Origin of the sequence: Microbacterium sp. ET2 (assembly GCF_030347395.1) — a bacterium.
Classification (GTDB): domain Bacteria; phylum Actinomycetota; class Actinomycetes; order Actinomycetales; family Microbacteriaceae; genus Microbacterium; species Microbacterium albipurpureum.
Window position 1 is genome coordinate 621,065 of the sequence record NZ_CP128170.1, and the last position, 229,102, is coordinate 850,166.

Sequence of the window (229,102 nt, forward strand, 5' to 3'; positions counted from 1 at the left end):
TCACGCGCCTGTTCAACGAGCTGTCGGGCTACGCGATCGAGAAGAAGTTCAAGCGCCTCCTCGTCGCGCCCCTGCACCTGCGGAAGGGGCTTCTCCGACTGATCGACAGGGAGCGCCGGAACGCCTTGGCGGGCAAGCGCGCCCGCATCCGGATCAAGGTGAACTCCATGGTCGACGAGCAGATCATCGACGCCCTGTACCGGGCGAGCCAGGCGGGGGTGCCCGTGGAGATCTGGGTGCGGGGCATCTGCTCGCTCAAGCCCGGCGTCGCCGGCATGAGCGAGAACATCACCGTCCGCAGCATCCTGGGGCGCTACCTGGAGCACTCGCGGATCTTCGCCTTCGAGCACGACGGCGACCCGCAGGTCTTCATCGGCAGCGCCGACATGATGCACCGCAACCTCGACCGTCGCGTCGAGGCCCTCGTGCGCGTCACCGCCGAGCAGCATCTGAAGGAGCTCTCCGATCTGTTCGACCTCGCGATGAACGACGCGACGAGTTCCTGGTGGCTCGGCCCCGAGGGCGAGTGGACCCGTCACAGCCGAGACGAGGACGGCAAGGCGCTGATCGATCTGCAGGACCGGACGATGACGAACGTGCAGCGCCGCAGGCGCGCACGGGCGGTGCGATGACGGCCGACACGGTCTGGGCCGCGGGCGGCGTCGTCTGGCGCCTGGTGGAGGGGAAGCTCCGGATCCTCCTCATCCATCGCACGAAGTATCGCGACGTCACGCTGCCGAAGGGCAAGGTCGACCCGGGAGAGACCCTCCCCGAAACGGCCGTGCGCGAGATCCACGAGGAGACCGGGATCAAGGTGAGCCTCGGCGCACCCGTCGGGGTGTCCCGCTACCACCTGCCGAGCAAACGCGAGAAGGTCGTGCACTACTGGGCGGCCGAGGCGACCGAGACGGCCATCCGCACCTCCTCGTTCGTGCCCAACCGTGAGATCGCGGCCCTGGAGTGGCGGTCCCCGAAGAAGGCGCTGAAGCTGCTCAGCTACCCGGTCGACGTCGACATCCTCGAGCGGTTCCTGGCCCTCCGCGAAGGCGATCCGCCCCGGACCTTCCCGGTCGTCGTCCTCCGCCACGGAAAAGCCGTCGGGCGCGAGGATTGGGAGGGAAAGGACACCGACCGCCCGCTGGCCGTCCGCGGCAAGCGGCAGGCGTCGGCGCTCGTCGGCCAGCTGCAGGCCTTCGGTGTGCGACAGGTGCTCTCCAGTCCCGCCGTGCGCTGCGTGAAGACGGTCGCCCCCTTCGCCGCCGCTGCCGGTCGAAAGGTGGAGTTCTGTCGCAACATCAGCGAGGACGCCTGGGACGAGGGGTCGGCCGACGTGCGAAGGGTGATCGGGGAGCGGGTGCGCGGCCGGAAGCCCGTCGTGCTCGTCAGCCACCGCCCGGTGCTCCCCACGATCCTCAGTGAGGTCGTGCTGGCGACGGGGACGCTCCCGGGGATGCTGGCCAAGACACCGGCCCTCGAGCCGGCGGGGTACGCCGTGCTCCACGTCTCCGCCGACGCACCGGGCTCCGGTCTTCTCTCGATCGAGACCTTCACGCCCGCGCTGTGAGCGGACGGCCGGCACGGTGAGCGCACAGTCGCGGGCGCCTCATCCGCCTGGGTTCGCCATCGACTGGGCGGAGGTAGGTGAGGGGATGCCACGGCGCGACGTCGCCTGGACCCTCATCGCCGGGCTCGCAGGCAACCCCGCCGACCTTCGCATCCGTAACCCGTGCCCGCGGTGCGGCGGACCGCACGGACCGGTGGTGCTGGAAGGCACACGGCTTCGAGGCTCCGTGGCGTACGCCGGACGGATCGCGGTCGCTGCCGTCGCCTTCCAGGCGGGGGTCATCGGATTCGGAATCGATGCCGAGTCGCGGGTCGATGCCGCGCGCGACAGCGCCGGGTGGGAGGGCGTGCCGCGCCCTGGGCGGCACGGCACCGTGCGCGAGTGGACCCGGATCGAGGCCGCGCTGAAAGCCGACGGTCGAGGCCTGGGGGCCGACCCGGCAGACGTGGTCATCCACGATGTGTCGACCGGCGTCTGGCGGGCCCTGCTCCCCCGCCGCACGAGCGCCGCCGAGGGGTGGGATGTCGACGCATCCCCCGATCTCGTCGTGAGCGCGGCGATCCTCCGTCAACCGAGCGGCGGGAGTTCGGCGCCGTCGATCCAGCGGTGAACAAGCGCCTCCGCCGCGGACCCGAAGGTCTCTGCGACCGCGAGGCGGAAGTCGTCGGTTCCGACGAGCTGGTGGCGGTGCGCCGTGGTCCAGCGCCGCAGGAACCCGAAGAACGCCTCGTCCCCGACAGCCAGACGCAGCGCATGCAGCGTCAGCGCGCCGCGCTTGTAGACGCGGTCATCGAACATCGCCTTCGGACCGGGGTCGGAGAGGATGAGATCGGCCGGCTCTGCCGCCACCCGCTCCCAATGCGCGGCGGCATGGGCGGCGGCGATCGCACCGCCCGAACGCTCCGACCACAGCCACTCGGCGTAGCAGGCGAACCCCTCGTTCAGCCAGATGTCCTGCCAGTCACGGATGCCTACGCTGTTTCCCACCCACTGGTGGGCGAGCTCGTGCGCGATGAGCCGCTCGAAGGACGGTGCGAGGTGGTTGACGCCGAAGAGCGCCATCCCCTGCGCTTCGAGCGGGATCTCCAGGACGTCGGGGGTGACGACCATCGTGCAGCGTTCCTGCGGATAGGGGCCGAAGATGTCCTCGAAGACCGCCATCATCCGCGGGAGCGGAGCGAAAGCCTGCGCGGCCGGTCCCGCGAGTTCGGGCGGGTGGACGAGCTCCGCTGCCACCCCCGGAATACTCACCTCAGCGATCGTGAAGCGTCCGACGTGCGCAGCCACGAGGTAGGTCGCCGTCGGCGCGCGCAGCTCGAAGGTGCGTGATTCGAGCCGGCCACGACGGCGGACGTCCACCGGCACCCCCGTCGCGATGGCGCGGTAAGGGGCGTCCGTCGCAAGGGTCACGCGGTAGGTGGCCCGATCGTCGGGGCGGTCGTTGCACGGGAACCAGGTCGGTGCGCCCGTCGGCTGAGCGGCCACGAGGGCGCCGTCGTCGAGCTCCTCCCACCCGAGCGTCCCCCACGGGCTTCGCCGTGGCCGCGGGGTGCCGGAGTAGGTCACGTCGATGGAGAACCGCTCCCCCGGCTGCAGAGGCGTCGGAAGGGTGATGTGGACGCCCCGCGCATCGTGCCGGAAGATGACGGGGTCGCCGTCCACCCGGATCGCGCTGGCGCGCAGGCCGACCAGGTCCAGACGGACGCGTCCGGTGGGGAGGGCCATGACCGCGTGCAGCAGCGCCCGCCCGTCGAGGCGGTTGGTACGCACGCGGTACGTCAGGTCGAGCGTGTACGACTCGACGTCGAAGGTAGGGTCCCCGCTGTCGGGGGTGTAGGCCGAGACCGGGGTCACGAGATCGAGGACGTCACGAGGTCGACTGATAGGCGCGCACCTTCACCGCGCGCCACGGGCCGATCGGGTTGCCGCTCCAGCGTGACCCGACGGGCACCGCCTCGCCGCGCATCACCAGCGACGCCGGGCCCACCGTCGCGTGCGAGCCGATGACCGCGCCGGGAAGGATGACGCTGTGCGGTCCGAGCGTGGCTCCGGGTTCCAGGGTGACGGTGTCCATACTCATGATTCGATCATGGAACAGGTGTGTCTGCACGACGCACCCGCGATTGACCGTGCTGCCGTCGCCGAGGGTGACGAGGTCGGGTTCGGGGAGCCAGTAGCTCTCGCACCACACTCCCCGGCCGATGCGGGCTCCGAGGGTGCGCAGCCACACGGCCAGAGCCGGGGTGCCGGCGGCTGCTCGGGCGAACCAGGGTGCGGCGACCATCTCGGTGAACGTGTCCGACACCTCGGTGCGCCAGACGAAGCTCGACCACAGCGGAAACTCGCCCGCGCGGATGGGCCCCACGATGAGCCACTTCGCCGCGGTGGTCACGATCGCCGCCACTGCTCCGGCGGAGAGGAGCACGACGCCCGAGAGCAGCAGGGCCGCGATCGGGGCCGCCTCCCACAGGGCCGCGAGGACGAACAGGACGCCCAGGCCGATACCGCAGGTGACGACGACGGGCAGGAAGCGGCACAGTTCCCACAGCGTCCGCGCGACGCGGAGCCGGGTCGGCGGGTGGTAGGTGCGCGCGTCGTCTCCGTCGGCGGTGACCCGTCGCAGGCGCACCGCGGGCGAGCCGAGCCACGACGAGCCGGCCTTCGCCTTTCGCGGCGCGGAGGACAGCACCGCGACGAGGCCGTCGCGGGGCACACGGTGTCCGGGCGCGGCCATTCCGGAGTTGCCCAGGAACGCGCGCTTGCCGATGCGCACCGCGCCGATCCGCACCCAGCCGCGCCGAAGCTCGTAGGAGGCCACCATCGTGTCGTCGGCGAGGAAAGCCCCGTCTTCGATGCGGGTCATCGACGGCAGGAGCAGCACGGTCGACGCCTCGACATCCTTTCCGACCTCGGCGCCGAGAAGCCGCAGCCAGACCGGGGTGAACAGGCTCGAGTAGAGCGGGAAGAGGATCGTGCGCGCAGAATCCAGCAGCCGCTCGATGGTCCAGGCGCGCCATCCGTTCGCGCTTCGCACCGGGAAGGTGCCCTCGCGAAGGCCCGAGGACAGCAGGCGCACGGCGACGACCACGGCGGCGGCGAAGACGACACCGGCGACGAGGACTCCCGGAACGAGCAGGGCGAGCGCGCCCAGGAGGGCGGCGCCGAGGTCATCCGCCCCCCGGATCCCTGCGGCCACGACGAGTCCTCCGACGGCGAAGGCGACGACCGGGAGGAGGGCGAGCAGAACGGATGACGCGGCATAGGCCCAGAGCCATCGATGCGGCGCGGGTGCGCGTTCGGCCGGCCACCCCGAGGCGACCTCCCCCACCCGGACGGCGGGAGACCCGGCCCACGATTGGTCGGCCTTGACACGCCCGAACACCGCCGATCCGGGCGCGATCTCCGCGCGCTGACCGATGCGCGTTCCGGGCGCAAGCGTCGATCGCGTGCCCACCGTGGCATCGGCCCCGATGCGCACCCGGCCGATGCGCACGACGTCGCCGTCGATCCATGTGCCGCTGAGGTCCACCTCCGGCTCGATCGCCGCGCCGTCGCCGACCTCGAGCAGGCCGGTGATGGGCGGGAGGGTGTGCAGATCGACGCCTCGGCCCACCTTGGCCCCGAGCGCCCGGGCGTAGTAGACCACCCAGGGCGCACCGGCGAGCCCGACAGCGTCGACCTGGTCGGCGATCTGCTCGGCGAGCCAGAGGCGCAGGTGCACGCCACCCCCGCGGGGATAGTCCCCGGGCTTCACGCCCGAGAGCAGAAGCCGGGCCGCCGTCGCGGCGATCGCCATGCGACCGAACGGTGTGGCGAAGATCACCAGACCCCCGAGGAGCACGGGCCACGGCGCGGTCGGGAGGACCTCGAAGCCCGGCACCTGCTGCAGGAGCGCCGCGGCGGTGAGGAGGTACAGCAGCCATCGGATGCCGCTCAGCACGAACAGCGGCGCCGCCAGGAGCGTCTGGGCCCACTGCGTGCGGCGCGGGGTCGGCAACGGGCGGCGGAAGTCGGTGCGGGCATCCTCGGCGACGGCCCCGACGGCCTTCGCCATCGCGCCGAGCCGCGGCACATCGTAGATGTCGGCGACGGAGAACTCGGGCACCCGGGCTCGCAGCCTCGACACCAGCTGAGCCGCAGCGAGCGACCCGCCGCCCAGGTCGAAGAAGTCCGCCTCCCGGTCGGCCACCGGCATCCCGAGCACCGCCTGCCACTGGGCGGCCAGCCACACCTCATCGGGCGACAGGTCGCTCACATCCAGCTCTACCCCGGGAAGCGGCCAGGGCAGCGCGGCGCGGTCGACCTTGCCCGAGGTGCGCACCGGGAGGTCGTCGACGACGGCGAGGAGCGGCACGAGCGCGGCGGGAAGGCGCTCGGCGAGGAAGGCGCGCGCTGCTCCCCGATCCAGATCCGCGGGGGCGACGAGGTAGCCGACGAGGAGGGGGACGCCGGCGTCGCTGGTGCGCACGGCCGCTGCAGCGGCGGCGACGCCGGGGATGTCCTGCAGCGCCGCCTCCACCTCTCCGAGCTCGATGCGCCTGCCGCCCACCTTCACCTGGTCGTCGGCGCGACCGACGAACACCAGGCCCTCGGGGTCGTATCGCACGAGGTCGCCCGACCGATACGCCCGCTCCCACTCCAACTGCGGAAAGGGAGCGTACTTCTCGGCGTCCTTGGCCGGGTCGAGATAGCGGGCGAGGCCGACACCCCCGATGATGAGCTCGCCGATCTCGCCCGGCGCAACCCGCATGCCATCGGCGTCCACGACCGCGAGCGCCCAGCCGTCCAGGGGCAGACCGATACGCACCGGTCCGGGACCTCCGAGCGGCGCAGCGCACGCGACGACGGTCGCCTCGGTGGGGCCGTAGGTGTTCCACACCTCGCGACCCTCCACCGACAGCCGCGCAGCGAGCTCGGGCGGGCAGGCCTCGCCGCCGAAGATCAGCAGACGCACGCTTTCCAGCGCATCCTGCGGCCACATCGCCGCGAGAGTGGGGACGGTCGAGACCACGGTGATCCCCTGCCGGATGAGCCAGGGCGCGAGATCCTCACCCGACCGCACGAGCGCCCGCGGCGCGGGAACCAGGCACGCACCGTGTCGCCACGCGAGCCACATCTCCTCGCAGGAGGCGTCGAAAGCCACGGACAGTCCTGCCAGCACGCGGTCGGCGGGGCCGAGCGGCGCGTCCTGCAGGAACAGTCGCGCCTCGGCGTCGACGAAGGCGGCAGCCGACCGGTGTGTGACGGCGACGCCCTTCGGCACGCCCGTCGATCCGGAGGTGAAGATGATCCACGCGTCGTCGTCGGGAGTGGGGGGCGTGAGCGCGGCGAGGGTGGCGGTGTCGGTCGGCACGGAGGGGGCGCGCGCCTCGTCGGGAGCGGATGTGGATGCTGCGGCGCCACCCGCGACGAAGACGAGACCATCGGTGAGGATCCCCGCGACCTGCGCCTCGCCGAAGACCAGCCGCGCCCGCTCGTCCGGGTCGTCGGCGTCGACCGGCACGTACGCGGCGCCGGCGGCGAGGATCCCGAGGATCGCCAGATACAGGTCCTGGGAACCCGACGCGATCCGAACCCCGATGCGATCGCCGCGCGTCACCCCTGCCTCCTGCAGACGGAGCGCGAGGCGGCCGGCCGCGCGCACCGTCTCGCGGTAGCTGAGCGCGGTCGAGCCGTCATCCAGCGCCGAGGCCTCGGGGTGCCGTGCGGCGGTCTCGCGGACGATGTCCCAGAGGGTCCGCGGCGGCGCCGCGACGCCGGCACGGTCGAGCTCGGGCTGGTGACCGCCGGCCGCCTGTCGGGGCGGATTCGCATCCGGTTCGGGGTCGGGCATGCCTCGGATCGTAGCGAGAGAAGGTAACGCGACCGGCCGTTTCCGGGTGCGGCCCGTTCACCTGCCGTTCACCGTCCCAGCGCACTCTCTTAAGAGTCGATGCTTAGCGTGCCCTGCGGACCCTGCACCGGGCATCCATCACCCCGAACCCGAAGGATTCACACAGTGAAGATCTCTCGCATTGCCCAGTTGGGCGCCGTCGCGGCTGTCGCGGCGCTCACGCTCACCGCCTGCGCCGCCAACGAGGGCACCACCTCCGGTGGCGACAGCTCCGACGCACCTGCCGAGTCGAGCCTCTCGGGCAACCTCGTCGGCTCCGGCGCCTCGTCGCAGGAGGTCGCTGTTCAGGCGTGGTCGGCCGGCTTCCAGGGCGCGAACCCCGACGTGACGGTCAACTACGACCCCTCGGGCTCCGGCGCCGGGCGCGACTCGTTCCAGGCCGGCGCGGTCGCCTTCGCCGGCTCCGACCGCGCATTCACCGCCGACGAGATCGCCGAGGGCCCCTTCGACGGCTGCGTCGAGGGCACCGGCATCATCGAGCTCCCCTCCTACATCTCGCCGATCGCCGTCATCTTCAACCTCGAGGGCGTCGAGGAGCTGAACATGGATGCCGCGACCATCGCGGGCATCTTCGCGGGCACCATCACCAACTGGAACGACCCGGCCATCGCCGCGCTGAACGAGGGCGTCGAACTCCCCGACCAGGTGATCACTCCCGTCCACCGCGCCGACGACTCGGGTACCACCGAGAACTTCACCGACTACCTCTACCAGGCCGCGCCCGACGTGTGGACCTACGAGCCCGACGGCGTGTGGCCGCTCGAGTCCGGTGAGGGCGCGCAGGGCACCTCGGGTGTCGTCGCCGCCGTCGAGGGTGGCGTGGGAACGATCGGCTACGCTGACGCGTCGCGCGCCGAGGGCTTCGGCCAGGTGGCCGTCCAGGTCGGCGAGGAGTTCGTCGCCTTCTCGCCCGAGGCTGCTGCCGCCATCGTCGACGCCTCGCCCCGCGAGGACGGCCGCACCGACGGCGACCTCGCGATCGCCCTGGACCGCACCCCTGACGAGGCCGCTTACCCGATCGTTCTGGTCAGCTACATGATCGCGTGCGAGGAGTACACCGACGCTGCCCAGGCGCCGCTGGTGAAGGGCTTCCTCGAGTACGTCATCAGCCCCGAGGGCCAGGACGAGGCGGCCGCCGCGGCCGGCTCCGCCCCGATCTCGGACACCCAGCGTGAGAACATGCAGGCCGCGATCGACCTGATCGTCACCGAGTGACACCATGGTGTCCGGCCCGCTTCGGCGGGCCGGACACCGCTTCTCTCCTCGCGAGAGAAAACGACCGCACAACCGAGAACAGGATGAGATGACCACTCTGGCTCCTCCGGCGGCTGACAGCCGCGCGAAGCCGAAGCAGCGGCCCGGCGACCGCTGGTTCTCGGGAACAGCACTCTTCGCCGGCTCGATGATCCTCGTGACCCTCGCCGCGGTCGCGATCTTCCTCATCGTCCAGTCGATCCCGGGCATCACGGCCACGAGCGAGAACGCCTCCGTCCTCACCTCCACCTTCTGGAATTACGTCTGGCCCCTCGCCTTCGGCACGCTCTGGGCCTCTCTCCTGGCCCTCCTGATGGCCGTCCCCCTCTCGGTGTCCGTCGCGTTGTTCATCTCGCACTACGCACCTCGGCGCCTGGCTCAGACGCTCGGCTACATCGTCGACCTGCTCGCCGCGGTTCCCTCGGTCGTCTTCGGTCTCTGGGGCATCCTGGTGCTGGCGCCCGCCGTCCAGCCGGTCTACAGCTGGCTCGTCGACAACGCCGGCTGGTTCCCGCTCTTCGCCGGCCCCGTCTCGGGCACCGGCCGTACGATCTTCACCGCCGCGATGGTGCTGGCGGTCATGGTGACCCCGATCATCACCGCCATCTGCCGCGAGATCTTCTTGCAGACCCCGGTCCTCCACGAGGAGGCCGCGCTCGCCCTGGGCGCGACCCGCTGGGAGATGGTGCGCATGGCCGTCTTCCCGTTCGGTCGCTCCGGCATCGTCTCGGCCTCGATGCTCGGACTCGGGCGCGCGCTCGGTGAGACGATGGCGGTGGCCCTGGTCCTCTCCGCCACCGGTGTGATCACGTTCGAGCTGTTCACCTCGGTGAACCCGAGCACGATCCCCGCGAACATCGCCCTCACCTTCCCCGAGGCCTACGGCGTCAACGTGAACGTCCTCATCGCCACCGGCCTGATCCTCTTCATCGTCACCTTCGCCGTCAACGCACTCGCCCGCTGGATCGTCAGCCGGCGCAAGGAATTCTCGGGAGCGAACTGACATGGCCATCACCTCCGCTCCTCCCACCGAGTCCGAGTCCGAGTCCCCCTCGGCACGGCAGGTTATCCCCGACCAGCGCATCACGACGGGGCGCCTGCCGAAGTGGGCCCCGTGGGGCATCCTCGGCGCCAGCATCCTGCTCAGCCTGATCTTCTTCGGCATCCTCGCCCTCGCACCCGAGGGAAGCTTCAACATCGCGGGATTCGCGGTCGTCGCAGCACTGGCCTACCTTGTCCTCATCACCGTCGTGTCGAGCGTCGTCGAGGGGCGCCGGAAGGCCGTCGACCGCCTCGTCACGGGCGTCGTCACGACCGCGTTCGCGATCGCGATGGTGCCCCTCGTGTCGCTGGCGTTCACCGCGGTGGTCAGCGGTGTCGCCGGGATCTCGGCGGAGTTCTTCAGCTCGTCGATGCGCAACGTCGTCGGTGAGGGAGGCGGTGCGCTCCACGCGATCGTCGGTACGCTTCTGATCACCGGTGCCGCGGCCATCATCTCCATTCCCATCGGGGTCTTCACGGCGATCTACCTCGTCGAATACGGAGAGGGCAAGCGTCTGGCGCGAGGAATCACCTTCCTCGTCGACGTCATGACCGGCATCCCCTCGATCGTGGCGGGACTGTTCGCGTACGCCCTGTTCGCGATCTTCTTCGGACAGGGCATCCGTCTCGGCATCATGGGCGCCATCGCCCTCTCGGTGCTCATGATTCCGGTCGTCGTCCGCTCCTGCGAGGAGATGCTCCGCCTCGTCCCGAACGAGTTGCGCGAGGCCTCCCTCGCCCTCGGCGTGCCGAAATGGCTGACCATCGCCAAGGTCGTCCTCCCCACGGCGATCGGCGGCATCGTCACCGGCATCATGCTCTCCATCGCCCGCGTCATCGGCGAGACGGCCCCGCTGCTCATCACGGCGGGGTTCACTACGAGCATGAACTACAACCTGTTCGAGGGCCGCATGATGACCCTTCCCGTGTTCACGTACACGCAGTACATGAACCAAGGCATCCCTGCCGAGGCGTACATCGACCGCGCGTGGGCCGCCGCTCTCGTCCTCATCCTGATCGTCATGGCCCTCAACATCGTCGCCCGCGTCATCGCGAGCTTCTACGCACCCGCCAAGGGCCGCTGACCCCTTCTCCACCCGAATCAGAGGAATCGTGTCCAAGAGCATCGAAGTCAACGACCTGAACGTCTACTACGGCGACTTCCTCGCCGTCGAGGGCGTCTCCCTCAACATCGAGCCGCGCAGCGTCACTGCGTTCATCGGCCCGTCCGGCTGCGGCAAGTCGACGTTCCTTCGCACCCTGAACCGCATGCACGAGGTCATCCCCGGCGCCCGGGTCGAAGGCGACGTGCTGCTCGACGGCGACAACCTGTACGGCTCGAACGTCGACCCAGTGCTGGTCCGCCGCCAGATCGGCATGGTCTTCCAGCGCCCGAACCCCTTCCCCACGATGTCGATCCGCGACAACGTGCTCGCCGGGGTGAAGCTGAACAACAAGCGGCTGTCGAAGTCCGACGCCGACGGCCTCGTCGAGAAGTCGCTGAAGGGCGCCAACCTCTGGAACGAGGTCAAGGACCGCCTCGATCGCCCCGGTTCCAGCCTCTCGGGCGGTCAGCAGCAGCGTCTGTGCATCGCGCGCGCGATCGCCGTGTCCCCGCAGGTGCTGCTGATGGACGAGCCCTGCTCGGCCCTCGACCCGATCTCCACCTACGCGATTGAGGAGCTCATCGCCGAGCTGAAGAACGAGTACACCGTCGTCATCGTCACGCACAACATGCAGCAGGCATCGCGTGTGTCGGACAAGACGGCGTTCTTCAACATCGCCGGCACCGGCAAGCCCGGCAAGCTCATCGAGTACGACGACACCACCTCCATCTTCACGACGCCCTCGGTGCAGGCCACCGAGGACTACGTCTCGGGTCGCTTCGGGTAAGCCCCTCAGACCTCCGCCGCGCGGCGCGCCCTGCTGGGGGGCTCGGCCCGTCGCGCGGCGAGAGTACCGTCGCGCGGCGAGAATTCGGTCGCGCGGCGAGAGTACTCTCACTCGCGCGGCGAGGGTACTCTCACTCGCGCGGCGAGAGCAGGTATTCGGTGATGGATGCGGTCAGGGCGGCGTCCATGGCGATCTCGCGGTCGTCCACCCCGACGATCGGTGCCGCGAGCCGAATGCTGGAGACCAGCCATCCGCTTTCCGCGCGTCGGAGCTGATCGACCGAGATGGTGTCGTACCCGACGTCGAAGCCTCGTCCGGCGAGGTACCTGAAGAGGCTCAGCTGCGTCGTGCCGTGGAGGATGCCGGCTGCCGGTTCGGGGGTGACGAAGCGGTCGCCGAATCGGAGGATGACCGACGCCGTCGGGGCCTCGAGGACGACGCCGTCGGACGACACGAAGACGGCGTCATCGGCGCCTCGGCGGTTCGCTTCACGTATCGCCGCCATGTTGACTGCGTACGACAGGGTCTTGGCTCCCAGGAGCAGCCAGGGTGCGCGGGCCGAGGCGCCACTGTCGACACCCCGGTCGAGGGTCACCACCCGCACGCCCTCGCGGCGGATCCGCGAGAAGTCCGGCGCGGGTGACGCCGTGACCCAGGCCGTGGGTGCGGGTCCATGATCGACGCCCCGGCTCAGGAGGAGCTTGATGACGTACTCCCCCGCCTCGCATCGCGACGCGATCTCGGCCACCGCCGCGCGCCACTGACCGGGATGCGGAGCCGGCAGATCGCAGAGACGTGCGGAATGCGCGAGGCGCTCCAGGTGCGCGGTGACCTCCTGCGGATGCCCGTCGACGACCCCGATGGATTCGAAGACACCGTCGCCGCGCTGCGCGCTCAGCTCGCCGAGGCTCAGGACCGGTCCTGCCGGATCGACAGCGGAGAGGGTGTCGGCGAAGTCGCTGCGGTCGTCATCTGATGCGACGGGGTCGATCAGCAGGGCGTGGCGCCGGGTCATCACTCGAGCCTAGGTCAGGGAACGGAGGTGGAGGGAATAGCCCGCGCGTGAGGTCGGTTAGACTCTTCTAGCCGGGCCGCAGTAACCCCGGGCTCCATCTTCTGCCGCTTCGAGCGGCCATGCGCCGAGAGGCGTTCTGCGGCCCGGCACTTCTCTGCCACTCAGGTGAGCGCGTCGCGGCGCCACAGGCCCGCGCAGGCGGAGAGATCGGCCGCGTAGTCGGTGAGACGCAGGGCCCGGGTCGTCAGCGCAGCGGCTCGGTCGGGTTCGGTTTTCTCGTAGTCATCCGCGAGATGGCTCGCTCCCGACGCCTGCACACGGCAGAAGGCCGCAGCCCGTTCGAGCGCGACGGCGAAGTCCCCCTGGAAGAGACCGCGCAGAAGCGTGTCCACGAGTTCGACGAGCTCGTCCGGCCCGGCAGGAGTCGGAGCGCCGGCGATGACCTCGTCGGCCGAGGCGAGCTCCACCCGCCCCCGCTCGTACAGCAGAGCGGCGGTGCGCGGGTCGTCATGGATCATGAGCTGCAGGAGGTACAGGCGCCAGAGCGCGCCGGGCAGACTTTTCGCGGGGGCGTGGGACCACAGCTCGGCGATGTCGTCGATCCCGTGGTGATCGGTGAATGCCACGAGGCGATCCACGATCTCAGCCGTGGGTTCCGAACGCACGCGAGTCAGCAGCGCCTGCGCGGTGGAGTGGGCCACCCGGGAGACTTCGGCGGGATCGCGCGACGCGAACACGCGATCGAACAACTCCGCGGGGCGGCGCACCGGCTTGTGGAATTCCCTCGATCCGTCACTCACCCGCACCACGCTACCCCCGTCTCCTGACGGAGGGCCGGTCTCAGGCGTCGGTGGCGATCGCGATCAGGGGGTCGGAGGTGGGCAGGCCCGTCGGCGAACCGCCCTCCGGCTCGATGGACATCGCGATGGTGTCGCCCTGTTCGAAGCTCGCCTCCAGCAGGGCGACGGCCTCGCCTCCGGATGCCGGCTCGAAGGTTCCCGCAGAGGTCACGTCATCGCCCCGGAGGACCCAGAGTTCGAAGACCTGGTCATCGGTGAGCTGCGGCAGGCCGTCGGTGACGACGACCGCCTGCTCGAGCGAGGGCGACCAGCGGGCGGTCACGACACCGCCGTCGGCGGCCTCCGCGGTCACCGACGCCGCGTCGGGTGCGCCCTCGATGGCCGCGAGCGCCACCTGGGCGGGAGTCCTGTTGAGATACTCGTTCACCGACGCGGCGCCGAACCCGAGCGCGACGAGGAGGACGAAGCTGGCCGCCAGGGCGAGCAGACCGCGTGTCCATCGGCGCCGGATGACGGCGACCGCTCCCGTCGTGGCTGGGTGGGCGTCGTCGACGTCCGTGCGCGGGGAGGCGGACTCGGTAGCATCCGAGGTCTCAGGATCGGGGATGTTCTGCACCGCCGCCAGGAGGCCGGTGGCCGAGGAGATCTCGGTCACGCTGTCGGCGCCGCCGGAGATCTGCCTCATGAGCAGGTCGCGCACGGAAGGCGGCGGGGCGACGGCAGGCGCCAGGTCGGCGAGGAGCGCAGCGGACGCGAGAGCGTCGTCGACGTGGTGAGCCCACTCGGGATGTGCGCTCCGCGCCTTCTCGAACGCCCGCGCATCGTCAGGAGCCAGCGCGTCGAGCGCGAAGCCGGCCGCGAGCTCGGCGAATTCCTGTTCGTTCACGTTGTCACCCCCATCTCCACGCGCAGTCGCGAGAGACCGTCCCGCATCCTGGTCTTGATCGTTCCGAGCGGCGCTCCCACGAGTGCCGCGATTTCGCTCTGACTGTAACCACCGAAATACGCGAGGGTCAGTGCCTCCCGCTGCGCATTCGGCAGGGTTTCGAGCGCTCGATTGACTTTCTCTGCTTCCAGGCGCAGCTCCACGTGCTCGGAAACCGTGTCGTGGGCGACCCCGAGGTCGCGATAGCCCACGCGGATGTCGCGATCCGAACTCGACTGCGACGACCGGACCCGATCGACCGCGCGGCGATGTGCAATCGTCAGCACCCACGTTCTGCCCTGACCCTTGTTCGGGACGAAGCGGGAAGCGGATTGCCAGACTTCGAGGAAGACCTCCTGCAGCACCTCTTCGCTCTGAGACCGGTCGACGAGCACGCGCAGGATCAGACCGAACACCCGCGGCGAGAGCATGTCATACAGCTGCGTGAAGGCGTCGGCATCGCCCTGAGCGACCTGCTGGAGGAGATCGCCGACGTGGTCGGCGTGCGGTTCATCCTCGCGCACGTCCGCTCCGTCGATCACCACATCCAACAGCATGCCGTACTCCCCTCGGAATCCCGATTCCGGCGCTCGGTCGACACCTGTTCGTTGCGGAGCATCCAGCGGTTTGCCAGAACACGACGTCGCGTTCATCCCATCCGATCCGGGAGGGGTTCCGAACGACCCGTTGTACCCGCTGAACCCAGTGGGGTCCCTGCACCAGGGATGCGGCCCGTGCCGCTTCGACTATCAGGAGGAACGCAATGTCACGCAAGACTCGTCTCACCGCCGGTCTTTCCCTCGCCTTCGCTGCGACGCTCGCTCTGAGCGCCTGTTCGTCCGGCGCCGGCACCGCGGAAGACACCATGGAGCCCTCGATGGAGCCGTCGACAGAGGCTTCGTCCCCCGCAATGGAAGAGGACATGGCCATGGACCCGGCCGCCAACCTCGTCGGCCCCGGCTGCGAGGCCTACGCCGAGCAGGTGCCCGACGGCGCCGGCTCGATCGAGGGCATGTCGACCGAGCCCGTCGCAGTGGCGGCATCCAACAACCCGCTGCTGAGCACCCTCGTGCAGGCTGTCAGCGGCCAGCTCAACCCCGAGGTCGACCTCGTCGACACGCTGAACGGCGACGAGTTCACGGTGTTCGCACCGGTCAACGACGCGTTCGCTGCGCTCGACCCGGCAACCCTCGAGTCGCTGCAGACCGACACCGCCGGCCTGACCTCGATCCTCACCTACCACGTGGTCCCCGGCCAGCTGTCGCCCGACGAGGTCGTCGGCACCCAGACCACGGTCCAGGGCGCTGATCTCGAGGTGACCGGCTCGGGTGACGAGCTCATGGTCAACCAGGCGAGCGTGATCTGCGGTGGCGTCGTCACCGCCAACGCCACGGTCTACCTGATCGACTCGGTCCTGACGCCGCCGGCTCAGTGATCTGATGCTCCCGGCCGTATCTGGGGTGCGACCGGGTGAATGGGGCGGCGTGACCGCCGGTGCCGAGCGAGGTTGGCACCGGCGGTCGCGTCGTTAAGGGTTGGGTGATCTCTGCGCCACGACACCGTTAGGCTGGAATCGCGGGCCTCTAGCTCAGTCGGTAGAGCATCGGACTTTTAATCCGCGGGTCGTGGGTTCGAGCCCCACGGGGCCCACCGCATCCCCCTGCACGGTCGGCGCGATCCGTCAAGGGCCCTGGGGTGGAACTTCTCCCCGCGTACCGTTTCAGGTATGTCGTCACCGGCCGAACCCCCCTTGCTGTCGGGGCGTTATCGCATCGGTGAGTGCATCGGCGAGGGCGGGATGGCGCGGGTCTACCGTGCCGAGGACGTCGCTCTCGGGCGCACCGTCGCCATCAAGCGGATGCGCGGATCCATCGACGACGATCAGCCGCGCGTCCGCTCCGAGATGCGACTTCTCGCCGGCCTCAGCCACCCCTCGCTCGTCACCCTCCTGGACGCGCATCTCGGCGACGACACTCGTGGGGGCGACGGCGATTTCCTCGTGATGGAATACGTCGAGGGCCCGACCTTGGCCCAGTGTCTGAGCGGCGGCCCGTTGCCTCCGGCGACGGCTGCGGCTCTGACGATGGACCTCGCGGATGCGCTGCACACGGTGCACGACGCAGGAATCGTCCACCGCGACATCAAGCCGTCCAACATCCTCCTGTCCCCCTCGCCGCTGCCGATGCGGCAGTTCCGCGCCAAGCTCGCCGACTTCGGCATCGCGTATCTCCATGACAGCGCGCGGATCACCTCCCCCGGCCTCGTGCTGGGGACTGCCGCCTACCTCGCTCCCGAACAGGTCAGGGGCGACGCACCCACCCCGGCGGTCGACGTGTTCTCGCTGGGCCTCGTGGTGATCGAGGCGCTCACCGGCCTCCGCGCGTATCGACACGGCACGGGCGCCGAAGCCCTCGTGGCGCGGTTGGCGTCTGCGCCCGCCATCCCTCCCGACCTCGACGACGGATGGCGCGAGCTCCTCGTGGCCATGACCTCGCTCGACCCCCGGGACCGCCCGAGCGCCCTGGATGTCGCTGTTGCCGCATCCGCTCTCACCAGTACCGGTGTGATGATCGCCATGCCACCGGCAGCACCTGCTTCCGCGCCCGCGCCGTCGGGCGACCTTGTTCTTCAGCACGACACGTCGGACCGCGATCTCGACACCTCCGAGATTCCGGCCACCATGCCGACCGCGTTCCCCGCCGCTGCGACGGCACATCAGGCGCCGACGCCGGTGAAGAACGCCCCGAGTCGTCGCACGACTCGCACCGAACGCACCCGACGGTCGCGCCGGATGACGGCCCTCTGGGGCGCGGCCGCCGTGGCCACCCTGCTGGTCGTCGGGGTCGTCAGCGCGCTCTCCGGCGCATTCGGGACCGCCGGATCGTTGACCCCCGTGGTTTCCGAACCGACGCCCGCGCGGACCCTGCCCGCTCCGAACCCCACCGAGGAGACGGCGGAGAATGCGGGCACCGCTCCGGCCACGGTGCTGGACTCGGTGCCGGCATCGGACACCGAGCTTCGGACGGATGACGCGCCCGTCGCGGATCCGCAGACACCGCCCGCCCCCGCGGCGACCCCGCGTCCGATCGAATCGGCGGGGACGGCGCACCCGCGGCCCACCCCCACCGCCCCTCGCGACGACGCCGACGACGAGGGCGAGACGGCTCCGTCGCCGACACCCTCGTCACCCGCCCCCGGCCCGACCCAGACGGGGCCGGAGGAGAACGAGGCGCCAGGAGTCGGCGCCGGCAACGGGGCCGGCAATGGCAACGGTCCCGGTGATGCCCCGGGTATCCCGGACTGGCTCCGCCCGCCCCCCTTCGACCGCGAGTCGGGCTCGCGCAGCTGACTCAGCCCTGCGAAGCAACGAGCTCGGCGCCGGCGCGGGAGATCTCGTCGAGCGCTCGCGCGCTGGAGTCCGGGTGGACGCCGGCGATGAGGTCGGTCAGCACCCTCACCCGCCGCCCAGCGGCGAGTGCATCCAGAGCGGAGGCCCGCACGCAGTAGTCCGTCGCGATCCCTGCGACATCGATGTCGACGATGCCGTGCGAATCGAGCAGCTGGGCCGCCGTGGTGCCGTCCTCCGCATGCCCTTCGAACAGCGAATAGGCGGGCCGGCCCTGCCCCTTCTTCAGATGATGGGTGACCTCCGACTCATCGAACAGCTCGTCGTACTCCGCGCCGTACGTGCCGGCGACGCAGTGCGGCGGCCACGTGTCGACGAAATCCGGTGCGTCGGAGAAGTGGCCGCCGTTGTCGTTGTCGGGGTCGTGCCAGTCACGGGACGCCACGATCAGCGCGTAGTCATCCGCGTGCCGGGCGAGGAACGCCGTCACCCGTGCTGCGACCTCGTCTCCCCGGTCACGCCGAGCGCGCCCCGCTCGGTGAAGTCGTTCTGCAGATCGACGATGAAAAGCGCCCGGGTCATGCTTCGAGCCTACGACGGGGGGTGCCCGTTCGGGCGAGGCGCCTCCGCGTCATCCGGCCGTGAACAGCAGGATCCAGGAGATCACGAGGGCGAGGAGGCCGAGCGCGGCGAGACCCACCCCGAACCAGGCGACGAAGCGCACGAGCGGCGATCCCCTGGTCAGCCGCATCCGTCCGGGAGAGTCACGGCGGGCGAACGCCGAAGCGGAGTCCTGACCCTCCAGCGCACGGAGCTGCTCGGGCGTGAGGTGCGCCTCGCCGACCTCGCCGTCCGATCCGAACCACCGGGCGATCCGGCCACCCTCGTCATCGTCGTCGATCATGACGGTGACCGGCTCCCACGTGCCGTCGGCGAGGGCGAGGATTGCCGCGACCAGCAGCACGACACCGCCGAGGCCCAGTCCCACCCAGCTGAAGATCTCCAGCACCGCGTTCACCGCGGTGTCGGCAGAGGTGGTCACTCCGTGAGTTTATTCGGCGCGCTGAGCCGCAAGGACCAGGAGCGGAGCCGATCGGATTGTGGAGCCACCTAAGGGAATCGAACCCTTGACCTATTCATTACGAGTGAATCGCTCTGCCGACTGAGCTAAGGTGGCGCGCGTCGCTCGCGCGATGCACGATCACCGATCTTACAGCCTCGTCGGGCACGGGGCGAACCGTGCCGCGGCTACTCGCAGCGCAGCCCGTCCTCGGGAACCACACCGTCGACGAGGTACGACTCCACAGCGGAGTCGACGCAGGCGTTGCCCTTGTTGTACCCGGTGTGGCCTTCCCCGACGCGCGTCACGAGAACCCCGGAGGCGAGCTGATCGGCGAGCGCCACCGACCACTCGTACGGGGTCGCCGGATCATTGGTCGTGCCGACCACGACGATGGGGGCGGCGCCTTCGGCGGTGATCGCCTCACGCACTCCCGTCGGCGGGTAGGGCCACACGTCGCACGGATCAGGTCCGGCCCAGTAGGGAGCGACGGTCGGGGCCTCGATCTCCAGTCGGGCTTGCGCAGCCTCTTCGTCGGCGTCGAAGGTGGGATCCTCGGGGTAGTCCATGCAGTTGTACGCACGGAAGGCCTCCGTGGAGTTGTCGAGGTACTGGCCCTCCTGACGGCCGTTGTAGAAGTCCGCCAGCACGAAGGCGAACTCCGGATCGCCTTGCAGCACGTCGCTGAGCGCGTTGGTGAGGAACGTCCAGTTGTCGCGGGAGTATAGGGCAGCCACGATGGCCGTGGTCAGCGCATCCGCGTTCAGCTCACGCCCGTCGGAAGCGATGAGCGGCGCAGCGTCGGCGCTGGCCAGCAGCGCACCCAGGTCGGCCATCGCCTCGTCCAGCGACCCCCGGAAGGGGCAGTCGTCGCTCGTCAGGCAGTCGGTCATGTACGCCCGCAATGCCGACTCGAACCCGATCGCCTGCGTCGTGCTGACATCGAAGCCCGACGCCGCGGGGTCGATCGCCCCGTCGAGCACGAGACGGCCCACCCGCTCGGGATAGAGCTTGGCGTAGGTGGCGCCGAGGAACGTGCCGTACGAATAGCCGAGATAGTTCAGCTGCTCGTCGCCGAGGACCGCGCGCAGAAGGTCCATGTCGCGGGCCGCGTTCTCGGTGGTGATGTGCGGAAGGATGCCGCCGCTGTTCGCCTCGCACGCCTCTGCGAACCCCTCGTGAAGGTCGAGCCACTCCTGGGTCCATGCGTCGCTGCCGCGCGGGGCGGAGACGTCGGGGTAGAGGTAGGCGTCCATCTGCGGGGCGTCGTAGCAACGCACGGCGGTGGACTCCCCCACCCCGCGCGGGTCGAATCCGATGACGTCGAAGCGCTGCTGCAGCTGCTGTCCGACGGCGAACCCCAGGGAGTCGCGGATGAGGGAGACGCCACTCGCGCCCGGCCCGCCGGGGTTGGTCAGAAGGGAGCCGATCGCCTCGCCCCCGGTCGCCCGATGGCGGACGACGGAGAGCTGGATGTCGCCGGCCGACGGGTCGCTCCAGTCCAGGGGAGCCCGCACCATGGTGCAGTCGAAGCCGTCGCCGCAGTCGCTCCATGTCAGCGTCTGCTCGTAGAACGGCAGGAGCTCTTGATCGACCCCCTCCGTGTCCGGGGTCGGACTCGCCGTCGACGTCGGCCGGGTCTCGGGGATCAGCGAGTACACACACCCCGACAGCACCAGCGTCATAGCGACGACGGTGGCGAGCGCCGCGGCGACGCGGCGGCGGAGGCGAGAGGGTGCGGGGGTCACGGGGTCCTTCCGGTGGCGACGGTGATCAACATGCTCTCGATGGCCAGGGTCGGAGCGACGTTCTGCTCGAGATTGCGCCGGGTCTCGGAGATCTGGTCCAGCACGACGAGCGTGCGCGAGGGTTGCCACTGATCGGCGAGAGCACGGATGTCATCGGAGAATTCGCGATTGATCATGTCGTCCTCCCGGCCGAACTGCCGCATGAGGACGTCGCGGAATAAGGACTGCAGATCGGTCAGGACGCGATCGATGCCGTCTCGCAGGCTCCTGGTCGCCCGACGCTTCTGGTCGTCCTCCAGCGCAGACAGCTGGCTGCGCACGGCGGGCGGCACAGGAGCTCCCTCGGGGATGCCGAGGGTGCGTCGCAACTGCAGACGCTCGGCCTCGTCGCGCTCGGCGCTGAGCGCCTTGGCGTCATCGGTGGCCGCCGCGACGATGCGCGCGGCCGCATCGACCGCGCCCCCCACGCCGCGGACGGAGAGGACGCCCGCGAGGGTCTCGGCGCGACGCCTGCGCGCCGCGTCGTCGCTCGCCAGGCGCTGGGCCATGCCGATGTGCCTTTGAGCGTGCCGCGCCGACTGTTCGGCGATCTCGGGCGTCGCGCCGGTGCGGGCGGCGATGAGAGCGGCGACGTCGGCGACATCGGGCTCGCGGAGCCGCACGGTGCGGACCCGCGACCGGATCGTGGGAAGCAGGTCGGCGTCGCTCGGCGCGCACAGCACCCACACCGTGCGCTCGGGAGGCTCCTCCAGGGCCTTCAGCAGCACGTTCGAGGTGCGCTCGGCCATCCGATCCGCGTCCTCGACGACGATGACCCGATGCCGCCCGATCGAGGGCGCGAAATAGGCCCGCTCCACCAGCCGACGGGCCTCGTCGATGCGGATGATGACCTGCTCTGTGCGCAGCGCCGTGAGGTCGGGGTGGGTACCGGCGAGGACCTGGCCGATGGCGGCGTCATCGCCGGGTTCTGCGATCAGAGCGGCGGCGAACGCGTACGCGAGGGTCGATCGGCCCGATCCGGGCGGCCCGATGAGCAGCCACGCGTGCGTCATCGACGCGGGGTCGGCGGCCGCGGCCTGGAGGGCAGCCACCGCATCGGGCTGCCCCCACACGCCGCGCCACGGGTCGGTCGCGGTGCCGATCGTGGTCGCGCTGGCCTCCATGGGATTCAGCCTATTCTCCCCGCCCGACACCCCGGCTGGGGGGTTGCTCACGATGTGCGGGCGGCGAGCAGGGCGGCCACGCGCGTCCGCACGGCGGTCGCGATCTCATCCGCCGGCGCGGCGGCGTCGAGCACGAGGAAGCGTCCGGGCTCGGCGGCGGCGAGGGAGAGGAACTCGCTCCGCACCCGTGCGTGGAAGTCATCCTGCTCCGCCTCGAGCCGGTCGAACGGTTTGTCGTCGGCATCGCGTCGAGCGCGCGCCGCCGCGGGGTCGAGGTCGAGCAGCACCGTGAGATCGGGCAGGAGACCCTCGGTGGCCCAGAGCGACAGATCGCGCACTTCGCCGGAGCCGAGCACCCGGCCGGCACCCTGGTAGGCGACCGAGGAGTCGAGGTAGCGGTCTTGGATCACGACATCGCCGCGGGCGATCGCCGGACGCACCACCGTCGCGACATGATGGGCCCGGTCGGCGGCATACAGCAACGCCTCGGCACGCGGCGAGACGTCGCCGCGGTGATGCAGCACGATGTCCCGGATCAGGACCCCCACCTCGGTCCCGCCCGGTTCCCGGGTGCGGACCACCCGCCGACCGCGCTCGGTCAGCCACTCCTCGAGAAGCGCGGCCTGGGTGGTCTTTCCGGCACCGTCGCCGCCCTCGAGGGTGACGAAAAGTCCCGGAACCACGGGGAGCCCCGGGACTGCGGGGAGTCCGGATGACTCGGGCTCGCCCTCCGACGCCAGGGCGGCGCCCGAGCTCACTTCTTCTTCGCCGCGGGCTTGCGGGCGGTGGTGGTGCGGCGCGTCGTGCGTTTGGGCGCCGGGCCCTTCGCCCGCTTGTCGGCGATCAGCTGCACGGCGCGCTCGTAGGTGACATCCATCGCGTTCTCACCCCGGGGGATGGTCGCGTTCGTCTCCCCGTCGGTGACGTACGGTCCGAAGCGGCCGTCGCGCAGCTTGATGGGCTTGCCGCTCACCGGATCGTTGTCGAACTCCTTCAGCGCACTCGATGCCTTCCGTGCACCGTACTTCGGCTGCGCGTAGAGCGCCAGTGCCTGCTCGAGTGTGACGTCGAAGATCTGCTGCTCCGACTCCAGTGACCGTGAGTCGGTGCCCTTCTTCAGGTACGGGCCGAACCGGCCGTTCTGGGCGGTGATCGGCTCGCCCGACTCGGGATCCTCGCCGACCACGCGGGGAAGGTCGAGCAGGCGCAGCGCGGTCTCGAGGTCGATCGTGTCGGGGGACATCGACGCGAAGAGGGACGCGGTGCGGGGCTTGGGCGCCGTCTTGGCGGCATCCTTCCTGCCCTTCTTCGGAGCCTCCTCGATCACTTCTCCGGTGGCCTCGTCGACCTCGCCGGGCTCTTCGGGGTCGGTCTCCTCGATGTAGGGACCGAAGCGACCGTCCTTCACGACGACCAGCTTCCCGTTCGCCGGGTTCGTCCCGAGCACGCGGTTGCCCGCGACGGGGGCGTCGCGAAGCTCCTGCACCTTCTCGGGGGTGAGCTCGTCGGGCGCGAGGTCATCGGGGATGTTCACCCGGCGCGGCTCGGCCTCGGGCTGCTCGGGATCGGTGATCTCGAGATACGGCCCGAACTTGCCGAAACGCAGGGTGGCGGTGTCGGTGATGCGGGTGGAGTTGAGCTCGCGGGCGTCGATCTCGCCGAGGTTCTCGACGATGTTGCGCAGGCCCGGGTGCTCCTCGTTGCCGAAGTAGAAGGCACGGAGCCAATCGGTGCGACGCTGCTCGCCACGTGCGATGCGGTCGAGGTCGTCCTCGAGCGCAGCCGTGAAGTCGTAGTCGACCAGGTCGGCGAAGTGCTGTTCGAGCAGTCGCACGACGCTGAAAGCGAGCCAGCTGGGCACCAGCGCTTGTCCGCGCTTGCGCACGTAGCCGCGGTCGAGGATCACGTCGATGATGCTCGCGAACGTCGAGGGACGGCCGATCCCCTTCTCCTCGAGGGCCTTGACCAGGCTCGCCTCGGTGTAGCGCGGTTTCGGCGACGTCGCATGGCCCTTGGCTTCGATGTCGCGCAGGCGCACCAGGTCGCCGACGCTCAGCACGGGCAGGGACTGGTCGTCGCTGCGGTGGGCATCGCCCCGCTTCTCATCGGTCCCCTCCTCGTACGCCTCGAGGAACCCCTTGAAGGTGTAGACGGTGCCCGACGCGGTGAACTCCGCGCGCTGGACCGCGCCGTCGACCGAGACATCCGCGGTGATGGTCACCGTGGTCGTCTCGTACTTGGCGTCGGACATCTGGCTGGCGATGGTTCGCTTCCAGATGAGGTCGTACATGCGCAGCTCGTCGCGATCGAGCTGATCCTTGACCGACGAGGGCGTGCGGAAGTCCTCGCCCGAGGGACGGATCGCCTCGTGCGCCTCCTGGGCGTTCTTGCTGTTGTTGCGATACGCGCGGGGATTGGCGGGCACCGCCTTGTCGCCGTACAGGCTGACCGCCTGCGCACGAGCCGCCGTGACCGCCTGGGCCGACAGCGCCGTGGAGTCGGTGCGCATATAGGTGATGTAGCCCTTCTCGTAAAGGCGCTGCGCCACGCCCATGGCGTGCTTCGCGCTCATCGAGAGCTTCCGCCCCGCCTCCTGCTGGAGGGTCGAGGTGGTGAAGGGCGGCTTGGGGCTGCGGGTGCCGGGCTTGGATTCGAGATTCGAGACGGATGCTTCACCAGCTGCCTCCAGCGCAGCGGCGAGGGCGCGCGCCCGCACCTCGTCGAGGACGACGACCGCCTTCTTCAACCGACCCGCGTCGTCGAAGTCGGTGCCGCGGGCGAGGGCGGCGCCGTCCAGGCGCGCGAGACGCGCGGTGAAGGGCTGCGCTCCGTCGGCGAGCGATCCCTTGACCGCTCCGGTCTCGACGTCCCAGTAGCTGGCGGTGACGAAGGCCATCCGCTCGCGTTCGCGGTCGACCACCATCCGAGTCGCCGCGGACTGCACACGACCGGCACTGAGCGCTGCGCCTTCCCGACCGCTTCCGACCTTGCGCCAGAGGACGGGCGAGACATCCCACCCGTAGAGCCGGTCGAGGACGCGCCGGGTCTCCTGGGCGTCGACGAGGGCGTGGTCGAGTTCGCGGGTGTTGTCGACGGCAGCGCGGATGGCGTCCTTCGTGATCTCGTGGAAGACCATGCGCTTGACGGGCACCTTGGGCTTGAGCACCTCGAGCAGGTGCCACGCGATCGCCTCGCCCTCGCGGTCCTCATCGGTGGCGAGGAGGACTTCGTCGGCCCCCTTCAACGCACGCTTGAGTTCGGCGACGGTCTTGGTCTTGCGGTCGTTCACGACATAGAGAGGATCGAAGTCGTTGTCGATGTCGATCGAGTACTTGCCGTACGCGGCCTTCTTGTCGGCCGGAATGTCCTTCTTGTTCGCCAGGTCGCGGATGTGCCCGACGGAGCTGAGCACCTCGTATCCGTCGCCGAGGTACCCCTGAATGGAGCGCATCTTCGTCGGGGACTCGACGATGACGAGCTTTTTGCCTGTGGATGCCACGGGGGTCCTTTCTTCGTTGCACACCATACACACCGCACAGGGGGGTGATCGCTGAGAGCGGCCGCGGCATTCCCCGTCGCGTCATGGGAAAACGGGCGGCCCGGCGCGGGCAGACGCCGACACCGGGAGCCCGAGGACGCGACCTTCCACCGAGACGGTCGCGACGAGGTCGTCGAGCTCGCAGCGGGTGAGCTCGCCCCCGATGGTGGCCGCCATCTGCGCGGCGCGCTCGCACGGTGCACCCGCGAGCACACCCGACGCGGCGTCGGCGGCAGCGAGCGCAGCCGCGTCGGCGACGCCGGCGACGCGCTGGGCCTGAACCGCTGCGCCGCCGACGGCGACGAGACCTACCGCGAGAGCTGCCGTCATGCCGACGACGCCGACGGCGAGGGAGGTGCCGGCCACCGGGTCACCACCCCCCGGCGAGACCGCAGCTGCGCGCCGACAGCGTGATCGGCAGAACGGGGTGCGCCGGCGCGGTGGCCGACACGCACACGAGATCCCCCTCGTGCGACACGGTGCTCCGCGCACCCGGCACACCGGCCCCGATCGCACCGTGGATGCGCTCCCCGTCCTCGCCGCGTGCGGCGAGACGTGCCGCATCCGCGGCGGCGTCCTGCAGCCGCACCTGCTGGGCCGAGACCGTCAGCGCGGCCACGGAGAGGAGGACCACGACCACGACGGCGGGAAGCGCCACCGCGAACTCGGCGACGACCGACCCGCGGTCGCCACCGAGCTCACGGCTTCTCATGCCACCGTGAGGGCGCGGCGGACGAGCTCCGTCAGGATGCCCCGCACCTCGTCGCTGCGCATGATCAGGACGAGGAGACCGGCGAAGGCGACGGCGGCCATCGTCGCGATGGCGTACTCGGCGGTGGCCGCGCCGGACTCGTCGGCGAAGAGCCGCGCCGCGCGACTTCGGCTCAGGCGGACCGAGCGCGTGGTGGTGTGGTGTCGGTGGGTCATGGTGGTCACTTCTCTCTGCGATGGGATGGGCGGTGGGCACGTCGAGGCGCTGTCACAGGCTGAGCGCGGACGAGGACAGGACGCTGAGGAACATGGGCCCGACCCCGAGGAGCAGGAATGCCGGGAGCGTGCAGACGCCGAGGGGCAGAAGAAGCGTCGTCGCAAGCTTCGCGGCACGAAGTCTGCCGTCGACACGCGCCTGGTGACGCGCGAGCGCGGCGGCGGCGCGCAGCAACTCGACAGCGGGCACTCCTGCCCGCCGGGACAGCTCCAGCAGACCCACCGTCGCGGGTGCCGGAGGTGTCCCGGTTGCGGTGGTGACGAGGATCATCGCCCGTTCGATCGAGACGCCGCCGCTCAGGGCGATCGCCAGAAGCTCGCCGTCGAGGCCCGCGATCCCCCCGGGCGGCCGGGCTTTGCGGGCCAGGGATGCCGTCCAGCGCCGCGCGATGAGGATGAGGGCGCCGCCGACGACGAGGCAGGCGATACCCAGGGGGTGCGTGGTGAGGATCCCGACCGTATCGAAGCCGAGCAGAAGTCCCAGGGCGACACCCAGAAGCGGTAGCCAGCCGATCAGTCGGGCGGTTCCGGCGGGCTCGGCCAGGGCCACCCGGACTTCATCCGCTCCCTCCTGCGCGTCGCGGAGGGCGACGGCGAGCCCGCGCAGGCTCGGCGCCAGAGGCGCCCCGACGACGGTGGCGACCTCCCATGCGGCCCCGACCTCCCGCCAGGGGCTCGCTTGCGGCCCCGTTCCGCTGATCGCCGACGCGAGGCCGGCGCCACCTCGTCGCCGGTCGCGGATCGTCCGCGCCGTGGCATCCCCCGTCTCGGCAAGGTGCTCCCACGCCCGGTCGGGCGTGACCCCCGCCTGGAGGAGGACCGCCAGCTTCAGGACGGTGTCGGCGGCGGGGGTCGTGGGCGGAGCGGGTGAGGTCCGACCGGGGAGACGGGCGAGCAGCGCACTCATCGGTCGGCCACCTCCTCCAGGTCCACGGGCGCGATCTCCAGCCGACCGACCGACGAGAGCTGCGGACGACCCGCGCCGGCGAGCCGGCGCTCGCTCCCGCTCCGCTCGACATGCAGCACGACATCGATCGCGCTGGTCACCTGGCGGGCGAGCGCGTGGTCTCCGAGTCCTGCCAGCGCGCCGAGCGCCTCGAGCCGGGCGGCGACGTCGCCGAGCCCGTTCGCGTGCACGGTTCCCGCACCTCCGTCGTGACCGGTGTTCAGCGCCGAGAGGAGCTCACGCACCTCGGCCCCGCGGCACTCCCCCACAACCAGCCGGTCGGGACGCATCCGCAGCGCTTCGCGCACGAGCCGAGCCAGGGCGATCTCGCCCGCCCCTTCGAGGTTGGCCTGGCGCGCCTCGAGGCGGGCATGGTGCGGATGCGAGAGGCGCAGCTCCGCGACATCCTCGATCGTGACGATCCTCTCCGCTGCGGGGGCGGCGGACAGCAGGGCGGCCAGCAGCGTGGTCTTCCCGGCCCCGGCGGCGCCGCTGACGAGCAGGTTCGCCCGTCGGGCGACCATTCGCTCGAGAGCACGCTGCGCCGCCCGGTCGAACATGCCCGAGGCGGCGAGGTCGTCCAGCGTGGGGGTGCCCAGTCGCGGGATGCGCAGGGAGATGAGGGTGCCCTCCGGCGAGACCGGCGGGAGTACGGCATGGACGCGGATCCCGCCCTCCAGACGCACGTCGACGCAGGGCGTCGCATCGTCGATGTGCCGGCCGCCCGCCCCGATGAGGTGCACGGCTAGGTCGCGGACCTCCTCCTCGGTGGCACGCCAACCACCCGCGCGCTCGGCTCCGAGACCGCGATCGACGAACAGACCTCGGGCGCCGTTGACGAAGACATCCGACACATCCGGGTCGTCGATGAACGGCGAGAAGGCGTCGAGGACCGCCGGACGCCGGACTCCGGCCGGTGAGGATTCACCCGCCGCGACCTCTCCCGCGGAGCGGGGGCGGACGACGAACGGGATCGACATGACCTCGACCGTAGGGACGGCGCACACTGCGCACGGCGCCGGGGACGGGATCGGTGGACAGTCGAGGAGCCCACGACGATGTGCAGGAGAGGACGGCCGTTGCTCCTCGTGATCCCCCGTCCTCCCGCGACCCGTCGGAAAACGCGGCCCGGACCGAGAGGAGGCCGCGGTATTCGACGGATCACGATGCGCATCCGCGGCTCGTCCGACGTGAGCGGACGATGGACAAGAGGAGGCGGTATCCCATGGGGGGAATGGGATACCGCCTCCCGCGACGCCCCGGCTCGGGGGGATGGGCGGGCGTCGCGGATGCCGGAATCGAAGTTCGGCCGTGAGAATCATACGCAGTCGTCACAGGGCGGCCAAACAGCGGCGGCGATCTCTCATCGGAATATCACGTTCCTCTCATCCACCCACTAACGGAGGTAGTGAGGCGACGCACGCCGTCGGTACTCTCACCAGTGTTGTGGCCGGAACCGGCACCCCGTCCGCCCGCGAAGGAGCGCGCACCGATGAGCATGACCAGCAGCCAGATCGACCACCTGTTGAACGAGAACCGACGGTTCGCACCGTCGCCGGAGTTCGCCGACGACGCCGTCGCGAACGCCGACCTCTATGCCCGCGCGGCAGAGGATCGCGAAGGGTTCTGGGCCGACCAGGCCCGGGAGCTGCTGCACTGGCACACGCCCTTCACGCAGGTGCTGAACTGGTCGAACCCCCCGTTCGCCGAGTGGTTCGCCGACGGCGAGCTCAACGTCGCCTACAACTGCCTCGACCGGCATGTCGAAGCCGGAAACGGCGACCGCGTAGCCCTGCTGTGGGAGGGTGAGCCGGGCGAGGAACGCCGTGTGACGTACGCGGAGCTGACCGACGAGGTCAAGCGGCTCGCCAACGTGCTGGAGGGCCTCGGCGTCGGCGTCAACGACCGTGTGGCCATCTACATGCCGATGATCCCCGAAGCGATCGCCGCGATGCTCGCCGTCGCACGCATCGGCGCGGTGCACTCCGTGGTGTTCGGCGGCTTCTCCGCCGACAGCCTGCGGGCGCGCATCGACGACGCCGGTGCGAAGCTCGTGATCACCGCCGACGGCGGCTACCGCAAGGGGAAGGTGTCACCCCTCAAGCCCGCCGTCGACATGGCGCTCGCCGATCGCAACGGCTCCGGCCCCCAGGAGACGGTCGAGAACGTGCTCGTCGTCCGCCGCGGCGGCAACGACGTCGACTGGGTGGAGGGGCGCGACCTGTGGTGGCACGACGTCGTCCCGGCGGCGGCGGCCGAGCACGAAGCATCCGCTTTCCCGGCTGAGAACCCGCTGTTCATCCTCTACACCTCCGGCACCACGGGTAAGCCGAAGGGGATCCTGCACACCTCCGGCGGGTACCTCACGCAGGCGGCGTTCACCAACCGGGTCGTCCACGACATCCACCCCGAGACCGACGTGTACTGGTGCACCGCCGACATCGGGTGGATCACCGGTCACTCCTACGTCACCTACGGTCCCCTCGCCAACGGCGCCACCCAGGTGCTCTACGAGGGCACGCCCGACACCCCGCACCCCGGGCGCTGGTGGGAGCTCGTGGAGAAGTACGGGGTCACGATCCTGTACACCGCTCCGACCGCCATCCGCTCGTTCATGAAGATCGGACGCGCGGTTCCGCAGAAGTTCGACCTGTCGTCGCTGCGCCTCCTCGGTTCGGTCGGCGAGCCGATCAACCCCGAGGCGTGGGTCTGGTACCGCGAGATCATCGGTCACGGTGAGACGCCGATCGTGGACACGTGGTGGCAGACGGAGACCGGCGCGATGATGATCTCGGCCCTTCCCGGCGTGACGGAGACCAAGCCGGGGTCGGCTCAGGTGCCCCTGCCCGGCATCTCGATCGACGTCGTCGACGACGACGGCACCCACGTCGGCAACGGCAACGGCGGGCTGCTTGTGGTCACCGAGCCCTGGCCGTCGATGCTCCGCGGAATCTGGGGCGATCCCGAGCGGTTCACGGAGACCTACTGGGACAAGTTCCGCGAGAAGGGCTACTACTTCGCCGGCGACGGCGCGCGGCTCGATGACGACGGAGATGTGTGGCTCCTCGGCCGCGTCGACGACGTGATGAACGTCTCGGGCCATCGCCTGTCGACGACCGAGATCGAGTCGGCCCTCGTGGCGCACGAGGCCACCGCCGAGGCGGCGGTCGTCGGTGCCTCCGATGAGACGACGGGTCAGGCCGTGGTCGCGTTCGTCATCATCAAGCAGAGCTACCTCGACAAGCACTCCCCCGAGGGGCTCGCGCAGGCACTGCGCGCGTGGGTGAGCGAGCAGATCGGGCCGATCGCCCGGCCGCGCGACGTCTACATCGTCGGTGAGCTGCCGAAGACGCGGTCGGGCAAGATCATGCGCCGGCTGCTGCGGGATGTCGCGGAGGGCCGTGAGGTCGGCGACACGACGACCCTCGCGGACACGGCCGTAATGAGCGTGATCTCGGCGCAGGTGAGGTAGCCCCGCGCCCGCTCTTCGTCCGAGCCCGTTCGCTTCCCGCTGGTTCGCCGAGGGTGCATCTGCGTGCCGAGGGTGTGGGGTTCACCCGCATTCTCGGCGCGCCGATGCACTCTCGCGGAGGCGCGTGGGGAGGACGGGCGGTGGGGGGATGGATGCCGCGGAGCGGCGTCAGGCGAGGGTGAACACGACCTCGACCTCGACGGGTGCGTCCAGCGGCAGGACCGGCACGCCGACCGCGGAGCGGGCGTGCCGACCGGCGTCGCCGAAGATCTCCCCGAGGACATCGCTCGCACCGTTGATCACGCCCGGCTGACCGGTGAACTCCGGTACCGAAGCGACGAATCCGGTGACCTTCAGCACGCCGGCCAGGCGGTCCACGCCCCCGGCTGCGGCGGCCGCCGCCGCAATCGCGTTCAAGGCGCACTGGCGGGCGTAGCCCGCCGCGGCATCCGGGGCCACAAGGCCCTCGCCCTCGCCGACCTTGCCGGTCTCGGGAAGCGCACCCGAGACCATCGGCAGCTGGCCCGCGGTGTACACGAGGCCGCCGTGCGCCTTGGCGGGGATGTAGGCGGCCACCGGCGGGACGACCGAGGGGAGCTCGATGCCGAGCTCGGCCAGGCGCTCGGAAACACTCACTGCTCTTCTCCGAACTGGCGCGCCGCCTGCTCGGCGGCACCGAGCGCCGCGTTGGGGACTCCGCCGCCGGCGGGACGCTTGAAGTAGGCGACGAGGCCCCCCTCAGGCCCCTGGACGACCTGCACGAGCTCCCAGCCCTGCTTCCCCCAGTTGTTGAGGATGGCGGCGGTGTTGTGGATCAGCAGAGGAGTGGTGAGGTACTCCCACGTCGTCATCGAGGCTCCTGTGGTCGGGGCGGTATCGCGGGCGGATGCTGGGAAACATCTCCGTGGGCGCACGCCGGTCGAGGGATCGCCCAGGAAGCTCCCTTACGATCAACCCTATGCCTGAGACGAAACGGACGGGTAGCGGTGTGCTCGGCGGCCTCCTCGGGGTCGTCGGGCTGAGCGCCGTCGCCGGTGTTCTCGTGACCGCCGCCGTCACCCCCGCGATCGCGGTTTCGGGGGCAGCTGCCTCCAGCGCCATCTCGATGTTCGACAACATGCCGAGCTACCTCGAGATCGACGAGCTGATGCTGCCGACGACGCTGATGTACGTGAACCCCGACAACGGGCAAGAGGTCGAGTGGACGAAGTTCTACGACCAGAACCGGTCGCCGGTGAACTTCGACCAGGTCGCGCCGGTCGTCTACGACGCGGTGCTCTCGTCGGAGGATCCGCGCTACTACCAGCACGGCGGTGTCGACCTCATCGGCACGACCCGCGCACTCCTCAGCAACGCCCAGGGCGGCCAGACCCAGGGTGGGTCCTCGATCAGCCAGCAGTACGTCAAGAACGTGCTCATCCAGCGTTGCGAGCGCGACGCCGAGCCCGAACTCGACGCCGACAACAACGTGGTGAGGACTCGCGACGAAGTCCTCCGCAACTGCTGGGAGGACGCCACCAACGCGACGGGTGCCGAGGGCTACGAGCGCAAGCTCCAGGAGATGCGCTATGCGATCGCCCTCGAGCAGCGCTACTCGAAGAACGACATCCTGCTCGGCTACCTCAACATCGCCAACTTCGGCGGTACGAACTACGGCATAGACGCGTCGTCGAAGTACTACTTCAACGTGCCCGCGTCACAGCTGAGCGTCTCTCAGGCCGCGACGCTCGCCGGGATCGTGCAGAACCCGAACACCTACCGGATCGACAAGCCGGAAGGTTCGATCTTCAACTCCGAGGGCGTCGGCTACAACAAGGCTCCCGACGGGTCCATCGACGACGTCGAGCCCGGCACCATCCAGGCGCTCTACACCCTCCGAGACGAGGGTGTCATCGATGATGAGCAGCTCCTCGCGGCGGCGGACGGTTACAGCGCGACCAAGGGGCGGCAGCTGTATGTGCTCAGCCGCATGCTGGACGACGGCAAGATCAACCGCGACCAGTACATCCAGGCAGCGGTGGAGCCGATCACACCGACCATCACGCAGCCGGTGACGGGCTGCCAGTCGACCGGCGCCGCCGCTTACTACTGCCAGTACGTCGTTGCGACCATCCAGAACGACCCCGCGTTCGGCGAGACACGAGAGGCTCGGGACCGGGCGCTCCGGCAGGACGGCCTGAAGATCTACACTACGATCGACCCCCGCGTGCAGGGCGCCGCGGAGCAGGCCATGGCCGAATACGCCCCGACGTCGATCGAGGGCATGGAGTTCGGGGCGACAGCCACGAGCATCGAGGCCAAGACCGGCCGGGTCCTCGCCATCGCGCAGAACACCCGCTACGTGCCGGGAGCCACCGAGGATCCCAACGAGTCGTCCATCGTGTTCGCCGGCGACTCGACCTACGGCGGCTCCGGCGGCTTCGGCGCCGGATCGACGTTCAAGCTCTTCACGCTCATCGACTGGCTGGAGCAGGGCAAGTCCCTCCGCGAGGTCGTGAACGGCACCGATCGCAACATCCCCCGGATGACCTCCTGCGCCGGAGATTGGGTCAACCCCGGCAGTGACCGGATCCGGAACTTCGGCAACCAGCGCGGTTACAACGGCACTCCTCTGCAGTTCACCGCTCAGTCGCTCAACACCGGCTTCATCGGGATGGCCGCTGAGCTCGATCTCTGCGACATCACCAACGTGGTGGCGAAGATGGGTGTGACCAGCGGAAACGGCAACCCGATCGACGTGACCGTGCCCTCTCAGATCATCGGTGTCGACGACGTCTCGCCGATCGCGATGGCGGGCGCCTACGCCACGGTGGCCAACGGCGGGACGCTGTGCCAGCCGAAGGTCATCGATCGCGTGGTCGACAACAACGGCGTCGACCGCCCGGACCTCGTCCCGGTGCGCAACTGCTCCCCCGTGCTGACCCCCGAGGTCTCCTCCACCGCCGCCTTCGCCCTCCAGGGCGTGATGGCCCGCGGCGGAACCGGCGCCCAGGCGAACCCGTTCGACGGCACGCCGATGCTCGGTAAGACCGGAACCAACGAGCAGCGCCACTCGTGGATGATCGAGTCGTCGACGAACGTCACGACCGCCGTGATGGCCGGCAACGTCCGCGGCGCCGTCGACATCGCTCGCACCTACGCCTACGACCGACGCGTGATGGACATCCGCTACCCGATCGCCCAGCGCATCCAGGCCACCGCCAATGCCGCCTACGGCGGAGACGACTTCCCGCCCCCCGCCGAGAACCTGATCCGTCAGGTGGTCCGCGACGTGCCCAACGTGGTCGGACAGACGATCGACCAGGCCCGGGGTACCCTCGAAGGCGCCGGCTGGCAGGTCGCCGTGGGCGAGGCGGTGAACTCCGACCAGCCGACGAACATCATCGTGCAGCAGAACCCCTCGGGTCAGGCCCCTGCCGGCTCCGTGATCACGATCAACCCCAGCAACGGCCAGGCCGCCACCGTTCCCGACGTCAGCGGGCAGAATCCCGCCGTCGCCGCGGGAGCCCTGAACGCGGCGGGATTCTCGGCGCAGCTCGGGTCGTGCACACCCGATCCCGGATCCGGTGGCGGTCGTGTCACCGGAACCGATCCGGCGGCCGGTACGGCGACGACGCGCGGAGCAACCGTGACGATCAACTTCGCCGCTGCCGCCTGCCCCGGCCAGGGTGGGCCCGATGACGACGAAGACGACGACGAGTAGTGCCGCACCCTCTGACGAGGGCCGCCCTCACCACGCTCGGTGTGGTGGGGGCGGCCGGCACCGCCGCGGCCGTGTGGGGCATCGGGATCGAGCGGTACCTCTTCACGCTCCGTGAGCACCAGCTGCAGCTCCTCCCGGCAGGCACCCGACCCCTGCGTATCCTTCACCTCTCCGATGCCCACATGGCGCCTTGGCAGCGACGGAAGCAGCGCTGGATCGCCGGGCTCGCAGCGCTCGAGCCCGACCTGATCGTCAACACCGGCGACAACCTCGGCCACCCCCTGGGGCTCGATGGCATCCGCGCCGCGTTCGGGCCGTTCCGCGGCATCCCGGGGGTGTATGTCCACGGGTCGAACGATCGCGTCGCCCCGAGCCCGCGCAATCCGCTCAACTACTTCCTGGGCCCATCGAAGATCAAGACCGAGCCCGAACTCCTCGACACCGATGTGCTCGATCGCTATCTCACCGACGAATTGGGCTGGCACGACCTCAACAACACCGTCGCAGCTTTCGACGCGGCCGGAGCTCGCATCCATGCGTTCGGCGTCAACGACGCGCACCGGGAGTGGGACCGTCTGGGCTCACTCCCGGAGCCGGTCCACCGCATGCGAGAGACCGAAGACGCAGCGCTGACGGTCGGCGTGACCCACGCACCCTACCGCCGCGTTCTGGACGCTTTCGTCGATCTCGGGGCCGATGCCGTATTCGCCGGACACACGCACGGCGGACAGGTGCGCCTCCCGGGGGTGGGCGCCCTCGTGGCGAACTGCGACATTCCACTCGACCAGGCGCGTGGGCTGAGCACCTGGACCCATGATGGTCGCGTCACACCCCTGAATGTCAGCGCTGGCCTCGGTCACTCGATCTACGCACCGGTGCGCTTCGCGTGCCGCCCGGAGGCGACGCTGATCACGGTCCTCCCCACCCGCTGAGACCAGGGCATCTCTCCTGCACAACGGGGAGATGAGCGAACTTCTCCACCGAAGCGACGCCTGACGACCTCGGCGATGCGCCCGGACGCGACGATCGATCCGTCCGATCGTCTCACCGGGAGTCCGCCACGATGCCTTTCACCGCCCCTCGCCCCGCCGCGTCCCGCCCCTCGGTCCGAGAGCTCCTCCGACTCCTCGCCGCGGGTGTCGCACTCAGCCTCGTCGCGGTCGCGGCGATCGTCCTCTCCCCCGCGCCGGCCTCCGCCGCCGAGCGGGGGACCGGCTTCGGTACGTGGGCGCCGGTGTCGGCCTACGGATGGCACGGCTCCATGCTGGTGAACGGCGTCCACACCTACTGCATCCTCCCCGGCCTACCGCTGCCCACCGGCCAGAGCGTCGATCACGGAATCAGCGGCGGCGCCGCCGGGCTCTCGGCCGAGCAGCTCACGCGCATCAATCACCTCGTCTCCACCCATGGACAAACGGATGACCCGGTGCAGGCGGCCGCGGTCGGCTGGGCTGTGAAGGCCGTTGCGGACTGGGACGAGACGCTCGGCCAGTTCGGCTACGAGGGAGACGCGCTCGCGGGTGTCATCGATCGGGTCTTCTCCCGTCTCGCCCCCGAGCACAGCGCGGCGGTTCAGCAGCGGGCGGTCGCCTTCTACGACGAGGCGATGAGGATAAGCACCGGCGCGCCCGCGGGGTCGCTGGTCTTCACCGCCGACCCGGTCGATCATCGAAGCGGCACGGTCAGAGTCGAGACGAGCGCCGCCGGCGCCGTCGGAACGGTGACCCTCGTGGACGCGGTATTCACCGACACCGGTGCAGCGACGCGCGAGGACGTGACGACGGGGACCGAGTACGCGATCACGACAGCGCCTCCCGCACCGGGACGCGCCTACACCGTGAGCGGCACCGGCCGCTTCGCGGGCGGAGTCGCTCCGGCGGTCCGCCACTTCACCACCGCCGGCGGACAGGACACCGCCGGTCCTGGGGGCCTCGCGACGTTCGACGTGGCAGGCGCCGACACCTCGCCGCGCGTCCCCGTCTTCTCCCCCGCGATCACGACGCAGGTCGCGTCCCGCTACGTCGCCGGAGGTGCGTTCGTCGACGACGTGATCGTCACCGTCGCCGACGGCGACTGGCCCCGCTCGGATGACGGGTCACCCTTGCCGATCTCGGCGAGCGCAGAGGTGTTCCGGACGGAGACGGAGCCGGCCGAACCGCAGCCCTCCGTCCCCGCCGAAGCCGAGCGCGTCGGTTCCCTCGCGCTCGTCACGGGCGACCAGGGCGGCGACATCAGCTACCGGGTCACCTCTGACTGGGAGCTTCCGGGACCGGGCTTCTACACGGCCGTCTGGACGATCACCCGCGACGCGCAACAGCCGGAGATCGCCGCGCACCTTCCTGCGGGCTTCTCCTGGACGGAGTTGTTCGGGGTGAGAAGCCAGATCACCGCGGTTCCCGACGTCTCTTCCCGCGCGGAGGGGCGCGTGCTGGTCGGCGCGCCGATGTCGGACACCGTTGTCGTCGGGGGCGTGGTCCCCACGGGTGGATTGACCGTGTCGTCCGCTGTCTACCGCGCGGTCGCGGGCGTCGAGCCAGAAGAGGCCTGCACCCCGGAGACGCTCGTCTGGCAGAGCGAGCCGATCACGGTCACGGAGGCGGGTGAATACACCGTGACCTCTCCCGCCGTCACCGAGCCGGGAACCTACTACTGGCGGGAGCGTGCCGTGGATGGCGCCGGTGAAGAGATGCATCACGGACCCTGTGGTCTGGCGAACGAGACCACGATCGTCGAAGAGTCCCCCCGACCCCGACCCCGACCCCGACCCCGTCGCTCGCCGTCACCGGTGCGAGCGTCGCGACGACCGCGGCGGCGCTCGTCGTCGGTGGCACCGTCCTCGTGACGGGAGTCACGCTCGGTCTCTCACGACGGCGGCGGTTCGAACACGGCGCGGGCATCGGGTAGGCTGGGAGGGTTGTCACGGGGTGTGGCGCAGCTTGGTAGCGCGCTTCGTTCGGGACGAAGAGGCCGCAGGTTCAAATCCTGTCACCCCGACAGCAGAGAGGCCTCACCGCATCGGTGAGGCCTCTCGCACGACACCGAACAGGAGCGCCGTGAACGCCACCCCGCCCCACCCCTCCCCGAAGCTCGTCGCGTTCGACCTCGACGACACCCTCGCGCCCTCCAAGAGCGCCATCGATCCCCGTATCGGCGATCAGCTGATCGCATTGGCCGAGCGCGTCGAGGTCGCCATCATCTCCGGGGGTCAGCTGTCGCAGTTCCGCACCCAGGTGGTCGATCGCCTGCCGGCTGCCGCGTCCGACATCCTCGATCACGTTCACCTGCTGCCCACCTGCGGCACCCAGTACTACCGGGTGGGCCCCGACGGCATCCGCACGGTCTACGCCCACAGCCTGACCGACGACCAGAAGTCACGGGCCATCGCCGCCGTCGAGGAGGAGGCGCGGCGCCTGGGGCTGTGGGAGAGCGAACCGTGGGGTGACATCCTCGAGGACCGCGGCTCGCAGATCACCTTCTCGGCGCTCGGCCAGCAGGCGCCGCTGGACGCCAAGACGGCGTGGGACCCGACGGGCGAGAAGAAGAACGCCCTCCGCGACGCGGTCGCCTCCCGCATCCCCGACCTCGAGGTCCGTTCGGGCGGCTCGACGTCGGTCGACATCACTCACCGCGGAATCGACAAGGCCTACGGCATGCGTCAGCTCTCCGACCAGACGGGCATCTCCCTCGATGACATGCTCTTCGTCGGCGACCGACTCGACCCCCACGGCAACGACTATCCCGTCCTGGCGATGGGTGTGCGCTGCCAGGCCGTCGAGGGGTGGGAGGACACCGCGACCTTCCTCGACGGGTTGCTGCCGACCCTCCCCGTTCGCGTCTGAAGCCCGCTCAGCGCGCACGCACGGCGCGCTGAGCGTCACCCACCGGCACCAGGCGAGTGAGCTGCGTCACGTGCGCGGGCTCGAGCTCGTCGAGGCCGGACACACCCAGCAGGCGCATCGTGCGCTCGATCTCCTCCCGGAGGATCGCGATCGCACGGTCGACGCCGGCGCGGCCGCCCGCCATCAGACCGTAGAGGTAGGCCCGCCCGACGAGGGTGAAAGAGGCGCCGAGCGCGATCGAGGCGACGATGTCGGCACCGTGCATGATGCCGGTGTCGACCATCACCGTCGCGTCCCTGCCGACCTCCCGCACCACACGCGGGAGAAGATGGAAGGGCACCGGCGCGCGATCGAGCTGACGCCCCCCGTGGTTGGACAGAACGATGCCGTCCACGCCCGCATCGATGAGACGCGCGGCGTCCTCGACCGTCTGGACGCCCTTGACGACGATCTTCCCCGGCCAGAGATCGCGGATGACACCGAGGTCGTCGTAGCTGATGGTCGGGTCCATCGCCGCATCCAGCAGCTCTCCCACCGTGCCGCCGGTCGAACTCAGTGACGCGAACTCCAGCTTCGGCGTGGTGAGGAAGTCGAACCACCACCACGGCCGCGGGACGGCGTCGAGGATGGTCCGGATCGTCAGCTGCGGCGGGATCGAGAAGCCGTTCCGCTTGTCCCGCAGGCGCGCCCCCGCAACGGGGGTGTCGACGGTGAACAGCAGCGTGTCGAAGCCCGCCGCCGCAGCCCGCCGTGCCAGCTCGTAGGAGATCTCCCGATCGCGCATCACGTACAGCTGGAACCAGTTGCGGCCGTCCGGGTTGGCGGCTCTGACGTCCTCGATCGAGGTCGTTCCGAGCGTCGAGAGTGTGAACGGGATGCCGGCGGCGCCCGCCGCGGAGGCGCCGGCCTGCTCCCCCGCGGTGTGCATCAGCCGGGTGAATCCGGTCGGGGCGATGCCGAACGGCAGCGCGCTGGCACCGCCGAGGACGGTGAGGGAGGTGTCGACATGCTCGGCGGGTCGGAGAATCGACGGGTGGAACTCGACATCCTCGAAGGCGCGCCGAGCCCGCGCCAACGACAGCTCGCCTTCGGCGGCGCCGTCGGTGTAGTCGAACGCCGCCTTCGGTGTGCGGCGCTGGGCGATCCCCCGGAGGTCGGCGATGGTGAGGGCAGAGGCGAGGCGTCGCCGGGTGCCGTTCAGCTCGGGACGCTTGAACCGCATGAGCTCGCGAAGGTCCGCCGGTACGGGCAGTTGCCGACGCACGATGGGCTCGGTCATGGCGTGGTCCTCTCCGAGGTGGTCTCGCGGGCGAGACGGGCCTCGGCGTAGTAGCCGGTGATGTGGGCGCGCACGAGATCACGGGCTCGCCCGGGATCACCCGCCTCGACGGCCTCCACGATGGCGCGATGCTCGTGCTGCAGTCGCGCCGCCATCGCCGGCCAGTCCGTCACGCGCGCGGCGCCGATCTGCACATACGACTCGATCGCATTGCGCAGTCCTGCCATCGTGGCGGTGATGACGAGATTGCCGGATGCCTCGGCGAGGCCGAGATGGAACTGCGCGTCCAGCGTCAGGAACTCCTCGCGCGTGCGGTCTGCGGCATCCATCGCGTCGAGGATGCGGCGGACCGCGGCCGTGTCGGGTGCGCCCTGCGAGGCGAGGTCTTCGACGACGGCGCTCTCCAACGCCACCCGGGCGCGGACGACGTCGTCGAGCGGGAATCCGTGAGCGGCCACCTGCAGCCGGAGAAGCGCCGACATGCCCCCGTGCGGGGTGGCGATGATCACGGCCCCCGAGCTCGGTCCCGAGCCCGTACCGGTGCGGATGAGCCCCATCACCTCCAGCACGCGGAGCGCCTCCCGCACGCTCGAGCGGCCGACCCCCAGGCGCGCCGCGAGGTCGCGCTCGGGGGGCAGGTGATCGCCGGGAGCGAGCGTGTCGTCGAGGAGGTCGCGCTCGATGTGCTCGAGGACGACCTGCCACGCCCGCGGGGCGGGTGGCAGAGAATCGTCTGATGGGGGCATGAAGGCTCCGATGAACAGAGGGCCACCATACTCTGTGGTCAGACCACACGCAACCGCGCGGGCCTACCGCCCGTCGAGACGCCCGCCCGACTCGCGCAGGTAGCACTGAGCGCACATCGACTCGTAGGTCACGCGGTCGGCGGAGAGCTCGTCGATCGCGACCTGGTCGCCGTCGAACACGAACCGGCCACCGACCAGGCGGGCATTGAAGAGGGCCTTGCGCCCGCAACGGCAGATCGTCTTCAGCTCCTCGAGGCTGTGGGCGAGCTCCATCAGCCTGGCGGACCCGGGGAACGCATCGGTGCGGAAATCGGTGCGGATGCCGTAGGCGAGGACCGGCACACCGTCGAGCACGACGATGCGCAGGAGATCATCGACCTGTTCGCGCGTGAGGAACTGCGCCTCGTCGATGAGGAGGCAGGCAACGTCCGGGCTCGCCTCCCCCGCCTCGGGGACGAGGGCATCCTCTGCAGCTCTCCTCACGCGCTCGCGGTGAATGCCGAACAGCAGGCGGATGTCATCGCGGGGCCCGACGAGGAAGTCGGCATCGCGCGTGACACCCAGGCGGCTGGAGATCTTGGCGGCATGTTTGGTATCGATGGCGGGCTTGGCGAGCAGGACATGCTGGCCGCGCTCCTCGTAGTTGTATGCGGCCTGCAGCAGGGCGGTCGACTTCCCCGAGTTCATCGCCCCGTATCGGAAATACAGCTTCGCCACCCCGAGAGTCTAGGCCCACGATGGGTCCGGTCAGCTGTCGCCGAATCTTCCCGCCGCCGCGGTCACGCGGTGAGGGCGAGCGCCTCCGCCGTCTCCGACAGCACCTCTTCCGCGACCTCGGGCCGCGGGTTCAGCGTGTGCCCGTAGCTCGGGATCAGCTGCTGCAATCGAGGCTCCCACGTGCCGATCCGGTCGGGGAAGCACGTCTTGAGCAACCCGAGCATGATCGACACCGCCGTGGACGCCCCGGGAGAAGCCCCGAGGAGCCCCGCGATCGTGCCGTCGGACGAGGTGACCACCTCGGTGCCGAACTGCAGCACGCCGCCCTTCTTCGGATCCTTCTTCATGACCTGCGCGCGCTGACCGGCCTGCAGCAGCTCCCAGTCCTCGTCGCGGGCGGTCGGCATGAAGTCCCGGAGACTGTCGACCTTGCCGGCGTGGTTCTTCAGCAGCTCGCCCACGAGGTACTTGATGAGACCCGGGTTGTCGACGGCGACCTTCAGCATCGGAAGGATGTTGCCCGGCCGAACCTGCGCCACGATGTCGGTGATCTTGCCGTTCTTGAGGAACTTCGGGCTGAACGTGGCGAAGGGGCCGAACAGCAGCGAGGCCTCACCGTCGACGACACGGGTGTCCAGGTGCGGTACCGACATCGGCGGGGCCCCGACCGAGGCCTGGGAGTAGACCTTCGCGCGGTGCTGCGCGACGAGGGCGGGGTTGCTGGTCTTCAGCCATTGCCCCCCGATCGGGAAGACTCCGTATCCGGCGATCTCGGGAATGCGGCTCGACTGCAGAAGCTTCAGCGCCCATCCACCCGCGCCGACGAAGACGAACCGTGCCCGGGTCTCGCCGGGGGTGTGGCCGATGGTGTTGCGCCATCGCACCCGCCAGGTGCCGTCCTTGGCACGCCGGACCTTCTTCACTTCGCGGTTGGTGACCACCTGCGCGCCCTTGTCCACGAGGTCGTCGAACAGCTGACGCGTGAGCGCTCCGAAGTCGACATCGGTCCCACTGGGAACCCTCGTCGCGGCGAAGGGCTCGCCCTTTCTGCGCTTCTTCATGAGCAGCGGCGCCCACTGGTTGATCACCCGTGAGTCCTCGCTGTATTCGATACCGGCGAACAGAGGCTGCTGCCTGAGAACCTCGTAGCGCTTTCGAAGGTAGGCGACGTCTTTCTCACCCGTGACGAAGGTCATGTGCGGCGTGGCGTTGATGAAGGTGGACGGCTCGTCGAGCACGCCCCTCTCCACCAGGGATGACCACAACTGCCGGCTCTGCTGGAACTGCTCGTTGATCGCGATGGCCTTGGCGGGATCGAGCGATCCGTCGGGGCCCTCGGGCATGTAGTTGAGCTCGCACAGCGCTGCGTGACCGGTCCCGGCGTTGTTCCACGCGTTCGAACTCTCCAGGGCCACGTCGCTCAGTCGTTCGTAGACGACGATCTTCCAGTCCGGCTGGATTTCCTTCAGCAGCGTGCCAAGGGTGGCCGACATGATGCCCCCGCCGATCAGGACGACGTCGATGACCTCGTCTGGTGCCGCCGGTGGGGTCTCGGAATCGGAGGAATCAGTCACTCCTCGAGTCTACGCGCCGCGGAAAACCTGCCGATCAGAGGGCGGGTCCACGCGCCGAAAGGATGACGGAACTTTCTCGTCGTCGAAAGACCGGTCGGACTACGCGCCGGCGGTCGCGAACCGTCTGGACGCCACGAGCTCCGCGATCTGTACAGCATTCAGGGCGGCACCCTTGCGGAGGTTGTCGTTGCTGACGAAGAGCACGAGACCTCGCCCCTCGGGCGCCGACTGGTCAGGGCGGATGCGGCCGACGAAGCTCGGATCCTTGCCGGCGGCCTGCAGCGGCGTCGGCACCTCCTCGAGGCTGACCCCGGGAGCATCCGCGAGGATCTCGACAGCCCGCGCCGGTGAGAGCTCGCGGGCGAACTCCGCGTGGATGCTCAGCGAATGCCCGGTGAAGACCGGCACCCGCACACAGGTGCCGGCGACACGGAGGTCGGGAAGCTCGAGGATCTTCCGGCTCTCGTTCCGGAGCTTCTTCTCCTCATCGGTCTCATTCTCGCCGTCATCGACGAGATTGCCGGCGAGCGGGATCACGTCGAAGGCGATCGGTGCGACGTACTTCTCGGGCTCCGGGAATTCCACCGCCGAGCCGTCGTGGACCAGACGCAGCGTGTCGCCCTGTGCCAGCACACCCTCGACCTGGCCGAGCAGCTCCTCTGCGCCCGCCAGACCCGACCCGCTGACCGCCTGATAGGTGCTGACGATCAGGCGCTCGAGCCCCGCCTCGGCATGGAGCGGCTTCAACACGGGCATTGCCGCCATCGTCGTGCAGTTCGGGTTGGCGATGATGCCCTTGACGGCGTCATCGATCGCGTGGGGGTTGACCTCGCTGACGACGAGGGGCACCTCGGGATCCATGCGCCAGGCGCTGGAGTTGTCGATGACGACGGCGCCCGCCTCGGCGAAGCGCGGTGCGTGCGCCCGGCTGCCCGTTGCGCCGGCTGAGAACAGGGCGATGTCGATGCCCTGCGGGTCGGCGGTGGCGACATCCTCGATGACCACCGTGTGCCCGGCGAAGTCCACCGCGGTGCCAGCGGAGCGTGCGGTGGCAAAGAGTCGGAGCTCGCGGATGGGGAACGAGCGCTCCACGAGGATCTCGCGCATGACGGTGCCGACCTGACCGGTGGCACCGACGACGGCGAGGGACAGACCGGAGTCGGAGATGCGGGCCATGGGTAGGGAGTCTATCGCTCCGGCCGCGGGCATTTTCGTGTGTGACGCCCCTGATGCGCCCCCGGATCAGCCGAGTGCGGCGGCACCGAAGGACACGCTGAATTGCACACACCACAGGTCGACGGTGCGGAAGACGTCGAGGTCGATCTCCGGGGGAATGTCGTAGAGCTGGTTGCCGAGATTCCCTTTGATCGGGCCGAGGTCGACGAACTCGTTCTGGCCGGCGGTGAACCAGCCGTCGAATCCCTCGATCACCGGTCCCGCGCTCAGCCACACGTGGACGTCCGGGCCGTTCGTGGTGGCGAGGTTCTCGATCGCCAGCTGCCGCGTGCCGTCGGCATTCTCGATGATCCGCGCCGACCCCGACGTCTCGTGCTCGTGGCTGATGAACGTCCCGGAGAGGAGGTCGACGGGACCGGACGGCGGCGCGGGTGGGGATGCGGATGCGGATGCCGCGGGCGACTCGTCTCGCGAGGGCGACGGGTCCGCCCCGGCGAGGGGCTGCTGCGGCGTCGAGACGGCCACCGGGATCTCATCATCGACCTGCACGTCGATCAGGGCCAACCACGGCTGGAAGACGAGCGCAGCGACGAGCCCGCCGGCGAGCGCAACCGTTCCGCCGACGATCCATGTCCAGCGCCGCCTCCGCCCCGCCGCCGCGCCTCGCTTTCGCACGCTCCGCCTCCGCTCGGCTGACATCGATGCAGCCGTCAGGCGAATGCTAGGGCGAGAGGCTGGACACGCGCCTCACGTTCCCGGACGCAGGCGCACGTACTCGTTGATGAGAACGCCGGAACGAAAGGTCCGGCTCGCCTGGAGGGTGAACGCGGCCGGGTCGTATCCGGTGGCGAACAGCGGACGACCGTCACCGAAGACGACGGGATTGACCTTCAGCACCAGGCGGTCGATATCGTCGATCAGCTGCCCAGCGAGGTCGCCTCCGCCGCAGAGCCAGATGTCACCGCCGCCGCGCGCCTTCAGGTCTGCGACCACGCCCCGGGGATCGTCCCGCACCACGCGCACCCCCGATCCGACGTCGGCCTCTGTGCGGTTCCGCGAGAAGACGATCTGGTCGAGGTGGGCGTACGGCGAGTCGGTGACGCTCAGGCCCGCGGCGAAGGTGTTCCATCCCATAAGCACGGTGGAGAACCTCTTGCGCGGTGCCATGGACCCGGATCGTTCATAGAAGGCGGAGGGCAGCGTGTCCGCCCAGTCGACCTGTATCGCCTCGAGGTGATCACCGGTCATGGGGAACGCATCGAACCCGCCGTCGGGTGCGCAGATGCGCCCGTCGAGGCTGGTCGCGACGTAGTAGACGAGTTCCGTCATGGCATCACCCTTCACAACAGCTGTTGTGGTTAGAATACGACAGATGTCGTGATCTGGCTAGAGTGACGGTGTGGCCCGGAACGACGCACGGCGGCAGACGCTCGCAGACGCAGGTCTGTCGGTCATCGCGCGCGAGGGGATGCGGGGTCTCACCCACCGGGCGGTGGATGCTCAAGCAGGCGTGCCCGTGGGCACGACCTCGAACTACTTCCGCAGCAGAGCCGCGCTCATCGCGGCGCTGGTCCAACGCATCGGGGAGCGACTGGCACCGAATCCGACGGTGTATGCCCCGTGGCAGGACCGCGCCCCGACACCCTCCCTGTTCGCCGACTACGCGCGCGACATCGTGCGCCGACTCCTGGCCGACCGCGACGTATCCCTCGCGCTGTTCACCCTCCGCGTCGAGGCAGCACGCAACCCGGAGATCGCCGGGCCCCTGAGCGAATGGATGCGAACGGGCTTCGCTGCCGACGTCGCGTTCAACCGGGCCGCCGGCCTCCCCGGCGGCGACTTCGAGATCGCCCTGTTCCACTACGCCCTGGAGGGGCTGGTGCTGGACAGGCTGACGGTGTCGATCGACCCGGACATCTCCACCGACGCCGCGGTCGATGCCTTCGTGCGGGGGATCCTGGGCGAGGACCCGCCCGCGGGTCAGCGCCCGGTGCCGGCGTAGACGACGGCCTCGGTCTCGCCGTCGAGACCATAGGCGGTATGGACGACGCGGGCCGCCTCGCCGAGGTTGTCGCCGCGCACGACGACGGAGGTGCGGATCTCCGACGTCGAGATCATCTCGATGTTGATCCTGGCGACGCTCAACGCCTCGAACAGCGTCGCCGCCACGCCCGAGTGCGTGCGCATCCCGGCCCCGACGATCGAGAGCTTGCCGATCTGGTCATCGTGGACGAGGCTCTGGAACCCGACCTCCGACTGCTCGCCCGCGAGGGCCCTCAGCGCCGCCGTCGCGTCGGACTTCGGGAGGGTGAAGGAGATGTCGGCGAGTCCGGTCGCCGCTGCGGAGGCGTTCTGGACGATCATGTCGACGTTCGCGCCCGACTTGGCCACGATCTTGAAGATGTCGGCCGCCTTGCCGGGCACATCGGGAACACCGATGACGGTGATCTTGGCCTGGCTGAGGTCGGTGGCGACTCCGGCGACGATCGGCTCTTCCATGTTCTCTCCCTTTTCCCCGTCGGGAAGACTCTGACCCGGGCCCACGACCCACGTCCCCACGTCCGGGCTGAACGTCGAACGCGCGTGGATCAGCACGCCGTGCCGACGGGCGTACTCCACGGCGCGGATGTAGAGCACCTTCGCGCCGTTGGCGGCGAGCTCGAGCATCTCCTCGCTGGAGATGCTCCCGAGCTTCTGCGCCTTGGGCACGACCCGCGGGTCGGCCGTGAAGATCCCGTCCACGTCGCTGTAGATCTCGCACACGTCGGCCCGGAGCGCGGCGGCGAGGGCCACAGCAGTGGTGTCGGACCCGCCGCGTCCGAGCGTGGTGATGTCGCGGGTGTCGCGGTTGAATCCCTGGAATCCGGCGACGATCACGATCGCGCCGTCATCGAGCGCCTCCCGCAGGCGCACCGGAGTGACATCGACGATGCGCGCGGCGCCGTGCGTGGCATCCGTGATCATGCCCGCCTGGCTGCCGGTGAACGAGCGCGCCTCGAAGCCCATCGAGTGGATGGCCATCGCCAGCAGCGCCATCGATATCCGCTCGCCGCTGGAGAGCAGCATGTCGAGCTCGCGCGGGGCCGGCATCGGGGCGACCTTGCCCGCGAGTTCGAGAAGCTCGTCGGTGGTGTCGCCCATCGCGCTGACGGCGACGACCACTTCGTGGCCGGCGCGCCGGGTGTCGACGATCCGCTTGGCGACCCGCTTGATGCTCTCGGCATCGGCGACGGACGAGCCACCGTATTTCTGGACGATCAACGCCACGTGCAAGACCCCCGCGTACGTCTGGCGCCACAGCGCCCGGCGACGGCGCGCGACGGGACGGCGCGCCGATGCACCATCTTACGGACCTTCGCATTCCCCGACTTCCATGTAGCCTGCCGACCATGACGGCGGACCTCGCGGCGTGGTCGGACTTCAACGTGGCGATCGTGGGCGCGGCTGCCGCGCTCGCAGGCCTGGTGATCGTCGCCGCGAGTGTCAACATCCGAGAGGTCATCCAGGCGACGACCGTCACAGCCCGGCTGGGGGCCGGCATCGTCGCCCTCGTGGTCGCCCTCTCGATCGCAGCGATCGGCCTCATCCCCGACCTCGACACCGGCGCCTACGGGGTGATCATCCTCACCCTCACCCTCATCGCGGCCGTCTTTCAGGCGCATGCGGCACGTGTCATCGTCCGCACTCCCCCACCGGGTGACGACACCCCTCCGATGGTGACGAAGGCCGTCGTCGGTTTCGTGCCGATCGCCGCGTACGCCGTGGCGGGGTTCGCGCTCCTCGTCGGTCACCCGGCTGGGCTGTATGCCTCCGCCGCTGCCGCGCTCCTGACGATCGCCTCCGCGCTGCTGGTGTCGTGGATCGCACTGGTCGAGGTGCTTCGCTGATCAGCCCGGGGCGACCGGTGGTGGATCGACCGCGGCGCGACGCGGCCGGAGGGTACCGCCTGTCGCGGCGAGCCAGCACCCGAGGATGACGAGCGGAAAGCCGAGGAGAAGTCCCACGGTGAGGGGCTCGGAGAGCACGATCACCCCCAGCAGGATGGCGACCACGGGATTGACGTAGGTGAACAGCGGTGCACGGGCGGGGCCGACCTCGCGGATCAGGGCGAAGAAGGCGATGAACGCGAGCGCCGTGCACAGCACCGCCAGGAGCCCGAGGGCCCACAGACTCCGCGCGCTCGGCGGGCCCGGCTGGACGACCAGCGCCACGGGGAGGTAGCACAGCCCGACCACCAGCAGCGACACCGTGATGGTCCCCAGCGGCGGGACATCGCGCAGCTTGTGGGCGACGATGAAGGGCGCGGTGGCGTACAGCACAGCCACCAGCAGCACCTCCCCCACGGCGATGAGGCCGGCGACGATCTCGCCCTCCGAGATCGCGGGTCCGGCGACGATCACCCCGACGCCGACGAATCCGATCACGAGACCGAGGACCCGGGAGGGGCGGAGGGCGGCACGGTCGCCGCCGATGACGGCGATGATCGCCGCGAACAGCGGCACCGTGGCCACGAGGAGTCCGGTCAGACCAGAGGACAGCGTCAACTCCGCGTGGCTGAGGAGGAAGAACGGTCCGGCCATCTCGACCGCTCCGAACGCCAGAACCCATCCGATCTTCGCGAACGCAGGGCGCAGTGCTTTCGCACGCAGTGCGAAGGGCAGCAGGAGAAGGGCGGCGGCCAGGGTTCTGCCCGCGACCACGCCGGCCGGGGAGATCGTCTCGACGGCTTCCTTGATGAACAGGTAGGGCATGCCCCAGAGCACCGACATGACGGCGAAGAGGGCCCAGCCGCGCGTGCCGAACCGACCTCCGGCCGGAGGGGCGAGGACGGGCGCGGTCACATCGAGCGCCGGCCTTCGAAGGCCCGCCCCAGGGTCACCTCGTCGGCGTACTCGAGGTCGCCTCCCACCGGCAGGCCCGAGGCCAACCGGGTCACGGTGATCTGCAGCGTGTGGAGCAACCGGCTGAGGTACGTCGCCGTGGCCTCCCCCTCGAGGTTGGGGTTCGTGGCGAGGATGACCTCCTGCACGGTTCCGTCCGCCAGACGCTGCATGAGCTGCGCGATCCGCAGGTCGTCGGGACCGATCCCTGCGATCGGGCTGATGGACCCGCCCAGCACGTGGTAGAGCCCGCGGAACTCCCGGGTCCGTTCGATCGCGGCGACGTCTTTGGCATCCTCCACCACGCAGATGAGCGTGGCGTTGCGACGCGGGTCGCGGCAGATCGCGCAGCGCTCCTGTTCGGAGACGTTGCCGCAGATCTCGCAGAAGCGCACCTTCTCTCGCACGTCGGCGAGCAGGTGCGACAGGCGCGATACGTCGAAGTTCGGGGTCTGCAGGATGTGGAACACGATCCGCTGCGCCGATTTCGGTCCGATGCCGGGGAGACGGCCGAACTCATCGATCAGGTCTTGGACGATGCCGTCGTACATCAGCCGAACCTCGTCGGTGACTGATGCGGCTCCTCGCGGACGAATCGCGCACCCAGGACCTGGCGGACGACCGCCTCACCGTACCGCTGCATGCCGCCCGAGGATCGCGCGGGAGAGATGATCGGGGGGGCGACGACCGGCGGCACGGGCGCGTCGACGACGGTCGGCCCCGTGTCGGAGTCGTCGTCCGGCTCGGAGGAGGTCACGACGTCGGAGGCTGGGAGCACCTGACCCTCGCGTCGAGGGGCGGCAGACGCCGCTCGGACGCGGGCGACCTCGATCGCGGCGTCCTCCGGATCGTCGTCGACAGCCAGAGCCGGCATCACGCGAGCACCGGCATCCCCGCCGGCCTCGCTCGCATCGCGCGGAATCGGGGCCACGGCCCACTCCGTGACCGAAGCCACGGCGCCGGCCGCCGACCCGCCCGGCCCGGATGCGACGGAACGATCCGGTGTCCCGCGCATCGGCGCTCCCTGCGGCGGGCGCCCCGCGGTGGCCTGGCGCGCTGCTCCGCCCCGACCGGGCGGGTCTGAGGGGCCGCGGTCATCGCGGGGGTCGGGTGGCGGCGGGGGCCCGTCCTCCCCACCATCGTCTCGCGGACCCTCGTCATGGGACGCGTCGCCGGCGCCGGCGTCATGGCGCGCGAGGTACTTGACCCGGATGCCCAGAACACCCTGGATCGCGGTGCGGAGGTCTTCGCTGGGCCCCGCGCCGGCGCTCCGCTGCTTGAACTTCACCAGGTCGGCCTGACTCTGGAACGACAGCGTGAGCACGTCGTCCCGCAGGTCGGCGACACGTGCGGTCGTGGCGACCAGCCACGACGAACGGCTCAGGTCCTCGAGCCGCGCCAGCACCTCCGGCCAGGCGTTGCGCATGAGCTCGAGCGTGACGGGCCCGGCCGGCGGCGTCGCGACCGGCTGCACAGGCGTCGGCGCGGCCGACGCGGGCGCTTCGGTCGGGGCTTCGATAGGCCGCCAAGACTCCGCGGCGGGGGTCGGCGCCGATGTCACGGCAGGGCTCGACGCTTCCGCCACCGTCTCCGCCACCGGGGAGGATGAAGTCGCGGGGGGCGCGGGCGCTGCCACCACATGCGCGGCGGGCGATGCACCGGCACCGCCTCCCGTCGACGCCGCCGTGTGCGTCAGCACGCGGGCGATCATCAGCTCGAGCTGCAGGCGCGGCGAGGTCGCACCGGTCATGTCGTCCAGAGCGCCGATGACGATGTCGGCGGTGCGCGAGAGCCGCTCGACTCCGAAAGCATCGGCCTGACGCATCATCTGCGCCAGGTCCTCCGCCGAAGTGCCGCGCAGGACCGCAGCCGCCCCCTGTCCGGCGGCACCGACGATGATGAGGTCACGCAGCCGCTCGAGCAGGTCGTCGACGAACCGACGCGGGTCCTGCCCGGTCTGCACGACTCGATCGACTGCCGCGAACGCGGCGGCGGCATCGGCGGCGGCGAAGGCGTCGACGACCTCGTTCAGCAGCTCGCCATGGGTGTACCCGAGCAGGGCGACGGCGCGCTCATAACGCACGACGGGGCCGTCGGACCCGGCGATCAGCTGGTCGAGAAGCGACAGGGTGTCGCGGGGCGACCCGCCTCCGGCACGCACGACGAGCGGGAGGACACCCGTCTCGACTGTCACGCCCTCGCTGTCGCAGAGCGTCTGGACGTACTCCAGCATCGCGGCGGGCGGCACGAGCCGGAACGGGTAATGATGCGTCCGCGACCGTATCGTGCCGATGACCTTCTCGGGCTCGGTGGTGGCGAAGATGAACTTCACGTGCTCCGGCGGTTCTTCGACGAGCTTCAGCAGGGCGTTGAAGCCCTGCGGGGTGACCATGTGCGCCTCGTCGAGGATGAAGATCTTGAAACGGTCGCGCGCGGGTGCGAAGACCGCCCGCTCCCGGAGGTCGCGTGCATCGTCGACGCCGTTGTGCGAGGCCGCGTCGATCTCGACCACGTCGAGCGAGCCACCACCGCCCCGTCCCAGTTCCACGCAACTCTCACAGGTGCCGCAGGGGGTGTCGGTGGGGCCTTCGGCGCAGTTCAGGCAGCGGGCGAGGATGCGCGCCGACGTCGTCTTCCCACAGCCGCGGGGACCTGAGAAGAGGTAGGCGTGACCGACCCGATCGCTGCGAAGCGCCGTCATGAGCGGCTCGGTGACCTGCGACTGCCCGATCATCTCGCCGAACGCCTCGGGACGGTAGCGGCGGTACAGGGCGGTGGTCACCCGAACAGCCTACGGCGTGCCCCCGACATCCGTTCTGCGGGCTCTTCCCGACCCCGGAAGAGCGAGATCACCGTTCTGCCACGGGCTCCGGCTCCCCGCCCGCGGCGAGAACGGGGGCGGTGACGACCGGGATCGAGGCGGTCACCGTCGGCACCGACGCCGACAGGGTCGTGCCGTCCTCGAGCTCGACATCGGCGAACTGCGTCAGCGACGGACGGCCGGGGATGACCGGTCCTTGATCCGCCAGCGCAACGGTGACCTCTTCACCGGGCGCGACCACGTAGGGGTTTCCGCGCACGCTGAACATGAGGGGCACCTCCCCCTCGATCCGCACGCGCATCTCATCCGCGCGGATCGCCACGTGCACCGGAGTATCCCTCCAGCGCAGCGGGAAGGCCAGCTCCTCCCACCCGGCGGGCAGACGAGGATCGAACGAGAGCTCCTCGGCGTGATCGCGCATGCCGCCGAAACCGCTCACGAGCGCGGTCCACACCCCGCCGGCGGAGGCGACGTGCACCCCGTCCGCGGCGTTGCGGTGAAGATCGGCGAGATCGACGAAGATCGCCTGTCGGAAGTAGTTCAGCGCCAGCTCCTGATAGCCGACCTCGGCGGCGAGGATCGTCTGGACTACCGCTGACAGGGTGGAGTCGCCCGTCGTCAGCGGGTCGTAGTACTCGAAGTCGGCGAGCTTGTCCTCGTCGGAGAAATGCTCTCCCTGCAGGAAAAGGGCGAGGACGACATCGGCCTGCTTGAGCACCTGATAGCGGTAGATCACCAGCGGGTGGAAGTGCAGCAGGAGCGGCCGCTTGTCGGGAGGCGTCGCCTCGAGATCCCACACCTCGCGCTCGAGGAAGATCTCGTCCTGCGGGTGGATGCCGAGCGCGGTGCTGAAGGGGATGTGCATGGCCTCGGCCGCGCGCTCCCAGTGCTCCGGCTCGGCCGGATCCAGCGACAGCCGCTCGGCGGTCGCGCGGTAGGCGTCGGGATCGCCCTCGGCCATGTCGCGGAGCGTCCGCGCGGCGAAACGCAGATTGAAACGCGCCATCACGTTGGTGAAGAGGTTGTCGTTCACGACCGTGGTGTACTCGTCGGGTCCGGTCACACCGTGGATGTGGAACGACTCGATCGCATCGCCGTTGGAGGTGCGCCAGAAGCCCAGCGTCGTCCACAGGCGCGCCGTGTCGACGGCGATGTCGACCCCCTCGCGGTACAGGAAGTCGGTGTCACCGGTGGCCCGCACGTACTTCGCCAGCGCGAAGCACACGTCGGCGTTGATGTGGTACTGGGCGGTGCCGGCGGCGTAGTAGGCCGAGGCTTCCTCACCGTTGATGGTGCGCCACGGGAAGAGGGCGCCGGCCTCGTTCAGCTGGTAGGCGCGCCGACGCGCGGCGGGCAGCATGAGGTACCGCATCCGCAGCGCATTGCGGGCCCAGAGCGGCGTCGTGTAGGCCAGGAACGGCAGGACGTAGACCTCGGTGTCCCAGAAGTAGTGGCCGCTGTATCCCGAACCCGTGACCCCCTTCGCCGGCACACCCTGTCCATCCGCTCGTGCGGATGCCTGTGCGAGCTCGAAGAGGCACCAGCGGGTGGCCTGCTGAACCTCCGGCTGACCTTCGATGCGGATGTCGCTGCGCGCCCAGAACGCATCCAGCCACGCCCGCTGCCGCTCGAACTGGTGTGTCACGCCCTCGGCCAGGGCACGGTCGATGGTGCGGCGACAGCGGTCGACCAGCTCCCGGGCGGGAACGCCGCGCGAGGTGTGGTAGCTGACGAGCTTGGTCACCCGGATGGGGACACCTGCCCGCGCCTGCACGCGGAAGACGTTCTTGGCGATGTCGGGCTCGACGATGCCCCGAGCCGAGTAGTGGTTCTCGGTCTCCACGACATGGTCGGCGACGACGGCGAGCGTCATCCCCGAGTCTGTCACCTGGTACGCCAGGGCCGACCGGTCGCGATCCTGCCAGTACTCCTTCGGCTGGAGCACCCGCTCGTGGATCCTGTCGCTGCGCCGGGGGTCGAACCCGGCCTTCTTCACCGGCGCGGGAGACCCGCCGTAGACGTCTTCGCCGTCCTGTCGGTTGATCAGCTGGCAGTTGATGGTCACCGGGGCGTCGGCGTTCAGCACGGTGACGTCCAGGCGCAGAACGACCAGGTGCTTCTCCTCGAACGACACCATGCGCTCGTCCTCGATCAGCACCTCTTTGCCGGACGGGGTCACCCAGAGCACACGGCGGCGCAGGACGCCGTCGGCCATATCGAGCTCGCGGTGATACTCGCGCACGTCCGCCACGTCGAGCGAGAGCGGTTCGTCGTCGACGTAGACCCGCATGATCTTGGCGTCGGGTGCGTTGACGATGATCTGGCCGACCTCGGCGAAGCCGTAGGCCTGCTCGGCATGGTGGATCGGAAAGGTCTCGTGGAACCCGTTGATGAACGTGCCGTGTTCGTGGGCGTGGCGCCCCTCGGGCGTGTTCCCTCGGAGCCCGACGTAGCCGTTGCCGACCGCGAACAGCGTCTCGGTGACGCCCTGGTCCTCCAGGGAGAACCGCCTCTCGATCAGCCGCCACGGATCGACGGGGAACCGGTCGCGGTCCATCATGCCGGGATCTCCTTCTCGACGAACTCGGCGAGGTCGCTCACCACGACGTGGGCACCGGCATCACGCAGCGCCTCCGCGCCGGCTCCTCGGTCGACGCCGACCACGAGCCCGTACCCGGCGGCGACCGCCGACTGCACGCCGCTCAGGGCATCTTCGACGGCGGCGCTTCGTGCGGGGTCGACTCCCAGCATCCGAGCGGCTTCGGCGAACACGTCGGGCGCGGGCTTGGAGGCCAGGTGGTCGCGCTCGGCGATGACACCGTCCATCACGACGGAGAAACGATCGCGGATGCCGGCGACGGCGAGCACCTCCTCGGCGTTCTTCGAGCTCGACACCACCGCGATCGGCACCTCCGCGGCGATGAGCACGTCCAGGAGGGCGACCGATCCCGGGTAGGGGGCGATCCCCTCGCTGCGGAGCACCTGCGCGAAGACGTCGTTCTTGCGATTGCCGATGCCGCAGACCGTGTCGGCGGTGGATGCGTCGGAGGGCTCTCCCCAGGGAACCTCGACGTCTCTGCTGCGCAGCAGGCTCGCGACGCCGTCGTACCTCTTCTTGCCGTCGAGGTGGGCGAAGTAGTCGGCGTCGCTGTAGGGCGGAGTGACCTCCCATGCGGCGAAGAGCTCCTCGAACATCGTCCGCCATGCGTGCATGTGCACCTCGGCAGTCGGTGTGAGGACGCCGTCGAGATCGAACAGCACACCGTCGTAGGTGGTGAGGTCGGGGAGGGAGGGGGCGATCACGGGTTCTCCATACGCGAGCGAGGCTCCTGGCGGGGGATGCGGGACGGAGCAGCGAGAGGGACGGATAAAGCGTAGTGGCCTGCGATCGAGCCCGGTGGACGTCGGGGTTTCCAGCGCGTTACGGGGTTTCGGCTCGTCCCGCCACGGTGAGGGTCTGCCGAGCGATCTCGAGTTCTTCATCGGTCGGGACGACGAGGACGGTGACCGCCGAATCGTCGGTGGAGATGACCCGGATGCCGCGCTCGCGCGCGTCGTTTCGCGCCGGCTCGACCCGGATGCCGGCGAACCCGAGCGTCGCGAGCGCCGCGGCGCGCACGCGGGGGGCGTTCTCGCCGACGCCCGCGGTGAAGGAGATGACATCGACGCCGCCCAGCTGCGCGAGATACGCTCCCGCGTAGGCCCGGAGCCGGTGCACGTAGACCTCGAACGCGAGGGTCGCCGCGGTGTCGCCTCGGTCGATGCCCGCCTGGATGTCGCGCATGTCCGACACCCCGGCAAGACCGAGCAGTCCGCTCCGCTTGTTCAGCAGCGCGTCGAGCTCATCGATGGAGAGCCCCGCACGACGGGAGAGCTGGAACAGCACCGCGGGATCGACGTCTCCCGAGCGGGTACCCATCACGAGTCCCTCCAGCGGCGTGAGACCCATCGATGTCTCGACGGATCGACCGCCCTCGATCGCGGTGACCGACGCCCCGTTTCCGAGGTGGAAGACGATCTGACGGAGCTCGGCCGTCGGTCGGCCGAGGAACGCTGCGGCCGCCTCGCTGACGAACTTGTGACTCGTGCCGTGGAAGCCGTAGCGCCGGATGCGGTGGGCGGCGGCCAGTTCGGCGTCGATCGCGTAGGTGAAGGCGGCGGGCGGAAGCGTCTGGTGGAAAGCGGTGTCGAAGACGGCGACGTGGGGGACCTTCGGAAAGGCCTTCCTGGCCGCGACGATGCCGACGAGGTTCGCCGGGTTGTGCAGCGGCGCGAGGACCGACAGCTCGTCGATGTTGATCTCCACGAGCGGGGTCACCAGGGTGGGTTCGAAGAACCGTGCACCGCCGTGGACGACCCGGTGCCCGACCGCGACCGGAGCCGTGTCCGTCAGCGACGGACCGTTGTCGGCGAAGGCCTCGAGCATGACCGCGAAGCCGGCCGTGTGGTCGGGGATGGGGAGCTCGCGCTCGTAGGTCGCGTCGACCATCGTGGTTGCAGGACCCGTCGTGGATGCCTGATGGACGGTGTGGATCGCGCGCCCCGGGCCTGCTTGTCCGATGCGTTCCACCAGGCCAGAGGCCAGCAGGGTCTCCCCCGTCATGTCGATGAGCTGGTACTTGAACGACGAGGATCCGCTGTTGACCACGAGGACGGGGGTCATTCTCCGCCCTCTCCCTGCGCCTGGATCGCCGTGATCGCGATGGTGTTGACGATGTCGTCGACGAGCGCTCCTCGCGAGAGGTCGTTGATCGGCTTGTTCAGCCCCTGGAGCACGGGGCCGATCGCGACCGCTCCGGCCGAGCGCTGCACCGCCTTGTACGTGTTGTTGCCGGTGTTCAGGTCGGGGAAGACGAACACCGTCGCACGTCCGGCGACAGCGGAGCCGGGGGCCTTGGCGGCCGCGACGGCGGCGTCGGCGGCGGCGTCGTACTGGATCGGTCCCTCGACCGGAAGCTCGGGCGCGCGCTCGCGCACGAGCGCCGTCGCTGACCGGACCTTCTCGACGTCGGCCCCGGAACCGGACTCCCCCGTCGAGTACGACAGCATCGCCACGCGCGGCTCGATGCCGAACTGCTCGGCGGTCGCCGCTGACGAGATCGCGATGTCGGCGAGCTGTTCGGCTGTGGGATCGGGGATGACGGCGCAGTCGCCGTACACCAGCACCCGGTCGGCCAGCGCCATCAGGAAGACGCTGGAGACGACCGAGACGCCGGGCTTGGTCTTGATGATCTCGAACGCCGGGCGGATGGTGTGGGCTGTCGTGTGCGCCGCGCCCGAGACCATGCCGTCCGCCAGCCCCAGGTGGACCATGAGAGTCCCGAAGTACGACACATCGGTCACGGTGTCGGCCGCCTGCGAGTAGGTGACCCCCTTATGGGCGCGCAGGCGCTCGTACTCGCGCGCGAAGCGGTCGACGTGCACGGCGTCGAAGGGCGAGACGACCTCGGCGTCGCGGATGTCGATGCCGAGGCTCGATCGCACGGTTTCGCACCTCGATCTCCTCGCCGAGGATCGTCAGGTCGGCGATGCCGCGCGCCAGCACCGTCGCCGCGGCGCGGAGGATGCGGTCGTCGTCGCCCTCGGGCAGGACGATCCGTCGACGCTCCGCGCGTGCGCGCTCGAGCAGGCGGTACTCGAACATCAGCGGAGTGACGACGGTGGGCCGGGCCAGCCCCAGCGCGGTGACGAGGGTCTCGGTGTCGACGTGCCGCTCGAACATCGACAGGGCGGTGTCGTACCGACGCTGCGAGTCGGCGGCGAGCCGGCCCCGCGTTCCCATGATCCTGACCGCCGTGTCGTAGGTGCCGAGGTCGGTGGCGATGATCGGCAGCGACGAGTCGAGGCCGTCGATGAGCGTGTCGACCGGTTCGGGAAGCGGGAAGGGGCCGTTGAGGATGACGGCGGCGATGCTCGGGAAGGTTCCCGACGAGTTCGCCAGGAGGGTGGCCAGCAGCACCTCGGTGCGATCGGCGGGGATCACCACGATCGCCGATTCGGTCAGGCGCGGCAGGACGTTCACCATCGACATGCCGGCGATGACCACCCCGAGCACCTCGCGGGTCAACAGGTCGGGATCACCCTTGACGAGGTGACCATCGACGGCGCGGGCGACGTCGCGGACGGAGGGGGCGACCAGCAGGCGGTCTTCGGGAAGCGCCCACACGGGCACCGGTCGCGCACCGCCCGCGCCGGGACCGCCCGCCTTCCGCGCCGCGGAGACGACGCCCGAGACGGCGCTGACGACGTCGTCGAGGCGATCGGGGTCGGCCCGGTTGGCGACCACGGCGAACAGCTCGGCACGCTCGTGGGCCAGCTCGGCGAGCGCGAGCGCAGTGATCTGGCCCATCTCTGCGGGTGACCGCGCGATGGTGGTGCCCAGCTGCTCACCCTGGCCGTGCTGAGCGCGACCGCCGAGCACCAGGAGCACCGGAGCGCCGAGGTTGACCGCGATGCGGGCGTTGTAGGCGAGTTCGGCCGGGCTGCCGACGTCGGTGTAGTCGCTGCCGAGCACGACCACGGCCTCGCAGGCCGCGGCGACGGCGTGGTAGCGCTCCACGATGGTCGCCAGTGCCCGCTCGGGATCGCGCCGCACATCGTCGTAGGTCACGCCGATGCAGTCCTCGTACGGCAGGTCGACGCCGTCGTGGTCGAGGAGCATCTCCAGGACGTAGTCCGGCTCGGTCGTGGAGCGTGCGATCGTGCGGAACACCCCCACGCGGGAGGTGGCGTGGCTCAGGGCGTCGAGCACACCGAGCGCGATCGTCGACTTGCCCGAGTGACCTTCGGCCGAGGTGATGTAGATGCTCTGCGCCACCCGTCCAGCCTATGGGCGGGGCCTTTGCCGGGCACGTTCCCGGCAAAAGTAAGACTCTCCGCGAACCCGGCAGAGCCTGGTTACCCTTGCTACGTTTCCGTCCTGGGGGAGTTGGCCTGGATGCCGCCTCGCGGAGAGCTGATGACAGTCTACCCCGGGACGGGTCGGGGGATTCCCAGGCCCCCCTCTGCCGGCGGCGGTTACGATCGCATAACGAGCACCGACGCCCGACCCGCGCGCCGTCCGAGAGGGGCACATGGACCATCCCGTCACGACCGAGCAGGTCGCGCCCGCCCGCCCCGCCCTGCCCGAACGACCGGCGTCGGCCGAGGAGTTCGCACGGCTGACCGAGTCCATCGTGGCCTCGGTGGAGCGGGTGATCGACGGCAAGCCCGACGCGGTGCGCAGCGCCCTGGTGTGCCTCCTCGCCGAAGGCCACCTCCTCATCGAGGACGTTCCGGGCGTCGGGAAGACCATGCTCGCCAGAGCGCTGGCCGCGAGTGTGGATGCCACGGTCCGTCGCATCCAGTTCACCCCCGACCTGCTGCCGGGCGATGTCACCGGGGTGAGCGTGTTCAATCCCGTCGCGCGCGAGTTCGAGTTCAAGCACGGCGCGGTGTTCGCCAACATCGTCATCGCCGACGAGATCAACCGCTCCTCCCCCAAGACGCAGTCCGCTCTCCTCGAGGCGATGGAGGAGGGGCAGGTCACCGTCGACGGCTCGACCCACCTCCTGCCCGACCCCTTCCTCGTCGTGGCGACGCAGAACCCGCTCGAGATGGAGGGGACCTACTCCCTTCCCGAGGCGCAGCGCGACCGCTTCATGATGCGCGTCTCGATGGGCTACCCCGATGCCCGCTCCGAGGCGCTCATGCTGCGTCAGCGCGAGACCGTCAACCCGCTCGATGCGATCCGCCCCGTCGCCACCGCACACCAGATCGCCGGCCTCATCGCCTGGGCGCGCGCGGTGCACGTCGCACCGGCGATCGAGGACTACGCCGTCGCTCTCGCGGCGGCCACCCGCACCCACGCCGACCTGCGCCTGGGGGCGAGCCCCCGCGCAACGCTGCAGCTGGTGCGGGCCGCCAAGGTCTGGGCCGCCCTCGACGGCCGCGGCTTCGTCATCCCCGACGACATCACCGCGCTCCTCATCCCCGTCCTCGCGCACCGGCTCATCCCGACTCGATCCGCCGGCGGCGCCCGGGCGAAGTCGATGACCGACGTCATCTCGTCGGTGCTCGAGCAGATCGCCGCGAGCGTGCGGGTGCCGATCGCCGCTCGGCAGTGATCCGATGCTCCGACGACTCTGGCCCCTGACGCTGCGCGGAACCGGTGCGGCGCTGCTGGCGCTGGTGAGCTTCGTCGTCGCGAGCGAGGTCGGAATCCCCGAGCTGATGTACTTCGGGATGCTGCTGGTCGGCGTCCTCGTCGCTGCGGTGGCCTCCCTCTACCTCACCCGACACGCCGACTCGGTCACCCGCTCCCTGGCCCCCGACACCGTCGGGGTGGGCCGTGCCTCGCTCGTGCGTGTGCGCGTCGGCGTCCGCACCGCGCTGCCGACGCCGCCAGGGACCTGGACCGACACGCTGCCGGCGGGGTTGGAGGGCACGGCGGCGGGTGTCTTCCCGGCGCTCGGGTCTGGCCTGCGGGGCTCGGATCGCGCGGTGAATATCGCGTACACCGTGACCGGGGTGCGCCGCGGCATCCATCACCTGGGCCCCCTGCGGGTCCACTCCGCCGACCCCTTCGCCCTTGCTCGCCGAAGCACCCTCTACGGCCAGCGCACCCGTGTCACCGTCGCCCCCGCCGTGATCGACCTGCCGCCCCTCACGGGCCTGGCCGGTGAGGCCGGGGGCACGCTGCAGACGCAGAACAATCAGCCCGGGCAGGGTGCGGACAATCTCATCGCCCGCCCCTACGCGCCCGGTGACTCCATGCGCCGCATCCACTGGCGGGCAACGGCTCATCGCGATGAACTCATGGTGCGCCAGGAGGAGCAGGAAGCGACCCCGGAGGCGACCGTGATCCTCGACCGGGGAGTCCTGCGGTGGTCGACGGAGGCCCTCCACGAGCCCGGCGCCGATGACGCCTTCGAGACGGCGGTATCGGCATGCGTCTCGGTGGTGTCACGGCTCGTGCACGACGGATACGGCGTGAGCGTGCTCGACAGCGACGGCACCGCCATCACCGAACGCATCGACGGCGGAGACACCACGGCGGTGGAGGACCTCGTGACCCACTTCGCCACCGTCACCGCGCGACGCGACGACCACCTTCCTCGTCTCGCGCGTCAGTTCGCGGGGGTCATGACCGGGCCGGTGATCGTGGTGACCGGGCGGCTCGACCCCGCCGACGTCGACGCGCTCGCACCGATCGTCCACCACTCGACCTTCGCGGTGCTGCTGGCCGCCTCACCCCGCAGCGGCGCGCTGGACCGCGCGGGTGACATCGGCTGGCATGCGGTCCACCTCCACCCGGACGGCGATCTGGTGCAGGAGTGGGCCGCCGCCGGCGAACGGGGGGTGAGCCGTGCCCTCCGCTGAGTCGTCATCACGCAGGAGTGCGGATCTCCTGCTGACAGCCGGGGTCTTCGCCGCCCTGATCGCGGCGCTCCTCCCCCTCATGCGAGTGGTGCGCCCCACAGGCTGGCTCCTGGGGACCCTGGTGATCGTCGCCGTGGTGCTCGTCACCGGATACGTCGCACGGCGCTTCCGGCTGCCGGCGCTGGCGGTCTCGCTCATCGAGGTGGCCGTGTGGGTGGCGTTCGTCACTCTGGTGTTCCTCCGCGACAGCGCCTTCCTCCTGGTCATACCGACCGTGGAGACCTTCCGGGAGCTTCCCGACATCCTCACCGCCGCCGGGGAGGAGATCGCGCTCGGGGTCGCACCGCTGACTCCCGGCGCCCCGCTCTCGATGCTGATCGTCGGGGCGACGGGCCTCCTCGCCGTGGTCATCGACCACGTGGTCCTCACGGCACGGATGCCGCTGCTCGCAGGGGTCGGGCTGATCGCGGTCTCTCTCATCCCCGCGATCGCCGTGCCGGCGGAGATCGACGTGGTCGCCTTCGTGCTGCTGGCCGCCGCGATCCTCTTCCTCATCCGGACCGACACCCGCACGCGCGAGGAGGCGGGGAGCGCGGAGGCGACCCGGGCGGGAGCGACCCGGACGACAGCATCACCGTCCTCGGCGTCGACGGCGGCCGGGGTGTCCGCCTCAGGGGTGTCGGCGACCGCGATCGGCATCGGGGCGATCGCCGTCGTCGTGGCGCTCGTGGCCACCCCCCTCCTCCCCCAGCCGGCGATCCGGCCGGGGTCGGGGGATCTGGGTCCCGGGCCCGGCATCGATGCCACGCTGCAGCTCGGCGACGACCTGCGCCGACCGCGTGAGGTCGAGGTGCTGCAGATGCGCAGCGATGCGCCCTCGCCGCCCTACCTTCGAGCGACGACCCTCACCGAGTTCACCGGCGCGGTGTGGGAACCCGATACCGGACGTTCCTATCCGCTCGACAGCGCCGAGGCGCTCACCGCGCTCCCGGTCGATCCCGAGATCCAGGTCGCGGAGTATTCGACGACCGTGGAGATCCGCAACCTCAACTCCTCGTGGCTTCCGGTGTCCTACCCCGCGATCGGGATCGAGGGACTCGACGGCGTGTGGGGGGCGTTGCCCTACAACCGCACGGTCGAAGCCCGGCAGGGCGGGACGCAGGGGCAGGACTACGAGGTCGTCTCCAGCGTCCCGCGTCCGACGCTCGAGCAGATCCGCGCGCGTTCGGCCGGGGGCGCGGGCGTCCGCGCCGACACCCTGGGGCTGCCCGCCGACCTCCCCCCCATCGTCGGTGAGCTGGCGGCGGAGATGACCGCCGGGGCGGCGTCCGATTACGACGCGCTGCTGGCCCTGCAGAGCTGGTTCCGCGGAGCCGACTTCCGCTACTCGCTCGAGGCGCCCGTCGAGGAGGGGTTCGACGGCAGCGGCGCCGAGGCGGTCGCCCGATTCCTGGAGGTGCGCGAGGGCTACTGCGTGCACTACGCCTCGGCTTTCGCACTCATGGCCCGGACCCTCGACATGCCGAGCCGGATCGTCGTCGGCTACCTCCCGGGAACCTCGACCGGTGATGCCGTGGACTTCCAATCGGTGTACTCGGTGATGTCGGGTCAGCTGCACGCGTGGCCGGAGATCTACTTCGAAGGCGTCGGATGGATCCCCTTCGAACCGACCAACGGTCTCGGTCAGCCGACCCGCTTCTCCCCCGAAGCCTCGGCGCCCGGGGAGACCGCCGACGGCGCGGACGCCGCCCCCGAGGCATCCACTCCCGCCGACGTGCCCGACGCGGTCGACCCCGACACGGGCGAGCCGCTGACCCCGGATGCCGGCACCGCCGCCCCCGACGACGAGGTCGACGCTCTCCCGGCGGTGACGGTGGTCCTCGCCGTCCTGGTAGTGCTGGCGATCCCGCTCATCGTCCGGGATCTGCGGCGCAGGCAGCAGCTGTCTGCCGCCCGGTCCGGCGATGCCGCCGCCGCGTGGGCGGTCGTGCAGGACACCGCGATCGACCTGGGGATCCCGTCGCCGATCAGCGAGAGTCCGCGAGGGATGGGAGCCCGGCTCATCGCCGAAGCCGGCGCGTCCGCCGACGCCATGGGTGTGCTCATCCGGGCGATCGAACGCGCCAGCTATGCCCCGGGTGGGCGCCACGGCTTCGGGCAGGGCGAGGCGACCGCGGTCGCCGCGCAGGAGGTGAGGGCGCAGCTGCTGGCGGCGGCGCAGCCCGCGAGGCGCCTTCTCGCGCTCGTCGTGCCGCGCTCGCTCATCATCCGCCCCGGGTCGCTCTACGCCGGCGCGGGCCGCGGCGCCTCCCGCCCGGCCCGCTGACGCGCCCGCGACTCCTGTTCCCCGCTCAGCTCCTCCCCGCGAGAGCGCATCTGCGCGGCCAGGGGTGGGGGTGGGGCGGTGGTGAGGAGAGGGACGAGAGGGAAAGGGAGAGGCCCCTCATCCCGGAGGACGAGGGGCCTCGACGCGGAAGCGACAGGATTTGAACCTGCGAGGCGAGTTACCCCGCCTACATGGATTCCAGCCATGCTCCTTAGGCCGCTCGGACACGCTTCCGTCGCCGACTTTATCACGCAGCCCGGTACCGCCTCGGCGCGGTCACCAGCCCATGGAGCCCGCCACGCCCTTGAACGGCCCGGCGACGCGCGACGTGATCCACCCGCCGTAGAAACGTCCGGGTTGAGCAGTGACGGTCTCGCCGTCGACCGTGCAGCGGTCCATCACCTGCGCATACACCGCGACCCGATCGGCCAGCAGCTCGTAACCGGCGCTCGGTCGTGGATAGTTCCACGCAGCTGCCGGACGATGCTCCCCGCCGCCGTGGACGTCGAGGTAGCGCGCCGCACCTTTGAACTCGCAGAACGATGACCCGACGCCGTCGGTGAGCGCGCCGTCGACGAACGCTGCGATCGGCAGGTAGAACACCGGCGGATGGCTGGTCTCGAGCACGCGGACGACGTCGCCGGTGTCGACGATCAGCTCGCCTCCGAGAGTGATCGTGACGCGGGCGTCGACCTTCTCCATCCGCGGCGGCCGCGGGTAATCCCACACCGATTCCTGCCCCGGTGCGACGGGGTCTGGTGACGGATGACGCATGATGTCAGGTTACGCCCGGCCGACCCCCTCGGCTCCGGATGCGAGGGAGCTGCGAACCGGCCGCGATTCGCCCTCGCCGCGTCATCCGCTGGTTGACTGAGAGGGTGACGCAGGCGGCGATGTTCCCCCTCGGCAGTGTGCTCTTCCCGCACGCGCCGTTGGCGCTGCGGATCTTCGAGCCGCGCTATCTCACCATGCTCGGGCGCCTGCTCGACGAGGAGGACCCGCAGTTCGGGGTGGTGCTCATCGAACGCGGGCCCGAGGCGGGTGGCGGCGATCAGCGCAGTTCGCTGGGCACCATGGCACGTCTCGCGCAGGTGCAGGTCGGAAAAGATGACATCTTCGTCCTGGCGGTGGGGGACCAGCGCGTCAGGGTGGACACGTGGCTCGATGACGACCCGCATCCTGTCGCCGAGGTCACGCCCCTCGAGGCGTTGACCTGGGACGATGCGCTGTCACCGCTGCGAACGGAGGCGGAGAGCATCGTGCGGCGCGTCCTGGGCAAGGCCGACGTGGTGGGCCTGGCCCCGTACGACCCGAACATCGAGCTGTCGGAAGATCCCGTCGAGTCGGCGTGGCAGCTCGCTGCGATCGCTCCGCTCGGCGAACTCGATCGGTTCACGCTCCTGCAGGCCACCACCCTGGGGGGCCTCCTGCGGCAGGTCATCGACATGACCCTCGACATCGAACCCGTCCTCGGCGGGGGAGATGGGACCTCCGGTCCATTCTCGGGAATGTGAATCCACTCGAGCGGGTTGTGGTCGGCATGAAGAGTTTCGGAACCCTCTCCTTCGGTCACTACGGTCCGCTCGGCGGGGGCCGGGAGCTCACTGCCGGTGAGTCGATGCTCCAGGCCATCGACCTCGCGCAGGGCATGGACGATCTGGGCGTGAACGGCATCTCGTTCCGCGTGCATCACTTCGCCCGGCAGCAGTCCTCCCCGATGCCGCTCCTGGCTGCGATCGCAGCGCGGACGCGCCACATCGAGATGGGCACCGGGGTCATAGACATGCGGTACGAGAATCCCCTCTACCTCGCCGAGGAAGCGGCGGCGGTCGACCTCATCAGTGGCGGCCGACTGGCACTCGGGGTCAGCCGCGGGTCACCCGAGACGGTCGTGCGCGGCTATGAGGCGTTCGGGTATACGGGTGCGAAGGATCCGCGGGGGGCGGACCTCGCTCGCGAGCACTTCGCGACCTTCCTGCACGCGATCGAGGGGAACGGCATCGCCGAACGCGATTCTTCGAGCCCGTTCGGCGGCGGCACGGGGCTGCAGCGGATCGAGCCGTACTCCCCCGGCCTGCGCTCGCGGATCTGGTGGGGTGCGGGCAACCGTGAGACGGCCGAGTGGGCCGGGCGCACGGGCGTGAACCTCATGTCGTCCACGCTCCTCACCGAAGACCGGGGTCTGCCGTTCGACGTGCTCCAGGCCGAGCAGATCGACGCCTTCCGAGCCGCATGGCGCGACGCCGGCCACCCCGGCGAGCCGCGGGTGTCGGTGAGCCGCTCGATCTTTCCGATCACCACCGCCGAGGACGAGATGTACTTCGGCGGCCGGCAGGACGGCGACGGCGTGGGCTACATCGACGGCTTCCGCTCGACCTTCGGCAAGACCTATGCCGCCGCCCCGGAGGTGCTCGTGGAGCAGCTGCGGGAGGACGCCGCGGTCATGAGCGCCGACACGCTGATGCTCACGATCCCGAGCCAGCTCGGGGTGGCGTTCAACCTGCGGCTGGTGGAGTCCTTCGCCCGCCACGTGGCACCGCACCTCGGGTGGGTCCCCTCCACGCAGAGTCTCGTGGCAAGCTGAGCCCCGTCGGAGGGGGAGCTCGTGGCGAGCTGAGCCTCGACGCCGCTCACTCCATCCCCACGACGCGCACGCCGAGCCATTCGGCGAGGTCGCCGATCTCTGCCCGGACCATGTCGGTCTCCTCCGGTTCGAACGGCACGAATTCGTGGACGGCGTTCACGCGCAGGAGCTCGCGGTCGCGATCGACCTCGGCATCCAGCATCCCGACGAAGCGGTCGCCCATCAGGATCGGGTGGGCGAAGAAGCCGTAGCGGCGCTGCGCCTTGGGCTTGAACTGCTCGAGCACATAGTCGAAGTCGAACACCTCGGCTAGACGCGGACGGTCGAACAGGACGCTGTCGTACGGGTTCACCAGCGCCACGCGGCCGTCGATGTCGACGTCGGCGGCTTCGAGCGCATCGGGATCGACGCGCCACTTCCATGACGATCCCTCGACCTCGGCCGCCTCCCCCGCCTTCCCCACCCGTGTCCAGGTCGACTTCTCCCGCGCGATGCCCGCGGCCTTCAGGCGCCGGGCCTCCAGCTCCTGAGCAGCGGTTTCGTCGTCCACCTCCGGAAGATCGCGGGGGTACACGCGATCGGCGAGATCCCATACGCGACTGCGTCCTTCCCGCCTGGTCACGGCCACCTCGCCCCGGCGCGCCAGGAGGTCGAGCATCAGGGGCACCTGGTTGGACCCCGACCACCCGTCCGGCGCCCGGGCCACCGCGGCCGTGTCGGGGATCTCACGTGCGGTCAGCGGCCCGTCTGCGCGCAGACGGGCCAGGACGTCGGAACGGAAGCCGGCGTTGGCCTCCAGCCACTGCCGGCTGCTCTCGCGCTCGGGGTGTCGACGCATGGTGGGACGAAGAAGCGGCAGCAGACTCATCGGGTGGAACGCGCCCTGGAACTCGAACAGCAGGCGGTCGATCTCCACCGCCTTCTTCAGCTGGCCGGTCTCGTAGGACCATCCGATCCGCGACCACAGCACGGTGTGCTCGCAGGCGGCGATCACCGTAGTCGGGTCGATCTTGATGTACCCCAGCTGCTCAGCCACCTCCACCACATCACCAGGCCGGTCGGCGTCGAGGAGCTGCGCACGCACGACGATGCGCCGCGCCTGTTCCCGGGTGAGTCGGTGCGTCACGCGTCGAGTATTCCAGCGTCCTCCGACGCCGGGCGACTCCTTACCCGGGGCTCCCCGCCCCCGTCGTGAAATAGGGCGATCGTCCGATCCGCACCTCCCGCCTCAGGGAGGAAAGTCGACGTCCAGAACGAACGACGGGAGGACGACGATGGACGCGATGACTTACGCCGCGAGCCGGATCGCGGCGCAGCGTGCGGAGATGCTGGCCACCGAGGTGCGATTGCGGCAGAGCCAGGCCCGACGGCTCGAGACGGGCGACCCGGGTGCCGCAGCTCGCAGCATCAGCGAAGCGACCCGGACGGATGCGGCGACGGTCGACTGCTTCGGGTTGGCGGGCCCCGCGGTATGACGGCAGTGCGAGCCATCGGGCACCGCGCGCGGTGGCGTGCCCGATGGCCCCGGGGGAACCTGTCGCAGCTGTCGGAGGGCGGTGCCACGATATGACCATGCCCGCGCTCGCCTCGAGTCCCCGCATGATCGGCCGTGACGCCGAGCTGGGCACGTTGCTCGACGCCCTCGACGACACCCGCCGCGGAACGCCCCGTTCGGTCATCGTGCGGGGCGAGGCGGGCATCGGGAAGACCCGACTGGTGCAAGAATTCCTGGTCGAAGCGACGCGGAGGCAGGACGCGCGGCTGCCGGTCGTCGTAGCCGTCGGTCAGTGTGTCGACCTCGGTCCGATCGGCACACCATTCGGACCTGTGCGCCGCGTGCTGCGTGACCTGCACGCCGTGGTCGGCACCGACGCGCTGCGCGAGGCGGCCGGTTCACCGGCGGCGCTGGCGACGCTCGCGGCGTTCGTCCCGGGGGTCATGACCGAGACGTCCTCGGCGGACGGTCCGACCGGCGATTTCGCCGAGGCGATCGAGGTCGTCCTGGAGACTCTCTCGACGACACGGCATCTCGTGATCGTGATCGAGGACCTGCAGTGGGCGGATGCCGCGACCCTCGCTCTGCTGAAGAAGCTCGCCGGCACGCTGCGCGGCCGCCACCTCACCATCGTCGCGACCTATCGGTCCGACGACATCGATCGTTTCCATCCGTTGCGCCCCGTCCTCGCCGAATTGGATCGCACCCGCGCGATCATCCGGGTCGAGGTGCTCCCGTTGAACGCAGGTGAAGTGGCCGAGCAGGTGGCCATCCTGGCGACAGCCGATTTCGGCGAGACCGAACTGGGAGCGCTGGTGGAGCGCAGCGGCGGAATCCCCTTCCTCGTCGAGGAACTCGTCGACCTCGGCAGCGCGGAACTGCCGGACACCCTGCGCGAGCTCGTCCTCGCGCGCTACTCCCGGCTGGATGACACCGCTCAAGAGATCGTTCGTGTGCTGGCTGCCGGCGGAATGCACACCGATCATGTCACCCTCGCCGCGGTCACCGGTTGCGACGAGCGCACGCTCGATCACGCGGTCCGCGACGCCATCGCCGCCCGCGTCATCGTCGCCGACGGCGCCGGCTACACCTTCCGTCACGCCCTGACGCAGGAGGCGGTCCACGATGAGATGCTGCCCAGCGAGCGAGTGCGGGTGCACCGCCGGTACGCCGAATACCTCGCCGCCGATCGCACCGATTCCCCGGAGGCGGTGTCGGCGATCGCCGAGCACTGGTTGGTCGCGCGGGAACTGACGCCTGCCTTCGACGCCACCGTTCGCGCACTGGAGCAGTCTCGCGCGACGTTCGCACCGGCGACATCGGTCAAGCTCGCCGAGCGGCTGACGGAGTTGTGGCACCAGGTGCCCGACGCCGCGACACGGTCGGGGACGTCGCTGCCGGAGCTGCACCTGAGTGCGGCGCAGGCCTGGCACGACCTCGGCGATCCCGACCGCGCCCTTCGGGCTGCGCTCGAAGGGCTCTCCACCGAACCGCAGGATCCGATGGTGCGGGCGGCGCTGATCCGCCAGAAGATCGTGCAGGAGTTCAACACCGACCGCAACCCGGATCACGAAGAGCTCCTCGGGGCCATCGCCATGCTCGAGGGGATCGAGACCGACGCATCGCGCGTGCTGCAGTCCCGCATCCTGTCGAATCTGGCGCTGAGCTACTCCGACGGCCGAGCTGAGCAGTACCTGCAGACGGCGGTGGCGCTGGCAGAAGGCGCCGGGGACGATGTCGCCCTCGCCATCGCCCTCGTCAATGAGTCGTGGCTGTCCTCCGACACGGCAGGCGATGAGATCGCAGCCCTCGCCCCGCTCGAGCGCGCGCTGGAATTGCAGGTGAACCCGGCGGTGCGCGCATACGTCGGAGCGGCCTACGTCGATCTTCTCGCTCGCCTGGGGCGCTACGACGACGCCGCGCGCGTCGGAGAGGCGCATCTCGCCGATGCGGTCCGCGGCGGCATCGAACGAGGATCAGGCGGATCGATCGCTGTGCAGATCGCTCACGCGCATTTCTGCGCGGGGCGACCGGACGAGGCGAAGCAGTTCGCCACACGGGCCCGACGGCTTCTGGACCGGCCGTCGCGGGGATCGGTCATCCGCCTGCTGGCCGGACACTATGCCTGGAACGATCAGTCGGACGAGCGCGATGCTCTGCTCGCCGTCGAGCGCACCGCGATGGACGAGTCCGGGCGATCACAACCGCACAGGAACGACTGGTGGGACCTGCAGACCGTCGACGCGGTGCTGATGTCATCGTGCGGCCTGCGCGCGACGATCGACGCCGAGGACCGCGCGGCGTGGGCGCAGCGGATCGATCGCATCCGTCGCCTCGTCGCCAGAGAAGGCGCATCTGCGGCTCGGCGCTTCCGTACGCTCACCGCAGCGATGCTGCTACGGGCGGTGGCGCCGACGCGTGCCGGGGGCGAGGGGTGGGAGGAGCTGTCCGGCCTTCGCAAGGCGATCACGGACGCGACCCGGGAGTGGCCCCGAGCGGGCGTGACCCCGGTGATCGTCGAGGTCATCGACGCCACGCTCGCCGATGCGGCGCAGCGAGACACGGACGAGCGCGTGCGCCGCTGGCACGCCGTCGTCGACGCGGCGCGAACCGGCGTTCTGCCGGTTCGCCACCAGCAGATCGCTCGGTTGAGCCTTGCCTCAGCGCTGATCGACGCAGGTGAACGCGACGCCGCGGCACGAGAGCTGGATGGTGTGAACATCGATGCCCGGCGGCTCGGCGTCGCCCGGGCCGCGTTCTGGGCGGAGGATCTCGCCGAGCGCGCCGGTCTCCGCCGTCGAGCGAACGAGTCTCCTCGGGCGACGGATGCCGTCGGTTCGGCTGCGCTGACTCCGCGGGAACGCCAGGTGCTGGCCCTTGTCGCAGAGGGACTCACGAACGCGCAGATCGGTGCGCGGCTCTACATCAGCCCGAAGACCGCATCCGTACACGTGTCGGCGATCCTCGCGAAGGTGGGCGCGTCCAACCGCGCCGAGGCGGCAGCCCTCTTCAGCGCGCGCGCCGACGTCGGTCGCGCGTCCTGACCGGCGCCGCGTCGACCGCATCCGTCACGGCTTCGCACCTCGATCCTCGAGAGTGCATCTGCGCGCCGAGAGCGGGGGTCCGCCCGCATCCTCGGCGCGCAGATGCACTCTCGCGGGTGGGGTGCGGGTCGTAGGCTGGCCGCGGGAAGAGGGGGGATGCCGCATGGGAGCGCTTCGAGCGAGGAGAACGGCGATCGACCACCGCAGAGAACGCGGGTCGGCGCACGTCATCCGGGGTCTGAGTGCCGGCGGAGCCGCGCTTGCCCTCGCCGCCGCGTTGTCGGGGTGCGGGATCGTCGAACGGATCGTCGCAGACGGTGAGACGCCCACCCCGACGCCCACCGCGCCGATCGCGCCGACGCCGACCGGACCGGATCCGGTCCTGGCGTGGGAGTGCGGGCAGATCAGTGCGCTCAGCGGCGTGGCGATCCGCACGAACTTCGAATACCAGACGGGTCGGATCGACGAGGTCGAGTACGTCTCGCGCCTGGCCGCGTTGCAGGATGCCTGGGTGTACATGCCGACCTACGACACGGAGATCACCCCGTTCATCTACGACGTCCAGGTGCAGGCCGCCGCAGATCCGTCGGGGGCCAATCAGGGCTACATCGACGCGATCAACGCCGCGACCGCTGCCTGCCAGGAGGCAGGCTCACTCGCGGTCGTCACCCCGCTGCCGGAGATGGGCGGCTAGCCGCTTCCGGCAGCACGAGAGGAAGCTCGCGCGAGGCATCCCAGGGGCGGGTCCAGCCGACGCTGTCGAACAGACCGTCCAGCAGCATGCCGGTGAAACCCCAGACCAGGTGCTCGCGAACGCCGTCGCGCACGAGGAAACCCGGTCCGCGCCACTCGCGGCCGTCACGTCGGATGACTGTCACCCCGCGATTGGCCGGATCCAGGAGGTCGGCGACCGGCGCACGGAACACATCCGCGGACTCGGCCTCGTCGACGACCCGCACGGGAGAAGGGCGGCGCCACCACCCGATCACGGGGGTGACCCGGTGCCGGGAGTACTCCAGAGGGATGGCGCCGAGCGTGCCGAGCACCTCGACCCCCGCGGGATCGAGTCCCGTCTCCTCCTGCGCTTCGCGGAGCGCCGCCGCGACGGGACCGTCGTCACCGTCATCCACCCGACCGCCGGGGAAGGCGACCTGGCCCGGATGCGAGCGCAGCGTCAGCGCTCGCGCCAGGAGCAGCACGTCGAGGTCACGGGAGACCGCAGCCACGTCGGTGCCGACGGCACTGGGCTGGGAGTCGAGCACGCCGAAGAGGATCAGCACCGCCGCGTCTCGTGCGTCATCCACATCTGGTAGCCCCGCCACGCGCTCGCCCAAGCCACCGCGGGGGTCGTCTGCGGCGGCGCGCACCAGCCCTCGGAGGGCCTGCCGCGCGGCATCCGACGTCGGATCCAGGGTCACCCTGACAGCGTACGCGGCGCCCCGTCATCCGTTCCCCAGCCCGTCCATCAGGACTTTTCCGCCGCCGCAGGGAGATCATCACATTCAGGTAACGCACGGGAAGCGTCCAGACTCAGGCACCAGACTCGGGGACTTGTGCCCCGCCCGGGCGCGTGCCGCGTCGCTCGCCGACGCATCCCCCGACACGAAACCGGTACTTCATGCGCTCCACCACGACGAATACGTCCGCCCGCCGCACCCGTCGCGCCGCTGACCGGCGCTCGCGCCGTCGGCCGGCCCTCGTCGTCGCCGGCCTGAGCCTCTCGGTGCTCGCAGCCGTCGGCATCACCGCGACCGCACCGACCGCGGCCGCCTCGTCGACCACCGCCTTCGGTCCAGTCACGCTCGCCTCGTACACGACCGCGTCGAGTTCGCCGCTGGCCGCCCGCACGTCGACGGCGGCGCCCGTGAGCGAGACCGTCGACGTTGACGCGACGGCGACCGACGCGGCGGGAGAGGCCCTTGCCGCTGCCGACACGATCGAGGCCGACATCCAGGCCGCCGCGCTCGACATCGGCGAGGCCGACCCGACCGTCGACACCGCTGAGCTCGAATCGGCGCTCGCTCGGCTGCAGGCAGCCGACGTCCTGCCCGCAGCGTTCCTGCCCGACCTCGCCGACGACGTGACCGAGGCGGTGGTCGAGGTCGACCAGCGGGTCACCCAGCTGCGGGGCAGCCTCGACGGAGCGCTGGCGAAGAAGGCCGAAGAGGAGGCCGCCGAGAAGGCTCGCCTCGAGGCCGAGGCTGCCGCTCAAGCAGCGGCGGAGGCGGCAGCCCAGGCCCGCGCCACCTCGAGCAACACCGGTGGCGGCGGTGGCGGGGGTGGCTTCGTCCCCACCGGCGGCAGCACCGGTGGCGACAACAGCCCCGCAGGTGCGCAGGCGACCGCCCGCGCGATGCTCGGCAACTACGGCTGGGGCGATGACCAGTTCTCGTGCCTGGTGTCGCTGTGGAACAAGGAGTCGGGCTGGAACTACCAGGCTTACAACGCCTCCAGCGGCGCCTTCGGCATCCCGCAGGCCCTCCCCGGCAACAAGATGGCCTCGGCCGGCGCCGACTGGCAGACCAACGCCGCCACGCAGATCTCGTGGGGCCTCGGCTACATCTCCGGCCGCTACGGCACCCCGTGCGGCGCCTGGAATCACTCGCAGTCCGTCGGCTGGTACTGAGCGCAGACCCGACGCGGCTCACTCGGCTGGCGGATCACCGAAAGGTTCGATCCGCCAGCCGACGCGTTCCAGGGCCGCTGCCAGGCGTCGAGCATCCTCCCGCGCCGCGGCCGGGTCGTGAGAGCAGACGTCGACGGCGAACGGCGGTGGTTCGGCGAAGCGGGGCAGATCGATCATCGCCCACGATCTCGCACTGACCCACACCCGCGGATCGGCCGACCCGGCATCCTGAACCTCGCCGTCGGACACCAGCGCGATCACGGCGAGCGCATCAGGTTTCGCAATGGGGAGATTCACCACGAGCGAGACCACGTGCACGACCTCCATGGTCGCAGACCTCGGACCCTCGAAGGCCGAGATCGGCTTGGTGTCCGATGATCATGGATGACCCGGCGCCGCCGGGTCATCCGCCTCACCGCCAGAAGAAGTCGCCGAGCGCGCCGAACTGGTCGCCGATGTTCGAGACCTGATCGCCGAATCCCGACACCACGTCCCCGGCACCTCCGACCAGGCCCTCCGCGCCCTCGCCGAAGCCCGAGACGTCGACGCCGTCCGCCAGACCCGAGAGATCGACACCGTCGGCGAGGGCGTCGAAGTCGACCCCGAAGCTCGCGGCCTGCTCGAGGAGCGGCACCGCCACCGAGCTGACCACAGCGGCTCCCGCCACGGCGCCGAGGACTCCGATGGCGAGGCCACCGGCGCCGACCATCGCCGCACCGCCTCCGACGCGGCCGAGAAGGCCGCGCATCCGGCCAGGGCGCAGGGCCTCGGCGCGGCCCGCGGCGAGGGCGAGGTCTTCCGGGGCTGCCGACCGCGGTCGCTCCGCGGGCGGGAACTCCGTCCGCATGCGCGACTCGATCTGCTGGCGTTGCTGCGGAGTGAGTCGGGCGAACGCCTCGCGATGGACTTCCTCCACCTGGTGCGGGTCGGCGGTTCGCATCAGGTAGTCGTAACGGGCGATCGCCGCCCGGTCGGTCTCACTCGGGCGACCGGAGGACATGCCACCCGCCGGTGGCGGCGTGGTCGAGGGACGACCCCACGGCACGGACGAGGAAGACGGGGTGGCAGACCCGGCGCCCGCGGCAGGACGACCGTCGCCGCCGAGTGCATCGGCGGCGCTTCGGACGATCCCCCGCCATTCCGAGGACGAGGAACCCCGAGCGGAGCCGCCCTGGTTGTCCAGCGCCTTGGCGGCCATGCCGATCAGCTTGGAGAGCTTGCTCATGACGATCCCTTCTGAACGTCAAGGTCTCCTCCACCCTCACGGGCCGGTGGGCCGGAACGCCACGGGGCGTTCGTACTGACGGGTCCACCGCGATCGGGAGTACTCCCCTTGCCTCGACCACGGTAGCCACGCTGACCTATGGATCCGCTCGAAACAGCGTTACCCGATCCGCTGCGCGTCGGGCGACACGGCGGCGGTCCTGCTCACCGCGGCGGCGCACCTCCACACGAGGTGACGCTCAGACGGGTCCCCGTGAACCGAGGACGCCCGCCAGGAGCGCATGCAGGAGCGGCGGCACCGCGGCGACGAGGAGGATCGTTCCGAACACCGGGTCGTCGGGTCGGAGCAGGATGCCGCCGATGAGGAGGGCACCGAACAGCACCGCCGAGAGGATGCGACGGCCGAGGCGCTCCAGACGCGCGAGGCGGCGGTCGACCCGTGGCGCGTCGACCGCGAGGCGACCCTCCTCCATGCGGGTGGCGAGCTTGTCGATCCGGCGCGGGAGGCGCGCGATGAGTCCCGCGGTGTCGACGGCCTGACGCGTGACGGCCTGCACGACGTTGCCGCGCTCCTCACGCAGCAGGGTGGCGGCGTACGGCTCGACGGCCTCCCAGATGTTGAAGGCGGGGTCGAGGGCGCTCGACACACCGGAGGTCAGCGACATCGCCCGGATGACGAGGAGGAAATTCTCCGGCAGCTGGAAGGGAAGCGCCCGAACGAGATCGCCGAACTCGATCGCGAAGTCGCGGAATTCGCGTGGATCGACCTCGGCGAGCTCGGCGAATCCCATACCGCCGAACCGCGCGAACAGCTGCGTCATGGCCCGTTCGAGCTCGGCGGTGTCGGCCGAGGGAAGCAGAACCCCCACCTCGCGGATGCTGTCGACCAGACCCACGCCGTCGCGTGCCGCGACGGCGATGACGAGGCGCCGAAGCCCCGCGCGCAGCGAGTCGGGGACCTGGCCCATCATCCCGAAATCGATGAAGGTGAGTGCCCAACCCTGCTCCCCGATCTCCGCCGCCGTGCCGGTCTGCCTCGCCGCCGGGGTGACGAAGATGTTCCCCGGGTGCGGGTCGGCGTGGAAGTAGCCGTTTCCGAAGAGCCTGCTGGAACATCACCGAGGCGAAGGCCAGCGCGACATCGGTCGGGTCGATCCCCGCGGCGACGAGCGCGTCGCGGTCGTTGATCTTGATCGCGGTCACGTCCTGCAGCGTGAGCACCCGCCGCGTCGATCGCTCCCACACCACCGCAGGCGTGGTCACGCGGGGGTCGTCGGCGAAATCACGCGCGAATCGCTCGCCGTTCTCGCCCTCCTGCAGGTAGTCGATCTCCTGGAGCGACGTCTCGGCGAACTCCTCGACGAGCGCAGGCATGTCCACGCGGCGCGAGACGAGCGACACCCTGCTGAGCCACACACCGACTTTGCGCAGCGCCCGCAGGTCGACCTCGACGATCTGGTCGATGCCGGGACGCTGCACCTTGACCACGACGTCGGTGAAGCCGGAGAGCTCGGCGTCGGCGCCCGACAGCCGCGCCCGGTGCGCCTGCCCGAGCGAGGCCGCAGCCACGGGCTGCGGGTCGACGAACGAGAAGGCCTGCTCGAGCGGCACCCCCAGCTCGCTCTCCGCAAGCGCGCGGATTCCGTCGAAGGCGACCGGGGGCACTTCGTCCTGCAGGCCCTCCAGTTCCTTCGTGATCTCGGGAGGCAGGACGTCGAGCCGGGATGAAAGGAACTGCCCCACCTTGATCATCAGACCGCCGAGATCCACGGCGAGCACGTGGAAGCGCTGCGCGATCCGGCGCATCCGACGCGCGCGCCCGCGCGCCACGAGTGCGGTCAGTCCGAACCTCGGGAGGAACAGCTCCCACCACCACGTCTGCAGCATGACGCGCAACGCGAAGCGGGTGATGCGGCGGTAGCGGGCGCGCATCCGTCGGGCGTCGGTCATCGATTCTCCTGGACGCCGACGCACGAGGGGCGTCGAGTCAGCTCTGGGCGAGGATGGAGTAGAGCCTACGGCGCGCGTCCTCGAGGACGGCGACAGCCTCTTCCACCTGAGCCGACGAGCCGGAGCGGGCCACCTGCGCGGCGGCCTGTGCGAGGTCGAGACCCGCCTTCGGGAGGGCGGTCATCCGCGGCGACTCGCGGTGCGATGATCCGCTGGACTCCCACGGTGCACCGCGTTCGGCGGCGGCCTCCGCCTCGGCGATCCCACCCTCTGTCAGGCTGTACGTCTTGCGCCCATCCGCTTCCTTCGCCTCGATCAGGCCTTCGTCAGCGAGGAGCTGGAGCGTGGGGTAGACCGAGCCGGCACTGGGCTTCCAGCTGCCGCCGCTGCGCTCTTCGATGAGCTGGATGATCTGGTAGCCGTGCATGGGGCGCTCCAGGAGAAGCGTGAGCACGGCCGTACGCACGTCCCCTCGGTTCATCCGCGGTGCGGACCCACTGCCTCCGACGCCCTTCTCGAAGGCGGAGCGCAACTGATCCATGGCCTCCGCGATGTTCGACATCGGCCATCCCGACGCGGACCCGCCGCGCCCGGAGAATGCATCGCCGAAGAATGAGTTGCTCATGATGACCTCCTCCGCCCCGTCGCGGTCGCGACGCTGAGCGATACCTAACGATATGTCGTCATGCATCGCTGAGGACGGGTGTGGAGCGAATTCGCAGGCGCGGAGGAACACCCGCGGGCGATTCAGACCGCCGTCCGCGCGTCTCGCCGCGCGAGGATCTCCGCCCGCTCGTACTGAGGCGCGAGCGACCACTCCTCGCCCAGGTGGCGCGCAGCGGTCACCGGCCACAGGGGATCGAGGAGGAACTCCCGGGCGAGGGCGATCAGGTCGGCGTCTCCGGCATCCAGGATCTCCTCGGCCTGCTCGGCGTCGCGGATCAGTCCCACGGCCGCGGTGAGCACCCCCGCCTCCTGACGGATGCGGCGGGAGAACGGCACCTGATAACCCGGGCCGACCGGAATCCGCGCGTCGGCGACGTTTCCGCCCGTCGAGACGTGCACGACGTCGACGCCGCGCTCTCGAAGCCGTGCCGCCAGCCGCACACTGTCATCCGCGGTCCAGCCCGCCGGTTCCACCCAGTCGGTGGCCGAGATCCTCACGAAGATCGGCGTCTGCTCGCCGACCGCCTGCCGCACGGCATCCGTCACCTGCTCCAGAAGCCGCACGCGGTTATCGAACGGGCCGCCGTATTCGTCGGTGCGGGTGTTCGACACGGGCGAGAGGAACTCGTGCAAGAGGTATCCATGCGCGGCGTGGATCTCGATGACGTCGTAGCCGGCCTCGCGTGCCCGTCGCGCGGCGGCGGCGAACTGCCCGATGACCTCGTCGATCCCCGCACGGTCCAGCGCCCTCGGCACCTGCTTGTCGGGAGCGAACGCGACGGCGCTCGGAGCGATCGGCTGCCAGTCGGCGGCCGGCTCGAGGCTTCCGAACGGGCCGTCGAACGGACGAGGTGAGCTCGCCTTCCGTCCGGCGTGGGCGAGTTGGATGCCGGCGGCCACACCGTTGTCGCGGAAGAACCGCGTGAGTCGGCGGTGAGCGGCGACCTGCGTGTCATTCCAGATGCCGAGGTCGTAGGCCGAGATGCGCCCCTCGGCGCTGACCCCTGTCGCTTCGACGATGATGAGGCCGGGGCGACCGAGTGCCCGAGAGCCGTAGTGCTGGACGTGCCAGTCGTTGGGCGCGCCCGCGTCGGGGCCGTCGGGGTCTGCGGAGTACTGGCACATCGGTGCCATCACGATCCGGTTGGGAAGGGTGATGCCGCGCACGGCGAGCGGGCGGAAGAGTGGGGATGTCACGGGCGTACCTCCATGGATCGCAACGCCGCGATGGCGGCGGGGAATTCCCCTCCGCGCAGCAGAGGGCGGGGCGCTCAGTCGCGGGCGGAGACGTCGACCTGCAGCTCGGCGGCGATCCGCTCGAGATCGGCGATGACGGCGGCGACCTCGACGGTCGGCGGTACGACGGCCGAGACGGTCGCCTCGAACAGGCGGCCCCCGGCCATCGCCGCATCGCGCGTCTCGGTCCGCATGCGGTCGATGCTCACACCGTGGGCGCCGAGGGTGGCGGAGATCTCGTGGACGATCCCCGGGTGGTCGTTGCCGAGCACGGTGAAGGACAGGCGACGCGAGGGCGTGTCGCGAGCGGTCGCATCTCCTTCCCCGGGAAGACTCACCGTGACCAGCCCGGGAACGGCGTTCAGTGCCGCCCGCAGGTCGTCGAGGCGCTCGTCGGGCGCCGACACCTGCACCACGCCGGCGAACGCGCCGGCGAGCTCGGTCAGCTCGCTGTGCTCCCAGTTGCCGCCGTGGGCGTCGATCACCTCTGCCACCGCGGCCACGAGACCGGCACGGTCGGTTCCGACGAGGGTGAGCACGAGGGTCGCCATGGATTCAGCGTACGACCCCGCGCCACGCGCCGCTCCGGGCTGGTTGACTGGGGTCATGTCCTCCCCGCCCCGCGCGCCGGCCGCCGACGCCGCGGTGGCCACCCTCGTCGCCGCCGACGCCGTCGACAAGCTCGCGGCTCTCGCGATCATCGCGCGGGCGACGGGCGGCACCGTGGTCGGCAGCGGCACCGCGCGTCCCCGCATCCCCCTGCGCGACGGGGTGTGGATCGAGATCGAGATCCCCAAGTTCGGAGAGCCGCCGCCGCTCGCGATCGACGTGCACGCGTCCGAGGGGCAGGCCGCGGCCAGGAGCGAGGCGATCGCGTTGCGCGACGTTCTCCGACGCGTCACCGAATGGTCGATCGTCGCGGCGTTCCCCGGGGACGAACCGCCCGCCGCGGCGCCTACGATGAACAACGCGGCGCCGGCGCCCGGCACCGACCGCCGATGACACCTCCGGGAGGCCCACCGAGATGAGAGTCGCATCCTCAGCGGACTGGCGGGACGCCCTTCCGTTCGACACTCCCGTTCCCGCCGCCGAGGTCGCCCCCGGCGATCCCGCGCGCTGCTCGGGATGCCCGGCCGACGTGGTGGCGTGGGAACGCACCGCGCTGTTCGCGGTCAAGCACCGCCATCCGAATCATCACTCCGGATTCGTCCGCTTCTACTGCGCGGCGCACGTTCCCGCGGTGGCTCCGCCCCCACCGGCCGCGCCGGCAACCGTCCGCGAGGCGCGTGCCCCGCGCGCCACACGCGAGCGGGCGGCGCCGCAACGCCGGGCGGTGGAGGACAAGCCGCGACCGGTGTGCCCCGACTGCTTCATCGAGGTGTCGGCAACCGGGATCTGCGGCATGTGCGGCGAGCGGATCGCCTGACTCAGAGCCGGCCCGGCAGGATGGCGTGCCAGTAGAGCCAGGGCAGGATGCGGCGATCGAAGATCCACGACAGCCGGTTCTCGCGGTACATCGACCGCCAGAAGGGGATCGTCGGCTTCAGCCCCCCGCGATCGTCGAACTCCGCGAAGACGACCGTGGAGCGCGACACGGTGAACGGACAGACCGAGTACCCGTCGTAGCGCGCCGTCGGACGACGTCCGGCGATCACGGCGGCGAGGTTCTTCGCCAGCACATAGCTCTGCTTGCGCAGGGCCCCGCCCGACTTCGAATTGGTCGTATCGGCAGAATCCCCGAGACTCCACACGTTCGGCCACCGTGGATGCCGAAGTGTCTCGGCATCGACGGCGACGAACCCGCCGGGATCGGATGCCGCTGAGAGCGGCGTCGCCTTCAGCCAGTCGGGGGCCGACTGGGAAGGTTCGACGGACAGCACGTCGTACTCCACGCTCTCGCGCTTCCCGTGCGACTCGAGCGTGACACGACGCTCGTCCCCGTCGACGACCGCCAGCTCCGTCGAATACCGCACCTCGATGCCGTACCGGGCGACGACGCGCTCCAATTCGGCGTCGATCTCGGGGAGCCCGAACATGGTCGGAGTGGGAAGAACGAGGATGACGCGGATGTCACCGAGCACGCCGATCCGGCGCCAGTAGTCGCAGGCCTGGTACATCGGCTTCTGGCCCGCGCCCGCGCAGGAGGCGGGACCGGGCGGCTGGACGAACACAGCGGTGCCGCGGCGGAGGTCGCGCAGAGCCAGACTCGCCTTCCCCGCGAGATCGGGTTCGTAGTTCGACACCACGTGCGGTGTGGTCAACGCCGCGTACAACCCCGGCACCTGATTCCAGTCGTGCTGGACCCCGGCGCTCACGATGAGGTGGTCGTATCCGACGACGTCGCCACCTGCGAGGGTGACCGTCGAGCGTTCCGGGTCGATGTCGCTCGCGGCATCCTGGATCCAGGTGACTCCGCGCGGGGTCACCTCTCCCTGCGGACGCAGAGTCTCCTGCAGCCGCGCCGTACCGCCCGCCACGTGCGACAGGAGCGGCTTGTACACGTGCTCACCCCGCGGCTCGATGACGACGATGTCGGAGACCCCGCGCCGAGCGAGCCGCCCGGCGACCGAGAGCCCGCCGTTTCCGCCGCCGATCACCACGACCCGGTGTCGCCGGGCCACCGTCGCGATGGGTGTCACAGGTCGAACTTCTCGTTCTCACCCTCGAGGCGCTCGCCGGTCACCTTGTGCTTGACGAAAGCGAGAAGCGTCGCGACCCGACCGCCGGGGCTGTCCCAGTACTCTCCGCCCTCTGCATCGAACCGGAGGAGCACGATCTCAGGATCCTCCGGGCCGTTGGGGAACCAGGCCTCGATCCCCGCGTTCCAGAGCTCCCGCAGCTTCGCGTCGTCGGTCACCACTTCGGCGCGACCGGACAGCGACAGCCAGGCGTCGTTCGAGCTGAAGGACACCCCGACACGGGGGTCGGCCTGGATGTGCTGCACCGCAGAGGCGTGGCGCGCGATGACGAACCACAGATCGCCGTCGAATTCCGCCTCCTGGACGGTGAGGGGGTGCGCCTGGAGGGAGCCGCCCGTCGCCCGCGTGGTCACCATGGCGAAGCGGAACTTCTTCAGCAGTTCGCGGACCTTGGCCTGCTCGTCGTCTGCGGTGGCGGTCTCGTTCATCACGTCCCTTTCGTCGAGGTCTGCATCCATTCCATCCCCCATCCACAACGGATGCGCCCCGGTTGACAAGCGGCCGGCACCCTGCCATCGGCACCGGATTCGCAGGCGGCTCCCAGCTTCGCGGGACCAAATGCGGCCTCCGAACAGTTCTCCTCTGTGACGCGGCAGCCAGCCGCGTGAGGAGGAACCGTGACGAACTAGTACCGCAAGACCCCCGAGGCGATCACCGCCCTGACCGACCTGCAGTATCAGGTCACCCAGCGCGACGGCACCGAGCCGCCGTTCCGCAACGCCCACTGGAACAACCACGAGCCGGGAATCTACGTCGATGTGGTGTCGGGAGAGCCGCTGTTCTCCTCCACCGACAAGTTCGACAGCGGAACCGGGTGGCCGAGCTTCACGCGCCCCATCGAACCCGAGGCGGTCGCGACGAAGACGGACTGGAAGATGATCCTGCCGCGCACCGAGGTGCGGTCGGCGATCGCTGACAGCCACCTCGGTCACGTCTTCCGAGATGGACCGCGGGATGCCGGTGGGCTGCGCTACTGCATGAATTCCGCCGCGCTGCGCTTCGTACCCGCATCCGAGCTTCAGGCCCAGGGGTACGGCGCATACCGCAGACTGTTCGAGAACAGCCAGAAGGAGAACGCCTCATGACCAGTGGACCCACCGACACCGGAGCGGTCACCCGCCTCCCCGACGCCGAGACCGCCGTCCTAGCGGGCGGCTGTTTCTGGGGCATGGAGGATCTCATCCGCCGGCAGCCCGGCGTCCTGCAGACCCGCGTCGGTTACACCGGCGGAAGCAACGATCACGCCACCTACCGCAACCACCCCGGTCACGCCGAGGCGGTGGAGATCGTCTTCGACCCGTCGCAGACGACATACCGCGACGTCCTGGCGTTCTTCTTCCAGATCCACGACCCGTCGACGCTGAACCGTCAGGGCAACGACATCGGCACCAGCTACCGCTCGGCGATCTTCCCGCTGACCCCGGAGCAGGAGCGGGTCGCGCGCGACACCATCGCCGACGTCGACGCCTCGGGCCTCTGGCCCGGCAAGGCCGTCACCACGATCGAGCCCGCCGGCCCGTTCTGGGAGGCCGAGCCCGAGCACCAGGACTATCTCCTGCGCATCCCGAACGGCTACACCTGCCACTTCCCACGCGCCGGGTGGGTCCTCCCCCGACGCTCCGAGGTCGAGTCGGCGGTCTGATCCGACTCTTCCCAGGTTTCGCCCCCGCGGTCAAGGGCTTCGTTCCCCGCCGCGGGGGCGTCACCATTCTCGGAAGAGAAGGGGGATGTCGTGACCAAGGACCTCAAGAAGGGCGATCGCGTCAGCTGGAGCACGTCCCAGGGTCGGACCCAGGGCACCGTGGTGGAGCGCCGCACGAAGGACTTCCAGTTCGCCGGCCAGAAGTTCACCGCCAGCGACGATGAGCCGGCATACATCGTCGAGTCCGAGAAGAGCGGCGACAAAGCCGCACACAAGGGCTCTGCGCTGCGGAAGCTCTCCTGATCCGAACCCGTTGCCGTGCTACGGTTGACGGGCTTCTCGCGGGTCTTCATCGGGTCGCGCAGAACACGTCCGCTCCGCACTTGTGGGAGCGGCACACCCGGTCGTTCAGGCGGCCCGAAAAGAAAAAGGAAAGACACGATGGCCACTGGCACCGTGAAATGGTTCAACTCCGAGAAGGGCTACGGGTTCATCGCACCCGACGACGGCTCGGCCGATCTCTTCGCGCACTTCAGCGCGATCACCGGTGAGGGCTTCAAGGAGCTCCACGAAGCGCAGAAAGTCGAATTCGACGCCGAGCGTGGCCCCAAGGGCATGCAGGCTGCGAACATCCGCGCACTCTGATCTTCATCCCGTCAGCCGGCGGTGGCGACCGAAAGGTCTCCCCGCCGGCTGACGGCTTTCTGGGAACTCGGGTGTATACCGCTTCGTGGATACGAAGGTACGTACGCTGAAGAAAGCGATCGGCATCCGCCTTTGGCTCCACAGGCCGAAGTGGTCGCGATCGAAACCGAGGTAACCCCATCTCTTCAACCGTCCTCGAGCCCCGCCTCGGACCTGTTCGTCAGACCTATGCCGGCACAGCGGAATTCCCCCCGATGGCCCGCGCCTACACCGATGTGGCGCAGATCGTGCGCGAGACCGGCCTCCTCACCCGCGCACGCTGGTTCTACGCCCTCGTCGGCGCAGCGATCGCCGTCGGCTTCGGCGCCTGCATCGCCGGCTTCATCCTGCTCGGCGACAGCTGGTTCCAGCTCCTCATCGCCGCAGCTCTCGGCATCCTGTTCACCCAGGTGGCTTTCCTGGCGCACGAGGCGGCACACCGTCAGATCCTCAGCTCCGGGCCCGCCAACGACCGCCTTGCGCTGATCCTCGGCAACGGCGTGGTGGGGATGAGCGTCTCGTGGTGGGCCAGCAAGCACACGCGGCACCACGCCAATCCCAACCGGGTCGGCAAGGACCCCGACATCGAGATCGACACGATCTCGTTCATCGATGAGGATGCCGCGACCGCGCGAGGCCTCCGCCGCCTGATCACCCGGCGGCAGGGATATCTTTTCTTCCCGCTTCTGACCCTCGAGGGGCTGAATCTCCACGCCCTCGCGTTCCGTCACCTCTTCAGCCGACAGCCCGTGAAGGGTCGGTTCACCGAGCTCGCACTGCTGTTCCTCCGCTTCGGCGTCGTACTCGTCCCCGTTTTCCTCTTCCTTCCCCTGGGCATGGCCTTCGCCTTCCTGGGCGTGCAGCTCGCTGTCTTCGGCGTGTACATGGGAGCCTCCTTCGCCCCGAACCACAAGGGCATGCCGGTCATCGCCAAGGACGCCAAACTCGACTTCTTCTCCAAGCAGGTGCGTACCTCGCGCAACGTCGGCGGCGGATGGTGGGCGACGGTGCTCATGGGCGGCTTGAACTACCAGGTGGAGCACCACCTGTTCCCCAACATGCCCCGTCCGCACTTGGCGAAGGCTCGTGAGATCGTGCGTGATCACTGCAAGACGCTGGGCGTGCCGTATACCGAGACCAGCCTGTGGCGCTCGTACGGCATCGTGATCGCCTACCTGAACCGCGTCGGGCTCGCCGCGCGCGACCCGTTCGACTGCCCGATGGCGGGAACCTACCGACGCGCCTGACCGCGTCCAGGAAGCGGCGGGTGTGGCAGGACATGCCGCATCCGCCGTTTTCGTCTGCGCGTGCCGGGAAGGATCCCCGCGGTCACACTCGCCCGGGAGGGGTCTGCGCGAGAGCGCGCAGAGCGTCACCACTGAGACGCTGGGTGGTCCACTCCTCCATCGGCAGGGCGCCGATCGCCCGGTAGAAGCGAATCGACGGCTCGTTCCAGTCGAGCACCGTCCACTCGAACCGCGCGTACCCCCGTTCGACGCACTCGGCCGCGAGAGCCTGCATGAGCGCGCGACCGTAGCCGCGGCCTCGGGCGACCTCGTGCACGTAAAGGTCCTCGAGCCAGATGCCGTGCGTTCCGGTCCAGGTGGAGTAAGTGAGGAACCAGATCGCGATGCCGAAGATCGCCCCGTCGCGTTCGACGACGTGCGCGAAGACCCGCGGATCCGCTCCGAACAGAGAATCGGTCAGGGCGTCGACCGTGTTGTGCACCGCGTCGGGTTCTCGCTCGTAGGCGGCGAGCGCGGTGATGGCGTCGAGGATGCCCGGCTCATCTCCGGGCTGGGCGCGGCGCAGAACGGCACCGTCGGAAAGAGTGTGCGAGGTCACCGGATGAGAGTACTGTCTCGACGGCGCTGCTCCGGGTATCGGCTCACCCTTCGAAACTTTATTCTTCTCTCGACCGCCTTCCGCACTGCCGATGTCGGAGCCCCCTGCGATGATGTGGGTAGGTCATCGGGACGGGGATTTCAGTGGAAGCGGACGAGAAGCGGCGGCGGGCGGAGGACAAGCGCGCCGGGGTGTTCGCGGATGAGCTGGCGAAGCTGCAGCGGGCGGAGGCGAAGCTTGCCGCGAAGAAGACCCGGCTGCTCGCGGACGCGTACGCGCTGACGCTCGAGCAGCGGTCCCGGATCGGGTCCGCGCCATCGCGGGAACGGGACATGCCGCTGCGGTCCATGGCGCTGGAGCTCGGGATGGCGGTGCGGGTCAACGACCGGTCGATGCAATCGCAGATGCACGACGCGCACGAACTGATGGAACTCTTCCCCGCGACGATGGAGGCGCTTTCGGAGGGGCGGGTGTCGCGGGCGCATGCGCAGGTGATCCAGGACGCCGGCCGGGTCATCGAGGATCCCACCGACCGGGCCGCGTTCGAACGGATCGTGTTGGTGGAGGCGGAGCGTCAGACGGTGGCGCGGACGAAGACGTACGCCCGGCAACGCGCCGCGGTGCTGGACCCGCGGCCGTTGCAGGAACGACACGACACGGCGATGCGGGAACGCCGGGTGTGGGTCACCGACCTCGACGATGCCATGTCGACCCTCACGATCCTCGGCAAGAACGTCTACATCCACGGGGCCTACCACCGACTGACGGGCCAGGGCACCGAGATCAAAGCCGTGGACCGGGACAAGCGGCGCGCACACGCGGCCGCAAAGGCCGAGAGCGAGAAGGCAGGCGGCCGCAGCGGCGACGACGACAACAACAAGAGTGCCGCAGATGGTGATGCTGAGCCGTGGTTCGATGACCGGATCCTGGACGAGATCCGGTGCGACCTCGCCCTGGACATGCTCCTCGCCGGGTCTCCGGTCATCGACCCCACCGACCCCACCACCGGCGGACTCGGCGCCATCCGAGCCGAAGTGCAGATCACCCTCCCGATCACCACCCTTACCGGGGTCACCGGAGCGGGGGCGGAGTTGAACGGGGTCACACCGGTCGACCCCGAGACGGCCCGGCGGATGGCAGGGACGGCGAGGGTGTGGGACCGGGTCATGACCGACCCGATCACCGGGGTCGTCACCGCGGTGGACAGGTATCAACTCCATCCCTCCCAGACCCGGTTCCTCAACGCCAGGGACATGACATGCCGAACACCCGGATGCCGAAGGCCCGCGAAACTGTGCGACAAGGATCACTCGAAGGACTTCGCGTTGGGCGGACCATCCTCCAACGACAACCTGTGCAACGAATGCGCCCGACACCACACCCTCAAACACGCGACGAACTGGCACGTCGAACAGCTACCCGGCGGCATCCTGACCTTCACCAGCCCCGGCGGGAAGACCTACGACAGCCACCCACCCTCACGCGTCACCTTCGTCCCCACCGACGACGGCCAACTCACCGTCGCGCCCTTCTGACCAGCCACGTGCCCGGCGGGATACCTCATCTGTGGCGAGGATATGGCATCAGGCGAGTCGCGTGCTGGCTCGCAGCGGCCCATCGACCCATCGATCGACCTCCTTCTGGGAGCGCAGACGGATCACGGCCGGAGCCGCGTCATCCCGGGCCAGTCGCGGAATCCGCCCGTCGTACTTGTGCCTGGTGCTGATCGACCAGCGGACGATGTGCTCGGGGTCGGTGAAGACCGTGTGGAGCGGGGGCTCGATGTTGCCGTTCCACAGCTCCTCGCGGCGCAGCCGCCGCCGGAGGGTACGCCGCACAACCCGGGGGAACACGCAGGTCCAGAAGGGCAGATCGAGCCAGACCAGGACGTCGGCGCGCGCGGTGAGGAGCGGTCTCGCCGGCGCGTACTGCCATTCGGTGACCCACGACTCCCCGGCCACCAGCCGCTCGACATCGCTGAGGAATTCCGGTCGCTCGATCCAGCCGGCTCCGTGGAAGAGGGCGTCGATCTCGGTGTGCGGCGCCCCGGTGGTCTTTGCGATCCTCACCGCGATCGTCGTCTTCCCCGCCCCGGACACTCCCGCGACCGCGATCCGGCGCGGGCGCCGGGGCAGCGGATCGTCGAACGCGAGCACCGCACGATGATACGGCGCTAGCCTTCGACCCCTGCCCCGCCACCGCGATCCCTGGCCGCCTCTCGCGATCACCTTCCTCGTCCTCGCGGTCGCGGGACTCGTCGTCACCTTCGTCTTCAACGTGTGGGCGATCGTTCAGATGCGCGACTTCATCGGCGACCTCGTGAACAGCGGCCCGGCGGTGTCGTCGATCACCGTCGACCTGCTCATCGTCGCCGTCGCCGCCTGCATCGTGATCGCCGTGGAGGGACGGCGTCTCGGAATGAAGCGGTGGTGGCTCTACATCGTGCTGTCAGCCCTCACCGCGATCGCCTTCACTTTTCCCCTGTTCCTCGCGATGCGCGAGCGGCGACTGGCCGCGCTGCGCGCGACGGACGAGGCCGCTCCGGCGGCGTGACGGAATCCGGGGTCACGACGGCACCTACTGGCGCGACGGAGCCACGCAAGCGGAGAGGCATCTCTATGCGTTCGACAGCGGCCACCGCGTCATCCTCTTCATCGAGCAGGTACTGGATGGCACGGCGTCCGAGCTCGTAGTGCGGAATGGCGAACGTGGTCAGGCCGGGATGCAGCCACCCGGCCAGCTGATGGTCGTCGAAGGACACCAGCGAGAAGTCGTCGGGAACCCGCATGCCCACTTCCTGCAGCGCCTGATAGGCACCGAAGGCGAGCCGGTCGTTGAAGGTGATGATCGCATCGCCTCGCGCGCCGGACGCGACGAGATCTGCAGTCGCCTTCCATCCATCCTCGGGAAGCCAGACCTTGCACATGCGTCCGCTCGCCGGTTCGATGCCGGCATCGGCGAGGGCGTCGAGGATGCCCGCGAGCCGCTCGCGACCCGCGACCGTCTGTGGCGCCACCTGATCACGAGCCGGACCGGCTCCCACGAGGTGGATGCGCGTGTGACCCGCCGCCAGCAGAAGCGCCGCCGCACGCCGCCCGGCGTCGTACTCGTCGGGGATGATCGCGGTGACCGCGCCCGCCTCGTCGGGCAGGGCGTTCAGCAGCACGACCGACCGACCCCGCACTCCCTCGGGAATGGGCCGCTCCCTGGTGAACATCGAGGCGATCACGACCGCGTCGACCTGTCGGTCGAGCATGGTCTGAACCAGACGCTCCTCTTCGGCGAGATCTCCCTCGGTCTCGCCGATGAACAGCAGATAGCCCTCGCGATGGGCATGATCGAGAGCGCCCTTGATCATGTCACCGGCCAGCTGCGAGGTCGCAATGGTGTCGGAGATGAATCCGATGGTGCGGCTGGACCCGCGGCGAAGATCGGCCGAAAGGATGTTGGGGCGGTAGCCGAGTTCCGACGCGACCTGACGCACCCGCTGCTGCGACGCCTCCGAGATCCGCAGCTCGGTCCCGCGATCGGAAAGCACCAGCGACGCAGTCGTGCGCGAGACACCGGCGGCGCGAGCCACATCGGCGAGGGTCACACGGCGTCGGGTCACGTCATTCGTCCTTCGTTCCAGGCCGATCCTAACGGGTGGGTAACGACACCCCATGAGTCCTGCGCACCGGAGTTGACAGATGCGCGGCCGCTAGACATGATAATCCTTGCTAACACGATTTAGCATCGTGCTGAATCGAGTTAGCTCAGAGTACGTCGCAGCGCGCTGCGCTCCTCGCCTACCCGATCGAAGCCCTCGGAACCCCCATCCCAAGGAAGGGAGACACTGGTGTCTCAATCACACGGCAACCGGTCACGCCTCTACCTCGCCACCGGCCTGCTGGCAGCATCCGCCCTCGCCCTCGTCGCGTGCGCCCCTCCGGGGGGAGGCGGCTCCACCGATGCCGGTGGGTCGGCTGCACCCACCCTGGACGGCGCCCCCACGTGCGGCGAGGAAGACGTCGTCCTCGACATGTACATCGAGACCGGCTTCCCCCTGCCCAAGGAGCTCGCTGACGAATTCACCAACCAGTACCCGAACGTCACCTTCGACATCCGCGAGGACCAGTTCGCCGTCATCACGCAGAACGCCCCCCGCGTGCTGCAGGACTCGCCGCCTGACCTCATGCGCCTTCCGCAGATGTCCGAGCTGGCCTCCAGCGGCCTGCTGCTGAACCTCGACCCGTACGCCGAGGCGTTCGGCTGGACCGACTGGCCGGCCTCGCAGTTGGAGCAGCTGCGCGTCGACGACGAAGGCCGTCGTGGCGACGGACCGCTCTATGCCATGGGCCTGAACTTCTCGATGACCGGCGTGTTCTACAACAAAGAGCTCGCCGAGCAGATCGGCATGACCGAGCCGCCCGCGACGCTCGAGGAGTTCGACGGCTATCTCGCCGCAGCCCGCGACGCCGGGCTCACGCCAATTGCTCAGTTCAACGGCGGTGCGACCGGGGGCCTGCTGTTCCCGCTCCAGCTGTTGATGGCCTCGTACGGTGAGACCGCGCCGATCAACGACTGGATCTTCCAGAAGGAGGGGGCGACGATCGACACCCCCGACAACCTCGAGGCCGCCGAGCACCTGCAGGGCTGGGTCGAGGAGGGCTTCTTCGCCGACGACGTCAACTCGATGGACTACTCGCAGATGATGAGCCGCTTCATCGGCGGCGAGAGCGTCTTCATCTTCAGCGGCGACTGGGAGTCGGGCAACCTCGACGCTCAGATGCCCGACAACGCCGGCTTCTTCGTCATGCCTCCGCTGGAGGACGGCGGAACGATCGGCGCGATGTCGGCGCCCCTCACCTACGGCATCTCCGCCAACGCCGAGAACCCCGACTGCGCGGCGTTCTTCCTCGACTGGGTCGCCACGGATGAGACGGCGCGCACCATCACGGTCGAGGTCGGCGGATCCCACCCGATGGGGCCGGCCGATGCCTTCATGCCCGAGGTCGCTGAGGGCTCGGTCACCGCGGAGACCCTGGCTGCCGGAACGACGATCAACGACGCCGACGGGGCGATGGACTTCATCGCCAACGCCACCGGAGCGATCTACGCCCAGAGCTGGACGCCCAACGTGCAGCGACTGGTCGCCGGTGAGCAGGACGCGGCGGGTCTGCTGAGCTCGGTCCAGACCGACTACGAAGCCGAGGTCGGTCAGTAGGCATGAGCTCACGCTCCCAGGTCGCGGCGGCGGACGTGTCCGCCGCCGCGACCCCTCCTCCCCCGCCATCCCTTCCCGATGACACCGCGCTGACCCGCCGGCGGCGCCGGCGCCGGGTCGTCCGCGACCTCCGGATCTACCTGCTCGTCCTGCCGGCAGCGGCGTTCTACATCGCCTTCGTGCTCCGCCCGATCGCGCTGACCGCGCAGTACTCGCTCTACGACTGGGATGGTTTCACCACTGCATCCTGGGCGGGCTTCGCCAACTACGGCGAGGTCTTCGGCAACCCCACGCTGCTCGGCGCCATCCTCAACTCCTTCGAGCTGATCATCTACTTCAGCGTCATCCCGGTGATCCTCGGTCTCTTCGCGGCCAACATCATCCGGGGTATCGCGACCAGTCGGCTCGCGACGGTCTCGCGCACCGTGCTGTTCCTCCCGCAGGTCATCCCGCTCGTCGCCGCAGGCATCATGTGGAGCTGGCAGCTGTCCTCGAGCGGCTTCGTCAACCAACTGCTGAGCGCGGTGGGCCTCGGCGGACTCACCCGCGCGTGGCTGGGCGATTTCAACACCGCCCTTCCCGCCGTCGGCCTCATCGGCGCCTGGGTGCAGCTGGGCCTGTGCACCGTGCTGCTGCTCGCGGGTATGACCAAGATCGACCCCGCCCTCTACGAGGCGGCGCGCATCGACGGCGCGGGTCCCATCCGCGAGTTCTTCTCGATCACCCTGCCGAGCGTCCGCCAAGAGCTCGCCGTCGCCATCACGGTGACCGTGATCTCGGCACTGGCGAGCTTCGACATCATCTACATCTCCACGCAGGGCGGCCCCGGCAACAGCACGCTCGTCCCCGGCCTGCAGATCTACTACCTCGCCTTCTTCCAGCGCGATGTCGGCACCGCCTCGGCCCTCGCGGTCGTCCTGATGCTGCTCGTGCTCCTCGTGGTGCTGCCGCTGCAGCGCATCATCCGTGGGAGGGACGCGTGATCACCCCGCTCCGCGACAAGATCCTCGGTCGCGCGCTGCTGTTCCTTCTCATGGCGATCACGATCATCCCGTTCGTGAGCCTGTTCGTCACGGCGCTGCATCCGCCCGGAACCTATCCCGCCGGGATCAGCTGGCCCGAGACCCCGCGGTGGGACAACTTCCTCACCGCCTTCCAGTCGGCCAACATGCTCGAGCTGCTGTGGTCGAGCGTCCTCATCGAGCTCGGCGTGGTACCCATCGCGGTGCTGATCGCCACCCTCGCCGGGTTCGCCCTCGGCCACCTGCGCCCCCGCGGCGGCAACGCGGTGTTCATCGTGTTCATACTCGGGCTCACGCTGCCGTTCGAGGGCATCGTGGTGCCGCTCTACTACCAGATGCGCGACATCGGACTGCTGAACACCCGGTGGGCGATCATCCTCCCCCTCATCGGTCTGTTCATGCCGTTCGCGATCATGTGGATGCGTGCCCATTTCGTGAACATGCCCCATGACCTTTCCGAGGCCGCCCGTGTCGACGGGGCGACGACCTGGCAACTCTTCTGGAAGATCCATGTGCCGCTGTCGGCACCGGCACTGTCGTCGCTGGCGATCCTGCTGTTCCTCTGGACCTGGAATCAGTTCCTCCTGGCCATCGTGCTCGTCGACGACCCGGCGAATCGGACCATGGCGGGCGCCCTCGGCGCCTTCCAAGGCCAGTGGGGAACCGACATTCCGCTTCTGTGCGCGGGATCACTGCTGATCCTCACCCCCACGCTGCTGATCTTCCTGATCTTCCAGCGGCACTTCGTCTCCGCCCTCCTCCAGGGCTCCCTGAAAGGCTGATCGATGCCCCCGATCCCGCCCTTCGATCCCGATGTGGCGCACGCCCTCGCGACGAACCCCGACGTCGTCACGACCCTCCGACCCGACGAGATCGCGGCCCTGCGCACTCGGAGCGTCGTCCCCTCGAGGGAAGAGATCACCCGCAGCGGTCGCCTCGAGCACTCCGAGCACATGATCGACGGTCCCGGCGGTGACCTCCGCATCGTCCTTCTCCTCCCGGCCGCACGCACCGCTCCGGTGCCGGTGCTGCTCTTCGCCCACGGCGGAGGGCTGGTGGTGGGCGGACCGTACGACGGAATGGTGCCCCTGGCCGCCCTGGCGGCCGAGGCGGGGTTCGCCATCGCTTCGGTGGACTACCGCCTCGCCCCAGAGCACCGCTATCCCGCCGCCGTCGAAGACGTCTACGCCGCCCTCGGGTGGGTGGCGCGACAGGCCGCCACGCTGGATGTCGACCCCGACCGCATCATCCTGACGGGAATCAGTGCCGGCGGCGGCCTCGCCGCGGCGACCGCACTGCTGGCACGCGACCGCGGCGGGCCCGGGGTCTTCGCCCAGCTGCTCGTCTGCCCGATGCTCGACGATCGGAACCAGACGGGCTCGGGTACGCAGATGGCCGGCCGCGGCGCGTGGGATCGCGACGCGAACGAAACCGCCTGGAGCGCCTATCTCGGACCGGACCGCACCGAGGTTCCCATCTACGCCGCACCCGCGCGCGCCGAGGACCTGTCCGGACTTCCGCCCGCCTTCATCGACGTCGGATCGGCCGAGACCTTCCGCGACGAGTGCGTGGCCTACGCCGACCGCATCTGGCAGAGCGGCGGAGACGCCGAACTGCACGTCTGGCCCGGCGGCGCGCACGGCTTCGACGCCCTCGTCCCCGACGCGCTGCTCAGCCGCGATGCCGCTCGGGCGCGCGCGCACTGGCTCGCCCGCGTGCTCGCCCACGGTCGGCGCGCCCTCGCGGGCATCTGAACCTGCCCCCACCGGTCATCCGCCCGGCCGGTGGGGGCACGGCCATCCCCGACGAGCCGTCCGGGCAATGAAGCTTCAGTCTCCGCGTCGCCGGCGCATCTGCGCGAGAGGCATGTTCAATCGGGGATTGCCGGCCAGCTTGGATTCATGCCGGTCGAGGAATGCCCAGTAGGCGCTGGTGAAGACCGAATCACGGGCTTCGCGGTCGCTCCCCCACCACCGCCCCATCTTCTGCAGGTAGGCCCCGCCTGAGACATAGGGCTTGGTGGCCACGCCCCCGCCATCGGCGTACTGACTCATCCCCTGGACGTTGGGCACCATCACCCACTCATAGGCGTCGACGAACAGCGCCGAGTACCAGTCGAACACCGCGCGCGGATGGTAACCCTGCAGCAGGAACCAGTTCCCGAGGACCATGAGCCGCTCGATGTGATGGGCGTAGCCCCAGCGATGGACGCGGTCGAGGACCATCCGCACGGGTACCGGCAGATCGTCGGGGATGTCGGCGCCGGTGTACCACCAGTCCTCGAGGGGACGGGTCAGTTCGAAGTGGTTGGCGTCGATGAGGGTCGGCTCGGCACGGTAGGACCCCCGCATGTACTCCCGCCAGCCGATCACCTGGCGCACGAACCCCTCGAGTGAGGCGATCGGCACCGCGTCACGGTGGGCGACCGCGGCGCGGACCACCTCCTCGGCGCGGAGCAGACCCACATTGAGGAACGGGCTGATGATCGCGTGGAAGAGGAACGGCTCATCGGCGGCCATGGCGTCCTCGTAACGGCCGAAGAACTCCAAACGCTCGGCGACGAACGACGCCAGCCACTTCCGTGCGGCAGGGGCGGTGACCGGCAGCCAGAAGTCCGCCGCGTCACCCGGATGATCGGCGAACCGGTCGGCGACGAGGGCCATCGCCTCCCGAGTGATCTCGTCGGGCCGGGCCTCGGGAAGGGACGGGACCGAGATCCCGTCCGGAGGGAGCGGATGACGGTTGTCGGCGTCGAAGTTCCAGGCACCGCCCGCAGGCCTCTCCCCGTCCATGAGGATGCCGGTCCGAAGGCGCTGCCACCGGTAGAAGTCCTCCATCTTCGCCCGCGGGTGCCCGTCGAACCATCCGTCGAGGTCTTCGACCGCCGTGAGGAACAGCGCGTCCGGATAGATGCGGGTCGCGACGCCTTCGTCGTCGCAGACCCGGCGCAGTCGCTCGTCCACGCCGCGATCGGTCGCGCTCATCCACGCCAGCCCATCGATCCCGTGTTCGCGGATCAATCGACGAAGTCCGGTTGCGAAGCTCCACTCCTCCCCGACGCGGACGTGCGCCACGCGGTGTCCGGCTTCCTCGGCGCGGGCGGCGGCGTGGCGGAGTCCGGAGAGGACGAGCACGAGCTTGTGCGCGTGGAACGGCCGACGGGTGAGGGCGGATTCGGCCTCGACGAAGAACAGGATGTCGATGTCGGGATCGCTGAGGGCCGGATGATCCTCGAAGAGCTGGGTGGCGAGGATCAGGGCGGCCTTCATGCCGTCATCCTTCCACCGTCCGAAGCGACGGAGGTCGTCGTAGGCTCGGCACATGTCCCGCACCGGTCCCGCCGCGCACGACGTCGTCGTCATCGGAGCGGGCCTGGCGGGTCTTCGAGCGGCGCACATCCTCGCCCGGGCGGGCCGTGATGTCGTGGTGCTCGAGGCAGCCGATGACGTCGGGGGCAGGGAGCGCACCGATATCGTCGACGGGTTCCTCCTCGACCGAGGCTTCCATGTCCTGAACCCGGCCTACCCCGCTCTCCGGCGCGCGGTCGACCTGCACGCTCTGAACATCCAGGCCCTCCCCGTCGGGGTGCGGGTGCGCCGCGAGAGTCGCTCGGTGCGCCTGGGGCACCCCCTGCGGCATCCGGGCCTGATCCCGGCGTCTGTGGCGAGCGGACTCGCCCGACCCGCCGACCTCTGGGCGCTCGCCCGATGGATCCTCCCGGCGCTCCGCGACCCGAAGGGCGTCGTCTCCGGCGCCGACCGCAGTCTGGCGGAGGGCTGGGCTCGGGCGGGGCTCGCCGGCGCATTGCGCACCGAGGTGCTCGAACCGTTCCTCGCCGGGGTGATCGCGGACGACACCGGCGCGACCTCCGACGCGTTCGTCCGACTGCTCGTGCGCATGTTCGCTCTGGGGCGGCCGGGATTGCCCGCCGACGGTATCGCAGCCCTTCCGCGGCACCTGGCTTCCCGGGCCGAGGCAGCGGGCGCCGACATCCGACTCTCCCACCGGGTGACGGCCCTGTCGCGCGGGACCAACGCCTGCGACGTGGCGATCGCGGGCGCCGACACCGTGCACGCGAGCCATGTGATCGTCGCCGTCGGGCCGGAAGCGGTTGCGACGCTCACCGACCTTCCGGCACCCAAGACGAAGGGACTGCAGACCTGGTGGTTCGACGCCGAGCAGGAGCCCGCGTTCGACGCCCTCCTGGCCGTCGACGGGCGACGCCGGGGACCGATCGTCAACACCGCGGTCCTCTCACGCACGGCGCGCTCCTACGCCCCGTCCGGCCACCACCTCGTGGAGGCGACCTGCCTGCTTCCCGCCGACGGTGCGGGCGCTCCGGAGGGCGAGGTGCGCCGTCAGCTCGCGGACCTGTGGGGGAAGGATGCCGCGCAGTGGCGACTCCTCCGCCGCGACGACGTGCGCCATGCCCTTCCCGCCCAGCCGGCTCCACTCCGCGTGAAGAGTGCACCCTGGATCGCCGAGCGCATCCTGATCGCCGGCGACCACCGCGACACCGCCTCGATCCAGGGCGCGCTGGTCTCCGGAGCCCGCGTCGCGCGGACGGTGCTCTCCGCCTGAGCCTGCGGCCTCAGCGTCCGCCGGCTTCGGCGATGGCGCTCAGCGCCGTGACGATGATCAGACCGTTGACGAAATACCCGATCACGGAGTGGGTCATCACCCGCCACCGCATCTGCCGGTCGTGCACCTCCACGTCGGAGGCGGCGAAGCTGACCGCAACGGTGTAGGAGAAGTAGGCGAATTCGAGGATGCCGGGTGTCGAGGTGCCGGGGAAGCGCAGCGGGCGGTCGTTCTCGCGGTAGTACAGCTGCAGATAGAGCTGCGCGTACCCCCAGTGCAGCAGGATCCAGGCGAGCAGCATGGCCCAGATCCCGATGACGTCCAGCAGCGGGGTGATCGCGTCATCAGGTTGGAGGAAGATGTGCTGGACGGTGGCGACGACGCCCACGGCGCTGGTGAAGATGGTCGCCGTCAGCGAGATCGTGCGCGGCACGATGCCGAGCTCCATCAGCAGCGGCGGTCCGTCGCTCGCGGCGCGACGACCCGCGACCCACAGCACCACCCAGATACCTGTTGCGTAGGCGGTACCGACGCCGCACCATGCGAACAGGAGCACGGCGGAGGCCGCGTTGCCGGGGGCGAGGATGAAGCCGATCCCGAGGACCACGAGCGTCAGTTGCAGCACCGAGCTGATGACGAGCCCCCACACCGCGGTGCGTCGTCGCGTGCCCGTGACGGGGCCGCTCATCTCAGAACATCCACGGTTCGATCCCCTCCAGACCCTGACCGCTCTCCCGGGGCGGGTCGGCGATGATCGGCGGCGGAGTCCACCGCCGCCGCAGCCGCCGCAAGGCGAGGCCCCGCCAGATGCCGCACGCCCCGGGCATCCCTCCGCGAAGCCGGATGAGGTCGGCGGCGCGAGGGCCGGTGGGGATGTCACGAGGCAGCGAGGACGACGCGACGATCCAGTCGGGGAGAGAGAGGAGGCGAAGGATGCCGCGCAACCGCTCGGACTCGGAGACGCTGTCGCGCTCCAGCTCCTCGTCGAGGATCTCGGTCAGCGTCTCGCCGGCCGTCGGTACCCCTGCGAGGGCCGCGAATCCCGGCGCCGCGGCCACACCCACCAGTTCTGAGGCGACGTCGTCGTCGGCGCCGGGCTCCGCCGACGGGTCGCTGTCGTAGCGGCCGATCTCCTCCGCGCCCCGCCAGGCGACCAGCCCGAGCTGCCGGTCACGGCGCACGCGCACGGCGAGGACCGCGCAATCGAGCTGCTCGGCGACCACGGCACCGACCTCGATGATCCCGCGGCGTCCCGCCGCCACGACCCCCGCCCCCGGATCGCCGACCACGATCTGCGTTCCCGATGCGGCCGGCGCGATCCATCCGGTGAAGCGGATGACGCGGAGCACCCTCTCCAGTGCCGCCGCGTCCGCGGCATCCGTCATGAGCACCAGCGCACCGTAGGAGTAGCCGTCGGGTCCGCCGACCTCGCCGGGAGTGGAGATGGGCAGGTAGGCCATCGCGATGTCCGATCAGGCGTCGGCCTTGCGGCCCCCCGCTTCGAGGACGTCCCCCGCGGGAAGCTCCTGGTGACCCCCGAACTGCAGGCGCATCGCCGAGAGCACCTGGTTGGCGAAGTGGTCCTCACCTCGTGAGGCGAACCGTTCGAACAGCGACGCGGCGAGCACGGGGGCGGGTACGCCGGTGTCGACGGCGGCCTTCACCGTCCAACGCCCCTCGCCCGAGTCCGACACCCGCCCGGCGAGTCCGTCGAGCGTGGGATTCTCCTGCAGGGCGGCCGCGGTGAGATCGAGCAGCCACGAGGAGATGACCGAGCCGCGGCGCCAGAGCTCCGCGACCTTGGGGGTGTCGATGGTGAACTGATAGAACTCCGGCTCCTCGAGCGGCGCCACTTCGGCGGAGTGCTCGGCCTGATGTATGCCGGCATCGGCATGCTCGAGGATGTTCAGGCCCTCGGCGAGCGCGGCCATGATCCCGTACTCGATGCCGTTGTGCACCATCTTCACGAAGTGGCCGGCACCCGACGGACCGCAGTGGAGGTATCCGAGTTCCTCCGGTGCGTAATGGCCCTCGCGGCCGGGGGTCCGTCCGATCTCACCCTGGCCCGGTGCGATCGTCGCGAGCACCGGCTCGATGCGGGTGAAGGCCTCATCGGGGCCCCCGACCATCAGGCAGTACCCGCGGTCGAGGCCGAAGACGCCGCCGCTCGTGCCGACGTCCACGTAGTGGATGCCCTTCGGCTTCAGTGCGGCGGCGCGACGGACGTCGTCGCGATAGTTGGAGTTGCCGCCGTCGATGATGATGTCGCCCGGCTCCAGCACCTCGGCGAGCTGATCGACGACGCCGCCGGTGAGGCCAGCGGGAATCATCAACCACACCACGCGGGGGGTCTCCAGCTTGCTCGCGAGATCGGCGAGGGTCGCCGCGCCCGTCGCGCCTTCCGCGGCGAGGGTGGTCACGGCATCCTGATTGACGTCGTAGACGACGCAGTCGTGACCATCGCGCATCAACCGTCGCACGATGTTCGCGCCCATCCGCCCCAGTCCCACCATCGCCAGCTGCATGTGTCCTCGCTTCGCTTCCAGCACCGGTCGGTCCGGCCCCTGCTCGCAGTCTAGGGACGCCATGCGACGAGCGGGTATCACTGCAGCCGACCCGGTGCAAGCTCTCCCACCGAATCTGTCGCTCGCCTATCGTCGAATCCACCCCGACCGATAGGAGCGTTCCGTGGCCACCACGACCGACAAAGCCTCTCCCGCCACCCGCAACAAGCGGCGGCCGTCGCGCGGCGCCGAACTCACCGACGAGCAGAACGCCGAGAAGGGCTTCCAGGCGTCGGAGACGCTCAGCGACAGCCTGCAGCGTGTCCTGGTCGATCTGATCGAACTCTCCCTGCAGGGCAAGCAGGCCCACTGGAACGTCGTCGGGACGAACTTCCGCGACACCCACCTCCAGCTCGACGAGATCATCGACGCGGCGCGCGAGTTCGCCGACGACATCGCCGAGCGGATGAGGGCGCTGCACGCCCTGCCTGACGGTCGCAGCGACACGGTCGCCGAAACGACCACCCTGCCGGAGTTCCCGCAGGGCGAGATCGCCACCACCGAGGTGATCGACCTGATGACCGAACGTCTCGACGCCGTCGCCGGCACCGTCCGCGAAGTGCACGACCCCGTCGATGAGGAAGACCCCACGAGCGCCGACATCCTTCACGGGGTTCTGGAGCGCGTGGAACAGCTGTCGTGGATGGTGAGCGCGGAGAACCGCAAGCCCAAGCGCTGACAGCGCAGCACGAGAGCGGATGCCGTGGGGGCGGCATCCGCTCTCGTCATGTCTGTGGGCCGGCAAATCCGGGGTTGGGCCGTGTCGGCCGACCTCGCTACTGTGTACCGGCGGCGACGACGCGTCCGTCGCATGGAGAGGAAGCGATGTCCGACCAGAACCCTGCTCCCGCAGACGGGCAGCAGCCTGCCGACCCTCCGCCCGCGGGCTCCTACGCACCTCCGGCGGGTCACTACGCGCCGCCTGCCGCACAGTACGCCCCGCCCGCGGGGCAGTACGCGGCACCACCCTCCTATCCGGGGGCCCCGCTGCCGCCGTACGCCCAGCCCGGCATCGCCTATCCGGGAGGGCCGTCCTCGCCGGGGGGACCCGACACCCGCCCCAAGGTTCTCGCGATCATCGCGCTAGTCGCGTCGATCGTCGGGCTGCTCATCGCCTTCATCCCGTTCCTCGGATGGCTCTCCGCGCCGATCCTTCTCGCCGCGCTGGTGATGGCCATCATCGCGCTCGCGCTGAAATCCCAGGGTGGCAAGGGCTTGAGCATCACCGCGCTCATCATCTCGGTGGTGGGCGGCATCATGGCGATCGTGGTGACGGTCGTGGCGGCGCTGTTCGCGACGATCTCGACCTTCGAGACGATCGATGACGGCGTTACCGACCCGTTCTCCCCCGGTGGCGGTGAACCGGTCACCTCGGCCGAACCCGTCCAGATCCTCGAGACGGCATTCGGCCAGGACACCCTGGATCCCGAACTGTGGTGGTACGTCGTGATCGTCGACAATCCCAACCCCGACGCCGTCTTCGAGTTCGGTGAGATCACCACCGAGGCGGTCGACGCCTCCGGCACGATCCTCGACAGCTCGACCGACTACATCACAATGCTTCCCGGTCAGGTCGCCGTGTCCGGGTCGTTCTACGAGGTCGGCGCGAACCAGATCACCTCACTCGAGGTCATCGGTCCCGACCCGGCCGTCGCGGTGACCGAGCCCTCGACCGGGGCCGGTGAGTTCGCGGTCGGCGAACTCACAGCCGGCGGCGACGACTACGTCACCGAGGTCTCCGGCACCGTCACCGGGCAGTTCCCGGTGGATCAGGAGTTCGTGGGGGTCACCGTCGTCGCCCGGGACCCGGGCGGAACGATCATCGGAGGCACCTCGACCTACATCGAGCGCCTGCCGGCCGACGGCGGAAGCGCCCGCTTCGAGGCGATCTTCTTCAGTCCGCTGCCGGCCGACTCCGTCTACGAGGCATATCCGTTCCTCTGACCGTCTGACCTCCGTGCCTCAACGCGCGCGGCGGATCAGGCCGCGTGCCAGCCGGAATGTCAGCAGACCCGCGAGCACCCACGGCCCGACCACGAGGATCGGATCGAGCCAGGCGTGCTTGCCGTCCGACCGCCCGGGACGCGTGCGGGATGCGACGGGGCTCCGGCCACGCTCACCCAGAACCCCCGACTGCGTGATCGGGTCGTCGGGACGAAGGCTCGCGAACGACCGGATGTGCGCGGTGGCCGCATCCACCCGGTCGCCCAGCACCAGCAGAAGCCAATGCGCCGTCTGTCCCTCGCTGAAGCGTTCGTAGGCGAAGCGGCGCAGCGCCCCGGCGGGGCCGTGCAGCGGTTGCGCCGTACCGAAGACCGGCGTGAGCCGCTCGTGCTCCACGGAGCGCTCGCGGTACCCGTCGACGGGCTGCTGATCGGGCAGCTCCCACCGCGCTCCGGTTTCGATACCGGGCACCTCGCGGGGGAAGGCCGGCCGATCGGCCGGGTCGAGGTCGGCGCCCCAGCCGGGAACTCTCCCGCGGAGCTCTTCGGACGTGGGCCGTGTTCCGGGCTTGGCGGCGGTGTAAGGCATTGCTTCTCCTGGTTCGGACGGTCGCGAGATGGTCAGATGTGCACGACGGTCTTGATACAGCCGTCGAGCTTCGCAGAGAACACGTGATAGGCCTCGGCGATGTCCTCGAGCGGGAACCGGTGGGTGATGAGGTCGCGCGGGGCGATGAAGCCCGACCGGATGTGCTCGATCAAGCGGGGCCACTGGCGCGCGACCGGAGCCTGGTTCATCCGCAGGGTCAGCCCCTTGTTCATCGCGTCACCGAACTTGACCGCGCTGAAGAGCGGCCCGTAGGCGCCCATCACCGACACCGTGCCCGCCTTGCGGACGGCGTCGACAGCCCAGTTGAGGGCGACCGGTGAGCCGCCCTGCAGCTTCAGTTTGGCCGCCGTGATGTGCTGCAGAACATGTCCGTCCGCTTCCGCCCCGACGGCGTCTATGGCCACATCGGCACCGAGACCGCCCGTCATCTTCTTCAGGGTCAGGACGATGTCGTTCACCTGTCCGAAATTGACCGTCTCGGCCTTCGCATACGAACGGGCCTTGTCGAGCCGGTAGTCGAGGTGATCCACGACGATCACCCGCCCCGCCCCCATGAGCCACGCCGAGTGAGCGGCTGCCAGGCCGACGGGCCCGGCGCCGAACACCACGGCGGTGTCGCCTTCGACGATGTCCGCCAGCTGTGCGCCGAAGTATCCGGTCGAGTAGGCGTCGGTGAGGAGGAGGGCGTCCTCGTCATGCAGATCGGAGGGGATCACCCAGGGGCCGACGTCGGCGAAGGGAACCCGAACGAGTTCCGCCTGGCCGCCGTCGTAGCCGCCCGCGGTGTGGGAGTAGCCGTAGATGCCGCCGACGGCGGTGGCGTTGGCGTTGACGTTGTGGCAGTTCGAGAACAGCCCCCGCGCGCAGAAGAAGCAGGAGCCGCAGTAGATGTTGAACGGCACCATGACGCGGTCGCCGACCCGGAGGGTCTCCACTCCCGGGCCGACCTCGTGCACCGTGCCGATGAACTCGTGGCCGAAGGTGTGTCCGATCCTCGTGTCGGGCATCATGCCGTGGTACAGGTGCAGGTCGGAACCGCAGATGGCCGCGAGCTCGACCTTCACGATCGCATCCTGTGGATGCTCGATCTTCGGCTCCGGCTTCTCTTCGACCCGCATCTTGTACGGGCCGCGATAGGTCATGGCTCTCATGGCGTCTCCTCGCAGGTCGACCTCCCACCCTGCCCATGCCCCGCGCGCCGCACACGGGGGTTGCCATCACCGCGGAACGGACTAGCATCCCGCGCGTGCGATCCCAGCATCGGCGGCGCCTGTCAACCCCGACGACGGCGGGTACCCGGGGCACCTAGCGTCGCCCGGACCTGACCGAAAGGGGCACGAGAGATGTTCTTCCATCGTCAAGAACTGCAGTTCGAATCCACGCCTGACAAGCCGGACGCGGTGTACGCCCGGAGGCTCCAGGAGGTGCTGGGCGGACAATACGGCGAGATCACCGTCGCCATGCAGTACGGCTTCCAGGCGTGGAACAGCCACCTTCCCGGGAAGTACCGCGATCTGCTCTACGGGATCGGCGCGGAGGAGTTCGGCCATGTCGAGATGCTCGCCATCATGATCGCCCAGCTGCTGGAGAAGGCGCCGGTCGAGCAGTCCGAGGCCGCCGCCGCGTCCGACCCGGTCCTCGGGGCGGTGCTCGGTGGGATGGACGTGCAGCACGCCATCGTCGCCGGTGCCGGGGCGCGACCCGTCGACAGCAACGGCAACCCGTGGCAGGGGTCCTACATCACCGCCAGTGGGAACCTCCTCGCCGACTTCACCGCGAATGCGAACGCGGAGATGCAGGGGCGAGTCCAGGTCGCGCGGCTGTACAACATGACCGATGACCACGGCGTGCGAAAGATGCTGTCGTTCCTTCTCGCACGGGACACGATGCATCAGAATCAGTGGCTGCGTGCCGCTGCCGAGCTTCGGGAGGAGGGCACGGAAGATCTTCCTGTGCCGATCAACTTCCCGTTGTCGCAGGAGCACCGGGACGTCAGCTACCAGTACCTCAACTTCTCCGACGGCGCGGCGGCAGCCGACGGTTCCTGGGCCGCGGGCCCGACGCCGGACGGCAAGGGCGAGTTCAGCTACCACGACGGGCCGACGACGTCGGCACCGATGCCGCCGCCCACTCAGCCCGATCCGCGCCTGTTCGGCACGGACCCGAAGCCCAATGTCATCGATAAGGCGACGGGAGTAGTGAAGGACAAACTCAGCAACAAGTGAGCCGGTGGCTTCAGCCGGCGAGGAGGATCCTGTCGGGGTGCGTGTAGATGTTCATCGACGCACCCCGCAGGAATCCCACGAGCGTCAGGCCCGAATCCTCGGCGAGCTCGACGGCGAGCGACGACGGCGCCGAGACCGCCGCGAGGATCGGGATTCCGGCCATGACCGCCTTCTGCACGAGCTCGAAGCTCGCCCGCCCCGACACCTGCAGCACAGTGCCGGCAAGCGGAAGCCGGTCGTTCAGCACCGCCCACCCGACCACCTTGTCCACCGCGTTGTGGCGCCCGACGTCCTCGCGCACGACGAGCGCCTCGCCCGTCGTGGCGTCGAAGAGCGCAGCAGCGTGGAGACCGCCGGTCTTGTCGAAGACATCCTGCTGCCGGCGCAGTTCGTCGGGGAAGCCGGAAAGCGTCGCCGCCGGCACCTTGGCCTCGTCGAACGCGATGTCATGACTCGAGACGGTGCGGACGGCATCGATCGACGCCTTGCCGCACAGCCCGCAGCTGCTCGTCGTGTAGAAGTTCCGGGCGAGGTCCGGGTCAAGCGGCGGGACGTCAGGCGCCAGGGAGACATCGAGCACGTTGTAGGTGTTGCCGTCGGAGCCTGGCCCCGTTCCGGGGCCGCCGCAGTGGATGGCCGAACGGAACTGATCTCCGCGGGAGATCACCCCCTCCGACACCAGGAAGCCCGAGGCCAGTTCGACGTCGTGCCCCGGCGTTCGCATGGTGACCGCCAGCGACGTGCCGCGCACCCGGATCTCGAGGGGCTCCTCCACGGCGAGCGCGTCAGGACGCCGCCGCACGGCATCCGTTCCCCCCTCTCCCCCGCCGATGGCGACGCGGGTGACGGGTCGGCGCGCGGTGATGCGTCCCATCTCAGCCGCCGATCGCGTTCATGCCGCGCGCGGGCTGGAGGAACGACGGGTCGTTGATGGCGTGGCCGGGGAGCTTTCCGTGAACGCAGGAGCGCAGCATCCGATCGATCGCGTCGTCGCTGGGTGCGGGCCCGCGCATGACCGGGAGCAGGTCGTACTCGGTGGTGGAGAAAAGGCAGTTGCGCAACTGCCCGTCAGCGGTGAGGCGGAGCCGGTCGCAGGCGCCGCAGAACGGCGCGGTCACCGAGGCGATGACGCCGACCGAGGCCGGGCCCCCGTCGAGGAGGAAACGCTCGGCCGGGGCGCCCCCGCGGCCGGGCACCGGGGTCAGACGCCAGCGCTCCGAGAGCGTGGCCAGGATCTCGTCACGAGTGACCATCCGCTGGCGGTCCCAGGTGTGGCCGGCATCGAGAGGCATCTGCTCGATGAAACGCAGCTGCGCGTCATGGGCGAGGGCGAAGTCGACGAGGTCGACCAGCTCGTCGTCGTTGACATCGCGCATGGCGACGGCGTTGATCTTGAGGGGGCGCAGCGCTGACGCGGCGGCGGAGTCGATTCCGTCGAGGACGTCGGCGAGCCGGTCGCGGCGGGTGAGGTCGCGGAAGCGGTCGCGGCGGAGCGTGTCGAGCGAGATGTTCACCCGCGAGAGGCCGGCGTCGATGAGGGCCGGAAGCGCGGCGCGCAGTCCGATGCCGTTGGTCGTCATCGCGATCTGCACCGGCCCGTCCGGACCGCGGAGGGCGGCGAGCCGCGCGACGATCTCGGGCAGATCGCGGCGAAGCAACGGCTCGCCACCGGTCAGCCGGAAGGTCGAGACCCCGTCGGCGGCGGCGACGCGGGCGACACGCTCGATCTCGTCGAGGGTCAGGATGCTGGTGCGTGCCAGCCACTCATTGCCCTGCTCGGGCATGCAGTACGTGCAGCGGAGGGAGCACCGGTCGGTCAGCGAGACGCGCAGGTCACGATGCACCCGGCCGTGGGTGTCGACGAGCGGATCGCCGATCGACCCGGCCGGGGTGGAGGCGGAGGGCGGCGCGTCGGGACGCGACCGGGTGGGTGAGATCGTCACCGGAATGGCCGCCATCTCAGCTGCCCCCTCGCCGCGCAGTCATCCTTCGAGCGTAGTCCCGCCCGGTCGGGGTGTCGCTTCCTCCCCCGGGCGGGGGTGCCGCGGGTTGTCCACCGATCGCGGTCGTCCCCGCCCGGCGGTGTGGAGGCTCGGGCACCGTGAGGGGGTGGTTTTCACTCCCGACCCGCTTCCCGACGACCTGGCACCGTCGTTCACCTGCGGCGAGGCGCTCACGGCGGGAGCGAGTCGCAGTCGCCTTCGGGCGGGCGATCTGGATCGGCCCTTCCACGGCGTCCGCACGACACGGCAGCCGCCTACCGAATTCGACGGCCCATTGGCAACGGACCGTACGGACCGAGAGCGGATTGTGCGCCTCGCGGAGGCGTATGCGCTCATCATGCCGCCCACGGCCTTCTTCGCAGGCAGGACGGCGGCTGTGCTGTTCGGTGCACCGCTTGCACACGGTCCTGATCTGAGGGTCGGCGTGCTCGCGCCGGATCGCGCTCCGCGGGCACGCGGAGTGAAGGGTGTCAAGGTGTCACCCCATCTGGTCTCCGTCGTCCGACATCAGGGGCTGCCGGTCTCCAGCCCGGCGTCCACGTGGGCCATGCTCGGACGCGAGCTGAGCGTCCGCGAGCTGATCATGGTCGGCGACGCCCTCGTGAGAATTCCCCGCGACTCGCGCGGATTCCCGCAACCCCACCGGCAGCTGGCGAGCATCGCGCAACTCCACCGTGCGGTGGGCGCGGGGCGCCGTCTCGGAATCGCATCGCTGCGAGAGGCGGCACAGCTCATCCGAGTCGGCAGCTCCTCGCCGCTGGAAACCGAATTCAGGCTTGATATCCAGGCCGGGGGTCTTCCGCAACCCGAACTGGACGTCGAGATCCGCGACGAGAGAGGTCGCCTGGTGGGCATCACCGAGCTGGTTTTCCGCGCGTTCAGAGTGGTGGTCGAGGTCGAGGGGGATCACCACCGCACCGACCGCCGCCAATGGCATCGCGACATCGAGAAGTATGCCGCCTACGCCGATCTGGGATGGGAAGTGGTTCGGGTGACGTCGCACCACATCCGGAACGGAAGCGGGGTCCGGCGGCTCCACGACGTGCTCGTGCGCCGCGGTTGGCGACCGGGCGACAGGTGACCAGGCCGGAGTGCTCGTCGTTCCGGTGACACAGATGGCGACCTTCGCCGCGTCAACCTTGCCAATCGCGCCACCTGAGTGACGGGGAGCCGCGCAAAGGTGACGCAAATGGCGAGGTTCAGCGGATCAACCTCGCCATATGCGACACCTGAACCAGTGAGACGGACGAGCGCGGGTCAGCACTCGATGACGTTGACCGCGAGGCCGCCCTCGCTCGTCTCCTTGTACTTGTGCGACATGTCGATGCCGGTCTGACGCATGGTCTCGACCACCGCGTCGAGCGAGACGAAGTGCGACCCGTCGCCGCGCAGCGCCAGGCGCGCCGCCGTCACCGCGGTCGACGCCGCGATCGCGTTGCGCTCGATGCACGGGATCTGCACCAGTCCGCCGACCGGGTCGCACGTCAGGCCCAGGTGATGCTCCATGGCGATCTCGGCGGCGTTCTCGATCTGTCGCGTCGTGCCGCCCATGACCGCCGTCAGGCCGCCTGCCGCCATCGCGCACGCCGAGCCCACCTCGGCCTGGCACCCGCCCTCGGCCCCCGAGATCGACGCGTTGGCCTTGAACAGCGACCCGAGCGCGGTCGCCGTCAGCAGGAACCGCCGGATGCCGCGCCGCCGGTTCGCCTCGGCGACGAACGCCGTGTCGTGGGCATCGACTGCCGCACCGGCGGCCACGGCCCCGTCCGCACCGAACCCGAGCAGCGCGCTACCGACGAGCTCGCCCCACGGGGTGACGGCGTTGCCGACGCCTAGCCCCGAGTCCGACAGGAATCGCCACCAGTACATCGCCACCGCGGGCAGGATTCCCGCAGCACCGTTGGTCGGCGCGGTGACGACGCGACCGCCGGCGGCGTTCTCCTCGTTCACGGCGAGCGCGAACGCGCCGAGCCACTCCCCGGGGAGCTCGCGGTGCCCGGAGGACTCCGCCTCTTCGAGCTGCGCGCGGATCGCGGCCGCACGACGCTTGACCCCGAGCACCCCGGGAAGGACCCCGTCGGTGTGAAGGCCCGCCGCAACGCTCCCGGCCATGGCATCCCAGATCGCATCAAGACCTGCGGCGATCTCGTCCGGTGAGCGCAGCGCCTCCTCGTTGCGCCGCGCGAGCTCGGCGATCGTGATGCCGTGGTCGTGGCAGAGGCTGATGAGCTCCGCCGCGCTCGCGAACGCGAAAGGGAAGGCGGCAGCGGCCACCTCGCCGTCGGCCCCCTCCCGCCGGATGAACCCCCCGCCGATCGAGAGGTACGTCTCCGACAGCAGCGGAGCCTCGCCTTCCGAACCCCACGCCTCGAGGGTGAGGGCATTCGGATGACCGGGCAGGCGCGTCCGCGGAGCGAAGACGACGTCGTCTTTCGAGAACGGGATCGGATGGGTCCCGTCGACCTCGAGCAGCGCACCCGTCGGCCACTGCGCCCACGCCGCCCGCACGGCGTCCGGATCCACGGTCTCGGGCTCGAATCCCCGCAGCCCCGCGACCACCGCATCGGGGGTTCCATGACCGAGACCGGTGGCACCGAGCGACCCGAACAGCGTGCAGGAGATCCGGATGACGCGATCGAGCGCTCCGCCCTCGCGCAGCCGTCGAGCGAAGTCGCCGGCGGCGCGCATGGGGCCGACCGTGTGGGAGCTCGAGGGTCCTACACCGATGGAGAACAGCTCGAACGCCGAGATGTAGGCGCTCATCCGTCTACCGTACGCCGCCCGTCTCACTCGACATCGAGACACATCCGCTCGACGTCGAGACAGTCCTCCGTGATGTGGTCAGACCACAGCGTACGCTCGGTCCCGAAGGCCCCTTTCGAAGATCGGAGAGCTGACGTGGACCTCCTCGACCCGCTGCTGCTGGCGCGGTGGCAATTCGGGCTCACGACCCTGTACCACTACCTCTTCGTCCCCCTCACCCTCGGGCTCGTGCTCGTCGTGGCGATCTTCCAGACCGCGTGGCACCGCACCGGGAACGTGAAGTGGCTGCACCTCACGCGCCTGTTCGGCAAGATCTTCCTCATCAATTTCGCCATGGGCGTGGTGACGGGCATCGTGCAGGAATTCCAGTTCGGAATGAACTGGTCGGCCTACTCGAGATTCGTCGGCGACGTCTTCGGCGCCCCGCTCGCCTTCGAGGGCCTCATGGCCTTCTTCTTCGAGGCGACCTTCATCGGGCTGTGGATCTTCGGGTGGGATCGGCTGCCGCGCCTGCTGCACCTGGCCTCGATCTGGATGGTCGTCCTCGGCTCGACCCTGTCGGCGTACTTCATCCTCGCCGCGAACGCGTTCATGCAGAACCCGGTCGGCTATCAGCTCGCCGCCGACGGGGGCCGCGCCGAGCTGATCGACATCGGCGCCGTGCTGACCAACCCCGTCGTGCTCGCCGCCTTCCCGCACACGATCTTCGCCGCCTGGATGTTCGCCGGCACGGTCGTCGTCGCCGTCTCGGCCTGGCACCTCTCCCGCGGGCAGCACCTCGACACCATGCGGTCGTCGCTGCGCTTCGGCCTGTGGTTCGTCATCGCCTCGTTCATCGGCGTGGCCGTCAGCGGCGATCAGCTGAGCCTGGTCATGGTCGCGACCCAGCCGATGAAGATGGCTGCCGCAGAGGCGATGTGGGATTCCGCCTGCGGTGCGAACGCCTCCTTCTCGATCTTCTCGATCGGCACGCCGGATGGGACGGAGGAGATCTGGTCGCTGCGCGTGCCCTACCTCCTCTCGCTGCTGTCCACCCACAGCCTCGACGGGTGCGTCGAGGGTCTGAACGACCTGCAGGCGCTGTACACCGAGCAGTTCGGCGCCGGCGTGGACTACCGGCCGATCGTGTGGGTGACGTACTGGTCGTTCCGGTGGATGATCGCCCTCGGCGGAATCGCCGCCCTCGTCGCCGTGGCGGGACTGTGGGTCACCCGCACGAAGGCGACCCGCCCCGTGGCGAGGTGGATGTGGAAGGTCGCGATCTGGTCGGCACCGCTTCCCCTCCTCGGCAGCCTCGTCGGCTGGGTTTTCACCGAGATGGGCCGTCAGCCCTGGATCGTGTTCGGGCTGATGCTCACCGAGGACGGGGTCTCCCCCAACGTCCCCGGCTGGACGGTGCTCATCTCCCTCATCGCCTTCACGCTCATCTACGCCACTCTCGCCGTCGTGGAGTTCGGGCTCATCCTCCGCGCCGCGCAGAAGGGTCCGGACACCTCCCCTCCCACCGGTGGCGACGAGGACGCGGAGCTCGCGACCCGGACGACGGTCTACTAGGCGAAAGGCGCATCATGGATCTTCCCTCCCTGTGGTTCTGGATCGTCGGCTTCCTCTTCCTCGGCTACTTCGTCCTCGATGGCTTCGACTTCGGCGTCGGGATGTCGCTGCCCTTCCTCGGCCGCGACGAGACCTCCCGCCGCCAGATCATCAACACCATCGGACCGGTGTGGGACCTCAACGAGACCTGGGTCATCGTCGCGGGCGCGTGCCTGTTCGCCGCCTTCCCCGAGTGGTACGCGACGCTGTTCAGCGGCTTCTACCTGCCGCTGCTGCTGATCCTTCTCGCCCTCATCGTCCGCGGGGTGTCGTTCGAGTACCGTCACCAGCGCGATGACCTTCGCTGGAAGCGGCGCTTCGACCTCATGATCGTCATCGGTTCGGCAGTCCCGGCGTTCCTCTGGGGTGTCGCGGTGGCCAACATCGTCCGCGGTGTGCCGATCGACCAGGACTTCGAGTTCACCGGAACCCTGCTCGATCTGCTGAACCCCTATGCGCTCCTGGGCGGAGCGACGACCCTGCTGCTCTTCTTCACCCATGGGGTGACGTTCGTGGCGCTGAAGACCGATGGACCGGTCCACGCCGGTGCACGCCGGCTCGCCGTCCGCGCCGGAATCGTGACCCTCGCCGTCGCGGCCGTCTTCCTCACCTGGACGCTCGCCGACGCCTGGGGCGGGGGCGCCCCCGCGTTCCCCGCTGCCCTCATCGCCGCCGGTGTGGCGGCCGCGTGCGTGCTCGGCGGCGTGCTCGCCAGTGCTCGGGACCGCGAGGGTCGTGCCTTCGCGTTCGGTGTGGGCGCCGTCGCGGGCGCTGTGCTCACGCTGTGGTTCTCGCTGTTCCCGAACGTGATGCCCTCGTCCACCGACCCCGCCTTCAGCCTGACGATCCAGAACGCCTCGAGCACCGATTACACCCTCACGATCATGTCGTGGGCGGCGCTGATCTTCCTCCCACTGGTCCTGGCGTACCAGGGCTGGACCTATTGGGTGTTCCGCAAGCGCGTCACCCGCCGCCACATCGAGACCGCGGGCGCCGCGGCCGCCCACTGAGAACCGCACATGGCCCGTCCCGTCGACCCTCGGCTGCTGCGGTACGCCGCAGCGTCCCGCCCGTTCTTCGCACTCCTCGTGCTGATCGGGCTCGCTCAGGCGGTCGTGGTCGTCGCCTTCGCCTGGCTGCTCACGCAGGCGATCGTGGGCGCGATCGACGGGATGCCGCCGGCCGAGCTCGCCGGGATTCTCACCGCTCTGGTGGTGGTCGTCGCTCTCCGTGCGGCGCTCGCCTGGGCCCGGGAGGCGGCGGCGACGCGAGCCGCCGCCCGCGCCCAGTCGGAACTCCGCGCGGCCGTCCTCACCGCCGTCGATCGCCTGGGCCCGGGCTGGCTGTCGGGTCGCAACACGGCGCGGCTGGCCGTGACGGCGGGCCGAGGGCTCGAGGCGATGGAGGCGTACTTCGGCCGCTACCTGCCGCAGCTGGTCCTCACCGCCGTGGCTACGCCGCTGCTTGTGGCGGTGATGTGGTGGCAGGACTGGATCTCGGCCCTGACCGTCGCCCTGACCCTCCCCCTCATCCCGCTGTTCATGGTGCTCATCGGGCTGGCGACCCGTGGGGTGCAGAAGCGGCAGTGGGACACACTCGGCCGGCTGGCCGCCCGCTTCGCCGACACCGTGCGGGGCCTGGGCACCCTGAAGCTCTATCAGCGTCAGGAGCGCGCGGTCGCGTCGATCGGCGAGACCACCGCCCGGTATCGCCGCGAGACGATGACGGTGCTGCGGGTGTCGTTCCTGTCGGGTTTCGCCCTGGAGTTCCTCGCCAGCATCGCCGTGGCGATCGTCGCGGTCTCCATCGGCTTCCGGCTTCTCGACGGCGCGCTGCCTCTCGCCGTGGGTCTTTTCGTCCTCCTCCTCGCGCCCGAGGCCTATCTGCCGCTGCGTCAGGTGGGCGTGCAGTTCCACGCGGCAGCCGAGGGGGTCGCCGCCACAGAAGAGGTCTTCGCCGTGCTCGACGCCGCCGGCGGCGAGACCCGGTCTGGGGATGATGGCCGAGACGGACCGGATGCCGCAGGGCAGGGTCTGTCCGCGGGCCAGCGTCTGTCCGCGGGGATGCCGGGTCTCGTCGTGGAGGACCTGCGGGTACGACGTGGTGACGTCCTCCTCGACGCGATCGACCTGACCGCAGCCCCCGGAACCGTCACCCTCCTCACCGGCCCGAGCGGAGCAGGCAAGAGCAGCCTGTTCGCGGCGCTCCGCGGAGCTGCCGAGGCAGAGGGCACGGCGACCTGGCAGGGACGGGATGTGCGGGCGCTCTCCCCCGCGCAGTGGCTGGCGTGGGCGGGGCAGGACGCGGGGCTCCTCCACGGCAGCGTCGCCGACAACGTCGCTCTCGGCGACACCGCCCCGGTCGAGGCTCTGGTGCGGCGGGCGCTCCTCCTCGCCTGCGCGGACGGGGTATCTCCCGACCTCGAGCTCGGCGTGCGCGGGGCCGGTCTGTCGGGGGGCCAGGCCCAGCGCGTGGCCGTGGCGCGGGCGTTTTATCGCCTGCTTCGCGACCCGGCCGGTCGCGGGGCCTGCCTGCTTGCGCTCGACGAGCCGAGCGCCGCGCTCGACCCCGGCACCGAGGAGCGCCTCTGGCGCTCGGTCCGCACCCTCGCCGACGAGGGTTCCGCGGTGCTGCTCATCTCCCATCGCCCCAGCGCGCGCCGGATCGCCGATCGCATGGTGTCGATGGGCACTGAGTCGATGGGTGCTGAGTCGATGGGCGCTGAGTCGACGAGCCAGGAGGCACGTCATGCCGCAGTCTGACTCCCGGACGACCGTTCGCTCGCTTCTGCGCGGCGCACTGCCCCCGGCGCGGCGGTGGGTGCCGACGATCCTGGCCGGGCTCGCCGCGGAGGCGTCAGCGGTGGCACTGCTGGCCGTCAGCGCCTGGCTCATCGTTCGCGCTTCCGAGCAGCCGCCGGTGCTCTATCTCTCGCTCGCGGTCGTCGGCGTGCGCTTCTTCGCGCTCGCCCGGGCGAGCGCCCGTTACCTCGAGCGCCTGTTCGGGCACGACGCCGCCCTCCGTCAGCTCGTGCGCACCCGCACCGACCTCGTCCGCCGCCTTGTTCCGCTCGCCCCCGACGGCCTCAGCCGGACCAGGAGCGGCTCGGTGCTCGGCGCCCTCGTCGACGATGTCGACGACCTGCAAGACCTTCCGCTGCGCGTCATCCAGCCTCTGGCCTCCTCCGCACTGGTCGCGGCGCTGTCGGTGATCCTCGTCGGGCTGGTGTGGTGGCCGGCAGCCCTCACCCTGCTCGGCTGCCTCGTGCTGGCCGCCCTCACCGCCGCCGTCTGGGGCTGGGCTGCGGGGTCACGCGCCGAGCGCGCCGTAGCACCCCTGCGGGCACGCGTCACCGAGGCGCTCCTGGACCACCTCTCCGCCCTGGACGTCCTCCACGCCTACGGCGCGGCCGAGGCCAGTCGCGCCCGTATCGACGCCGCCGATCGTGCCCTCCGGCGCGCCGTCGTCCGCCGCGCCGGAGCTCAGGCGGCGACGACTGCGGTGGTGTCGGTCGCGGCCGGCGGCGCGTCGATCGCCGCCGTGCTCGTCAGCACGCCCGCCGTGGCCTCGGGGGCGCTGTCGGGTCCCGGACTCGCTGTCGTCGTCCTCGTACCCATGGCGGTCTTCGAGGTCTTCGCGGTGGTGCCGTCGGCGGCGGCAGCGTGGCGGACCGTCCGCGCGTCGGCGACCCGCATCGCCGACGCGGTTCCGGACGATCTTCCGGTCGAGCCTCGTCGCGGGTCCCCCGGTGGCACCGACCGGCATGGGCCCGTCGCTGGGAGAGGGACTGTCCCTGCGGGGAGTGACGGCGAGGTGGCCGGGTGGTGCCGGCGCGGCGCTGCGCGACGTCGACCTCGACGTCGCGCCCGGCGAGCGCGTGCTGGTGTCGGGCGCGAGCGGCTCGGGAAAGACGACGCTCGCGCACGTGCTGGTGCGCTTCCTCGAGCCAGGAGGCGACTACACGATCGGGGGCGTTCCGGTCACCGCGTTCTCCCCTGATGACGTCCGCCGCACGATCGGTCTCGTCGAGCAGCATCCGATGCTCTTCGACGACGACATCCGGCAGAACCTGCTCTTCGCGCGGCCGACCGCGAGCGACGCGCAACTCGAGCAGGCGCTGGAACGGGTGGGGCTGTGGGACTGGGTCCGCCGCCGCGGCGGCCTGGACGCCCGGGTGGGCGAGCGCGGCGCCTGGGTCTCGGGGGGCCAGGCCCAGCGGCTCGCGCTCGCACGAGCGCTCCTCCGCGGCTTTCCCGTCCTCATCCTCGACGAACCCACGGCCGGGGTCGATCCGGCCGGCGCGGATGAGCTCCTTCGTGATCTCCTCTCGGCCGCCGGGTCCGAGCAGGCTGTGATCCTCATCTCGCACGCCGACGTCCCGGCGGGCGGGGTGGATCGCGTGGTGCGCCTGGAGGCCGGCGGCGTGGTCCGCGAGGTGGCCCGGACGACGGCGTAGACCCCGCCTCGTCGGTCCCTCAGGCGGCGGGCGAGGCCACGGTCGGTCGCGCGCCGCTTCCGGCCACCGTCTCGGCAGCCGCCGCGATGCGATTGGCCATACCCGCGAAGATGAAGCCGTGGAAGGGCAGCACGGCGAACCAGTAGAGACGACCCGACAGGCCATGGGGGAAGAACACGGCGCGCTGCTCGTAGCGTGAGCCGTCGGCCTCCGGGCGTGCCCGGAGCTCGAGCCAGGCGAGCCCAGGCACCTTCATCTCCGCGCGGAGGCGGAGGAACCTCCCCGGCTCGATCGCCTCGACCCGCCAGAAGTCCAGGGCGTCGCCCACGACCAGGCGCGCTCGGCTGCGGCGCCCGCGTGCCAGCCCGATCCCCCCGACGACGCGGTCCATCCACCCGCGGATCGCCCAGAGCACCGGGGAGGAGTACCACCCGTTCTCGCCGCCGATCCCCTCGATGACCTGCCACAGCGCTTCGGGAGGGGCGGTGGTGTGGGCTGACCGCTCGTCGACGAAGACCGCCTTCCCCGCCCAGTTCGGGTCGCTCGGCAGCGGATCGCTCGGAACGCCGAGCACTTCCGCGTCCTGCCAGCTCGTCTCGATCGCGTCGTCCGCCACCCGTCCGAGAGCCCGCGCCACCGCCTCCCGGTACGGCATCAGCCCGCCCTCGGGACGCGGGATGAGAGCGTCGACGTCGACGTCCTTCATGACGCACTCGTTCTGCAGCGACTCCACCAGCGGCCGTGCGATCGAGCGGGGGATGGGGGTGACGAGGTTCACCCAGTGCGAGGCCAGGCGGGGCGTCAGCACCGGGAGCGCGGCGATCGCCCGCTGCGGGAGCCCCGCCTCGAGTGCGTAGCCGTTCATCATCTGGCCGTAGCGCAGCACATCCGGTCCGCCGATGTCGACGGCACGGTTGACGTCCCGGGCGACCCGCGCGGCACCGAGCAGATAGTGCAGCACGTCGCGCACCGCGATCGGCTGGATGCGGTTGCGCACCCAGCGCGGCGCGGGCATGTACGGGAGCACATCGGTGAGGTGGCGGACCATCTCGAAGGACGCCGAGCCCGACCCGATCACGACGCCCGCCTGGAGGACGAGCGTGGGCACTCCGCTGGCGAGGAACACTTCCCCCACCTCGACCCGCGAACGAAGGTGCGCCGACAGCGGCACCCCGTCGGGGTGCAGGCCACCGAGGTACACCAGTCGTGCGACGCCGGCCTGGGCGGCGGCGCGGGCGACGGTTTCGGCGGCCTCCCGGTCGGCACTCTCGAACCCGCGACCCGCCGACATCGAATGCACGAGGTAGTACAGGACGTCCACATCGGCGGCGGCCTCTGCCATGACGGTCGCATCAGCGGCATCCCCCGACACGATCTCGACCCGCTCGCCCCAGGCGAAGGCGGCCACACGGCGCGGGTCGCGCGCGAGGACCCGCACCCGGTAGCCGGCGCCCAGCAGCCGCGGCACCAGTCGTCCGCCGATGTAGCCGGTCGCGCCGAGGACGAGGGCGCGGGGGGCGGTGCCGTCGTCGCGCGCGACGGCGACGAGGGCCGCTTCGCGACCGGTCGGAGCGGAGAGGTCGTCCATGCCAGCGAGGCTACCGCCGCCGGGAGGGGCGAAGGGCGGTGCCCACTCAGTCCAGCGACATCCCGAAGGCGCGCTCGCCGGGCCCCGACGGCAGCGACACGAAACCCAGCCGGGGATAGAACGCCAGCGCCCCGGAGTTGCCGGCCGAGGCGACGAGGTGAACCCCCGGCACGCCCTCGTCCCGGAGGGTCTGGACGAAGCCCGCGATGAGCCTGCGCCCCCATCCCTGCCCCTGCACCTCGGGGAGGAGGTCGATGTGCAGGTGGGCGGGATACTCCCGGGCGTACGCCTGAGCGCTCGTCCCCCGCCTGGCGGCATAGTCCAGCAGGTCGGCGTACCGTCCCTCGGCCTCTTCCTTCCCGCGGCGGTGCGGGGCGACCCGCGGCCACCAGTCGCGCGCGAACCACTCCTCGAACGCGGCGGTATCGGGCGTACCCACGACGTAGCCGGCGACCCGACCGTCATCGGTCTCGACGACAGAGGCGAAGTCGGGGTGCCGCGCGACGTAGGGGAGGACGAAGAGCGCAGCCCAGAGATCGTCATCCGGCAGCACGCCGGTCGCGTCGGCGCCGTCGTCGGCGGTGAGAAGGCAGACCTCGGCGAGCGCCGGTTCGTCACCGGGACGGAAAGGGCGAAGGCGCGGCACGCGGGGAGTCTACGCCGCCGGTGTGCGAGACCATGCCGGGGTCACGGCGCCAGCCGGACCGCCCGTTCGTCCAGGGTGACGGTGACGTCGGCCCCGACGGGGAAGCGCGCGGCGGCGGCCAGGTCGGCGTCGACGAAGAGGGGAGGCTCGTCGGTGTGCAGACGCACCCCTGACGGTGTGGCCTCGTGCCGGACGATCCGCGTCCGCCATCCTCCCGCGTCGGCATCGGCGCCGGCGCCCGGCGCCGCGATCGCCGCCGCCGAGGGGCGGAACACCGCCCACACCGGCCGGCCAGCCGCCGCGGCGAGCAGGGCGCGCCCGGCGGCATCGGCGGGAACGAGCCGCCGACCGGCCCGCTCCCAGGCTCCGCTTCGCGCAACCCCCTCGACCCGGTTCAGACCCGCGATGCGCGCGACGAACGCCGTCGCCGGGGTCGTGAGGACATCGCGAGTCGGTCCGCGCTGGCTGACCCGACCGGCTTCGACGACGATGAGCGTGTCGGCGAGCACCGCGGCATCCAGGGCGTCATGGGTGACGACGACGGCGGTGACGCCCGTCGCGGCGAGCTGATCGCGCAGCACCGCGCGCAGGTCGTCGGCCGTGACGGGGTCGAGCGAGGTGAAGGGTTCATCCAGCAGCAGGACGGCGGGGTCGGTCACGAGCGCCCGAGCAAGGGCCACACGCTGCTGCTGACCGCCTGAGAGCTCTCCGGGCCGCCGGTCGCCGAGGCCCGCCAGTCCGACCCTTTCGAGCCAGGATGCCGCGTCGGAGCGTGCCTTCGCCCGCGGGACGCCGCGCGCGCGCGGCCCGAACGCGATGTTCTCCGAAGCGGAGAGGTGGGGGAACAGGCGCGCGTCCTGACCCAGCAGCACCACCTCCCGCGCGGCGGCCGGCACGAGACGTCCGGGGCTCGACAGCACCCGCCCGTCACGGACGACGCGTCCGGAGTCCAGGCCCACCGTTCCCGCGATCACCCCGAGGAGCGTGGACTTCCCCGCGCCGCTGGGCCCCATGATCCCCACGACCTCGCCCGGCTCGGCGACGAACGACACCGACAGCCGGATGTCGCCGCGCGCCTGGTCGTCGACGTCGACCTCGAGCCGCCCCGCCGTCACCGAAGGCTCCCCGGTCGCCAGGCACGGACGAGGAGCAGCACGACGAGGGCGGTGACGAGGAGGAGGAGCGAGAGCGCCACACCGGTCCCCTGCGACACGCCTGCACCGTTGAAGGCGCTGTAGATCGCGAGCGGCATGGTCTGGGTGACCCCCGGGGCGTTCCCGGCGAACAGCGCCGTCGCCCCGAATTCGCCCACCGCCCGAGCGAAGCAGAGGATGACACCCGCGACGAGCCCGGGGGCTGCCAGCGGCAGGGTGATCCGGACCAGGATCGTCCAGCGACCGGCTCCGAGTGCGCCCGCCGCCTCCTCGAACCGGCTCCCGATCGCCCGCAGCGAGCCCTCGAGAGCGAGCACGAGGAACGGCAGCGCGACGAAGGCCTGGGCGAGGATGACGGCAGCGGTGGTGAAGGGCAGTCGGATGCCGGCGGCATCCAGAGCAGGGCCCAGCCAGCCGGTGCGGCCGAAGAGGAACAGCAGGGCGACGCCGCCCACCATCGGCGGAAGGACGAGCGGCACGGTCACGACCGCACGCAGCACCGCCGCCGTCCGCGCCGATGCGCGCGCGATCACGAGCGCGAGGGGGATGCCGAGGACGACGCACAGCACCGTGGCCGCGAACCCGGTCTGCAGCGACAGCAGCAGCGCCGACACCGCCGGGGGCGCGGTCACATCCGCCCAGAGCGTCGACCACTGCGCCCGCGACACCAGCGCGGCCAGCGGCACGACGAGGAGAGCGAGGCCGAGAACGGCAGGGACGGCGAGGATCGGCGGCACCGCGGGGGCGGGTGCCGATCGGAGCGAGCGCGGGGCCGAGGTCATGGCGCGGACGCGAACCCCGCGTCGGCGAGCACCCGCTGCCCCTCGGGACCGGTGACGAGGGCGATGAAGGCACGGGCTGCCTCGTCGGAGGCGGCCCGGGTGGTCACCGCGATCGGATAGAGGTTGACCACATCCGCGGCCCCGTCCGGCACGATCACCTCGACGTCGTCGCGGCCGACGACGTCGGTGGCGTAGACCATGCCCGCATCGGCCTCGCCCGCGGCGACCTTGGTGACGACGGCCGTGACGTTCTGCTCCAGGCTCGCGGGGGTGACGCTCACCCCCGCGTTATCGAGCAGCCTCCGCGAGGCGGCGCCGCACGGAACGTCGGGCTCGCACAGCACCACGGTGGCACCGTCGAGATCGGCGAGCCCCGCGATCCCCGCGGGGTTGCCCGCCGGAGTGACGAGCACGAGGGTGTTCGCGGCGAAGACCACCGGATCCACCGCGACTCCGGCGACGATCGCGTGCTGCATGACGCGCTCGTCGGCGCTGGCGAACACATCCGCGGGCGCCCCCTCGATGATCTGGGTCGCCAGGGCCGACGATCCGTCTGTGACGAGCGGCTGCACCGCGGCATCCGGATTCTGCTCGGCGAAGACCGTCAGGAGATCATCGAACGCGCTCTGCAGGGATGCCGCCGCGTAGACGGTGAGGCTTCCTGTGAGTCCTCCCCCGTCGGCGACCGATGGAGGCGACGTCGGGGCCGCCGTGCCCGCGCAGCCGCTGAGGACCGCGGCGGCTGCCGCGAGGGCGCCGATCGTGGCGCGGCGGACCGTGCCGCGAGAGGTCGCGCGACCTGTCAGCTGCGCGTGGGTCACCGGGGGACCTCCACGGTGACCGTCGTCGCCTTGACCGACGCCACCGCGAGCGACCCGACCTCCAGACCCAGGTCGTCGACCGCCTCGGACGACATGAGCGACACCACCCGGTGGGGCCCGCATTGGATGTCGACCTGGGCCATCACGCCGTCCCGCTGCACCCGGGTCACGAGCCCCACGAATCGGTTGCGGGCACTGGAGAGCACCCCGGTGGGGTCGCCCGCGTTCTTGGCCAGGGCGAGCGCTTGAGCGGCGAGCGCGGTGCCCGAGATCTCCGCGGGCGCCGCGCCCGTGGTCTCCAGCGTTCCCTGGTCGATCCAGCGACGAACGGTGTCGTCGCTCACCCCGAGAAGGGAAGCAGCATCGGAGATCCGAAAATCCGGCATGAAACGCATCATATCTCCGCAGGTGCGGAAGTAAAGCGCGGCCGCGGAGGCAGGGTTAGCCTGATGCCATGCCGTTGCCACCCCTTGTCGACCCGGCACCGCCGCTCGATCCCGCCGAGCAGGAGCGGACGCTCCGGCACGCCGCTCTGACCGGGCTCGGGGAGGTCGGCCAACGGCGCCTGGCCGCCGCCCACGTCGCCGTCATCGGCGCCGGCGGCCTCGGCTCGCCGGTCATCCTCGCGCTCGCCGCCGCAGGTGTGGGAACGCTGACGGTCATCGACGACGATGTGGTCGATCTGTCGAACCTCCAGCGTCAGATCCTGCACCGCATGGACGATCTCGGCAGGCCCAAGGCCGACAGCGTCGAACGCGTCACCCGTGACCTCTCCCCCACCACGCGCGTCCACGCACGGCGGGAGCGCCTGACCGCGAGCAACGCGGCCGATCTGCTGCGCGGCGCCGACCTCGTCATCGACGGAAGCGACAGCTTCCGCACCCGGGAGGCGGTGGCCGGGGCGAGCGAGACGCTCGGAGTTCCGCTGGTGTGGGGAGCCCTGCAGGGGGCCGCAGCCCAAGTGACCGTGTTCTGGTCGGCCCCGCCGGCCGGGGCTGTACGGGTCGTCCTCGACGACCTGTACCCGACGGGCTCGGCTCACGACGCGCCTTCGTGCGCCGAAGCGGGTGTCCTCGGTCCCCTATGCCTGCAGGTCGGCGGGCTCCTGGCAACCGAGGCGGTCAAGCTCATCGCCGGCGTGGGAGAGCCGCTCCTCGGCCGCATCCTCGTCGTCGACGCCTGGGCCGGCACGGTACGCGATGTGCCGCTCGCACCCGCGCGACGATCCGCTCCCCTCCCGACCGTCGCCGCGGGCGACATCCCCGAGATCGAGCCGGCGCGACTGGGCGAGACGCTCGACGCGGGGGCGGTGCTGCTCGACGTCCGTGAACCATGGGAGACCGCGCGCGGCGTCGTCCCGGGGTCGCTTCTCCGACCCCTCGCCGATGTGCTCGCCGCACCCGCTGCATCCGGGATCGGTGACGGTCCCGTCGTGGTCGTCTGCCAGGCGGGCGGCCGCGCCCGGCGCGCCGCCGAGGCTCTTCGCGCCGCCGGTGTCGACGCCTCTGTGCTCCGCGGCGGCTACACGGCCTGGACCGCCGCGGATGCCGCACCCGCCGGGGCCCGCACGTGAGCACCGTCCGCACGATGCGGTCGGTCGAGGAGCACCGCGACGTCATCCTCGCCGCGGTCCGCCCGTGCGATGTCATCTCCTCCCCGCTCGAGACCGCGCTCGGTCTGACGCTCGCCGAGCCGGTGCGCGCCCGGGTTCCGATTCCGGTCTTCAACAACTCGGCGATGGACGGCTTCGCCGTGCGCTTCGACGACGTCGCCGGTGCGACGGCATCGACGCCGGTCGCGCTGCGCGTCGTGGCCGACCTCCCCGCGGGGAGCCCCCTCGACCCTCACCTCGCCCCTGGGCAAGCCGCCCGGATCATGACCGGATCGGCGATGCCCACCGCGGCCGACACCATCGTGCCGTTCGAGGACACCGCTGACGGTCTCGCCGACTCGCTGGGAGAGATCCAGGTGCTGCGCGCACCACGGGCCCGCGGCGCCCATCGGCGTCACCGCGGCGATGACCTCTCCCCCGGCGACGAGGTGGTCGCCGCCGGAGAGACGCTCGGGGCCTTCCAGCTCGGTGCGGCCGCTGCGGCGGGTGTCGCCGTCGTCCAGGTGCGCCGCCGGCCCCGTGTGGCCGTGATCTCGACGGGATCCGAACTCGTCACCCCCGGCTCGGACCTCGCGCGAGGTCAGATCCCCGAGTCCAACAGCGTCCTCCTCGCCGGTCTGGCGATCGACGCCGGAGCCGAGGTGGTCCTCCGCACGACCGTCGCCGACGACGACGAGGGCCTCCGACCCGCACTCGCCGCGGCCCGCGCCGCCGCCGCGGACGCCGTGGTGTTCTCCGGGGGCGTGAGCGCCGGCGCCTACGAGGTGGTGAAATCCACCCTCGGCCCCACCGGGGAGATGACCTTCACCGCCGTGGCGATGCAGCCCGGCAAGCCGCAGGGGTTCGGCGCACTCGATGACGGCACTGTGCTGTTCGGCCTCCCGGGAAACCCCGTGAGTGCCGCGGTGTCGTTCGAGGTGTTCGTGCGCCCGGCACTGCTCCGCATGGCAGGGCGCACGCAGCTCGAGCGCCCCGTGCTTCGGCTCGCCGCCGGCACGGGGTGGCGCACGCCGCCCGGCCGCCGCCAGTACCTCCCCGCGGCCATCGACCGCAGCGACCCCGCCGGGTGGCGTGTGGTTCCCGCGACGGCGGGGGGCTCGGGCTCGCACCTGGCCGGTGGGCTCGCGCAGGCCGAGGCCTTCGCCGTCGTGCCCGCCGAGGTGGAGCAGGTCGAGCCGGGCGAGAGCGTCGATGTCATGCTGAGGGGATGAGCTTCACACACCTCGACGCCGCCGGCCGGGCCCGCATGGTGGATGTCACCGAGAAGACCCCGACCGTTCGCACCGCCACCGCGCGCGGCTTCGTCCGCTGCGCCCCCGCGGTGATCACCGCCCTGCGGGATGGGGCGGTTCCCAAGGGCGATGTCCTGGCGGTCGCGCGGATCGCCGGCATCCAGGCGGCCAAGCTCACCCCCACGCTGCTGCCCCTCGCCCACGTCATCGGCGTGCACGGGGCGACTCTCGACCTCTCCATCGAAGACGAGGGCGTGTCGGTCGAGGCGACCGTCCGCACCGCCGATCGCACCGGAGTGGAGATGGAGGCGCTCACCGCGGTGAGCGTTGCCGCCCTCGCCGTCGTCGACATGGTGAAGGGCATGGACAAGTCGACCTCCATCGAGGCCGTGCGGATCGTGGCGAAGGAGGGCGGCCGATCGGGAACGTGGGTGCGCCCGGGAGAATGACCGATCTCTCGGCGATCCTTCTCGCCGGCGGGCGCGCGCGGCGGCTCGGCGGTGTGGCCAAGCCGCTCCAGACCGTCGGAGGCAGATCCCTGCTCGACATCGCGATCGCCGCGGCCACCCGCGCCGGTGCCGACCCCATCATCGCCGTCGGTCCCGAGATGCCGGCAGCGGGCACCGTGCGGTGGACGCGAGAGGATCCCCCGTTCGGCGGCCCGGTGGCGGGCATCATCGCGGGATTCGACGCCGCGAGGGCGGGGTCCGACGCGCCCGCCTCCTGGACGCTCGTGCTCGCCTGCGACCTCCCCCACGCCGAGTCCGCCGTCCCGATCCTCACCGCCGCGGCCGCGCTGGTGCCGAGCGACGTCCAGGGCGTCTGCCTCGGTGACGCCGCGAGCCGACCGCAGTTCCTCGTGGGTCTGTTCCGTACCACTGCCCTCGAGCGCCGGATCGAGCGGATGCCGCAGCGCGGCCGTGACGCTGCCGTCCGCGACCTGGTGACCGACCTCGCCGTGACTGTCGTCACGGATCCGCGCGCCGCGGCCCTCTCTTCCACCGGCGCTGCGGCCCTCTCTTTTGACAGCGCCGCAGCACTCTCGTTTGACATCGACACGTGGGAGGATCTTGAGGCGGCGCGCCGCGCCGGGGAGGACGGGAACCGTGAGTGAGACACCCACGCCGACGCCGCGCACGCTGCCGCCGGAGGCTCTGGACCGCTGGGCCGAGCTGATGCGCGATCATTTCGATCTGGCCGCCGATCAGGTGCCCGTCTCGGCCATCCTCGATCTCGCACGGGAGGTCGCGAACGGCGTCGCCCGCCCGGGCGCCCCCCTGGGCGCCTTCGTCGCCGGCCTCGTCGCCGGACGCGCCGGAGCAGGGCCCGAAGACGTCGGAGCCGCGCTCGCCGCCGTCATCGACCTCGTCGCCCGCTACGACGACGCCGCACCCTCCGAGCAGACGGCGGGAACCTGAATGGCGCGCGTGAGGTACTTCGCCGCCGCAGAGGAGATGGCCGGAACGAGCGAGGAGACCCGGGCGGAGCCGACCCTCGGGGCGCTGCGCACGGCGCTGGCGACCGAGCGTCCGGGAATGGCGGGCCTGTTGCCCCGATGCGCGGTGCTCGTGGGCGGCAGCCGGGTCGATGACGACGAGCCGCTCGCCGATGACACCGTGGTGGATGTCCTCCCGCCGTTCGCGGGCGGGTGAGGCTCAGCCGCCGAGGCCGAGCCAGGTCGAGGTGCCGTCGACCTCGGTCTGACGCTTCCACACCGGCAGATCGGTCTTGATCCGCTCGATGAGCTGACGACAGACCTCGAACGCCGTTCCACGATGCGCCGCGGCGACCGCGATGATCACCGCGGCCTCTCCGACGCTCAGGCTCCCCACCCGGTGGCTCACCGCGACGAGCACGCCGGCGTCACCGGAAGCCTCCTGGGCGAGCGCGGTCAGGACCCTTTCGGCATCGGGGTGGGCGGTGTATTCCAGTGCCCGCACCGCTGCCGCGGCATCCGGATCGTGGTCTCGCACCCGCCCGATGAAGGTCGTGATCGCGCCGGCCGTGGCGTCCTCGACGGCATCGAGATGCGCGGTGAGATCGAGGGGCTCGGCGCTGATCCGCGCGATCCGCACCACGGTCATCGGTGGTCCTCGCCGGCGAGCTGGTCGAGCACGTGCCGGGCGACCGACAGGATCACCGGCATCCCCGACGTCACCGCCCGTGGGGAACCGGGGAGGTTCACGACCATCACCCCGTGCGGGTCCACCACCCCTGCCAGGCCCCTCGTGAGCATGCCGGCGGGCTTCTCCGCCGCGCCGCGCCGGCGCAGCTCCTCAGCGATCCCGGGGATTTCACGCGTGAGCACCCGCGCCGTCCCCTCGGGGGTGGCGTCGCGCGGCCCGACGCCCGTGCCGCCGGTGGTGATCACGAGCTTCACCCCCGCGAGCACCTGTGCTGTGAGCGCGCGCTCGACGCTGTCGGCGCCGTCGCTGACCACGACCGCCTCATCGCAGTCGAAGCCGGCCTCGCGGAGCGCGGCGACCGCGAGCGGGCCGCTCTCGTCGGCGCGCGTGCCGGCGGCGGAGCGGTCGGAGACGGTGATGACGGCGGCGGTGTGCACGCCCTCAGCCTAGGCGCGTGCGACGGCGACCTGTTCGAGGCGGACCACGACCGACTTCGACGTCGGGGTGCCGCTGACGTCGGCGACCGAGTCCAGCGGGACGAGCACGTTCGTCTCGGGGTAGTAGGCCGCCGCGTTGCCGCGCGGGGTGGGGTAGGCGACGACACGGAAGCGTTCCGCGCGTCGCTCCTCGACGGCGCCGTCGGTCATCGTCCACTCCGACACCAGGTCGACCAGATCGCCGTCGCGCAGGCCCTGCGCGCCGAGATCGTGCTCGTTGACGAGGACCACCCGCCGGCCGCCGTGGATGCCGCGATAGCGATCATCCTTGCCGTAGATGGTGGTGTTGTACTGATCGTGCGACCGCAGGGTCTGCAGCAGCAGCCTCCCGGCGGGGATTTCAGGGTATTCGAGGCGGTTCGCGGTGAACATCGCCCGACCGGTCTCTGTGGCGAAGGTGCGCGCGTCGCGGGGGCCGTTCGGGAGGATGAAGGTGCGCCCCTTGGCGATCCGCTCTTCGAAGTCCTCGAAGCCGGGCACCACGCGTGCGATGTGCGCGCGGATGAGTGCGTAGTCGCTCTCGAGGGCCGACCAGTCGGCGTGCGGGACGTTGCGCGGAAGATCCATCCCCGCGGGGTCGGCGCCGCCCGCCTCGACGGTGTCACTCTCAACAGTGTCACGCTCGACCTGGCGGCGGTCGACCTCCTCGGGCGCGGGCTGCGTCTCGAGCGGCGGTGCGGTGAGCGGCGCATGGTCGGTGTCGCCGTCGAGGTCGTCGAAGAGCATGCGGCAGAGCCGCGCGATGATCGCGACCTCGCTGAGGAGGTCGTCCGAGGGCGGCGCGAGCCGGCCGCGAGATGCGTGGACCGCACTCATCGAGTCCTCCACCGTGACCCGCTGCTCCGCCCCGCCGCGGCGGTCGCGGTCGGTGCGGCCGAGGGTGGGCAGGATGATCGCGCGCCGTCCGGTCACGAGGTGCGAGCGGTTGAGCTTCGTCGAGACCTGCACGGTCAGATCCGTGGTCGAAAGCGCCGCCTCGGTCACCGCGGTGTCGGGCGTGGCACTGGCGAAATTGCCGCCCATCGCGAAGAAGACCCGCACGCACCCGTCGCGCATGGCGCGGATCGCCTCGACAGTGTCGTAGCCCCACTCGCGCGGCGCGGCGAAATCGAACTCGCGGTCGAGGGCATCGAGGAACGCCGTGGAGGGCTTCTCGTAGATGCCCATCGTGCGGTCGCCCTGCACGTTGGAGTGGCCGCGGACGGGGCAGACCCCCGCACCGGGGCGCCCGATGTTCCCCTGGAGGAGCAGCACGTTCACGACGTCGCGGAGCATGGGGACGGAGTGCTTGTGCTGGGTCAGCCCCATCGCCCAGCAGACGATCGTCGCCGTCGACGCCCGGACGGTCTCGGCGACGTGGCGGAGTCGCTCCTCGGCGATCCCCGTCGCGACGACCAGCTCCTCCCACGGCACCGCGGCGATCGCCGTCCGATACTCCTCGAAGCCCGACGTGTAGGCGTCGATGAAGGGGCGGTCGATGACCCCTCCCTCGCGGTCTTCGGCCTCCAGCAGATGCTTGCCGATGGCCTGGAACAGCGCCTGGTCGCCACCGAGGCGGATCTGCACGAACTGATCCGCGATCCGCGTGCCGCCGAGGATCATGCCCTTCGGGGTCTGCGGATTCTCGAACCGGATCAGGCCGGCCTCGGGCAGCGGGTTGACGGCGATGATGGTCGCTCCGCGTGCCTTGGCCTTCTCCAGCGCGCTCAGCATGCGGGGGTGGTTGGTCCCCGGATTCTGCCCGGCCACGATTAGCAGATCCGCCTCATGGATGTCGGTGATCGAGACCGTACCCTTGCCGATCCCGAGCGTCTGGGTCAGCGCCGATCCGGATGACTCGTGGCACATGTTCGAGCAGTCGGGAAGGTTGTTCGTCCCGAGCCCGCGCACCAGCAGCTGATAGAGGAAGGCTGCCTCATTCGACGTGCGCCCGGAGGTGTAGAACACCGCCTCGTCAGGGTCATCGAGCCCCCGGAGCTCATCGGCGATGAGGCGGAGGGCGTCATCCCATGACGCCTCCCGATAGTGCGTCGCGCCCTCGTCGAGGATCATCGGGTGGGTGAGGCGCCCCTGCTGTCCCAGCCAGTAGTCGTCGCGCTCGCGCAGCTGTGCGACGCTGTGCCGCGCGAAGAAGTCCGGTCCCACCTTCCGCAGCGTCGCCTCCTCGGCGACGGCCTTGGCGCCGTTCTCGCAGAATTCTGCGATGTGCCGCTTGTCCTCCTCCGGCCACGCGCAGCCCGGACAGTCGAAGCCGTCCTTCTGGTTCACCCGCAGCAGGGTCTGAGCGCTGCGGACCGCACCCATCTGCTCGTACGACATCTGCAGGGCATGCAGAACGGCGGGCACGCCGACCGCGACCTTCTTGCGGTCGGCGACCTTCAGGTCGTTCTCGTCGATGTCAGAGGTGGGGGGCTTCGTCGCCATCTGCACAGGCTACCCTCGCCTCGGCGGCGAGGAGCGGGGGTTCCCACTCAGCGGCGCGCGGTGCCGAAGACGCCGCGTATCACCTCGCGGAGGATGCTCTGCGTCGCCTTCGAACCCAGCACCCGGTCGATCGGCGAGGGGTCGGCTCGCCGGGTGGTGCGGGTGGAGCGACTGCCCGCGCTCTGTCGGAGAAGACGCTCGTACTCTTTCTGCGCCTTCCTCTCGGCATCCGCCTGCGCCCTGTCCAGGGCTGCGCGCTGCTTCGCCAGCTCGGCGTCGATCTCAGCCTGCTCCGCCGCGGCATCGGCGGCGGCAGCCGCGGCAGCGGCGGCGTTCATCCGCGCGGTGAGGATCTCCCGCGCCGACTCCCGATCGATGGCCTCGGCGTAGGCGCCGAGGAGGGGGGACCCAGTGACGCCGGCACGGATCGCCTCGGGGGCCGACGGGCTCATGAGACCCTGGGGCGCCCGCATCCTCGTCCAGGCCACCGGCGTCGGAGCCCCCTTCTCGCTCATCACGGTCACCACCGCCTCGCCGGTGCCCAATTCCTGCAGGACGCGCTCGAGGTCGTATCCGGATGTCGGGTACGTGCGGACGGTCGCGCGCAGGGCCGCGGCATCCTCGGGGGTGTAGGCCCGCAGTGCATGCTGCACCCGGGAGCCGAGCTGGGCGAGCACGTCGGACGGGACGTCCTTCGGCGTCTGTGTGACGAAGAACACCCCGACGCCCTTGGAGCGGATGAGTCGCACGGTCTGCACGATGGCGGCGACGAAATCCTTCGAGGCGTCGCGGAACAGAAGGTGAGCCTCGTCGAAGAAGAAGACCAGCTTCGGCCTGTCGAGGTCGCCGACTTCGGGGAGGGTCTCGAACAGCTCCGCCAGGAGGTACATGAGGAACGTCGAGAAGAGCTCGGGCTTGTCGGCGACACCCGGGATCTCGAGCAGATTGATCATGCCCCGGCCGTCGGGAGCGGTGCGGAGGATGTCGGCGACGTCGAACTCCGGCTCGCCGAAGAAGACGTCGGCGCCCCCGTCGGCGAAGGTGATGAGCCCCGCAGGATCACCCCCGCCGTCGCCGCGGAGAGGCCGCCGAGCTGCTTCAGCTCCGCCTTGCCCTCGGCGCTGGTGAGATACGTCAGCACCGCCCTGAGGTCGGAGAGGTCCACGAGGGCCAGGCCGTTGGCGTCGGCGTAGTGGAACACCAGCCCGAGACTGGACTCCTGCGTCTGATTCAGTCCCAGCACCTTGCTCAGCAGCAGCGGCCCGAACGCCGACACCGTCGCGCGGATCGGCACGCCGGTGCCGATGCCCCCGAGACAGAAGTACTCGGTCGCGGATGCCGCGGGCTGCCAGTCCTGGCCGATGGCGCGTGTGCGCGCGAGCAGCTTCTCGCTCGGCTCACCGGGCGTGGCGACCCCCGACAGGTCTCCCTTGACGTCCGCGGCGAAGACGGGGACGCCGCCGGCGGCGATCTGCTCGGCCAGCAGCTGCAGCGTCCGGGTCTTGCCGGTGCCGGTCGCGCCCGCGATGAGCCCGTGACGGTTCAGCATCCCGAACGGGATGCGCACCTGGGCCGTCGGTACGGCCTCGCCGTTCACCAGGGCGCCGAGGTCCAGGCCCGGTTCGTCGAAGGTGTAGCCGCGGACGATGGCGGTGACATCCTCCTCGCTGAGCGGACCGTCCCCCACCCGCTCCGATACCGGCCCGGGGGCGTCCGGCGGCGCCTGCGAACCGCGGGCGGCCGCCTCTTCGGCGGCGGCGAGCGCTGCGCGCGCCCGGGCGGCCTTCAGCTCCGCTTCGGCGGCCTCGGCGTCGGCGCGCAGTCGCGTGAGCTCGGCCGCGGCCACCGCATCGGGATCGGACGACTCCCCCTGGGTCATGGGTTCACAGTAGCGAGGCGGGCGCGACCGCGGCATCCGCCCGCCGTTTCCTCTCCCTGGCCAACGGCACCGCGAAGGCCGCGGCGAGCAGCAGCGTGACGCCCGCCCCGAGGAGCGCGCCGCCGAGGGTGTCGCTGAGCCAGTGCGCGTGGAGGTAGGTGCGGCTGAAGGCCATGAGAAGCACCCATGCGGCGCCGGCGATGCCCACCCACAGGCGCGGGAAGAGCACCACCGCGATGGTGGCCACCGTCGCCGCGTTCCCGGCGTGCCCGGAGGGATAGGACCCGTAATCGCTCATCACCAGGATGTCCTCCGGGCGGGCGCGACCGAACGTCTGCTTGAGCACCTGGACGCCCGCGGCCGAGGCCGCGAGGGAGAGGACGAGGAACAGCGCCCCCCAGGGGCGGCGGAGCAGGATCATCAGCAACGCTCCGCCGAGGGGGACGACGGCGATCGAGAACCACCCCGCGCCGACGACGTTCATGAACTGCGAGAACCCGGTGACCACCGGCGACGACCAGCCCGCCAGGAGGATGTTCCAGTCGGCGTCGATGTCGAACGGCTCATTGCCGCGGACGAAGATCCATGCACCGAGACCGACGGCGAGGGCGACGAGGATCAGTCCGGTCACTAGCGGGACCGCCCACGCTCGTCGATCCGGCGTCGGTGGTGCGGTGTCCATCGGCCCATTGTGCCCCGCCGCTCCGGCGCGGGGTGGGGAGCGCGGGGGGCTTGCGCTCAGGGCGTCAGCTGTGCCACCGATCGCGGGCGGACGATCACCCAGAGAGCGAGGACGGCGACCACGCCGCACCCGACCATCACGATGGCCATCGAGGTGCCGGTGATGCCGGTGTCCTGCGAGATCCACCCGACCACCGGTGAGATGAGTCCGGCCACGCCGAAGTTGACCGCGCCGAGGATCGATGCCGCCGTACCCGCCGCCTTGCCGTGCCGATCGAGCGCCAGCACCTGGATGCAGGGGAAGGTGAACCCGCACGCCGTCATGAAGAAGAACAGCGGCACGACGGTGCCCCACAGGCCCAGGCCGAGCTGGTCGAGGACGATGATCGTGCTGGAGGCGAGCACGAGCGTCGCAGTGGATCCCGCCAGGACCCACTGCGGACCGAACCGCGCCGCGAGTCGGGACGCGGTCTGCACTCCGATCACGAGGCCGAGGGAGTTGACGGCGAACAGGAGGCCGTACTGCTGCGCGTCGAAGCCGTAGCCCTCCTGGAACAGGAACGAGGAGGCGGAGAGGTACGAGAACAGCCCGCTGAACGTCATGCCGCCGATGACGAGGACGCCCAGGAACACCCGGTCGCTGAGAACGCTTTTGTACCGCTGCAGCACCGTTGCGCCGCCTTTGCCGCCTCGGCGGGCCGGGGGAAGCGTCTCGGGGACCAGGAGGACGGCGCATATCAGCAGGAGGGCCCCGTAGACGGCGAGCACGATGAACAGACCGCGCCACGGCATGACGGCGAGCAGGCCGGCGCCGACGAGCGGCGCGACCACCGGCGCGACACCGGTGACGAGGGCGAGGCGGCTGAGCATGACCACGAGCCGCTTGCCGCCGAACAGATCGCGGACGATCGCCATCGCGACCACGCCGCCGGCTGCGGCGCCGATCCCCATGAAGACGCGCGAGACGCTGAGGAGCATCAGCGTCGGCGCGAGCGCGGCGGCGATGCTCGCGATCACGTGAAGAGCCGTGACGGCGATGAGCGGCACGCGGCGCCCCACCTTGTCGCTGAGCGGCCCGACGATCAGCTGCCCCACGCCGAAACCGATCATCGTCCCGGTCAGGGTCAGCTGGATCGCGGCGGCGGTGGTCTGGAAGTCGTCCTCGAGAACGGGGAAGGCCGGCAGGTAGAGGTCGATCGTGAACGGGCCGAGGGCGGTGAGGGCCCCGAGCAGGATGATGTAGATCAGGCGCTTGCGGGCGGGGATGGCATCGCCCGGATGCAGCATGACCGGCGCCGTCGCGGGGTTGGGCCCGAGGGTGCGGATGGCTCCGGTGGTCATGCGCGCCGGGGAGGCAGCGGCGGGCGGGACAGTCGGCTGGGAGGCGGTATCGAGCACAGTCACTCTCGGTTTCGTGGCAGGGTGTCGCGCGGCCGGAAGGACGGCAGCTGGCGGGGTTCGTCGCCGCGTCGCGAGGAGACGCGCGTCGAATCGATTCGAAGACCACCCGAGTCTAGCGGATGCGGGGCCGTTTACGAGCCTGTTCCCAGGGGTCGCGCCCATGCACCCGCATAAGATGGGCACGTCCCTCCTGCCTCGACGCGCTCGCCGCGCCAGACCCGAGAGCCCACGCTATGACCCCGCCCTCGTCCTCCCGTCCCTCCGGAAAGCGCGCCAGCGGAAATCCGGCCACCCAGGCTGAGATCAATCTGACCGTCAAGCAGCAGCGCGAGCAGAAGAAGCAGGAGAAGCTCGCGGAGTATCAGCGCCAGCTCGCCAAGCGCCGCCGCAGCAAGCTGGTCTGGTGGGCTGTGGGATCGACGGCGGCCGTCGCCGTCATCGCCGCGATCGTGGCATCCATCGTCTTCGCCCCCGCCCCTCCCCCGACCTACGGCGCCCTCGACAGCACGGGCGCCGAGATCGAGGGCGTCGAGACCTTCGAGAACGCCACCGACCACGTCGACGGCGTCGTGGATTACGAGCAGACTCCCCCGGCCGGTGGCCCGCACAACGCCGTCTGGCTCAACTGCGGCGTGTACACCGAGCCCCAGGCGAACGAGAACGCCGTGCATTCGATGGAGCACGGCGCCGTATGGGTGACCTACGACCCCGCACAGGTGAGCGCCGAGGACATCGACACCCTCGAGAGCTACCTCCCGTCCAGCTACGCCATCCTCTCGCCGTACGAGGGCATGGACACCCCCATCGCCGTCAGCGCCTGGAACGCACAGCTCAAGGTCGACTCGGCCTCCGACGAGCGGATCACCGAGTTCTTCGAAGAGTACTGGCGCAGCCAGAACGCCCCTGAGCCGAACGCGGCGTGCAGCGGCGCCATCGACGGCCCGGGCCGTCAGTGATCGGGAGCCGATGACCGACGCCACCGCCCCGCGCCGTGGGTTCCCGCGCTGGGCGCTGATCGCGCTTGTGGCACTCGGCATCGCGGCGCTCGCCTTCGCGATCGGCCGGTTCTCGATGTTCGGTGCCGCAAGCGCCGTCGCCGCTCCGGGGACGACATCGGCCGAGGCGGGCTTCGCCCGCGACATGCAGGTGCACCACGCTCAGGCCATCGAGATGGCGATGGAGATCTACCGCAAGACCGAGGACGATGAGGTTCGCACGCTCGCCTACGACATCGCCACCGGTCAGTCGGGCCAGCGCGGCGAGATGTACGGCTGGCTCGTCAGCTGGGGCCTGCCGCAGTCGGGCGGTCCGCTGATGGGCTGGATGGCGGGGACCGATCACGCGCACGGCGGGCATGGGGGCGCGGACGATGAGGCCCTGACGACGGCCGAGCTGGAGGCCGAGATGGGCATGGCGACCGCCGCCGAATTGGACGCGCTCCGGTCGGCGACGGGCACTCGGGCAGACTGCGACTTCCTCGGCCTCATGATCCGCCATCACCAGGGCGCCATCCCGATGTCCGAGGCGGTGATCGAGCTCGGTTCCGAGCCGCGGGTGCTCGCGGTGGCGCAGTCGATCATCGAGACCCAGGAGGCGGAGATCGACCGGATGACGAGTATGCAGCAGCGCCTCGGCTGCACCGGCTGATGGCTCGCGAAGGGGTGCGCCACTAGGGTGAACCCGTGAGCGCGCCCCGGAGTGACGCGGTCCGCCGCGACGCGGCGACCGGTGAGACGCGACCTCGACGCGGGGTCGTGTTGACCGTCGTGGTGGTGCTGGTCTACATCATCGCGTTCGCCGGTGTCGCCCTGGGCATCCTCGTCCTCCTCAGCCGGTACGACGTCGCCGACGACGAGGTGCTGCCGGTGTCGCTGCTGGGTGCGAGCATCATCCTGTTCGGCCTCCTGGTGGTGGCCCTCGCCTCTGCGCTGGCCCGCGGCAGTCGCTTGGCGCGTTCGCTCCTGACCGGTTACGTCGCCCTCCTGGTCGCGCTGCAGGTGGTCACCATCGTCTCCAGCGACACATGGGACATCCCCGCGACCGTGCAGCTCCTGGTGCAGGTGATCGCTGTCATCCTCGTGTGGGTGCCGCCTGCCTCGCGCTACTTCACCGCACGCGCCGCGCGGCCGGCCGCGATCGAATCCGTCGGCTGATCGGTCGGCCCCGAGCGAGCGCGCGCGAGGTCTCGCGCGACGACGCGCCGGTGGAAGAACCGGACGATCTCGATCGCTCCGATCGTGACGATGATGACGCCGGTGATGAGCCAGGCGGCATCCCGCCCGGGGTCGACCAGCTGGAAGAACGCCGTCGCCACCGGCAGGGTGAAGATGGCCAGGAGCGCGACGAACATGGCTCCGATGACGAGCACCTTCACTCGCGTGACGGGCCGGGACAGGACGGTCAGCACCCAGATGCCCACCACGGCGAGGATGATCGTCGAGCCCGTCCGAAGCTCCGGCTCGCCGACACCGAGGGAGGTGGCGGCGAGGGTGTAGAGCGTCAACGAGATCGCGATGATCAGTCCCGCGGGGATCGCGAAGCTCAGCGAGCGCCGGAGGAACCCGGGGATGTAGCGCTGGGTGTTCGGCAGCAGCGCCAGGAAGAACGCCGGGATGCCGATGGTGAGTCCGTCGGTGATGGAGAGCTGCCGCGGCAGGAACGGGAACTCCAGCACCAAGAGACCGAACAGCAGCGCGAGCCCGGTCGCGTACGCGGTCTTGGTGAGGAACAGCATCGAGACCCGCTCGATGTTGGCGATGACCTGACGACCCTCCGCGACGACGTCGGGGAGATGCGAGAACTTGCCGTCCAAGAGCACCAGACGAGCGACCGCCTTCGTCGCCGCCGATCCCGAGTTCATCGCGATGCCGATGTCGGCGGTCTTGATCGCCAGGGCGTCGTTCACCCCGTCACCGGTCATCGCCACGGTGTGTCCGCGGCTTTGCAGGGCGACGACCATCCGCTTCTTCTGCTCGGGGGTGACGCGCCCGAAGACGGTGTGCTCCTCCAGCACCGCCGCCAGCGCCTCGTCGTCCGCGGGGAGGCGCCGGGCGTCGTATCCCTCCGGGGCCTCCACCCCGAGGTCCCGGGCGATGGCGGCGACGGTCCGCGGGTTGTCGCCGGAGATGATGCGCACGCCCACGCCCTGACGCGCGAAGTAGGCCAGCGTCTGCGCCGCATCGGGACGAACCGTCTCACGGAAGGTCAGCACGGCAACGGGCTCCAGCTGTGCGGGCAGACGCTCCGCAGCGACATCCTCCTCGGTAAGCCTCGCGGCGGCGCGGGCCAGGACGAGGGTCCGCCGGCCCGTGGCGGCGAGCGAGACGACCCGCGCGCCCAGGGGTGACCCGGTGTCGGTGGCGATGTCGCCGAAGATCATCTCGGGGGCGCCCAGGATCCACGTCCCCGCCGGGCCGTGAGCGAACGACACCGCGCTCCACTTGCGCGCGGAGGAGAACGGGATCGCTTCCGCGGGCACGCTCGGATCGGCGACCGGGAACGGTTCCCGCAGGCAGCGCGCCGTCGCGTTGGCATCCGGCGCGGCACCGTACCAGGCAAGAACCGCCGCGACCTCGGGCGAATCGGCCGCCGTGCCCTCGAGGGGGTGGAGGGCGTCGAAGGCGATGTCGCCGACGGTCAGCGTGCCGGTCTTATCCAGGCAGATGATGTCGACGCGGGCCAGGCCCTCGACGGCGGGGAGCTCGTTGACGAGCACCTGACGACCGGCAAGACGTGCCGCGCCGACGGCGAACGCGATCGAGGTCATCAACACCAGGCCGAGCGGGATCATCGCCGTGAGGGCGGCGATCGTGTTGACGATCGCCTGCACCCAGCCGCCTGACTCCCAGGCCGCGGCCCACCCGCCGGCGACCATCATCTGGGCGTTCAGCACGAGGAGCCCGAGCGGTCCGATGAGCCAGCTCATCCACCGCAGCACGCGGTTGATGGACGTGCGCAGCTCCGAGGCGACGAGGGAGAACCGCTTCGCCTCGCCGGCGAACCGGTTCGCGTACGAGTCGGCTCCGACGCGCGTGACCTGCGCCTCGCCCTCGCCGGCGACCACCACGGAGCCGGAGAGCACCTCGGCGCCGTCGCGCTTGTCCACCGGGTCGGCTTCGCCGGTGAGCATCGATTCGTCCAGCTGCAGCCCCCGCGCGCGGCGCACGACCCCGTCGGCGGGAACCTGATCGCCCGCGCGGAGGACGAGGATGTCGTCGAGGACCACCTCCCCCGGAGCGATCTCGCCCTCTTCGCCGTCGCGGCGGATGCGCGCCCGGGGCGCGTTCAGCAGCGCGAGCTTGTCCAATGCCGCCTTGGCGCGGAACTCCTGCACGCATCCGATGATGGAGTTCGCGAACGCGGCGAACCCGAACAGCGCGTCCTGCCACCTGCCGAGCACGAACAGGACGAAGAAGCAGCCGAAGACGATTCCGTTGAACAGGGTGAAGACGTTCGCCCGCACGATGTTCCACACGCTGCGGCTCGTGTCGGCGGTGAACGCGTTCGTCCGGCCGGCGGCCACGCGCTCCGCGACATCGGCCGCGCGCAGCCCCGCGTCCGGATCGATCTCGATCTGCATCGCCGTGCTGGCGCCGTCACCGGCGGGGGCGTGGATCTCAGGCGTGGCCATGCTCAGACAGTAGCGGTCGCGCTGCCGCGGGGAGACCCGGACTGGTTGACGCGGCGCACATCGTCGGACGCCGCGCCAACACCATCCGGAACCCGGTCCTACCCCTTCGTCGATCCCGCCAAGAGACCTCTGACGAAGAATCTCTGGAGCGAGAAGAACACGATGAGTGGTACGACCAGCGAGACGAAGGCACCAGCCGTCAGACGCTGCCAGTCCTGTCCCCGCGACCCGACCAGTTCGGCCAGTCGCTGTGTCAGCGGCGCGACGTCCTGCGTACCGCCGGAGAAGATGAGGGCGACCAGCAGGTCGTTCCACACCCACAGGAACTGGAAGATCGCGAAGGACGCGATGGCCGGGATCGCCAGGGGCAGCACGATCCGGAAGAAGATCTGGCTGTGCGAGGCGCCGTCCACACGCGCGGCCTCGATGACGTCGCCGGGGATCTCGTGGATGAAGTTGTGCAGCAGGAAGATCGCCAGGGGCAGGGCGAAGATCGTGTGCGCGATCCACACCGGCAGATAGTTCTGCTCCGGGATGATCGGGATGAGGTTGTGCAACCCCGCCTGCAGCGGCCGCAGCCACGAGGAGAAGAACTGCAGAAGCGGCACGAGGGCCATCTGCAGCGGCACGATCTGCAGCGCGAACACCAGGATGAACAGCACATTCGCCCCGCGGAACTTGATCCACGCGAAGGCGTAAGCGGCCATGCAGGCGAACACCAGCGGGAAGATCGTCGCCGGGATGGCGATCGCCAGCGAGTTGACGAAGTAGGCGCCCAGCTGCGGCGCCGACTGCGACGGTGAGAAGAGGACATCTCGGTAGTTGTCCAGCGTGAAGCCGGGGTTCTGGAAGATCGTCCACCAGCCCGTGGTCTGGATCAGCTCCGCGGGTCGGAACGAGGAGATCAACAGGCCGAAGGTCGGAATGGTCCAGACGATCGCGATCGCGATCGCCGCGATCGTCGCCCACGGAGAGGTCAGGCGGCGCTTGATCCGCCCGGACTTGGTGTCGCGGGCGGCCTCGGCGAAGCTCGAATCGTCTTTTCCTTCACCGGTGGGAAGATCGACGGGGGCGACGCTGCTCATCGGATCTCCCTCTGCTTGCGAAGCACGTTGACGTTGTAGATGACGATCGGCAGGACGAGCAGGAACAGGATGACGGCGAGCGCGGACCCGCGCCCGACCTCGCTCGCGCGGAACGCCTGGGTGTACATCTCGTTGGCGACGACCGACGTGTTGAAGTTACCGGCGGTCATCGTCCGGACGATGTCGAACACCTTCAGCGTCGCGATGGAGATGGTCGTGAGCACCACGACCAGCGAGCTGCGGATGCCGGGAACGGTGACGTTGGTGAACCTCTGCCAGGAATTGGTGCCGTCCAACTGCGCCGCTTCGATCTGCTCGGCGGGAATGCCCTTGATCGCGGCGCTCAGGACGACCATCGCGAAACCGGTCTGGATCCAGATCATGACCACGATGAGGAGGAACGTGTTGAGCGGATCTGTCTGCAGCCACTGCACCGGTTCGCCGCCCAGGGCGGTGACGATCGCGTTGAGCAGACCGATCTGCTCGCGTTCGCCGGCACGGTACTCGTAGACGAAGCGCCAGATGATGCCCGCACCGACGAACGAGATCGCCATCGGCATGAACACCAGCGCCTTGTAGTAACGCTCACCGCGGGACTTGTCGATGAAGATCGCGTACGCCAGCCCGAGGGCGGTGGCGAGGGTGGGGACCAGGAGCACCCAGACGACGGTGTTGATGAGCGTCCGGATGGCGGCGGGCTGGGTGAACATCCAGATGAAGTTGTCCCAGCTGAAATTTCCGCTGTTGTCGAGGAAGGCCAGTCCCGTGGTGCGGATCGCCGGCCAGATCAGGCCGATGGCCAGAAGGATGATGGCGGGGGCGAGGAAGCCGACGAGCTGCCAGTAATCTCGGCCCTTCTTCGGAGCCCGGTCGATGAAGAAGACCAACAGGCCCACGATGGCGGCGAACACGGCCAGCCCCATCACGACCTGGAGGATCTTCCCCAGAAGATCGGCGGTGGTCATCGATCACGATCCCTTCTTCGTCGTTGAAGTGCGAAGGACGCGGTGCCGCGTCATCCGGTGTTCGGAGTGGTCGGGGGCGGGGCCATCCGCGCCCCACCCCCGACCTGGATCAACCGATCAGCTGGCGGGCCAGCTGGACTCGATCGCGTCGACCGTGTCCTGGGTGCTCTGCCCGGTGACCCAGGCCACCACGCCGCGCCAGAACGAGTCGGCGCCGACCGCGCCGGGCATGAGGTCCGAACCGTCGAAGCGGAAGGTGGTCTCGGGATCCTGCAGGATCTCGATCGACTGCACCAGCAGCTCGCTCGATGCGTTCTCGGGGTCCACACCCGTGTTGGCGCTGATCACACCGCCGAGGCTGACGCGGTTGTTCGCCCAGGTGTCGCTGGAGAGGAACGCGCGCACCGTCTCGACCTCTTCGGCGTCACGGAAGGCGACGGGGAACTCCCCACCACCGGTCACCGACAGGGGCTCGCCGGCTGTGGCCGGCGGGGTGAGGAAGCCGAAGACGTCGCCGTTGGAGGCAACGGTCACCTCGTCGCCGCCCTCAGCGTTCCAGAAGGTCTCGTAGAACGACGCCTGGTGGTGCAGCGAGCACTCGCCGTCGAGGATGGGCAGACCAGCGGTCTGGAAGGCCTCGGTGACGAGGGTCGACACGTCGCCGATGCCGCCGTTGACGAAGTCCTCGTTCTTCAGGTAGGCACCCACCGCGTCGAAGGCCTCGACGATCCGGGGGTCGTTGAACGGGATCTCGTGGGTCACCCACTGGTCGTAGACCTCGGGGCCGTGCAGGCGCAGCACCCAGTCCTCGATCCAGTCGGTGGCCGGCCAACCGGTGGCGTCACCGGACTCGAGACCCACGCACCAGGGCTTCTGGCCCGTTGCCGCGATCTCCTCGGTCAGCGCCGTCATCTCGTCGAGGGTCTGGGGGATCTCCCACCCGTTCTCCTCGAACTGCGTCGGCGAGTACCAGACGTATCCCTTGATGCTGGCCATCAGGGGGGCTGCGTAGAACGTGCCGTCGTAGGTGCCGTACTGCTTCCAGTCCTCGGACCACCACTCGTCGACGTTGGCCTCGACCTCGGCCGATGCCGGGATCAGCCAGCCGCCCTCGGCCAGACGCGCGAGCAGACCGGGCTGCGGCACGATGCCGATGTCGGGAGCGTTGCCGCCCTCGGCGAGGACGGCGATCTGCGCCTCGAACTCACTCGAGCCCTGGTATTCGATGTTGATGCCCGTGCACTGGGCGAAGTCGCTCCACGACTCCACCAGACGGTCCGCCTCGAGGTCGAGGATGGTGCCGCCGATGGTGACCTCGGCATCGTCGAAGGTGCCGTACTCCTCGTACTCCGTGCAGTCGACGTCTTCGTTCGCCGCGATGTCGCCGGTACATGCCGACAGCGCGAGGGCGGAAACACCGAGGGCCGCGACGGCTGTGACGACGCGACCCGCTTTTCCGAATCTCATTTTGCCTCCTCATCGAGCAGTTCCCACCGTCCTGCGACCCGCAGGCGTCGGGTAGGGAACCGATTCCAGGATCACCGTACGGGATAGCGCCTTGGCTTCACAACGCGAATTGATCACGACTCGATAACCGATGCGGACACTGGTGGCGCGCCGAGGATGCAACGTTGCATGATGACGTGGAAACGGTTCCAGATTCCGGTGGTGCGACACCGCCGTGAGAGCCCGAAGGAGGGTTCGTACGATGAGGGGGATCGCCGACGTCGCACGCCTCGCCGGGGTCTCGAAGTCCACGGCCAGTCGCGCCCTGACCGGGGCCGGGTACGTGTCCGCCGACACCCGCGAGCGCGTGCAGCGGGCCGCGGCCGAGCTCGGATACGTCGCCTCGACGAACGCGGTCAGTCTCGTCACCGGACGCACCCGCAACGTCGGAGTCGTGATGCCGTGCGTGAACCGCTGGTTCTTCGCCGAGGTGCTCGAAGGCATCCAGGACAGCCTCCTCGACGAGGGCCTGAACCTCACCCTCTACGACGCGCAGCCGGGCACCCCGGGCCGCCGGCGGATCTTCGAGGACTTCCTGTCCCGCAAGCAGTTCGACGGGCTGATCGCCGTCGGACTCGAACCGGAGGATGCCGAGCTCGCGCGACTGCGACGCATCGGCAAGCCCGTCGTCAGCATCGTCGGCGGAGCGGACGGACTCAGTGTCATCGCCCTCGACGACGACTACGCCGCACGGCGGGCCACCGACCACCTCATCGCCCTCGGTCACCGTCGCATCCTGTTCCTCGGCGGGGGCGCCCCCGACGGGCCGAAAGTCGCCGGCTCCGACGTCGAACGCGCCCGTCGCGAAGGCTACCGGGGAGCGATGGAGGATGCCGGCATGGGCGACCTCGCACAGCACGTCATGTCGCGCCTCAGCCTCCCGTCCGGCTACGCCGCCGCGGTCGACGTGCTCGGCTCGAGGGATCGTCCGACCGCGATCGTGGGGGTCTGCGACGAGGTCGCCATCGGCGCCATCATCGCGGCGCGCCGGCTGGGCATCCAAGTGCCGAACGATCTCAGCGTCGTCGGTATCGACGACCACGAGTACGCCGAGATGTTCGCCCTCACCACTCTTCGGCAGGCACCGCGCGAACAGGGCGCGACGGCCGTGAGGACACTGCTGGATCACCTCGCCGACCCCGAGCAGCCGCCCACCGTCATCCGGGCCCGGGCGCGACTGGTCGTGCGCAACTCGACGGGACCGGTCAACCCCCGGCAGTCGGCGGCGGTGGCGGATGCGTCGCTGGGGAGGACGTAGTGCCTCGCGACCCGTCACAGCCGCCGGCGCCGCAGCGCCGCCGGTGCCGACAGGTCGAGATCGGGGGGAAGGCCGAAAGACCCGGGACACGATGGGGTGTCCCGGGTCTTTCATGGCGGCGGTGTGCGCCACGGGGAGGTTTCGACAGGCCGCCTTCGGCGGCTCCTCGACCTGAGCCGACGCCGGGTCACCGCGCGCTGCGCATCGACCCGGCACGGCTCACTTCAGGGTGACGGTGGCGCCGGCCTCTTCCAGAGCGGCCTTGGCCTTGTCCGCGGTCTCCTTGTTGGCGCCTTCGAGGACGGGCTTGGGGGCACCGTCGACGACAGCCTTCGCCTCACCGAGGCCGAGCGAGGTGAGCTCGCGGACGACCTTGATGACCTGGATCTTCTTGTCGCCGACCGACTCGAGGATGACGTCGAAGGAGTCCTTGACCTCTTCCTCTTCGGCGGGGGCACCACCGGCGGGGGCGCCGGAGGCGGCGACCGCGACGGGGGCGGCGGCGGTGACGTCGAAGGTCTCCTCGAAGGCCTTGACGAACTCGGACAGCTCGATGAGCGTGAGCTCCTTGAACGCGTCGAGCAGCTCCTCAGTGCTGAGCTTTGCCATGATGTATCTCCTTGTTGGGTGGTTTGTCTGCCGGGCCCGTGTCAGGCCGCGGACTCCTGCTTCTCACGCAGCGCGTCGACCGTGCGAACGGCCTTCGACGGCAGCGCGTTGAAGACGTAGGCCGCCTTGGTCAGCGAGGCCTTCATCGCACCGGCGAGCTTCGCCAGCAGGACTTCACGGCTCTCGAGATCGGCGAGCTTGTTGACCTCCTCCGCGGTGAGGGGGTTTCCGTCGAAGAATCCGCCCTTGACCACCAGGAGGGGGTGTGCCTTGGCAAAGGCACGCAGACCCTTCGCGACGGCGACCGGGTCGCCGTGCACGAACGCGATGGCCGACGGACCCTTCAGTCCCTCGTCCAGTCCCGTGACCCCCGCGTTGCCCGCGGCGATCTTGGTCAGCGTGTTCTTCACCACGGCGTATTCCGCATCCTGACGGATGGTGTTGCGAAGCTCCTTGAGCTCGGCAACCGTCAGGCCGCGGTACTCGGTGAGCAAGACGGCGGTCGAGTCCTCGAATTGCTTCGTGAGCTCGGCGACCGATGCTTCCTTCTGCGCCATGGCCACTCCTTGTATCTGTGAGACGCACCACGGTGGCGGTGCGTCGGCCTGCGACATCCGGTCGTCACGGCAAAGCAAAACGCTCCGGCGCAAGCGCACGGAGCGTCATCCTGAAAGGGTTTCGATCGTGTCACCTGCGCGGGCCCCTGCGATGCAGTGCTTCGGTCTCGGTGCTCGCGCACCTCGATGACCAGCGGTCTTCGGCTCCGCATACTCTACGCCGCCGGCCCACCCTTCTCCAAATCCCCACATCTCCTCTCCTCCATCCGCCCGCCCGCCCGCCGCGCACACACCATCACCGCGGTTCGTTCGTCGCAGATGTACGCCGACGGGTGGTGGAGCCGTACATCTGCGACGGACGAACAGCATGGGGTGAGGCAGGTGGCGGGCGCGGGAGCGCGACGCGCGGGAGCGCGAACGCGCGGGAAGGCGACGCGCCGAGCACGACGTGCGGTGCGCGTCGCCGGGCCGGGTTACCCTCGAACGCGTGACACCCGAACTCGCCGCCCGCATCGTCGCGGATTCCCGCGATCGGGTCGCGTGGGTGCGGGCGCGCTCCCGCGGGATCACGGCGACGGATGTCGCGGCGCTCACCTCCGAGCGCGTGATCCCCCGAGCCGCCGACGCCAAGCTCATGGGCTCGAACTTCTCCGGCAACGCCTACACCGCTCACGGACGCATCCGCGAGCCCGAGATCGCCGCGTGGGTGGCCGCCACCCACGGGATCCGGCCATCGAGCGCGCTCTTCCACGCCGAGGTCGAGAAGCGCCACCTCGCCACCCCCGACGGCATCGCCGTCGACCCGACCGGCCGCGTGGTCCTCGCCGAGATCAAGACGACGAAGAAGGCATGGCGGAGCATCCCCCGCACGTACCTCCGGCAGGTGTGGTGGCAGCAGCACGTCCTCGGCGCCGAACGCACGCTCGTGGTCTGGGAGGAGCACGACGGCTTCGTCCCGGTGGGCGATGAACCCCGGTGCGCGTGGGTCGATCGCGACGAGATCGAGATCGGTCGGCTCGTGCGCCTGGCGACATCCCTCATCGACGAGCTGTACCGACGCACGCAGCTGTCCCGAGCAGAGCGGATGACGCGGCCCGCCGCCCCTCCTGCCCAGCCTTACCGCGCGCTCGCCCTCGCCGACTGATCGCCGGCGGTCAGCGCAGCGTCGTGACCGTCCGGCTGGTCGCATCCCAGATGCGCAGTCCCGTGATCTGGCCGACGTGCGGGGAGAGGTCGATCGCCTCGACGGCGGCGCCGAGGTCGGCCAGTCTCACCCGGCGGGCCATCGTCAGATGCGGAGTCCAGTCATCGGGCGCAGTGTGCGCGTAGCGCTCATCGGCCGGGCCGACCGCGGCGGCGACCCGGCGGTGGAACTGCGCCAGCGGTGTCGTGACGACCACCTGCCAGGCGATGACCGCCTGACCTGAGCGCGGGAACAGCAGCACCCCGCCCATGCGAAGGGTCAGGGGGAGAAGATCCGCAAGGTCTGCCAGCCCGTCGAGCGCAGGAGACTCCCGCACCGCCACGGTGATGTGGGGTCGGTTGCTCTCGCCGGTGTGGCGACCTGCGCTCGGGAGCCCGGCGTCGATCAGGCGCTTCCAGGCCGCCCGGGCGAGCGCGTCGGTGGCGGGATCGGGCAGTACCTCGACGCTGATCACTCCCCCATCCTCCCGCGCGGCGAGGTCGCACGCCTTGCGGCGATGTCGTTGACACAAATCAACGGTTCACCTATAGTTGACTCAGCTCAACGTTCAGGAGGACGCACCACATGGCCACGACCGCAGACGCACCACCCGCTCACCGGCCCGGCGTGGTCAGAGCCCTGGTGGGCCTCCTCCTCGGCATGTTCGTGTCGATGCTCGCCTCCACGGTGGTCTCGACCTCGCTGCCGGTGATCGTCCACGACCTCGACGGCGACCAGGCCGCCTACACGTGGGTGGTGACCGCGACGCTGCTGACCACCGCCATCTCCACTCCCATCTGGGGCAAGCTCGCCGATCTGTTCAACCGCAAGCTCCTCATCCAGATCGCCATCGTGGTCTTCGTGCTCGCCACGGCGGCCGCCGGCTTCTCGCAGAACCCCGAGACTCTCATCGCCTTCCGCGCCCTGCAGGGTGTGGGCGCGGGTGGGCTCGCCGCCCTCAGCCAGGTCATCATGGCCGACATCATCAGCCCTCGCGAGCGCGGCCGCTACATGGGCCTGTTCGGCGCGGTCATGGCGGTCGCCACCATCGGCGGACCGCTCCTCGGCGGCGTCATCACCGACGCCTTCGGCTGGCGGTGGAACTTCTTCGTCGCGATCCCCGTCGCCGTCGCCGCACTGATCATCCAGCAGCGCACGCTCCACCTTCCCGAGCGCCCGCGCCGCGCGGTGCGGATCGACTACGTCGGCATCGTGCTGCTCAGCGCCGCAGTCTCGCTGCTGCTGGTGTGGGTGACCAATGCGGGAACCTCCTTCGACTGGTGGAGCCTGCCGACCGCCCTGATGGTGGGGGGCTCGGCCCTGACCACCCTGCTCTTCATCGTCGTGGAGCTGCGCACCCCCGAGCCGCTCATCCCGCTCCGCCTGTTCCGCAGCGCCACCTTCTCGCTCGCGGTGGTCGCCTCCATCGCGACGGGCATCTCGATGTTCGGCACCACGGTCTTCCTCAGCCAGTACATGCAGATGGCCCGGGGTGCCACCCCGACTGAGGCGGGCATCATGACGATTCCGATGATCGCGGGACTGCTCCTCGCCTCCGTCGTCATCGGCGCGCTCATCTCGCGCTACGGCCACTGGAAGCCGTACCTGGTCGTCGGCGGCGTCCTTTTGACCGCCGGCACCGCGCTCCTGTCGACGATCCACTACGACACGCCGTTCGTCCTGGTGTCGCTGTACATGTTTCTCCTCGGCGCCGGTGTCGGCATGACCATGCAGAACCTCGTGCTGGTCGTGCAGAACACCGCCGATCCGCGGGAGATGGGCGTGGCCAGCTCCGGCGTGACCTTCTTCCGCAGCCTCGGGGGCACGATCGGGGTCTCGGTCATGGGTGCGGCCCTCGCCAGTCAGGCCACGAGGCTCACCGGCGAACGCCAGGGCGACATCGCCGCTGCGCTGTCGAGCCTGGGTGCTCAGGGCGCGACCCTCGCACAGGAGCTGCAGTCGGGGACGATTCCGCAGGTCGCCGTCCTCCCGGAGGCCCTTCGGGTGATCTTCGAGGATGTCTACGCCCAGGCGATCGCCCATTCGTTCCTCATCGCCGTTCCCGTGGCGATCGTCAGTCTCATCGCGATCGTGTTCCTTCCGAACACCCCGCTGAACCGGATGACGACGACCGAGCGCATCCACGCCGGCGAAGCGGACCTGGCCACCGTGTCGACCAGCACGGGGATGAACGCCCTCCCCGCGACCGCTGATGCGCCGGCCCCGCGGGCCGCGCGCAAGCGGTGAGCACGACGTTAGGCTCGAAGGCGATGAGCACCGCGTCCGACCACGATGCCCGCACCGAGGCGGTGCGGGCACTCGAGGTGGAGTTCGGCGGCCTGATCCACCAGGTGCGCCGGATCGTCAGTGAGAACGCCGAGAGGGTGAGCCCGGGGATGCTCCCCGGGGCCTACAAGGTCTTCACGACGATCGTCCGGCGTGAGCGCGTCACACAGTCGGAGCTGTCCGAGACGCTCGTGGCCGACAAGGGCCAGATCAGTCGCACGGTGCGCGAGCTCGAGGAGCTGGGGCTCATCGGGCGGGAAGCCGACCCCACCGACCGCCGCTCGAGCATCCTGTTCCCCACGCCGTTCGGTCTGGAGCGGCTCGCGGAGGCCCGCGCCCCGCAGGAGAGCACGCTGCTGCACGCGCTGGAGGAATGGCCGATCGACGACATCCGCACCCTCACCCGCCTGCTGCACGCCCTCACCGTGCGCGAACGACCCTGAGCGGCATCCGCTCTCGAGATCGCCGGGTGCTGCCGGGGCCCGCGCGCTCCCCCGCCGCGCGGGCCCCGGAGCCGGTCACTTCGAGCTGAACGCAGCGTCGAAGAGCTGGTGAGGTGGGGTGATCTCGGAGAGCTTGCGGACGAACTGCAGGGCTTCGGGGGCGCCGATGAGGCGGTCCATGCCGGCGTCCTCCCACTCCACGCTCGTGGGTCCGTCGTAGCCGATCGCGTTCAGCGCACGGAACAGCGGCTCCCACGGCACGGCACCGTGACCGGTCGAGACGAACGTCCACCCCCGGCGCGGGTTGTCCCACGACAGGTGAGAGCCCAGCACCCCGTTGCGGCCGTCGAGGTTCGTGATCGATTCCTTGACGTGCACGTGGAAGATGTGATCGGCGAAGTCCAGCACGAACGCGACACTGTCCAACTGCTGCCACACGAAGTGCGACGGGTCGAAGTTGAACCCGAAGCTCTTCCGGTGGCCGATCGCCTCGAGCGTCCGCTTGGCCGTCCAGTAGTCATAAGCGATCTCCGACGGATGCACCTCCAACGCGAACCGCACACCCTCTTCCTCGAACACGTCGAGGATCGGATTCCAGCGGGCCGCGAAATCGACATAGCCGGCATCGATCATCGCGTCCGAGGCCGGCGGGAACATCGCCACGTACTTCCAGATCGACGAACCGCTGAACCCGTTCACCGTCGTCACACCCAGCTTCGCCGCCATCCGCGCAGTGTCCTTCAGATCCTCCGCCGCACGCTGCCGGACCCCCTCGGGATCGCCGTCGCCCCAGACCCGGTCGGACAGGATGTCACGATGCCGCTGATCGATCGGGTCATCGCACACCGCCTGACCGGTCAGATGATTCGAGATCGCCCACACCCCCAGACCGTTGCGCTCCAGGATCTCCTTCCGAGACGCCACGTACTCCGCGTCATCCCACCGCGACACATCCAGATGATCACCCCAGCAGGCGATCTCCAGCCCGTCGTACCCCCACTCACCCGCCAGCCGCGCCACCTCCTCGAACGGAAGATCCGCCCACTGACCCGTGAACAACGTGATCGGTCGTGCCATACTGTCTTCCTCTCTGCGAGAGCCGGGCGACGCGCGTCGCCCGGCTCGATTGCTTCAGCGGGTCGTCTGCCAGGCCCCGTCGGCCTCGGACGAACGCTCGACGGCGTCGATGACCCGCTGGATGTGAAGTCCGTCCGCGAAAGACGGCGTGGGATCGATACCCTGCGCGATCGCCGTGACGAGGTCGACCACCTGGTGACTGAAGCCGTGCTCGTAGCCGAGCATGTGGCCGGTGGGCCACCACCGATCGGTGTACGGGTGCGAGGGCTCGGTGACGAGGATGCGCCGGAACCCCTGCTCGGAATCGGGGAGGGTGGCGTCGTAGAACTCGAGTTCGTTCATCCGCTCGAGGTCGAACGCAAGCGCTCCGCGAGAACCCGAGACCTCGATGCGGAGCGCGTTCTTCCGGCCCGTGCGGAAACGGGTGGCCTCGAACGACGCCAGAGCACCGCCGGAGAGCCGTCCGGTGAACAGCGCCAAGTCGTCCACGGTGACGGGGCCGCGCTCGGAACCGGCGGTCCCCGACAGTCCGACCCCCTCGGCCATGACCGGACGCTCGGCGACGAGTGTCTCGAGGATGCCCGAGACACGGTCCACGGTCTGCCCCGTGATGTACTCTGTGAGGTCGACCGCGTGGGCCCCGATGTCGCCGAGCGACCCGGATCCGGCGATGTCCTTGTTCAGGCGCCAGGTGAGGGGGGCGTTCTCGTCGGCGAGCCAGTCCTGCAGGTACTCCGCGCGCACCTGCCGGATGTCGCCGAGGCGACCGTCGGCCACGAGCTGGCGCGCGAAGGTCGTGGCCGGTACGCGGCGATAGGTGAACCCGACCATCGACCGAACGCCGGACCGTGCCGCCTCCTCCGCGGCGGCCGTCATGGCCTCGGCCTCCACGACGGTGTTCGCGAGCGGCTTCTCGCAGAGGACGTGCTTTCCGGCGCGGAGGGCCGCGATCGCGATCTCGGCATGGGTGTCGCCGGGGGTGACGATGTCGATGAGGTCGATGTCGTCACGCCGGATGACCTCGCGCCAGTCGGTCGCCGCTTCGTGCCATCCCCAGGTGTCCGCCGCCTCGGCGGTGCGCCCGGCATCGCGGCCGACGACGACCTGCATCACCGGATCGAGGGGGAGATCGAAGAACCGGGGAGCCACCCGCCAGCCCTGTGAGTGCGCGGCTCCCATGAAGCCGTGCCCGATCATGGCTACGCGAAGCGGTGCTGCCACGCCATTCTCCTTCCGTAGGGCGGGGCGCCCGAGCGATCTCGGACGCCCCGTGATGGTTGTGTCAGGACTCGAACGACAGGTCGATGTACTCCTCGACGTTGTCCTTCGTGACCACGGGCGCGTCCAGGACGACCCGGTTCGGCACGCTGGGCGTGATGAGGTCGCCGACGGTCTTCTGCTGGGCGATCAGGCGGGCCAGCGCGATGCCGTCGGCCGCCTGGGTCGACGGGTAGATGACCGTGGCCTTCAGTACCGAGTCATCGGCCTGGATGGCTTCCATCGCGTTGCGGGAGCCGGCACCGCCCATCATGATGAACTCGTCGCGGCCCGACGACTCGATGGCGGCGAGAACGCCGATGCCCTGGTCGTCGTCGTGGTTCCAGATCGCGTCGATCTGCGGGTTCGCGGAGAGCAGCTGCGAGGCAGCCGCTTCACCGCCGGCAACGGTGAAGTCCGCGGCGACGCGGGCCGAGACCTCCAGGCCGCAGTCCGACAGGGCGTCCTCGAACCCCTGCGAGCGGTCCTGGGTGAGTGGCAGCGAGTCGATGCCTGCGATCTCGGCGACGACAGCGTCGGGGTTGTCCCCCACCTGCTCGCAGATGTAGGTGCCCGCGCTGACGCCCATTCCGTAATTGTCGCCGAGGATCGTCGAGCGTGCGGCGAACGGGCTCGAGAATTCCCGGTCGACGTTGATGACGGGGATTCCCGCTTGCATGGCCTCGATCGCCACTTCGGTGAGCGCGGCGCCGTCTGTGGGCAGCAGGACGATGGCGTCCACGCCGTCGTTGATGAACGTCTCGACCGCAGCGATCTGGGCGTTGGCGTCGTTGGTGCCCTCCGCGACACGGAGCTCGACGTCGTCGAAGCTGTCGGCCGCGGCCTGGGCGCCTGAGTTGATCGCGCCGAGCCAACCGTGGTCGGCTGCGGGACCGGAGAAGCCGATGACGACGGTGTCGCCGCTCTCGGCGTTCTCCTCGACACTGGTTCCCTGGTCGACGACGTCGTCCTCCTCGGCACCGGTGCCGGTACATCCGGCCAGCAGTCCGATGGAAGCCAAGATCGCGGTTCCGGCGATCACGAACCGCCCCCGCCCCCTTGCGAGTGTGCGCATTCTTTTTCCTCCTAGAGATGTGATGCAGCGACGCCAGCGGGCACCTCGTGCCCCGAGCATCCCGAGGAGTCCACGCTGACGGTGGGACTGTACGTCAGTGCGACGACCTTTGTCCACCTTTTGTTCGCGCATCCGGCAAAAGTGGGGATGTCGCGAACTTTCCTGGCGTGTTAGGTTCGCCCCGTGATCAAAGACGACCATGATTCGGCGTTACTCGAGGTGCGCGGTGTGACCAAGAGCTTCGCCGGGGTCCGGGCGCTGCGCGGCGTGGACCTGCATGTCGCGCCCGGCGAGGTCCACTGCATCCTCGGGCAGAACGGTGCGGGGAAGTCCACGCTGATCAAGACTCTGGCGGGTGTGCACCGCCCCGATGACGGCACCATCGCCTGGCGGGGCGAGGCGGTGGAGATCCCCACGCCAGAGGCCGCGATCGAACTCGGCATCGCCACGATGTACCAGGAACTCGACGTGGTGGACGGCCTCACCATCGCCGAGAACATCTTCCTCGGTCACGAGATCGCGCGGGGCGGCTTCACCAGACGGTCGGCGGCGGCGGAGAAGACCCGCGAGCCTGCTCGCCCGGCTCGGTCACGCCCGACTGTCGCCGCACACAGAGGTCGGCGAGCTGAGCGCGGCGAACAAGCAGATCGTCTCGATGGCCCGAGCCCTCTCGCACGACATCAAGCTCATCATCATGGACGAGCCCTCGGCGGTCCTCGACACCGAGGAGGTGCGAAACCTCTTCGGCGTCGTCCGCGAGCTCACCGCCGCCGGCATCGCCGTGGTCTACATCACCCACCGCCTGGAGGAGATCCGACAGATCGGTGACCGCCTGACCGTCCTGAAGGACGGGCGGACGATGGCCACGGGCCTCCCGGTCGCCGAAACCCCTACCGCCGAACTCATCCGGCTGATGACCGGGCGTGACGTGGAGAATGTGTTCCCGCCCGCGGCTCCCGTCCCCGCCGAGGCACCCGTGATGCTCCAGGTGCGTGACCTCGCCCTCGCGGGCGTCTTCGAGGGGGTGTCCTTCGACGTCCGAGCCGGCGAGATCGTCGGGCTCGCCGGGCTCGTCGGCTCCGGCCGCTCCGAGATCCTCGAAACGGTCTACGGCGCCCGCAAGTCCTCGTCGGGTACCGTACGCGTCGGCGGCGCGGCCCTTCGCCGCGGCTCGGTCACCGCTGCGGTGTCGGCGGGGGTGGGGCTCTCGCCCGAGGAACGCAAGAGTCAGGGGCTGGTGCTCGACGAGTCGATCGCGATGAACGTGACGCTGTCGAGCATGCGGCGATTCTCTCGCGGCGGCTTCCTCGACTTCCGGCGCGAGAAGACCGTCGCGCAGGAGCAGATCGCCGCGCTCGAGCTGCGACCGGCCGATCCCGAGCGCCCTGCGGCGACCCTCTCGGGCGGCAATCAGCAGAAGATCCTGCTCGCCCGGTGGCTCGTCCACGGAACGCGCGTTCTGCTTCTGGACGAGCCCACGCGCGGCGTCGACGTCGGTGCACGGTCGGAGATCTACGGACTCATCCGCCGGCTGGCTGCGGCCGGCAACGCCATCGTCATCGTCTCCAGCGAGATCGAAGAGGTGCTCGGTCTCGCCGACACCGTCCTGGTCGTGGCCGACGGGCGCGTCCTGACCACCCTTCCCGCCTCCGAGATCGACGAGCACGGCGTGCTCGATCTCGTCATGAAAGGACAAGCCGCGTGAGCGATCAGCGAACCGTGACCGACCGACCGGGCTCCGACAGTCCGGCGCCGGCGACGGGAACGACGGAGACGCCGCCGCCTGCGTGGCGTCGACTCCTGTCGGGCTCGGTCGGCCGCAACCTCGGACTCGTCCTCGCCCTGCTGCTGCTGGTCGTCGTCGGCGCCGTCACCGCACCCGACACCTTCACGAGCCTGGACAACATGCTCACGATCCTCCGGCAGGCCTCGATCATCGGGGTGATCAGCATCGGGATGACCCTGGTCATCATCTCGGGCGGCATCGACCTCTCGGTGGGAGCGATCATGGGCCTCGCCTCGGTCGTCGCGACCATCGCCGCGGTGCAGGACCTCGCCGATCAGCTGCACTGGTCGGTCATGATCGTCATCGCACTCGCCGTCGGCGCCGGCGCGGGTCTGGTCAACGGCATCGTCATCGCCTATGGGAAGGTCGTGGCGTTCATGGCGACCCTTGCGATGCTCGTCGCGGCCCGAGGGCTCGCCGAGATCCTCGCCGAGCGGCGCACCCTCGTCGTGGAGGAGCGCGGGTTCATCACCTTCATGAACACCGACATCCTCGGCGTCGACATGCTGATCTGGATCTTCGCGGTCGTGGCGGCTCTCGGGTGGGTGCTGCTCAATCGCACGACCTTCGGGCGGCGGACGGTCGCGATCGGCGGCAACCGCGAGGCGGCACGTCTGGCGGGCATCGACGTCAAGCGGCACACGATGTGGTTGTACGTCATCTCCGGTCTCACTGCGGGCATCGCCGCGGTGATGATCCTCGGCCGGACGACGGCCGGGACCTCGACGCACGGTCTGCTCTACGAGCTCGACGCGATCGCTGCGGTGGTCGTCGGCGGCACGCTTCTCATCGGCGGCCGGGGCACGATCACCGGCACGGTGTTCGGCGTGCTGATCTTCGCCACGCTCACCAACGTCTTCGTTCAGAACAACCTCAACTCCTCAGTGCAGGCGGTCGTCAAGGGGGTCATCATCGTCGTGGCCGTCCTGCTGCAGCAGCGGTTCGCCCGCCCCTCCGGCCGCGCGACGTGACCGACGTGCACGCCCGGGTGCGCGGCACAGGGAACGCGCCCAGAGAGACCCGCGACTCCCCCGTCTCGTCCGGAGTTGGCGAGGTGTTCCAGCTGCTGCGCGACGGCGTGCCGCGCACCCGCGCGGACCTCGCGAAGACGACGGGACTGGCCCGGTCCACGGTGGCCGCCCGCGTGGACGCGCTCGTGCGCCTGGGCCTGGTCGCGCCGGTCGGAGACGCCCTGTCGACCGGGGGCCGCCCACCCTCCCAGTTCGCGCTGAACCCGCAGGCCCGTGTCGTCCTCGCCGCCGACCTGGGCGCCTCCCACGCCCGCGTCGCGCTGACCGATCTCAGCGGACTGACCCTCGCCGAGCGCAGCGAAGACATCGCCATCGCGCTGGGCCCGGAGGCGGTCCTCACCTGGGTCGTCGAGGCGGCCGAGCTTCTTCTGCGGGAGGCGAAGCGCGATCGCGGCGACCTCGCCGCGATCGGCGTCGGGGTGCCCGGCCCTGTCGAACACGAGAGCGGCCAGCCCGTGAACCCGCCGATCATGCCCGGCTGGGACCGCTTCGACATCCCCGCCTGGATCGGTCGTCACCTCGACGCACCCGTGCTCGTCGACAACGACGTGAACATCATGGCGCTCGGCGAGCGCTCGGTCGCGTGGCCGACGGTCGATCACCTCATCTTCGTGAAGGTCGCCACCGGCATCGGCGCCGGACTCATCTCCGGCGGAGCGCTGCAGCGCGGCGCTCAGGGCGTCGCGGGCGACATCGGACACGTCCGTGTACCGGGCGGCGCAGACATCCCCTGCCACTGCGGCAACCGCGGGTGCCTGGAGGCGCTGGCCTCGGGTCCGGCGATGGCGCGGACACTGCGATCGCAGGGGATCGCAGCCCAGGACGGCGGTGACGTCGTGGCCCTGGTGAAGCAGGGCAACGTCGAGGCCGTGCAGACGGTCCGCCAGGCCGGCCGCGACATCGGCGAGGTGCTCACGACGTGTGTGAGCCTGATCAACCCCTCCGTCATCGCGATCGGCGGATCGATGGCCCGGGTCGGCGAGCATCTCCTCGCCGGCGTCCGCGAGGTGGTGTACACCCGATCGATGCCGCTGGCGACGGAACACCTCACGATCGCCCAGTCCCTCACCGCCGAACGAGCCGCCGTCCTCGGGGCGAGCATGCTGGCGGTCGAGCACGCACTCTCCCCCGAATCGTTGAGCCGTCAGTTCGAGGCACGCTGAGAGGATGCCCCTCGACGCCGTTCTTTAGCACCGGCGTAACACGGGCGAGACAAAGGCCGGGTGTACTGAGTCTCACCGACACATCTGCCTGCGTCCCCGACGAGGGGCGGCGCGAGAAAGGAGCGACCGATGCGCTTCCGGCCGCTGCGATCCCCCTCTCCCCCGCAGGCACCGGCGGCACCGCCCGACGCGCCGCCCGAGACGATGCGCGCCGTCGTCCTCGCCGGTGCCGGCGGCCCCGATGTGCTCCGATGGAGCGAGGCGCCGACCCCGAGCCCCGTGCTCAGCGAACTCCTCGTGCGCGTCGTCGCTGCCGGGGTCAACCCGATCGACGCCAAGACCCGGGCCGGAAGAGGCGTGGCGGCAGCGCTCGGCGACACACCGGTCGTTCCGGGATTCGACTTCAGCGGCGTGGTGATCTCCTCACCGTTCGAGGCGCATCCGCTGACGCCGGGAACCGAGGTGTTCGGCATGGCGCCCTTCCCCCGCACCGGCGGCACGTACGCCGAGTACGTGGTGGTCCCCTCGCAGTCGGTGACGCGCAAGCCCGCGTCCCTCTCCCACGTCGAGGCGGCAGGCGTGCCGCTGGCAGCTCTCACGGCATGGGGACTCGTCGTGGAGACCGCGCACGCGCATGAGGGCCAGCGGATGCTCATCCACGCCGGCAGCGGCGGGGTGGGGCATTTCGCGGTGCAGTTCGCCGCCTACTTCGGTGCTCATGTCACCGCCACCGCCTCCGGGCGCAACGCCGCATGGCTGCGCGAACTGGGCGCCGCCGTGGTCGTGGACTACACCTCGACGCGGTTCGAGGAGGTCGTCGGCGAGATGGACGTCGTCATCGACCTCGTCGGCAACGTGTCCGACCGCACGGCCAGCCGGTCCCTCCAGGTCCTCCGACCGGGAGGTCTGTACGTGCTCGTGCCCACCGGATCGTGGCCCGATTACGCACAGGCCGCCGAGGAGGCCGGGGTCCGCGCCACCTCGTACAAGGTGATCCCCGACGGTGGCGCCCTGGCGACGATCGCCCGCCTGCTGGACTCGGGCGCCGTGCAGGTCTACATCGACCGGGTCTTCGATCTGCCCGACGCGGCCGCAGCTCACGCCGAGCTGGAGCGGGGACACACCCGCGGAAAGATCGTGCTGCGCGTCAGCGACGACTGACCGGACGTCTGGACTCGGGTGCGACGAGCACCCGCCTCCCCTCCGCGACGACCTCCTCAGCGACGGCGTCGAGGAGCGGCGAGCGGAGGTTCCACTGCTGCCAGGTGAGCGGAACGTCCACAGGCGGCCCACCGAGCCCGATGAGCTCCCCCGACCTCAGCGCTTGCGCGGACTGCGAGGTGGGGAGCAACGCCCATCCCAGGCCCAGGCGCGTCGCGGCGGCGAAGTCGTGCGAGGCGGGGACGTAGTGCCGCGGCGGCGCGGTCGCCTCCACTCCTCGAGCCCGGAGCCAGCGCCGCTGCAGGTCATCGCGACGATCGAAGTCGATCACGGGGGCGACCGTCAGCGCGTCGACGGTCACGCCTTGCGCGAACCACCGATCGTGGAACGCGGGGGTGGCGACGGCCTGGTATCTCATGAGGCCGAGGGCGATCGCTCGGCATCCGGCCACGGGCTCTTCGCGCGAGGTGACCGCGCCCATCACGGTGCCCGACTCAAGCAGTCCCGCCGTGAAGTCCTGATCGTCGCGGTGCAGGTCGAAGACGATCGGATGCCGCTCGGCGAGCGTCGCAAGCGGTGTCAAGAACCATGTGGCAAGCGAATCGGCGTTCACCGCCAGCGGTACCGACACACGCGTCCCGGCCGCGTCGTCGCCGGTGAAGCCCGCGATCGCGTCGTGCTCGAGGAGGGCGAGCTGCCGGGCGAGACGGACGACGGCGACACCGGCTGCGGTCGGGCGCACGGGACGCGAGCGGACGAGAAGCACCTGTCCGAGCAGCGACTCGAGGGCCTTCACCCGCTGACTCACCGCACTCGGAGTGATCCGCAGCCGCCGCGCGGCGGCATCCATCGTGCCCTCGTCGGCCACCGCGGCGAGGGTCTCGGCAAGGTCGAAGGGAATGCGCATCTGAAGTGATGCTAATGCACCTGAAGAAGCCTGAACTGGTGCTCATCCGATCGCGCTCCTAACGTGCAAGGGTGACTCTTCCGCTCCTCGCCGGACTCGGCCTGGGCTTCTCGCTCATCATCGCCATCGGCGCGCAGAACCTCTTTGTCCTCCGGCAGGGGCTGCGGCGCGAGCACGTCCTCATCGTCGCGGCCCTGTGCGCCGTGTCGGACGCGGTGCTCATCGGCATCGGCGTGTCAGGAATCGGCCTCGTGCTCCAGGCTCTGCCGTGGCTGGTGACCGCCATCCGGTGGACAGGAGCGGCCTTCCTCATCGGCTACGGGCTGCTCGCCGCCCGCCGCGCCTGGCGCCCGAGTGGGGATGCTCTCGCGGTGCGCGAGGAGGATGCGTCGGAGCGGGACGCGCCGGGGCGGGGTGCGGGCACAGGGGGCGTGGCGACCGCCACGCGCACACGGCTTCTCCCCGTCGTCGTCACGACCCTCGCCCTCACCTGGCTCAACCCCCACGTCTACCTCGACACCGTCTTCCTGCTGGGCTCGGTCGCCAACACCCACGGCGACGGTCGCTGGCTGTTCGCCGCGGGGGCCATGGCGGCCAGCGTCATCTGGTTCTTCGGCCTCGCCATGGGGGCTCGCTACCTCGGACGGTGGCTTTCCACACCCGCCTCGTGGCGGATCCTCGACGCCGGCGTCGCGGTCGTCATGATCGCGCTGGGGGTGAGCCTCGTCGTGCCCCTCTGAGTCCGACCCCGAGCAGCTGCGCGGAACGACGGAAGGGGCCCCGCCTGACGGCGGAGCCCCTTCTGTGCGATGGCGGTCAGGCCAGCGAGTTGACGTCCAGCGGGATGCCGGGGCCGAACGTGGTCGACACCGCGCCCTTCTGGATGTAGCGGCCCTTCGAGCTCGACGGCTTCAGACGGATGATCTCCTCGAGGGCAACCTTGAGGTTCTCATCCAGCTGCTCGGCGCTGAAGGACGCCTTGCCGACGACGAAGTGCACGTTGGCGTGCTTGTCGACGCGGAACTCGATTTTTCCACCCTTGATGTCCTCGACCGCCTTGGCGGGGTTCGGGGTCACCGTTCCGGTCTTGGGGTTGGGCATGAGGCCGCGGGGACCCAGCACCTTGCCCAGGCGACCGACCTGACCCATGAGCTCAGGAGTCGCCACGGCCGCGTCGAAGGAGGTGTAGCCGCCCGCGACCTTCTCGATGAGCTCGGCGCCGCCGACCTCGTCCGCACCGGCCGCGATGGCGGCCTCGGCTGCGGGGCCGGTGGCGAAGACGATGACCCGGGCGGTCTTGCCGGTGCCGTGGGGCAGGATGACGGTGCCGCGCACCATCTGGTCGGCCTTGCGGGGGTCGACCGAGAGCTTCAGCGCGACCTCGACGGTCGAATCGAACTTCGCCGAACCCGTCTCCTTGGCCAGGGCGACGGCCTCGGTGGGCGAATAGAACGTGTCGGCCGCGATCTTCGCGGCGGCGGCCTGGTAGGCCTTGGACTTGTTAGCCATGGTTGTTCTCCCCCTCAGTCCTCGACCGTGATGCCCATGGAACGGGCGGTGCCGGCGATGATCAGCGAGGCGGCCTCGATGTCGTTCGCGTTCAGGTCGGGCATCTTCGTCTCGGCGATCTGGCGCACCTGGTCCTTGGTGAGCTTGCCCACCTTGGCCGTGTGCGGCGTCTGCGAACCCTTCTGCACGCCCGCAGCCTTCTTGATCAGCTCGGCGGCCGGCGGGGTCTTCAGGACGAAGGTGAAGCTGCGGTCCTCGTAGACGGTGATCTCGACGGGGATGACGTTGCCGCGCTGCGACTCCGTCGCGGCGTTGTACGCCTTGCAGAACTCCATGATGTTCACACCGTGCTGACCGAGCGCAGGGCCGATCGGCGGTGCCGGGTTGGCGGCGCCGGCGTTGATCTGGAGCTTGATCAGGCCGGTCACCTTCTTCTTCGGTGCCATTGTCGTTTCCTTTCTTCGAACCGGATGCCGCAGCATCCGCTTCTCCCGCGGTTCCGGCCGTTCCGGACCGCGGTGCCTATGGGGTCAGAGCTTGGTGACCTGGTCGAAGCTGAGCTCGACGGGGGTCTCGCGCTCGAACAGCGAGACGAGGACCGTGAGCTTGCCGCTCTCGGGCTTGATCTCGCTGATGGTGCCGGGAAGGCCCGCGAACGAACCCTCCTTGATCGTGATGGTCTCGCCGACCTCGAAGTCGACTTCGGCGGGGATGCTGCGCGCGGCGGCGGGAGCACCCTTGGCCGCGCCCTTGGCCGGGGCGACCTCCTTGACCTCGACGAGGCTCTTCAGCATGGTGAAGGCCTCCTCGAAGCGGAGGGGGGTGGGGTTGTGCGCGTTGCCGACGAACCCGGTGACACCCGGGGTGTGACGCACGACCGACCAGGTGTCCTCGTTGAGGTCCATGCGCACCAGCACGTAGCCCGGGATCCGGACGCGGGTGACCATCTTCCGCTGGCCGTTCTTGATCTCCACGACGTCTTCCATCGGGACCTCGATCTGGTAGATCTCGTCCTCGACCTCGAGCGTGGATTTGCGCTGCTCGATGTTCGCCTTCACCTTGCGCTCGAACCCGGCGTAGGAGTGGATGACGTACCACTTGCCCGGGAGGGACCGCAGCTCGGCGCGGAAGGCCTCGAACGGGTCGAGCTCCTCGTCGTCGGCGGCGTCCTCACGGTCGTCCTCGCCGTTGACGTCCGGGCCGTCGTAAGGAGCGACCTCGTCGGCGGCCTCGGCCTCGAGCTCGGCGACCTCCTCCGCGACGGAGTCGGTGAGGACCTCCGCCGCCGCCTCGGCCTCGGCGGTCTCGTCGATGTTCAGGGCGTCGTTCACGATGGCGTCTGCCTCCGGATCCTGGATTTCGATGTCGTCGAGCTCCTCGGTGTCGTCCTCGGTGTCGTCCTCGTCGTCGACGATGTGGATCGCGCTGTGCTCGGCGGGGGTGTTCGCGCGCTCCTCGAACTCGAGGATGTTGCCCTCCTGGGCCTCGTCCTCCTCGGAGGACTGCTCCGCCGCGGGCGCCCAGTCGGCGTCGTCGACATATCTTTCAGACACTTGTGTTCTCTTCCTCTGTCGTGACCGGGGGATCCGGCTCGACGCATCGCGCGCCACCACCGGACGAACCCGGTGGACGCGTTGTCGGATCAGGCGCCCGGAATGCCGAAGACGTACTGGGCGATCCAGACGAACAGCACGTCCAGTCCGTACACGATCGCCATCATCACCAGGACGAAACCGAGCACCACGGCGGTGAACTTCACCAGTTCCTGCCGGGTCGGTGTGACGACCTTGCGGAGCTCGGCGAAGACCTGTCGGATGAACAGGACGATGCGCGCGAAGAAGTTGGGCTTCTTCTCTCGGGGTGCGTCGCTGCGAGCGACCACCTCGTTCTTCGGCTCGTCCTGGAGCATGCCACCCACCTGATTGTTTCCTCGTGCCAGCAGACGCTGACGCGCAGGGCGGACAGGAATCGAACCTGCAACCTGCGGTTTTGGAGACCGCTGCTCTGCCAATTGAGCTACCGCCCTAAGGGTCTTCCGACCCCGGGATGCCTGCAGACTTCTGCCCCTGCCTGAAAGGAAGGAGGTCCCGACCGGCGGGCACGGCGAAAGAATGCAGACTTCAACTGCATCTCCCAGTCTACGCCATGCCCGGGGACCCCGCGAATCACTCAGTACGACGCGACGCCGTACCGGTCCGGTTCCGGACCGCGCGGGAAGGCGCGCCCGGAGATCGCGTGGGCGACGATGCGGACGTAGACGTACTTCACCGTCGGGATCCACGGCGTCAGCCCCAGGCCGTCGGCGCGCTCCACCTCGGCGGAGGTGTCCAGTCGCTGGGCTCGCCCCCGGATCACCACGCTCCACGCCTCCTGGTCCGTGTAGTCGTCGACCTCGAACAGCACCTCGTCGTTGACGGTCAGCTCGAACAGCTTGCTGCCCTCGGCGGTACGGAAGAGGATCGTGTCGTCGTCCACGACGTAGTTCACCGGGAAGATGTCCAGCACGTCCCCCACGCGGGTGACGAGGCGTCCCAGCCGATGGTCGCGCAGGCGCTCCCAGCACCGGTCGTCGTCGAGGGCGGTCACGGCGTCGTCGATGTCGGACATGGACACCATTGTGTCGCCCCGTCGGCATTGTGTCGCGCCGTCGGCATTGTGTCGCGCGCCGGTGTGCGGGACAGACCGCCGGCGGCCCACGCCGCTCAGGCTGCGACGGGCGGGCCGGGGATCACCTGGTGGACGTAGCGGGCTTCGGTGATCACGGAACGGCGAGTGAAGACCCACCGGCCGCCGATGCGGGCGTATTCGTCCTCGTAGCGGATGAGGAAGGCGTGCGTGAGGTCGAAAGGGAACCTCCCGTGCTGGTGGGTGTCTCGGTAGAGGTGGTGGGCGATGCAGTACACGGTGCCCGTCGCGTGGTCGCCGTCACAGGCGACCACCTGCGTGGTCACGGCGTGGAGGGTGCGCTCGTACCGCTGGAGCTGATCCGCGGGAATGGCGAGCACGTCCTCACGTCCGCGCACCGTTCCGCCGCTTTCGAAGGCGATGTCCTCGGCGAACAGCGCGGCCCACGACTCGGCGTCGCCGCGGTCGAGCGCGACGGCGTAGCGGTGCGAGAGATCCCGGATCTCCCGCTCGTCGTCGCGCTCCCCCACGGCGGTCACGAACCGGCCGGCTGCCGCGCGGCGGCCTTCCGGCGATGGGCGGCCCACGTCACCGCCCAGGTGTCGGGGTCATCGAGTCCCGAGCCGTCGATCTGGGCGACGACCTGGTTGTGCGGCGCGGTGCGCACCAGTTCGGGGTCGCGGCGACCCTCCTCCAGGACGTGGGCGAGCACGGCGATCCACTCGTCCAGATCCTCCTTCGACCACATCTCCCCCGCCTCGGGGGTGAAGGGCTCGGGGATGAAGGCCGGCTCGTGGGATGTCCAGAACGCGTCGATGCCGAAGTCCGTCATCCGGTTCTGCACGTCATGGCCGGTCACACCGGTCTCGGCGGTGTACTCCTCCAGCGAGTAGCGGGTCATCTCCAGGCGCGGCAGAGCCTTCCCGGGGAAGGACATCGTCACCCCCGGGAGGGCCATGAGCTGCTTCTCCATGTAGTTGTTCGCCAGTACGGACAGGTCGGCGGCTTCGCGTAGACCCTCCGTGCCCATCGCCCTCGTCCACGAGTACGCCTTGACCAGCTGCTGGACGTTGCCGAGGAACTCGCGGACGCGTCCGACGCTGTGCTCGGGCTCGACGAGGTCGTAGGACTCGCCGATCTTGACCACCCGAGGCCCGGGGAGGAAGCGGGCGAGCTCCTCGGAGCAGCCGTACGCGCCCACGGACGGGCCGTTGCCGCCCTTGGGCACCCCGAAGGTCTTGTGGAGCATGTACATGCAGGCGTCGAACCCGAGGTCGCGGGCGCGCAGCCGCGTCATCACGCCGTTGAAGTTCGCGCTGTCGTAGAACGCCAGCCCGCCGACCTCGTGCACGGCGTCGATGAACTCGGTGATGTGGGGGTTGTAAATCCCCATGTCGTCGGGATTGTTCAGCATCAGCGCCGCGGTCCGCGCACCCACGACGGCCCGCAGCGCCTCGACGCTCGGGTAGCCGTCCTCCTCGATGGGGAGGGTGATCACCTCGAACCCGGCGGCCTTCGCCGTTGCGGGGTTGCAGGGGTGAGCCTGCGCCGTGGTGATGATCTGGGTGCGCTCGCCCAGCTCGCCGCGCGAAGCGAAGTAGGCGCGTGTGATCACGGTGTGGAGGTACGCCGCGTCGGCGCCGCCGCCGGGTTGGAAGCTGAAGGCGGCCATCCCCGAGAGGTTCTGCAGTTCGCCCTCGAGCGAGTGCACGATGCCGAGGAGTCCCTGGTAGGTGGCCGGGTCCTGCCTCGGATGCACCGCCGCGACTTCGGGGCGGGCCGTGATCTGCTCGTTGACGGTGGGATTGTGCTTCATCGTGCAGGTGCCGAAGAGGCTGATCCCCATCATCCCCATGGTCTGCTGCGCCAGGTGGGTGTAATGACGGCGCACCTCGTACTCGGCCAGTTCCGGCAGGTCGGCGTCGGCGGTGCGACGCAGGGATTGGGGGAAGAGGTCGTCGGAGTCCGGTGCCCAGGATGCGGGCGGCACGACGCCGCGCCGGCCGGGCGCCCCCAGCTCGTAGACGACGGGTTCGTCCCAGGACGCGGCGTGGTAGCGGCGGATGGCGCTCATGAGGCGGCGACCTCCTTCAGTGCGGTGATCAGGCGAGTCACGTCGTCCTCGGTGGTGACCTCGGTGACGCAGTACAGGGCGCAGCCGTCGAGGCCGTCGGCGGAGCCCGACAGGTCGTGGCCGCCGAGGATGCCACGGGCGAACAGCTCCTCGTTGATGCGCGAGACCGACATGCCGGTCTGGGAGAAGTCGACGATGAACTCCTTGAAGATGGCGTCGGCGTACCGCACCGACACCCCGGGCACCTCGGCGAGGAGCGCGGCCGTCCGACGGGCGTTGCGGGCGACGGTGGTGGCGAGCTCCCGCATCCCCTGCGGCCCGAGAAGCGCGAGGTAGACCGCCGCGCGCACCGCCCAGAGGTAGACGGAGTTGCCGGTCCAGTCGTTGCCGAGCTCGCGGGCGCCGTAGGAGCTCTGGGCGAACAGCGTCATCCCGAACGCGCGCTCGCCCTCGCGGCGGGTCGGCGCGAGGCTGACCTGCAGCGTCGGGAATTGGCGGGCGTAGCGCTCCTCGTCGCGACTGGCGATGAATCCGCCCACGCCGCCACCGGCGTTCAAAGGGATCCCCAGCGGCTGCAGCGAACCGACGACGATGTCGGCACCGAAGGAGGCCGGCGAGGCGAGAGCGCCCAGTGAGATCGGGTCGACTCCCACGACCGTCTCCGCGCCGACGGCGTGGGCGGCGTCGACGATCCGGGCGATGTCGGCCTCGATCACGCCCCACGAGTTCGGCGTCTCCAGGTAGACCCCGGCGACCTCCTCGTCGAGCACGGCCGACAGCGCCTCGAGCGAGACCGTGCCCGTGGCGCGGTCGAGAGCGACCTCGCGGATGCTCAGCGAACCGCCGAGCTCCCGGGAGCCGCAGTAGGTCTCGATGACCAGTCGCCGTTCACGGTCGAGCCCCTCGGGGATGACGACGACGGACCGGCCCGTCAGCCGCGCCGCCATCCGCAGCGCGTGTCCGGCGGCACAGCCCCAGCTGTAGACCGGGAGACCCACGAACTCGAGGTCGAGCAGGGCGCCGACCTGCGAGGTGAACTCGAACCAGGCCTGATTGCGGCCGTGGTCGGAACTGGGCGTTCCCCACACCGAGGTGGAGATCTCGGGTCGACTGGCGATCTCGTCGCAGAGCGCGGGGATGTGGTGCTTCCAGTACCCGCCGCCGAGGAACGACACGTGCGAATCGGTCGAGGCGACCCCGCGCAGGCGCCCCTCCAGCATCCGGCGCAGTTCGAACTCCGAGGCGATGCCGCGGGAGGGCGTGATCGCGTCATCCGATCGGTGTTCCGCCGGGATCTGGCGGAACAGCTCATCGGGGTCGCTCACGCCGACCGCGTCGAGGAGGGCGGTGCGGCTGGCCTCCGCCGAATTGGCCATGTAGGGGTGGGACCGACGCATCTGCGGTGCTCCTTCGCGTGTGATCGTGTGAACGGGTGGGGGGATCCGCGCCTCAGGCCGCGGCATCGACGACGTTGAGGACTCGGATGTCACGGGCTCCGGTGCGCACGCGCCGGTACCCCAGGAGGGGGTGGGAGGATGCTCCGCTCCCGGGTCGCTGCGGCGAAGGATCGGCGTCGATGAACAGGATCGGCGGATGCAGTCCCGCGACCTTGTCCTCGGTCGCGACGATGTCGACCTGCTCGGCCCCGATCGCCGCGACCACGCGAGGACTGATCTCCTGGTTCCCGCGGCCGAGGAGAAACCCCTGGCCGCCCACGACGCCGAGAACCAGACGCGGGCGCCTGGCAGAGCAGACGAGGTCGTACAGGCGCTGCTCGGTGACGTCGTGGACGACCGACCCGTCGGGAAGGCGCACGTCCACGCCGCGCAGAGTGGGGGTGAAGCCGAGGGCTTCGGCGACCGCGGCGGTGGTCGTGCCGGGACCGAGGATCCAGGTGGTCTCGGCGGAGGCGTCCGCCAGGAGCGCCCGGGCGATCCCCCGCCGGTCGTGGGCGCCCGGTCCGGATGCGGCCACGGCCTTGGGCCCCTGCAGCGGATCCCGCGAGACCGGCGCTGCGACGGTGTGCAGCGGGCGAGGCCCGTCCGGTGCGCCGGGGGCGACGTCGAGGATCTCCACCCGACGCACCGTCGCGCGACCGGCGGCGACATCGCGGAGAAGTCGTCCCGCACTCTCGGGGGAGCGCGAGAACACCTCGGAGTGCATCTTGACCCCCGCCGGCACGCCGATGAGGGGGACGGTCTCACCGACGACGTCGGCGATGTCGGTCGCGGTGCCGTCGCCGCCGGCGAAGACGATGCAGTCCGCGCCCGCGGCGATCAGGGCATCGACGCTCGCGCGGGTGTCGGCTGCCGTGGTCCGTGCACCGCGCGGGACGGAGACGTTCTGGAACGGCACCCCGGCCTCGCGGAGCGCGTCCGCCCCCAGGACCCCGTCCGCTCCCAGGAAGACCGGGAGATCACCATCGGCGACGGCGCGTCGCAGCGCGCGCACCAGGCGGGCCCGGGCGCGACCGGCCGCCACGGCGTCGTCGTACTGCGCCGCGCTGAGGTCATCCGTGCCGTGCATCGCACGCGTGCCGCCGAACCCCGCGACGGGGTTCAGCACGACACCGACGCGCGCGGTCATCTCACCCGCGGCGGAGGTCGGCGACCGCCTGGTCGAGGCCGGTGCGCACACCGGCGACCATGCGCTCGAGTCTCGTCGGGGGTGGTGACGAAGGGCGGCGAGAACGACACCGTGTCGGCTGCCGGAAGCGCCCGGGTGATGACGCCTGCGGCGAGGGAGGCCTTCGTCACCGCAGCGGCGAACGAGCCCTGCGCGGCGAAGGGGCGCAGCGGATCGCGGGATTCCACGAACTCCACCGCCGCCATGAGGCCCCGCCCACGCACCTCGGCGACGTGGGGGTGATCGGCGAATGCGTCGCGCAGCATCTCGTGCAGCAGCTCCCCGTTTCGCGCCACGGTGGCGACCAGGTCCTCGCGCTCGATGATGTCGAGGTTCGCCATCGCCGCGGCTGCCGCCAGCGGGTGGGCGGAGTAGGTGTACCCGTGCCCGAAGCTGCCGAACTTCGCCGACCCCTCGAGCAGGACCTTCCAGACCTTCTCGCTGACGAGGATGGCCGACAGCGGGACGTAGGCGGAGGTGATGCCCTTGGCGAGGGTCATCAGGTCGGGCTTCATGCCGACCGACTGGCTGCCGAACGGCACCCCCAGGCGACCGAAGCCGTTGACGACCTCGTCGGCGATGAGGAGCACGTCGTGACGGTCCAGGACCTCTTGGACCTTCGGGAAGTACGTATCCGGCGGCACGATGACCCCACCGGCGGCCATCACCGGCTCGGCGATCATCGCCGCGACCGTCTCGGGTCCCTCGTTGATGATGAAGCGGTCGAGCTCGGTGGCAAGCGTCGTGGCGAATTCGTCATCGGTCTGGCCGGGCTCGCGCTCCCACAGCCGGTGCGGGGGTCGCACGTGGCGGATCATCGGCAACGGCAGGTCGAAGCCGTCGTGCAGGTTCTTCAGACCGGTGAGGCCGCCCGAAAGGACCGTGACGCCGTGGTAGCCGCGGCGGCGGGCGATGATCTTCTTTTTCTGCGGTCGGCCGAGCACGTTGTTGTAGTACCAGACGAGCTTGGCCTGGGTGTCGTTGGCGTCCGACCCCGAGTTGCCGTAGAAGACCGTGCTCATCGGCACGGGGGCCATCGAGATCAGACGCTCCGACAGGCGTGCGGGGAGGTCGGTTCCCATCGACGAGAACGCGTGGAAGTACGGAAGCTTCAGCGCCTGGGCGCGCAGGGCCTCGGCCATGTCGGGGTGGGAGTAGCCGACGTTGACGCACCACAGGCCCGCCATCGCGTCGAGATATCGATTGCCCGCACGATCGATGATCGTCGCGCCGTGACCCTCGACCACGGTCATGTGGGGGCCGTTCTGCGCGTGGGCAGCAAGGTTGGTCATCGGGTGGAACAGGAAGGTCCGGTCCAACTCCTCGACGTTCGTCATAGGCTTCATCCGTTCGCATTACGCACTTATGGTCGCTTCTCGCACACTACCTCTATGCTGGGTGAGGATCAAACATCACCTTCCGTTCGGTCCGGAAAGGACGAGGGCGCCCATGTCCACACCAGCGACGCTGATCGCCGACGATCTTCTACGTACCCAGCTTCACATCGCCGGCGGGTGGCGGGACGGTTCCGCCGGAGAGTCCGCCCCGGTCATCGATCCGGCCACCGGCGACACCGTCGCCGAGGTGGCCGTGGCCACCCCCGACGACATGGTCGCGGCGATCGACGCGGCGCAGGAGGCCTTCGCCGGCTGGTCGCGCACGCCGGCCCCGCAGCGTGCTCGCATCCTGCGCCGCTGGTACGAGCTCATCGTCGAGCGCGCGGACGATCTCGCGCAGCTCCTGACCGCCGAGCAGGGCAAGCCGCTGGCCGAGGCGCGCGGCGAGATCCTCTACGGCGCCGGCTTCATCGAGTGGTTCGCCGAGGAGGCCAAGCGCCTCTACGGCGAGGTCATCCCGACCAACAACCCCGACCGCCGCATGATGACCATCCGCAGCGCCGTGGGCGTGACCGCGGCGATCACACCGTGGAACTTCCCGTGCGCGATGATCCTCCGCAAGGCCGCACCGGCCCTGGCGGCGGGCTGCTCGATGATCATCAAGCCCGCCGAGGAGACGCCGCTGTCGGCCCTCGCCCTCGCGGCCCTCGCCGAGGAGGCGGGGATCCCCGCCGGCGTGCTGAGCGTCGTCACCGGCTCCGGCCCCCGCCTAGGCGAGGTGCTGACCCGCGACGAGCGTGTGCGCACCATCAGCTTCACCGGCTCGACCGAGGTCGGGCGCATCCTCATGGCGCAGTCGGCCGGCACCCTCAAGCGCCTGGCTCTCGAGCTCGGCGGGAACGCTCCGCTCATCGTCTTCGACGACGCCGACCTCGACAACGCCGTCAAGGGCGCGATGGACTCGAAGTTCCGCAACGCGGGGCAGACCTGCGTGTGCGCCAACCGCATCTTCGTGCAGGACGGCATCCACGACGCCTTCGTGGAGGCGCTCGGCCGCGAGATGGCGAAGCTGCAGGTCGGCGACGGCCGCGAGCCGGGCACCACCCAGGGGCCGCTCATCTCCCCCGCCGCGGTCGACAAGGTCCGCCGTCACATCGACGACGCTCGCGACAAGGGCGCCCGCGTGGTGCAGGGCGGCGACCTCACCGAACGGGGAGGGACGTTCTTCACCCCCACGCTCGTCGTCGACGCCACCACCGACATGCTGCTCTCCCGTGAGGAGACGTTCGGGCCGCTCGCCCCCGTCATCCGCTTCTCCACCGAGGAGGAGGCCATCCGGATGGCCAATGACACCGAGTTCGGCCTCGCCGGCTACTTCTTCAGCCGCGACATCGGTCGGATCACACGCGTGTCCGAAGCCCTCGAGGTCGGGGTCGTCGGGGTCAACACCGGCCTCATCTCCTACGAGGGCGCCCCCTTCGGCGGGGTGAAGCAGTCGGGGATCGGCCGCGAGGGCTCCCGGCACGGGATCGAGGAGTACACCGACCTGAAGTACATCTGCATCGAGGGCGTCGCATGACCCGGATGCCGCGGGGCGGCCGGTCGACGGCGGAGACGGATTGATATGGTGATCCCACTTTCCGCCGACGTCACAGAGGAACGTAGCGCGATGACCGACACCGAGACCGACCGCAAGTCGGGCGAGTTCATCCAATCCCTGGATCGCGGGCTCGCCGTCATCCGCGCTTTCTCCAACGAGCGGGACCTGCTGTCGCTGGCCGACGTCGCCAAGATCACCCACCTCAGCCGCGCCTCGGTGCGTCGGGCGCTGCTGACGCTCGAGACACTGGGATACGTCGGGAGCCGTCAGAACCGGTTCTACCTGCGCCCCCGGGTGCTCGACCTCGGCTATGCGTTCCTGTCCTCCTCGAGCCGGATCGACATCATCCAGGATCACCTGCGACGCCTGTCCGCTCAGATCGGCGAGTCGGTGTCGGCCTGCGAGTACGACGACGGCGACGTGGTCTACGTCGCCCGCGCCGCGACCGAGACGATCATGCCGATCCGTCTGGGGATCGGCCGGCGACTGCCCGCCTTCTGCACCTCGACCGGACGGGTGCTGCTCTCGGAGTTCGACGACGCCGCTCTCGATGAGTACTTCCGCACCTACCCGCGCGAGAAGCTCTCCCCCGCGACGATCATCGACGAGGCCGAGCTGCGCGCGCGCATCGCCGAGGTCCGTCAGCAGGGCTGGGCGCTGAACAACCAGGAGGTCGACCTCGGTGCGCGTTCTGTCGCAGCCCCGGTCATCGGCGCCGACGGTCGCTACGTCAGCGCCGTGAACCTCTCCGTGTCGACCTCGCGGGTATCGGTGGAGCAGCTCGTCACCGACTATCTTCCGCAGCTGCTCGACGCCACCCGCGCCATGAGCGCGGACCTTGCGCTGCTGGACCGGCGCAAGACCTACGAGTGACCCCCTCGTAGACCGCACCGCTTTCTCGCATTCTTCCGAAGGACCCCCGTGCCCCGTCTGTCTCCGCGCCTGTTCGACCCCATCACCGTGGGCGGCCTGACCGTCCCCCATCGCCTCTGGGTCGCCCCGATGTGCCAGTACTCTTCCGTCGACGGCATGCCGGGTGAGTGGCACCTGGTCCACCTCGGCTCGTTCGCCATCGGGCGCGCCGGCCTCATCATGACCGAGGCCGCAGCGGTCTCGCCCGTCGGACGCATCACCCCCGACGACGCCGGCATCTGGAACGACGACCACACGGCCGGGTGGCGGCGCGTGGTCGACTTCGTCCACGGCATGGACAGCCTGATCGGCATCCAGCTCTCCCACGCCGGGCGCAAAGCCTCGACGTACCCCCCGACGCGGGGGCGCGGGTCGGTGCCGGCTTCGGAGGGCGGTTGGACCACGGTCGGGCCGTCACCGGTCGCCTGGGGACCGTTCGAACCGCCGGTCGAACTCGACCGCGACGGGATCGCAGGCATCGTCGCGGAATTCGGCGATGCCGCCGCACGGTCGGTGGAGGCCGGCTTCGACCTCGTCGAGATCCACGCAGCGCACGGGTACCTGCTGGGTCAGTTCCTCTCCCCCACCTCCAACCTCCGCACCGACGAGTACGGCCGCGACGTCGCCGGGCGCTCGCGGATCGTCCGCGAGGTCGTCGAGGCCGTGCGTGCGCGCGTTCCGTCCGACATGCCCGTCGTGCTGCGCGTCTCGGCGTCGGAGTGGGTTCCCGGCGGCGTCACCGTGGACGACACCATCGCGGCGCTTCACCTGATCGACGGGGTCGACCTCGTGAGCGTGTCCTCCGGCGGCAACAACCCCGATCAGGCCATCCCCGCAGGCCCCGGCTACCAGCTCCCGCTCTCGCGAGCCGTGCGCGCCGCGACAGACGCTCCGGTGGGTGTCGCGGGCCTGATCACGACCCCCGAGCAGGCCGAGGCCGCCCTGGGCGCGGAGGATACCGACGTCGTCTACGTCGCCCGGCAGTTCCTGCGCGAACCGACGTTCGCGCTCCGCGCCGCGGCGGCGCTCGGTGGCGAACTGGCGTGGCCGTGGCAGTACAACCGCGCGAAGTACATCGAGAGCATTCCCTGAGCCGCGGCCGGTCCTCCCTCGCGCGGCCGGCGGGGGTCAGCGGGCGGAATCGGGGTCCGGCGCGCCGGCGCCGGCGCCGAGCTGGTGCTCGACGGTCATCCCCGCCCGCACCCACGTCATGCAGGTGCGGGTCTGCGGCACGCCGTCGACCACCATGGTGCAGTCGAAGCAGACGCCCATGCCGCAGAAGTAGCCGCGCGGGGCGCCACCCTCGGTGACACGCAGGGCCAGCGTCTCGGCGGCCATGACGGCGGCCGCGACGCTTTCCCCCTCGTAGGCGGTCACCGTCACGCCGTCGACGACGATGTCGACCGGGCGGCCCCGTTCCAGTCCGTGGCCGGGCAGTCGCCGGCCGCTCACGCGGGCACCCGATCCGGTGCGAGCAGGCCCTCCTCCTGGAGGATCGATCGCATCGCCCGAAGGTCGTCGGCGTTAGTGATCGGCAGCCGCGGTCGTCGCACGTGACCCGCCGGCTGATCCAGCATGTGCATGAGGGCTTTCAGCTGCGCCTGGTACGAGCCGAACTGACCCGCCCACCCTCCGGGGAGCCACAGCTTGGGAAACAGCCGGTCGGATCGTTCGGCGTGTGCCCGCATCCGATCGACGTCTCCGGACCAGTGGTCCTCCCAGAACTGCGGGTCCGGTCGCCCGTAGAGCGAACCGCCGCCGACGGTGCCGTCGCCTCCCTCGCTGCGAAGCACGTCCACCCCTCGCGCGGACATGTACGGACCGAAGACCCGCACTCGGTCGCGCACGCGACGCGAGGTCTCGAAGAACTGATCGGCGTCCGGCGTGGAATCCTTGATCGCCACGACCGCGTCGACGTCTGCCAGACGGTCGGCCAGCTCCGTGCCGATGTCGATGCCGGTCCCGTGCGGCCAGTTGTAGACCACCACGGGCGCCCGGAGCGACGCGCCGATCTCCTCGTACCAGGCGACGACCTCGTTCGGGAAGAGCTTGATGTAAGGCGGAGGCGAGACGAGCACGCCGTCGACGCCGGCACCGATCGCGTGACGACCGAGGGCCAGGACGTTCGCCGCGGTGTTCGATGTGCAGCCCACGAGGACGCGGAGCCGGCCCCCCGCGGCGGCGACGGCGGTCTCGGCGACCTGCCGGCGCTCGTCCTCGCTCTGCGAGAACCACTCGCCGCAGGTGCCGTTGACGACCACCCCGTGCATGCCGCGGTCGGCATACTGCTCGATAAGCGCGTGAAGGGTGGCGAGGTCGAGCTCGCCGGTCTCGGTGAAGGGAGTGACGACGGCCGGGAAATAGCCGGCCCAGTCGACATCGTCGCGGTTCATCGGGCAGTGCTCCTCAGGGTTGTGGTCATCGCGTCGGTGCCGAGGCGATGGTGCGGTCCAGCGAGAACCGGGTCGGGAAGCGGGAGGCGGTGCGCGCCGGACCGACGATGGATTCGGCGACCTGGCGGGCGTAGATCGGGGAGAAGGTGAATCCGGTCGAGGCGACACAGGCGTGGTAGCCGGGCACGCGCTCCGACTCTCCCACGATCGGCGAGTAGTCGTCGGTGAAGGCGATGACCCCCGACCACGTGCGCACGACCCTCACGTCCTCCAGCTGCGGGACGACGTCCAACGCCACACGGAGGTTCCCCGCGGCGCTCCGCCAGGTCGTCGGATAGCGGCGCGGGTAGCCCGTTGCCGGGCTCGGCCACCCGCCGCCGATGATGAAGGAGCCGTGATGGGTCTGCTTGAGCGTCAGCCGGCGACCGATGTGCTGGATCATCGACGGCAGGAGGGGCCGGCGAGCCTCGGTGACGTTGACGTGCAGACCCTCGCGCCTGATGGGGAAGTCGAGCCCCACCATGGCGCCGATCTCGCCCGCCCAGCCGCCGGCGCAGTTGACGATGTGGCGGGCACGGATGACGCCGGCACTCGTCGTCACCCGGAAGCGATACGACGAGTCGGACTCGTCGGCCTCGATGGCGAACACCTCGGTGTCCACACGCAGGCGGGCGCCGTGCTCGCGGGCACGCCGGGCGTACAGCGGCGCGACGATGAGCGGATTCGCGTGACCCTCGAGGTCGCAGTAGGTCGCTCCGAGCACACGGTCGGAGAAGTACGGCGCGCGGGCGCGCAGGGCGGCTCCCTCGAGCACCTCGGTGTGGATCCCCGCCTCCTCCTCGAGAAGATGCTTCTCATGGAGGAGGGAGAGCTGCTCCGGAGTCTCGGCGACCATCCACCCGCCGGTCTGATGAAGCCCGACATCGGCACCGAGCTCGTCGGAGAGAGACGTCCACAGCGCGTAGGCCTCGACGCTGGCCCGCGCGTCGCTCAGCAGCCGCGACCGGTCGGCGTCGGTGCCCTTGCCGGAGAGCTGGTGGATGGCGAGCTGGAAGTGGAAGCTGCCGGCGTTGGTTCCGGATGCTTCGCGGTTGAGCTGGCCGCGATCGAGGAGCTCCACCTCGACGCCCTCGCGGGCGAGGTAGTAGGCGACGGCCGCGCCGGCGATCCCCCCGCCGATGACGAGGACGTCGGTATCGGTCAGGGGGTCCCGCGGCTGTCCCGCGAGATCGTCGGGGGCGAGGTCGGTGCGCTCGGGTTCGACGGGGTCGTCCTCCCCCGCCTGGAACAGACCCGGGTCGGCCACGTCGGCGTCGGCGATCGCCCCGATCGGCACCGGACGCGCGGGCATGCGCGGGGTGGCCGGAAGGACCGTCGACGGTGCGACACCCTTCTGCTCGGCGATGAGAGCCGCGATGTGCCGCCCGCACATGCGGCCCTGGCACGGGCCCATTCCCGCGCGGGTGAGGGCCTTGACGGCGCTGACATCCGCCGCCTCGGTCACCGCTGCTCGGATGTCGGCCTCACGGACGCGTTCGCAGCGGCAGACGACGGTGTCGTCGTCTGCCAGACCGAAGATCCCGTCGCCCACGTGGTACATCCGGGTGGTCGCCTTGGTGAGTGAGCGACGCCGGCCGATCCGGCGACGCAGCTCCTCGACCGCCGCGGCGCCCTCGATCGGCGCCCCGAGGTCCTGCATCACGGCGAACGCGGCGAGGCGGCCCTCGTCGGCGGCCACAGCGGATCCTTCGACGCCCGCGCCGTCGCCGGCGACATAGATGCCGGCGACATCGGTGCGGCCGAGGTCGTCGCGATGCACGACGGGGCCGCCGAGATCCTCGTCGACGTCGAACCGGCAGCCGACGAGGCGCAGCAGCTCGGCGCTGGGAGTGAAACCGTAGCCGATGCACAGGATGTCGGCGTCGATGACCTCCTCCGTGCCGGGGAGCACGCGCCACCGCTCGTCCACCCGCGCATGGACGACCCGTTCGACCCGGCCCTCTCCTTCGGCGCGGACGACGATGCGACGGTACTTCAGGGGGATCCCGCGACGCAGCAGGGTCGCCTGATACCGCGCGGCGTCGCCGAGCAGGCCGACGTTTCCCGGGGCGGCGGCGGCGATGCGGGCGAGGTCGGTGATGGATGGTGCGGGTCCGGCCTCGAGCGCGGTGACGATGTTCGCGCCGTACCCGGCCAGCTGCGCGGGGAAGGCGAGGGCGACCGGACCGGAGCCTGCGAAGACCACCCGGTCTCCCGGGACGAAGGACTGCGTCTTGGCCAGGGTCTGCAGACCACCGGCGGTGATGACGCCGGGAAGGTCCCAGCCGGGGAAGACGACCGGACGGTCGTGCGCTCCCGTGGCGAGGATGACGGCACGCGCACGCAGCGGTACGACCACGCCGTCCTCCGGGTGGACCATGGCGGTCCACCCGTCGTCGGACGGTTCCAGGTCGACGACGCTCGAGCGCAGGCGAAGGGTGGACCCCGAGGCCTCGGCTTCGTCGATGAGACTCCGACCCTGGCGGTACTGCTTCCCCATCTCGCGGCCGTTCACCACCCGCATCCCGGGACCAGGCTGCTTGTACACCTGCCCGCCGAGGGTCGGACGCTCGTCGATGAGCACCGCATCCAGTCCGCGCGTCGCCGCGGTCGCGGCGGCGGCCATGCCGGCCGGACCGCCCCCGATGATCAGGACGTCGTGCACGTGCTCATCGACGGTCATCGATCAGCAGCCTCCGGGCATCTCGGGCATGGTCGGGGCCATCCACTTCGTGTACAGCTCCTCGAGGGTGCCGTCCTCCTGAGCCTGACACAGGAACGCATCGAGCTGGCCGACCAGGGCGGCGTTGTCCTTCTGGACACCCCAGGCGCCGTAGTAGAGGCTGAGCGGCTCGTCGAGCTCGAGCGCGGTCAGCTGGTCGGGGTTGGACCGATCGAACTCGGCCAGGATGTAGTCCTCGACGACCACCGCGTCCGCGCGTCCGGTGGCGACTTCGAGAAGCGCCGCGTTCTGGTCGGGGAAGCCCGCAACGGTCGCGTTGGGGAAGGTGTCGCGCACGAGCTGCTCGCCGGTGGAGCCCTGGAGGGCGGTGATGACGACCCCCTCCTGGTTGTAGTCCTCGAGGGTGGTTCCGAGCTCCTCGCCGGGCTGCACGCCCAGGATGGTGGCGTAGGGGACGTAGCCGCGACTGAAGTCGATCACCTCTTTGCGCTCGTCGGTGGCGCCCAGGCCCACCGACACCATGTCGAACTGCCGGGACTGAAGGCCCGGGATCAGCCCGTTGAAGTCGAGGTTCTGGATGTCCAGTTCCACACCGAGGTCGTCGGCGAGCGCGTTGAGGAGGTCGACGTCGTAGCCCGAGGGGGTGTCGCCCTCGAGGAACATCTGCGGCTTGTACTGCAGGTTCATCCCGACCACGAGGGTTCCCGGGGTCATGAGGCCGGTGTCCTCCGCCGCCGGTGCATCACCGCCGGAATCCCCGCCGCCGTCAGTGCCCGCGTTGCCTCCGCCGCAGGCGGAGAGCACCAGGGCTGCCGCCGCCAGGGCGGTGATGACGGGAAGGCGCAGCGCCTTCCGGCTGAATCGTGTGTTCACAACGGTCTCCGATCGTTCAGGTGGGTGGGAGTGCTCGAAGGGGCGGCAAGGACTATTGGGGGGTGGCGATCACGCCGGTGCGGGGGGTGACGGCTTTCACGCGTGCCGCCAGCGCCTCGATCCGTCGCCGCTGGCGGGCGCGCAGGGCACGGCCGAGGACTCCGAGGGGCGGGCGCACGTACGTGCTCTCGATGAGGCGGAACACCAGATCGATCGCGAATGCGGCGAGCACGTAGATCACGGCTGCAGCGGTGTAGAGCACGAATGGCTGGAAGCTGGTCGCGACGAGGTTCTGGGTCACCCGCACGACCTCGAGCAGCCCGATGACGGTGAAGGTCGAGGTGTCCTTGACCATCCCGATGAACATGCTGCCGATGTTCGGCAGGGCGATCTTCACCGCCTGCGGGAGCGTGACGGAGAAGAAGATCTGGATCGACCGCATCCCCAGGGCCCATCCGGCCTCGGTGTGGCCGCTCGGCACCGCCTGCAGGGCGGAACGGAAGATCTCGGCGAAGAAGGCGCTGTAGAGCAGCGACAGGGCGATCACGCCGGCCTCGAACACCGAGAACCGCACTCCGAGCAGCAGTGCCAGGCCGAAGTACACCCAGATCACGCTCACCAGCGCCGGAACGCCGCGGAAGATGTTGATGTAGACCAGGGCGATCCAGGAGAACGGCTTGGGCGCAGAGCGGAGCACGGCCAGCAGCAGGCCGAAAACCAGTGAGATGACCAGACCCACGATCGCCACGGAGAACGCGGTCCACAGACCCGCCAGGAGCGCCTCGCGGTTCTCCCAGATGAGGCTCCAGTCGTAGTCGGTGATCGACATCACATCACCGCCCGGAGAAATTCGCGGGCACGGTCGCTGCGGCAGTTGTCATAGAACCCGCGCGGGCCGGTCTCCACGATCCGCCCCTCCTCCATGAAGACGTTCAGGTCGCCGATCTCACGGGCGAAGCCGAGTTCGTGGGTGACGACGACCATCGTCATCCCGGTCTCTGCGACCTCCCTCATCGTCTTCAGCACCTCACCCACCAGTTCCGGATCGAGTGCCGACGTGGGTTCGTCGAACAGCATGACCTCGGGGTCCAGGGCGAGCGCGCGAGCGATGGCCACGCGCTGCTGCTGTCCGCCGCTGAGCTCGGCCGGGTAGTTCGCCGCACGGTCGATCAGGCCCACACGGCGCAGCGTCACGGCCGCCTTCTCCCGGGCCGCCGACCGACTCATGCCCCGCACCTTCCGCAGCGGCAGGGCGACGTTGTCGAGGGCGCACAGGTGAGGGAACAGGTTGAACTGCTGGAAGACCATTCCCACCCGGCGGCGCAGCGCCAAGCGACCACCACGGGGGGCCTGGTCGCCGGCGAGCCCCGGGCCGAACTCGACCCCGTCGAACTTGAGAGAACCAGAATCCGGGTCGGCCAGCAGATTGATGCTGCGCAGGACCGTCGACTTCCCCGACCCCGAAGGGCCGAACAGCACCACGTGCTGACCCCTTTCGATCGTCAGGTCGATGTCGAACAGCACCTGCGTCTTGCCGAAGGATTTGTTGATCTTCTGAAGCTGGATGATCGGGTGAGCGTGGGCGGTGACCTCGTCCACGGTGGCGGTGCGCGTGCTCACGCCCGCACCTCCGTCACCGAGACGTAGAGGTCGTCCGGGTCCCGGAAGTAGGCGTAGCGCCACGAGCGACGGTCATCGAGGGCGATCTCCGCGGGTTCGCCGACGAGCTCTACGCCGATCGATTCGAGGTGGTCCACGGCGAGGTCGAGGTTTCGGGCGCCGATGGCGAATTCGAAGGTTCCGAGGTGTCCCCACTCTCCCCGCATGTCCGGACCGGCGGGGCTCTGCTCGACGGGCTCGAGCGAACCGCCGTGGGGGCTCATCAGCATCATCATCCGCTGGCTGGGCGGCTGCCGGCCGACGTCGAGGAACCACTGGTTCATCGGCTCGTTGACACCGGCCATGTCGAAGAGCTTCGCGGTGAAGCCGAGCTTGCGGTAGAACTCCTCGGTCCGGTCGGCGCTGCCGACACCGAAGGCGACGTGGTTGACCCCCTGTGGTCCGTCGGGATAGGGCCAGCCCGACTCGAGGGAGCGCCACTCGATGAACTCGAGCTTGGCTCCGTCGGGGTCTTCGACATACGACAGGCCGCAGTGCGTGTCGTAGGGCTCCAGGATCTGGTCGTTCGGCTCCATCAGGACGCGATGCCCCGCGGCCACCAGCTTCTCGTGGAACTGCTCGTACGACTGCACGTGGATGCACACCTCGCAGATCCCCGGCTCGCCGTAGGCGAAGCCCTCCGGAAGCGGCGGCTGAGGGCGGTCGAGGATCTGGACCAGCTTGATCCCCGAACGGCCGAGCACGGTGGGCTGGCTCGAACGCAGATATGCCACCCGCGCGCGCGTGATCGCGTGGCCGGTGACAGGAGCCATCCCGGGGAGTTCGCCGGTGTAGTCGAAGACCACGTCGATGAAGCCGAGCTGGGCGTAGAAGGCCAACGACGCCGCCATGTCGGAGACGCCGACCCCGATGTGGTCGACCCCCAGCAGCGTTCCGAATCGGAAATCTGTTCCGTGCATCTCTTCTTCCCCGGACTGTTGTTGTGGAGCGATGGTTGCACAACGAACACTTGTCCGCAATACGCACAGAACTGTTCGGATTGCGATAGTTCGTTCGCATAACGTACGTTACTGACAACGGAACGAAGGCAGACAGGTGGCACAGGACGATCTCTCCTCCGGCGCATCGCCCGCAGCGGCGACGTCGCCGACCTTGCTTTCCGGCCGCCGGATCCTCGTGACCGGCGGCGCGCGGGGCCTCGGCGCGGCGATCGCGCAAGCCCTCGGCGCGGCGGGAGCCACCGGAGCCGTCGTCGATCTGATCGCCCCCGAGCCGGGCTCGAGCCCGGGGTGGCCCTCGGCGCAGGCCGATCTGACCGACGAGCGCGGGGCGCGAGAGGCGATCCGCGGCCTCGCCGAGCAGTGCGGACCCTTCGACGGCCTCGTCGCAGCCGCGGGGATCGTTCCGTCCTGGCACGCCCCCGACCAGGTGGATCTGGAGGACTTCGACCGCGTGATGGCGGTCAACGTCACCGGCGTCGTCACCGCCATCGCCGCGCTCTCACCCGACATGGCGCCGGGATCGACGATCGTCGCGATCGGGTCCCTCAACTCCTGGCGAGGAGACCCCCACCTGCTGTCCTACGTCGCCAGCAAGCACGCCGTGCTCGGCGTCGTACGGTCGGCCGCGATGGCGCTCGGTCCGCGCGGCATCCGGGTGAACGCGATCGCACCCGGCCCTGTGGCCACCGCCGCCCTCCTCTCTCGCGTCGACGGCCGCGCAGCGACCACGGGCCTGTCCCGCGCCGAGGCGCTGGCGAAGGCGGCGGAGCTCACCGCTCTCCGCCGGCTGGCAGAGGAGCAGGATGTCGCGGATGCGGCCGTCTTCCTCTCGTCGCCGCTGTCCCGGGCCATCACCGGGCACCTGCTCCCCGTCGACGGCGGGATGCTCTGAAGACCATGACGACACTTGCCGATCGCACCGCCCTCATCACCGGAGTGTCCGGTGCTCTCGGAGCGGCGTCCGCCGCGACCTTCGGTCGTGAGGGCGCCCGGGTCATTGGCACCTTTCGCAGCCGGCGATCCGAAGCCGAGGCCGCTCTCGCCGTCATCCCCGAGTCGCGACGCTCTCTGCTCCACGCCGATCTCGACGGCCCCGAGGCCGCCCGCGCGCTCTGGCACCGGGCGTGCGAGATGTCCGCCATCGACACGGTCGTCGTCAACGCCGCCGCCCTCACACCGACGCCTCTGGCTGGCGACGACGGGGCCTGGGACCGTGGCTGGCAGCTGTCGCTGCAGGTCAATGTCGTGGCCGCGGCGACGCTCATGCGGGAGGCGGTGGCGACGATGTCGGCCCGCGGTTCGGGAACCATCATCGCGATCTCCAGCTGGGCGGCCCTGCAGGGCAGCCGCATTCCCGATCTCGGGGCCTACGCCGCTTCGAAGGCGGCCCTGCGGAACTTCGCCCAGACGCTCGCGCGCGCCAACGCCCGGTCGGGTGTGAGGGTCTACACGATCGCGCCCGGCGTCGTGGGGGCCGGGATGGGCACCGCCGACTTGGATGCCTCGCAGATCGACGCCGTCGCCGACGGCCTGGCGATGGGTGACCACGTCCACCCGACGGAGGTCGCCGAGCTCGCCGCTTTCCTCGCCTCGGATCGATGCCCGAGCCTCACCGGTTCGACGATCGACCTCAACGGAGCCTCGTACATCCGGTGACCGTCTTCGATCACCGCTCAGAACGCCACCTCGGATCGGATGCCGACATGACTTCACCCCCGCCCTCAGGACCCGATGCCGCGGCATCCATCGCCGACACCGTGGCTGTGATCGGTGCCGGAAGCATCGGCATCGCCTGGACCATCGTGTTCGCCTCCGCCGGAATCCGAGTGCGCATCTTCGAAGCCGCGCCGGGTGTGCGCAGAGCCGCGATCGGCGAGGTGACGAACATGCTCGGCGAGCTGTCCGAGGCGGGCCTGCTGGACGAACCGGTCGCCACGATCCTGGAGCGGGTGCAGGTCGTGGACAGCCTCGAGGCGGCGGTGAGCGGAGCGGACTTCGTGCAGGAGTGCGTGATCGAAGACCTCGGCGTCAAGCAGCAGCTCTTCGCCCAGCTCGACGCGCTGACCGACCCCCGGGTGGTGCTGGCGAGCTCGACGTCGACGATCACCGCCTCGGCATTCGCCGCGGGTCTCGCCGGACGCGAGCGGTGTCTGGTCGTCCATCCCGCCAACCCGCCGTACTTCCTCCGCGTCGCCGAGGTCGTCCCCGCGTCCTTCACCGCCGCGAGCACGGTCGCCACCGCCCGGGCGCTCCTCGTGCGCGCACGGATGACTCCCATCGTGCTCGGCCGCGAGATCGAGGGGTTCGCCTTCAACCGCCTGCAGGGCGCGATGCTCCGCGAGGCCTATTGCCTCGTCCGCGACGGCGTGGTGTCGGCCGAGGACATCGACACGCTCGTGCGGGAGGGCCTGGGCCTGCGCTGGTCGGTGATCGGGCCGTTCACCACCAGTGAGCCTCAACACCCGTGGTGGGCTCCGCCGTCACGCCGAAGTCCTCGGACCGGTGTACGCCCGCATCGCGCTCGAGCGCGGCGACGACAACCCCTGGAACCCCGACACCATCGAACACGTCGCCACGACCATCGAGCGGCGCCTGCCGCATCCGGGGTGGGAGGACAACGTCCGCGAGCGGGACCGCGCCATGATGCGACTGGCGTCGCTGCTGCGGCAGTTTGACAACCCGCTCGCCGACGTCCGCCCCCGGCGGGAGGACCTGGCCGGCGCGACGCCGATGACGGCTCCTCAGTAGAGTCGGGCCGTGACCTCCTCCCCCGCCCCGGTGCGCCTGGCCGCCTGGTCGATGCTCGGCGTCCCCGCCGCGGCATCGCTCCTCGCCGGCATCGGCGCCGACCTGCTCGTCCTCGACGGCCAGCACGGGCTCTACGACGACGCCGCACTGATCGCCGCCATCCCCGGCGCCGCACGGGTTCCGGTGCACGTTCGCGTTCCGCACAATTCGCCCGCGCTCATCGGTCGCGCCCTCGACGCCGGGGCGCGCGGTGTGATCGTGCCGATGGTCCAGAGCGGCGACGAGGCGATCGCGGCCGCCCGCGCCAGTCGGTACCCCCCGCTCGGAGAACGCTCGTGGGGTCCTCTGGCGGCCTACCGGGGGGAAGCGACGATCGACCCGGTCACGGCGAATCGGGCCGTCTGGTGCGCCGTCATGGTCGAGACCGCGCGCGCCGTCGCCGACGTCGTCGCGATCGCCGCAGCCCCCGGGGTGGATGAGGTGTTCGTCGGCCCCTTCGACCTCGCCTTGGCCCTGGGCACCACGGTCGGCGACCTCCTCGCCGACCGGTCGCCCGGCAATCCGCTCGACACCGTCGTGGCGGCGTGCCGGCAGGCGGGCACGGTGGCGGGCGCTTTCGCAGGAGGTCTTGCCGCGGCAGAGAATCTCATCGGCCGCGGGTTCACCAGCGTCGCGGTGGCCGTGGACACCCAGGTGATCGCCGCCGCCGGCGCCGAGCTCATCAGCGCCGCGCGCTCGCTGCCCGTTCCGGCGGGTCCGTCACCCGAGGCGTGATGAGGGCGGCGTCGGGTCGATCCTCCGCGACGGTCGCCAGCACTCCCGTCACCCTCACTCCGACCCGATCACCGGGGCTGAGGTCGGCGGACGTCACGGCCTCGATCTCGCCTCCGCCCGGGAGGACGAGGCGTACGAGCCGGTCCGCGCCGCGGAACAGGGCGCGGACGACAGTCGCCCCGAGACCGGCTTCCGGATCGGTGAGCGACACCGATTCGGGCCGGAGCACGGCCAGACGCACGCCCAGCGGGGTCGCGGGGTCGACGGCGACGTCACCGAGCGGGGTGATCGCGACACCCGGCCTCGTCACCCGGACCGGCACGAGGGTGGATCGGCCGACGAACTCGGCGGTGAACCGGTCCGCGGGGCGCCGGTAGACCTCTGCGGGCTCTCCCGTCTGGTGGATCCGGCCGGCCCCCATCACCATCACGCGATCGGCGACGGCCAGCGCCTCGCCCTGATCGTGGGTGACCATGAGCGCCGACGTCCCGGTGCGGCGGAGCGCCGCGACGGTCTCCTCACGGACGCGTTCGCGCAGACTCGCGTCGAGATGCGAGAAGGGCTCGTCCAGGAGCACGAGCGCCGGCCGTGCCGCCAGGGTCCTCGCCAGCGCCACACGCTGCTGCTCGCCGCCGCTGATCTCCGACGGCATCCGCGCCGCGAGGTGGGCGATCCCCAAGAGGTCGAGGATGCGACCCGCCTGCGTCATCCGATCGGCTCCGCGCAGTCCGAAGGCGGCGTTTCCGGCGACGTCGAGGTGGGGGAAGAGGACGCTGTCCTGGAAGACGAGCCCGACCCCGCGCGCCTCGGGCGGCACGAAACGCGCACCCCCGCTCATGCGCACCCCGGCGATGTCGACGCTCCCCTCACCGCGGTCGAGGCCGGCGACAAGGCGCAGGATCGAGGTCTTCCCGCAACCGGAGGGTCCGAGGAGGGCGACCAGCTCCCCCTGCCGGACCGAGAGATCGACGTGGTCCACGGCGACGACGTCGCCGAAGCGGCGGACGAGTCCGCGCGCGTCCAGCGCCGCGACGCTCACGACGCCACGCTCACGCGCACCTGGGATCGCGCGTGAAGCGCGAGGAGGGGGACACTGATGACGACCATGAGAAGTGCGGCGATGCTGGCAGTGGTGTACTGCCCCTCGATCATCGCACCCCACAGTCGTACCGCGAGCGTCTCCGACCCCGTCGGACGCAGGAGCAGCGTCACAGGCAGCTCGTGCAGCGTCGCGAAGAACACCAGCGTCGCGCCGGTCAGCATCGCGGGGCGGACCAGCGGCAGGACGACGCCGACGAGGGTGCGCATCTCACTTCGTCCGAGCGAGCGCGAGACGTCGAGAAGACGCTCGTCGACGCTGCGGAGCGCCTCGGAGAGTGGTCCGATCGCCAGAGGGAGGAACAGCGCGGCGTAGGCGAGGACCAACGTGGTGCGGGATTGGTAGAGACCCGGCGGACCGGCTATGGAGAGGACGAGGATCGCCAGTCCCACCGCGAGGTGCGGCAGGGAGTGGGTGATCCACGGCACGCCCTCCAGCACCCTCGTGAATCTGCTGCGTCGCCGGGCCGCCAGCGCGATGGGAAACGCCAGGAGCGTCGTGACCGCTCCCGCGAGGAGCGCCAGGCCGAGGGCGTTCACCGCCTCCTCCAGGACGGGACCCGGCCGCGCGCCCGCCGCGAGTCCCCGCAGCGCCCAGGCGGCCAGCGTCGTCACGGGGAGCACGGTCGAGAAGAGCACGACCACTCCGAGGAGCGTCGAGACGATCGCGGTGCCGAGCGGTCCGAGCCGCGAAACGGCGGCCGGCCGGGTGTGCGCCGCGCCGGCACGGTGCCGGCCGCGCAGCAGCACCTGTCCGGCGATGAGCGCACCCGAGACCAGGACCAGGATGAGGCACAGCGCGAACGCCGGGCCGACCTCGACCCGCCCACGGAACTGCGCGTAGATCGCCCGCGTGAAGGTCTCGTAGCGCAGCATCGACACCGCGCCGAAGTCGGAGATGACATACAGCGCGACCACGCAGGCGGCGAGGGCGAGAGTGCCGCGCAGCTGCGGGAGGACGACACGGAAGAACAGCCTCGGGCCGCTCTGACCGAGGAGCCGCGCGGTCTCCTCCAGTGCCGGGTCCATCCGCGAGAGCGCCACGGTGGCGAGGGTGTGGACGATGGGCACCGCCACGATGGTCAGGCAGAGCGTCGCCGCCCAGAGCCCCGCGGCCGGCGGGAGGCGTTCGAGCCCCCAGGGACGGAGCAGATCGGTGAGCAGCCCGTCCCCGCCCAACATCCCCGACAGAGCGACCGCGACGACGTACGCGGGGAGCACGAGGGGGATCGTGAGCGCCGTCGCCCAGACCCGCCGACCCGCAAGGGTCGTCCGCGACGTCAGCCACGCGGTGGCCGAGCCGATGGGCAGCGAGAGGGTGACGACGAGGGCGGCGAGCAGAAGGGTGTTTCCCAGCAGCACCAGCAGCCGTCCCACGGGGACGGTCTCGGCACCCGCCCCCGCCGCACCCTGCACGAGCAGGACGACGAGCGGCGGCAGGCTCAGTCCGAGGACGACGACCGCCGCGATGATCGTCGCGACTCGGCCCCTCGCCGTCGGGCCGCCGCGCACCGACGGGTCCCCCTTCACCGTCGCCGGTCTCACACGGGTCAGATCAGACCCGCCCGTGCGATCAGGTCGGTGGCGACATCCAGATTCCCGGCCACCTCGGCGAGGTTCATGGCGGCGATGAGCTCCGGATCGAGAGGTCGCTCGCCATCTGGTGTTCCGATGCCGGGCACGAGCGGGTACTCGCCGACCTCCTCGAGGAAGTGGCGCTGAGCCTGGTCTCCGAGGAGGAACCGGACGAACTCCACGGCGGCGTCGGGGTGCGCACCACCGGTCAGGCGGCCGATGGCCGTGGGCATCAGCACGTCGCCGGCGTCACCCGGGGTGAAAGAGTGGTTGCGCACCGGGAAGGCAAGGTCCTCGGCCTGCAGCCGGTGGACGTAGTAATGGTTCACCAATCCCACATCCAGATCGCCCGCCGCGATCGCTCGCAGCTGCTCCTCGTTGCCGTCGAAGATCTGCGGATCGTTGGCGGCGATGCCTTCCAGCCAGGTCAGCGCCTCGCCCTCGCCGCGGATCGCCACCAGGGCCGCCACGAACGAGACGAAGGAGCTGTGGGTGGGCGCCAGCCCCACCCGCCCCCGCCATGGCTCCTCCGCGAGCTCCGAGATCGCGTCCGGCAGCTGATCGGCCGGGGTCGTCGCCGGGTCGTAGGCCAAGACCCGCCGACGAGCCGTCACGCCGACCCAGTCGCCGTCGCTGCCGGCGATCCCGGGAACGACGGCGTCCAGAACGTCCTCGGGCAGCCGGCTCAGAAGCCCCGCCTCAGAGATCGCTCCGATGTAGGCGGGGTCCTGCGTGAAGAAGAGGTCGGCAGGAGAGGACGCCCCCTCCTGCAGGATCGTCGTGGCGAGCTCGCCGGTGCTGCCGTACCGCGCGTCGACGTCGAGCCCGGTGCGCCGCTCGAACTCCTCGACGAGCGGTCGCACGTGGTCCTCGTTGCGACCCACGTAGACGACGAGATCGGCTCCCCCGAGCGACGAGGCCTGGTCCGTCGGCGAGGAACCGCCGGAGGCACCGCTTCCCGTCGCGCAGCCGGTGAGGGCGAGCACGGCGACGAGCGCGAGAACGGCGAAACGGCGGGCACGCATGAGCAGAGAGTCTCCTAGAAGCTGAGTCCGAGCAGGGGGACGGTGGTGTCTGCGCGCAGGGCCGCATCGAGCTGCGGCAGTGCGTCCGCGCGCAGGGCGGCCAGGCGCCGGAGTGCGTCATCGGCCTCGGCTTCGAAGCGGTCGAGCACCTCGTACACTCCCGGCACCGGGCGGGTGTCGGAGAGCTCGACGACGATCTCCGGCAGGAGCACGATCTTCTGCTCGAGGCCCGCCGCCATCTTCAGCGCGTCGTTGTGATCCTTCATGTCGGGGTTGGTGAGGATTCGGCGCACCGCGTCAGCCTCGTCGGAGATCTCGCCGATGCGCGACGTGAGCGGATGATCGCCCAGGCGACGGGAGAGTCCGGAGAGCACGTCATGCACGGCAGTGGACGTGCCGATGCCCTCCGCGACGCGCTGCAGCAGGTCGCGGATGCGCAGGAGCAGCAGGTATTGCTCACGCAGATCGTCGTCGTCGGCCACTCCGCGGGGGTCGCGATGCACCACGACGTCCTGCGCGCGGCTTTCGCCATCGGCGGTGATGGTGACGGTGTAACGCCCGGGTGCCACGCGGGGCCCGGGATAGACCACCCCGCGTCGCCCGTCCTCACCCGGCGCGGTGAGGGCCGGTTCCACGCGCAGATCCCACAGGAAGGCGTGCGTTCCGGCGTCGGTGGCGGGCACCTCGGCGGGCGGCAGCTTCCGATCGTCCGGCACAGCGGAGCGGAAGGTGCGCAGCGTCCGCCCCTCGGCGTCGGCGATGGCGATCGTGACGGACGAGACCTCGGCGGGCAGGCGGTACATGACCTGGGCGCCGTTCGGGGGGTTCTTCCCTCCGTCGAGCCACACCGTCTCGGCACTGCCGTCCGGCAGGTGACGACGGGTGAAGGTCGCGCCGCCCAGGGGAACCCCCGGGAAGCCGCCCACCCAGGTGCCTTCGCCGGGCATGTCGAAGCCGTCCGGTGTGGGGTAGCGGTAGACCGTGGGCGGGGTGAACAGGTGGAGACCGTCGGATGCCACTTCGGCGATCTCGCGCAGCGGTGCGAGATCGTCGAGGATCCAGAACGCCCGCCCGTGCGTGCCGGCGATGAGTTCGTGGTCGCGCACCTTGATGTCGTAGACGGGCACGGAGGGCATGTTCCCGCGCAGGCTCGCCCAGGTGCTCCCCGGTCGACGGAGAACCACACCCGGCGCTCGGTGGCCACGAACAGCAGGTGGGGCTGCAGAGGATCCTCGCGGATGCTGCGTGCCCATTCCGTCTCGGGGATGCCGGCGGTGATCGCCTCCCACGTCGCGCCGAAGTCATCCGTCCGGTAGACCAGCGGCCGCAGGTCCTGCAGCCGGTAGGCGTGCGCGGTGAGGTACGCCCGCCCGACCTGGTGGTGGGAGGGCTCGATCCGGGTCACGGTCGCCCACTCCGGCAGCCCCGCCGGGAACAGCTCCGTCCATTCGCCGCCGCCGTCGCGGGAGAGGTGGACGCGTCCGTCATCGGTTCCGACCCACAGTTCGCCCGGGGTGAGCGGCGACTCGGCGAAGGCGTGGATCGTGCAGTAGACCTCTGCACCGGTGGAGTCGCCCGAGATCGGGCCGCCGGTCGGCTGCTGCTTGGCGGGGTCGTCACGGGTGAGGTCGCCGCTGATGCTCTGCCAGGTGATCCCGCCGTCGGGCGAGCGGAAGACCCGCTCGCCGCCGACGTAGAGCACCCCCGGCTCATGCGGCGAGAACTCGATCGGGTAGGTCCACCCGAACCGGTGCTTCATCTCGCTCGCACCGATGCCCATGAAGTACTCGGGCCACACCGCCACGTCGCGGGCCTGCTCGGTGACCTGATCGAAGCGCAGCAGCGGACCGGGGTGACCGAAGCCCGCGCCGCCCAGCATGACGAATCGAGGGTCGGAGCGGTCCAGGGCCACGTCTCCGGCCTCGGCCTCGCCGAGCTCCAGGCAGTCAGGCCAGCGCAGGGCGCCCTTCCACGAGCGCGAGGGCGCCCGGATGCCGGAGTTGTCCTGCTGGGTGGCGTACAGGTCGAACGGGAACCGGTGGTCCACGTCGAACCGGTAGAACTGCGCGGTCGGCTGGTTGTAGATCGACGACCAGGTCATCCCGCCGTTGACGCTCACGCAGGCGCCCCCGTCGTTGCCGTTGATCATCCGCTGCGGGTCGCTGGGGTCGATCCACAGGTCGTGGTTGTCGCCGTGCGGGGTCTGGACCTGCTGGAAGGTCCGGCCGCCGTCGCGCGATCGCCAGGCCCACGTGTTCATGCACCACACGGTGTCGGCCTCGGTGGGGTGCGCGATGATGTGGCTGTAGTACCAGGGTCGGCCCTGCACCGATCGCTCGGTCGACACGTGCGCCCAGGTCTGGCCCGCGTCATCCGATCGGTAGACACCGCCCTGTCCCCCGATCGCCTCGACCAGCGCCCACACCCGACCCGGCCGTGCCGGGCTGGCAGCGATGCCGATCCGTCCGAGCAGGCCCGTGGCGAAGCCGGGGTGATCCGAGATCAGCTCCCAGGTGTCGCCGCCGTCGCGCGATCGCCACAGGCCCGAGTCCTCTCCGCCCGAGACGATGTCCCAGGGGTGGCGGACCATCTGCCAGATGGAGGCGTACACGACCCGCGGGTTCGCCGGGTCCAGAACGAGGTCGGCGGCCCCGGCGCGATCTGAGACGTGCAGCACCAGATCCCAGGTGTCGCCGCCGTCGCGGGTGCGGTAGACGCCGCGCTCGGCAGAGGGGCCGAACACGTCTCCGAGCGCCGCGACGAAGGCGACGTCGGCGTCGCGCGGATCGACCCGGACCTTGGCGATGTGCTTCGTGGCGTCGAGCCCCCGGTGCTGCCAGGTCCGGCCGCCGTCGACGGTGCGATACACCCCGTCTCCGGGCACGACGTTGTTGCGGGCGAAGGATTCACCCGTTCCCACCCACACCACCTGCGGATCGGCGTCGGCGACGGCGATCGCCCCCACCGAGGCGGATTCGAGGAACCCGTCGGACATGGGCTTCCAGTACTGGCCGGCGTCGTCGGTCATCCAGACACCGCCGGAGCACGCGCCCATCCAGAACCGGGAGCGGTCGGAGGGATCACCCGCGACGGCGACGACGCGGCCTCCGCGGGATGGTCCGACGCTGCGCCAGCGGATGACGTCGGGGCCGAGTTCGGCGGCCAGGTCCTCGCTCGAACGGGTCATGCCTTCTCCTTCGCGCTCACGCATAGGGCCGGATCTTGCAGATGACGCGTTCGCTCTCGATCTGCTCTGCGATGTAGGAGCGGCCGAAGTAGCGTTCGGACAGCTCGTCGATGTGGGCGCGCGCGCGATCGCCGAGGATGAACTCGATCACCTCGCCCCGCACCTCGGCGTAGCTGTAGGGATTCGCCTGATCGATGATCAGCACCGCCACCCGGGGGTCGTGTCTCATATGACGGTACTTCAGACGGTGCACCTCGGTGTTGATGAGGATGTGCTCGTCGTCGCAATCGACCCACATCACCTGGGCGGTGGGCGATCCGTCTTTTCGCAGCGTCGTGAGCGAGGCGAAGTTCTTGCCCTTCGCGAGGGCGCGCGTGTGCTCGTCGAGCATGTTGACCTTTCTTGGATCTCACTTCACGCGGACGCGCGAATCGAGGAGCGCGTACACGATGTCGACCAGGATCGAGGAGATCACCACGAACAGCGAGGCCAGCAGCATCGTCCCGATGATGACCGGCTGGTCGCCGCGGGTGACCGACTGGATCGCCAGCCGCCCGATGCCGTTGATCCCGAAGATCTGCTCGGTCACGACGAGGCCGCCCATGAGGACCGCGATGTCCAGGCTCACCTGGGTGACGACAGGGGTGAGGGCGCTCCGCATGCCGTGGCGGTACACCACCGCGCCTTCGCTCAGACCTTTGGCGCGGGCGGTGCGGATGTAGTCCTCACCGAGCACCCCCGCGAGCTGGCTGCGCGTGAGGCGGGCGTAAGTCGCCGCCGAGACGAAGCCGACGGTGATCCACGGGAGGATCAGATGGCGCGCCCACTCCCAGGGGTTCTCGGTGAGGGGCACGTACCCCGCGGCCGGGAAGAGCGGGAGCCCCAGCACCGTCAGCTGGAAGAAGAAGACGTAGAGCAGGAGCAGACCGACGACGAAGGTGGGGACGCTCAGACCGCTGAGGACGAACACGGTGCTCACCCGGTCGCGGAAGGACCCCGGCCGCCGGGCGGCGCCGATGCCGATGCTGATGCCCATCAGGAGCGCCATCGCGAGCCCCCCGATCGCGATCGAGGCGGTCTCGGGCAAGCGCGAGACGATCGAGTCGAGGACCGGCTGCTGGTTGAAGAACGAGTACCCGAGGTCGCCTCTGAGCAGTCCGCCCATGTAGATCGCGTAGCGCTCGAGGATCGGCAGATCCAGTCCCAGACGCTCGCGCACCTGGTCGACCTGGGCGTTCGTCGCCTGCACGCCGGCGATGGTGCGCGCCGGGTCGTTGGGCGCGACATAGAACAGGAGGAACATGATCGCGCTGATCGCGAACAGGGTGAGGATGCCGGAGACCACCCGGCGACTGAGGAAGCGGATCATGCGTGCGCGGCCTTCCGTGCGGCGCGCTTGGCGGCGCGGCGGCGGGCGAGACGGCGGCGACCGGCGAAGAGCGTCTGCCGCGGGTCCAGCGCGTCGCGGATCGAGTCGCCGAGGAGGTTGAAGGCGAGGGTCACCGACAGCAGCGCCGCCGAGGGGAAGATGACCAGCCACGGAGCGATCGTGTAGAGCGATCCCTGAGAGGCGATCGAGAGCATGTTCCCCCAGGTCGCCGTCGGGGGCAGCACGCCGAGACCGAGGAACGACAGGGTCGCTTCGAAGACGATCGCCTGCGGGATGAGCAGGGTGCCGTAGACGAGGATCGGCACGAGCAGGTTGGGGAGGACGTCCACGCGCATGATGCGCCAGTTCGACGCCCCGAGCGAGCGCGCGGCTTCGACGAACTCGCGTTCGCGGAGCGAGAGCACCTGTCCCCGCACGACGCGGGCGATCGGTGCCCAGGAGAACAGGACGATCACGATCACCGTGGTCGTCAGGGACGGCCCGACCAGCGCCACGAGAGAGATGGCGAAGAGGAGCTGGGGGAGGCTGAGGGTGGTGTCCATCAGCCACGTGAGGACGGTGTCGACCCAACCGCGGAGGAATCCGGCGATCAGCCCGACGAGAGTGCCGATCCCGAGGGCCCCGATCGTGGCGGCGAAGGCGACGATGAGGCTGACCTGCGCACCGTAGACGAGACGCACCAGCACGTCGCGGCCGAGGTTGTCGGTGCCCAAGAGGAACTCCGGCCCCGGCGCGACGGGTGCGCCGAACTCCGACAGCCCCGTATCGCGGAATTGCTCGTCCGGGCCATGACCGACCCAGGCGGCGACGAGGGGCGCGGCGACGGCTGCGAGGATGACGAGGATGATCACCGCGGCGGAGATCATCGCGGTGCGGTCGCGCCGCAGCCTGCTCCAGACCAGCTGGAGGGGACTGCGCGCCGCGACGGCGGTCTGCCGGGTCAGCCCCGGAACGGCCTTCGCCTCGGCGGCTTCGGCCTCCTCCTCGTGCTCCGCCGCCACGCGGGCATCCGTGGGTCCGGACCCGCTCATCGCTCTCCACCTTTCGCGAACATCCCGCCACCGTCGAGGGCGGCGTCCACGTGCGGTGCGGCGTCGAGCAGCGCACGGGTGTACTCCTCCTTCGGCGAGCGGTAGATCTCGTCCACCGTCCCCTTCTCGACCACCACGCCGCGGTACATCACGGCCACCACATCGGCGATGTGCTCCACGACGGCGAGGTCATGGGCGATGAAGACGTAGGTGAGTCCGAGCTCGTCCTGCAGGGAGCTCAGGAGGTTCAGGATCTGCGCCTGGATCGACACGTCCAGCGCCGAGACCGGTTCGTCGCACACGATGAGCTTGGGGTTCAGCGCGAGCGCCCGGGCGATGCCGATGCGCTGGCGCTGGCCGCCCGAGAATTCGGCCGGGAAGCGGTTGTAGTGCTCCGGGTTCAGACCCACGAGCTCCATCAGCTCCTGGACGCGAGGGCGCAGGCCCCTGCCCTCGGTCTGGTCGTGGATGACGAGCGGATCGGCGATGATCGACCCGACGCGACGCTGCTGGTTGAGGGAACCGTACGGGTCCTGGAAGACCATCTGCACATCGCGACGGAGGGCGCGCCGCTCTGCGCGCCGCATCGTGGAGATGTCCTGACCTTCGAACTCGACGCGGCCGCTGGTGAGCGGGATGAGCCCGGTCAATGCACGGGCGAGGGTCGATTTGCCGCTGCCGGACTCACCCACGATGCCGAGGGTTCCCCCGCGCGGGATGTCGAGGCTGACGCCGTCGACGGCGACGACGGTGTCGGACTTCAGGCCCAGGACACCCTTTCGGGCCCCGGGGAAGGTGATCCGGACGTCCGCGATCCGGGCGAGGATCTCTCGGTCCGCACTCGCGGTGGCCTGGGCGTCTTCGATGACGGGGAGGATGACGGGGCCGGCGTTCTCGATGGGAAGAACGCAGGCCGAACCGTGCCCCGGCGCGATCTGCTTCTCCTCCGGGAATCTGGGAAGGCACTCGGCGTGCGCGAACGCGCACCGTGAGGCGAAGGGGCAGCCGGGCTGGTCGATCAGCAGGCTCGGCGGATTGCCGGGAATGGCCTGGAGCACCGTGCGCTGGGAGCCGACACGGGGGACGGATCCGAGCAGACCCCGCGTATAGGGGTGGTGGGGCCGAGCGAGCACATCGGTGCGGGAGCCGCGCTCGACGATCCGGCCGCCGTACATCGTGATGACGCGGTCGGCGATGCCGGCGACGACCCCGAGGTCGTGGGTGATCATGAGGATGGCCGTGCCGTGCTCACGCTGGAGACGGTTCATCAGCTCGAGCAGCTGCGCCTGCACCGTGACATCCAGCGCCGTGGTCGGCTCGTCCGCGATCAGCAGCGACGGTCGAAGCGCGAGGGCGAGACCGATCATGACGCGCTGCCGCATGCCGCCCGAGAACTGGTGCGGGTAGTCGTCCACGCGCTTGTCGGGATCGGGGATCCCGACCTCATCGAGGACGTCGATGACCCGCGAGCGCAGTGCCTTCGGCGAGGTGCGCTCGTGGACCCGGATGGCTTCTGCGATCTGGGCACCGACGCGGAACTGCGGATGCAGCGACGACAGCGGGTCCTGGAAGACCATGCCGATCTCGCGCCCCCTGATCGAGCGCAGGTCGGCATCGCCCATCGTCAGCAGATCGCGTCCCTCGAACAGGGCCCGTCCGGAGACGATCGCGCCGCTGGAGAGCCCGACCATCGCCTGCGTGCTGACGGACTTGCCCGAACCGGATTCTCCGACCACACCGAGGGTCTCTCCCCGGTCGAGATCGAAGGAGATGCCACGCACCGCGTGTAGTCGACCGTCTCCCGTGTCGAACGACACATCAAGATCCTCGACGCTCAGCAACACGTGGCACCTCCTTCTCTCTCATTTCGTGATTCTCAGGACTCCTCGACGATCACTCGTCGAGGAACACCTTCGTCATGTCGCCGTTGTTGGTCCACGCGTTCCATTCGAACCCGCCGACCCGCTCCGAGTGGAAGACGGGGGTGCGAGCGAAGGCGATCGGGACCCAGGCCGCGTCCTCGGTCGCGACCGCATCGGCCTCGATCCACAGCTCGTTCGCCTGTTCCGGAGTCTCGGCCGCGAGGGCCTCGTCGACGAGGGTGTTGAACTCCTCGTTGTTCCAGCCGCCGAAGTTCGGTGAGCCGGCCTCGTAGCCGCGTCCGTCGAGCATGGGCACCAGGTAGGGGCGGCCGCCGAAGTAGTCGGCGCTCCACGCCGCCAGCGCGATGTCCCACTCGCCGGCCTCGGTGATGTCCTGGTTGAGCAGGAACTCGCTGTAGAAGGCGTTCTGCGTGGTGACCTTCATCTCCACCTGGAACCCGGCGGCTTCGAGGTCCTGTTGCATCGCCGTGGCGAGCGAGGCGTACGGCTCGGTCTCGCGGTAGAGCAGCTTGACGGGCACACCGTCGGCGTAGCCTGCCTCCTCCAGCAGCTCCTGCGCGCGCGCGGTGTCGCCCTCGGCGGGCACGTCCAGCACGTTGGCCTGCTCGGTTCCCAAGACCTCGGGGGGCAGGATCTGGGTTGCCACCTCGGCAAGGCCCGGGCCACCCAGGATCTGCTGCGACGCCGCGCGGTCGATGGCGAAGTTCAAGGCCTGACGGACGGTGGTATTGCCGTAGGCGCCGTCCGCGTTCGGGCTGAGGGTGTTGATCACGACGTAGGGGCGGATCGCGCCGTCGCTGCCGATGACCAGACGCTCGTCGTTCGCGCCGATCAGCGCCGGCACCGAGGCGGTCGGGGTGACCGTGTCGGCCCACTGCATGTCGACGGTGCCGGCCTCCAGCTGCTGCTGCACAGCGGCGGCGTCCTGACCCATCGAGATCTCGATGGCGTCGACGTTCGCGTCGCGGATCGGGTCGAGCTCGGCGTTCCATACCGGGTTGCGCTCGAGGGTGAAGCTCTCCTCGGGAACGTACTCGGCGATGCGGTACGGACCGGTGGAGATGATGTTCTGACGGAGCTCCGGGGAGTCGGGCAGGTACTCGAGGTACTCCACCGGCTGCGGCGCGAGGAAGACACCCAGCGCCATGATGTCGATGAAGTCCGCGGCCGGCTGCGTGATGGTGAACTCGACGGTGCGCTCGTCCACGGCACGGACACCCTCGACGTCGTTGCCCTCGATGTAGGCCCGGATGGCCTCGACCGTCGGCTCGACCTCGGCGAAGCCTTCGCAGTACTCGGCGAGGCCGACGATGGTGTCGGTGAAGTAGCTCAGGGCGTTGGAGGGCGACACCGGGTTGCAGATGCGCTTCGCCGCGAGCACGACATCCTCGGCGACGACCTCGCGGGCGCCGTCGGGCGCATCGAACTCCACGCCCTCCTGCAGCTCGACCGTGTAGACCGTGCCGTCCTCGGAGATCCCGCCGTTGTCCTCGGTCGGGATCTCCAGCGCCAGGTCGGGCACGATCTCGGTGTTGCCGGTGTCGTTACCCGTCGGGACGTGGGCGAACAGCGTCCGGGTCAGGGCGCGGTGGATCTGGTAGTCCGGCGCCGAGTACGATGCGGCGGGGTCGAGATAGAGGACATCGGAGTTGCCCGCCAGGCGCAGGGTCCCGCCGGTCGCGGCGTCGTCGCCGCCGGATGCGTCAGTCTCGCCTCCCCCGGGGTTGGAGCACGCGCTCAGGACGAGCGCGGGCAGCGCGAGGGCTGCGGCGATGACCGCCAGCCGTGATCTTTTGTGCATGGTGTTTCCTCTCATGCGTTTCGTCGGCTTTCCCTCCGCACGGGCGCCGAAGGGGTTGTGAACACCGTGACGCGACTGTGTTTCAACGCACGGCCACGTGTGTTTCAGTTTTGCAAACAATCACTCTTCGTTGCGTGAAGTTTGGCTTTGACAAGCCTAATGCCAAATTCACCTTACATTCGATACCAATTCGATTACGCCGGATCGAGGGTCGCCTCGATGGTGTCCAGGTCGCTCCGATCCCCGAGGATCTCCCATCGCTGCAGCGAGAAGGGCACATTGCCGTTCTGCCATACGCGGTCGTGGAGGCGCTGCAGAGAGAAGCTCTCCCCCTCGGCGACCATCGCGTCCGTGACGAGACGCAGCAGCTGCTGCTTTCCGACGTGGTACGACATCGCCAGTCCCGGGGTCGCCAGATACATGGCGCACTCCTCGCGCGCCGTCTCGACGTCCATCGGGACGAGGCGGACGAAGAAGTCGATGGCCTCGTCGAGGGAGAAGGCACCCGTCGCGAGATTCACGTCGACGACGACGCGCAGGCTCCGCAGGCGATTGAAGTTGTGGACGACCTCCTGGGAGTGGGGGGCGTCGTCGAAGAGCCCGGCCAGCAGCATCAGCTCCTCGTTGTAGAAGGCGATGCCCTCGTTCGCCACGGAGTCCACATAGCGACGGCGCACCGGATCCGGATTCGCCCACGACAGCGCGAGCTGCTTGTAGTGGGCGCCCTCGTGGATGATCCCCAAGCGGGGGTCGCGTGCATTGGCAGCGTAGAAGTAGGGCAGATCCGGCCGGGGCGGTGGCATGTACGACACCCCGTCCTGATCGAGCCGGTCCTGGTCGGTGAGGTCGTCCGTCACGCCGAGGAATCGAATCGGCTCGAGGTAGGCCGGCATCGGGGCAACGTGGTATCGCTGCAGGCCGTCGGGCTGTGACAGCAGGCCCTCTCGCTCCGAGAAGGCTCGCACGTCGGCTTCCTGGGCGATCTGTCGCTGGACCTGGTCGTCGATGGTCGCGGCGATCGGATCGGACGGAAGGTCTCGGAAGCGGTTGCGGGTGACGGTCTCGGCGAGCACCGCGCGCCGGTAGTCCTGCAGGGCCGCGCGGACCAGCTCTTCCGGCTCCTCGGCGATGAGGGCGATGTTGCGCAGGAACCACACGAACTTCCCCCGGCCCACCGGCACCGACGGGGCGAAGCCCGACGCCTCGGCGTCCAGCCACTCGCCGAAGCTCGCCAGCGCGTCACCGGCGGCCGGCGCGAGGAGGCGCAGCTCGCCGAGCACCTCGTCGGCGACGACACCGTCGAGGGCCTCGACGGAGGCGGCGAAGCGCTCGCGCATGCCGCGGAGCTCGAGCGCGGCGACGCGGGCCAGGTCGGCCACCCCGGCGCGCCGGAGGTTCTCCTCGGCCAGTGCGACCCGCTCGGGGATCGATCGGGCGACCTCGATGAGCCCCTGCTGCACATCGCCCGAGAAGGGAGGCCGCGGCAGGAGCAGGTCGAACCAGGGACCCAGGATCTGACCGACGAGGAAGACCGCATCGCGTTCCCAGTTGCGGAGCACGTCGGTGTCCCACTCCATCCTGTTCAGCACCGAGCGCAGCAGCCGCACATCGACCTGACCGGCGACGTCGCCGTCTTCGATCTCGAGTGCGTCCAGCCGTCCGCGGAAGTCCGCCACCGCCCGGCGACGCTCCTCGATGGAGGCGGGCGTGAAGTCCGGCACCCACCGCGGGTCGCGGCGCAGGCGTGGGATGTCGTCGGAGGAACGGAATGCCGCGCGGCGCGCCCACTCCTCGATGTCGTCCGAGAGCGCGATCAGGGCGTCGTTCATGGGGTGCTCCTCAGGGCGGGAAGGACGCGGCGACCGAGAAGCTCGATCGCGGCGACGGGATCGGGGCCGAGCGGGGGTCCGAAGGAAAGATGGTCGACACCGCGGGCCATCAGATCACGGCACCGCCGGATGACCGTGTCCGGGTCCCCGGAGATGCCGAGAGAAAGCATCTGCGGGGTGATGGTGTCGATCGCGGCATCCTCATCGCCGTCGCGGAGGGCGTCGAGCGCCGGGGCGAAGTCCTCCGCGCGAAGGCCCGCCCGCTCGAGGAGGTACGGCGAGAACGCCCCGCCGTAGTAGGCGAGCTTGCGGGCGAGGGCGCGATCTGCCGAACGACGATCCTCGTCGATCGAGAGCCAGATGCAGGCGGGCATGTCGACCTCGGCCATCGTGCGGCCTGCGCGCTGCGCGCCGTCCGCGACCAGGGCCGAAGCGGTGGTGAAGTGCTCCGGTGGGAACAGCAGCGCAAGGACGCCGTCGGCCTCTTCGCCGGCGAATCCCAGCATCCGTGGGCTCATCGCCCCGATGTAGATGGGCACCGACGTCGGCGCGAGGCGCAGGTAGGCGTCACGGGTCCACCCCTCCCCCGCCCCGGCGACGTCCATCGGCCGCCGGCCGGACAGGAGTGCGCGCACAGCCCGGAGGGCCTCGCGGGTGGCGGTGAGGGGCGTGGGCTGGTCGATCCCGATCCATGACAGGAACTCCCCCGAGCCGGCCGCGAGGCCGAGCAGGAACCGCCCGCCGGAGATCTCCTGCAGGGTCGCTGCCGTCATCGCCAGCTCGGCCGGATGGACGGAGTACGGATTCATGATGCCGATGCCGAGGTGGATGCGCGTCGTGCGGGTGAACAGCGCACCCAGGAGCGCGGGCGCGGAGCGCAGCATCAGGTCATGGGAGATCCACAGCTGGTCGATCCCCGCCTCCTCCGCGGCGAGGGCCATGGCGCTCAACGCCTCGAGCTCGAGGTCGTTGTTGACGCGCAGGCTGAAGCTGAGAGGCTTCTCGGTCGCGACAGCCGACAGCGTTTCGGACACCGTCAGACTCCTCGGGCCGTGAGACCGGAGCCGGCCGGCAGCGCGAGATGGGCCTCCCGCCACGCGAGGAAGCGTGCCAGTCCCTCCCGGATGGTCGCGTCGGCGGCCGCGAGCGACACCCGGAGGTGGTGCGGGACCTGGCGGCCGAAGGCGGTGCCCGGGGCGAAGGAGACACCGTGAGCGACGAGCTCGAGCGCGGCGGCGCGCGCATCGATGTCGCCCGGGAGCGGGAGCATCAGATAGAAGGCACCGTGGGGACGAACGATCTCGATGCCCGCACCGGCGAGGATGCCGCCGGCCAGATCCCGACGCCGACGGTAGGCGTCGCGCATCTCGGCGACGATCTTCTGCGGACCCGTGATCGCCGCCAGCGCCGCCGCCTGGGTGACGCTGGACACGCACGAGGACTGCAGCTCGAGGATGCGCACGACGGTGTCGGCGAGCCAGCCCGGCACGAGGGCGTACCCCACGCGCCACCCGGTCATGGCGTAGGTCTTCGAGAAGCTGAACACCGACACGACGTTGTGCGGGGCGAGAGCCGCCGCCGTGGTGTGGCCGCCGTCGAAGACCATCTCGTCGTAGACCTCGTCGCTGATGACGAGGATGTCGCGGGAGACGGCGAACTCGACGATCGCCGCCACCGTCTCGGCGGGCATCACCGCGCCGGTGGGGTTGCTCGGCGAGTTGATCACGATCACCCGTGTCCGGGGCGTCACGAGGGCGCGGATCTCGGCGATGTCGGGCTGGAAGGCATCGTCGGGACGCAGACCGTAGTGCACCGGCGTCGCGCCGAGCAGGGTGGCCTGCATCTCGTAGTTCGGCCACGCGGGGTCGGGGATGAGGACCTCATCACCGGCGGCGACCACCGCGGCCATCACCGCGTCGACGGCCTGGACGGCGCCGTGCGAGATCAGAACGCGTTCGATCGGGGCGCGCACGCCGTAATCGGCCTCCAGGCGGTCGGTGATCGCCTCGCGCAGCACCGGGATGCCGGCGGTCTGGACGTAGGAGGTCTTCTTCCGTGCCGCCTCGAAGGCGGCGTCGATGACATGTGCGGGCGTCGGGAAGTCCGGCTCCCCGATCTCCAGACGGATCATCGGCGATGACGAACCCAGCGCCAGGTCCACGATCTCGCGGATGCCCGAGTGCGGCAGGTGCGACGCCGGGATGGCGGTGCGTAGCATCTCAGGTCCTTTCCGACAGGGGTGCTGACGCACGTCGCTGTCCGTCAGTCTCATTCATTCGTAAACATCACGATGCATTGACATTTCCTATCGAAAGGAATCCTACGGGAAATCCCGAACAATTGGATTCCTCATCGCGCACCCGCGAGCGCCCGGGAGCGCGTGGCCGGGCGGGTTCGGGGGGGATGTCAGGCGGCGTCGTCGCCCGAGTCGTCCGCGGCGTCGTCGACAGAGCCCTCGAGGAGCTCGCGCACCGCGCGTTCGCGGATGACCTCGCCCAGGCTCAGGAACGTCTCGATCCGCTGGAGCCCGCGGATCGGCCAGATCCGATCGAGCAGGAGCGCCTGCAGGTGGGCGTGGTCGCGGATGCGGAACCGGGCGATCATGTCGAAGCTGCCCGTGACCACGACCAGCTCGGTCAGCTCCGAGATCGACCGGAGCTCGGTGAGGATCTCGCCGAGGTCCGCGTCGGTCGCGAGCGTCATCGGGATGTACACCAGTCCCGGGTAGCCGAGCGCCGACCAGTCCACGACCGTCGTGTAGCCACGGATGACCTGCTGCCGCTCCAGACGCGCGATGCGCTCCCCGACCGCCGGGGGCGACATCCCCACGGCGCGAGCCAGCTGGCGCTGGGACACCCGAGGATCGTCGCTGAGCAGGAACAGGATCTTCCGGTCGATCTCGTCGAGTTCGACGACCGGATGAGGCTTTTCGACCTCGCGCGTCATGTTCGACATGGGCGAGCGCTTCGTGCGCACCTCCGGCGGTTCCTCCGGCGAGGATGATCGGGCCATGCCGTTCCTTGTCTGGTCGTGATGATGGTCTTCGTCGATCACTGTCGGATCGAGCATACGGTCGGCGTCCGCCGGGGTGACAGCGGCACGCGAGGGGCTGCGGGGGCGCCACAAGAGGGAAGCGCCCCCGCAGGTCAGTTGACGACGGGCGCGTTGGGGTGATCGTTGATCGACGCGCAGCCGCCGTCGGAGAGCAGGAACACGTCCTCGACGCGCACCCCCACCCGGCCCGGCCAGAAGACCGACGGCTCGATGGTGAAGAGCATTCCTGCTTCCAGAGGCGTCTCATCCTCTTCGGAGATGTAGGGCAATTCGTGGACATCGAGCCCGATGCAGTGGCCGGTGCGGTGACGGAACCAGTCTCCGTATCCGGCATCCTCGATGACCGCGCGGGTTGCGCGGTGGACATCGCCGCCCGTCGCCCCGACGACCGCGGCCCGGCGCCCGGCCTCCTGGGCGGCGATGACGATGTCGTAGACCTCGAGGTATTCCTCGTTCGGATCGCCGATGTGGACCGTGCGTCCGAAGTCTGAGCAGTAGCCGCGGGTGATGGCACCGAAGTCGAAGCTCACACCCGACCCCGGGCCGAGGGTGTTCGTCGACACCCGCACCGAGGCGTCACGGCCGAGAGCCGGCCCCATCGCCCACACCCCGGTGTCGAACGAGGCGCCGGGAGACCCCAGGCGCCGCATCTGCAGATCCACCTCGGCGGCGAGATCGAGCTCGGTCACCCCCGAGACGACCAGCGGCGCCACCGCCTGCATCACGTGATCCACGATCGCGGCCGACCGCCGCATGAGGGCGATCTCCTGGTCATCTTTGATCCGCCGGATCTCGCCGATGAGACCATCGGCCACGACGAAGTCGGCGTCCGGCCGGTGGTTGCGCAGCTCGACGGCGGTCTCGGCCCACGTGCGCCCGGCCAGCGCGATCCGCTCAGAGCTCACGCCCTCGTGCGCGCAGTGCTCGTCGGTCGGACGTGCGCCGATCGCCACCGCACCCGTGCGTGCGCGGTAGCTGTCGAAAGCACGGCGGAACACCTCGCGACCGTCGTCGCTCTCGGTGGCGGTGACCACCTCGCCCGACACCCCCTCGGGGAGGTCGAACTCCTGGAAGTGGCGCGTGAGGACGAACAGCGGTTCTTCGCCGGGACTGATGAAGGCCCCTGAGATCCAGTGATTGGTGTAGCCGATGTTCCCGAACGACGGCGCACGCCTGGGCACCCCGGTGAAGTACTCCAGGTCGGACTGTGAGGCGGGAAGAAACAGCACGTCGACACCGGCGGCGTCCATCTTCTCCCAGAGCCGGCGCTGCCGCGCAGCGTGATCGAAGGGAGCGGAGAGGATGTCGGTGCCCGACGCGGAATCGGTGGTGAGCATGAGGACAGTCTGCCTCATCTGACCGCGCCTTGGCTAGCGATTGTCACGTGTACGGCCGGAATGCTTTGAAATTGAAAAGCACAGCCGGCTTTTCACATTACTTTCGCCGCTCTCTGTTCCAGGGCTTCGGCGGCGACGAAGTGGCCGGGCCCGCACTCCACCAGCCGGGCGTCGTCGTCACCCACCTCTCGCGGGACGCTCCTGTCGGGTTCGCTCGGCAAGGGTGCTCCCCGACCGAGCCGCGGAATGGCGCCGATGAGAGTACGGGTGTACGGGTGACGAGGCTGCGTCCAGATCGCCTCCGTCGGTCCGGTCTCCACGATGCGTCCGAAGTACATCACCGCGAGGCGGTGGGCGATGGTGCGCAGCCCCGACAGGTCGTGCGAGATCATCAGCAGGGCGACCCCCCGCGCCGTCGCGGTGTCGGAGAGGAGACCCGCCACCTGCTGCCGGGTCGAAGCGTCCAGTGCCGACACCGGTTCATCGGCGACGATCACGGTCGGATCGGATGCCAGAGCGCGTGCGATCGCGATGCGCTGGCGTTGTCCCCCGGAGAACTGGTGGGGGAAGCGCTGGAGGGCCGATGCCGGAAGACCGACGGATTCGAGCAGCTCTCCCGCCCGCGCCGAGCCGGCGCGGGCGGAGATCGCATCCTGGATCTGGCGGCCGATCCGCCGCCGCGGGTTGAGGGAGGAATAGGGATCCTGGAACACCATCTGCACCGCGCGATCGGCTATGGGCCGGGCGCGCCGGCGGAGGGGTGCGAGTTCTCGACCCTCGACCAGGATGTGTCCGGAGCTGAGCGGGTTCAGTCCCACGATCGCCTTGCCGAGCGAGGACTTGCCGCAGCCGGACTCGCCCACCAGTCCGACGACCTCCCCGGACTCGACCCGGAGCGAAACCCCCGAAACGGCTCGGACGGTCTTCGCGCCGGGGACGCGGTACTCCACGACCGCGTCCTGCACCTCCAGTGCGCTCATGCGATGGCCTCCGTGTCGGGCAGGGCGTCCACGAGCGCCCGGGTGTAGTCGTCGGTGGGTGCGGCGAGCACCTCTCGTGTGGGACCCGTCTCGACCACGCGACCGGAGCGCATGACGTACAGCCGGTCGGTCACCACGTTCATCACCGCCAGGTCGTGGGTGATGAACAGCATCGCCATACCCAGCTCCTGCCGAAGTCCCTCGAGGAGGCGGAGGATCCCCGCCTGCACGGTGACATCGAGCGCGGTGGTCACCTCGTCGGCGATGAGCAGCTCGGGCTCGCAGGCCAGCGCCGACGCGATCGCGATGCGCTGCCGCATCCCTCCGGAGAATCGATGCGGATACGAGCGGATCGCGAGGTGGGGGTCGGGGATGCGAACGCGGTCCAGCAGCTCGATGCCGCGCTGGCGCGCCTGCTTGCGGGTCACCGACCGGTGGACGAGCTGATGCTCGGTGAGTTGGCGTTCGATGGTCAGCATCGGATGAAGGGCCGTCATCGGATCCTGGAACACCACCGAGACACGGTCCCCACGCAGCGCCCGCAGGTCGGGCTTGCTGAGGGTCAGCACGTCACGACCGTCGAAGAGGACCTCCCCCGACGTGGTGGAGCCGTCGGGGAGGAGTCCGAGGGCGGTCAGGGCCGTGAGCGTCTTGCCGCTTCCGCTCTCGCCGGCGAGCCCCACGATCTCGCCGGGGGCGACCGAGAGCGATACCCCGTCGACCAGGGCACGGCCCCCCAGGCGCAGGCGGAGATCGCGGATGTCGAGGAGAGGCGCGCTCACAGCTCCACCGCCTGCACGGCGCGGGAGGTGCGGGGGTCGAGCGCGTCGCGGAGCGAGTCGCCGATGAAGTTGAACGCCAGCACGATGCTGAGGATCGCAACGCCCGGGAACAGGGCCACCCAGTAGTTGTAGAACACCCGCGAACCCTCCGAGACCATGGCCCCCCATTCGGGGGTGGGCGGCACCGCGCCGAGCCCGAGGTAGCTGAGCCCCGCCAGCAGCAGGATGGCGTTGCCGAGTTCGAGCGTGGAGATCACCGCGATCGGACCGAGGATGTTCGGCGCGATGTCACGCAGCAGCGTCCGCAGCGACGATGCGCCCAGCAGCCGGGAGGCGGCGATGAAGTTGCTGTCGCGCAACCCCAGCACGAGCGATCTCGTCACGCGGGCATAGGCGGGCCACGACACCACCACGATGGCCAGCACCGCATTGACCAGAGACGGGCCGAGGGCCGCGGAGACGGCCATGGCCAGGATGATGGCGGGGAAGGAGAAGAAGAGGTCGACGATGCGCATCAGGACCGCATCGACGGCGCCGCCGAAGTACCCCGCGATCGCTCCCACCGTCGAGCCGACGATGAGCGACAGCGCGACGAGCATGATCGCGATCGGGATGCTGATACGTGCGCCGTAAATCACGCGCGAGAGGACGTCGCGCCCCACCCCGTCGGTGCCGAAGGGGTGATCCAGCGAGGGCGGGAGGAAGCGGGCCGAGTCCTGGGCGAGCGGGTCGTAGGGGGCCAGGAGCGGGGCGAAGATGATCACGACGATCCAGAACACCACGATGACGATGCCGACGATCGCGAGCGGACGCCGCCATGCAGCGGGCAGACGCCAGCGCGGCATCCATCGGCGACCCTCTGCCTCCTGGATGGGATCGACCGTGTCGAGGGCCTTCTCTGTGGTGCTCATGCGCGCCGGATCCTCGGGTCGATGATGCCGTACAGGATGTCGGTGATCAGGTTCACGAAGATGTAGATCAGCGCGACGAAGATGGTCACTCCCACGATCGCCGACAGATCGAGCGTGGAGGCCGCTCGGTAGGCGTAGGAGCCGATGCCCGGCCAGGCGAAGATCTGCTCGACCAGCACCGTGCCCGCCAGAAGCGACGCGAACGCCGTTCCCACGACGGTGATCACCGGCACCAGCGCACCGCGAAGGACGTGGCCGAAGACGACCGAGCGGGGGCTGAGACCCTTGGCTTCGGCGGCGCGGATGTACTCCTGGCCGAGGACGTCGAGGACGGAAGCTCGCGTGAAGCGCATGAGGAGCCCGACCATCGGTGCCGACAGCACGATGGCGGGGAGGATCAGGTGGTCCACGGCCTGGAAGAAGAGGGGCAGATCGCCGGCCAGCAACGAGTCGATCGTGTAGAAGCCGGTGACGCGCGGCGGCGGGATCTCTCCGGCGTCCAACCGCCCGGAGGACGGGAACCACTGCAGGCGGGTGGCGAAGACCGAGGTGGCGATCAACGCGAACCAGAAGATCGGGATCGACACCCCGCCGAGGCTGAACGCCCGCAGCACGTTGTCGATCGCGGTGTTGGCGCGAAGGGCCGCCACGATGCCGAGCCCGCCGCCGACCACGACCGCGATCAGCGTGGCCGACAGCGCCAATTCCGCCGAGGCGGGCCCGAACAGCATGAGGTCGGTCAGGACGGGGCGGGTGGTCTGGACCGAGTCGCCGAGATCACCGCGGAAGAGTCCGCCGAGGTAGATGAAGAACTGCTCGTAGAGGGGGCGGTCCAACCCCATCTGACGCCGCATCGCCTCGACGATCTCGGGGTTGGCGGCGGCCTGTTCGCCCAGGCGCGCCGTTGCGGCGTCACCGGGCAGGACGGCGGTGAGCACGAACGCCACGAGGATGGTGCCGACGACCAGGAGAAGGGCAGCGCCGAGACGTTTGGCGATGAACAATGCCACGCGACGACCTCGATCTGGATGGGGGTGGGGGGACGGGAGGCGAGCACGCTCCCGGGCGGGTGCCCGGGAGCGTGCTCTGGGTCACTCAGCGGCCGATGGCCGCGATGTCGAGTGAGAATACCGGGTCGTACGGCACGTCGCCGACGGCGCTGGTGGAGACCACCGATGCCGCGGGCTGGAACAGCGGCACGATGACGCCCTCCTCATTGCTCAATTCCTGGAACTCCTGGTAGAGCGGCTCGCGCGCGGCCGGGTCGATCTCGCTGCGGACCTCGTCCATGACGGCCTCGATCTCGGGGGCCATGCCTGCGGTCCAGCCGGCGCGCTCACCGACGATCCCGCCGGGCCCGAAGGCCAGGTAGTCGGCCGAGTCCGGGTAGTCCGGGTTCCAGAGCCAGAGGCCCATCTCCTCGGTGCCGGCACGATAGCTCTCGAGCGTCGTCGCGATGGGACCGGGAGCGAGGTTCACCGTGATGCCGACCTCCGCGAGCTGAGCGGCGATGCGCTCGGCGAACGGTCCCATGCTCAGGCCGTTGCTGGAGAAGTCGCTGGCGTACTCCAGTTCGACGGTGACGTCGCCGCCCAGCCGCGCCACAGCCTCCTGGGCGCGCTCCACGTCGCGCTCCACCGCACTGTCGGCTCCGAGGGCCCCGAGGTACGACGAAGGCACGATGCCGTAGGCGCGCTCGGCACCCTCACCGGCGAGCTCGAGCATCGCATCGAAGTCGATGCCGTAGCGGACCGCCTCACGGAAGTCGGGAGACGAGGTGATCTCGGATACCTCGGGGTTGGCGTTGAGGAAGAAGAAGAACATCGTCGGAGACTGGGAGGTGTTCACCACGACGTCGCCGCCGAGGCCGGCGATCTGGTCGGAACCGAGATCGAGGGCGATGTCGGCCGTGCCGCTCTGGATGTCCATGAGCTGCGCCTCGGCGGTGGCATTGCGCAACACGACGCGGTCGTAGACCGGCGCCTCGCCCCAGTACTCCGGGTTGGCGACGAGAACCGTCTCCGTGGTGGTGTCGAAGGACTCCAGCACGTACGGCCCGCTGCCGGCCGACGTGGCGTTGAGGAACTCCTCCGCGGTGTCGGTCTCGGCGGCATCATCGGCGTCGGTTCCGCCGTTCTCCGTCACCAGGGCGCTGTTGACGATGCCGAGCGTCGGGCTCGTGACGATCGCCGGGACCGCGGTGTTGGATGTTTCGGAGGAGATGACGACCGTCGTCTCGTCGGGCGCGCTCACCGACAGCCCGTTCATCAGGAAGGAGCCGTTGCCCTGAATGTTCTTCACCCTGTTCAGCGAATACACGACGTCGGCCGAGGTCAGCGGGGTGCCGTCGGAGAAGGTGATGCCGTCGCGGATCGTGAACGTGTACTCCGTGGCGTCATCGTTGACCGTCCATTCCGAGGCGACGCTGGGGAGCGGCTCGGTGGCGTCGCCGTCGGCGAAGGTGAGGAGACTGTCGTAGACGGCGTGCAGGACGATGCCGCCGGTGGTCTCGAACATCCGGGCCGGGTCGGCGGTGACGAGGTCGAAGGACTTGTCGATGACGAGCGATTCGGTCTGCTCGCCCTCGGGCTGGTCGGTGTCGGTGTCGGCCGGTGCTGCGCACGCGGCGAGGGCGAGGGCCGTGGCGGCGACGAGGGTCGCCGTCGTGAGGAGCCTTCTGGATGTTTTCACGGGACTCTTCTTTCTCGGGTGGGGGGGTTACTGCTCGGGCAGGACGTCTTCGTGATTGTGGACGAGGAGCCACGTGCCCTCTCGCCTCCGCCAGACGCCGGTGTTCCGGACTCGTTCAGGACGGGCGGCGGGGTCGGTGAAACGGACGGTGAAGGTGTGTCGGACGAGGGCGAAGTCCTCCCAGACGTCGATGACCGGTTCCGTGACGTCGATTCCCGCGACGGCCCCTACGCTCCCCGGCGGGCGGCTGTCGCGCAGCGCGTTCAGGCCGGACAAGCCGAAGACGAGGGGCTCGTGCTCGGTGTCCCAGAGGGTCACGTCCTCGGCGATGTAGCTGTCGGCTCGCGCACGGTCGCTGGTCAGGTATGCGTCGTACATGGCGTACACCGCGTCGTGCAGCCACTTCTCGTCGTCGGTCACGGATGATGACATCGTCACTTCCTGAGTGTTCGGGAGAGCCGCGGATGCTCAGATGGAAACAGATTCTTCGTTTCAATCGTATTTCGTAAGGAGAAGTCGATCTCAGGTCTTACGTTCAGAAGAAATTTGACGGATGAACCGGCCGTTTGTCTATAGCGAATTACAACGGAATCGTCACAGTCCGAGCTGGCGGGTGAGGTCGTCCAGCTCGTCGATCACGGCTCCGATGCGATTGAGACGGTCCTCGCCCTCGGCACCCAGCTGCGCGAACGTCGTCAGCGGCGGGCGCACCGTTCCCATGGGGTAGCCTGCGCGCTCTGCGAGCCGCTTGGAGTAGCACTGGTGGCCGTACGTGGGATGCCCCGCGGCGATGATGGCGTCGAATCGCTTGATCAGACCGTCGATCCGTCGAGCATCCTCGATGCGCCCCTCCTCCAGGAGCCCCCAGATGCCTGCGGACGCGCGGGGGATGTAGTTCCCGTAGGGATTGACGTAGCCCTGTGCGCCCAGGAGGTAGGAGTCCACCACCCGCTCCCCCGCGTAGACGGTGATGGCGTCGCCGGCGAGATCGATCACGTCCCGCACCCGGGCGATGTCCTGCGAGGACTCCTTGATGTACGAGACGGTGGCGAAGTCCTTCGCCAGACGCGCGACGAGCTCCGCGCTCATGTCGACGTTCGAGGTGACGGGGTTGTTGTACAGCATGATCGGCAGATCGACGGCTCCGACGATCGCTTCGTAGTGACGATAGATCTCGTCGTCGGTGGGCGTGTAGTAGTACGGCGGCACGATCATCAGGCCGTCGGCCCCCAGGTCCCGCGCCTCGACGCTGAACTGCACCGCCCGCGTCGTCGAGGCGTCGGCCGTGCCGACCAGCACGGGGATCCGCCCGGCGATGTGCTCCACGGTCGCTCCGACCAGCTCGCGACGCTCCTCCGGCGTGACCGAGAGGAATTCGCCCGTCGTTCCGAGCATGATGATTCCGGGAACACCCTCCGCGAGCTGCCAATCGAGGAACGCACGCAGCCGGTCGAGGTCGACGCGGCTGAGGTCGTCGGTGAAGGGCGTGACCGCGACGGTGTAGGAACCCGAGAAGGTAGCGGGCATGAAGTGACCTCTCTGCGAACAACTGTACGTAAAGTGAACACCCAGGATACGGTGTAGGCATGGTGGATCGGAAGCATCCCAGGCATGTCTTCGATGTCGCGGTGGTCGGCGGAGGCGCGAGCGGGGCTGCGGCAACCTACCATCTGAGCCGAGCCGGACTCGATGTGGTGCTCCTGGACCGCAACGATCTCAACACCGAGGCGTCCGGGCGGAACGCCGGAAGCCTCCACGGTCAGATCCAGCACGAGCCCTTCTTGGAGGAGGGTGCCGAGTGGGCGGAGGCGTGGCTGCCCGCACTGCGGTTCCTGGCCGACTCCCTCACGCTCTGGGACGGACTGAGCGACGAACTGGGCACCGACCTGCAGGTGGCGAAGAAGGGCGGCATCCTCGTCGCCGACGACGTGAGCCAGCTCGCCGCGATCGAGCGGAAGGTCGCGCTCGAGAATCGAATCGGCATTCCCAGTCGGATGCTGTCCGCCGGCGAACTCCGGAGCCTCGCCCCGTGGCTCAGCGATTCCGTCGTCGGCGGGGAGCTGTGCCCGATCGAGGGCAAGGCGAATCCCCTGCTCGTCGCCCCGGCCTTCGCGCGTCGCGCCCTGGAGGCCGGAGCCGTGGTGCGCACCCAGACCCCGGCGGTGGGTTTCGACCGCGACGGCGACGCGCGCGTCATCCGCACTCCCGGCGGCGAGGTCCGGGCTCGACGTGTCATCCTCGCGGGAGGGGACGGGATGCCGGATCTCGCCCGCCACTTCGACCTCGATCTGCCGATCTCCAGCGGCGCGGTGCAGGTCAGTGTCACCGAGCGGGTCGATCCGATGGTGGCGCACCTCTTCTACTACGCCGGCGGAAAGCTGACCTTCAAGCAGGCGCAGTCCGGCACCCTGCTCATCGGCGGCGGATGGCCGGCCCGGCGCAACGCGGCAGGGGAATGGATCGTCAACCCCGACTCGCTGCGTGCGAACCTGGCGATGGCGATCCGCATCGCCCCGGTGATCGCCGACCTCGCGCTCCTGCGCACCTGGACGGGCATCGGCAACGGGACCCCCGACCACAGCCCGATCATCGGCCCCGTGACGGCCGATGGCGACGTCATCGTCGGGTTCTACCCCTACATGGGCTTCACGGCGGCGCCGCTCATGGGGCGGATCCTCGCCGACCTCGCCCGGGGCGAAGACCCCGGTCTCGACCTCACGCCGTTCGCCCCGACCCGCTTCTGACCGCCAACCCGATTGCGAGAGGCTCGGCCGCCTCAGGCGGGAGCGCGCTCACCCCTGGGCGACGTCCCCCAGCGGCACGGGCTTGACCGGCGCCTGCGGGGCGAATCCCGAGCGCTCCGCGACAGCGACACCGGTGCGCGCGGCCTGCATCGCTGTGAGCACGGGGCCGCAGTACCGCCCCTGGCACTTCCCCATGCCGGCGCGCGTGACGCGCTTGACCGCACCGGCCGTGGTGACGCCGTCGGTCATCGACTCGGCGAGGTCTCCGTGCGTCGTGCCTTCGCACCGACAGACCACCGTGTCCGGCCGCGCAAGTTGATCGGTGAGGACAGGGGCCGCGAACAGCGTGTTCACGGCCCGCTGGAACGCCGCCTGACGGCGCGCGTCCGCCGCTGCCTGGCGGGGCGCGCCCGACGGCTCGCCCCGGAGGTCCCGGCGGATGGCGGCCGCGGCCAGTTTCGCCTGCGCCTGTGCGAACTTCGCGCCGCGCACGCCCGCGGCGTCGCCGATCGCGAAGACCGACTCGAGGGATGTGCGGCCCTCGTCGTCGGTCACCGTGCGCAGCGCTCCCCGGGCCGCGTCGACCTCATGCCGGCATCCGAGCGATCGCGCGAGGTCGTTCCCCGGCAGGAAGCCGTAGCCGAGGCACACTGCGTCGACGTCGAAGGACCGCAGCTCCCGCGTCATCCGTCCCTCTTCGTCGATGCGTCCGATGGTCGCGCGGGAGACGCCGGCCGCCGGATCCCCCTCGAGCCCCACCACGGCGGCGCCGGTGATGATCGGAACCCGCCGCGCCGTCAACTCGGCGAGGTAGCGGACGCCGTCGGCGGTGAGACCGGGGACCGCGAGGGCCATGCGCGCGACCGCGGCTGCGCGCAGCGGCGAGAAGATCCGAGCCGCCTCGACCAGCCCGACGACGTTCACTCCCCCGCGCGCCAGCTCGGCAGCCAGCTGCACGTTCAGTGGGCCGTTCCCCGCGACGAGGACGCGGTCTCCGGGCGAGACCTGGTAGGACCGCAGCAGGGTCTGCCCCGCACCGGTGGTCATCACACCCGGCAGGGTCCAGCCCGGGATCGGCACGCCCCGCTCGTAGGCGCCGGCGGCGATCACCACCCGCCGGGGGCGGATGATCCAGCGCTCCTGATCCGACCGAGCGAGAAGGTGATCCGGCTCGAAGGCCGCCCACACGGTGGTGCCCAGGAGTGTGCGCACCCCCGCGGTCTGCGCCGCGCGGATCAACCGGCGGCCCGCGATGTACTGGCGGTCCAAGCGGTCTTCGTCGACGCGGAACGCCGCGTCCGGTTGCTTGTAGTACTGCCCCCCGAGCTTCGGGCGATCGTCGACCAGCAGCACATCCAGACCCCCCTCAGCCAGCGCGGTCGCAGCGACGAGACCTGCGGGCCCTCCCCCGATGACGAGGACGTCGGGGGAGATCTCCGTCTCGGGGCGGGCCGGGGTGGTCGCGGCGGGAACCCGGCGCCGGGGCGGCTGGGTCTCGATGATCTGGCCGTTCCGCGCGGGGGTCATGCACGCGAGCCGGGCGTCCTCGCCATCGATGCGCACTGCGCATTCGTGACACACGCCCATGCCGCACCAGACACCGCGCCGACCGCCCGCGTCATCGGCGCGATTGCCTCGCTCCCCCGCCGCGACCATCGCGCTGGCGACGGAATCGGTGGCGCTGACCGCAACGGTGCGACCGTCGAAGCACAGCGCGCCGTCGCCCTCCGCGTCGCCGCCGATGCCGGGGGTGGTCACTCTCATCCGGTTCTCCTTCGGTTCGTTCGCACAACGCACCTTCATTCGCCATACGAACCATGTCTATTATGATGGCCATTGACGTCCCGCGACCGTTCCCGGAGGCAATCATGACCCGTCAGCGTGCTGTTCTTCCTCAGCGCGACCGCCTCGGCGGCGGACGATGAGCGAGTTGGCGGGACGGACGGTTCTCGTCACGGGCGCCTCCGGCGGCATCGGCCGCGCAACCGTCGAGAGGCTCGCCTCATCCGGGGCCAGGGTCATCGCGCACGGTCGCTCCAATCCCGAGGGGGCCATGGAGGCCATCGCCGACTTCCCCGAGGGTTCCGCCACGGTCATCCAGGCCGACCTCGCCGACCCGCAGGGGGCATCGGAACTGTGGCGGGACGCCCTCCGCTGGGCGGGACGGATCGATGTGGTGGTTCTGAACGCGGCCATCATGCCCAAGGTCGAACTCGACGACACCGACGAGGCGTGGAACGAGACCTTCGAACGGGCCCTGCAGGTCAACACCCTCAGCCAGCTCACTCTCATCCGCCGGTCGCTTGCGCACTTCCTGGCCGAGGGCGGCGGCACGATCGTGGGACTGAGCAGCTGGGTGACACAGCGGGGAGCGGGAAATCCGAACCTCGTCGCCTACGCCGCCTCGAAGGCAGCGACGGCTGCGGCCCTGAAGACCGTCGCCCGCGCATATGCGGCCGACGGAGTCTGCACCTACCTCATCGCCCCCGGTGCGGTGGACACCCCGATGTCCGCTTCCGCGGGAGCGGACCGCGGCGGGCGGGAGGCCGTGCTGCAGACGCTCGCCATGGGAGAGATGGTGCCGCCGGCCGAGATCGCCGAACTGATCGCACTGCTGGCGAGCGGCCGGGTTCGCCATCTGAGCGGCGCCACGCTGGACGTCAACGGGGCCACCTACGTCCGCTGACCGGCCGAGTTCAGCGAGTGCCGACACTCTCTTCGATGCGTTCGATGACGCTCCACCCCGACTCGATCACCACGAGGGCGCCGGTGACGTGCCGGGACACATCGGAGGCGAGGAAGCGCAGCGCCGTCTCATCTTGATCGCCGGCGGGCGCCAGGGCGTTGACGCGCACACCATGGGGCTCGAGCTCGTGAGCGAACTCCCGGACCATCTGGTTGATCGCCTCCGAGGACATCGCGCGGGTGCCGCGTTCCGCGCCGGTCGCAGCCCGCGCTCCCGAATAGGCGATGATCGACCCGCGACCTCGGGCCGCCATCGCGGGAGCGAAGTGCCGAAGCGCCGCCCAGCATGACGCGACCTCGGCGGTGAACGCATCGACGAGGTCGTGCTCCGCCGCGATCGGAACACCCGCTGAGTACCCTCGGTCGGCGCAGTGGATCAGCACCTCGGTGTCGTCGAACTCCGCAGCCAATCGCTGCACATGACTGCCGTCGGTGATGTCGACGTCCCATACCCGGAAGCGGTCATCGGCGCCGAAGACGGCCTCGAGCTGCGCCACATCCTCGTCGGCGACGATCACCCGCGCCCCGTGCCCGGCCAGCGTGCGCGCCGCCGAGCGTCCCATCGCGCCTGCGGCGCCGAGGACCAGCACGGTGCGGCCGATCAGGTCAGGGGCGCACATGTCGCATCCGTCGGTAGCGGGGTGTGATCACGGGGGTATCCTCGCCTATTGTTCGCTTACCGCACATGCGTTCACTGTGCGATCGCTCTCTCTATCTTGCACCAGAACCACGGGGCTCGCATCCTCCGCCTAGGCGGACGTTCCTTCCGCGTCCTCGACACCGGAGCGCGTATCGAGGATGCGGGAGAGGAATCGTCGGGTCCGCTCCTCGACGGGTCGGTCGAGCACCTCCCTCGCACTGCCGCTCTCCACGATCCGACCGTCATCCATGAAGACGACGCGGTCGGCGACCTCCCGCGCGAATTCGATCTCGTGCGTGACGACGATCATCGTCAGCCCTTCGGAGGCCAGGCGCCTCATGACCGAGAGGACCTCCCCGACAGTCTCGGGATCCAGGGCCGAGGTGGGCTCATCGAACAGCATCACGCGAGGGCGCATGGCCAGAGCACGCGCGATCGCCGCACGCTGCTGCTGTCCTCCGGAGAGCTGGCGCGGATAGGCCGCTTCTTTCCCGCTCAGCTGCACCCACTCCAGCAGCTGACGCGCATGCGTCTCCGCCTCCGCCCGTGGTGTGCGCAGCACCTGGATCGGGGCTTCGATGATGTTCTCGAGCACCGTCATGTGCCCGAACAGATTGAAGTTCTGGAACACCATCCCGATCTCGGTGCGCTGACGGGCGAGCTCTGCGGGGCCGATCTCGACCAGGTGTCCCCGGCTCTCTCGCACCCCCACGGGCTCGTCACCGAGCCACACGATTCCGGCGGTCGGCGTCTCGAGATGATTGATGCAGCGCAGGAGCGTGGACTTGCCCGACCCGGAGGGACCGATCACACAGACGACCTCGCCGCGGAAGACCTCCAGATCCACCTCACGGAGGACCGCGAGCGCCCCGAAACTCTTGCTCACAGCCTGCAGACGGATGACGGGGTCGACGATCGCGGTCATGCCGGCGTCCTCTCCCTCGGCCCGGAGACGGGTGTCGTCCTCGGCAGGAGCTTGCGGAGCTTCTGCAGATACGTATCGGGTGCGCTCCGTGTCGCGCCTCGTGCGTAGTACTTCTCGATGTAGTGCTGACCGATCGAAAGCACCGTCGTCAGCACGAGATACCAGATGCAGGCCACCACCAGAAGCGGAATGGTCTCGAAGGTGCGGGCGTAGATCACCTGGACGGTGTAGAGGAGTTCACTGATGGCGACGATGCTCACCAGGCTCGTCCCCTTGAGCATCGAGATCACCTGGTTCCCCGTCGGCGGGACGATCACCCGCATCGCCTGCGGCAGCACGATGCGCCGCATCGCCCGGCGCCGCGACATCCCGAGCGCGGCGGCGGCCTCGCTCTGGCCCTGGTCAACCGACTGGATGCCGGCGCGGATGATCTCGGACATGTAGGCACCCTCGTTCAACCCCAGCCCCAGCAGCGCAGCGACCAGGGAGCTGATCACCGTGTTGGTATCCCACTCGAACCACTGCGGTCCGAAGGGGATGCCGAGGGTGAGCTTCGGCAGGAAGCTGGCGAGGTTGTACCAGAACAGCAGCTGAACGAGCAGGGGCGTTCCCCGGAACAGCCAGATGTAGGCGTCGGCGGCCACGTTGAACAGAAGGCTCTGAGAGATCTTCATCAGGGCGAGGATCAACCCGATGAGGCATCCGAGCACCATCGCGACCGCGGTCAGGAAGAGCGTGAGCCCGACGCCCTGCAGCACCCGGTCGCTGAAGAGATACTCTCCGACCACATCCCACCGCATGGCGTCAGCGGTGAGAAATTTCGAGATGATCTCCAGCACGAACAGCACGAGGAGGATCCGCAGCGCCCATCCCGCGGTCTTCACGGCGAGGTGGCGCGCCGTGGTGGTGCGCACCCGGGGCCCTTCGGGGCCCCGTCCGATCTGCAGCGTGGTGGTCAGCGGCCCCCGGCTCGAGCGCTCATCGGGAGCCTCATCGGTGCCGGTCGAGGTCACTGCTCGACGCTCGGATTGACGACCGCCTCATCGAGCAGGCCGAAGTCGACATCCCAACTGGTCATGATCGTCTCGTAGGTGCCGTCCTCGATGAGCTCGTTCACCGCTGCCGCGATGGCCTCGGTCATACCGGAGTCCTTCCCCACCGCTACTCCCTCGAGGTTCGGCTGGTAGTCCAGCGGCTGGATCTCCAGACCCTCGGCACTGCTGTCCTCGCGCAGCAGCCACGACAGCTGACCCTTTGCGGTCATGAACGCGTCGATGCGGTCGGAGCTCACGGCGAGGATCGCCGCAGCCTGCTGCGGGAACGAATCGATGGTCGGCGCCGGTTCTCCGGCGTCGTCGCAGATCGTCACGATCTCCTCGATCTGGATGAGGAACGCCGACCCTGCCAGCGCGCCGACGCGGAGCCCGCACAGGTCCTCGGGCGTGCTGATGTCCAGACCCGCATCCTCACTCGTGATGACTCCGGTGGTGCTCTCGTGCACGGCGACGATGTCGACGACGTCGAGCCGCTCTTGGGTGACGATGATGGATGCCCACGAGCTGTCGAATCGGCCGTTCTCGATACCTGGGATGAAGGTGTCGAAGGCGCCCGACACCTCGGCGGTGTACTCCAATCCCAGCAACGCAGCGGCGGCGCGTCCGAGATCGGGGCCCCACCCCGCGATCTGGTCGTTCTCGTCGAGGAATGTGTCTGCCGGTGCGTTGTCGAACTGGATGGCGGTGAGGGTTCCGCGTTCAGCCACATCCTCGGGTACGAGTTGTGCCAGCTCGTCGTTGGTCTCGATGGTGACGCCGGCGACCTCGATCGATCCGCTGGAATCGTCCCCGTCGCCCGAGGCGCAGCCCGCGAGAGTGAGACCCAGAACTGAAAAGGCGGCGAGGCCGACGAGAACGCGGCGGGTGGCGGGGATGTTCATCGAGGCGGCTCCTTGCAGGTCGGACGAGGTCAAGTGTGTTCGTTGTACGCACGAGTGTTCACTATGCGTTCATCGAAGTCAACACATTCGCTGGGCGCACAACCCGGACCGATCAGCGGAACGAATCGACGACGGCGTTGCGGTGGTAATCGAAGATGATGTTCGTCCGGGTCGAGGCCACGCGGTCATGACCGGAGATCTGCTCCACGACGAAGCGACGCAATGCCGAGGAGTCGGTCACGGCCACGTGAACGATGAAGTCGTCGGCGCCGCCGAGGAAGAACACCTGCACGACCTCGGCGAGCGAGCGGGTGTGTTCGGCGAAATCGGTGATACTCGCCTGACGTGCGCCGGGGCGGAGCGTCACCCCGACGAGGGCCTGCAGCGCCACGCCGAGCCTGGCCTGTGCGACGCTGGCCGTGAACGACGAGATGACGCCGCGGTCGATGAGCCCGCGCAGGCGCGTATGGGCAGTCGACGGGGCGACGCCGACTCGCTCCGCTAGCGCGGCATTGGTGATCCTGCCGTCCGCCGTCACCGCCTCGAGGATCCGACGATCGAGCTCGTCCAACGGAACAGGTTGTGGATCGTTCGGCTCAGGTGCCATCCGAGACCTCCTTCTTCGACACGGGCCCGTCAATCGGCGGAGAATGCCGAATGTTCATCGGATGGCCTGCCGTTTTGACGACTTTTCTCCAACACTATTCATCAACTGCGAAAGGAGCGGTGATGCGAGTCGGTATCCCAGCGGAGATCAAGAACAACGAAGACCGCGTGGCAGCGACGCCGGCGATCGTGGACCAGCTGCGTCGCCGCGGCCATGAGGTCGTCATCCAGGCGGGCGCCGGTGAGGGCTCTCGCATCTCCGACGCCGACTTCGTCGCCGCAGGGGCCAGGCTCGCCGCGACCGCGGACGACGTGTGGGAGCAGGGCGACCTGATCCTCAAAGTCAAGGAGCCGATCGCCGCGGAATACGGCCGGATGCGACGGGGACAGGTGCTCTTCACCTTCCTTCACCTCGCGGCCTCGCGCGCGTGCACCGAAGCCCTGCTCTCGAGCGGGGTCACCTCCATCGCCTACGAGACTGTTCAGCTGCCCGATCGCTCGCTCCCCCTGCTCACCCCCATGAGCGAGGTCGCCGGGCGCCTCTCGATCCAGGTCGGTGCCACCCATCTGATGCGCCCGGCCGGGGGACGCGGCACGCTCCTGGGCGGTATCGCCGGCACCCGCAAAGGCAAGGTCGTGGTCATCGGCGGCGGAGTCGCCGGTGAGAACGCCGCCCGCAACGCCGTGGGCTTCGGCGCGGACGTCACGGTGATCGACATCTCGCTCCCCCGCCTGCGGGCTCTGGAGTCGGAGTTCGGCGGTCTCATCCAGACCCGGCACTCGTCGCCTCTCGAGATCGCCGATCAGCTCGTCGACGCCGATCTCGTCATCGGATCGGTGCTGATCCCGGGGGCTGCCGCGCCGAAGCTCGTCACCGACGAGATGGTGGCGGCGATGAAGCCTGGATCTGTGCTCGTGGACATCGCGATCGACCAGGGCGGCTGCTTCGAGGGCTCGCGACCCACCACCCACGACGAGCCGACCTTCGCGGTGCACGGGAGCCTGTACTACTGCGTCGCGAACATGCCCGGCGCCGTTCCCGAGACCGCCACGCGGGCCCTGACCAACGCCACCGCGCCCTACGTGCTGCGCCTGGCCGACCGCGGATGGCAGGATGCCCTCCGCGCCGATCCGGCGCTGAAGGCCGGCCTCAGCACCCACAACGGGCTGCTCACCAACGCCGATGTCGGTGCGGCACTGAAGCTGGATGTGGCAAGCGCCGACGTTGTGCTCGCGGCCTGATCGGCAGGGACCGACCACGGGGTGGGTGCGGCAGAGCGCCGTACCCACCCCGTGACGCTCAGCCGGCTACCCGGATCAGCTTCTTGTTGACGAACTCGTCGGCGCCGATGAGACCGAGCTCGCGCCCGGTGCCCGAGCGCTTCACCCCGCCGAAGGGAAGCTCCGGCGAATCGGCGAGCACCACGTTGACGTAGACCATGCCGGCGTCGATCTCGTCGGCCACCCGCTGGGCCTGGTCGGGATCAGTGGTGAAGACATACGAGCCCAGTCCGAACCCGGTGTCGTTGGCGATGCGGATCGCCTCCGCCTCGTCCTTCACCCGGTAGACGACCCCCGCCGGGCCGAAGAGCTCTTCGCCGTACACATCCATCTCGGGGGTGACGTCGGTGAGCACTGTGCCCGGGAAGAACGCCCCATCCCGCGCCCCTCCCGTCACCAGTCGGGCCCCCTGCGAGACGGCGTCGTCGATCTGCTTCTGCAATCTCTCGGCCGCCGTTTCGGACGAGAGCGGGCCGAGGACGGTGTCCTCGGCCAGCGGATCGCCGACCTTGGCCGCACCCATCGCCGCGGAGAACTTCTCGAGGAAGGGCTCGTACAGCTCGTCGACGACGATGAAGCGCTTGGCCGCGTTGCAGGACTGCCCGTTGTTGTCCAGTCGCGCGTCGACCGCTGCCTGCACGGTGGCGTCGAGATCATCCGTGGACAGGAGGATGAAGGGGTCTGAACCCCCGAGCTCGAGCGCGACCTTCTTCAGGTGGCGCCCGGCGACCTCGGCGACCGCCGCGCCGGCCCGTTCCGACCCCGTGACCGACACGCCCTGGACGCGCGGATCGGCGATGACTGCCGCGGCCTGATCGTTCGTGGCGTAGATGTTCGTGTAGGCGCCGACGGGGAGTCCCGCGTCGCGGTACATCGCCTCGAGGGCGGCTGCGGACTCGGGACACTGCGGCGCGTGCTTGAGCAGGATGGTGTTGCCGAGGATCAGGTTCGGCGCCGCGAAGCGCGCGACCTGGTAGTACGGGAAGTTCCACGGCATGATTCCCAGCAGCACACCGAGCGGTGTCCTGCGGATGACGGCGGTGCCCTCCCCCTCGATCTCCAGCGGCTGGTCGGCGGTGACCCGCTCGGCGACGTTCGCGTAGTACTCGGTGATGTCGGCGGCGAAGTCGACCTCGCCGAGCGCCGCGACGAGCGGCTTGCCCATCTCGCGCACGATGATGGCCGCCAGTTCGTCGCGACGCTCCCGGTGCAGGTCGGCGACCCGGCGGAGCAGGGCGGCGCGCTCCGAGACCGGCAGGTGGCGCCAGGAGCGATAGGCGATGTCGGCCCGATCGATCGCCGCGGCCAGTTCGTCGTCGCTGATCGTCGGATAGGTGGCGAAGGTCTCCCCCGTCGCGGGGTTGATGACGGCATAGTCACTCATCGGTTCGTGCCTTTCTTGTCGTTCAGTCGTATCGGGCATCGCCGTCTGATGGTCAGCGACGGCGGAGGCTCTCCGGTGCGTCGAGGCTGAGCGTCTCACCCCGGAAGAACGCCGGGCGCCTGATCGACTGCCAGATCATGATGACGATACCGAGACCGATGATGACCACGCCGAGCACGAACACGCTTCCGACCCCGAACCATTCGGTCCCACTGCCGTAGTCCGGGTCCAGGCTCTCCACCAGGGTGATGACGAACAACGCTGCCAGGATCACACCGCCGACCAGGGGGAACAGCAGCGTGAAGACGAAGCTGCGCACCGAGTCGAACCACTGCCGGCGGAAGTACCACACGCACGCGAACGCCGTGATGCCGTAGTAGAAGCAGATCATCATGCCGAGGGTCGTGATGGTGTCCCACAGCACATTCTCATTGATGAAGCGCATCACCGTGTAGAACACCGAAGCCACGACGGCCGAGACGATGGTGGCGTAGCCGGGTGTGAAGAACCGCGGCGAGACGCGGGCGAACTTCGCGGGGAGCGCGCCGTAGTGCCCCATCGCGAGGAGCGTGCGGGCGGGGCCGACGAAGGTCGACTGCAGCGACGACGCCGAGCTGGTGAGCACGGCGAGCGAGACGAGGAACGCCAGCGGCCCCAGGATCGGCCCGGAGAGGTAGAAGAACACGTTCGCCTGGATGTCGGGGTTGCCCAGACCCAACCCCTCCTCGCCCGTTCCCGCGAAGGCGAGCAGCGCGATCGAGATGAGGAGGTAGAGCGTGACGATCGTCACCACGGTGACGGTCGCTGCGCGTCCGGGGGTCTTCTCGGGGTTGCGGGTCTCCTCGTTCATCGTGAGGGTGACATCCCACCCCCAGAAGATGAAGATCGACAGCGACAGGCCGGCCACGATCGCGATCGCCGGTGTGACGACCAGCGGATCGAACCAGGAGAGCTCGATGGGGCTCGCGTCGAATGCGGTGCCGTTCGCGACGTGCACGAAGGCGGCGATCGAGAAGACGAGCAGAACCAGCACCTGGAAGCTCACCAGCACGTACTGCAGCTTCTGGGTCGTCTGCATGTCCCGGTAGGAGATGACGGTCGCGCCCAGCATGAACAGCAGGCAGACCGCGACGTTGATGAAGGGGTTGAAGGCGAGTTCGGCGATCGTCCCGGGGCTCCCCGCGATCTGATCGATCAGCAGGAAAAGGAACTCCACGGCGATGCCGGCGAGATTCGACAGCACCAGGATCGTCGCAGCGACCAGGCCCCAGCCCGCCATCCAGCCCACCCACGGCCCGAAGGCGCGGACAGCCCAGGTGAACGATGTGCCCGAGTCGGGCATCGTGCGGTTGAGCTCACGGTAGCCGAATGCGACCAGCAGCATCGGGATGAATCCGAGCAGGATGATCGCGGGCACCTGGAAGCCGACCTCCGACACCGTCGGGCCGAGCGCCGCGGTGAGCGTGTAGGCCGGTGCGATGCAGGAGATGCCGATGACCACGGCGCCGATGAGGCCGACCGTCCCCGCACTCAGGCCCTTCTTCGACAGTCCGCCGGTCAGTGCCTCGGAGGCGGGTGGGGTGGCGGTCGTCGGGCCGCCGCTGCGCGGCCCGCTGTGTGCAGCGCTCATCGCCGCTCTCCATTCATGCTTTCGTGGACGCGTGTTCGGGGCACGACGACCATCGGGACGGGAAGCTCGTGCAGCATCTTCGCCGCGGTCGAGCCGAGGAACAGCCGCCGGGGCTGCGCGAGGCGACTCGATCCGACGATCGCGAGCTCCCCGGGCTCCCAGCCGAGGTGCGAGACGGCGTCCTCGATGCTCTCTCCGCGCGCGACGACCACGTCGGCCGTGATGCCCTCGGGAAGAGACCCCAGCGCCGTGCGGAGCACATCGTCGGCGTGGGCGGCGCCCGCCAGGCGGATGACACCGGTGTCGACGCTCGCGGGCAGGTCGACCGAGACGAGGGACAGCAGCCGCAGCTCCGCTCCGGTCGCGATGGCGAGCGCGATGCTCTCCTCCATGAGCGCGTCGGCACCCGGGCGCGTGCCGATCGCGGCCGTGATGCGGGTGACGCCGAGAGCGGGGTCCTGGCGACGCGACCCTTCGGGAGCCAGCACGACCGGAACGTCGGAGGAGTGCAGCAGCTCGGTGGCGACCGTGCCGAGGCGATGCCGACCGCGCAGCCCACCGTTGGCCGCGCCGACCACGACGTGCGACGCCTCGAACTCGTCGGCGGCGGCGACGAGGCCCTCGGCGAACGAGTCGCTGTAGCGGACGTGACCGACGTGGGAGACGCCCGCGGGGATGCCGGCGGCCGCACCCTCCAGCCACATCGTGGCCTGCTCGCGCAGGTATCGGTCGTAGCTGGCATTCGGCGGCGTGATGACGCTGCGATCGTCGCCGGGCAGCACGACGACGAGGTCGAGCTGCGCACCGGTCGCCTTCGCGAGGCGCGCGCCCAGCGCGACGGCGTCGGCTCCGGCATCCGTGGCGGTGTAGCCGACCACGATGCGGCCACTCATGCGCGCGCCGCCTCGACGATGTTCTCGGCGACGAGGCGGCCCATGCGGATGGCACCGTCGACGTGCTGATAGCCGAGCCCTGCCATGTCGCTGCAGGCGAAGTGGATCGGACCGACCGGTTCGCGCTGATCCGCGCCGTATCGGGTCAGACCGCCGAGGTCGAAGCTCGCGGCGTAGGCACCGCGCGTCCACTCCTCGGCGCCCCAGTCGCTCTCGTAGTAGACCACCGGATTCTTCGCCTCGGGCCCGTAGTAGTGCGAGAGCGACTCGAGGATGCGCTCCTTGCGCTCCTGGGGCGACAGGCGGAACACGTCATCGGCATGACGGTCGGAGACGAACCCGACGAGAGTGCCGCGCTCGTCACCGTGGTTGGTGTTGTCGTACGCCTCGTGCGAGAGCTCGTAGGGGCTGAATGCCGTCCCCGACAACCCGTTGTCACGCCAGAAGGGCCGCTCGTAGACCGCGTGGACCTTGATGACGAGTCCCATCGAGATGTGCTGGTGCATCTGATGCTGAAGCCTCGGCAGCGGAGGCGAGAACGAGATGCGCGGGTAGAGCACCGGGGCGAGGGCCAGGATGACGAAGCGGGCGCGCACCGTCATGCGGTCGGCCTCCACGGTCACGCCGCCGTCGGTCCAGTCGATGCGGCGCACCGGCTGGTCGAGGAAGACGTCGCCCCCGAGGCGCTCGGCGAGCAGGAGCGGCACCTGCTGCAGACCGCCGACGACGCGCTTGTCGAGGATGAAGTCGGCGTCGACCAGGTGCGAGAAGCTCCCGGCCGAGGCCGCCATCAGCAGCGCCTGGAGGGTGGAGAAGGCGTGAGGGGGCTTGGTGAGCATCGCCCCCGCGATGAACAGCGCGATGTTGTCCCGGGCCTCGACGTCGTCGGTCTGCTCCGCCAGCCATGTCTCGAAAGAGGTGCGGTCGAGCTTCTCTGCGTCGGGATGCTCCCACGGACGGTCGGGATCGATCTCTGCGACCATCCGGTCGAGCCGCTCGATGAGGTCGACCATCACCTTCTCCGTCGCCGCGGGCACAGGGAAGATCTCGCCGGTGAACCGGGTGAGCTCGCCGTCGGCGTTGATGTACACCGAGTCGCCCTCGCGGTAGCGGGAGTAGGTCTCCAGCCCCAGGTCCTCGAGCGTCTCGATCAGGGCTTCCTGGTCGGGCGAGACCCACTGGCCGCCCACTTCGAGCATCGCGCCGTCGATGACATCCGTGTGCAGGCGCCCGCCGACCCGGTCGCGCGCCTCGAGGACGGCGACCGAGAGGCCTGCTTTGCGCAGCTCGTTCGCGGCCGCCAGGCCTGCCGCTCCCGCGCCGATGACGACGACGTCTCGCGTCAGCACGTCGGTGGTGGGGTCTGTCATGGTGCTCCTTCGCATCGGGTTCGAGCAGGCCACCCGGCGCCGCGGCACCGGGTCTGTCGGGGGTCAGTCTGCCGTGGGTGCGGGGGCGTCGTCGCCGGCGAGCGCCGGCTCGCTGTCGGTGCGCGATTCGTCGAGCACGCGGGCGAGCACGTCGAGGCCCTCGGTCAACAGCTCGTCGCCGATCGCCAGCGGAGGAAGAAACCGGATGACGTTGCCGAACGTGCCGCAGGTGAGCACGATCACGCCCTCGGCGATGCACGCCTTCGCCACCGCGGCGGTGAGGGCTGGATCCGGCGCGCCGGTCGCCGGATGCACGAATTCGACCGCCACCATCGCGCCGCGGCCGCGCACCTCGCCCAGCCGCGGGTCCGCCGCCTGCATCGCCCGGAGGCGCTCGGTGAGGATGCCGCCGATCTCGCGCGCCCGCTCGATGAGGCCCTCTGTCTCGAACGCTTCGATCGCGGCGAGGGCCGCCGCGCAGGCGATGGGGTTGCCGCCGTACGTGCCGCCCAGTCCGCCGAGGTGCGAGGCGTCCATGATCTCGGCGCGGCCGGTCACCGCGGCCAGGGGCAGGCCGCCCGCCATCCCCTTGGCTGTGGTGATGAGGTCGGGCACGATGCCGAAGACGTCGCTGGCGAACATCGCGCCGGTGCGGGCGAAACCGGTCTGCACCTCGTCGGCGATGAAGACCACGCCGTTGGCACGGCTCCAGTCCACCAGTGCCGGAAGGAAGCCGTCGGCGGGGACGATGAACCCGCCCTCGCCCTGGATCGGCTCGATGATGACGGCGGCGAGGTTGTCGGCCCCCACCTGCTTCTCGATGACCGAGATGGCCCGCGCCGCGGCATCCGCCCCGCTCAGTCCGTCCCGGAACGGGTACGACAGCGGTGCCCGGTAGATCTCCGAGGCGAACGGCCCGAACCCGCTCTTGTACGGCATCGCCTTGGCGGTGAGCGCCATCGTGAGATTCGTGCGCCCGTGGTAGCCGTGGTCGAAGGCGACGACGGCCGGCTTGCCGGTGTACTTGCGGGCGATCTTGACGGCGTTCTCCACCGCCTCGGCACCGGAGTTGAACAGCGCGCTCTTCTTGGCGTGGTTGCCGGGGGTGACGCGGTTCAGCGCTTCGGCGACGGCGACGTACGACTCGTACGGCGAGATCATGAAGCAGGTGTGGGTGAATTGCGCGACCTGCGCCTGCACGGCCTCGACGATGCGGGGGTGGGCGTTGCCGACCGTGGTGACGGCGATACCCGACCCGAGGTCGATGAAGGAGTTGCCGTCGGCGTCGACGACAACCCCGCCGCCGGCGGCGACGGCTTCGACCGGGACGGTGTGTCCGACACCGGCGCTGACGGCTGCGGCCTTCCGGGCGAGGAGCTCCTGCGAACGAGGCCCCGGGATGGAGGTGACGAGTCTGCGCTCCTGCGGAAGGGTCGGTCCGCCGAGCGGGGGCGCGGTGAGGGTGGCAGCGGTCATGCCGGGAGCGTAGGGTTCGAGATGCCGCCGGCGCACCGGCCGCCGCGTACATTCTGCGGCCGGAGCTGTACCATCCGTACAGTGGCGCGGCGCGGGCCGCTCCCCCGCGAGGAGACACGATGACGACGTCGGCCGAAGCAGCTGCACCCCCCACCCTCCGCTCCCTCCTCGCTCGCGCCGACCTCCACCTGCGGGCGGAGGACACCGCTCCTGACGACGCCCTGTCGCGCCCCGTGCGGTGGGTCCACAGCACCGACCTGCTCGATCCGACGCCGTTCCTCTCGGAAGGCCTCGTGCTGCTGACCACCGGCACGCAGTTCCTCCCGTCCGCGGACGAGGCTTCCGTCGTCGACGCCTACGTGCGGCGCCTGTCCGAGCGAGGCGTCGTGGGAGTCGGCTTCGGCACCGAGGTCGTGCGCGACGGCATCCCGCCGACCCTCGTCGAGGCATGCGGACACCACCGCATGCCGCTGTTCGAGGTGCCCTACCGCACGCCCTTCATCGCGGTCGCCCGCGCCAACGCCGAGGCGATCGCCGCGGTCGGGTACGCCCGCCGGTCGTGGGCGCTCGCGGCGCAGCGCGCCATCTCGATGGCGGCCCTGCGCCCCGACGGGCTCGGAGCGACGGTGGCGGAGCTGGCCAAGCAGCTGGGCACCTGGGTCGGACTCTTCGACGCCGCGGGCGAGCTCTCACGCGAGCACCCGGCCGGGGGGCTGGACGAGCCGACCGCGGGGGCGCTGCACGGCGAGATCGGCGCGGTGCTGCGTCGCGGCGCCCGTGCCGGTTCGTCGATGCGCCTGGGAGGTCTGCCCTTCACCCTGCAGACCCTCGGCCGGGGCGGTCACCTGCGCGGCGTCATCGCCATCGCCGCGGGCGACCTCGATCAGGAGGGCCGCGGGGTCGTGACCGCGGTGATCGCGATGGCAGGCCTCGCCCTCGAACAGCAGCAGGGGCTCGCCCGAGCCCGCGGCTCCCTTCGAGCCGGGCTCGTGCAGTCGCTGCTGTCGGGCGACCCCGCTCTCGCGCGACGGATCTCCCGCGACCTGTGGGGAGCGCTGCCGGCCGCGCCGGTGGTGGTGGCCATGACGGATGCCGCGACCGCGCGCATCGACAGCGTCGCCGAATTCCTCGAGCTGCGCGCCGAGGAGCGACGCGGGGCGGTGTTCTTCGGGCGAAGCGGCGACGGACTCGCGGTGGTCGTCCCGGCTGCGGCGCCCGACGTGCTCGACGAGCTCGTCGACAGGTTCGACGCGCGGATCGGCGTCTCGGACGGTGCAGGCTACGACGGATTCGCGGCCGCGGTCGAACAGGCGCGCATCGCGCGGGACCGCGCCGCCGAGCGCGGCGGCGGACCCGTCGCCCACTTCGCCGAGGTGGCCCGTTCGGGCGTGCTCGCCGCACTCACCTCGCTCTCGGGCGAGGCCCGCGCGGTCGCCGCCGCCGAGCTGGCGCCGCTGGCGACCCACGACGCCGAACACGGCACCGCGCTCGTCACGACACTGCGGACCTGGCTCGAGCAGGACTGCTCGCACGAGGCGTGCGCGCTCGCCCTCGGGGTGCACCGCCACACGGTGCGCACCCGGCTGGGCCTCGCCGAGCGGGTGCTCGGGCGCGACCTGTCGTCGTTCGCGGTGCGCGCGGAGCTCTGGGCCGCGTTCGCGGCATCCTCCTGACCGCGCGTCCTCTCCCCGCCTTCCCGCGTCCCCGTGCGCAACGGCGGGGCCCGGCCGAAGACACGCCGGAGCCAGGCGAACATCGCCAGCGTGTTGCTTCCCCACCCCGCCGTTATGTAACGCCAAGCGTCGTCGGGCACCCGGCATCCTCTCCTCCCCAGCCGGGATCGCTGCAAACTCGTCCACACAACGGGCCCCGGGGGCTCTACGGTCGGTGCCCGCCGAACACCATGTCGTCATGTGCACCGAGAAGGATGCCGTGGTTTCCGCGGCCGCGCTCCGGCGCGGAGGACTCACCCGGCGAGACGTCGACCGCTGCCTCGAGCACGGCGTGCTCGCGCGGCTGCGCCGCGGCGTCTACGCCCGGCCCGGCGCTTGCCCCGACGCGCGGAGCGCCGCATCTCACGGAGGCCGGATGGCCTGCGTGACCGCCGCCCGCCATCTCGGGCTCTGGGTGCTGGACGACGGCGACGCCGCGCACGTGTGGCTACGCGGTCACGGTCACTCTTACCGTCACGACGCATGTCGGTGCGTTGAGCATTGGGACGACAGCACGGCATCGGATTCCTTCGGCCTGCCCTCGGTCCCCCGCATCCTTCGCCAGATTCTGAGATGCTGCGGCATCGAAGGGTTCTTCGTGGCGCTCGAATCTGCCCTTCACCTGAGACGCATCTCGCGGGAGGGGGTCGCGTGGCTTCGCGCGGTGTGTCCCGGGAAGGCGCGTGAGGCGATCGCTCTTGCGCGGGGCGAAGCCGACAGCGGACTCGAGTCGCTCGTGCGGTGGCGGTTGCGCGACCTCGGCCTGCGCATCCGGGCTCAGGTGACGATCGTCTCGGTCGGACGCGTGGACTTCCTGATCGGCGACCGGCTCATCATCGAAGTCGACGGACGGGCGGGGCACGACGACCCGGCGAGTCGGCACAAGGCTCGGGTGCGCGATGCGAACGCGGCGATGTGGGGCTACATCACACTGCGATTCGATTACGCCATGGTGGTGCACGACTGGGACGTCGTCGAGCGGGCGATCCTCGCGCATGTCGTATCGGGCCGTCACCTCGCGGGCGGATGACCGCACCCATGCGTAACGGCGGGGATGCGGCGCAACTCGCCGACGCCGCAGCGCGGGCGATCGGCGCGTCATCCCTCCGGCCCGCCGTTGCGTCCGCCGGGAGGACGGGTCAGGAGCCGGATGCCGGGGCGTGCGCCTGCAGGAACTCGTAGACCTCCGTCGTGTCCACCCCGGGGAACGAGCCGGTCGGAAGCGTCGCCAGCAGGGTGCGTGGGGTCCGGACATTCGGCCACGAGTGCTCGCGCCACGCCGACTCCAGCTCCGCCGGCGCACGACGGCAGCAGACCTCAACCGAATGCCGGGAAACACCCCGGTTCGGGGTGTCGCGACCGTGGAACCACTTGGTGTCGTCGAAGCGGACCCCCACCGACACCGAGTGCGCGCCCTCGCTGGAGGGCTCCACCCGCGCGGTGCACCAGTAGGTGCCGTTGCCGGTGTCGGTGTACTGGTAGTACGGGTTGAACTTGTCGGCGATGTCGAACACGACCCGCGAGGTCCACCGCCGGCAGCACATCTGTCCCTCGATCGAACCGAGTCGATCGGTGGGGAAATTGACGTCGTCGTTCTCGTAGGCCTTCGTGATCGTTCCCGACTCATGCACCTTCAGGAAGTGCACCGGGATGCCCAGATGCACCGTCGCGAGGTTGGTGAAGCGGTGCGCGGCGGTCTCGTAGGTCACCGAGTAGGCGTCGCGGAGATCTTCGATCGAGATCGCGCGATCCTTCTTCGCCTCCTGCAGGTACGGCACCACGTGCGCCTCGGGAACGAGCAGCGCCCCGGTGAGATAGTTCGTCTCCACGCGCTGGCGGAGGAACTCGGCGTAGCTCGTGGGCTCCTGATGACCCAGGATGCGGCTCGACAGCGCCTGCAGCACCGCGGTGCGCGGGTCGCCCTTGGCGGGCACGCGACTGGAGAGGTAGAGCCGGCCGTTCTTCATGTCGGCGACGCTCCGCGTCGTCTGCGGCAGATCCGCGACGTAGTGCAGCGTGAAGCCGAGGTGCGCCGCGATATCGGAGGCCGCGCGCTGGGTCAGCGGCCCGCCGGGGTGATCCACCGCTTCGAGCACCCGCCGGGCCTCGGCCTCGAGCTCGGGGAAGTAGTTGTCCTGCGTGCGCATCAGGCGCCGGAGCGCCACGTTGGCCCGCCGCGCCTCTTCAGGCGTGGCCGAGCGCTCGTCGCGGAGCCGTTCGATCTCGCCCTGGAGGGAGAGCAGGGCTGAGAGCACCTCCGTCGGAATCGTCTTGCCGACGCGGAACGGGGGAATGCCGAGCGCCTGGAAGGTCTGCCCCCGCATGGCGCGCTCGAGGGACACCTCGAGCGTCGCCCGCTCGTCGAGCGGATCGCCCGCGAGCAGAGCGTCGAGCGTCGTGCCGAGCGCCTTCGCGATCGCCTGCAGCAGCGACAACCGTGCCTCGCGGCGGCCGTTCTCGATCATCGAGAGCTGGCTCGGTGCCCGGCCGACGGCGTCGGCGAGGGATTCCAGCGTCATCCCGCGCTGCGTGCGCACGGCCCGGATGCGACGGCCGATCATCAGCGGATCGAGCACGTCATCGTCGGCGCCCGAGTCGGGCTCGAGTGCTTCTTCACGGTCGGCTGCGAGCGTCATGACCGGCATTCTGTCACAGCAGCAGAATTTCGTCGAAACTTCACACCGCAGATTGTCTTCTCCGCGGCGGAACTTCACGGAGAGTGAGTTCACGTCCTCCTCGTCCCGATCCGGTCGGCACGAGACATCCGATGAAGGAGAGCACCATGACCGCCACCGCCGCCAGCCGCCCGCCGCTTCGCGCCGGAGACCAGACGCAGACCGCCGCGGAGCTGCAGGAGGTCTGGGAGACCGATCCCCGATGGGACGGTGTCCAGCGCACCTACACCGCCGACGACGTGATCGCTCTTCGCGGCTCGGTCCGCGAGGAGAGCACCCTGGCCCGCCGGGGCGCAGAGAGCCTGTGGAACCTGCTTCACACCGAGGAGTACATCCGGGCCCTGGGCGCCTACACCGGGGGTCAGGCCGTGCAGCAGGTGCGTGCGGGCCTGAAGGCCATCTACCTCTCGGGCTGGCAGGTGGCCGCCGACGGCAACCTCGCCGGACAGACCTACCCCGACCAGAGCCTGTACCCCGCCAACTCCGTGCCCGCCGTGGTCCGACGGATCAACAACGCCCTCCTCCGCCAGGACCAGATCGAGCACGCCGAGGGCACACCGACCCGGGATTGGCTGGCGCCGATCGTGGCCGACGCCGAGGCCGGCTTCGGCGGACCGCTGAACGCGTACGAACTGGCTCAGTCGCTGATCCAGTCGGGTGCCGCCGGCATCCATTGGGAAGACCAGCTGGCCAGCGAGAAGAAGTGCGGCCACCTCGGCGGCAAGGTCCTCGTGCCGATTCAGCAGCACATCCGGACGCTGAACGCGGCGAGGCTGGCGGCGGATGTCGCGGGCGTGCCGACCGTCATGATCGCGCGCACCGACGCCCTGGCCGCCGACCTGCTCACCAGCGACGTCGACGAGCGCGACCGCCCCTTCCTCACCGGCGAGCGCACCGCCGAAGGGTTCTACCGGGTGCGCCCGGGCCTGGACTCGGTGATCGCCCGCGGTCTCGCGTTCGCGCCCTACGCCGACCTGCTGTGGGTCGAAACCGGGGAACCCGACATCGAGCTCGCCCGCGAGTTCGCCGCGGCCGTGCACGCGAAGTTCCCCGGAAAGCTCCTGGCGTACAACTGCTCGCCGAGCTTCAACTGGAAGCGGCACCTCGACGATCGGCAGATCGCGACCTTCCAGCAGGAGCTGGCCGAGCTCGGCTACAAGTTCCAGTTCATCACCCTCGCCGGTTTCCACGCCCTGAACTACTCGATGTTCGATCTCGCCCGCGGCTACGCCGACCGGGCGATGAGCGCCTACGTCGAGCTGCAGGAGGCCGAGTTCGCCGCCGAGGCGGCCGGGTACACCGCCACCCGTCACCAGCGGGAGGCCGGAACCGGCTACTTCGACCGCGTATCCACGGCGCTCAACCCCGACAGCGCCACCCTCGCCCTGGTGGGATCCACCGAGGCTCAGCAGTTCCACTGACCCCGTGCTTTCTCGAACCCGAAGGACCCGATCATGACCCTCACCACCGCCCCACCGCCCCTGACCACGCCGCCGCCGACCATGCGGCCGACCACCGGGCCCATCCGCACCCATCAGCCGACGATCCGCGTCACCGGGGAGATGTCACCGCGGTACGACGAGATCCTCACGCCTGAGGCCCTCACCTTCGTCACGGCCCTGCACGACCGCTTCGGCGGACGCCGCCACGACCGCCTCGCCGAGCGGATGCGCCACCGGTTCGAGATCGGCAACGGTCGCGATCCGCACTTCCGCCACGACACCGCGCACATCCGCGACGATCCGCAGTGGCGGGTGGCCGGTGCCGGCCCGGGTCTGGAGGATCGTCGCGTCGAGATCACCGGTCCGACCGATCCGAAGATGACGATCAACGCGCTGAACTCCGGCGCGAAGGTGTGGCTCGCCGACCAGGAGGACGCCACCTCGCCGACGTGGCGGAACGTCATCGAAGGGCAGCTGTCGCTCTTCGATGCGATCCGCGGACGGCTGTCGTACACGAGTCCGGAGGGAAAGAGCTATCGGGTGACGGCGGATCAGACGCCGACGATCGTGATGCGACCCCGGGGCTGGCATCTGCCCGAAGCGCACATCGAGTTCACTGATCGCACGGGTCGCACGCTGTCGGCGTCGGGATCGCTGGTCGACTACGGCCTGTACGTGTTCCACAACGCCCAGGCCCTGATCGACGCGGGCCGCGGACCGTACTTCTACCTCGCAAAGCTCGAGAGCGCGGAGGAGGCGCGGCTGTGGGATGACATCTTCACCTTCACCGAGCGCGCCCTGGGCATCACCCACGGCACGATCCGCGCCACGGTGCTGATCGAGACGCTCCCGGCGGCGTTCGAGATGGAGGAGATCCTGTTCGAGCTGCGCGACCACTGCGCGGGGCTGAACGCCGGGCGCTGGGACTACATCTTCTCGATCATCAAGAACTACCGCGGGCGCGGCGCGCGATTCGTCCTTCCTGACCGTAGCGACGTGACGATGACGGTGCCGTTCATGCGGGCCTACACCGAGCTGCTGGTGAAGACGTGCCACAGGCGCGGGGCGTTCGCGATCGGGGGGATGAGCGCCTTCATCCCGAACCGGCGCGACCCCGAGGTGACCCAGCGGGCGTTCGAGAAGGTCGCCGCCGACAAGAAGCGCGAGGCCGCCGACGGCTTCGACGGCACCTGGGTGGCCCACCCCGACCTCATTCCGATCGCCCGGGCGGAGTTCGACGCGGTGCTGGGCGGCCGGCCGAATCAGGTCGACCGCCGGCGCGACGACGTGTCGGTGACCGCGGCGCAGCTGATCGACGTGCACATCGGACTGCCGATCACCGCCGCGGGTGTGCACGCCAACGTGTCGGTGGCCATCCGCTACCTCGAGGCGTGGCTGCGGGGTGTGGGTGCGGTCGCCATCGACAACCTGATGGAAGACGCGGCCACCGCCGAGATCAGCCGCTCGCAGATCTGGCAGTGGATCCACCAGGACCGCACGCTCTCCGACGGCACACCCATCACGGCCGACTACGTCGAGGGACTCATCGTCCAGGTGCTGGGTGAAGTGGCTCGCAGCGACGGCGACCGGTTCGACGACGCCGCCGAGCTGTTCCGCGAGGTCGCTCTGCAGCCCGAGTTCCCCACGTTCCTCACCGTCCCGGCCTACGTCCGCTACCTCGCCTGAGCCGGCCCGCCGAGACCGCAT

Annotated in this window: 206 protein-coding genes, 5 tRNA genes, 1 other RNA gene and 5 pseudogenes (1 of these 217 only partly in view); 82 read left to right on the forward strand and 135 right to left on the reverse strand. The window is 69.8% G+C overall.

Going from position 1 to position 229,102, the window contains the following annotated elements:
• The 3 genes from QSU92_RS03070 to QSU92_RS03080 all read left to right on the forward strand — a co-directional run.
• A protein-coding gene (locus tag QSU92_RS03070; protein WP_289264736.1) for an RNA degradosome polyphosphate kinase crosses the window boundary here: on the forward strand, positions 1-632 show its end. It extends 1,534 nt beyond the left edge of the window; only the last 632 of its 2,166 coding nucleotides appear in the window; the start codon falls outside the window, past its left edge; the stop codon is at positions 630-632.
• Complete coding sequence (locus tag QSU92_RS03075) at positions 629-1,564, forward strand: NUDIX hydrolase (RefSeq protein WP_289264737.1); 936 nt, start codon at positions 629-631, stop codon at positions 1,562-1,564. Before QSU92_RS03070 ends, QSU92_RS03075 begins: the two co-directional genes overlap by 4 nt.
• Positions 1,565-1,649: 85 nt before the next feature.
• Positions 1,650-2,174: a 4'-phosphopantetheinyl transferase family protein gene (locus QSU92_RS03080; protein ID WP_289264738.1), complete on the forward strand. Its 525-nt coding sequence runs from the start codon at positions 1,650-1,652 to the stop codon at positions 2,172-2,174.
• On the opposite strand, the gene QSU92_RS03085 is transcribed toward QSU92_RS03080, so the two are convergent.
• Positions 2,132-3,418 carry a M1 family metallopeptidase gene (locus QSU92_RS03085; protein WP_289264739.1) on the reverse strand — a complete coding sequence of 429 codons (1,287 nt, stop codon included), beginning with the start codon at positions 3,416-3,418 and terminating at the stop codon, positions 2,132-2,134. The genes QSU92_RS03080 and QSU92_RS03085 overlap by 43 nt on opposite strands.
• A gap of 13 nt (positions 3,419-3,431) precedes the next feature.
• Complete coding sequence (locus QSU92_RS03090; RefSeq protein ID WP_289264740.1) at positions 3,432-7,397, reverse strand: Pls/PosA family non-ribosomal peptide synthetase; 3,966 nt, start codon at positions 7,395-7,397, stop codon at positions 3,432-3,434.
• Between the two features lie 165 nt (positions 7,398-7,562).
• On the opposite strand from QSU92_RS03090, the gene pstS reads away from it, so the two are divergent.
• The 4 genes from pstS to pstB all read left to right on the forward strand — a co-directional run bounded on the left by pstS (position 7,563) and on the right by pstB (position 11,645).
• Positions 7,563-8,672 carry a phosphate ABC transporter substrate-binding protein PstS gene (gene pstS / locus QSU92_RS03095; protein WP_289264741.1) on the forward strand — a complete coding sequence of 370 codons (1,110 nt, stop codon included), beginning with the start codon at positions 7,563-7,565 and terminating at the stop codon, positions 8,670-8,672.
• Between the two features lie 88 nt (positions 8,673-8,760).
• Positions 8,761-9,714, forward strand: a complete 954-nt coding sequence (pstC, locus tag QSU92_RS03100) for a phosphate ABC transporter permease subunit PstC (protein ID WP_289264742.1) — start codon at positions 8,761-8,763, stop codon at positions 9,712-9,714.
• 1 nt (position 9,715) lies between these two features.
• Complete coding sequence (gene pstA / locus QSU92_RS03105) at positions 9,716-10,837, forward strand: phosphate ABC transporter permease PstA (RefSeq protein ID WP_289264743.1); 1,122 nt, start codon at positions 9,716-9,718, stop codon at positions 10,835-10,837.
• A gap of 28 nt (positions 10,838-10,865) precedes the next feature.
• Positions 10,866-11,645, forward strand: coding sequence for a phosphate ABC transporter ATP-binding protein PstB (gene pstB, locus QSU92_RS03110; protein ID WP_289264744.1), 780 nt, complete (start codon positions 10,866-10,868; stop codon positions 11,643-11,645).
• Between the two features lie 130 nt (positions 11,646-11,775).
• Here pstB and QSU92_RS03115 read toward each other — a convergent pair whose 3' ends face one another.
• The 4 genes from QSU92_RS03115 to sigK all read right to left on the reverse strand — a co-directional run bounded on the left by QSU92_RS03115 (position 11,776) and on the right by sigK (position 14,942).
• Positions 11,776-12,660, reverse strand: coding sequence for an aminotransferase class IV (locus tag QSU92_RS03115; protein ID WP_289264745.1), 885 nt, complete (start codon positions 12,658-12,660; stop codon positions 11,776-11,778).
• 161 nt (positions 12,661-12,821) lie between these two features.
• Positions 12,822-13,460, reverse strand: coding sequence for a DNA-directed RNA polymerase subunit beta (locus tag QSU92_RS03120; protein ID WP_289264747.1), 639 nt, complete (start codon positions 13,458-13,460; stop codon positions 12,822-12,824).
• Positions 13,461-13,500: 40 nt separating this feature from the next.
• The gene (locus QSU92_RS03125) at positions 13,501-14,346 is read right to left on the reverse strand and encodes an anti-sigma factor (RefSeq protein ID WP_289264748.1); all 846 of its coding nucleotides are present in this window, start codon (positions 14,344-14,346) and stop codon (positions 13,501-13,503) included.
• Positions 14,343-14,942 carry an ECF RNA polymerase sigma factor SigK gene (gene sigK, locus QSU92_RS03130; protein ID WP_289264749.1) on the reverse strand — a complete coding sequence of 200 codons (600 nt, stop codon included), beginning with the start codon at positions 14,940-14,942 and terminating at the stop codon, positions 14,343-14,345. The genes QSU92_RS03125 and sigK overlap by 4 nt, the downstream gene beginning before the upstream one ends.
• Positions 14,943-15,148: 206 nt before the next feature.
• Between sigK and QSU92_RS03135 the strand changes: the two genes are divergently transcribed.
• From QSU92_RS03135 to QSU92_RS03145, 3 genes are all read left to right on the forward strand, one after another.
• Positions 15,149-15,820: a fasciclin domain-containing protein gene (locus QSU92_RS03135; protein ID WP_124293827.1), complete on the forward strand. Its 672-nt coding sequence runs from the start codon at positions 15,149-15,151 to the stop codon at positions 15,818-15,820.
• A 142-nt stretch (positions 15,821-15,962) separates the two neighbouring features.
• A tRNA-Lys gene (locus tag QSU92_RS03140) sits at positions 15,963-16,035 on the forward strand.
• 76 nt (positions 16,036-16,111) lie between these two features.
• Complete coding sequence (locus tag QSU92_RS03145) at positions 16,112-17,734, forward strand: serine/threonine-protein kinase (RefSeq protein ID WP_289264750.1); 1,623 nt, start codon at positions 16,112-16,114, stop codon at positions 17,732-17,734.
• A gap of 1 nt (position 17,735) precedes the next feature.
• Here QSU92_RS03145 and QSU92_RS03150 read toward each other — a convergent pair.
• From QSU92_RS03150 to QSU92_RS03205, 12 genes and pseudogenes are all read right to left on the reverse strand, one after another.
• A pseudogene (locus QSU92_RS03150) lies at positions 17,736-18,313 on the reverse strand (isochorismatase family protein).
• A gap of 49 nt (positions 18,314-18,362) precedes the next feature.
• Positions 18,363-18,773, reverse strand: a complete 411-nt coding sequence (locus QSU92_RS03155) for a hypothetical protein (protein WP_289264751.1) — start codon at positions 18,771-18,773, stop codon at positions 18,363-18,365.
• Between the two features lie 59 nt (positions 18,774-18,832).
• Positions 18,833-18,908, reverse strand: a tRNA-Thr gene (locus QSU92_RS03160).
• A gap of 71 nt (positions 18,909-18,979) precedes the next feature.
• A complete protein-coding gene (locus tag QSU92_RS03165) occupies positions 18,980-20,539 on the reverse strand; it encodes an alpha/beta hydrolase (protein ID WP_422880411.1) in 1,560 nt (519 codons plus the stop codon).
• Entirely contained in the window at positions 20,536-21,702 is a 1,167-nt protein-coding gene (locus QSU92_RS03170) for a DNA polymerase III subunit delta' (protein ID WP_289264752.1), read from the reverse strand. Before QSU92_RS03170 ends, QSU92_RS03165 begins: the two co-directional genes overlap by 4 nt.
• A 47-nt stretch (positions 21,703-21,749) precedes the next feature.
• Positions 21,750-22,385 carry a dTMP kinase gene (tmk, locus tag QSU92_RS03175; RefSeq protein ID WP_289265800.1) on the reverse strand — a complete coding sequence of 212 codons (636 nt, stop codon included), beginning with the start codon at positions 22,383-22,385 and terminating at the stop codon, positions 21,750-21,752.
• Positions 22,386-22,456: 71 nt separating this feature from the next.
• Complete coding sequence (gene topA, locus QSU92_RS03180; RefSeq protein ID WP_333783461.1) at positions 22,457-25,153, reverse strand: type I DNA topoisomerase; 2,697 nt, start codon at positions 25,151-25,153, stop codon at positions 22,457-22,459.
• Between the two features lie 129 nt (positions 25,154-25,282).
• A complete protein-coding gene (locus QSU92_RS03185) occupies positions 25,283-25,606 on the reverse strand; it encodes an Rv3654c family TadE-like protein (RefSeq protein ID WP_289264754.1) in 324 nt (107 codons plus the stop codon).
• Positions 25,607-25,610: 4 nt separating this feature from the next.
• Positions 25,611-25,952 (reverse strand): TadE family type IV pilus minor pilin, encoded by a 342-nt coding sequence (locus QSU92_RS03190; protein ID WP_289264755.1) that lies wholly within the window; start codon positions 25,950-25,952, stop codon positions 25,611-25,613.
• Complete coding sequence (locus tag QSU92_RS03195) at positions 25,949-26,167, reverse strand: DUF4244 domain-containing protein (protein ID WP_289264756.1); 219 nt, start codon at positions 26,165-26,167, stop codon at positions 25,949-25,951. The genes QSU92_RS03190 and QSU92_RS03195 overlap by 4 nt, the downstream gene beginning before the upstream one ends.
• Before the next feature lie 52 nt (positions 26,168-26,219).
• Positions 26,220-27,134: a type II secretion system F family protein gene (locus QSU92_RS03200; protein WP_289264757.1), complete on the reverse strand. Its 915-nt coding sequence runs from the start codon at positions 27,132-27,134 to the stop codon at positions 26,220-26,222.
• On the reverse strand, positions 27,131-28,153 hold the full coding sequence (locus tag QSU92_RS03205) for a TadA family conjugal transfer-associated ATPase (RefSeq protein ID WP_289264758.1): 1,023 nt from the start codon (positions 28,151-28,153) through the stop codon (positions 27,131-27,133). The genes QSU92_RS03200 and QSU92_RS03205 overlap by 4 nt, the downstream gene beginning before the upstream one ends.
• A 518-nt stretch (positions 28,154-28,671) precedes the next feature.
• On the opposite strand from QSU92_RS03205, the gene acs reads away from it, so the two are divergent.
• Positions 28,672-30,645, forward strand: a complete 1,974-nt coding sequence (acs, locus tag QSU92_RS03210) for an acetate--CoA ligase (RefSeq protein WP_289265801.1) — start codon at positions 28,672-28,674, stop codon at positions 30,643-30,645.
• A gap of 168 nt (positions 30,646-30,813) precedes the next feature.
• On the opposite strand, the gene QSU92_RS03215 is transcribed toward acs, so the two are convergent.
• Both QSU92_RS03215 and sp36 read right to left on the reverse strand, forming a co-directional pair.
• Positions 30,814-31,281, reverse strand: coding sequence for a RidA family protein (locus QSU92_RS03215; protein ID WP_289264759.1), 468 nt, complete (start codon positions 31,279-31,281; stop codon positions 30,814-30,816).
• On the reverse strand, positions 31,278-31,496 hold the full coding sequence (gene sp36, locus QSU92_RS03220; protein ID WP_289264760.1) for a Sp36 family protein: 219 nt from the start codon (positions 31,494-31,496) through the stop codon (positions 31,278-31,280). Before sp36 ends, QSU92_RS03215 begins: the two co-directional genes overlap by 4 nt.
• 107 nt (positions 31,497-31,603) lie before the next feature.
• On the opposite strand from sp36, the gene QSU92_RS03225 reads away from it, so the two are divergent.
• From QSU92_RS03225 to QSU92_RS03245, 5 genes are all read left to right on the forward strand, one after another.
• Positions 31,604-34,348: a transglycosylase domain-containing protein gene (locus QSU92_RS03225; RefSeq protein ID WP_289264761.1), complete on the forward strand. Its 2,745-nt coding sequence runs from the start codon at positions 31,604-31,606 to the stop codon at positions 34,346-34,348.
• On the forward strand, positions 34,348-35,280 hold the full coding sequence (locus QSU92_RS03230) for a metallophosphoesterase (RefSeq protein ID WP_289264762.1): 933 nt from the start codon (positions 34,348-34,350) through the stop codon (positions 35,278-35,280). Before QSU92_RS03225 ends, QSU92_RS03230 begins: the two co-directional genes overlap by 1 nt.
• Positions 35,281-35,411: 131 nt before the next feature.
• A complete protein-coding gene (locus QSU92_RS03235; RefSeq protein WP_289264763.1) occupies positions 35,412-37,190 on the forward strand; it encodes a hypothetical protein in 1,779 nt (592 codons plus the stop codon).
• 78 nt (positions 37,191-37,268) lie between these two features.
• Positions 37,269-37,342, forward strand: a tRNA-Pro gene (locus tag QSU92_RS03240).
• A gap of 59 nt (positions 37,343-37,401) precedes the next feature.
• A complete protein-coding gene (locus tag QSU92_RS03245) occupies positions 37,402-38,187 on the forward strand; it encodes an HAD-IIB family hydrolase (protein ID WP_289264764.1) in 786 nt (261 codons plus the stop codon).
• A 7-nt stretch (positions 38,188-38,194) separates the two neighbouring features.
• Here the strand turns inward: QSU92_RS03245 and QSU92_RS03250 are convergent, their stop codons facing one another.
• The 7 genes from QSU92_RS03250 to QSU92_RS03280 form a co-directional block, all read right to left on the reverse strand.
• Entirely contained in the window at positions 38,195-39,466 is a 1,272-nt protein-coding gene (locus QSU92_RS03250) for an alpha-hydroxy acid oxidase (RefSeq protein ID WP_289264766.1), read from the reverse strand.
• Positions 39,463-40,212, reverse strand: coding sequence for a FadR/GntR family transcriptional regulator (locus QSU92_RS03255; protein ID WP_289264768.1), 750 nt, complete (start codon positions 40,210-40,212; stop codon positions 39,463-39,465). Before QSU92_RS03255 ends, QSU92_RS03250 begins: the two co-directional genes overlap by 4 nt.
• Before the next feature lie 63 nt (positions 40,213-40,275).
• Entirely contained in the window at positions 40,276-40,929 is a 654-nt protein-coding gene (locus QSU92_RS03260; protein WP_289264769.1) for a thymidine kinase, read from the reverse strand.
• Between the two features lie 62 nt (positions 40,930-40,991).
• Entirely contained in the window at positions 40,992-42,422 is a 1,431-nt protein-coding gene (mqo, locus tag QSU92_RS03265) for a malate dehydrogenase (quinone) (RefSeq protein ID WP_289265802.1), read from the reverse strand.
• Between the two features lie 180 nt (positions 42,423-42,602).
• The gene (locus QSU92_RS03270; RefSeq protein ID WP_289264770.1) at positions 42,603-43,679 is read right to left on the reverse strand and encodes an aspartate-semialdehyde dehydrogenase; all 1,077 of its coding nucleotides are present in this window, start codon (positions 43,677-43,679) and stop codon (positions 42,603-42,605) included.
• A 66-nt stretch (positions 43,680-43,745) separates the two neighbouring features.
• Positions 43,746-44,354, reverse strand: a complete 609-nt coding sequence (locus tag QSU92_RS03275; protein WP_289264771.1) for a DM13 domain-containing protein — start codon at positions 44,352-44,354, stop codon at positions 43,746-43,748.
• 72 nt (positions 44,355-44,426) lie between these two features.
• Complete coding sequence (locus tag QSU92_RS03280) at positions 44,427-45,008, reverse strand: dihydrofolate reductase family protein (protein ID WP_289264772.1); 582 nt, start codon at positions 45,006-45,008, stop codon at positions 44,427-44,429.
• A gap of 70 nt (positions 45,009-45,078) precedes the next feature.
• On the opposite strand from QSU92_RS03280, the gene QSU92_RS03285 reads away from it, so the two are divergent.
• Positions 45,079-45,681, forward strand: a complete 603-nt coding sequence (locus QSU92_RS03285; protein ID WP_289264773.1) for a TetR/AcrR family transcriptional regulator — start codon at positions 45,079-45,081, stop codon at positions 45,679-45,681.
• Here QSU92_RS03285 and QSU92_RS03290 read toward each other — a convergent pair.
• Complete coding sequence (locus QSU92_RS03290) at positions 45,660-46,946, reverse strand: aspartate kinase (RefSeq protein ID WP_289264774.1); 1,287 nt, start codon at positions 46,944-46,946, stop codon at positions 45,660-45,662. The two genes, QSU92_RS03285 and QSU92_RS03290, sit on opposite strands and share 22 nt — an antisense overlap.
• Before the next feature lie 122 nt (positions 46,947-47,068).
• Here QSU92_RS03290 and QSU92_RS03295 point away from each other — a divergent pair, with 122 nt between their 5' ends.
• Positions 47,069-47,566, forward strand: coding sequence for a hypothetical protein (locus QSU92_RS03295; RefSeq protein ID WP_289264775.1), 498 nt, complete (start codon positions 47,069-47,071; stop codon positions 47,564-47,566).
• On the opposite strand, the gene QSU92_RS03300 is transcribed toward QSU92_RS03295, so the two are convergent.
• From QSU92_RS03300 to ffs, 8 genes and pseudogenes are all read right to left on the reverse strand, one after another.
• Positions 47,567-48,520, reverse strand: a complete 954-nt coding sequence (locus QSU92_RS03300; protein ID WP_289264776.1) for a DMT family transporter — start codon at positions 48,518-48,520, stop codon at positions 47,567-47,569.
• Entirely contained in the window at positions 48,517-49,110 is a 594-nt protein-coding gene (recR, locus tag QSU92_RS03305; protein ID WP_289264777.1) for a recombination mediator RecR, read from the reverse strand. The genes QSU92_RS03300 and recR overlap by 4 nt, the downstream gene beginning before the upstream one ends.
• Entirely contained in the window at positions 49,110-51,341 is a 2,232-nt protein-coding gene (locus QSU92_RS03310; protein WP_289264778.1) for a DNA polymerase III subunit gamma and tau, read from the reverse strand. Before QSU92_RS03310 ends, recR begins: the two co-directional genes overlap by 1 nt.
• A 67-nt stretch (positions 51,342-51,408) precedes the next feature.
• A complete protein-coding gene (locus QSU92_RS03315) occupies positions 51,409-53,940 on the reverse strand; it encodes a glycoside hydrolase family 65 protein (RefSeq protein ID WP_289264779.1) in 2,532 nt (843 codons plus the stop codon).
• Positions 53,937-54,680 carry an HAD family hydrolase gene (locus tag QSU92_RS03320; protein WP_289265803.1) on the reverse strand — a complete coding sequence of 248 codons (744 nt, stop codon included), beginning with the start codon at positions 54,678-54,680 and terminating at the stop codon, positions 53,937-53,939. The genes QSU92_RS03315 and QSU92_RS03320 overlap by 4 nt, the downstream gene beginning before the upstream one ends.
• 121 nt (positions 54,681-54,801) lie before the next feature.
• Positions 54,802-56,043 carry an acetate/propionate family kinase gene (locus QSU92_RS03325; RefSeq protein ID WP_289264780.1) on the reverse strand — a complete coding sequence of 414 codons (1,242 nt, stop codon included), beginning with the start codon at positions 56,041-56,043 and terminating at the stop codon, positions 54,802-54,804.
• Positions 56,040-58,197, reverse strand: a pseudogene (gene pta, locus QSU92_RS03330) (phosphate acetyltransferase). Before pta ends, QSU92_RS03325 begins: the two are co-directional and overlap by 4 nt.
• A gap of 46 nt (positions 58,198-58,243) precedes the next feature.
• An RNA gene (gene ffs / locus QSU92_RS03335) (signal recognition particle sRNA small type) lies at positions 58,244-58,340 on the reverse strand.
• A gap of 113 nt (positions 58,341-58,453) precedes the next feature.
• Here ffs and QSU92_RS03340 point away from each other — a divergent pair.
• Genes QSU92_RS03340 through QSU92_RS03350 form a run of 3 tightly spaced genes read left to right on the forward strand, consistent with a single transcriptional unit; the run spans position 58,454 to position 63,066 of the window.
• Entirely contained in the window at positions 58,454-59,485 is a 1,032-nt protein-coding gene (locus tag QSU92_RS03340; RefSeq protein WP_289264781.1) for an AAA family ATPase, read from the forward strand.
• A 4-nt stretch (positions 59,486-59,489) separates the two neighbouring features.
• Positions 59,490-60,740, forward strand: a complete 1,251-nt coding sequence (locus tag QSU92_RS03345; protein WP_289264782.1) for a DUF58 domain-containing protein — start codon at positions 59,490-59,492, stop codon at positions 60,738-60,740.
• Positions 60,727-63,066 carry a transglutaminase TgpA family protein gene (locus QSU92_RS03350; RefSeq protein WP_289264783.1) on the forward strand — a complete coding sequence of 780 codons (2,340 nt, stop codon included), beginning with the start codon at positions 60,727-60,729 and terminating at the stop codon, positions 63,064-63,066. The genes QSU92_RS03345 and QSU92_RS03350 overlap by 14 nt, the downstream gene beginning before the upstream one ends.
• Positions 63,067-63,211: 145 nt before the next feature.
• On the opposite strand, the gene QSU92_RS03355 is transcribed toward QSU92_RS03350, so the two are convergent.
• A tRNA-Ser gene (locus QSU92_RS03355) sits at positions 63,212-63,300 on the reverse strand.
• 42 nt (positions 63,301-63,342) lie between these two features.
• On the reverse strand, positions 63,343-63,840 hold the full coding sequence (locus QSU92_RS03360) for a DUF427 domain-containing protein (protein ID WP_289264784.1): 498 nt from the start codon (positions 63,838-63,840) through the stop codon (positions 63,343-63,345).
• Between the two features lie 119 nt (positions 63,841-63,959).
• Between QSU92_RS03360 and QSU92_RS03365 the strand changes: the two genes are divergently transcribed.
• Both QSU92_RS03365 and QSU92_RS03370 read left to right on the forward strand, forming a co-directional pair.
• Positions 63,960-64,580, forward strand: a complete 621-nt coding sequence (locus QSU92_RS03365) for an LON peptidase substrate-binding domain-containing protein (RefSeq protein WP_289265804.1) — start codon at positions 63,960-63,962, stop codon at positions 64,578-64,580.
• Positions 64,581-64,606: 26 nt separating this feature from the next.
• Positions 64,607-65,650 carry an LLM class flavin-dependent oxidoreductase gene (locus tag QSU92_RS03370; RefSeq protein ID WP_289264785.1) on the forward strand — a complete coding sequence of 348 codons (1,044 nt, stop codon included), beginning with the start codon at positions 64,607-64,609 and terminating at the stop codon, positions 65,648-65,650.
• A gap of 46 nt (positions 65,651-65,696) precedes the next feature.
• Here QSU92_RS03370 and QSU92_RS03375 read toward each other — a convergent pair whose 3' ends face one another.
• A complete protein-coding gene (locus tag QSU92_RS03375) occupies positions 65,697-66,776 on the reverse strand; it encodes a DNA glycosylase AlkZ-like family protein (protein ID WP_289264786.1) in 1,080 nt (359 codons plus the stop codon).
• 157 nt (positions 66,777-66,933) lie between these two features.
• On the opposite strand from QSU92_RS03375, the gene QSU92_RS03380 reads away from it, so the two are divergent.
• The 3 genes from QSU92_RS03380 to QSU92_RS03390 all read left to right on the forward strand — a co-directional run bounded on the left by QSU92_RS03380 (position 66,934) and on the right by QSU92_RS03390 (position 70,883).
• Positions 66,934-67,125, forward strand: coding sequence for a hypothetical protein (locus QSU92_RS03380; protein WP_289264787.1), 192 nt, complete (start codon positions 66,934-66,936; stop codon positions 67,123-67,125).
• 97 nt (positions 67,126-67,222) lie between these two features.
• Entirely contained in the window at positions 67,223-70,189 is a 2,967-nt protein-coding gene (locus tag QSU92_RS03385) for a helix-turn-helix transcriptional regulator (protein WP_289264788.1), read from the forward strand.
• A gap of 163 nt (positions 70,190-70,352) precedes the next feature.
• Entirely contained in the window at positions 70,353-70,883 is a 531-nt protein-coding gene (locus QSU92_RS03390) for a hypothetical protein (protein WP_289264789.1), read from the forward strand.
• Here the strand turns inward: QSU92_RS03390 and QSU92_RS03395 are convergent.
• Positions 70,855-71,607, reverse strand: coding sequence for an NUDIX hydrolase (locus tag QSU92_RS03395; RefSeq protein ID WP_422880412.1), 753 nt, complete (start codon positions 71,605-71,607; stop codon positions 70,855-70,857). The genes QSU92_RS03390 and QSU92_RS03395 overlap by 29 nt on opposite strands.
• A gap of 200 nt (positions 71,608-71,807) precedes the next feature.
• Here QSU92_RS03395 and QSU92_RS03400 point away from each other — a divergent pair, with 200 nt between their 5' ends.
• On the forward strand, positions 71,808-72,815 hold the full coding sequence (locus tag QSU92_RS03400; protein WP_289264790.1) for an aggregation-promoting factor C-terminal-like domain-containing protein: 1,008 nt from the start codon (positions 71,808-71,810) through the stop codon (positions 72,813-72,815).
• 18 nt (positions 72,816-72,833) lie between these two features.
• Here QSU92_RS03400 and QSU92_RS03405 read toward each other — a convergent pair whose 3' ends face one another.
• From QSU92_RS03405 to QSU92_RS03430, 6 genes and pseudogenes are all read right to left on the reverse strand, one after another.
• Positions 72,834-73,142, reverse strand: coding sequence for a hypothetical protein (locus QSU92_RS03405; protein ID WP_289264791.1), 309 nt, complete (start codon positions 73,140-73,142; stop codon positions 72,834-72,836).
• A gap of 85 nt (positions 73,143-73,227) precedes the next feature.
• Positions 73,228-74,040: a cation-transporting ATPase gene (locus QSU92_RS03410; protein WP_289264792.1), complete on the reverse strand. Its 813-nt coding sequence runs from the start codon at positions 74,038-74,040 to the stop codon at positions 73,228-73,230.
• Positions 74,041-74,278: 238 nt separating this feature from the next.
• Positions 74,279-75,989: pseudogene (locus QSU92_RS03415) on the reverse strand (ABC1 kinase family protein).
• Positions 75,990-76,026: 37 nt separating this feature from the next.
• Positions 76,027-76,614 (reverse strand): PadR family transcriptional regulator, encoded by a 588-nt coding sequence (locus QSU92_RS03420; protein WP_289264793.1) that lies wholly within the window; start codon positions 76,612-76,614, stop codon positions 76,027-76,029.
• Between the two features lie 122 nt (positions 76,615-76,736).
• Positions 76,737-77,852, reverse strand: coding sequence for an NADH:flavin oxidoreductase/NADH oxidase (locus tag QSU92_RS03425; RefSeq protein WP_289264794.1), 1,116 nt, complete (start codon positions 77,850-77,852; stop codon positions 76,737-76,739).
• A gap of 74 nt (positions 77,853-77,926) precedes the next feature.
• Complete coding sequence (locus tag QSU92_RS03430; protein WP_289264795.1) at positions 77,927-78,442, reverse strand: glycine cleavage system transcriptional repressor; 516 nt, start codon at positions 78,440-78,442, stop codon at positions 77,927-77,929.
• A 55-nt stretch (positions 78,443-78,497) separates the two neighbouring features.
• Here QSU92_RS03430 and QSU92_RS03435 point away from each other — a divergent pair, with 55 nt between their 5' ends.
• Both QSU92_RS03435 and QSU92_RS03440 read left to right on the forward strand, forming a co-directional pair.
• Entirely contained in the window at positions 78,498-78,893 is a 396-nt protein-coding gene (locus QSU92_RS03435) for a hypothetical protein (protein ID WP_289264796.1), read from the forward strand.
• A gap of 22 nt (positions 78,894-78,915) precedes the next feature.
• A complete protein-coding gene (locus tag QSU92_RS03440; protein WP_289264797.1) occupies positions 78,916-79,317 on the forward strand; it encodes a glucose-6-phosphate dehydrogenase in 402 nt (133 codons plus the stop codon).
• Position 79,318: 1 nt separating this feature from the next.
• Here the strand turns inward: QSU92_RS03440 and QSU92_RS03445 are convergent, their stop codons facing one another.
• Together QSU92_RS03445 and QSU92_RS03450 are read right to left on the reverse strand one after the other, a co-directional pair.
• Positions 79,319-80,512, reverse strand: a complete 1,194-nt coding sequence (locus QSU92_RS03445) for an NAD(P)/FAD-dependent oxidoreductase (RefSeq protein ID WP_289265806.1) — start codon at positions 80,510-80,512, stop codon at positions 79,319-79,321.
• A gap of 14 nt (positions 80,513-80,526) precedes the next feature.
• Positions 80,527-81,018, reverse strand: coding sequence for a pyridoxamine 5'-phosphate oxidase family protein (locus QSU92_RS03450; protein WP_289264798.1), 492 nt, complete (start codon positions 81,016-81,018; stop codon positions 80,527-80,529).
• Between the two features lie 222 nt (positions 81,019-81,240).
• Here QSU92_RS03450 and msrB point away from each other — a divergent pair, with 222 nt between their 5' ends.
• The 5 genes from msrB to QSU92_RS03475 all read left to right on the forward strand — a co-directional run bounded on the left by msrB (position 81,241) and on the right by QSU92_RS03475 (position 84,163).
• Entirely contained in the window at positions 81,241-81,675 is a 435-nt protein-coding gene (gene msrB, locus QSU92_RS03455) for a peptide-methionine (R)-S-oxide reductase MsrB (RefSeq protein WP_289265807.1), read from the forward strand.
• Positions 81,672-82,232 (forward strand): peptide-methionine (S)-S-oxide reductase MsrA, encoded by a 561-nt coding sequence (msrA, locus tag QSU92_RS03460; protein WP_289264799.1) that lies wholly within the window; start codon positions 81,672-81,674, stop codon positions 82,230-82,232. Before msrB ends, msrA begins: the two co-directional genes overlap by 4 nt.
• Before the next feature lie 90 nt (positions 82,233-82,322).
• Positions 82,323-82,535, forward strand: coding sequence for a hypervirulence associated TUDOR domain-containing protein (locus QSU92_RS03465; protein WP_124293898.1), 213 nt, complete (start codon positions 82,323-82,325; stop codon positions 82,533-82,535).
• Between the two features lie 138 nt (positions 82,536-82,673).
• Positions 82,674-82,877 (forward strand): cold-shock protein, encoded by a 204-nt coding sequence (locus QSU92_RS03470; RefSeq protein ID WP_124293899.1) that lies wholly within the window; start codon positions 82,674-82,676, stop codon positions 82,875-82,877.
• Positions 82,878-83,056: 179 nt separating this feature from the next.
• On the forward strand, positions 83,057-84,163 hold the full coding sequence (locus QSU92_RS03475; protein ID WP_289265808.1) for a fatty acid desaturase family protein: 1,107 nt from the start codon (positions 83,057-83,059) through the stop codon (positions 84,161-84,163).
• A gap of 82 nt (positions 84,164-84,245) precedes the next feature.
• On the opposite strand, the gene QSU92_RS03480 is transcribed toward QSU92_RS03475, so the two are convergent.
• Positions 84,246-84,761 (reverse strand): GNAT family N-acetyltransferase, encoded by a 516-nt coding sequence (locus tag QSU92_RS03480; protein ID WP_289264800.1) that lies wholly within the window; start codon positions 84,759-84,761, stop codon positions 84,246-84,248.
• 143 nt (positions 84,762-84,904) lie between these two features.
• Between QSU92_RS03480 and QSU92_RS03485 the strand changes: the two genes are divergently transcribed.
• Entirely contained in the window at positions 84,905-86,296 is a 1,392-nt protein-coding gene (locus QSU92_RS03485; protein ID WP_289264801.1) for an HNH endonuclease signature motif containing protein, read from the forward strand.
• A gap of 48 nt (positions 86,297-86,344) precedes the next feature.
• Here the strand turns inward: QSU92_RS03485 and QSU92_RS03490 are convergent, their stop codons facing one another.
• Positions 86,345-86,917 (reverse strand): P-loop NTPase family protein, encoded by a 573-nt coding sequence (locus tag QSU92_RS03490; protein WP_289264802.1) that lies wholly within the window; start codon positions 86,915-86,917, stop codon positions 86,345-86,347.
• Between the two features lie 121 nt (positions 86,918-87,038).
• Between QSU92_RS03490 and QSU92_RS03495 the strand changes: the two genes are divergently transcribed.
• The gene (locus tag QSU92_RS03495; RefSeq protein ID WP_333783441.1) at positions 87,039-87,314 is read left to right on the forward strand and encodes a DUF2834 domain-containing protein; all 276 of its coding nucleotides are present in this window, start codon (positions 87,039-87,041) and stop codon (positions 87,312-87,314) included.
• On the opposite strand, the gene QSU92_RS03500 is transcribed toward QSU92_RS03495, so the two are convergent.
• The gene (locus QSU92_RS03500; RefSeq protein WP_289264803.1) at positions 87,232-88,371 is read right to left on the reverse strand and encodes a LacI family DNA-binding transcriptional regulator; all 1,140 of its coding nucleotides are present in this window, start codon (positions 88,369-88,371) and stop codon (positions 87,232-87,234) included. The two genes, QSU92_RS03495 and QSU92_RS03500, sit on opposite strands and share 83 nt — an antisense overlap.
• A 228-nt stretch (positions 88,372-88,599) precedes the next feature.
• Between QSU92_RS03500 and QSU92_RS03505 the strand changes: the two genes are divergently transcribed.
• Genes QSU92_RS03505 through QSU92_RS03520 form a run of 4 tightly spaced genes read left to right on the forward strand, consistent with a single transcriptional unit; the run spans position 88,600 to position 92,743 of the window.
• Positions 88,600-89,967, forward strand: coding sequence for an ABC transporter substrate-binding protein (locus tag QSU92_RS03505; RefSeq protein ID WP_289264804.1), 1,368 nt, complete (start codon positions 88,600-88,602; stop codon positions 89,965-89,967).
• 2 nt (positions 89,968-89,969) lie between these two features.
• Positions 89,970-90,950, forward strand: coding sequence for a carbohydrate ABC transporter permease (locus QSU92_RS03510; protein WP_289264805.1), 981 nt, complete (start codon positions 89,970-89,972; stop codon positions 90,948-90,950).
• A 50-nt stretch (positions 90,951-91,000) separates the two neighbouring features.
• Positions 91,001-91,771, forward strand: a complete 771-nt coding sequence (locus tag QSU92_RS03515; protein WP_422880430.1) for a carbohydrate ABC transporter permease — start codon at positions 91,001-91,003, stop codon at positions 91,769-91,771.
• Positions 91,772-91,774: 3 nt separating this feature from the next.
• Complete coding sequence (locus QSU92_RS03520; RefSeq protein WP_289264808.1) at positions 91,775-92,743, forward strand: alpha/beta hydrolase; 969 nt, start codon at positions 91,775-91,777, stop codon at positions 92,741-92,743.
• 75 nt (positions 92,744-92,818) lie between these two features.
• Here QSU92_RS03520 and QSU92_RS03525 read toward each other — a convergent pair whose 3' ends face one another.
• Positions 92,819-94,258, reverse strand: a complete 1,440-nt coding sequence (locus tag QSU92_RS03525) for a cryptochrome/photolyase family protein (protein ID WP_289264811.1) — start codon at positions 94,256-94,258, stop codon at positions 92,819-92,821.
• 52 nt (positions 94,259-94,310) lie between these two features.
• Here QSU92_RS03525 and QSU92_RS03530 point away from each other — a divergent pair, with 52 nt between their 5' ends.
• The gene (locus QSU92_RS03530) at positions 94,311-95,570 is read left to right on the forward strand and encodes an NAD(P)/FAD-dependent oxidoreductase (RefSeq protein WP_289264812.1); all 1,260 of its coding nucleotides are present in this window, start codon (positions 94,311-94,313) and stop codon (positions 95,568-95,570) included.
• Positions 95,571-95,580: 10 nt separating this feature from the next.
• Here the strand turns inward: QSU92_RS03530 and QSU92_RS03535 are convergent, their stop codons facing one another.
• From QSU92_RS03535 to gnd, 3 genes are read right to left on the reverse strand one after another with little or no spacing between them, the layout of a single operon-like run.
• A complete protein-coding gene (locus QSU92_RS03535; RefSeq protein WP_289264813.1) occupies positions 95,581-96,258 on the reverse strand; it encodes a DUF1345 domain-containing protein in 678 nt (225 codons plus the stop codon).
• A 1-nt stretch (position 96,259) separates the two neighbouring features.
• Positions 96,260-97,030, reverse strand: a complete 771-nt coding sequence (locus tag QSU92_RS03540; RefSeq protein ID WP_289264814.1) for a hypothetical protein — start codon at positions 97,028-97,030, stop codon at positions 96,260-96,262.
• 12 nt (positions 97,031-97,042) lie between these two features.
• The gene (gene gnd / locus QSU92_RS03545) at positions 97,043-98,095 is read right to left on the reverse strand and encodes a phosphogluconate dehydrogenase (NAD(+)-dependent, decarboxylating) (RefSeq protein ID WP_289264815.1); all 1,053 of its coding nucleotides are present in this window, start codon (positions 98,093-98,095) and stop codon (positions 97,043-97,045) included.
• 163 nt (positions 98,096-98,258) lie between these two features.
• Between gnd and QSU92_RS03550 the strand changes: the two genes are divergently transcribed.
• Together QSU92_RS03550 and QSU92_RS03555 are read left to right on the forward strand one after the other, a co-directional pair.
• The gene (locus QSU92_RS03550; RefSeq protein WP_289264816.1) at positions 98,259-98,813 is read left to right on the forward strand and encodes a Dps family protein; all 555 of its coding nucleotides are present in this window, start codon (positions 98,259-98,261) and stop codon (positions 98,811-98,813) included.
• A 146-nt stretch (positions 98,814-98,959) separates the two neighbouring features.
• The gene (locus QSU92_RS03555) at positions 98,960-100,078 is read left to right on the forward strand and encodes a DUF4190 domain-containing protein (RefSeq protein WP_289264817.1); all 1,119 of its coding nucleotides are present in this window, start codon (positions 98,960-98,962) and stop codon (positions 100,076-100,078) included.
• Positions 100,079-100,096: 18 nt separating this feature from the next.
• Here QSU92_RS03555 and QSU92_RS03560 read toward each other — a convergent pair whose 3' ends face one another.
• Positions 100,097-100,666, reverse strand: coding sequence for a hypothetical protein (locus QSU92_RS03560; protein ID WP_289264818.1), 570 nt, complete (start codon positions 100,664-100,666; stop codon positions 100,097-100,099).
• Between the two features lie 32 nt (positions 100,667-100,698).
• Complete coding sequence (locus QSU92_RS03565) at positions 100,699-101,838, reverse strand: zinc-dependent alcohol dehydrogenase (RefSeq protein WP_289264819.1); 1,140 nt, start codon at positions 101,836-101,838, stop codon at positions 100,699-100,701.
• A gap of 192 nt (positions 101,839-102,030) precedes the next feature.
• On the opposite strand from QSU92_RS03565, the gene QSU92_RS03570 reads away from it, so the two are divergent.
• On the forward strand, positions 102,031-102,912 hold the full coding sequence (locus QSU92_RS03570) for a manganese catalase (RefSeq protein ID WP_289264820.1): 882 nt from the start codon (positions 102,031-102,033) through the stop codon (positions 102,910-102,912).
• Between the two features lie 10 nt (positions 102,913-102,922).
• On the opposite strand, the gene fdhD is transcribed toward QSU92_RS03570, so the two are convergent.
• Positions 102,923-103,786 (reverse strand): formate dehydrogenase accessory sulfurtransferase FdhD, encoded by an 864-nt coding sequence (gene fdhD, locus QSU92_RS03575; RefSeq protein WP_289264821.1) that lies wholly within the window; start codon positions 103,784-103,786, stop codon positions 102,923-102,925.
• A 1-nt stretch (position 103,787) separates the two neighbouring features.
• Positions 103,788-104,870: a GTP 3',8-cyclase MoaA gene (moaA, locus tag QSU92_RS03580; RefSeq protein ID WP_289264822.1), complete on the reverse strand. Its 1,083-nt coding sequence runs from the start codon at positions 104,868-104,870 to the stop codon at positions 103,788-103,790.
• 520 nt (positions 104,871-105,390) lie between these two features.
• Between moaA and QSU92_RS03585 the strand changes: the two genes are divergently transcribed.
• Positions 105,391-105,996, forward strand: coding sequence for a hypothetical protein (locus QSU92_RS03585; protein ID WP_289264823.1), 606 nt, complete (start codon positions 105,391-105,393; stop codon positions 105,994-105,996).
• Positions 105,997-106,172: 176 nt separating this feature from the next.
• On the opposite strand, the gene QSU92_RS03590 is transcribed toward QSU92_RS03585, so the two are convergent.
• On the reverse strand, positions 106,173-107,678 hold the full coding sequence (locus QSU92_RS03590) for an L-serine ammonia-lyase, iron-sulfur-dependent, subunit alpha (RefSeq protein ID WP_289264824.1): 1,506 nt from the start codon (positions 107,676-107,678) through the stop codon (positions 106,173-106,175).
• A gap of 135 nt (positions 107,679-107,813) precedes the next feature.
• Between QSU92_RS03590 and QSU92_RS03595 the strand changes: the two genes are divergently transcribed.
• Genes QSU92_RS03595 through QSU92_RS17475 form a run of 5 tightly spaced genes read left to right on the forward strand, consistent with a single transcriptional unit; the run spans position 107,814 to position 113,727 of the window.
• Positions 107,814-109,232 carry a cytochrome ubiquinol oxidase subunit I gene (locus QSU92_RS03595; RefSeq protein ID WP_289264825.1) on the forward strand — a complete coding sequence of 473 codons (1,419 nt, stop codon included), beginning with the start codon at positions 107,814-107,816 and terminating at the stop codon, positions 109,230-109,232.
• A 14-nt stretch (positions 109,233-109,246) separates the two neighbouring features.
• Positions 109,247-110,281, forward strand: a complete 1,035-nt coding sequence (cydB, locus tag QSU92_RS03600; RefSeq protein WP_289264826.1) for a cytochrome d ubiquinol oxidase subunit II — start codon at positions 109,247-109,249, stop codon at positions 110,279-110,281.
• A gap of 9 nt (positions 110,282-110,290) precedes the next feature.
• Complete coding sequence (gene cydD, locus QSU92_RS03605; RefSeq protein WP_289264827.1) at positions 110,291-112,033, forward strand: thiol reductant ABC exporter subunit CydD; 1,743 nt, start codon at positions 110,291-110,293, stop codon at positions 112,031-112,033.
• Positions 112,020-113,270 carry an ABC transporter transmembrane domain-containing protein gene (locus tag QSU92_RS03610; protein ID WP_333783442.1) on the forward strand — a complete coding sequence of 417 codons (1,251 nt, stop codon included), beginning with the start codon at positions 112,020-112,022 and terminating at the stop codon, positions 113,268-113,270. The genes cydD and QSU92_RS03610 overlap by 14 nt, the downstream gene beginning before the upstream one ends.
• Positions 113,155-113,727, forward strand: coding sequence for an ATP-binding cassette domain-containing protein (locus tag QSU92_RS17475; protein ID WP_333783443.1), 573 nt, complete (start codon positions 113,155-113,157; stop codon positions 113,725-113,727). Before QSU92_RS03610 ends, QSU92_RS17475 begins: the two co-directional genes overlap by 116 nt.
• A 19-nt stretch (positions 113,728-113,746) precedes the next feature.
• Here the strand turns inward: QSU92_RS17475 and QSU92_RS03615 are convergent, their stop codons facing one another.
• Genes QSU92_RS03615 through QSU92_RS03640 form a run of 6 tightly spaced genes read right to left on the reverse strand, consistent with a single transcriptional unit; the run spans position 113,747 to position 119,104 of the window.
• Complete coding sequence (locus QSU92_RS03615; protein WP_289264829.1) at positions 113,747-115,315, reverse strand: SDR family oxidoreductase; 1,569 nt, start codon at positions 115,313-115,315, stop codon at positions 113,747-113,749.
• Between the two features lie 46 nt (positions 115,316-115,361).
• Complete coding sequence (locus tag QSU92_RS03620) at positions 115,362-115,961, reverse strand: GNAT family N-acetyltransferase (protein WP_289264830.1); 600 nt, start codon at positions 115,959-115,961, stop codon at positions 115,362-115,364.
• Positions 115,962-116,002: 41 nt separating this feature from the next.
• Positions 116,003-117,076, reverse strand: a complete 1,074-nt coding sequence (locus tag QSU92_RS03625) for an ABC transporter ATP-binding protein (protein ID WP_289264831.1) — start codon at positions 117,074-117,076, stop codon at positions 116,003-116,005.
• A complete protein-coding gene (locus QSU92_RS03630) occupies positions 117,073-117,897 on the reverse strand; it encodes an ABC transporter permease (protein ID WP_289264833.1) in 825 nt (274 codons plus the stop codon). Before QSU92_RS03630 ends, QSU92_RS03625 begins: the two co-directional genes overlap by 4 nt.
• Positions 117,894-118,718 carry a molybdate ABC transporter substrate-binding protein gene (modA, locus tag QSU92_RS03635; RefSeq protein ID WP_289264834.1) on the reverse strand — a complete coding sequence of 275 codons (825 nt, stop codon included), beginning with the start codon at positions 118,716-118,718 and terminating at the stop codon, positions 117,894-117,896. The genes QSU92_RS03630 and modA overlap by 4 nt, the downstream gene beginning before the upstream one ends.
• Positions 118,715-119,104, reverse strand: a complete 390-nt coding sequence (locus QSU92_RS03640; RefSeq protein WP_289264835.1) for a TOBE domain-containing protein — start codon at positions 119,102-119,104, stop codon at positions 118,715-118,717. Before QSU92_RS03640 ends, modA begins: the two co-directional genes overlap by 4 nt.
• Before the next feature lie 68 nt (positions 119,105-119,172).
• Between QSU92_RS03640 and QSU92_RS03645 the strand changes: the two genes are divergently transcribed.
• The 6 genes from QSU92_RS03645 to QSU92_RS03670 are packed head-to-tail and all read left to right on the forward strand — an operon-like array spanning position 119,173 to position 123,214.
• On the forward strand, positions 119,173-120,291 hold the full coding sequence (locus tag QSU92_RS03645) for a HesA/MoeB/ThiF family protein (protein WP_289264836.1): 1,119 nt from the start codon (positions 119,173-119,175) through the stop codon (positions 120,289-120,291).
• A gap of 14 nt (positions 120,292-120,305) precedes the next feature.
• Positions 120,306-121,541, forward strand: a complete 1,236-nt coding sequence (locus QSU92_RS03650) for a molybdopterin molybdotransferase MoeA (protein ID WP_289265810.1) — start codon at positions 120,306-120,308, stop codon at positions 121,539-121,541.
• Positions 121,538-122,011 (forward strand): cyclic pyranopterin monophosphate synthase MoaC, encoded by a 474-nt coding sequence (gene moaC / locus QSU92_RS03655; protein WP_289264837.1) that lies wholly within the window; start codon positions 121,538-121,540, stop codon positions 122,009-122,011. Before QSU92_RS03650 ends, moaC begins: the two co-directional genes overlap by 4 nt.
• Positions 122,008-122,676 (forward strand): molybdenum cofactor guanylyltransferase, encoded by a 669-nt coding sequence (mobA, locus tag QSU92_RS03660; protein ID WP_289264838.1) that lies wholly within the window; start codon positions 122,008-122,010, stop codon positions 122,674-122,676. Before moaC ends, mobA begins: the two co-directional genes overlap by 4 nt.
• A complete protein-coding gene (locus QSU92_RS03665) occupies positions 122,669-122,980 on the forward strand; it encodes a DUF6457 domain-containing protein (RefSeq protein WP_289264839.1) in 312 nt (103 codons plus the stop codon). The genes mobA and QSU92_RS03665 overlap by 8 nt, the downstream gene beginning before the upstream one ends.
• A complete protein-coding gene (locus QSU92_RS03670) occupies positions 122,981-123,214 on the forward strand; it encodes a MoaD/ThiS family protein (protein WP_289264840.1) in 234 nt (77 codons plus the stop codon). It begins immediately after the preceding gene.
• A gap of 3 nt (positions 123,215-123,217) precedes the next feature.
• On the opposite strand, the gene QSU92_RS03675 is transcribed toward QSU92_RS03670, so the two are convergent.
• The 6 genes and pseudogenes from QSU92_RS03675 to QSU92_RS03700 all read right to left on the reverse strand — a co-directional run bounded on the left by QSU92_RS03675 (position 123,218) and on the right by QSU92_RS03700 (position 130,510).
• Entirely contained in the window at positions 123,218-123,646 is a 429-nt protein-coding gene (locus QSU92_RS03675; protein ID WP_289264841.1) for a molybdenum cofactor biosynthesis protein MoaE, read from the reverse strand.
• On the reverse strand, positions 123,643-124,125 hold the full coding sequence (locus QSU92_RS03680; protein ID WP_289264842.1) for a MogA/MoaB family molybdenum cofactor biosynthesis protein: 483 nt from the start codon (positions 124,123-124,125) through the stop codon (positions 123,643-123,645). Before QSU92_RS03680 ends, QSU92_RS03675 begins: the two co-directional genes overlap by 4 nt.
• Before the next feature lie 9 nt (positions 124,126-124,134).
• Complete coding sequence (locus QSU92_RS03685; RefSeq protein WP_289264843.1) at positions 124,135-126,609, reverse strand: FdhF/YdeP family oxidoreductase; 2,475 nt, start codon at positions 126,607-126,609, stop codon at positions 124,135-124,137.
• 47 nt (positions 126,610-126,656) lie between these two features.
• Positions 126,657-128,488, reverse strand: a pseudogene (locus QSU92_RS03690) (helicase HerA-like domain-containing protein).
• A 4-nt stretch (positions 128,489-128,492) separates the two neighbouring features.
• Positions 128,493-129,170: a phosphatase PAP2 family protein gene (locus QSU92_RS03695; RefSeq protein WP_289264844.1), complete on the reverse strand. Its 678-nt coding sequence runs from the start codon at positions 129,168-129,170 to the stop codon at positions 128,493-128,495.
• 56 nt (positions 129,171-129,226) lie between these two features.
• Complete coding sequence (locus QSU92_RS03700) at positions 129,227-130,510, reverse strand: multidrug effflux MFS transporter (protein ID WP_289264845.1); 1,284 nt, start codon at positions 130,508-130,510, stop codon at positions 129,227-129,229.
• Positions 130,511-130,803: 293 nt separating this feature from the next.
• Between QSU92_RS03700 and QSU92_RS03705 the strand changes: the two genes are divergently transcribed.
• From QSU92_RS03705 to QSU92_RS03715, 3 genes are read left to right on the forward strand one after another with little or no spacing between them, the layout of a single operon-like run.
• Complete coding sequence (locus tag QSU92_RS03705) at positions 130,804-131,526, forward strand: DUF3105 domain-containing protein (protein WP_289264846.1); 723 nt, start codon at positions 130,804-130,806, stop codon at positions 131,524-131,526.
• Positions 131,527-131,536: 10 nt separating this feature from the next.
• Entirely contained in the window at positions 131,537-132,217 is a 681-nt protein-coding gene (locus QSU92_RS03710) for a DUF305 domain-containing protein (RefSeq protein ID WP_289264847.1), read from the forward strand.
• A 35-nt stretch (positions 132,218-132,252) separates the two neighbouring features.
• On the forward strand, positions 132,253-132,723 hold the full coding sequence (locus QSU92_RS03715; RefSeq protein WP_289264848.1) for a hypothetical protein: 471 nt from the start codon (positions 132,253-132,255) through the stop codon (positions 132,721-132,723).
• Here the strand turns inward: QSU92_RS03715 and QSU92_RS03720 are convergent.
• The 4 genes from QSU92_RS03720 to QSU92_RS03735 form a co-directional block, all read right to left on the reverse strand.
• Complete coding sequence (locus QSU92_RS03720; RefSeq protein ID WP_289265811.1) at positions 132,672-135,149, reverse strand: HAD-IC family P-type ATPase; 2,478 nt, start codon at positions 135,147-135,149, stop codon at positions 132,672-132,674. The two genes, QSU92_RS03715 and QSU92_RS03720, sit on opposite strands and share 52 nt — an antisense overlap.
• Before the next feature lie 149 nt (positions 135,150-135,298).
• On the reverse strand, positions 135,299-136,285 hold the full coding sequence (locus tag QSU92_RS03725; protein WP_289264849.1) for a carbohydrate ABC transporter permease: 987 nt from the start codon (positions 136,283-136,285) through the stop codon (positions 135,299-135,301).
• On the reverse strand, positions 136,282-137,250 hold the full coding sequence (locus QSU92_RS03730) for a carbohydrate ABC transporter permease (RefSeq protein ID WP_289264850.1): 969 nt from the start codon (positions 137,248-137,250) through the stop codon (positions 136,282-136,284). The genes QSU92_RS03725 and QSU92_RS03730 overlap by 4 nt, the downstream gene beginning before the upstream one ends.
• Positions 137,251-137,367: 117 nt before the next feature.
• Complete coding sequence (locus tag QSU92_RS03735) at positions 137,368-138,717, reverse strand: ABC transporter substrate-binding protein (RefSeq protein ID WP_289264851.1); 1,350 nt, start codon at positions 138,715-138,717, stop codon at positions 137,368-137,370.
• 241 nt (positions 138,718-138,958) lie between these two features.
• Here QSU92_RS03735 and QSU92_RS03740 point away from each other — a divergent pair, with 241 nt between their 5' ends.
• Positions 138,959-140,014 (forward strand): LacI family DNA-binding transcriptional regulator, encoded by a 1,056-nt coding sequence (locus QSU92_RS03740; RefSeq protein WP_289264852.1) that lies wholly within the window; start codon positions 138,959-138,961, stop codon positions 140,012-140,014.
• Positions 140,015-140,233: 219 nt separating this feature from the next.
• Here QSU92_RS03740 and rplL read toward each other — a convergent pair whose 3' ends face one another.
• Together rplL and rplJ are read right to left on the reverse strand one after the other, a co-directional pair.
• On the reverse strand, positions 140,234-140,623 hold the full coding sequence (rplL, locus tag QSU92_RS03745; protein ID WP_124293939.1) for a 50S ribosomal protein L7/L12: 390 nt from the start codon (positions 140,621-140,623) through the stop codon (positions 140,234-140,236).
• Positions 140,624-140,664: 41 nt separating this feature from the next.
• Positions 140,665-141,180 (reverse strand): 50S ribosomal protein L10, encoded by a 516-nt coding sequence (rplJ, locus tag QSU92_RS03750; RefSeq protein ID WP_124293940.1) that lies wholly within the window; start codon positions 141,178-141,180, stop codon positions 140,665-140,667.
• Between the two features lie 487 nt (positions 141,181-141,667).
• On the opposite strand from rplJ, the gene QSU92_RS03755 reads away from it, so the two are divergent.
• Positions 141,668-142,324 (forward strand): YqaJ viral recombinase family protein, encoded by a 657-nt coding sequence (locus QSU92_RS03755; protein ID WP_289264853.1) that lies wholly within the window; start codon positions 141,668-141,670, stop codon positions 142,322-142,324.
• A gap of 10 nt (positions 142,325-142,334) precedes the next feature.
• Here the strand turns inward: QSU92_RS03755 and QSU92_RS03760 are convergent, their stop codons facing one another.
• Entirely contained in the window at positions 142,335-142,838 is a 504-nt protein-coding gene (locus QSU92_RS03760; protein ID WP_289264854.1) for a 2'-5' RNA ligase family protein, read from the reverse strand.
• A gap of 110 nt (positions 142,839-142,948) precedes the next feature.
• Between QSU92_RS03760 and QSU92_RS03765 the strand changes: the two genes are divergently transcribed.
• Positions 142,949-144,610, forward strand: a complete 1,662-nt coding sequence (locus QSU92_RS03765) for an MDR family MFS transporter (protein WP_289264855.1) — start codon at positions 142,949-142,951, stop codon at positions 144,608-144,610.
• Between the two features lie 23 nt (positions 144,611-144,633).
• Positions 144,634-145,092 (forward strand): MarR family winged helix-turn-helix transcriptional regulator, encoded by a 459-nt coding sequence (locus QSU92_RS03770; RefSeq protein WP_289264856.1) that lies wholly within the window; start codon positions 144,634-144,636, stop codon positions 145,090-145,092.
• 75 nt (positions 145,093-145,167) lie between these two features.
• Here QSU92_RS03770 and QSU92_RS03775 read toward each other — a convergent pair whose 3' ends face one another.
• From QSU92_RS03775 to QSU92_RS03785, 3 genes are all read right to left on the reverse strand, one after another.
• Positions 145,168-146,169 carry a sugar phosphate isomerase/epimerase family protein gene (locus QSU92_RS03775; protein ID WP_289264857.1) on the reverse strand — a complete coding sequence of 334 codons (1,002 nt, stop codon included), beginning with the start codon at positions 146,167-146,169 and terminating at the stop codon, positions 145,168-145,170.
• Between the two features lie 54 nt (positions 146,170-146,223).
• Complete coding sequence (locus QSU92_RS03780) at positions 146,224-147,366, reverse strand: Gfo/Idh/MocA family protein (protein WP_289265812.1); 1,143 nt, start codon at positions 147,364-147,366, stop codon at positions 146,224-146,226.
• Between the two features lie 85 nt (positions 147,367-147,451).
• Entirely contained in the window at positions 147,452-148,501 is a 1,050-nt protein-coding gene (locus QSU92_RS03785; RefSeq protein WP_289264858.1) for a substrate-binding domain-containing protein, read from the reverse strand.
• A 228-nt stretch (positions 148,502-148,729) separates the two neighbouring features.
• On the opposite strand from QSU92_RS03785, the pseudogene QSU92_RS03790 reads away from it, so the two are divergent.
• The 4 genes and pseudogenes from QSU92_RS03790 (at position 148,730) to QSU92_RS03805 (ending at position 153,642) form a co-directional block, all read left to right on the forward strand.
• A pseudogene (locus tag QSU92_RS03790) lies at positions 148,730-150,206 on the forward strand (sugar ABC transporter ATP-binding protein).
• A complete protein-coding gene (locus QSU92_RS03795) occupies positions 150,203-151,258 on the forward strand; it encodes an ABC transporter permease (protein ID WP_289264859.1) in 1,056 nt (351 codons plus the stop codon). The pseudogene QSU92_RS03790 and the gene QSU92_RS03795 overlap by 4 nt, the downstream one beginning before the upstream one ends.
• 5 nt (positions 151,259-151,263) lie before the next feature.
• Positions 151,264-152,481 (forward strand): ROK family transcriptional regulator, encoded by a 1,218-nt coding sequence (locus tag QSU92_RS03800; protein WP_289265813.1) that lies wholly within the window; start codon positions 151,264-151,266, stop codon positions 152,479-152,481.
• Positions 152,482-152,610: 129 nt separating this feature from the next.
• Positions 152,611-153,642 (forward strand): NADP-dependent oxidoreductase, encoded by a 1,032-nt coding sequence (locus tag QSU92_RS03805; protein ID WP_289264860.1) that lies wholly within the window; start codon positions 152,611-152,613, stop codon positions 153,640-153,642.
• On the opposite strand, the gene QSU92_RS03810 is transcribed toward QSU92_RS03805, so the two are convergent.
• Entirely contained in the window at positions 153,629-154,549 is a 921-nt protein-coding gene (locus QSU92_RS03810; protein ID WP_289264861.1) for a LysR family transcriptional regulator ArgP, read from the reverse strand. The two genes, QSU92_RS03805 and QSU92_RS03810, sit on opposite strands and share 14 nt — an antisense overlap.
• Positions 154,550-154,620: 71 nt before the next feature.
• Between QSU92_RS03810 and QSU92_RS03815 the strand changes: the two genes are divergently transcribed.
• On the forward strand, positions 154,621-155,289 hold the full coding sequence (locus QSU92_RS03815) for a LysE/ArgO family amino acid transporter (RefSeq protein ID WP_289264862.1): 669 nt from the start codon (positions 154,621-154,623) through the stop codon (positions 155,287-155,289).
• 76 nt (positions 155,290-155,365) lie between these two features.
• Here QSU92_RS03815 and rplA read toward each other — a convergent pair whose 3' ends face one another.
• From rplA to QSU92_RS03870, 11 genes are all read right to left on the reverse strand, one after another.
• Entirely contained in the window at positions 155,366-156,058 is a 693-nt protein-coding gene (gene rplA, locus QSU92_RS03820; RefSeq protein ID WP_289264863.1) for a 50S ribosomal protein L1, read from the reverse strand.
• 14 nt (positions 156,059-156,072) lie between these two features.
• Positions 156,073-156,504 carry a 50S ribosomal protein L11 gene (gene rplK, locus QSU92_RS03825; RefSeq protein WP_124293953.1) on the reverse strand — a complete coding sequence of 144 codons (432 nt, stop codon included), beginning with the start codon at positions 156,502-156,504 and terminating at the stop codon, positions 156,073-156,075.
• An 84-nt stretch (positions 156,505-156,588) separates the two neighbouring features.
• Positions 156,589-157,611: a transcription termination/antitermination protein NusG gene (nusG, locus tag QSU92_RS03830; RefSeq protein WP_289264864.1), complete on the reverse strand. Its 1,023-nt coding sequence runs from the start codon at positions 157,609-157,611 to the stop codon at positions 156,589-156,591.
• Between the two features lie 89 nt (positions 157,612-157,700).
• Complete coding sequence (secE, locus tag QSU92_RS03835) at positions 157,701-157,967, reverse strand: preprotein translocase subunit SecE (RefSeq protein WP_124293955.1); 267 nt, start codon at positions 157,965-157,967, stop codon at positions 157,701-157,703.
• Positions 157,968-158,011: 44 nt separating this feature from the next.
• Positions 158,012-158,084, reverse strand: a tRNA-Trp gene (locus QSU92_RS03840).
• A 143-nt stretch (positions 158,085-158,227) separates the two neighbouring features.
• Entirely contained in the window at positions 158,228-158,665 is a 438-nt protein-coding gene (locus tag QSU92_RS03845; RefSeq protein WP_289264865.1) for a pyridoxamine 5'-phosphate oxidase family protein, read from the reverse strand.
• Between the two features lie 95 nt (positions 158,666-158,760).
• On the reverse strand, positions 158,761-159,222 hold the full coding sequence (locus QSU92_RS03850; RefSeq protein ID WP_289264866.1) for a nuclear transport factor 2 family protein: 462 nt from the start codon (positions 159,220-159,222) through the stop codon (positions 158,761-158,763).
• Positions 159,219-160,757 (reverse strand): aminomethyl-transferring glycine dehydrogenase subunit GcvPB, encoded by a 1,539-nt coding sequence (gcvPB, locus tag QSU92_RS03855; protein ID WP_289264867.1) that lies wholly within the window; start codon positions 160,755-160,757, stop codon positions 159,219-159,221. The genes QSU92_RS03850 and gcvPB overlap by 4 nt, the downstream gene beginning before the upstream one ends.
• Positions 160,754-162,154 (reverse strand): aminomethyl-transferring glycine dehydrogenase subunit GcvPA, encoded by a 1,401-nt coding sequence (gene gcvPA, locus QSU92_RS03860; protein WP_289264868.1) that lies wholly within the window; start codon positions 162,152-162,154, stop codon positions 160,754-160,756. Before gcvPA ends, gcvPB begins: the two co-directional genes overlap by 4 nt.
• Positions 162,155-162,206: 52 nt before the next feature.
• The gene (locus QSU92_RS03865) at positions 162,207-163,343 is read right to left on the reverse strand and encodes an ATP-NAD kinase family protein (protein ID WP_289264869.1); all 1,137 of its coding nucleotides are present in this window, start codon (positions 163,341-163,343) and stop codon (positions 162,207-162,209) included.
• Positions 163,340-164,719 carry an aminotransferase gene (locus QSU92_RS03870; RefSeq protein WP_289264870.1) on the reverse strand — a complete coding sequence of 460 codons (1,380 nt, stop codon included), beginning with the start codon at positions 164,717-164,719 and terminating at the stop codon, positions 163,340-163,342. Before QSU92_RS03870 ends, QSU92_RS03865 begins: the two co-directional genes overlap by 4 nt.
• A 112-nt stretch (positions 164,720-164,831) precedes the next feature.
• Between QSU92_RS03870 and QSU92_RS03875 the strand changes: the two genes are divergently transcribed.
• The 3 genes from QSU92_RS03875 (at position 164,832) to QSU92_RS03885 (ending at position 168,323) form a co-directional block, all read left to right on the forward strand.
• Positions 164,832-166,298, forward strand: a complete 1,467-nt coding sequence (locus QSU92_RS03875; protein ID WP_289264871.1) for an NAD-dependent succinate-semialdehyde dehydrogenase — start codon at positions 164,832-164,834, stop codon at positions 166,296-166,298.
• 90 nt (positions 166,299-166,388) lie between these two features.
• A complete protein-coding gene (locus tag QSU92_RS03880; protein ID WP_289264872.1) occupies positions 166,389-167,192 on the forward strand; it encodes an IclR family transcriptional regulator domain-containing protein in 804 nt (267 codons plus the stop codon).
• Between the two features lie 48 nt (positions 167,193-167,240).
• Positions 167,241-168,323 (forward strand): NADH:flavin oxidoreductase/NADH oxidase, encoded by a 1,083-nt coding sequence (locus tag QSU92_RS03885; RefSeq protein WP_289264873.1) that lies wholly within the window; start codon positions 167,241-167,243, stop codon positions 168,321-168,323.
• A 36-nt stretch (positions 168,324-168,359) separates the two neighbouring features.
• On the opposite strand, the gene QSU92_RS03890 is transcribed toward QSU92_RS03885, so the two are convergent.
• From QSU92_RS03890 to QSU92_RS03920, 7 genes are read right to left on the reverse strand one after another with little or no spacing between them, the layout of a single operon-like run.
• Positions 168,360-168,683 (reverse strand): (2Fe-2S)-binding protein, encoded by a 324-nt coding sequence (locus QSU92_RS03890; protein WP_289264874.1) that lies wholly within the window; start codon positions 168,681-168,683, stop codon positions 168,360-168,362.
• Positions 168,680-169,624 (reverse strand): dihydrodipicolinate synthase family protein, encoded by a 945-nt coding sequence (locus QSU92_RS03895; RefSeq protein ID WP_289264875.1) that lies wholly within the window; start codon positions 169,622-169,624, stop codon positions 168,680-168,682. The genes QSU92_RS03890 and QSU92_RS03895 overlap by 4 nt, the downstream gene beginning before the upstream one ends.
• Positions 169,625-169,649: 25 nt before the next feature.
• Positions 169,650-172,346 carry an FAD-dependent oxidoreductase gene (locus tag QSU92_RS03900; RefSeq protein ID WP_289264876.1) on the reverse strand — a complete coding sequence of 899 codons (2,697 nt, stop codon included), beginning with the start codon at positions 172,344-172,346 and terminating at the stop codon, positions 169,650-169,652.
• A gap of 3 nt (positions 172,347-172,349) precedes the next feature.
• Positions 172,350-173,219 (reverse strand): transporter substrate-binding domain-containing protein, encoded by an 870-nt coding sequence (locus QSU92_RS03905; protein ID WP_289264877.1) that lies wholly within the window; start codon positions 173,217-173,219, stop codon positions 172,350-172,352.
• A gap of 52 nt (positions 173,220-173,271) precedes the next feature.
• Positions 173,272-174,048, reverse strand: a complete 777-nt coding sequence (locus tag QSU92_RS03910) for an amino acid ABC transporter permease (RefSeq protein WP_289264878.1) — start codon at positions 174,046-174,048, stop codon at positions 173,272-173,274.
• Positions 174,048-174,839: an amino acid ABC transporter ATP-binding protein gene (locus QSU92_RS03915; RefSeq protein WP_289264879.1), complete on the reverse strand. Its 792-nt coding sequence runs from the start codon at positions 174,837-174,839 to the stop codon at positions 174,048-174,050. Before QSU92_RS03915 ends, QSU92_RS03910 begins: the two co-directional genes overlap by 1 nt.
• On the reverse strand, positions 174,836-175,798 hold the full coding sequence (locus QSU92_RS03920) for a VOC family protein (protein WP_289264880.1): 963 nt from the start codon (positions 175,796-175,798) through the stop codon (positions 174,836-174,838). Before QSU92_RS03920 ends, QSU92_RS03915 begins: the two co-directional genes overlap by 4 nt.
• A 136-nt stretch (positions 175,799-175,934) precedes the next feature.
• On the opposite strand from QSU92_RS03920, the gene QSU92_RS03925 reads away from it, so the two are divergent.
• The 4 genes from QSU92_RS03925 to QSU92_RS03940 all read left to right on the forward strand — a co-directional run bounded on the left by QSU92_RS03925 (position 175,935) and on the right by QSU92_RS03940 (position 179,362).
• Positions 175,935-176,732 carry an SDR family NAD(P)-dependent oxidoreductase gene (locus QSU92_RS03925; protein ID WP_289264881.1) on the forward strand — a complete coding sequence of 266 codons (798 nt, stop codon included), beginning with the start codon at positions 175,935-175,937 and terminating at the stop codon, positions 176,730-176,732.
• A gap of 5 nt (positions 176,733-176,737) precedes the next feature.
• Positions 176,738-177,496 carry an SDR family NAD(P)-dependent oxidoreductase gene (locus QSU92_RS03930; RefSeq protein ID WP_289264883.1) on the forward strand — a complete coding sequence of 253 codons (759 nt, stop codon included), beginning with the start codon at positions 176,738-176,740 and terminating at the stop codon, positions 177,494-177,496.
• Between the two features lie 47 nt (positions 177,497-177,543).
• The gene (locus QSU92_RS03935) at positions 177,544-178,515 is read left to right on the forward strand and encodes a 3-hydroxyacyl-CoA dehydrogenase NAD-binding domain-containing protein (protein WP_289264884.1); all 972 of its coding nucleotides are present in this window, start codon (positions 177,544-177,546) and stop codon (positions 178,513-178,515) included.
• 82 nt (positions 178,516-178,597) lie between these two features.
• On the forward strand, positions 178,598-179,362 hold the full coding sequence (locus tag QSU92_RS03940; protein WP_289264885.1) for an HpcH/HpaI aldolase family protein: 765 nt from the start codon (positions 178,598-178,600) through the stop codon (positions 179,360-179,362).
• Here the strand turns inward: QSU92_RS03940 and QSU92_RS03945 are convergent.
• From QSU92_RS03945 to QSU92_RS04050, 22 genes are all read right to left on the reverse strand, one after another.
• A complete protein-coding gene (locus tag QSU92_RS03945; protein ID WP_289264886.1) occupies positions 179,310-180,401 on the reverse strand; it encodes an ABC transporter ATP-binding protein in 1,092 nt (363 codons plus the stop codon). The two genes, QSU92_RS03940 and QSU92_RS03945, sit on opposite strands and share 53 nt — an antisense overlap.
• Complete coding sequence (locus QSU92_RS03950) at positions 180,398-181,990, reverse strand: ABC transporter permease (protein ID WP_289264887.1); 1,593 nt, start codon at positions 181,988-181,990, stop codon at positions 180,398-180,400. Before QSU92_RS03950 ends, QSU92_RS03945 begins: the two co-directional genes overlap by 4 nt.
• A 20-nt stretch (positions 181,991-182,010) precedes the next feature.
• Positions 182,011-183,060: an extracellular solute-binding protein gene (locus QSU92_RS03955; protein ID WP_289264888.1), complete on the reverse strand. Its 1,050-nt coding sequence runs from the start codon at positions 183,058-183,060 to the stop codon at positions 182,011-182,013.
• Positions 183,061-183,074: 14 nt separating this feature from the next.
• A complete protein-coding gene (locus QSU92_RS03960; protein WP_289264889.1) occupies positions 183,075-183,353 on the reverse strand; it encodes a hypothetical protein in 279 nt (92 codons plus the stop codon).
• Positions 183,323-186,247 (reverse strand): WD40/YVTN/BNR-like repeat-containing protein, encoded by a 2,925-nt coding sequence (locus QSU92_RS03965; protein WP_289264890.1) that lies wholly within the window; start codon positions 186,245-186,247, stop codon positions 183,323-183,325. Before QSU92_RS03965 ends, QSU92_RS03960 begins: the two co-directional genes overlap by 31 nt.
• A 16-nt stretch (positions 186,248-186,263) precedes the next feature.
• Positions 186,264-186,638, reverse strand: a complete 375-nt coding sequence (locus QSU92_RS03970) for a PPOX class F420-dependent oxidoreductase (RefSeq protein ID WP_289264891.1) — start codon at positions 186,636-186,638, stop codon at positions 186,264-186,266.
• Between the two features lie 18 nt (positions 186,639-186,656).
• Positions 186,657-187,616, reverse strand: a complete 960-nt coding sequence (locus tag QSU92_RS03975; RefSeq protein WP_289264892.1) for an ABC transporter permease — start codon at positions 187,614-187,616, stop codon at positions 186,657-186,659.
• The gene (locus QSU92_RS03980; RefSeq protein ID WP_289264893.1) at positions 187,613-188,668 is read right to left on the reverse strand and encodes an ABC transporter permease; all 1,056 of its coding nucleotides are present in this window, start codon (positions 188,666-188,668) and stop codon (positions 187,613-187,615) included. Before QSU92_RS03980 ends, QSU92_RS03975 begins: the two co-directional genes overlap by 4 nt.
• Complete coding sequence (locus QSU92_RS03985; RefSeq protein WP_289264894.1) at positions 188,665-190,512, reverse strand: ABC transporter ATP-binding protein; 1,848 nt, start codon at positions 190,510-190,512, stop codon at positions 188,665-188,667. The genes QSU92_RS03980 and QSU92_RS03985 overlap by 4 nt, the downstream gene beginning before the upstream one ends.
• A gap of 49 nt (positions 190,513-190,561) precedes the next feature.
• Positions 190,562-192,352 (reverse strand): ABC transporter substrate-binding protein, encoded by a 1,791-nt coding sequence (locus QSU92_RS03990; RefSeq protein WP_289264895.1) that lies wholly within the window; start codon positions 192,350-192,352, stop codon positions 190,562-190,564.
• A gap of 194 nt (positions 192,353-192,546) precedes the next feature.
• On the reverse strand, positions 192,547-194,181 hold the full coding sequence (locus QSU92_RS03995) for a DUF885 family protein (protein ID WP_289264896.1): 1,635 nt from the start codon (positions 194,179-194,181) through the stop codon (positions 192,547-192,549).
• Positions 194,178-195,215, reverse strand: a complete 1,038-nt coding sequence (locus QSU92_RS04000; RefSeq protein WP_289264897.1) for an LLM class flavin-dependent oxidoreductase — start codon at positions 195,213-195,215, stop codon at positions 194,178-194,180. Before QSU92_RS04000 ends, QSU92_RS03995 begins: the two co-directional genes overlap by 4 nt.
• A gap of 2 nt (positions 195,216-195,217) precedes the next feature.
• On the reverse strand, positions 195,218-196,399 hold the full coding sequence (locus QSU92_RS04005; protein ID WP_289264898.1) for a pyridoxal phosphate-dependent aminotransferase: 1,182 nt from the start codon (positions 196,397-196,399) through the stop codon (positions 195,218-195,220).
• A 188-nt stretch (positions 196,400-196,587) separates the two neighbouring features.
• Positions 196,588-197,193 (reverse strand): Lrp/AsnC family transcriptional regulator, encoded by a 606-nt coding sequence (locus QSU92_RS04010; RefSeq protein ID WP_289264899.1) that lies wholly within the window; start codon positions 197,191-197,193, stop codon positions 196,588-196,590.
• A gap of 134 nt (positions 197,194-197,327) precedes the next feature.
• Positions 197,328-198,572 (reverse strand): M24 family metallopeptidase, encoded by a 1,245-nt coding sequence (locus QSU92_RS04015; protein WP_289264900.1) that lies wholly within the window; start codon positions 198,570-198,572, stop codon positions 197,328-197,330.
• Positions 198,573-198,664: 92 nt separating this feature from the next.
• Positions 198,665-199,552 (reverse strand): ABC transporter ATP-binding protein, encoded by an 888-nt coding sequence (locus QSU92_RS04020; protein WP_289264901.1) that lies wholly within the window; start codon positions 199,550-199,552, stop codon positions 198,665-198,667.
• Positions 199,549-200,334 carry an ATP-binding cassette domain-containing protein gene (locus tag QSU92_RS04025; RefSeq protein ID WP_289264902.1) on the reverse strand — a complete coding sequence of 262 codons (786 nt, stop codon included), beginning with the start codon at positions 200,332-200,334 and terminating at the stop codon, positions 199,549-199,551. Before QSU92_RS04025 ends, QSU92_RS04020 begins: the two co-directional genes overlap by 4 nt.
• Entirely contained in the window at positions 200,331-201,245 is a 915-nt protein-coding gene (locus tag QSU92_RS04030) for an ABC transporter permease (RefSeq protein WP_289264903.1), read from the reverse strand. The genes QSU92_RS04025 and QSU92_RS04030 overlap by 4 nt, the downstream gene beginning before the upstream one ends.
• Positions 201,242-202,255, reverse strand: a complete 1,014-nt coding sequence (locus tag QSU92_RS04035; protein ID WP_289264904.1) for an ABC transporter permease — start codon at positions 202,253-202,255, stop codon at positions 201,242-201,244. The genes QSU92_RS04030 and QSU92_RS04035 overlap by 4 nt, the downstream gene beginning before the upstream one ends.
• A gap of 85 nt (positions 202,256-202,340) precedes the next feature.
• Positions 202,341-203,936 (reverse strand): ABC transporter substrate-binding protein, encoded by a 1,596-nt coding sequence (locus tag QSU92_RS04040; RefSeq protein ID WP_289264905.1) that lies wholly within the window; start codon positions 203,934-203,936, stop codon positions 202,341-202,343.
• 27 nt (positions 203,937-203,963) lie between these two features.
• Entirely contained in the window at positions 203,964-204,368 is a 405-nt protein-coding gene (locus tag QSU92_RS04045) for a YybH family protein (RefSeq protein ID WP_289264906.1), read from the reverse strand.
• A 162-nt stretch (positions 204,369-204,530) separates the two neighbouring features.
• Positions 204,531-205,463, reverse strand: a complete 933-nt coding sequence (locus tag QSU92_RS04050; protein WP_289264907.1) for a dihydrodipicolinate synthase family protein — start codon at positions 205,461-205,463, stop codon at positions 204,531-204,533.
• A 59-nt stretch (positions 205,464-205,522) separates the two neighbouring features.
• Between QSU92_RS04050 and QSU92_RS04055 the strand changes: the two genes are divergently transcribed.
• A complete protein-coding gene (locus QSU92_RS04055) occupies positions 205,523-206,680 on the forward strand; it encodes an NAD(P)/FAD-dependent oxidoreductase (RefSeq protein WP_289264908.1) in 1,158 nt (385 codons plus the stop codon).
• A gap of 48 nt (positions 206,681-206,728) precedes the next feature.
• On the opposite strand, the gene QSU92_RS04060 is transcribed toward QSU92_RS04055, so the two are convergent.
• Complete coding sequence (locus QSU92_RS04060; RefSeq protein WP_289264909.1) at positions 206,729-208,444, reverse strand: FAD-dependent oxidoreductase; 1,716 nt, start codon at positions 208,442-208,444, stop codon at positions 206,729-206,731.
• Positions 208,445-208,601: 157 nt separating this feature from the next.
• Between QSU92_RS04060 and QSU92_RS04065 the strand changes: the two genes are divergently transcribed.
• The gene (locus QSU92_RS04065; protein WP_289264910.1) at positions 208,602-209,366 is read left to right on the forward strand and encodes an SDR family NAD(P)-dependent oxidoreductase; all 765 of its coding nucleotides are present in this window, start codon (positions 208,602-208,604) and stop codon (positions 209,364-209,366) included.
• 10 nt (positions 209,367-209,376) lie between these two features.
• Here QSU92_RS04065 and QSU92_RS04070 read toward each other — a convergent pair whose 3' ends face one another.
• From QSU92_RS04070 to QSU92_RS04090, 5 genes are all read right to left on the reverse strand, one after another.
• Positions 209,377-210,045 (reverse strand): SDR family NAD(P)-dependent oxidoreductase, encoded by a 669-nt coding sequence (locus tag QSU92_RS04070; protein WP_289264911.1) that lies wholly within the window; start codon positions 210,043-210,045, stop codon positions 209,377-209,379.
• Between the two features lie 129 nt (positions 210,046-210,174).
• Positions 210,175-210,990 (reverse strand): amino acid ABC transporter ATP-binding protein, encoded by an 816-nt coding sequence (locus QSU92_RS04075; protein WP_289264912.1) that lies wholly within the window; start codon positions 210,988-210,990, stop codon positions 210,175-210,177.
• Complete coding sequence (locus QSU92_RS04080) at positions 210,987-212,003, reverse strand: amino acid ABC transporter permease (protein ID WP_289264913.1); 1,017 nt, start codon at positions 212,001-212,003, stop codon at positions 210,987-210,989. The genes QSU92_RS04075 and QSU92_RS04080 overlap by 4 nt, the downstream gene beginning before the upstream one ends.
• Positions 212,000-212,926, reverse strand: coding sequence for a transporter substrate-binding domain-containing protein (locus QSU92_RS04085; protein ID WP_289264914.1), 927 nt, complete (start codon positions 212,924-212,926; stop codon positions 212,000-212,002). Before QSU92_RS04085 ends, QSU92_RS04080 begins: the two co-directional genes overlap by 4 nt.
• 112 nt (positions 212,927-213,038) lie before the next feature.
• Positions 213,039-213,533: an Lrp/AsnC family transcriptional regulator gene (locus QSU92_RS04090; RefSeq protein ID WP_289264915.1), complete on the reverse strand. Its 495-nt coding sequence runs from the start codon at positions 213,531-213,533 to the stop codon at positions 213,039-213,041.
• 122 nt (positions 213,534-213,655) lie between these two features.
• Here QSU92_RS04090 and ald point away from each other — a divergent pair, with 122 nt between their 5' ends.
• A complete protein-coding gene (ald, locus tag QSU92_RS04095) occupies positions 213,656-214,774 on the forward strand; it encodes an alanine dehydrogenase (protein WP_289264916.1) in 1,119 nt (372 codons plus the stop codon).
• A gap of 58 nt (positions 214,775-214,832) precedes the next feature.
• Here ald and QSU92_RS04100 read toward each other — a convergent pair whose 3' ends face one another.
• From QSU92_RS04100 to gabT, 5 genes are all read right to left on the reverse strand, one after another.
• Complete coding sequence (locus QSU92_RS04100; RefSeq protein ID WP_289264917.1) at positions 214,833-216,197, reverse strand: NAD-dependent succinate-semialdehyde dehydrogenase; 1,365 nt, start codon at positions 216,195-216,197, stop codon at positions 214,833-214,835.
• A 52-nt stretch (positions 216,198-216,249) separates the two neighbouring features.
• The gene (locus QSU92_RS04105) at positions 216,250-217,827 is read right to left on the reverse strand and encodes an APC family permease (protein WP_289264918.1); all 1,578 of its coding nucleotides are present in this window, start codon (positions 217,825-217,827) and stop codon (positions 216,250-216,252) included.
• Positions 217,824-218,720, reverse strand: coding sequence for a universal stress protein (locus QSU92_RS04110; RefSeq protein ID WP_289264919.1), 897 nt, complete (start codon positions 218,718-218,720; stop codon positions 217,824-217,826). The genes QSU92_RS04105 and QSU92_RS04110 overlap by 4 nt, the downstream gene beginning before the upstream one ends.
• Positions 218,717-220,090 (reverse strand): flavin monoamine oxidase family protein, encoded by a 1,374-nt coding sequence (locus QSU92_RS04115; RefSeq protein WP_289264920.1) that lies wholly within the window; start codon positions 220,088-220,090, stop codon positions 218,717-218,719. The genes QSU92_RS04110 and QSU92_RS04115 overlap by 4 nt, the downstream gene beginning before the upstream one ends.
• A gap of 63 nt (positions 220,091-220,153) precedes the next feature.
• Positions 220,154-221,566 carry a 4-aminobutyrate--2-oxoglutarate transaminase gene (gene gabT, locus QSU92_RS04120; RefSeq protein ID WP_289264921.1) on the reverse strand — a complete coding sequence of 471 codons (1,413 nt, stop codon included), beginning with the start codon at positions 221,564-221,566 and terminating at the stop codon, positions 220,154-220,156.
• Positions 221,567-221,685: 119 nt separating this feature from the next.
• Between gabT and QSU92_RS04125 the strand changes: the two genes are divergently transcribed.
• Both QSU92_RS04125 and QSU92_RS04130 read left to right on the forward strand, forming a co-directional pair.
• A complete protein-coding gene (locus QSU92_RS04125; RefSeq protein WP_289264922.1) occupies positions 221,686-223,239 on the forward strand; it encodes a PucR family transcriptional regulator in 1,554 nt (517 codons plus the stop codon).
• Positions 223,240-223,477: 238 nt separating this feature from the next.
• The gene (locus tag QSU92_RS04130) at positions 223,478-224,308 is read left to right on the forward strand and encodes a DUF559 domain-containing protein (protein ID WP_289264923.1); all 831 of its coding nucleotides are present in this window, start codon (positions 223,478-223,480) and stop codon (positions 224,306-224,308) included.
• A gap of 109 nt (positions 224,309-224,417) precedes the next feature.
• On the opposite strand, the gene QSU92_RS04135 is transcribed toward QSU92_RS04130, so the two are convergent.
• Positions 224,418-225,914 carry a helix-turn-helix domain-containing protein gene (locus QSU92_RS04135; protein ID WP_422880413.1) on the reverse strand — a complete coding sequence of 499 codons (1,497 nt, stop codon included), beginning with the start codon at positions 225,912-225,914 and terminating at the stop codon, positions 224,418-224,420.
• A gap of 146 nt (positions 225,915-226,060) precedes the next feature.
• On the opposite strand from QSU92_RS04135, the gene aceA reads away from it, so the two are divergent.
• The gene (aceA, locus tag QSU92_RS04140) at positions 226,061-227,374 is read left to right on the forward strand and encodes an isocitrate lyase (RefSeq protein WP_289264924.1); all 1,314 of its coding nucleotides are present in this window, start codon (positions 226,061-226,063) and stop codon (positions 227,372-227,374) included.
• 81 nt (positions 227,375-227,455) lie between these two features.
• Entirely contained in the window at positions 227,456-229,081 is a 1,626-nt protein-coding gene (aceB, locus tag QSU92_RS04145; protein WP_422880431.1) for a malate synthase A, read from the forward strand.
• Positions 229,082-229,102: the final 21 nt, after the last annotated feature.

What these genes read in the sequence shown, in the direction of transcription:
- QSU92_RS03075 (WP_289264737.1), top strand. Translation starts at nt 629, where the DNA reads ATGACGGCCGACACGGTCTGGGCCGCGGGCGGCGTCGTCTGGCGCCTG.
- QSU92_RS03080 (WP_289264738.1), top strand. Translation starts at nt 1,650, where the DNA reads ATGCCACGGCGCGACGTCGCCTGGACCCTCATCGCCGGGCTCGCAGGC.
- QSU92_RS03090 (WP_289264740.1), bottom strand. Translation starts at nt 7,397, where the DNA reads ATGCCCGACCCCGAACCGGATGCGAATCCGCCCCGACAGGCGGCCGGC.
- pstC (WP_289264742.1), top strand. Translation starts at nt 8,761, where the DNA reads ATGACCACTCTGGCTCCTCCGGCGGCTGACAGCCGCGCGAAGCCGAAG.
- pstA (WP_289264743.1), top strand. Translation starts at nt 9,716, where the DNA reads ATGGCCATCACCTCCGCTCCTCCCACCGAGTCCGAGTCCGAGTCCCCC.
- QSU92_RS03115 (WP_289264745.1), bottom strand. Translation starts at nt 12,660, where the DNA reads ATGACCCGGCGCCACGCCCTGCTGATCGACCCCGTCGCATCAGATGAC.
- sigK (WP_289264749.1), bottom strand. Translation starts at nt 14,942, where the DNA reads ATGCTGTTGGATGTGGTGATCGACGGAGCGGACGTGCGCGAGGATGAA.
- QSU92_RS03135 (WP_124293827.1), top strand. Translation starts at nt 15,149, where the DNA reads ATGTCACGCAAGACTCGTCTCACCGCCGGTCTTTCCCTCGCCTTCGCT.
- QSU92_RS03145 (WP_289264750.1), top strand. Translation starts at nt 16,112, where the DNA reads ATGTCGTCACCGGCCGAACCCCCCTTGCTGTCGGGGCGTTATCGCATC.
- QSU92_RS03170 (WP_289264752.1), bottom strand. Translation starts at nt 21,702, where the DNA reads ATGGAGGCCAGCGCGACCACGATCGGCACCGCGACCGACCCGTGGCGC.
- topA (WP_333783461.1), bottom strand. Translation starts at nt 25,153, where the DNA reads ATGCGCTCCATTCAGGGGTACCTCGGCGACGGATACGAGGTGCTCAGC.
- QSU92_RS03190 (WP_289264755.1), bottom strand. Translation starts at nt 25,952, where the DNA reads ATGAGAAGCCGTGAGCTCGGTGGCGACCGCGGGTCGGTCGTCGCCGAG.
- QSU92_RS03195 (WP_289264756.1), bottom strand. Translation starts at nt 26,167, where the DNA reads ATGACCCACCGACACCACACCACCACGCGCTCGGTCCGCCTGAGCCGA.
- QSU92_RS03200 (WP_289264757.1), bottom strand. Translation starts at nt 27,134, where the DNA reads ATGAGTGCGCTGCTCGCCCGTCTCCCCGGTCGGACCTCACCCGCTCCG.
- QSU92_RS03205 (WP_289264758.1), bottom strand. Translation starts at nt 28,153, where the DNA reads ATGTCGATCCCGTTCGTCGTCCGCCCCCGCTCCGCGGGAGAGGTCGCG.
- acs (WP_289265801.1), top strand. Translation starts at nt 28,672, where the DNA reads ATGACCAGCAGCCAGATCGACCACCTGTTGAACGAGAACCGACGGTTC.
- sp36 (WP_289264760.1), bottom strand. Translation starts at nt 31,496, where the DNA reads ATGACGACGTGGGAGTACCTCACCACTCCTCTGCTGATCCACAACACC.
- QSU92_RS03225 (WP_289264761.1), top strand. Translation starts at nt 31,604, where the DNA reads ATGCCTGAGACGAAACGGACGGGTAGCGGTGTGCTCGGCGGCCTCCTC.
- QSU92_RS03235 (WP_289264763.1), top strand. Translation starts at nt 35,412, where the DNA reads ATGCCTTTCACCGCCCCTCGCCCCGCCGCGTCCCGCCCCTCGGTCCGA.
- QSU92_RS03250 (WP_289264766.1), bottom strand. Translation starts at nt 39,466, where the DNA reads ATGACCGAGCCCATCGTGCGTCGGCAACTGCCCGTACCGGCGGACCTT.
- QSU92_RS03255 (WP_289264768.1), bottom strand. Translation starts at nt 40,212, where the DNA reads ATGCCCCCATCAGACGATTCTCTGCCACCCGCCCCGCGGGCGTGGCAG.
- mqo (WP_289265802.1), bottom strand. Translation starts at nt 42,422, where the DNA reads ATGTCGGCCACCCTTGGCACGCTGCTGAAGGAAATCCAGCCGGACTGG.
- QSU92_RS03270 (WP_289264770.1), bottom strand. Translation starts at nt 43,679, where the DNA reads ATGGCCCGCATCTCCGACTCCGGTCTGTCCCTCGCCGTCGTCGGTGCC.
- QSU92_RS03280 (WP_289264772.1), bottom strand. Translation starts at nt 45,008, where the DNA reads ATGACGGAACTCGTCTACTACGTCGCGACCAGCCTCGACGGGCGCATC.
- QSU92_RS03295 (WP_289264775.1), top strand. Translation starts at nt 47,069, where the DNA reads ATGACGGCGGACCTCGCGGCGTGGTCGGACTTCAACGTGGCGATCGTG.
- recR (WP_289264777.1), bottom strand. Translation starts at nt 49,110, where the DNA reads ATGTACGACGGCATCGTCCAAGACCTGATCGATGAGTTCGGCCGTCTC.
- QSU92_RS03315 (WP_289264779.1), bottom strand. Translation starts at nt 53,940, where the DNA reads ATGATGGACCGCGACCGGTTCCCCGTCGATCCGTGGCGGCTGATCGAG.
- QSU92_RS03325 (WP_289264780.1), bottom strand. Translation starts at nt 56,043, where the DNA reads ATGACCCCCGTCCTCGTGGTCAACAGCGGATCCTCGTCGTTCAAGTAC.
- QSU92_RS03340 (WP_289264781.1), top strand. Translation starts at nt 58,454, where the DNA reads ATGGACCATCCCGTCACGACCGAGCAGGTCGCGCCCGCCCGCCCCGCC.
- QSU92_RS03345 (WP_289264782.1), top strand. Translation starts at nt 59,490, where the DNA reads ATGCTCCGACGACTCTGGCCCCTGACGCTGCGCGGAACCGGTGCGGCG.
- QSU92_RS03360 (WP_289264784.1), bottom strand. Translation starts at nt 63,840, where the DNA reads ATGCGTCATCCGTCACCAGACCCCGTCGCACCGGGGCAGGAATCGGTG.
- QSU92_RS03365 (WP_289265804.1), top strand. Translation starts at nt 63,960, where the DNA reads ATGTTCCCCCTCGGCAGTGTGCTCTTCCCGCACGCGCCGTTGGCGCTG.
- QSU92_RS03370 (WP_289264785.1), top strand. Translation starts at nt 64,607, where the DNA reads ATGAAGAGTTTCGGAACCCTCTCCTTCGGTCACTACGGTCCGCTCGGC.
- QSU92_RS03380 (WP_289264787.1), top strand. Translation starts at nt 66,934, where the DNA reads ATGACTTACGCCGCGAGCCGGATCGCGGCGCAGCGTGCGGAGATGCTG.
- QSU92_RS03385 (WP_289264788.1), top strand. Translation starts at nt 67,223, where the DNA reads ATGCCCGCGCTCGCCTCGAGTCCCCGCATGATCGGCCGTGACGCCGAG.
- QSU92_RS03390 (WP_289264789.1), top strand. Translation starts at nt 70,353, where the DNA reads ATGGGAGCGCTTCGAGCGAGGAGAACGGCGATCGACCACCGCAGAGAA.
- QSU92_RS03400 (WP_289264790.1), top strand. Translation starts at nt 71,808, where the DNA reads ATGCGCTCCACCACGACGAATACGTCCGCCCGCCGCACCCGTCGCGCC.
- QSU92_RS03405 (WP_289264791.1), bottom strand. Translation starts at nt 73,142, where the DNA reads ATGGAGGTCGTGCACGTGGTCTCGCTCGTGGTGAATCTCCCCATTGCG.
- QSU92_RS03410 (WP_289264792.1), bottom strand. Translation starts at nt 74,040, where the DNA reads ATGAGCAAGCTCTCCAAGCTGATCGGCATGGCCGCCAAGGCGCTGGAC.
- QSU92_RS03420 (WP_289264793.1), bottom strand. Translation starts at nt 76,614, where the DNA reads ATGAGCAACTCATTCTTCGGCGATGCATTCTCCGGGCGCGGCGGGTCC.
- QSU92_RS03430 (WP_289264795.1), bottom strand. Translation starts at nt 78,442, where the DNA reads ATGGCGACCCTCGTGCTCACCCTCGTCGGAACCGACCGTGCCGGTCTC.
- QSU92_RS03435 (WP_289264796.1), top strand. Translation starts at nt 78,498, where the DNA reads ATGTCCTCCCCGCCCCGCGCGCCGGCCGCCGACGCCGCGGTGGCCACC.
- QSU92_RS03440 (WP_289264797.1), top strand. Translation starts at nt 78,916, where the DNA reads ATGAGAGTCGCATCCTCAGCGGACTGGCGGGACGCCCTTCCGTTCGAC.
- QSU92_RS03450 (WP_289264798.1), bottom strand. Translation starts at nt 81,018, where the DNA reads ATGAACGAGACCGCCACCGCAGACGACGAGCAGGCCAAGGTCCGCGAA.
- msrA (WP_289264799.1), top strand. Translation starts at nt 81,672, where the DNA reads ATGACCAGTGGACCCACCGACACCGGAGCGGTCACCCGCCTCCCCGAC.
- QSU92_RS03470 (WP_124293899.1), top strand. Translation starts at nt 82,674, where the DNA reads ATGGCCACTGGCACCGTGAAATGGTTCAACTCCGAGAAGGGCTACGGG.
- QSU92_RS03510 (WP_289264805.1), top strand. Translation starts at nt 89,970, where the DNA reads ATGAGCTCACGCTCCCAGGTCGCGGCGGCGGACGTGTCCGCCGCCGCG.
- QSU92_RS03515 (WP_422880430.1), top strand. Translation starts at nt 91,001, where the DNA reads ATGGCGATCACGATCATCCCGTTCGTGAGCCTGTTCGTCACGGCGCTG.
- QSU92_RS03520 (WP_289264808.1), top strand. Translation starts at nt 91,775, where the DNA reads ATGCCCCCGATCCCGCCCTTCGATCCCGATGTGGCGCACGCCCTCGCG.
- QSU92_RS03525 (WP_289264811.1), bottom strand. Translation starts at nt 94,258, where the DNA reads ATGAAGGCCGCCCTGATCCTCGCCACCCAGCTCTTCGAGGATCATCCG.
- QSU92_RS03530 (WP_289264812.1), top strand. Translation starts at nt 94,311, where the DNA reads ATGTCCCGCACCGGTCCCGCCGCGCACGACGTCGTCGTCATCGGAGCG.
- QSU92_RS03535 (WP_289264813.1), bottom strand. Translation starts at nt 96,258, where the DNA reads ATGAGCGGCCCCGTCACGGGCACGCGACGACGCACCGCGGTGTGGGGG.
- QSU92_RS03540 (WP_289264814.1), bottom strand. Translation starts at nt 97,030, where the DNA reads ATGGCCTACCTGCCCATCTCCACTCCCGGCGAGGTCGGCGGACCCGAC.
- gnd (WP_289264815.1), bottom strand. Translation starts at nt 98,095, where the DNA reads ATGCAGCTGGCGATGGTGGGACTGGGGCGGATGGGCGCGAACATCGTG.
- QSU92_RS03555 (WP_289264817.1), top strand. Translation starts at nt 98,960, where the DNA reads ATGTCCGACCAGAACCCTGCTCCCGCAGACGGGCAGCAGCCTGCCGAC.
- QSU92_RS03560 (WP_289264818.1), bottom strand. Translation starts at nt 100,666, where the DNA reads ATGCCTTACACCGCCGCCAAGCCCGGAACACGGCCCACGTCCGAAGAG.
- QSU92_RS03565 (WP_289264819.1), bottom strand. Translation starts at nt 101,838, where the DNA reads ATGAGAGCCATGACCTATCGCGGCCCGTACAAGATGCGGGTCGAAGAG.
- QSU92_RS03570 (WP_289264820.1), top strand. Translation starts at nt 102,031, where the DNA reads ATGTTCTTCCATCGTCAAGAACTGCAGTTCGAATCCACGCCTGACAAG.
- fdhD (WP_289264821.1), bottom strand. Translation starts at nt 103,786, where the DNA reads ATGGGACGCATCACCGCGCGCCGACCCGTCACCCGCGTCGCCATCGGC.
- moaA (WP_289264822.1), bottom strand. Translation starts at nt 104,870, where the DNA reads ATGGCGGCCATTCCGGTGACGATCTCACCCACCCGGTCGCGTCCCGAC.
- QSU92_RS03590 (WP_289264824.1), bottom strand. Translation starts at nt 107,678, where the DNA reads ATGAGCGCCTACATCTCGGCGTTCGAGCTGTTCTCCATCGGTGTAGGA.
- cydB (WP_289264826.1), top strand. Translation starts at nt 109,247, where the DNA reads ATGGATCTTCCCTCCCTGTGGTTCTGGATCGTCGGCTTCCTCTTCCTC.
- cydD (WP_289264827.1), top strand. Translation starts at nt 110,291, where the DNA reads ATGGCCCGTCCCGTCGACCCTCGGCTGCTGCGGTACGCCGCAGCGTCC.
- QSU92_RS03610 (WP_333783442.1), top strand. Translation starts at nt 112,020, where the DNA reads ATGCCGCAGTCTGACTCCCGGACGACCGTTCGCTCGCTTCTGCGCGGC.
- QSU92_RS03615 (WP_289264829.1), bottom strand. Translation starts at nt 115,315, where the DNA reads ATGGACGACCTCTCCGCTCCGACCGGTCGCGAAGCGGCCCTCGTCGCC.
- QSU92_RS03630 (WP_289264833.1), bottom strand. Translation starts at nt 117,897, where the DNA reads ATGACCTCGGCCCCGCGCTCGCTCCGATCGGCACCCGCCCCCGCGGTG.
- QSU92_RS03640 (WP_289264835.1), bottom strand. Translation starts at nt 119,104, where the DNA reads ATGCCGGATTTTCGGATCTCCGATGCTGCTTCCCTTCTCGGGGTGAGC.
- QSU92_RS03645 (WP_289264836.1), top strand. Translation starts at nt 119,173, where the DNA reads ATGCCGTTGCCACCCCTTGTCGACCCGGCACCGCCGCTCGATCCCGCC.
- QSU92_RS03650 (WP_289265810.1), top strand. Translation starts at nt 120,306, where the DNA reads ATGCGGTCGGTCGAGGAGCACCGCGACGTCATCCTCGCCGCGGTCCGC.
- moaC (WP_289264837.1), top strand. Translation starts at nt 121,538, where the DNA reads ATGAGCTTCACACACCTCGACGCCGCCGGCCGGGCCCGCATGGTGGAT.
- mobA (WP_289264838.1), top strand. Translation starts at nt 122,008, where the DNA reads ATGACCGATCTCTCGGCGATCCTTCTCGCCGGCGGGCGCGCGCGGCGG.
- QSU92_RS03670 (WP_289264840.1), top strand. Translation starts at nt 122,981, where the DNA reads ATGGCGCGCGTGAGGTACTTCGCCGCCGCAGAGGAGATGGCCGGAACG.
- QSU92_RS03675 (WP_289264841.1), bottom strand. Translation starts at nt 123,646, where the DNA reads ATGACCGTGGTGCGGATCGCGCGGATCAGCGCCGAGCCCCTCGATCTC.
- QSU92_RS03685 (WP_289264843.1), bottom strand. Translation starts at nt 126,609, where the DNA reads ATGGCGACGAAGCCCCCCACCTCTGACATCGACGAGAACGACCTGAAG.
- QSU92_RS03695 (WP_289264844.1), bottom strand. Translation starts at nt 129,170, where the DNA reads ATGGACACCGCACCACCGACGCCGGATCGACGAGCGTGGGCGGTCCCG.
- QSU92_RS03700 (WP_289264845.1), bottom strand. Translation starts at nt 130,510, where the DNA reads ATGACCACCGGAGCCATCCGCACCCTCGGGCCCAACCCCGCGACGGCG.
- QSU92_RS03705 (WP_289264846.1), top strand. Translation starts at nt 130,804, where the DNA reads ATGACCCCGCCCTCGTCCTCCCGTCCCTCCGGAAAGCGCGCCAGCGGA.
- QSU92_RS03710 (WP_289264847.1), top strand. Translation starts at nt 131,537, where the DNA reads ATGACCGACGCCACCGCCCCGCGCCGTGGGTTCCCGCGCTGGGCGCTG.
- QSU92_RS03720 (WP_289265811.1), bottom strand. Translation starts at nt 135,149, where the DNA reads ATGCAGATCGAGATCGATCCGGACGCGGGGCTGCGCGCGGCCGATGTC.
- QSU92_RS03725 (WP_289264849.1), bottom strand. Translation starts at nt 136,285, where the DNA reads ATGAGCAGCGTCGCCCCCGTCGATCTTCCCACCGGTGAAGGAAAAGAC.
- QSU92_RS03730 (WP_289264850.1), bottom strand. Translation starts at nt 137,250, where the DNA reads ATGACCACCGCCGATCTTCTGGGGAAGATCCTCCAGGTCGTGATGGGG.
- QSU92_RS03735 (WP_289264851.1), bottom strand. Translation starts at nt 138,717, where the DNA reads ATGAGATTCGGAAAAGCGGGTCGCGTCGTCACAGCCGTCGCGGCCCTC.
- QSU92_RS03740 (WP_289264852.1), top strand. Translation starts at nt 138,959, where the DNA reads ATGAGGGGGATCGCCGACGTCGCACGCCTCGCCGGGGTCTCGAAGTCC.
- rplL (WP_124293939.1), bottom strand. Translation starts at nt 140,623, where the DNA reads ATGGCAAAGCTCAGCACTGAGGAGCTGCTCGACGCGTTCAAGGAGCTC.
- rplJ (WP_124293940.1), bottom strand. Translation starts at nt 141,180, where the DNA reads ATGGCGCAGAAGGAAGCATCGGTCGCCGAGCTCACGAAGCAATTCGAG.
- QSU92_RS03765 (WP_289264855.1), top strand. Translation starts at nt 142,949, where the DNA reads ATGGCCACGACCGCAGACGCACCACCCGCTCACCGGCCCGGCGTGGTC.
- QSU92_RS03770 (WP_289264856.1), top strand. Translation starts at nt 144,634, where the DNA reads ATGAGCACCGCGTCCGACCACGATGCCCGCACCGAGGCGGTGCGGGCA.
- QSU92_RS03775 (WP_289264857.1), bottom strand. Translation starts at nt 146,169, where the DNA reads ATGGCACGACCGATCACGTTGTTCACGGGTCAGTGGGCGGATCTTCCG.
- QSU92_RS03780 (WP_289265812.1), bottom strand. Translation starts at nt 147,366, where the DNA reads ATGATCGGGCACGGCTTCATGGGAGCCGCGCACTCACAGGGCTGGCGG.
- QSU92_RS03785 (WP_289264858.1), bottom strand. Translation starts at nt 148,501, where the DNA reads ATGCGCACACTCGCAAGGGGGCGGGGGCGGTTCGTGATCGCCGGAACC.
- QSU92_RS03805 (WP_289264860.1), top strand. Translation starts at nt 152,611, where the DNA reads ATGCGCTTCCGGCCGCTGCGATCCCCCTCTCCCCCGCAGGCACCGGCG.
- QSU92_RS03810 (WP_289264861.1), bottom strand. Translation starts at nt 154,549, where the DNA reads ATGCGCATTCCCTTCGACCTTGCCGAGACCCTCGCCGCGGTGGCCGAC.
- rplA (WP_289264863.1), bottom strand. Translation starts at nt 156,058, where the DNA reads ATGGCTAACAAGTCCAAGGCCTACCAGGCCGCCGCCGCGAAGATCGCG.
- rplK (WP_124293953.1), bottom strand. Translation starts at nt 156,504, where the DNA reads ATGGCACCGAAGAAGAAGGTGACCGGCCTGATCAAGCTCCAGATCAAC.
- secE (WP_124293955.1), bottom strand. Translation starts at nt 157,967, where the DNA reads ATGCTCCAGGACGAGCCGAAGAACGAGGTGGTCGCTCGCAGCGACGCA.
- QSU92_RS03845 (WP_289264865.1), bottom strand. Translation starts at nt 158,665, where the DNA reads ATGTCCGACATCGACGACGCCGTGACCGCCCTCGACGACGACCGGTGC.
- gcvPB (WP_289264867.1), bottom strand. Translation starts at nt 160,757, where the DNA reads ATGAGCGCCATCCGCCGCTACCACGCCGCGTCCTGGGACGAACCCGTC.
- gcvPA (WP_289264868.1), bottom strand. Translation starts at nt 162,154, where the DNA reads ATGCGTCGGTCCCACCCCTACATGGCCAATTCGGCGGAGGCCAGCCGC.
- QSU92_RS03865 (WP_289264869.1), bottom strand. Translation starts at nt 163,343, where the DNA reads ATGACCGCGCGCGTCGGTGTCGTGCTGAACCCCGTCGCGGGGTTCGGC.
- QSU92_RS03870 (WP_289264870.1), bottom strand. Translation starts at nt 164,719, where the DNA reads ATGACGAACGTCGAGGAGTTGGACCGGACCTTCCTGTTCCACCCGATG.
- QSU92_RS03875 (WP_289264871.1), top strand. Translation starts at nt 164,832, where the DNA reads ATGTCCACACCAGCGACGCTGATCGCCGACGATCTTCTACGTACCCAG.
- QSU92_RS03880 (WP_289264872.1), top strand. Translation starts at nt 166,389, where the DNA reads ATGACCGACACCGAGACCGACCGCAAGTCGGGCGAGTTCATCCAATCC.
- QSU92_RS03895 (WP_289264875.1), bottom strand. Translation starts at nt 169,624, where the DNA reads ATGAACCGCGACGATGTCGACTGGGCCGGCTATTTCCCGGCCGTCGTC.
- QSU92_RS03900 (WP_289264876.1), bottom strand. Translation starts at nt 172,346, where the DNA reads ATGACCGTCGATGAGCACGTGCACGACGTCCTGATCATCGGGGGCGGT.
- QSU92_RS03910 (WP_289264878.1), bottom strand. Translation starts at nt 174,048, where the DNA reads ATGTCGATCACCGACTACGACTGGAGCCTCATCTGGGAGAACCGCGAG.
- QSU92_RS03920 (WP_289264880.1), bottom strand. Translation starts at nt 175,798, where the DNA reads ATGCACGGAACAGATTTCCGATTCGGAACGCTGCTGGGGGTCGACCAC.
- QSU92_RS03930 (WP_289264883.1), top strand. Translation starts at nt 176,738, where the DNA reads ATGACGACACTTGCCGATCGCACCGCCCTCATCACCGGAGTGTCCGGT.
- QSU92_RS03935 (WP_289264884.1), top strand. Translation starts at nt 177,544, where the DNA reads ATGACTTCACCCCCGCCCTCAGGACCCGATGCCGCGGCATCCATCGCC.
- QSU92_RS03955 (WP_289264888.1), bottom strand. Translation starts at nt 183,060, where the DNA reads ATGCGTGCCCGCCGTTTCGCCGTTCTCGCGCTCGTCGCCGTGCTCGCC.
- QSU92_RS03965 (WP_289264890.1), bottom strand. Translation starts at nt 186,247, where the DNA reads ATGACCCGTTCGAGCGAGGACCTGGCCGCCGAACTCGGCCCCGACGTC.
- QSU92_RS03970 (WP_289264891.1), bottom strand. Translation starts at nt 186,638, where the DNA reads ATGCTCGACGAGCACACGCGCGCCCTCGCGAAGGGCAAGAACTTCGCC.
- QSU92_RS03975 (WP_289264892.1), bottom strand. Translation starts at nt 187,616, where the DNA reads ATGATCCGCTTCCTCAGTCGCCGGGTGGTCTCCGGCATCCTCACCCTG.
- QSU92_RS03980 (WP_289264893.1), bottom strand. Translation starts at nt 188,668, where the DNA reads ATGAGCGGGTCCGGACCCACGGATGCCCGCGTGGCGGCGGAGCACGAG.
- QSU92_RS03990 (WP_289264895.1), bottom strand. Translation starts at nt 192,352, where the DNA reads ATGCACAAAAGATCACGGCTGGCGGTCATCGCCGCAGCCCTCGCGCTG.
- QSU92_RS03995 (WP_289264896.1), bottom strand. Translation starts at nt 194,181, where the DNA reads ATGAACGACGCCCTGATCGCGCTCTCGGACGACATCGAGGAGTGGGCG.
- QSU92_RS04005 (WP_289264898.1), bottom strand. Translation starts at nt 196,399, where the DNA reads ATGCTACGCACCGCCATCCCGGCGTCGCACCTGCCGCACTCGGGCATC.
- QSU92_RS04010 (WP_289264899.1), bottom strand. Translation starts at nt 197,193, where the DNA reads ATGGCCCGATCATCCTCGCCGGAGGAACCGCCGGAGGTGCGCACGAAG.
- QSU92_RS04015 (WP_289264900.1), bottom strand. Translation starts at nt 198,572, where the DNA reads ATGCTCACCACCGATTCCGCGTCGGGCACCGACATCCTCTCCGCTCCC.
- QSU92_RS04020 (WP_289264901.1), bottom strand. Translation starts at nt 199,552, where the DNA reads ATGAGCGCACTGGAGGTGCAGGACGCGGTCGTGGAGTACCGCGTCCCC.
- QSU92_RS04030 (WP_289264903.1), bottom strand. Translation starts at nt 201,245, where the DNA reads ATGAGCACCACAGAGAAGGCCCTCGACACGGTCGATCCCATCCAGGAG.
- QSU92_RS04045 (WP_289264906.1), bottom strand. Translation starts at nt 204,368, where the DNA reads ATGTCATCATCCGTGACCGACGACGAGAAGTGGCTGCACGACGCGGTG.
- QSU92_RS04050 (WP_289264907.1), bottom strand. Translation starts at nt 205,463, where the DNA reads ATGCCCGCTACCTTCTCGGGTTCCTACACCGTCGCGGTCACGCCCTTC.
- QSU92_RS04055 (WP_289264908.1), top strand. Translation starts at nt 205,523, where the DNA reads ATGGTGGATCGGAAGCATCCCAGGCATGTCTTCGATGTCGCGGTGGTC.
- QSU92_RS04060 (WP_289264909.1), bottom strand. Translation starts at nt 208,444, where the DNA reads ATGAGAGTGACCACCCCCGGCATCGGCGGCGACGCGGAGGGCGACGGC.
- QSU92_RS04065 (WP_289264910.1), top strand. Translation starts at nt 208,602, where the DNA reads ATGAGCGAGTTGGCGGGACGGACGGTTCTCGTCACGGGCGCCTCCGGC.
- QSU92_RS04070 (WP_289264911.1), bottom strand. Translation starts at nt 210,045, where the DNA reads ATGTGCGCCCCTGACCTGATCGGCCGCACCGTGCTGGTCCTCGGCGCC.
- QSU92_RS04075 (WP_289264912.1), bottom strand. Translation starts at nt 210,990, where the DNA reads ATGACCGCGATCGTCGACCCCGTCATCCGTCTGCAGGCTGTGAGCAAG.
- QSU92_RS04085 (WP_289264914.1), bottom strand. Translation starts at nt 212,926, where the DNA reads ATGAACATCCCCGCCACCCGCCGCGTTCTCGTCGGCCTCGCCGCCTTT.
- QSU92_RS04090 (WP_289264915.1), bottom strand. Translation starts at nt 213,533, where the DNA reads ATGGCACCTGAGCCGAACGATCCACAACCTGTTCCGTTGGACGAGCTC.
- ald (WP_289264916.1), top strand. Translation starts at nt 213,656, where the DNA reads ATGCGAGTCGGTATCCCAGCGGAGATCAAGAACAACGAAGACCGCGTG.
- QSU92_RS04100 (WP_289264917.1), bottom strand. Translation starts at nt 216,197, where the DNA reads ATGAGTGACTATGCCGTCATCAACCCCGCGACGGGGGAGACCTTCGCC.
- QSU92_RS04105 (WP_289264918.1), bottom strand. Translation starts at nt 217,827, where the DNA reads ATGAGCGCTGCACACAGCGGGCCGCGCAGCGGCGGCCCGACGACCGCC.
- QSU92_RS04110 (WP_289264919.1), bottom strand. Translation starts at nt 218,720, where the DNA reads ATGAGTGGCCGCATCGTGGTCGGCTACACCGCCACGGATGCCGGAGCC.
- QSU92_RS04115 (WP_289264920.1), bottom strand. Translation starts at nt 220,090, where the DNA reads ATGACAGACCCCACCACCGACGTGCTGACGCGAGACGTCGTCGTCATC.
- gabT (WP_289264921.1), bottom strand. Translation starts at nt 221,566, where the DNA reads ATGACCGCTGCCACCCTCACCGCGCCCCCGCTCGGCGGACCGACCCTT.
- QSU92_RS04125 (WP_289264922.1), top strand. Translation starts at nt 221,686, where the DNA reads ATGACGACGTCGGCCGAAGCAGCTGCACCCCCCACCCTCCGCTCCCTC.
- QSU92_RS04130 (WP_289264923.1), top strand. Translation starts at nt 223,478, where the DNA reads ATGTGCACCGAGAAGGATGCCGTGGTTTCCGCGGCCGCGCTCCGGCGC.
- QSU92_RS04135 (WP_422880413.1), bottom strand. Translation starts at nt 225,914, where the DNA reads ATGACGCTCGCAGCCGACCGTGAAGAAGCACTCGAGCCCGACTCGGGC.
- aceA (WP_289264924.1), top strand. Translation starts at nt 226,061, where the DNA reads ATGACCGCCACCGCCGCCAGCCGCCCGCCGCTTCGCGCCGGAGACCAG.
- aceB (WP_422880431.1), top strand. Translation starts at nt 227,456, where the DNA reads ATGCGGCCGACCACCGGGCCCATCCGCACCCATCAGCCGACGATCCGC.